232 protein-coding genes, 2 tRNA genes, 1 other RNA gene and 3 pseudogenes (2 of these 238 cut by a window edge) are annotated in these 230,686 nt (G+C 46.7%); 139 read left to right on the top strand and 99 right to left on the bottom strand.

The window, feature by feature from the left end; all coding sequences use genetic code 11:
- The 11 genes from hflX to TRQ2_RS02030 form a co-directional block, all read left to right on the top strand.
- Positions 1-521, top strand: partial view of a GTPase HflX gene (hflX, locus tag TRQ2_RS02080; RefSeq protein WP_012310527.1) — the final stretch only. 742 nt of this gene lie to the left of the window's left edge; 521 of the gene's 1,263 nt are visible here — the last part of the coding sequence; its start codon lies off the left edge, out of view; the stop codon is at positions 519-521.
- Entirely contained in the window at positions 518-1,459 is a 942-nt protein-coding gene (gene fmt / locus TRQ2_RS02075; protein WP_012310526.1) for a methionyl-tRNA formyltransferase, read from the top strand. The genes hflX and fmt overlap by 4 nt, the downstream gene beginning before the upstream one ends.
- The gene (locus TRQ2_RS02070; RefSeq protein ID WP_012310525.1) at positions 1,456-1,668 is read left to right on the top strand and encodes a heavy-metal-associated domain-containing protein; all 213 of its coding nucleotides are present in this window, start codon (positions 1,456-1,458) and stop codon (positions 1,666-1,668) included. The genes fmt and TRQ2_RS02070 overlap by 4 nt, the downstream gene beginning before the upstream one ends.
- A gap of 16 nt (positions 1,669-1,684) precedes the next feature.
- Positions 1,685-2,854 (top strand): ABC transporter ATP-binding protein, encoded by a 1,170-nt coding sequence (locus TRQ2_RS02065; RefSeq protein ID WP_012310524.1) that lies wholly within the window; start codon positions 1,685-1,687, stop codon positions 2,852-2,854.
- Positions 2,855-2,869: 15 nt separating this feature from the next.
- A complete protein-coding gene (locus tag TRQ2_RS02060; protein ID WP_012310523.1) occupies positions 2,870-4,609 on the top strand; it encodes an ABC transporter substrate-binding protein in 1,740 nt (579 codons plus the stop codon).
- A 58-nt stretch (positions 4,610-4,667) separates the two neighbouring features.
- A complete protein-coding gene (locus tag TRQ2_RS02055; protein WP_004081376.1) occupies positions 4,668-5,633 on the top strand; it encodes an ABC transporter permease in 966 nt (321 codons plus the stop codon).
- Between the two features lie 13 nt (positions 5,634-5,646).
- On the top strand, positions 5,647-7,197 hold the full coding sequence (locus TRQ2_RS02050; RefSeq protein WP_004081374.1) for an ABC transporter permease: 1,551 nt from the start codon (positions 5,647-5,649) through the stop codon (positions 7,195-7,197).
- Between the two features lies 1 nt (position 7,198).
- On the top strand, positions 7,199-7,780 hold the full coding sequence (locus TRQ2_RS02045; protein WP_004081373.1) for a sigma-70 family RNA polymerase sigma factor: 582 nt from the start codon (positions 7,199-7,201) through the stop codon (positions 7,778-7,780).
- A 6-nt stretch (positions 7,781-7,786) separates the two neighbouring features.
- Positions 7,787-8,404 carry a hypothetical protein gene (locus tag TRQ2_RS02040; protein WP_008192245.1) on the top strand — a complete coding sequence of 206 codons (618 nt, stop codon included), beginning with the start codon at positions 7,787-7,789 and terminating at the stop codon, positions 8,402-8,404.
- A gap of 183 nt (positions 8,405-8,587) precedes the next feature.
- On the top strand, positions 8,588-9,172 hold the full coding sequence (locus TRQ2_RS02035; RefSeq protein ID WP_012310522.1) for a hypothetical protein: 585 nt from the start codon (positions 8,588-8,590) through the stop codon (positions 9,170-9,172).
- Positions 9,169-11,445, top strand: a complete 2,277-nt coding sequence (locus TRQ2_RS02030; RefSeq protein WP_012310521.1) for an ATP-binding protein — start codon at positions 9,169-9,171, stop codon at positions 11,443-11,445. The genes TRQ2_RS02035 and TRQ2_RS02030 overlap by 4 nt, the downstream gene beginning before the upstream one ends.
- On the opposite strand, the gene TRQ2_RS02025 is transcribed toward TRQ2_RS02030, so the two are convergent.
- Positions 11,442-12,296 (bottom strand): cation diffusion facilitator family transporter, encoded by an 855-nt coding sequence (locus TRQ2_RS02025; protein ID WP_012310520.1) that lies wholly within the window; start codon positions 12,294-12,296, stop codon positions 11,442-11,444. The two genes, TRQ2_RS02030 and TRQ2_RS02025, sit on opposite strands and share 4 nt — an antisense overlap.
- Positions 12,297-12,309: 13 nt before the next feature.
- Positions 12,310-13,578 carry a TrpB-like pyridoxal phosphate-dependent enzyme gene (locus tag TRQ2_RS02020; RefSeq protein ID WP_012310519.1) on the bottom strand — a complete coding sequence of 423 codons (1,269 nt, stop codon included), beginning with the start codon at positions 13,576-13,578 and terminating at the stop codon, positions 12,310-12,312.
- Between the two features lie 45 nt (positions 13,579-13,623).
- Between TRQ2_RS02020 and TRQ2_RS02015 the strand changes: the two genes are divergently transcribed.
- Genes TRQ2_RS02015 through TRQ2_RS02005 form a run of 3 tightly spaced genes read left to right on the top strand, consistent with a single transcriptional unit; the run spans position 13,624 to position 16,062 of the window.
- Positions 13,624-14,442 carry a fumarate hydratase gene (locus tag TRQ2_RS02015; protein ID WP_012310518.1) on the top strand — a complete coding sequence of 273 codons (819 nt, stop codon included), beginning with the start codon at positions 13,624-13,626 and terminating at the stop codon, positions 14,440-14,442.
- Positions 14,432-14,926: a FumA C-terminus/TtdB family hydratase beta subunit gene (locus tag TRQ2_RS02010; RefSeq protein ID WP_011943038.1), complete on the top strand. Its 495-nt coding sequence runs from the start codon at positions 14,432-14,434 to the stop codon at positions 14,924-14,926. Before TRQ2_RS02015 ends, TRQ2_RS02010 begins: the two co-directional genes overlap by 11 nt.
- Positions 14,927-14,931: 5 nt before the next feature.
- The gene (locus TRQ2_RS02005; protein WP_012310517.1) at positions 14,932-16,062 is read left to right on the top strand and encodes an NADP-dependent malic enzyme; all 1,131 of its coding nucleotides are present in this window, start codon (positions 14,932-14,934) and stop codon (positions 16,060-16,062) included.
- Here TRQ2_RS02005 and TRQ2_RS02000 read toward each other — a convergent pair.
- The 5 genes from TRQ2_RS02000 to TRQ2_RS01980 are packed head-to-tail and all read right to left on the bottom strand — an operon-like array spanning position 16,054 to position 22,070.
- The gene (locus TRQ2_RS02000) at positions 16,054-17,292 is read right to left on the bottom strand and encodes an ABC transporter permease (protein ID WP_012310516.1); all 1,239 of its coding nucleotides are present in this window, start codon (positions 17,290-17,292) and stop codon (positions 16,054-16,056) included. The two genes, TRQ2_RS02005 and TRQ2_RS02000, sit on opposite strands and share 9 nt — an antisense overlap.
- Positions 17,274-18,008 carry an ABC transporter ATP-binding protein gene (locus TRQ2_RS01995; RefSeq protein ID WP_012310515.1) on the bottom strand — a complete coding sequence of 245 codons (735 nt, stop codon included), beginning with the start codon at positions 18,006-18,008 and terminating at the stop codon, positions 17,274-17,276. Before TRQ2_RS01995 ends, TRQ2_RS02000 begins: the two co-directional genes overlap by 19 nt.
- Before the next feature lie 11 nt (positions 18,009-18,019).
- Entirely contained in the window at positions 18,020-18,865 is an 846-nt protein-coding gene (gene thrB, locus TRQ2_RS01990) for a homoserine kinase (RefSeq protein ID WP_012310514.1), read from the bottom strand.
- Positions 18,862-19,908: a threonine synthase gene (gene thrC, locus TRQ2_RS01985; RefSeq protein WP_012310513.1), complete on the bottom strand. Its 1,047-nt coding sequence runs from the start codon at positions 19,906-19,908 to the stop codon at positions 18,862-18,864. Before thrC ends, thrB begins: the two co-directional genes overlap by 4 nt.
- Positions 19,908-22,070: an aspartate kinase gene (locus TRQ2_RS01980; RefSeq protein WP_012310512.1), complete on the bottom strand. Its 2,163-nt coding sequence runs from the start codon at positions 22,068-22,070 to the stop codon at positions 19,908-19,910. The genes thrC and TRQ2_RS01980 overlap by 1 nt, the downstream gene beginning before the upstream one ends.
- A gap of 228 nt (positions 22,071-22,298) precedes the next feature.
- On the opposite strand from TRQ2_RS01980, the gene ilvB reads away from it, so the two are divergent.
- Genes ilvB through leuB form a run of 9 tightly spaced genes read left to right on the top strand, consistent with a single transcriptional unit; the run spans position 22,299 to position 33,205 of the window.
- Positions 22,299-24,044: a biosynthetic-type acetolactate synthase large subunit gene (gene ilvB / locus TRQ2_RS01975; RefSeq protein WP_012310511.1), complete on the top strand. Its 1,746-nt coding sequence runs from the start codon at positions 22,299-22,301 to the stop codon at positions 24,042-24,044.
- On the top strand, positions 24,041-24,556 hold the full coding sequence (gene ilvN, locus TRQ2_RS01970) for an acetolactate synthase small subunit (protein ID WP_004081340.1): 516 nt from the start codon (positions 24,041-24,043) through the stop codon (positions 24,554-24,556). Before ilvB ends, ilvN begins: the two co-directional genes overlap by 4 nt.
- Complete coding sequence (gene ilvC, locus TRQ2_RS01965) at positions 24,556-25,566, top strand: ketol-acid reductoisomerase (protein WP_004081338.1); 1,011 nt, start codon at positions 24,556-24,558, stop codon at positions 25,564-25,566. The genes ilvN and ilvC overlap by 1 nt, the downstream gene beginning before the upstream one ends.
- On the top strand, positions 25,556-27,220 hold the full coding sequence (gene ilvD / locus TRQ2_RS01960) for a dihydroxy-acid dehydratase (RefSeq protein ID WP_012310510.1): 1,665 nt from the start codon (positions 25,556-25,558) through the stop codon (positions 27,218-27,220). Before ilvC ends, ilvD begins: the two co-directional genes overlap by 11 nt.
- Before the next feature lie 12 nt (positions 27,221-27,232).
- On the top strand, positions 27,233-28,849 hold the full coding sequence (gene cimA, locus TRQ2_RS01955; protein WP_004081335.1) for a citramalate synthase: 1,617 nt from the start codon (positions 27,233-27,235) through the stop codon (positions 28,847-28,849).
- Complete coding sequence (leuA, locus tag TRQ2_RS01950) at positions 28,836-30,377, top strand: 2-isopropylmalate synthase (RefSeq protein ID WP_004081333.1); 1,542 nt, start codon at positions 28,836-28,838, stop codon at positions 30,375-30,377. Before cimA ends, leuA begins: the two co-directional genes overlap by 14 nt.
- A gap of 1 nt (position 30,378) precedes the next feature.
- Positions 30,379-31,632 (top strand): 3-isopropylmalate dehydratase large subunit, encoded by a 1,254-nt coding sequence (gene leuC, locus TRQ2_RS01945; RefSeq protein WP_004081330.1) that lies wholly within the window; start codon positions 30,379-30,381, stop codon positions 31,630-31,632.
- Positions 31,633-31,636: 4 nt separating this feature from the next.
- Positions 31,637-32,137: a 3-isopropylmalate dehydratase small subunit gene (gene leuD / locus TRQ2_RS01940; protein ID WP_011943026.1), complete on the top strand. Its 501-nt coding sequence runs from the start codon at positions 31,637-31,639 to the stop codon at positions 32,135-32,137.
- 3 nt (positions 32,138-32,140) lie between these two features.
- Positions 32,141-33,205, top strand: coding sequence for a 3-isopropylmalate dehydrogenase (gene leuB, locus TRQ2_RS01935; RefSeq protein WP_011943025.1), 1,065 nt, complete (start codon positions 32,141-32,143; stop codon positions 33,203-33,205).
- An 18-nt stretch (positions 33,206-33,223) separates the two neighbouring features.
- Here leuB and carB read toward each other — a convergent pair whose 3' ends face one another.
- The gene (gene carB / locus TRQ2_RS01930) at positions 33,224-36,523 is read right to left on the bottom strand and encodes a carbamoyl-phosphate synthase large subunit (RefSeq protein WP_012310509.1); all 3,300 of its coding nucleotides are present in this window, start codon (positions 36,521-36,523) and stop codon (positions 33,224-33,226) included.
- On the bottom strand, positions 36,523-37,701 hold the full coding sequence (carA, locus tag TRQ2_RS01925; RefSeq protein ID WP_012310508.1) for a glutamine-hydrolyzing carbamoyl-phosphate synthase small subunit: 1,179 nt from the start codon (positions 37,699-37,701) through the stop codon (positions 36,523-36,525). Before carA ends, carB begins: the two co-directional genes overlap by 1 nt.
- Positions 37,702-37,912: 211 nt before the next feature.
- Here carA and TRQ2_RS01920 point away from each other — a divergent pair, with 211 nt between their 5' ends.
- The 3 genes from TRQ2_RS01920 to corA all read left to right on the top strand — a co-directional run bounded on the left by TRQ2_RS01920 (position 37,913) and on the right by corA (position 40,428).
- Positions 37,913-38,665 carry a PHP domain-containing protein gene (locus tag TRQ2_RS01920; protein WP_012310507.1) on the top strand — a complete coding sequence of 251 codons (753 nt, stop codon included), beginning with the start codon at positions 37,913-37,915 and terminating at the stop codon, positions 38,663-38,665.
- A 77-nt stretch (positions 38,666-38,742) separates the two neighbouring features.
- Entirely contained in the window at positions 38,743-39,291 is a 549-nt protein-coding gene (dps, locus tag TRQ2_RS01915) for a DNA protection during starvation protein (RefSeq protein WP_004081317.1), read from the top strand.
- An 81-nt stretch (positions 39,292-39,372) separates the two neighbouring features.
- The gene (gene corA / locus TRQ2_RS01910) at positions 39,373-40,428 is read left to right on the top strand and encodes a magnesium/cobalt transporter CorA (RefSeq protein ID WP_012310506.1); all 1,056 of its coding nucleotides are present in this window, start codon (positions 39,373-39,375) and stop codon (positions 40,426-40,428) included.
- Positions 40,429-40,449: 21 nt separating this feature from the next.
- On the opposite strand, the gene TRQ2_RS01905 is transcribed toward corA, so the two are convergent.
- The gene (locus TRQ2_RS01905) at positions 40,450-40,989 is read right to left on the bottom strand and encodes a hypothetical protein (RefSeq protein ID WP_004081311.1); all 540 of its coding nucleotides are present in this window, start codon (positions 40,987-40,989) and stop codon (positions 40,450-40,452) included.
- Between the two features lie 59 nt (positions 40,990-41,048).
- Between TRQ2_RS01905 and TRQ2_RS01900 the strand changes: the two genes are divergently transcribed.
- The 5 genes from TRQ2_RS01900 to TRQ2_RS01880 are packed head-to-tail and all read left to right on the top strand — an operon-like array spanning position 41,049 to position 44,266.
- Positions 41,049-41,627 carry a hypothetical protein gene (locus TRQ2_RS01900; RefSeq protein WP_041434295.1) on the top strand — a complete coding sequence of 193 codons (579 nt, stop codon included), beginning with the start codon at positions 41,049-41,051 and terminating at the stop codon, positions 41,625-41,627.
- On the top strand, positions 41,624-43,003 hold the full coding sequence (locus tag TRQ2_RS01895; RefSeq protein WP_012310504.1) for an MFS transporter: 1,380 nt from the start codon (positions 41,624-41,626) through the stop codon (positions 43,001-43,003). The genes TRQ2_RS01900 and TRQ2_RS01895 overlap by 4 nt, the downstream gene beginning before the upstream one ends.
- Positions 42,924-43,403, top strand: a complete 480-nt coding sequence (locus tag TRQ2_RS01890; RefSeq protein WP_011943018.1) for a flavin reductase family protein — start codon at positions 42,924-42,926, stop codon at positions 43,401-43,403. The genes TRQ2_RS01895 and TRQ2_RS01890 overlap by 80 nt, the downstream gene beginning before the upstream one ends.
- Positions 43,400-44,068 (top strand): DNA/RNA nuclease SfsA, encoded by a 669-nt coding sequence (gene sfsA / locus TRQ2_RS01885; protein WP_012310502.1) that lies wholly within the window; start codon positions 43,400-43,402, stop codon positions 44,066-44,068. The genes TRQ2_RS01890 and sfsA overlap by 4 nt, the downstream gene beginning before the upstream one ends.
- A 3-nt stretch (positions 44,069-44,071) precedes the next feature.
- Positions 44,072-44,266: a hypothetical protein gene (locus tag TRQ2_RS01880; protein ID WP_004081301.1), complete on the top strand. Its 195-nt coding sequence runs from the start codon at positions 44,072-44,074 to the stop codon at positions 44,264-44,266.
- Between the two features lie 18 nt (positions 44,267-44,284).
- On the opposite strand, the gene TRQ2_RS01875 is transcribed toward TRQ2_RS01880, so the two are convergent.
- The 4 genes from TRQ2_RS01875 to ftsY are packed head-to-tail and all read right to left on the bottom strand — an operon-like array spanning position 44,285 to position 47,877.
- Positions 44,285-44,698: an RrF2 family transcriptional regulator gene (locus tag TRQ2_RS01875; protein ID WP_004081299.1), complete on the bottom strand. Its 414-nt coding sequence runs from the start codon at positions 44,696-44,698 to the stop codon at positions 44,285-44,287.
- A gap of 1 nt (position 44,699) precedes the next feature.
- Entirely contained in the window at positions 44,700-46,364 is a 1,665-nt protein-coding gene (locus TRQ2_RS01870) for a peptidoglycan DD-metalloendopeptidase family protein (protein ID WP_004081297.1), read from the bottom strand.
- Complete coding sequence (locus TRQ2_RS01865; RefSeq protein WP_004081295.1) at positions 46,340-46,996, bottom strand: DUF2225 domain-containing protein; 657 nt, start codon at positions 46,994-46,996, stop codon at positions 46,340-46,342. Before TRQ2_RS01865 ends, TRQ2_RS01870 begins: the two co-directional genes overlap by 25 nt.
- The gene (gene ftsY, locus TRQ2_RS01860; RefSeq protein ID WP_004081293.1) at positions 46,993-47,877 is read right to left on the bottom strand and encodes a signal recognition particle-docking protein FtsY; all 885 of its coding nucleotides are present in this window, start codon (positions 47,875-47,877) and stop codon (positions 46,993-46,995) included. The genes TRQ2_RS01865 and ftsY overlap by 4 nt, the downstream gene beginning before the upstream one ends.
- Before the next feature lie 113 nt (positions 47,878-47,990).
- Between ftsY and TRQ2_RS01855 the strand changes: the two genes are divergently transcribed.
- From TRQ2_RS01855 to polC, 6 genes are all read left to right on the top strand, one after another.
- Positions 47,991-49,370, top strand: a complete 1,380-nt coding sequence (locus tag TRQ2_RS01855; RefSeq protein WP_012310501.1) for a DegQ family serine endoprotease — start codon at positions 47,991-47,993, stop codon at positions 49,368-49,370.
- 96 nt (positions 49,371-49,466) lie between these two features.
- Positions 49,467-50,618 carry a DegT/DnrJ/EryC1/StrS aminotransferase family protein gene (locus TRQ2_RS01850; protein ID WP_012310500.1) on the top strand — a complete coding sequence of 384 codons (1,152 nt, stop codon included), beginning with the start codon at positions 49,467-49,469 and terminating at the stop codon, positions 50,616-50,618.
- Entirely contained in the window at positions 50,611-52,074 is a 1,464-nt protein-coding gene (gene lnt / locus TRQ2_RS01845) for an apolipoprotein N-acyltransferase (protein ID WP_012310499.1), read from the top strand. Before TRQ2_RS01850 ends, lnt begins: the two co-directional genes overlap by 8 nt.
- Complete coding sequence (gene queA / locus TRQ2_RS01840) at positions 52,049-53,056, top strand: tRNA preQ1(34) S-adenosylmethionine ribosyltransferase-isomerase QueA (RefSeq protein WP_011943008.1); 1,008 nt, start codon at positions 52,049-52,051, stop codon at positions 53,054-53,056. The genes lnt and queA overlap by 26 nt, the downstream gene beginning before the upstream one ends.
- Positions 53,057-53,138: 82 nt before the next feature.
- On the top strand, positions 53,139-53,636 hold the full coding sequence (ruvC, locus tag TRQ2_RS01835; RefSeq protein WP_011943007.1) for a crossover junction endodeoxyribonuclease RuvC: 498 nt from the start codon (positions 53,139-53,141) through the stop codon (positions 53,634-53,636).
- Positions 53,623-57,726 (top strand): DNA polymerase III subunit alpha, encoded by a 4,104-nt coding sequence (polC, locus tag TRQ2_RS01830; RefSeq protein WP_012310498.1) that lies wholly within the window; start codon positions 53,623-53,625, stop codon positions 57,724-57,726. Before ruvC ends, polC begins: the two co-directional genes overlap by 14 nt.
- Here the strand turns inward: polC and TRQ2_RS01825 are convergent.
- Positions 57,723-58,262, bottom strand: coding sequence for a GNAT family N-acetyltransferase (locus TRQ2_RS01825; RefSeq protein WP_012310497.1), 540 nt, complete (start codon positions 58,260-58,262; stop codon positions 57,723-57,725). The two genes, polC and TRQ2_RS01825, sit on opposite strands and share 4 nt — an antisense overlap.
- Positions 58,263-59,030 carry a pyrroline-5-carboxylate reductase gene (proC, locus tag TRQ2_RS01820; RefSeq protein ID WP_012310496.1) on the bottom strand — a complete coding sequence of 256 codons (768 nt, stop codon included), beginning with the start codon at positions 59,028-59,030 and terminating at the stop codon, positions 58,263-58,265.
- Between the two features lie 89 nt (positions 59,031-59,119).
- On the opposite strand from proC, the gene TRQ2_RS01815 reads away from it, so the two are divergent.
- The 6 genes from TRQ2_RS01815 to TRQ2_RS01790 all read left to right on the top strand — a co-directional run bounded on the left by TRQ2_RS01815 (position 59,120) and on the right by TRQ2_RS01790 (position 65,477).
- Positions 59,120-59,195 (top strand) — tRNA-Thr (locus TRQ2_RS01815).
- A 78-nt stretch (positions 59,196-59,273) separates the two neighbouring features.
- On the top strand, positions 59,274-60,518 hold the full coding sequence (gene tilS, locus TRQ2_RS01810; protein ID WP_012310495.1) for a tRNA lysidine(34) synthetase TilS: 1,245 nt from the start codon (positions 59,274-59,276) through the stop codon (positions 60,516-60,518).
- Positions 60,505-62,337 (top strand): ATP-dependent zinc metalloprotease FtsH, encoded by a 1,833-nt coding sequence (gene ftsH / locus TRQ2_RS01805; protein WP_012310494.1) that lies wholly within the window; start codon positions 60,505-60,507, stop codon positions 62,335-62,337. Before tilS ends, ftsH begins: the two co-directional genes overlap by 14 nt.
- Positions 62,334-62,759: a thioesterase family protein gene (locus TRQ2_RS01800; protein ID WP_012310493.1), complete on the top strand. Its 426-nt coding sequence runs from the start codon at positions 62,334-62,336 to the stop codon at positions 62,757-62,759. The genes ftsH and TRQ2_RS01800 overlap by 4 nt, the downstream gene beginning before the upstream one ends.
- Complete coding sequence (locus tag TRQ2_RS01795; RefSeq protein WP_041434294.1) at positions 62,719-64,179, top strand: radical SAM protein; 1,461 nt, start codon at positions 62,719-62,721, stop codon at positions 64,177-64,179. Before TRQ2_RS01800 ends, TRQ2_RS01795 begins: the two co-directional genes overlap by 41 nt.
- Complete coding sequence (locus TRQ2_RS01790) at positions 64,173-65,477, top strand: nucleotide sugar dehydrogenase (protein ID WP_011942999.1); 1,305 nt, start codon at positions 64,173-64,175, stop codon at positions 65,475-65,477. The genes TRQ2_RS01795 and TRQ2_RS01790 overlap by 7 nt, the downstream gene beginning before the upstream one ends.
- Here TRQ2_RS01790 and TRQ2_RS01785 read toward each other — a convergent pair.
- From TRQ2_RS01785 to TRQ2_RS01770, 4 genes are read right to left on the bottom strand one after another with little or no spacing between them, the layout of a single operon-like run.
- The gene (locus TRQ2_RS01785; RefSeq protein ID WP_011942998.1) at positions 65,464-66,171 is read right to left on the bottom strand and encodes a rhomboid family intramembrane serine protease; all 708 of its coding nucleotides are present in this window, start codon (positions 66,169-66,171) and stop codon (positions 65,464-65,466) included. The genes TRQ2_RS01790 and TRQ2_RS01785 overlap by 14 nt on opposite strands.
- Positions 66,168-67,250, bottom strand: a complete 1,083-nt coding sequence (locus TRQ2_RS01780; protein WP_011942997.1) for a Gfo/Idh/MocA family protein — start codon at positions 67,248-67,250, stop codon at positions 66,168-66,170. Before TRQ2_RS01780 ends, TRQ2_RS01785 begins: the two co-directional genes overlap by 4 nt.
- Positions 67,180-68,085, bottom strand: a complete 906-nt coding sequence (locus tag TRQ2_RS01775; protein WP_011942996.1) for a DMT family transporter — start codon at positions 68,083-68,085, stop codon at positions 67,180-67,182. Before TRQ2_RS01775 ends, TRQ2_RS01780 begins: the two co-directional genes overlap by 71 nt.
- Positions 68,082-69,719 (bottom strand): putative manganese-dependent inorganic diphosphatase, encoded by a 1,638-nt coding sequence (locus tag TRQ2_RS01770; RefSeq protein ID WP_041434290.1) that lies wholly within the window; start codon positions 69,717-69,719, stop codon positions 68,082-68,084. Before TRQ2_RS01770 ends, TRQ2_RS01775 begins: the two co-directional genes overlap by 4 nt.
- 81 nt (positions 69,720-69,800) lie before the next feature.
- On the opposite strand from TRQ2_RS01770, the gene TRQ2_RS01765 reads away from it, so the two are divergent.
- The 4 genes from TRQ2_RS01765 to TRQ2_RS01750 are packed head-to-tail and all read left to right on the top strand — an operon-like array spanning position 69,801 to position 73,445.
- Positions 69,801-70,811 (top strand): rod shape-determining protein, encoded by a 1,011-nt coding sequence (locus TRQ2_RS01765; RefSeq protein ID WP_010865154.1) that lies wholly within the window; start codon positions 69,801-69,803, stop codon positions 70,809-70,811.
- The gene (locus TRQ2_RS09870) at positions 70,811-71,434 is read left to right on the top strand and encodes a hypothetical protein (protein ID WP_012310490.1); all 624 of its coding nucleotides are present in this window, start codon (positions 70,811-70,813) and stop codon (positions 71,432-71,434) included. Before TRQ2_RS01765 ends, TRQ2_RS09870 begins: the two co-directional genes overlap by 1 nt.
- Entirely contained in the window at positions 71,431-71,775 is a 345-nt protein-coding gene (locus tag TRQ2_RS09865) for a hypothetical protein (protein ID WP_004081266.1), read from the top strand. Before TRQ2_RS09870 ends, TRQ2_RS09865 begins: the two co-directional genes overlap by 4 nt.
- Entirely contained in the window at positions 71,772-73,445 is a 1,674-nt protein-coding gene (locus TRQ2_RS01750) for a penicillin-binding transpeptidase domain-containing protein (RefSeq protein ID WP_012310489.1), read from the top strand. The genes TRQ2_RS09865 and TRQ2_RS01750 overlap by 4 nt, the downstream gene beginning before the upstream one ends.
- On the opposite strand, the gene TRQ2_RS01745 is transcribed toward TRQ2_RS01750, so the two are convergent.
- The 5 genes from TRQ2_RS01745 to TRQ2_RS01725 form a co-directional block, all read right to left on the bottom strand.
- Entirely contained in the window at positions 73,390-74,118 is a 729-nt protein-coding gene (locus TRQ2_RS01745; protein ID WP_012310488.1) for an amino acid ABC transporter ATP-binding protein, read from the bottom strand. The two genes, TRQ2_RS01750 and TRQ2_RS01745, sit on opposite strands and share 56 nt — an antisense overlap.
- Positions 74,115-74,765 (bottom strand): amino acid ABC transporter permease, encoded by a 651-nt coding sequence (locus TRQ2_RS01740; RefSeq protein ID WP_012310487.1) that lies wholly within the window; start codon positions 74,763-74,765, stop codon positions 74,115-74,117. Before TRQ2_RS01740 ends, TRQ2_RS01745 begins: the two co-directional genes overlap by 4 nt.
- Before the next feature lie 14 nt (positions 74,766-74,779).
- A complete protein-coding gene (locus TRQ2_RS01735; RefSeq protein ID WP_012310486.1) occupies positions 74,780-75,520 on the bottom strand; it encodes a basic amino acid ABC transporter substrate-binding protein in 741 nt (246 codons plus the stop codon).
- A 38-nt stretch (positions 75,521-75,558) separates the two neighbouring features.
- Positions 75,559-76,875 carry an NCS2 family permease gene (locus TRQ2_RS01730; RefSeq protein ID WP_012310485.1) on the bottom strand — a complete coding sequence of 439 codons (1,317 nt, stop codon included), beginning with the start codon at positions 76,873-76,875 and terminating at the stop codon, positions 75,559-75,561.
- A gap of 124 nt (positions 76,876-76,999) precedes the next feature.
- Positions 77,000-78,259: an ABC transporter substrate-binding protein gene (locus tag TRQ2_RS01725; protein ID WP_012310484.1), complete on the bottom strand. Its 1,260-nt coding sequence runs from the start codon at positions 78,257-78,259 to the stop codon at positions 77,000-77,002.
- Positions 78,260-78,353: 94 nt separating this feature from the next.
- Here TRQ2_RS01725 and TRQ2_RS01720 point away from each other — a divergent pair, with 94 nt between their 5' ends.
- The 4 genes from TRQ2_RS01720 to TRQ2_RS01705 are packed head-to-tail and all read left to right on the top strand — an operon-like array spanning position 78,354 to position 84,732.
- Positions 78,354-79,616 (top strand): carbohydrate ABC transporter permease, encoded by a 1,263-nt coding sequence (locus TRQ2_RS01720; protein WP_012310483.1) that lies wholly within the window; start codon positions 78,354-78,356, stop codon positions 79,614-79,616.
- Positions 79,617-79,625: 9 nt separating this feature from the next.
- Entirely contained in the window at positions 79,626-81,731 is a 2,106-nt protein-coding gene (locus TRQ2_RS09860; RefSeq protein WP_012310482.1) for a carbohydrate ABC transporter permease, read from the top strand.
- 13 nt (positions 81,732-81,744) lie between these two features.
- The gene (locus tag TRQ2_RS01710) at positions 81,745-83,385 is read left to right on the top strand and encodes a CehA/McbA family metallohydrolase (protein ID WP_012310481.1); all 1,641 of its coding nucleotides are present in this window, start codon (positions 81,745-81,747) and stop codon (positions 83,383-83,385) included.
- Positions 83,386-83,388: 3 nt separating this feature from the next.
- Positions 83,389-84,732, top strand: coding sequence for an NAD(P)/FAD-dependent oxidoreductase (locus tag TRQ2_RS01705; protein ID WP_012310480.1), 1,344 nt, complete (start codon positions 83,389-83,391; stop codon positions 84,730-84,732).
- Here the strand turns inward: TRQ2_RS01705 and TRQ2_RS01700 are convergent.
- A complete protein-coding gene (locus tag TRQ2_RS01700) occupies positions 84,720-85,034 on the bottom strand; it encodes a hypothetical protein (protein WP_238514460.1) in 315 nt (104 codons plus the stop codon). The two genes, TRQ2_RS01705 and TRQ2_RS01700, sit on opposite strands and share 13 nt — an antisense overlap.
- 77 nt (positions 85,035-85,111) lie before the next feature.
- Between TRQ2_RS01700 and TRQ2_RS01695 the strand changes: the two genes are divergently transcribed.
- The 4 genes from TRQ2_RS01695 (at position 85,112) to rpsR (ending at position 86,697) form a co-directional block, all read left to right on the top strand.
- The gene (locus TRQ2_RS01695; protein WP_012310478.1) at positions 85,112-85,567 is read left to right on the top strand and encodes a metal-dependent transcriptional regulator; all 456 of its coding nucleotides are present in this window, start codon (positions 85,112-85,114) and stop codon (positions 85,565-85,567) included.
- A gap of 76 nt (positions 85,568-85,643) precedes the next feature.
- Positions 85,644-86,030: a 30S ribosomal protein S6 gene (gene rpsF / locus TRQ2_RS01690; RefSeq protein ID WP_012310477.1), complete on the top strand. Its 387-nt coding sequence runs from the start codon at positions 85,644-85,646 to the stop codon at positions 86,028-86,030.
- Positions 86,030-86,455, top strand: coding sequence for a single-stranded DNA-binding protein (locus tag TRQ2_RS01685; RefSeq protein WP_012310476.1), 426 nt, complete (start codon positions 86,030-86,032; stop codon positions 86,453-86,455). Before rpsF ends, TRQ2_RS01685 begins: the two co-directional genes overlap by 1 nt.
- A gap of 14 nt (positions 86,456-86,469) precedes the next feature.
- Positions 86,470-86,697 carry a 30S ribosomal protein S18 gene (gene rpsR, locus TRQ2_RS01680; RefSeq protein WP_012310475.1) on the top strand — a complete coding sequence of 76 codons (228 nt, stop codon included), beginning with the start codon at positions 86,470-86,472 and terminating at the stop codon, positions 86,695-86,697.
- A 25-nt stretch (positions 86,698-86,722) separates the two neighbouring features.
- Here the strand turns inward: rpsR and TRQ2_RS01675 are convergent, their stop codons facing one another.
- The gene (locus tag TRQ2_RS01675; protein WP_041434285.1) at positions 86,723-87,064 is read right to left on the bottom strand and encodes a hypothetical protein; all 342 of its coding nucleotides are present in this window, start codon (positions 87,062-87,064) and stop codon (positions 86,723-86,725) included.
- A gap of 117 nt (positions 87,065-87,181) precedes the next feature.
- On the opposite strand from TRQ2_RS01675, the gene TRQ2_RS01670 reads away from it, so the two are divergent.
- From TRQ2_RS01670 to TRQ2_RS01645, 7 genes are all read left to right on the top strand, one after another.
- A complete protein-coding gene (locus tag TRQ2_RS01670; protein WP_012310473.1) occupies positions 87,182-88,057 on the top strand; it encodes an MBL fold metallo-hydrolase in 876 nt (291 codons plus the stop codon).
- Positions 88,057-88,767, top strand: a complete 711-nt coding sequence (locus TRQ2_RS01665) for a queuosine precursor transporter (protein WP_012310472.1) — start codon at positions 88,057-88,059, stop codon at positions 88,765-88,767. The genes TRQ2_RS01670 and TRQ2_RS01665 overlap by 1 nt, the downstream gene beginning before the upstream one ends.
- Before the next feature lie 5 nt (positions 88,768-88,772).
- Positions 88,773-89,867 carry a glycosyltransferase family 4 protein gene (locus TRQ2_RS01660; protein WP_011942974.1) on the top strand — a complete coding sequence of 365 codons (1,095 nt, stop codon included), beginning with the start codon at positions 88,773-88,775 and terminating at the stop codon, positions 89,865-89,867.
- A complete protein-coding gene (gene wecB, locus TRQ2_RS01655; protein ID WP_012310471.1) occupies positions 89,864-90,943 on the top strand; it encodes a non-hydrolyzing UDP-N-acetylglucosamine 2-epimerase in 1,080 nt (359 codons plus the stop codon). The genes TRQ2_RS01660 and wecB overlap by 4 nt, the downstream gene beginning before the upstream one ends.
- Before the next feature lie 267 nt (positions 90,944-91,210).
- Positions 91,211-91,330: a WD40 repeat domain-containing protein gene (locus tag TRQ2_RS09585; protein WP_010865162.1), complete on the top strand. Its 120-nt coding sequence runs from the start codon at positions 91,211-91,213 to the stop codon at positions 91,328-91,330.
- A gap of 18 nt (positions 91,331-91,348) precedes the next feature.
- Positions 91,349-91,759 carry a HEPN domain-containing protein gene (locus tag TRQ2_RS01650; protein WP_012310470.1) on the top strand — a complete coding sequence of 137 codons (411 nt, stop codon included), beginning with the start codon at positions 91,349-91,351 and terminating at the stop codon, positions 91,757-91,759.
- Positions 91,710-92,060, top strand: a complete 351-nt coding sequence (locus TRQ2_RS01645) for a nucleotidyltransferase domain-containing protein (protein WP_012310469.1) — start codon at positions 91,710-91,712, stop codon at positions 92,058-92,060. The genes TRQ2_RS01650 and TRQ2_RS01645 overlap by 50 nt, the downstream gene beginning before the upstream one ends.
- 54 nt (positions 92,061-92,114) lie before the next feature.
- On the opposite strand, the gene TRQ2_RS01640 is transcribed toward TRQ2_RS01645, so the two are convergent.
- Positions 92,115-93,272 (bottom strand): AAA family ATPase, encoded by a 1,158-nt coding sequence (locus TRQ2_RS01640; protein ID WP_011942970.1) that lies wholly within the window; start codon positions 93,270-93,272, stop codon positions 92,115-92,117.
- Between the two features lie 262 nt (positions 93,273-93,534).
- Between TRQ2_RS01640 and TRQ2_RS01635 the strand changes: the two genes are divergently transcribed.
- From TRQ2_RS01635 to TRQ2_RS01625, 3 genes are all read left to right on the top strand, one after another.
- Positions 93,535-94,932: an ATP-binding protein gene (locus TRQ2_RS01635; RefSeq protein WP_012310468.1), complete on the top strand. Its 1,398-nt coding sequence runs from the start codon at positions 93,535-93,537 to the stop codon at positions 94,930-94,932.
- 187 nt (positions 94,933-95,119) lie between these two features.
- Entirely contained in the window at positions 95,120-95,902 is a 783-nt protein-coding gene (locus TRQ2_RS09945) for a nucleotidyltransferase domain-containing protein (RefSeq protein WP_012003238.1), read from the top strand.
- Between the two features lie 2 nt (positions 95,903-95,904).
- Positions 95,905-96,309 carry a putative toxin-antitoxin system toxin component, PIN family gene (locus TRQ2_RS01625; RefSeq protein ID WP_012003237.1) on the top strand — a complete coding sequence of 135 codons (405 nt, stop codon included), beginning with the start codon at positions 95,905-95,907 and terminating at the stop codon, positions 96,307-96,309.
- 308 nt (positions 96,310-96,617) lie between these two features.
- Here TRQ2_RS01625 and TRQ2_RS01620 read toward each other — a convergent pair whose 3' ends face one another.
- The 29 genes from TRQ2_RS01620 to TRQ2_RS01475 form a co-directional block, all read right to left on the bottom strand.
- Entirely contained in the window at positions 96,618-97,514 is an 897-nt protein-coding gene (locus TRQ2_RS01620) for an RAMP superfamily CRISPR-associated protein (RefSeq protein WP_012310467.1), read from the bottom strand.
- 6 nt (positions 97,515-97,520) lie between these two features.
- Positions 97,521-97,913: a hypothetical protein gene (locus TRQ2_RS01615; protein WP_012310466.1), complete on the bottom strand. Its 393-nt coding sequence runs from the start codon at positions 97,911-97,913 to the stop codon at positions 97,521-97,523.
- The gene (gene cmr4 / locus TRQ2_RS01610; protein WP_012310465.1) at positions 97,897-98,871 is read right to left on the bottom strand and encodes a type III-B CRISPR module RAMP protein Cmr4; all 975 of its coding nucleotides are present in this window, start codon (positions 98,869-98,871) and stop codon (positions 97,897-97,899) included. The genes TRQ2_RS01615 and cmr4 overlap by 17 nt, the downstream gene beginning before the upstream one ends.
- Positions 98,868-101,843 carry a CRISPR-associated protein Csx11 gene (locus TRQ2_RS01605; protein ID WP_238514459.1) on the bottom strand — a complete coding sequence of 992 codons (2,976 nt, stop codon included), beginning with the start codon at positions 101,841-101,843 and terminating at the stop codon, positions 98,868-98,870. Before TRQ2_RS01605 ends, cmr4 begins: the two co-directional genes overlap by 4 nt.
- A complete protein-coding gene (locus TRQ2_RS01600; protein WP_012895962.1) occupies positions 101,830-102,927 on the bottom strand; it encodes an RAMP superfamily CRISPR-associated protein in 1,098 nt (365 codons plus the stop codon). Before TRQ2_RS01600 ends, TRQ2_RS01605 begins: the two co-directional genes overlap by 14 nt.
- Positions 102,927-104,147, bottom strand: coding sequence for a type III-B CRISPR module RAMP protein Cmr1 (cmr1, locus tag TRQ2_RS01595; RefSeq protein ID WP_012310462.1), 1,221 nt, complete (start codon positions 104,145-104,147; stop codon positions 102,927-102,929). Before cmr1 ends, TRQ2_RS01600 begins: the two co-directional genes overlap by 1 nt.
- Before the next feature lie 27 nt (positions 104,148-104,174).
- Complete coding sequence (locus tag TRQ2_RS01590; RefSeq protein ID WP_012310461.1) at positions 104,175-104,402, bottom strand: hypothetical protein; 228 nt, start codon at positions 104,400-104,402, stop codon at positions 104,175-104,177.
- 468 nt (positions 104,403-104,870) lie between these two features.
- A complete protein-coding gene (locus TRQ2_RS01585) occupies positions 104,871-106,610 on the bottom strand; it encodes an asparagine synthase-related protein (protein ID WP_012310460.1) in 1,740 nt (579 codons plus the stop codon).
- A gap of 19 nt (positions 106,611-106,629) precedes the next feature.
- Complete coding sequence (locus TRQ2_RS01580) at positions 106,630-107,895, bottom strand: oligosaccharide flippase family protein (RefSeq protein WP_012310459.1); 1,266 nt, start codon at positions 107,893-107,895, stop codon at positions 106,630-106,632.
- Entirely contained in the window at positions 107,892-109,082 is a 1,191-nt protein-coding gene (locus tag TRQ2_RS01575) for a glycosyltransferase family 4 protein (protein ID WP_012310458.1), read from the bottom strand. The genes TRQ2_RS01580 and TRQ2_RS01575 overlap by 4 nt, the downstream gene beginning before the upstream one ends.
- A gap of 124 nt (positions 109,083-109,206) precedes the next feature.
- Positions 109,207-109,737, bottom strand: coding sequence for a polysaccharide biosynthesis C-terminal domain-containing protein (locus tag TRQ2_RS01570; RefSeq protein ID WP_238514470.1), 531 nt, complete (start codon positions 109,735-109,737; stop codon positions 109,207-109,209).
- A 99-nt stretch (positions 109,738-109,836) separates the two neighbouring features.
- On the bottom strand, positions 109,837-111,204 hold the full coding sequence (locus tag TRQ2_RS01565; protein ID WP_012310457.1) for a polysaccharide biosynthesis protein: 1,368 nt from the start codon (positions 111,202-111,204) through the stop codon (positions 109,837-109,839).
- A gap of 2 nt (positions 111,205-111,206) precedes the next feature.
- The gene (gene rfbD / locus TRQ2_RS01560; protein WP_012310456.1) at positions 111,207-112,058 is read right to left on the bottom strand and encodes a dTDP-4-dehydrorhamnose reductase; all 852 of its coding nucleotides are present in this window, start codon (positions 112,056-112,058) and stop codon (positions 111,207-111,209) included.
- A complete protein-coding gene (gene rfbB, locus TRQ2_RS01555) occupies positions 112,055-113,083 on the bottom strand; it encodes a dTDP-glucose 4,6-dehydratase (RefSeq protein WP_012310455.1) in 1,029 nt (342 codons plus the stop codon). The genes rfbD and rfbB overlap by 4 nt, the downstream gene beginning before the upstream one ends.
- Entirely contained in the window at positions 113,080-113,646 is a 567-nt protein-coding gene (rfbC, locus tag TRQ2_RS01550) for a dTDP-4-dehydrorhamnose 3,5-epimerase (RefSeq protein WP_012310454.1), read from the bottom strand. The genes rfbB and rfbC overlap by 4 nt, the downstream gene beginning before the upstream one ends.
- The gene (gene rfbA, locus TRQ2_RS01545) at positions 113,643-114,539 is read right to left on the bottom strand and encodes a glucose-1-phosphate thymidylyltransferase RfbA (protein WP_012310453.1); all 897 of its coding nucleotides are present in this window, start codon (positions 114,537-114,539) and stop codon (positions 113,643-113,645) included. Before rfbA ends, rfbC begins: the two co-directional genes overlap by 4 nt.
- 8 nt (positions 114,540-114,547) lie before the next feature.
- On the bottom strand, positions 114,548-115,447 hold the full coding sequence (locus tag TRQ2_RS01540) for a glycosyltransferase (RefSeq protein ID WP_012310452.1): 900 nt from the start codon (positions 115,445-115,447) through the stop codon (positions 114,548-114,550).
- 58 nt (positions 115,448-115,505) lie between these two features.
- On the bottom strand, positions 115,506-116,063 hold the full coding sequence (tagD, locus tag TRQ2_RS01535; RefSeq protein WP_012310451.1) for a glycerol-3-phosphate cytidylyltransferase: 558 nt from the start codon (positions 116,061-116,063) through the stop codon (positions 115,506-115,508).
- A 15-nt stretch (positions 116,064-116,078) separates the two neighbouring features.
- The gene (locus TRQ2_RS01530; protein WP_012310450.1) at positions 116,079-117,236 is read right to left on the bottom strand and encodes a CDP-glycerol--poly(glycerophosphate) glycerophosphotransferase; all 1,158 of its coding nucleotides are present in this window, start codon (positions 117,234-117,236) and stop codon (positions 116,079-116,081) included.
- A gap of 171 nt (positions 117,237-117,407) precedes the next feature.
- Positions 117,408-117,731, bottom strand: coding sequence for a glycosyltransferase (locus TRQ2_RS01525; RefSeq protein ID WP_012310449.1), 324 nt, complete (start codon positions 117,729-117,731; stop codon positions 117,408-117,410).
- Positions 117,732-118,027: 296 nt separating this feature from the next.
- Complete coding sequence (locus tag TRQ2_RS01520) at positions 118,028-119,308, bottom strand: hypothetical protein (protein ID WP_012310448.1); 1,281 nt, start codon at positions 119,306-119,308, stop codon at positions 118,028-118,030.
- A gap of 7 nt (positions 119,309-119,315) precedes the next feature.
- Positions 119,316-120,539: a glycosyltransferase gene (locus tag TRQ2_RS01515; protein ID WP_012310447.1), complete on the bottom strand. Its 1,224-nt coding sequence runs from the start codon at positions 120,537-120,539 to the stop codon at positions 119,316-119,318.
- A gap of 547 nt (positions 120,540-121,086) precedes the next feature.
- Positions 121,087-122,244, bottom strand: a complete 1,158-nt coding sequence (locus tag TRQ2_RS01505; protein ID WP_012310446.1) for a glycosyltransferase family 4 protein — start codon at positions 122,242-122,244, stop codon at positions 121,087-121,089.
- Positions 122,223-123,449: a sugar transferase gene (locus tag TRQ2_RS01500; protein ID WP_012310445.1), complete on the bottom strand. Its 1,227-nt coding sequence runs from the start codon at positions 123,447-123,449 to the stop codon at positions 122,223-122,225. Before TRQ2_RS01500 ends, TRQ2_RS01505 begins: the two co-directional genes overlap by 22 nt.
- Before the next feature lie 25 nt (positions 123,450-123,474).
- On the bottom strand, positions 123,475-123,882 hold the full coding sequence (locus TRQ2_RS01495) for a glycoside hydrolase family 73 protein (RefSeq protein ID WP_012310444.1): 408 nt from the start codon (positions 123,880-123,882) through the stop codon (positions 123,475-123,477).
- A 42-nt stretch (positions 123,883-123,924) separates the two neighbouring features.
- Positions 123,925-124,302: a sigma factor gene (locus TRQ2_RS01490; RefSeq protein WP_012310443.1), complete on the bottom strand. Its 378-nt coding sequence runs from the start codon at positions 124,300-124,302 to the stop codon at positions 123,925-123,927.
- Positions 124,295-124,528 (bottom strand): hypothetical protein, encoded by a 234-nt coding sequence (locus TRQ2_RS01485; protein WP_004081162.1) that lies wholly within the window; start codon positions 124,526-124,528, stop codon positions 124,295-124,297. The genes TRQ2_RS01490 and TRQ2_RS01485 overlap by 8 nt, the downstream gene beginning before the upstream one ends.
- A gap of 18 nt (positions 124,529-124,546) precedes the next feature.
- Positions 124,547-124,756 carry a DUF2922 domain-containing protein gene (locus TRQ2_RS01480; protein ID WP_008192552.1) on the bottom strand — a complete coding sequence of 70 codons (210 nt, stop codon included), beginning with the start codon at positions 124,754-124,756 and terminating at the stop codon, positions 124,547-124,549.
- A 14-nt stretch (positions 124,757-124,770) separates the two neighbouring features.
- Positions 124,771-124,965: a DUF1659 domain-containing protein gene (locus TRQ2_RS01475; RefSeq protein WP_004081160.1), complete on the bottom strand. Its 195-nt coding sequence runs from the start codon at positions 124,963-124,965 to the stop codon at positions 124,771-124,773.
- A gap of 202 nt (positions 124,966-125,167) precedes the next feature.
- Here TRQ2_RS01475 and TRQ2_RS01470 point away from each other — a divergent pair, with 202 nt between their 5' ends.
- The 5 genes and pseudogenes from TRQ2_RS01470 to TRQ2_RS01450 all read left to right on the top strand — a co-directional run bounded on the left by TRQ2_RS01470 (position 125,168) and on the right by TRQ2_RS01450 (position 132,851).
- Positions 125,168-128,146 carry an SLBB domain-containing protein gene (locus TRQ2_RS01470; protein WP_012310442.1) on the top strand — a complete coding sequence of 993 codons (2,979 nt, stop codon included), beginning with the start codon at positions 125,168-125,170 and terminating at the stop codon, positions 128,144-128,146.
- Between the two features lies 1 nt (position 128,147).
- Positions 128,148-129,350, top strand: a complete 1,203-nt coding sequence (locus TRQ2_RS01465) for a hypothetical protein (RefSeq protein WP_012310441.1) — start codon at positions 128,148-128,150, stop codon at positions 129,348-129,350.
- Entirely contained in the window at positions 129,340-129,951 is a 612-nt protein-coding gene (locus TRQ2_RS01460; protein ID WP_083758360.1) for an HAD family phosphatase, read from the top strand. The genes TRQ2_RS01465 and TRQ2_RS01460 overlap by 11 nt, the downstream gene beginning before the upstream one ends.
- A 4-nt stretch (positions 129,952-129,955) precedes the next feature.
- Positions 129,956-131,383, top strand: coding sequence for a hypothetical protein (locus tag TRQ2_RS01455; protein WP_041434394.1), 1,428 nt, complete (start codon positions 129,956-129,958; stop codon positions 131,381-131,383).
- 13 nt (positions 131,384-131,396) lie between these two features.
- A pseudogene (locus tag TRQ2_RS01450) lies at positions 131,397-132,851 on the top strand (clostripain-related cysteine peptidase).
- A gap of 28 nt (positions 132,852-132,879) precedes the next feature.
- On the opposite strand, the gene TRQ2_RS01445 reads toward TRQ2_RS01450, so the two are convergent.
- Together TRQ2_RS01445 and nadE are read right to left on the bottom strand one after the other, a co-directional pair.
- On the bottom strand, positions 132,880-134,808 hold the full coding sequence (locus TRQ2_RS01445; protein WP_012310438.1) for an exopolysaccharide transport family protein: 1,929 nt from the start codon (positions 134,806-134,808) through the stop codon (positions 132,880-132,882).
- A gap of 26 nt (positions 134,809-134,834) precedes the next feature.
- Complete coding sequence (gene nadE / locus TRQ2_RS01440; RefSeq protein ID WP_012310437.1) at positions 134,835-135,680, bottom strand: NAD(+) synthase; 846 nt, start codon at positions 135,678-135,680, stop codon at positions 134,835-134,837.
- Positions 135,681-135,733: 53 nt separating this feature from the next.
- On the opposite strand from nadE, the gene TRQ2_RS01435 reads away from it, so the two are divergent.
- The 3 genes from TRQ2_RS01435 to TRQ2_RS01425 are packed head-to-tail and all read left to right on the top strand — an operon-like array spanning position 135,734 to position 137,092.
- Positions 135,734-136,264, top strand: coding sequence for a Holliday junction resolvase-like protein (locus TRQ2_RS01435; RefSeq protein ID WP_012310436.1), 531 nt, complete (start codon positions 135,734-135,736; stop codon positions 136,262-136,264).
- Positions 136,265-136,268: 4 nt separating this feature from the next.
- Entirely contained in the window at positions 136,269-136,751 is a 483-nt protein-coding gene (ispF, locus tag TRQ2_RS01430; RefSeq protein ID WP_012310435.1) for a 2-C-methyl-D-erythritol 2,4-cyclodiphosphate synthase, read from the top strand.
- On the top strand, positions 136,733-137,092 hold the full coding sequence (locus tag TRQ2_RS01425) for a nucleotidyltransferase family protein (RefSeq protein ID WP_012310434.1): 360 nt from the start codon (positions 136,733-136,735) through the stop codon (positions 137,090-137,092). The genes ispF and TRQ2_RS01425 overlap by 19 nt, the downstream gene beginning before the upstream one ends.
- A 1-nt stretch (position 137,093) precedes the next feature.
- On the opposite strand, the gene TRQ2_RS01420 is transcribed toward TRQ2_RS01425, so the two are convergent.
- From TRQ2_RS01420 to TRQ2_RS01390, 7 genes are all read right to left on the bottom strand, one after another.
- Positions 137,094-137,822 (bottom strand): hypothetical protein, encoded by a 729-nt coding sequence (locus TRQ2_RS01420; RefSeq protein ID WP_238514458.1) that lies wholly within the window; start codon positions 137,820-137,822, stop codon positions 137,094-137,096.
- On the bottom strand, positions 137,788-138,594 hold the full coding sequence (locus TRQ2_RS01415) for a Cof-type HAD-IIB family hydrolase (protein WP_012310432.1): 807 nt from the start codon (positions 138,592-138,594) through the stop codon (positions 137,788-137,790). Before TRQ2_RS01415 ends, TRQ2_RS01420 begins: the two co-directional genes overlap by 35 nt.
- Positions 138,572-139,432 carry a phospholipase D-like domain-containing protein gene (locus TRQ2_RS01410; RefSeq protein ID WP_012310431.1) on the bottom strand — a complete coding sequence of 287 codons (861 nt, stop codon included), beginning with the start codon at positions 139,430-139,432 and terminating at the stop codon, positions 138,572-138,574. The genes TRQ2_RS01415 and TRQ2_RS01410 overlap by 23 nt, the downstream gene beginning before the upstream one ends.
- On the bottom strand, positions 139,395-140,726 hold the full coding sequence (miaB, locus tag TRQ2_RS01405) for a tRNA (N6-isopentenyl adenosine(37)-C2)-methylthiotransferase MiaB (RefSeq protein ID WP_011942945.1): 1,332 nt from the start codon (positions 140,724-140,726) through the stop codon (positions 139,395-139,397). Before miaB ends, TRQ2_RS01410 begins: the two co-directional genes overlap by 38 nt.
- Before the next feature lie 73 nt (positions 140,727-140,799).
- Complete coding sequence (gene speE / locus TRQ2_RS01400) at positions 140,800-141,681, bottom strand: polyamine aminopropyltransferase (RefSeq protein ID WP_012310430.1); 882 nt, start codon at positions 141,679-141,681, stop codon at positions 140,800-140,802.
- 13 nt (positions 141,682-141,694) lie between these two features.
- A complete protein-coding gene (speD, locus tag TRQ2_RS01395; protein ID WP_011942943.1) occupies positions 141,695-142,087 on the bottom strand; it encodes an adenosylmethionine decarboxylase in 393 nt (130 codons plus the stop codon).
- A 24-nt stretch (positions 142,088-142,111) separates the two neighbouring features.
- Positions 142,112-142,642, bottom strand: coding sequence for a cupin domain-containing protein (locus TRQ2_RS01390; protein WP_012310429.1), 531 nt, complete (start codon positions 142,640-142,642; stop codon positions 142,112-142,114).
- Positions 142,643-142,923: 281 nt separating this feature from the next.
- Between TRQ2_RS01390 and TRQ2_RS01385 the strand changes: the two genes are divergently transcribed.
- From TRQ2_RS01385 to TRQ2_RS01365, 5 genes are all read left to right on the top strand, one after another.
- The gene (locus TRQ2_RS01385) at positions 142,924-143,436 is read left to right on the top strand and encodes a rubrerythrin family protein (protein ID WP_004081119.1); all 513 of its coding nucleotides are present in this window, start codon (positions 142,924-142,926) and stop codon (positions 143,434-143,436) included.
- 12 nt (positions 143,437-143,448) lie between these two features.
- Entirely contained in the window at positions 143,449-143,844 is a 396-nt protein-coding gene (locus TRQ2_RS01380) for a class II SORL domain-containing protein (protein WP_004081116.1), read from the top strand.
- Between the two features lie 10 nt (positions 143,845-143,854).
- Positions 143,855-144,016 carry a rubredoxin gene (gene rd, locus TRQ2_RS01375; protein ID WP_004081114.1) on the top strand — a complete coding sequence of 54 codons (162 nt, stop codon included), beginning with the start codon at positions 143,855-143,857 and terminating at the stop codon, positions 144,014-144,016.
- Between the two features lie 159 nt (positions 144,017-144,175).
- Positions 144,176-144,967: an S-adenosyl-l-methionine hydroxide adenosyltransferase family protein gene (locus TRQ2_RS01370; protein ID WP_004081113.1), complete on the top strand. Its 792-nt coding sequence runs from the start codon at positions 144,176-144,178 to the stop codon at positions 144,965-144,967.
- Complete coding sequence (locus TRQ2_RS01365; RefSeq protein ID WP_010865178.1) at positions 144,958-145,893, top strand: hypothetical protein; 936 nt, start codon at positions 144,958-144,960, stop codon at positions 145,891-145,893. Before TRQ2_RS01370 ends, TRQ2_RS01365 begins: the two co-directional genes overlap by 10 nt.
- Before the next feature lie 6 nt (positions 145,894-145,899).
- Here TRQ2_RS01365 and TRQ2_RS01360 read toward each other — a convergent pair whose 3' ends face one another.
- The 5 genes from TRQ2_RS01360 to cysE are packed head-to-tail and all read right to left on the bottom strand — an operon-like array spanning position 145,900 to position 149,566.
- Positions 145,900-146,145, bottom strand: a complete 246-nt coding sequence (locus tag TRQ2_RS01360; protein ID WP_004081111.1) for an acyl carrier protein — start codon at positions 146,143-146,145, stop codon at positions 145,900-145,902.
- A 33-nt stretch (positions 146,146-146,178) separates the two neighbouring features.
- Complete coding sequence (locus tag TRQ2_RS01355) at positions 146,179-147,747, bottom strand: ribonuclease J (RefSeq protein ID WP_012310428.1); 1,569 nt, start codon at positions 147,745-147,747, stop codon at positions 146,179-146,181.
- Positions 147,686-148,117: a DUF123 domain-containing protein gene (locus TRQ2_RS01350; protein ID WP_012310427.1), complete on the bottom strand. Its 432-nt coding sequence runs from the start codon at positions 148,115-148,117 to the stop codon at positions 147,686-147,688. The genes TRQ2_RS01355 and TRQ2_RS01350 overlap by 62 nt, the downstream gene beginning before the upstream one ends.
- Positions 148,114-148,989: a cysteine synthase A gene (gene cysK / locus TRQ2_RS01345; RefSeq protein WP_041434266.1), complete on the bottom strand. Its 876-nt coding sequence runs from the start codon at positions 148,987-148,989 to the stop codon at positions 148,114-148,116. Before cysK ends, TRQ2_RS01350 begins: the two co-directional genes overlap by 4 nt.
- Positions 148,904-149,566, bottom strand: a complete 663-nt coding sequence (gene cysE, locus TRQ2_RS01340) for a serine O-acetyltransferase (protein ID WP_012895999.1) — start codon at positions 149,564-149,566, stop codon at positions 148,904-148,906. Before cysE ends, cysK begins: the two co-directional genes overlap by 86 nt.
- A gap of 163 nt (positions 149,567-149,729) precedes the next feature.
- Here cysE and TRQ2_RS01335 point away from each other — a divergent pair, with 163 nt between their 5' ends.
- Positions 149,730-150,500, top strand: coding sequence for a TatD family hydrolase (locus TRQ2_RS01335; RefSeq protein ID WP_012310424.1), 771 nt, complete (start codon positions 149,730-149,732; stop codon positions 150,498-150,500).
- On the top strand, positions 150,497-151,630 hold the full coding sequence (locus TRQ2_RS01330) for a DegT/DnrJ/EryC1/StrS aminotransferase family protein (RefSeq protein ID WP_012310423.1): 1,134 nt from the start codon (positions 150,497-150,499) through the stop codon (positions 151,628-151,630). The genes TRQ2_RS01335 and TRQ2_RS01330 overlap by 4 nt, the downstream gene beginning before the upstream one ends.
- Here the strand turns inward: TRQ2_RS01330 and TRQ2_RS01325 are convergent.
- Entirely contained in the window at positions 151,627-152,226 is a 600-nt protein-coding gene (locus tag TRQ2_RS01325; protein WP_012310422.1) for a hypothetical protein, read from the bottom strand. The genes TRQ2_RS01330 and TRQ2_RS01325 overlap by 4 nt on opposite strands.
- Positions 152,227-152,734: 508 nt before the next feature.
- On the opposite strand from TRQ2_RS01325, the gene TRQ2_RS01315 reads away from it, so the two are divergent.
- Genes TRQ2_RS01315 through fliY form a run of 10 tightly spaced genes read left to right on the top strand, consistent with a single transcriptional unit; the run spans position 152,735 to position 163,014 of the window.
- Entirely contained in the window at positions 152,735-153,649 is a 915-nt protein-coding gene (locus TRQ2_RS01315) for a MotE family protein (protein WP_012310420.1), read from the top strand.
- A complete protein-coding gene (locus TRQ2_RS01310; RefSeq protein WP_012310419.1) occupies positions 153,646-155,670 on the top strand; it encodes a flagellar hook-length control protein FliK in 2,025 nt (674 codons plus the stop codon). The genes TRQ2_RS01315 and TRQ2_RS01310 overlap by 4 nt, the downstream gene beginning before the upstream one ends.
- Positions 155,667-156,341 carry a flagellar hook assembly protein FlgD gene (locus TRQ2_RS01305; RefSeq protein ID WP_012310418.1) on the top strand — a complete coding sequence of 225 codons (675 nt, stop codon included), beginning with the start codon at positions 155,667-155,669 and terminating at the stop codon, positions 156,339-156,341. The genes TRQ2_RS01310 and TRQ2_RS01305 overlap by 4 nt, the downstream gene beginning before the upstream one ends.
- Positions 156,341-158,593, top strand: coding sequence for a flagellar hook-basal body complex protein (locus TRQ2_RS01300; protein ID WP_012310417.1), 2,253 nt, complete (start codon positions 156,341-156,343; stop codon positions 158,591-158,593). Before TRQ2_RS01305 ends, TRQ2_RS01300 begins: the two co-directional genes overlap by 1 nt.
- Positions 158,594-158,599: 6 nt before the next feature.
- Complete coding sequence (locus tag TRQ2_RS01295) at positions 158,600-158,803, top strand: flagellar FlbD family protein (RefSeq protein ID WP_011942928.1); 204 nt, start codon at positions 158,600-158,602, stop codon at positions 158,801-158,803.
- A gap of 4 nt (positions 158,804-158,807) precedes the next feature.
- A complete protein-coding gene (locus TRQ2_RS01290) occupies positions 158,808-159,596 on the top strand; it encodes a motility protein A (protein ID WP_011942927.1) in 789 nt (262 codons plus the stop codon).
- Positions 159,596-160,462, top strand: a complete 867-nt coding sequence (locus TRQ2_RS01285) for a flagellar motor protein MotB (protein WP_012310416.1) — start codon at positions 159,596-159,598, stop codon at positions 160,460-160,462. Before TRQ2_RS01290 ends, TRQ2_RS01285 begins: the two co-directional genes overlap by 1 nt.
- Positions 160,463-160,471: 9 nt before the next feature.
- Positions 160,472-160,981: a flagellar basal body-associated protein FliL gene (fliL, locus tag TRQ2_RS01280; protein ID WP_012310415.1), complete on the top strand. Its 510-nt coding sequence runs from the start codon at positions 160,472-160,474 to the stop codon at positions 160,979-160,981.
- Positions 160,982-160,990: 9 nt separating this feature from the next.
- Positions 160,991-161,977 (top strand): flagellar motor switch protein FliM, encoded by a 987-nt coding sequence (gene fliM, locus TRQ2_RS01275; protein WP_012310414.1) that lies wholly within the window; start codon positions 160,991-160,993, stop codon positions 161,975-161,977.
- Entirely contained in the window at positions 161,974-163,014 is a 1,041-nt protein-coding gene (gene fliY, locus TRQ2_RS01270; RefSeq protein WP_012310413.1) for a flagellar motor switch phosphatase FliY, read from the top strand. The genes fliM and fliY overlap by 4 nt, the downstream gene beginning before the upstream one ends.
- Here the strand turns inward: fliY and TRQ2_RS01265 are convergent.
- The gene (locus TRQ2_RS01265) at positions 163,004-163,744 is read right to left on the bottom strand and encodes an MBL fold metallo-hydrolase (protein WP_012310412.1); all 741 of its coding nucleotides are present in this window, start codon (positions 163,742-163,744) and stop codon (positions 163,004-163,006) included. The genes fliY and TRQ2_RS01265 overlap by 11 nt on opposite strands.
- Positions 163,745-163,806: 62 nt before the next feature.
- Here TRQ2_RS01265 and csaB point away from each other — a divergent pair, with 62 nt between their 5' ends.
- Genes csaB through TRQ2_RS01250 form a run of 3 tightly spaced genes read left to right on the top strand, consistent with a single transcriptional unit; the run spans position 163,807 to position 165,838 of the window.
- A complete protein-coding gene (gene csaB / locus TRQ2_RS01260) occupies positions 163,807-164,757 on the top strand; it encodes a polysaccharide pyruvyl transferase CsaB (protein ID WP_012310411.1) in 951 nt (316 codons plus the stop codon).
- Entirely contained in the window at positions 164,751-165,368 is a 618-nt protein-coding gene (locus TRQ2_RS01255) for a site-2 protease family protein (RefSeq protein ID WP_011942920.1), read from the top strand. Before csaB ends, TRQ2_RS01255 begins: the two co-directional genes overlap by 7 nt.
- On the top strand, positions 165,365-165,838 hold the full coding sequence (locus tag TRQ2_RS01250; protein ID WP_011942919.1) for a tartrate dehydratase subunit beta: 474 nt from the start codon (positions 165,365-165,367) through the stop codon (positions 165,836-165,838). Before TRQ2_RS01255 ends, TRQ2_RS01250 begins: the two co-directional genes overlap by 4 nt.
- Here TRQ2_RS01250 and TRQ2_RS01245 read toward each other — a convergent pair.
- Complete coding sequence (locus TRQ2_RS01245) at positions 165,835-166,404, bottom strand: lytic transglycosylase domain-containing protein (RefSeq protein ID WP_148202884.1); 570 nt, start codon at positions 166,402-166,404, stop codon at positions 165,835-165,837. The genes TRQ2_RS01250 and TRQ2_RS01245 overlap by 4 nt on opposite strands.
- Before the next feature lie 88 nt (positions 166,405-166,492).
- Between TRQ2_RS01245 and dnaX the strand changes: the two genes are divergently transcribed.
- From dnaX to clpP, 11 genes and pseudogenes are all read left to right on the top strand, one after another.
- On the top strand, positions 166,493-167,929 hold the full coding sequence (dnaX, locus tag TRQ2_RS01240) for a DNA polymerase III subunit gamma/tau (RefSeq protein WP_012310409.1): 1,437 nt from the start codon (positions 166,493-166,495) through the stop codon (positions 167,927-167,929).
- Position 167,930: 1 nt separating this feature from the next.
- Positions 167,931-168,286: pseudogene (locus tag TRQ2_RS01235) on the top strand (YbaB/EbfC family nucleoid-associated protein).
- Positions 168,287-168,302: 16 nt separating this feature from the next.
- Positions 168,303-169,304: a type I glyceraldehyde-3-phosphate dehydrogenase gene (gene gap, locus TRQ2_RS01230; protein ID WP_012310408.1), complete on the top strand. Its 1,002-nt coding sequence runs from the start codon at positions 168,303-168,305 to the stop codon at positions 169,302-169,304.
- Between the two features lie 51 nt (positions 169,305-169,355).
- The gene (pgk, locus tag TRQ2_RS01225; RefSeq protein WP_012310407.1) at positions 169,356-170,555 is read left to right on the top strand and encodes a phosphoglycerate kinase; all 1,200 of its coding nucleotides are present in this window, start codon (positions 169,356-169,358) and stop codon (positions 170,553-170,555) included.
- A 32-nt stretch (positions 170,556-170,587) separates the two neighbouring features.
- On the top strand, positions 170,588-171,319 hold the full coding sequence (gene tpiA, locus TRQ2_RS01220) for a triose-phosphate isomerase (RefSeq protein WP_012310406.1): 732 nt from the start codon (positions 170,588-170,590) through the stop codon (positions 171,317-171,319).
- A 46-nt stretch (positions 171,320-171,365) separates the two neighbouring features.
- Positions 171,366-171,815, top strand: a complete 450-nt coding sequence (locus TRQ2_RS01215) for a GatB/YqeY domain-containing protein (RefSeq protein WP_012310405.1) — start codon at positions 171,366-171,368, stop codon at positions 171,813-171,815.
- Positions 171,812-172,462 carry a tRNA1(Val) (adenine(37)-N6)-methyltransferase gene (locus tag TRQ2_RS01210; protein ID WP_004081068.1) on the top strand — a complete coding sequence of 217 codons (651 nt, stop codon included), beginning with the start codon at positions 171,812-171,814 and terminating at the stop codon, positions 172,460-172,462. Before TRQ2_RS01215 ends, TRQ2_RS01210 begins: the two co-directional genes overlap by 4 nt.
- Positions 172,459-172,968 carry a holo-[acyl-carrier-protein] synthase gene (locus tag TRQ2_RS01205; protein WP_004081065.1) on the top strand — a complete coding sequence of 170 codons (510 nt, stop codon included), beginning with the start codon at positions 172,459-172,461 and terminating at the stop codon, positions 172,966-172,968. The genes TRQ2_RS01210 and TRQ2_RS01205 overlap by 4 nt, the downstream gene beginning before the upstream one ends.
- Before the next feature lie 5 nt (positions 172,969-172,973).
- Entirely contained in the window at positions 172,974-173,246 is a 273-nt protein-coding gene (locus TRQ2_RS01200; protein WP_004081063.1) for a flagellar protein FliT, read from the top strand.
- A 26-nt stretch (positions 173,247-173,272) separates the two neighbouring features.
- Positions 173,273-174,550, top strand: coding sequence for a trigger factor (gene tig, locus TRQ2_RS01195; protein WP_011942908.1), 1,278 nt, complete (start codon positions 173,273-173,275; stop codon positions 174,548-174,550).
- Positions 174,522-175,133, top strand: a complete 612-nt coding sequence (gene clpP, locus TRQ2_RS01190) for an ATP-dependent Clp endopeptidase proteolytic subunit ClpP (protein WP_004081059.1) — start codon at positions 174,522-174,524, stop codon at positions 175,131-175,133. Before tig ends, clpP begins: the two co-directional genes overlap by 29 nt.
- A 17-nt stretch (positions 175,134-175,150) precedes the next feature.
- Here the strand turns inward: clpP and TRQ2_RS01185 are convergent, their stop codons facing one another.
- The 8 genes from TRQ2_RS01185 to TRQ2_RS01150 are packed head-to-tail and all read right to left on the bottom strand — an operon-like array spanning position 175,151 to position 181,201.
- Complete coding sequence (locus TRQ2_RS01185) at positions 175,151-175,804, bottom strand: YSC84-related protein (RefSeq protein ID WP_011942907.1); 654 nt, start codon at positions 175,802-175,804, stop codon at positions 175,151-175,153.
- Positions 175,805-175,816: 12 nt separating this feature from the next.
- Complete coding sequence (fliQ, locus tag TRQ2_RS01180) at positions 175,817-176,083, bottom strand: flagellar biosynthesis protein FliQ (RefSeq protein ID WP_004081052.1); 267 nt, start codon at positions 176,081-176,083, stop codon at positions 175,817-175,819.
- 6 nt (positions 176,084-176,089) lie between these two features.
- Positions 176,090-176,839: a flagellar type III secretion system pore protein FliP gene (fliP, locus tag TRQ2_RS01175; protein ID WP_011942906.1), complete on the bottom strand. Its 750-nt coding sequence runs from the start codon at positions 176,837-176,839 to the stop codon at positions 176,090-176,092.
- Positions 176,836-177,129 carry a flagellar biosynthetic protein FliO gene (locus TRQ2_RS01170; RefSeq protein ID WP_012310404.1) on the bottom strand — a complete coding sequence of 98 codons (294 nt, stop codon included), beginning with the start codon at positions 177,127-177,129 and terminating at the stop codon, positions 176,836-176,838. Before TRQ2_RS01170 ends, fliP begins: the two co-directional genes overlap by 4 nt.
- A gap of 6 nt (positions 177,130-177,135) precedes the next feature.
- A complete protein-coding gene (cheY, locus tag TRQ2_RS01165; protein WP_004081049.1) occupies positions 177,136-177,498 on the bottom strand; it encodes a chemotaxis protein CheY in 363 nt (120 codons plus the stop codon).
- Between the two features lie 3 nt (positions 177,499-177,501).
- The gene (gene cheW / locus TRQ2_RS01160; protein WP_010865187.1) at positions 177,502-177,957 is read right to left on the bottom strand and encodes a chemotaxis protein CheW; all 456 of its coding nucleotides are present in this window, start codon (positions 177,955-177,957) and stop codon (positions 177,502-177,504) included.
- 5 nt (positions 177,958-177,962) lie between these two features.
- On the bottom strand, positions 177,963-179,978 hold the full coding sequence (gene cheA / locus TRQ2_RS01155; RefSeq protein WP_012310403.1) for a chemotaxis protein CheA: 2,016 nt from the start codon (positions 179,976-179,978) through the stop codon (positions 177,963-177,965).
- Entirely contained in the window at positions 179,975-181,201 is a 1,227-nt protein-coding gene (locus TRQ2_RS01150) for a competence/damage-inducible protein A (protein ID WP_012310402.1), read from the bottom strand. Before TRQ2_RS01150 ends, cheA begins: the two co-directional genes overlap by 4 nt.
- A 42-nt stretch (positions 181,202-181,243) precedes the next feature.
- Between TRQ2_RS01150 and TRQ2_RS01145 the strand changes: the two genes are divergently transcribed.
- A complete protein-coding gene (locus tag TRQ2_RS01145; protein WP_012310401.1) occupies positions 181,244-182,197 on the top strand; it encodes a protein-L-isoaspartate O-methyltransferase in 954 nt (317 codons plus the stop codon).
- Here the strand turns inward: TRQ2_RS01145 and TRQ2_RS01140 are convergent.
- Positions 182,161-182,838 (bottom strand): ABC transporter ATP-binding protein, encoded by a 678-nt coding sequence (locus TRQ2_RS01140; RefSeq protein ID WP_004081034.1) that lies wholly within the window; start codon positions 182,836-182,838, stop codon positions 182,161-182,163. The genes TRQ2_RS01145 and TRQ2_RS01140 overlap by 37 nt on opposite strands.
- Positions 182,839-182,843: 5 nt before the next feature.
- Complete coding sequence (locus TRQ2_RS01135) at positions 182,844-185,402, bottom strand: FtsX-like permease family protein (protein ID WP_004081033.1); 2,559 nt, start codon at positions 185,400-185,402, stop codon at positions 182,844-182,846.
- 47 nt (positions 185,403-185,449) lie between these two features.
- Here TRQ2_RS01135 and rsmG point away from each other — a divergent pair, with 47 nt between their 5' ends.
- From rsmG to TRQ2_RS01040, 19 genes are read left to right on the top strand one after another with little or no spacing between them, the layout of a single operon-like run.
- Positions 185,450-186,136 (top strand): 16S rRNA (guanine(527)-N(7))-methyltransferase RsmG, encoded by a 687-nt coding sequence (gene rsmG / locus TRQ2_RS01130; RefSeq protein ID WP_012310400.1) that lies wholly within the window; start codon positions 185,450-185,452, stop codon positions 186,134-186,136.
- Positions 186,133-186,843, top strand: a complete 711-nt coding sequence (locus tag TRQ2_RS01125; RefSeq protein WP_012310399.1) for a biotin/lipoate A/B protein ligase family protein — start codon at positions 186,133-186,135, stop codon at positions 186,841-186,843. The genes rsmG and TRQ2_RS01125 overlap by 4 nt, the downstream gene beginning before the upstream one ends.
- A gap of 1 nt (position 186,844) precedes the next feature.
- Complete coding sequence (rsmI, locus tag TRQ2_RS01120; protein WP_004081030.1) at positions 186,845-187,513, top strand: 16S rRNA (cytidine(1402)-2'-O)-methyltransferase; 669 nt, start codon at positions 186,845-186,847, stop codon at positions 187,511-187,513.
- Positions 187,514-187,517: 4 nt separating this feature from the next.
- Positions 187,518-187,949: a MarR family winged helix-turn-helix transcriptional regulator gene (locus TRQ2_RS01115; protein WP_012310398.1), complete on the top strand. Its 432-nt coding sequence runs from the start codon at positions 187,518-187,520 to the stop codon at positions 187,947-187,949.
- A gap of 60 nt (positions 187,950-188,009) precedes the next feature.
- Positions 188,010-189,224 carry an S-layer homology domain-containing protein gene (locus tag TRQ2_RS01110; protein WP_011942902.1) on the top strand — a complete coding sequence of 405 codons (1,215 nt, stop codon included), beginning with the start codon at positions 188,010-188,012 and terminating at the stop codon, positions 189,222-189,224.
- Positions 189,221-189,985: a patatin-like phospholipase family protein gene (locus TRQ2_RS01105; RefSeq protein ID WP_029683478.1), complete on the top strand. Its 765-nt coding sequence runs from the start codon at positions 189,221-189,223 to the stop codon at positions 189,983-189,985. The genes TRQ2_RS01110 and TRQ2_RS01105 overlap by 4 nt, the downstream gene beginning before the upstream one ends.
- A 44-nt stretch (positions 189,986-190,029) precedes the next feature.
- Positions 190,030-190,725, top strand: a complete 696-nt coding sequence (locus tag TRQ2_RS01100; RefSeq protein WP_011942900.1) for a hypothetical protein — start codon at positions 190,030-190,032, stop codon at positions 190,723-190,725.
- Positions 190,722-191,339, top strand: coding sequence for an LptA/OstA family protein (locus tag TRQ2_RS01095; RefSeq protein WP_011942899.1), 618 nt, complete (start codon positions 190,722-190,724; stop codon positions 191,337-191,339). Before TRQ2_RS01100 ends, TRQ2_RS01095 begins: the two co-directional genes overlap by 4 nt.
- The gene (locus TRQ2_RS01090) at positions 191,340-193,931 is read left to right on the top strand and encodes a CBS domain-containing protein (protein WP_012310396.1); all 2,592 of its coding nucleotides are present in this window, start codon (positions 191,340-191,342) and stop codon (positions 193,929-193,931) included. It abuts the gene before it with no gap.
- 1 nt (position 193,932) lies between these two features.
- Entirely contained in the window at positions 193,933-195,480 is a 1,548-nt protein-coding gene (locus TRQ2_RS01085; protein ID WP_012310395.1) for an acyl-CoA carboxylase subunit beta, read from the top strand.
- 9 nt (positions 195,481-195,489) lie between these two features.
- Positions 195,490-195,798, top strand: a complete 309-nt coding sequence (locus tag TRQ2_RS01080; protein WP_012310394.1) for an OadG family protein — start codon at positions 195,490-195,492, stop codon at positions 195,796-195,798.
- Positions 195,771-196,175, top strand: a complete 405-nt coding sequence (locus TRQ2_RS01075; RefSeq protein WP_012310393.1) for a biotin/lipoyl-containing protein — start codon at positions 195,771-195,773, stop codon at positions 196,173-196,175. Before TRQ2_RS01080 ends, TRQ2_RS01075 begins: the two co-directional genes overlap by 28 nt.
- A 12-nt stretch (positions 196,176-196,187) precedes the next feature.
- Entirely contained in the window at positions 196,188-196,640 is a 453-nt protein-coding gene (locus TRQ2_RS01070; protein ID WP_012310392.1) for a chemotaxis protein CheW, read from the top strand.
- 17 nt (positions 196,641-196,657) lie between these two features.
- On the top strand, positions 196,658-198,040 hold the full coding sequence (gene cysS / locus TRQ2_RS01065) for a cysteine--tRNA ligase (RefSeq protein WP_011942893.1): 1,383 nt from the start codon (positions 196,658-196,660) through the stop codon (positions 198,038-198,040).
- A gap of 11 nt (positions 198,041-198,051) precedes the next feature.
- Entirely contained in the window at positions 198,052-199,335 is a 1,284-nt protein-coding gene (gene glyA, locus TRQ2_RS01060) for a serine hydroxymethyltransferase (RefSeq protein ID WP_012310391.1), read from the top strand.
- Positions 199,332-199,961 (top strand): uracil phosphoribosyltransferase, encoded by a 630-nt coding sequence (gene upp, locus TRQ2_RS01055; protein ID WP_011942891.1) that lies wholly within the window; start codon positions 199,332-199,334, stop codon positions 199,959-199,961. Before glyA ends, upp begins: the two co-directional genes overlap by 4 nt.
- Before the next feature lie 14 nt (positions 199,962-199,975).
- Positions 199,976-202,108 (top strand): ribonuclease R, encoded by a 2,133-nt coding sequence (rnr, locus tag TRQ2_RS01050; protein WP_012310390.1) that lies wholly within the window; start codon positions 199,976-199,978, stop codon positions 202,106-202,108.
- Entirely contained in the window at positions 202,105-202,524 is a 420-nt protein-coding gene (locus tag TRQ2_RS01045; protein ID WP_012310389.1) for a secondary thiamine-phosphate synthase enzyme YjbQ, read from the top strand. Before rnr ends, TRQ2_RS01045 begins: the two co-directional genes overlap by 4 nt.
- A 7-nt stretch (positions 202,525-202,531) precedes the next feature.
- On the top strand, positions 202,532-203,461 hold the full coding sequence (locus TRQ2_RS01040) for a calcium/sodium antiporter (RefSeq protein ID WP_011942888.1): 930 nt from the start codon (positions 202,532-202,534) through the stop codon (positions 203,459-203,461).
- On the opposite strand, the gene TRQ2_RS01035 is transcribed toward TRQ2_RS01040, so the two are convergent.
- Positions 203,458-204,315 (bottom strand): FlgD immunoglobulin-like domain containing protein, encoded by an 858-nt coding sequence (locus tag TRQ2_RS01035; RefSeq protein WP_012310388.1) that lies wholly within the window; start codon positions 204,313-204,315, stop codon positions 203,458-203,460. The two genes, TRQ2_RS01040 and TRQ2_RS01035, sit on opposite strands and share 4 nt — an antisense overlap.
- Positions 204,316-204,424: 109 nt before the next feature.
- Between TRQ2_RS01035 and TRQ2_RS01030 the strand changes: the two genes are divergently transcribed.
- The 14 genes from TRQ2_RS01030 to TRQ2_RS00965 all read left to right on the top strand — a co-directional run bounded on the left by TRQ2_RS01030 (position 204,425) and on the right by TRQ2_RS00965 (position 217,835).
- The gene (locus TRQ2_RS01030) at positions 204,425-205,813 is read left to right on the top strand and encodes a TldD/PmbA family protein (RefSeq protein ID WP_012310387.1); all 1,389 of its coding nucleotides are present in this window, start codon (positions 204,425-204,427) and stop codon (positions 205,811-205,813) included.
- Positions 205,810-207,117: a TldD/PmbA family protein gene (locus tag TRQ2_RS01025; protein ID WP_012310386.1), complete on the top strand. Its 1,308-nt coding sequence runs from the start codon at positions 205,810-205,812 to the stop codon at positions 207,115-207,117. Before TRQ2_RS01030 ends, TRQ2_RS01025 begins: the two co-directional genes overlap by 4 nt.
- Positions 207,101-207,931: a DMT family transporter gene (locus TRQ2_RS01020; RefSeq protein WP_012310385.1), complete on the top strand. Its 831-nt coding sequence runs from the start codon at positions 207,101-207,103 to the stop codon at positions 207,929-207,931. Before TRQ2_RS01025 ends, TRQ2_RS01020 begins: the two co-directional genes overlap by 17 nt.
- Before the next feature lie 5 nt (positions 207,932-207,936).
- Positions 207,937-208,274: RNase P RNA component class A (rnpB, locus tag TRQ2_RS09580), an RNA gene on the top strand.
- Positions 208,275-208,315: 41 nt separating this feature from the next.
- The gene (locus TRQ2_RS01010) at positions 208,316-210,460 is read left to right on the top strand and encodes a bifunctional (p)ppGpp synthetase/guanosine-3',5'-bis(diphosphate) 3'-pyrophosphohydrolase (RefSeq protein WP_012310384.1); all 2,145 of its coding nucleotides are present in this window, start codon (positions 208,316-208,318) and stop codon (positions 210,458-210,460) included.
- Complete coding sequence (gene dtd, locus TRQ2_RS01005; protein WP_012310383.1) at positions 210,457-210,906, top strand: D-aminoacyl-tRNA deacylase; 450 nt, start codon at positions 210,457-210,459, stop codon at positions 210,904-210,906. Before TRQ2_RS01010 ends, dtd begins: the two co-directional genes overlap by 4 nt.
- A 10-nt stretch (positions 210,907-210,916) precedes the next feature.
- On the top strand, positions 210,917-211,486 hold the full coding sequence (locus TRQ2_RS01000; RefSeq protein WP_012310382.1) for an epoxyqueuosine reductase QueH: 570 nt from the start codon (positions 210,917-210,919) through the stop codon (positions 211,484-211,486).
- The gene (locus tag TRQ2_RS00995; protein WP_012310381.1) at positions 211,452-212,225 is read left to right on the top strand and encodes a DUF4940 domain-containing protein; all 774 of its coding nucleotides are present in this window, start codon (positions 211,452-211,454) and stop codon (positions 212,223-212,225) included. The genes TRQ2_RS01000 and TRQ2_RS00995 overlap by 35 nt, the downstream gene beginning before the upstream one ends.
- On the top strand, positions 212,222-212,632 hold the full coding sequence (locus TRQ2_RS00990) for an anti-sigma regulatory factor (protein ID WP_012310380.1): 411 nt from the start codon (positions 212,222-212,224) through the stop codon (positions 212,630-212,632). The genes TRQ2_RS00995 and TRQ2_RS00990 overlap by 4 nt, the downstream gene beginning before the upstream one ends.
- Positions 212,633-212,636: 4 nt before the next feature.
- The gene (trmFO, locus tag TRQ2_RS00985) at positions 212,637-213,944 is read left to right on the top strand and encodes a methylenetetrahydrofolate--tRNA-(uracil(54)-C(5))-methyltransferase (FADH(2)-oxidizing) TrmFO (protein WP_012310379.1); all 1,308 of its coding nucleotides are present in this window, start codon (positions 212,637-212,639) and stop codon (positions 213,942-213,944) included.
- 15 nt (positions 213,945-213,959) lie between these two features.
- Positions 213,960-215,327, top strand: a complete 1,368-nt coding sequence (locus TRQ2_RS00980; protein ID WP_012310378.1) for a DUF342 domain-containing protein — start codon at positions 213,960-213,962, stop codon at positions 215,325-215,327.
- The gene (locus tag TRQ2_RS00975) at positions 215,324-216,160 is read left to right on the top strand and encodes a type I phosphomannose isomerase catalytic subunit (RefSeq protein WP_012310377.1); all 837 of its coding nucleotides are present in this window, start codon (positions 215,324-215,326) and stop codon (positions 216,158-216,160) included. Before TRQ2_RS00980 ends, TRQ2_RS00975 begins: the two co-directional genes overlap by 4 nt.
- A gap of 5 nt (positions 216,161-216,165) precedes the next feature.
- On the top strand, positions 216,166-217,353 hold the full coding sequence (locus TRQ2_RS00970) for a UDP-2,3-diacylglucosamine diphosphatase (protein ID WP_012310376.1): 1,188 nt from the start codon (positions 216,166-216,168) through the stop codon (positions 217,351-217,353).
- The gene (locus TRQ2_RS00965; protein WP_012310375.1) at positions 217,350-217,835 is read left to right on the top strand and encodes a hypothetical protein; all 486 of its coding nucleotides are present in this window, start codon (positions 217,350-217,352) and stop codon (positions 217,833-217,835) included. Before TRQ2_RS00970 ends, TRQ2_RS00965 begins: the two co-directional genes overlap by 4 nt.
- On the opposite strand, the gene TRQ2_RS00960 is transcribed toward TRQ2_RS00965, so the two are convergent.
- The 13 genes and pseudogenes from TRQ2_RS00960 to TRQ2_RS00900 form a co-directional block, all read right to left on the bottom strand.
- Positions 217,815-218,654, bottom strand: coding sequence for an HD-GYP domain-containing protein (locus TRQ2_RS00960; RefSeq protein WP_011942873.1), 840 nt, complete (start codon positions 218,652-218,654; stop codon positions 217,815-217,817). The genes TRQ2_RS00965 and TRQ2_RS00960 overlap by 21 nt on opposite strands.
- 2 nt (positions 218,655-218,656) lie before the next feature.
- A complete protein-coding gene (gene thrS, locus TRQ2_RS00955; protein ID WP_012310374.1) occupies positions 218,657-220,579 on the bottom strand; it encodes a threonine--tRNA ligase in 1,923 nt (640 codons plus the stop codon).
- Positions 220,576-221,061, bottom strand: coding sequence for a pantetheine-phosphate adenylyltransferase (coaD, locus tag TRQ2_RS00950; protein ID WP_004080981.1), 486 nt, complete (start codon positions 221,059-221,061; stop codon positions 220,576-220,578). Before coaD ends, thrS begins: the two co-directional genes overlap by 4 nt.
- A gap of 1 nt (position 221,062) precedes the next feature.
- Positions 221,063-221,693: pseudogene (locus tag TRQ2_RS10020) on the bottom strand (metallophosphoesterase family protein).
- A complete protein-coding gene (locus TRQ2_RS00940) occupies positions 221,693-222,337 on the bottom strand; it encodes a hypothetical protein (protein WP_012310373.1) in 645 nt (214 codons plus the stop codon). The pseudogene TRQ2_RS10020 and the gene TRQ2_RS00940 overlap by 1 nt, the downstream one beginning before the upstream one ends.
- 5 nt (positions 222,338-222,342) lie before the next feature.
- Positions 222,343-223,563, bottom strand: a complete 1,221-nt coding sequence (locus tag TRQ2_RS00935) for a glycosyltransferase family 4 protein (protein WP_011942868.1) — start codon at positions 223,561-223,563, stop codon at positions 222,343-222,345.
- A gap of 6 nt (positions 223,564-223,569) precedes the next feature.
- On the bottom strand, positions 223,570-223,995 hold the full coding sequence (locus tag TRQ2_RS00930) for a hypothetical protein (protein ID WP_012310372.1): 426 nt from the start codon (positions 223,993-223,995) through the stop codon (positions 223,570-223,572).
- Positions 223,995-224,381, bottom strand: a complete 387-nt coding sequence (locus TRQ2_RS00925; protein ID WP_004080971.1) for a hypothetical protein — start codon at positions 224,379-224,381, stop codon at positions 223,995-223,997. Before TRQ2_RS00925 ends, TRQ2_RS00930 begins: the two co-directional genes overlap by 1 nt.
- Positions 224,378-225,586, bottom strand: coding sequence for a S41 family peptidase (locus TRQ2_RS00920; protein WP_012310371.1), 1,209 nt, complete (start codon positions 225,584-225,586; stop codon positions 224,378-224,380). Before TRQ2_RS00920 ends, TRQ2_RS00925 begins: the two co-directional genes overlap by 4 nt.
- On the bottom strand, positions 225,583-226,371 hold the full coding sequence (locus TRQ2_RS00915; RefSeq protein ID WP_012310370.1) for a tRNA (adenine-N1)-methyltransferase: 789 nt from the start codon (positions 226,369-226,371) through the stop codon (positions 225,583-225,585). The genes TRQ2_RS00920 and TRQ2_RS00915 overlap by 4 nt, the downstream gene beginning before the upstream one ends.
- A complete protein-coding gene (locus TRQ2_RS00910) occupies positions 226,356-226,802 on the bottom strand; it encodes a GerMN domain-containing protein (protein ID WP_004080964.1) in 447 nt (148 codons plus the stop codon). Before TRQ2_RS00910 ends, TRQ2_RS00915 begins: the two co-directional genes overlap by 16 nt.
- Complete coding sequence (locus TRQ2_RS00905) at positions 226,799-227,677, bottom strand: DUF4941 domain-containing protein (RefSeq protein ID WP_012310369.1); 879 nt, start codon at positions 227,675-227,677, stop codon at positions 226,799-226,801. The genes TRQ2_RS00910 and TRQ2_RS00905 overlap by 4 nt, the downstream gene beginning before the upstream one ends.
- Positions 227,674-229,341 (bottom strand): nucleoside kinase, encoded by a 1,668-nt coding sequence (locus TRQ2_RS00900; RefSeq protein WP_012310368.1) that lies wholly within the window; start codon positions 229,339-229,341, stop codon positions 227,674-227,676. Before TRQ2_RS00900 ends, TRQ2_RS00905 begins: the two co-directional genes overlap by 4 nt.
- A 60-nt stretch (positions 229,342-229,401) precedes the next feature.
- Here TRQ2_RS00900 and TRQ2_RS00895 point away from each other — a divergent pair.
- A tRNA-Gln gene (locus TRQ2_RS00895) sits at positions 229,402-229,475 on the top strand.
- 34 nt (positions 229,476-229,509) lie between these two features.
- On the opposite strand, the gene aglA is transcribed toward TRQ2_RS00895, so the two are convergent.
- Positions 229,510-230,686, bottom strand: the 3' portion of a protein-coding gene (gene aglA, locus TRQ2_RS00890) for an alpha-glucosidase AglA (protein WP_012310367.1). It continues 233 nt past the right edge of the window; the window shows 1,177 of its 1,410 coding nt (coding positions 234-1,410); the start codon falls outside the window, past its right edge; it ends in the stop codon at positions 229,510-229,512.

Genomic DNA, 230,686 nt, shown 5'->3' with positions numbered 1-230,686 from the left:
AAATCATCCTGGTGAGTGACACCGTTGGATTCATAAGAAAACTTCCCCACACGATCGTGAGTGCGTTCAAAGCGACACTCGAAGAGATAAAGTATTCGGATGTGCTCATACATCTTGTTGACGCTTCCGATCCGTATCTCGAAGAAAAGATGAAAGCCTCTGAGAGGGTTCTGGAAGAAATCGGTGCCGATAAGATTCCAAGGATTCTTGTTTTCAACAAGATCGATCTCTGTCCCAGAGAGAGGATAGAAACGCTGAAATGGAAGTATCCGGAGGCTCTGTTCATTTCAGCGGAAAAAAGGATAGGACTGGATCAGCTTCTGGACACACTGGAAGAAATCATGGGACAAAAGGATATTCAGGAAACTTTGAAAGTTCCCCTGGAAAAGATAGGGCAGATCTACGCTCTGAAAGATCGACTGGAGATACTGAACGAAGACTACGGGGAAGGATACGCTCTTATCACGTTGAAGACTGATCGGGAAACTCTTGAGATGTTGAAAAGGAAGGTGGCATCTTGAGAATTGTCTTTGTGGGGACACCGGAGTTCGCAGCGGAAATACTGGAGCATTTGATCAAAAACGGGTTCAACGTGGTGGGTGTGGTCACCCAGCCGGACAAACCGAGGGGACGGGGAAGGAAAGTTGAGCCAACTCCGGTGAAGGTAGTAGCTGAAAAACACAGAGTTCCTTTCATTCAACCCGAATCGATAAACAAGAAAGAAGCTTTAGAATTTCTCCGGTCTGTGGGGCCAGATGTTATAATAGTCGCATCCTACGGAAAGATCCTGGGTGAAAAGGTACTTTCTCTTCCAAGCCTCGGTTGTTACAACATTCATCCCTCTCTTCTTCCAAAATACAGGGGCGCTTCTCCTATACAGAGAGTGCTCGAGAACGGTGAAGAAAGAACGGGCGTTACCATATACAAAATGGTGAGAGAGCTCGATGCAGGTCCCATCGCACTCCAGAGGGAAATTTCTATAGATCCATTTGAAACTTTCGATCAGCTGGAGAAACGTTTGATAGAACTGTCGAAAGAGATGTCGATCGAATTCTTAGAGAAGTTGAAAGTGGGGGACATAGAGCTGAAAGAGCAGGATCATTCTAGAGCAACCTATGCTCCAATGATAAAAAAAGAGGACCTGATCGTGGATTTCTCAAAGGACGCTGAATCGGTGAAGAACAAGATCAGGGCTTACGATTCCAGACCCGGTGCAAGAGCCTTCTTGGGAAACGATGAGGTGAAGTTGTTCGGAGTGACAGCGATAGATAGTTCGGGAGATGAACCAGGTTTGATACACTATATAGATAGAGAGGGTGCCTGGATAGGAACCGGTAAAGGAATGGTGAAGGTGAAATACCTGCAACTTCCCGGGAAAAAGAAACTCACTTTCTGGGAACTCAGGAACGGAAGACTGATAGAAGAAGGAATGAAGCTGGAAGGGAGGTATGAGAGTTGAGAAGGTTGAACTACTTCATGCTGAAAGGAGCAAAGACCGAGGAAGACTACAAAAAGGTGAAGAGCGCAATCGAGAAACTCGATGGTGTGTTCAAGGTGGATTACGAAATGGCAGCCGAAGTTGTTGGTGTGGACTACGACGATGAAACGATTTCCAAAGAGCAGATAAAAGCGGTGGTTGACAGTCTGGGATACACACTCATCATATGAAGGGGAGCTGTTCAGGATGAAGAGTATCGAAGTGCTGAGTCTGAGAAAGTATTTCCCGATCAGAAAAGGATTTCTTGTGAAAAAGATCGTCGATTATGTGAAAGCGGTCGATGATATCTCTTTTTCCGTGGAAAAGGGAAAAACGTTCGCCCTCGTTGGCGAGTCGGGATGTGGGAAGACAACGACCGCAAAGACGATCCTGCGCCTCACGAATCCCACCGCGGGCCGTGTTGTGATCGACGGTGACGACACAACATACTACTTCATGAAGAGAAAAGATGCGGAGAACTACCTGAAAACGACCTACGTGGGTATATTCCGCGAAATGAGGGAAAAACTCTCACCGGATCAGATTGTGGACGTGCTCGAGGATGTGGATAAGAAGTACGCGGAGATCTTCTTTAAAGAAGCGAAAGAAAGCGAAGAGAAGTTCTATAATATCCTGCTTGATAACATCGATGAAAAGAGGATGAAATTCAGAAGGAAGATACAGATCGTCTTTCAGGATCCCATGAGTTCCTTGAACCCGAGAATGACGGTTGGCGACATCCTCACTGAGCCCATTCTGTTCCACGGACTGGCGAAAACACGAGAAGAAGCCGTAGATATGGCAAAAGATCTTCTCAAAAGCGTGGGGCTCAAGGAATATCACCTCGAAAGATATCCCCATCAGTTCAGTGGAGGCCAGAGACAGAGGATCGCTATCGCAAGGGCGATCTCCATAAACCCCGAGATAGTGATACTCGACGAACCCACGGCTTCACTGGACGTTTCCGTTCAGGCACAGGTTATAAACCTGTTTCTCAAACTGCAGGAAGAGAAAGGTTTTACGTATCTCTTCATCTCGCACGACCTTGGACTTGTGAGATTTATAAGCCACGAGGTCGGCATCATGTACCTCGGCAGGATCGTGGAGATGGGAAACACCGATGAGATATTCGACAATCCCCTTCATCCGTACACCCAAGCCCTGCTTTCTGCTGTTCCCGTGCCGGATCCGAAGGTTGAGCGCACAAGAAAGCGTATCATTCTCAGGGGTGGGGTTCCAAGCCCGATCAACAGGCCGACTGGCTGCTTCTTCCATCCGAGGTGTCCTTACAAGATGCCCGTGTGTGAGAAAGAGTATCCGGTGATGAAGGAAATTTCCCCAGGTCACTGGGTGGCGTGTCATTTACATTCGTCATAGAGGAGGTGTGATGTTATGCGTAGGTTTCTTGGTATTTTCCTTATGATTGCAGCCGTTGCACTTTTCGCAGAACTTTCACCGTTCGCTCAGTTCGAAACGTACATCGGAGCAGAGTTCACAGGACAGTACGGGGGAGTGCTCGTAGTTCCTACGCTCTCTGGTCCCAGAACGTGTAACGATGTCGTGGCTCAGGAGACGAGCTCTAGAGATGTTATAGCGAGGTTCATGGCTTCCATGATAGAACTCGACAACCACGCGAGGATACATCCCGCCCTTGCAGAAAGCTGGGAGCTCAAACAGAACGAAGACGGCAGCATGGAGATCATCTGGCATCTGAGAAAGGGAGTCAAGTGGAGTGACGGAACTCCGTTCACAGCGGACGATGTGGTCTTCACGATCAACGACATTTACTTCAATCCCGACATACCGAACGATATGCAGGACCTTTTTGCCGACAACTGGCCCGTGGCTGAAAAGATCGACGACTACACGGTGAAGACAACCCTCAAAGAAACGTACAGACTTGCGGTAAGGTACATTGGAGGTATTCCCATCTTCCCAAAACACCTCGCGGAACCGTATGTGAAGGAAGGAAGGTTCAAGGAATTCTGGACGGTTGACGCCATCAACAAGGGAGAAATCGTGGGACTTGGTCCGTTTATTCCGGTTGAGTACGTTCCCGATCAGTACGTGAGATTCGTGAAGAACCCCTACTACTGGAAGTACGACAAAGAAGGAAAGCAGCTTCCTTATCTCGACGGTATCATCTTCAAGATCATTCCGACACAGGATGCACAGAGACTCGCGTTTGAAAACGGAGAAGTCGATGTGTACGGACCTCGCGGAACAGAGTACGCAGAACTCAAAGCCATGGCAAGAGAAAAAGGCTGGGTTGTGGGTATCGGAGGCCCGAACTTTGGAACCACTTTCATCAGTTTCAACTGGAACGCTCCCGATCCTGTGAAGCGGAAGTGGTTCAGGAACGATTTCTTCAGAAGGGCAGTGGCGTACGCCATCGACAAGCAGTCGATGATCGATACACTCTACAACGGCCTCGCGGTTGAACAGTGGGGCCCCATCAGTCAGGCTGCGACCGTTTATTACGATGAATCCGTTCTCAGAAAGTACCCGTACAACCTCGATCTTGCCAGAACGATGCTCAAGCTCGGTGGTTTCAAATGGGATGAAAACGGTCAGCTCCTCGACAGCGAAGGAAACCCGGTGAAGTTCATCATCATGACTAACGCCGGAAACCAGATCCGCGAAGGAATGGGTAACATCATAACAGAAGCGCTCAAAAAACTCGGAATGGACGTGACGTTTGCTCCTATAGACTTCAACACACTCGTTCAGAAACTCGTCGTGAACGGTGATTGGGAGGCTGTCATAATAGGGCTCACGGGATCCGACGAACCACAGGGTGGAGCGAACGTGTGGAGAATAAAAGGTGCTCTCCACTTCTGGAACTACCATCCGGAGGTCAAAGACTTCGTCGATCCCAACGATTACTACCTGCCAGACTGGGAAAAAGAGATCGACAGAATCTTCGAAGAGAACGTGAAGATACTCGATCAGCAGAAAGTCGTAGATATGTTCAGAGAATTTCAGAGGCTCGTGTCTGAACACATACCGCTCATCTACACCACCCAGCAGCTCTATCTCTACGCCTACAGCAACAAACTTCACAACGTGGAACCCACCGCTTTCGGCGGTGTGTGGGGTTGGAACCAGGATTGTGTCTGGAAAGAGCAGTAATCTATCGGGAGGGGATCTTCCCCTCCCCTTCAAATTCTGTTCAAAGAGGTGATCTTGCTTGCTCAAGTACATCGCACGTAGATTGATCATCATGATTCCTGAGCTCATAATCATCTCTTTCATAGTTTTCATCATCATGGAGGCGGCTCCAGGAGATTTCCTGGACATGTACCGTCTCGATCCTTCCGTTTCTCAGCAGTTCCTCGAGAAGATGGAAAAGGAGCTTGGCCTGGACAAGCCCTGGATCGTTCAGTACGGCATCTGGCTGAAAAACGTTTTGAAAGGAGATTTTGGTTACTCGTTCTACTACAGAAGGCCCGTTTCCACACTCATCTGGGAGAGGGTCTTCGCTACGGTGATACTCTCCGTTTCTTCCCTTGCGTTCGAGTGGTTGCTTGGAATAATCGTCGGTGTTTTCTCGGCTCTGAAGAAGTACAGCATCTGGGATAAGATTCTCACAGTTGTCGCTTTCAGTGGAATTGCCCTTCCAGGGTTTTTCCTGGCCATTCTGCTCCTTTACATGGCTGCGAAGACCGGCTGGTTTCCAATCGCCGGTATGGTCTCGGTGAATCACAACCAGATGACAACCTGGGAGAAGTTCAAGGATATCGCATCTCATCTTGTTCTTCCAACCATCGCTCTTGGTTTCGGTGGTTTTGCTTCCCTCATGAGATACATGAGAGGTAGTCTTCTCGACGTGCTGAACGAGGACTACGTGGAATTTGCCCGTGCGAAAGGAATGCCAGAACGTGTGGTGATATACAAGCACGCCCTGAGGAACGCTATCAACCCCATGATCACTTTCCTTGGGTTCAGTATTTCCAACGTTCTCGGAGGAGCGGTCATCATAGAGAACATCTTTGCCTGGCCCGGCATGGGAAGGCTCATTTACCAGGCACTCCTTCAGCAGGACATTTACATCGTTATGGCGTCCGCCGTGATCAGTGCGATAATGCTCGTGATTGGTAACCTTGTGGCGGATGTGCTTCTCGCCGCTGTGGACCCAAGGGTCAGATTCGAGTGAGGGAGGAATCGCAATGGCTGAGGAAAAGACGATGATAGAGAACGGGGAAATAGAGTTTAAGGAAAGGGTCCTTTCCAGGAGGGAACTCGTCTGGAGAGCCTTCAAAAGAAACAAACTCGGAATGTTCGGGCTGTACGTTCTGATCGTCCTCTATCTCATGGCGTTGTTCGCGGATTTTCTCTCCCCGCACCATCCCTACGAACAGTCTCTCAAGCATTCCTTCGCTCCTCCCACGAAGATACACAGGGAGTACAAGGGAGAACGAGTGGGTGCCTACGTGCTTCCCACGATAAGCTACGTGGACAAAGCAACTTTCGAGAGAAAATTCTACGAAATGCTCTTCCCGAAAAGGCTCGTTCTCGATGTTTTCGGAACACAGGTTGAGTACGAAATCGGAAAAGACGGTGTAACGGGATTCTCTTTCATGCTGGACGAAGAGTATTACATCGTTCCAAAGGACGGCACCATGAAATACGCCGGTTCAACAACGAAAGTGGTTGATTACCTTCTGTTCGGATACGACGAAAAGGTTCTAACGAAAGGAGAGGCAGATATAGAAACCTCTTCCGAAGCCGCGAAAGACACGTACTTTGGGAAATACGGTTTCAGACTTGGCCTGAATTCCCCCGATGAGATCGAAAAGGTCGTCATAAAAGAGAAGCTCAACATGATCCTCGTGAAAAAAGGTGAAGACATTGAGATGATCACAGGAAAGGTGATCGACTACGACTACAAAACTTATCCGGTGAAGTGGTTTGTCAAATCCTGGGGTGGAGATGCGAAGAACCGTATAGGGTACCTCTTCTGGATCTTTCCGTTCCACTATCATCTCTTTGGGGTGGACAACTACGATAACAACGAGTACGTGAGACTCTACATCATGGGAGCTGACCAGTATGGAAGGGATGTGTGGAGCAGAATAGTGTTCGCTTCCAGGATCTCGCTTTCCATAGGTTTCATCGGAATGTTCATCACGTTCGCCCTTTCGCTCGTCTTCGGTGGTATTTCCGGCTACTATGGAGGCATCGTGGACGAATTCATGATGAGGTTCTCCGAGATCATCATGTCGCTGCCGGGTTTCTACCTGCTCATCCTTTTAAGATCTCTTCTACCACTCGATATCCCATCCACACAGGTGTATGTGCTTCTTGTGTTCATCCTCTCTTTCATCGGCTGGGCAGGAAGAGCCAGGGTTATAAGGGGAATGGTTCTTTCAATAAAACAGCGTGAATTCGTGGAAGCGGCGAGAGCACTTGGTTTTCCTGACACGAGAATTCTCTTCAGGCACGTTCTGCCCAACACGGCAAGCTACCTCATCGTTGCCGCGACCCTTGCAATACCCGGTTACATCCTCGGTGAAGCGAGCTTGAGTTTTCTTGGACTCGGTATCAGGGAACCGAGTGCCAGCTGGGGGCTCATGCTCGCACAGGCTCAGAACGTCACCTACATGACGAAGTACCCCTGGCTTCTCATACCCGGTATCTTCATCTTCATCACCGTGCTTTCTTTCAACTTCGTTGGTGACGCGTTGAGAGACGCTCTGGATCCGAGGTCTCTCGGATAGAATGCTGAAATACAGACTGAGAAGTAAGAGAGTTGAAGAACTCGTTGAGTACGCGCAGGCAGGATTCAAAGAAGCCATCGACCTCATTGTTGAGAAGTATTACCCTATGGTTGTTAAGATCGCTTCCCAGTATTTTGCGAGCTGGGCCGAACACGAAGATATAGTTCAAAACGGCCTTGTGGGATTGATAAAGGCGATTTTCTATTACGATAAAACCAAAAGCTCTTTCACGTCTTTTGCATGGAGGAGTGTTGACTCCGAGATAAAGTCCTTTCTCACTTATCTGAACAGAAAGAAGAACAGGATGCTCTCAGACGCTGTGAACGTGGATGGTATGGAAAAAGAGGAAGATGACGCACCTTTTGAAGTGCCCGATAGCGAGACCGATGTTGCCAGAAGCGCATTTTCTGGCATAATTTTAGAAACAGTCCTTGAACTATTGAATGAAAAAGAAAAAGAGATCTTTCTCAGATGGCTTGATGGATGCTCATACAGCGAGATAGCGAAAGAGCTCGGTGTGAACACAAAGAAAGTTGACAACACGGTTCAGAAGGTGAAGAGAATGATTTCTGGATTAGGGTGATCGAAGATGAAAAAAGACAGTCTCGTAACGTTTTTCGCTTCTTTGATAGTCATCGCTATTTTACTCTTCTTCGTGCTGTCTGTTTTCAATTTCTATTTTTTGAAGAAGCTTGAAGCCAGGATGGACGAAGTGGAAAAACAGTTTCAATCTACACTGAAGAGTTACGAGGAACGACTGAAGGTGGTAGAGGAACTTCTGAAACCCAATTCCATTATCAGTCGCTATATAACTGCGTACGAATACTTTGAAAAAGCCAGCGTGGATTTTGAAAGGATATTTTCTGAGATCGAAGACGATCCCACGACTGGATACATGAGGATCTTTGTCATAGGGAACGATCCCGTGTGGATCACCGTCAAGGACGGAAATGAAGTACTCTTTTCAAGGGATGTGAAGCCAGGTCTTTCACCTTACAGGTTCTTCTACTACAAAAAACCGAAGATCTCCACAGAATACGATATTGTAATACCACGAGACGCCACCTTAATAGTGGGGATTCCAAACAGGGTGTTCCTGCTCGTTTTCGGGGTTGGTACAACCTACCATCCCACGAAGATCGTTCAGGTGCAGCAGACCAGAATAGACAACATCGAGCGTGATTTGAAGCTTTACATACCTAAATAAAAACACAAGGAGGGACTTTCGTCCCTCCCATACTTTGTGTCTTGTCTTCATCGGGTCAGGGGGGATCGGGGGGATGAGGGACACGCAAGTTAGAATTTAACCGATCTCCGTAACATCCTCTTGAAACGATCAAAAAGAACGCCTTAAATTTTCTTGAAAAACCCTTGAAAAAGGAGGGGTGAAATGAAGTACATTTTGATCAAAGATTTGAGGTTTTTCGACTACCCGGGGGGCTGGTTGTTTTTTCGGAAAGAACTGGACAGCGCAAAACTTGAACTTTTGAACCACGTCTTGAGGACATTTGAAGGAGTGTTTGTGTTTATAAACCTCTTTTCAGAAGAGGTGGATCCTATCATCGCTGAAAAATTCATAAAGGACTATATTCCTCAGAATTCGATTGTTCTGGATGAGATCGTGGATTATCTCGATGTTTCTGTTGAACGAAGGCTGGATTTTTCCTACCCTGAGTTCACGTCTTCTCCCCTCTCTGAAAAATGTGAATGCCTCGTGTACGATGGTGAAAGATTCGAAAGAATAGATCTTTCGGGTTTCAAAGTGAAGCTCGAAGAAATAAGCGTTTTCGACGAATTGATGGAAGTTCCCGAGGAATCTTTTACCCTTTTGAAAGGGATCTTCTGGGATAGGGAAGTTGAGAGAATAAAGAACAGAAGAAGCGTAAAGTTCACTGGTAAAATCTTGAAAAAGAAAAACCGGCCAAAGCTTGATGCATTGCTGCTGGAAGAAATCGAAACGGGGGATGAAACATGAAAATAGAGCGTGTACACGTTGAAGGGTTTGGAAAATTCGAGAATTTTTCTTTCCCCCTGAAAAGCGGGTTGAACATCATCTTCGGAGGGAACGCAGCTGGAAAAACCACCCTTGCGAATTTTATAAGATACTGCCTCACGGGAGAGCTTCCCGAACTTGAGAACTACAGGCCATGGTTTTCGAACAGGTTTGGGGGATATCTCGAGACGAGTGAGGGAAGGGTGGAATTCGGTCAGGGAAGACTGGATCCCGAACTGTTTTCCTTCACTTCTTTCATATCGGAGGGAGTGGACAACACCCTCAACGGTTCGAAAAAGGTCGCTTCCTTCCTTATGGAAAGCTACAGAAACAGACCCGAAGCAGTGGAACTTGAAAGGATATTGAACGAGGATTTCTCTGTCTTGATGAAGAAGACGAAAGAACTGGAGGCTGAGATCTCAAACCTGAAAGAGAGAGTTGAGGCCTGGAAAGAAAAAAGACGATCGCTCCTTCTGGTTTTGAAGAGAAAGAAAGAGCTTTCGCGGGATCTTCAGGAGAAGAGAAGACTTCTGGAGGAAGAGATCGATAGATTCGAGAGTGAAAAGTCTGAGAGATTGTCTTCTATCGAAGCCAGAATCAATGAGATGAAAGCGGAGCTTCTCCGTGTTGAAAAAGAACTCGAGGAGATCGAAAGGAAAACAGCGGTTTCCGAAGAAAAAGTTCGTGAAGCGATCGAGATTGCCCAGAAACTGGATTATTTGAGAGAGCGCGGTAAAGAACTGGAAAAAGAGATAGAATCACTCGAGGAAAAATCGAAAGATACGGAAGAAAGACTGAAGACGATCATGAAAGACTTCTCCGTCAGCAGTCTTGAAGAACTGAAACTCAAGTTGGAGAACATGAAGTTACAGATAGAATTGGTGGAAAACGAACAGAAAGCAAAGCTGAACGAGATAATAGGTCATCTCAGAGAGCCTCTCAGGGAAATAGATGAAAAACTCGAAGAAACTCAGGCAAAGATCGAAAATACAGGTGACGACATGAAGCGCTTCGACAAAACACTTTCTATTTTCAGGATTTTTGTTGCCGTTTTCCTGACCTTTGCACTGGTTTCCATCATCTTTGCCTTTCTCAAGTCGGGATACCTGTTCTTCTATCTGACACTGGCAGGAACAGGTGCCTCCGTGGTTTCCATGTGGAACTATTACAGGTTGAGAAGGAAATTGTTTGAACTTGAAAGTGAGCTCATGAATCTTTCGACGCAAAAGAGGTCGTTGATCGAGAGAAAGAACCAGATCGTGAGCAAGCTGAAGGAAACCGCAGGTGTTGATAACATCGAAGAACTCGAAAAATTTTTGAGGGATCAGATCGTGAAGAAGGTCTTCGAAAGAATACCGTTTCTTTCGAAGTACGGAAGTGAACCACGAAAGGCGGTTGAAAACGTGGAAGAACAGATGAGAGAACTTCTGATTTTGAAAAGCTCCGTTGAGGCTTCTCTATCTGCCAAGAAAAAGAATCTGGAAGAACTGCAGGAGTACTCCAGAGAGCAGGAAGAAGTACTGAAAAACACGCTGAAGGAAATAGGAGTCGACAGCGAAGATGAATTGAAGGTGTTGAGAGACCTTCTGGAAAGACGTGCAAATCTGAGGAAAACCAGAGATTCACTGGAAAAAGAAATCGCTAACTTCATGAAAGAAAAAGAAGAGATAGAATCGAGCAGATCAAACGCGAGAATAGAAGAACTCAAAAGAGAAGTGGAACAGATAGAAAGTGAACTGGAGAAACTCGTGGTTTCACCTCTCGAAGAACCTTTCGATGTTCTGGAAGCGCTTTTCAGGAAGAAGGTTGAACTCGAGATTTTTGAGCGGGCCATTGGTTACATTCCCGAGTTTAAGGATCGGATCAAAAAAGAACACGAGGAACTGTTGAGGGGTTACACAAGGGATCTGGCAGTAGAGTTGACGGATGTTTACAGAAGGTTCTTCAAGGAAAATCAGGTTTTCAAGGTTTCTCCGGATCTGATGGTGACGATCAACGTTCCCGAAGAAAAAAAGGTTGTCGATGTGTTGAACACCTCCGCTTTGAAACTCCTGAGTTTTCAGATGAAGAGGTTTATAAGTCGTGTTCTGGAGGTTGAGAGTCCCCTTGTTGTGGACAACACTTTTGTCGATCTGGACGATGAGAAGATAGACCTACTCTGGCAGGAACTGAAAGAGGTGTCCAAGACCAGACAGGTTGTACTATTCACCAGCGACAGGAGGCTTTTGAAAGAAGAACCCGTTTTGAAACTCTAACTGCAGATCATCTCTTTGCTGCACCTTTCACATTCGAGCTGAACGGTGGTGTGGGTTATCCCGTATTTTTTCAATCTTTTTTCTATTTCGTCTATGATCTTCTGGGCGTCTTTCAGTTCCATGTTGTCCACTTCAACGTGACACTCGAAGTGGATTTCTTTCTCTCCCACTCTCCAGGCGTGAAAATGGTGGGCGTTCCTCACACCTTCTATTTTTTCAATTTCCTCCTTTATTTTCTCAAAGTCCAGGTTCGGTGAAGCTTCCATGAGGATCTCAAAGGACTCTTTCACTATTTCATAAGCCTCTTTGAACATGTATAAGGCTATAACGAAGGCGAGAACAGGGTCGAGCCAGTATATTTTCCAGACCCTCATGAAAACAGCCCCAAGAACCACAAGGATCGAGGACAGGGTGTCCGCGATGAGATGCAGGTACGTGGATCGAACGTTCATACTTTCTTTGCTGTGGGTGTGAAGAAGGATGACGGAAAAGAAGTTGGCAGTGAGACCTATCGAGGAGACGAGGAGAAGCACCGACGTGTGAACGGTGGCGGGGTTTACCAATCTTTTCACCGCTTCGATGACAACGAGTGTTGAAACAACGAAGATGGATACGGAGTTCAAGAAAGCCACAATGATTTCGCTTCTTCTGTAGCCGAAGGTGTACTTTTTGTTCTTCGGTTTCTCGCTGATCTTCATCGCGATGAAGCTTCCGAGAAGGCTCATGGTATCGGAAAAATTATGAAGGGAGTCGCCCAGAAGGGCGAGACTCCCGGATATCAAGCCGCCGACCACTTCAGAGAGCGTTATGATGGCGTTCAGCCATATGGAGAACAGCAGTTTCTTCTTCACGTGTTTTACCTCCTCACACGTACGCTGTGAGATCGAGCAGACCGTGGCCGCTCAGAGTGAATACTATCACACGTTCTTTTCCTTCTTCTTTCGCTTTCTTTGCTTCCCTTATGGCTCCTGCGATGGCGTGAGCGGATTCCGGGGCGGGAATTATTCCTTCGAGCTTTGCGAAGATCTTCGCTGCCTCAAACGTCTCGTCCTGATCGAAAGCCTGTGCCTCCACAAGTCCTTCTTTCACGAGTCTTGCGATTATCGGAGCGGAGCCGTGGTATCTGAGACCTCCCGCGTGTATCTTCGGAGGAATGAAGTCCTTTCCAAGGGTGTACATTTTCAGCAGAGGTGTGAGTCCCGCGGTGTCTCCGAAATCGTAATCGTAATTCCCTTTCGTCAAGGATGGACACGCGGCGGGCTCGCAGGCGACGAACCTGATATCCCTTCCGGAAAGTTTGTCTGGAACGAAGGGAAGTATCGTTCCTCCAAAATTCGATCCTCCTCCGTGACATCCCAGTAAGATGTCTGGTTTTTCACCTATGAGTTCGAGCTGTTTCTTGATTTCGAGGCCTATAACCGTCTGGTGGAGCAGAACATGGTTCAATACGCTTCCGAGGGAGTACTTCGTGTTCGGATCAGACACGGCCACTTCCAGTGCTTCACTGATGGCGATGCCAAGACTACCTGGATTGTCTGGATCTTCACTCAGGATCTTTCTTCCGAAATTCGTTTCTTCACTGGGGCTTGGAGTTACCTTTCCTCCGAAGAGGTTCATCATGTATTTTCTCATCGGCTTTTGCTGGTAACTGATCTTCACCATGAACACTTTCACTTCCAGCCCGAACTTGGCGCCGGCGTACGAGAGAGCGCTGCCCCATTGTCCCGCTCCCGTTTCTGTGACGAGTCTTTTGACTCCTTCGGTTTTGTTGTAGTAGGCCTGGGCGATGGCCGTGTTCGGCTTGTGGCTTCCAGTGGGGCTCACTCCTTCGTACTTGTAGTAGATCCTCGCCGGAGTCTGGAGGTACTCTTCTAAGAAAGTGGCTCTGATGAGGGGAGTGGGTCTGTAAACGGCGTATTCTTTCAGAACGGGCTCGGGTATTTCGATGAACCGCTCTTCTGAGACCTCCTGTTCGATCAGACTCATGGGGAAGATAACAGAGAGCTTCTCGGGTGAAATGGGTTGTTTCGTTTCGGGGTCCAGCGGCGGATCGAGTTTGAACGGAAGATCTGCGAGTACGTTGTACCAGTGCTTTGGAATTTCCTCAGGTTTCAAATTCACAACAATTCTCATATTCCCCCTCCTTCAGTGATATAATCTCTCTTGAGGTGAAGAGCTTTGATAAACAAACATGTTATTTCCGAAAAGATCAAGAAGGCTATCGTTGAAGCCAACATAAAGATCAATCCAGAGGTAGAAGAAATCATCGAGCGGTACGAAGGCCCCTTTTCAGATATAATAAAGGAAAACTACCGCGTTTCCAAAGAGGAAAAACTTCCACTCTGTCAGGACACAGGGATAGTGGAATTCTTCGTCTTCATCGGTCACGAGGTAAAACTGGAAGAACCCATCGAGGAAACTCTGAACAGAGCCGTTGGAGAGGTGTACAGCGAGTATCCTTTTCGTTATTCGATCGTCTCCGATCCGCTCTTTGAGAGAATCAACACTGGAACGAACACTCCCGCAATCGTCCACATCTTCCAGGTGAAGGGAAAATCCCTTGAGATCAGATTTCTGGTGAAAGGTGGAGGCAGTGAAAATCTCACGGTTCTTCGTATGATGACTCCCACCTCGGATGTGGAGAAAGTCAAAGAATTCGTTATCGAGCACATCAAAGAACACGGAGCAAAGGCCTGCCCGCCGCTTCACGTGGGTATCGGAATCGGAGGAACAGCCGATAAGGCCCTTCTCCTCTCGAAGTTAGCGCTTACGAAGAGCTTCAAAGAGAGAAACAAAGATCCAAAGTACGCAGGGCTCGAAAAGGAACTTGAAAAGGAACTCAACTTTCTCGGAATAGGCTTTCAAGGTCTCGGAAAGGGTATCACTGTTTACTCTGTTCACATAGAACATTTTCCGACCCATATCGCCACCCTGCCGGTTGCCGTCTCGGTGGATTGCTACCTCTGCAGAAGGGGGAAAGTGACTTTTGAGGATTGAAGATCTGAAAGCCGGTCAGGAAATTCGTTACTCCGGTAAGCTCATCGTGATGAGAGATCAGGCTCAAAGACGCTTGAAAGAAATCGTTGATAGAGGAGAAGAACCACCGGTGGATCTCAGGGGTCAAATTGTCTTTTACGCGGGTCCCGCCAAAACGCCGTCTGGAAAGCCCGTGGGTGCCATAGGACCCACCACGAGTGCTCGAATGGACGACTACCTGGAGATGCTTTTCAAATTGGGAGCCATCGCAACGATAGGGAAGGGAAAGCGTTCAAAAAAGGCGATAGAGGCCTGTAAGAAGTGGAAGAGGGTTTATTTCGTTACCCCAAGCGGCACGGCCGCTGCCCTCTCGAAAAGGGTGAAGAAATCGAGAGTTTTGGCCTTTGAAGACCTCGGGCCCGAAGCGATCTACGAGATAGAAGTGGAGGATTTTCCCCTCATCGTGGCGATCGACAGCAGTGGGAACACGATTTTCAAGGAGTGAGAGATATGGATGCACTCGAGATACACAGATTTCTGAAGGGAAAGATAAGAACTGCCCTTCCTGTTGAGAAGGTTGATAGGGAGACGCTATCTCTGCTCTACACACCCGGTGTCGCGGACGTTGCCAAAATCTGCGCTGAGGATCCAGAAAAGACCTACGTTTACACCTCAAGATGGAACACAGTTGCCGTTGTTTCAGACGGAAGCGCCGTTCTGGGACTCGGTGACATAGGGCCTTACGGTGCCCTTCCAGTGATGGAGGGGAAAGCCTTTCTTTTCAAGGCTTTCGCCGATCTCGACGCCTTTCCCATCTGTCTCTCTGAATCGGATGAGGAAAAAATAATCTCCATTGTGAAGAGTTTAGAGCCGAGCTTTGGCGGCATAAACCTCGAGGACATAGGAGCGCCGAAGTGTTTTCGAATCCTTCAGCGCCTCTCGGAAGAGATGAACATTCCTGTTTTCCACGACGACCAGCAGGGAACCGCCGTTGTGGTGTCCGCGGCTTTTCTCAACGCACTGAAACTCACGGGGAAAAAGATCGAAGAAGTAAAGGTGGTTGTGAACGGCATAGGAGCCGCTGGCTACAACATCGTGAAATTTCTACTCGATCTTGGTGTAAAAAACGTTGTAGCTGTCGACAGAAAAGGTATCCTCAACGAAAAGAATCCGGAGACCTGTTTGAACGAGTACCACCTCGAAATCGCACGTACCACCAATCCAGAAGGACTATCGGGCGATCTTGAAACGGCCCTGGAAGGGGCTGATTTCTTCATAGGTGTTTCGAGGGGGAACATCCTCAAACCAGAGTGGATAAGGAAGATGAACAGAAAACCTGTGATATTTGCCCTCGCGAATCCTGTTCCCGAGATAGATCCAGAACTCGCAAGGGAAGCGGGTGCCTTCATCGTTGCAACGGGAAGGTCAGATCATCCAAACCAGGTGAATAACCTCCTCGCTTTCCCCGGCATTATGAAAGGAGCTGTGGAAAAAAGATCGAAGATCACAAAGAACATGCTTCTCTCCGCCGTGGAAGCCATCGCTCGCTCGTGTGAACCAGAACCAGAGCGTATCATACCAGAGGCCTTCGACATGAAGGTTCATCTGAATGTCTATACCGCTGTCAGAGATTCAGCGTGAGAAGAATTTCAGCCTTTTCTCTCTTTGCCACCCGAGAACAACGTAATCTGAGTTGAATATTCGGAACACAAAAACTGTGGTGACGACCGAAAAGATGAGAAGGTACAGAATTCCTGAAACAATGAGACCGTAGTCTCCATAGAAAGCCAGCTTTGGAGACATTATGGGATGAGAGAAAGGAATCAGGAAAACGATCATCTTGAGAATTCCTGGAAGGTTCGAAAAATCCATTATCATGTTCGCTATCATCGGAACCAGTGCGAGTATCGAAATGGGAAACGTGAGAAGCTGAGCGCTTCTGTAGTCTTTTGCCATCATACCGAGTAGCATACAGAGAGAAAGGCCAGCCAGGATGGAAAGAAAGAGACTCGATCCTATTAGCAGGAAATCCACAGCCTTAAAGTTCAATCCCATTCCCTGAACATTCTGCGTCAGAGAATTCATATAGCTGTAAAAGCCTGCCATGTATATTCCCGCAAGGATCAAACCAACGATCGCACTTCCCACGATTTTTGCGAGTGCGATGTGTTCTCTCTTCACGGGCATCGTGAGGAGTGTCTCGAGGGTCTTGTTCTCTTTCTCCATCGCGAGTGAAGAGATGAGGGAAGATCCCGACATGATTATCAGCATCATGATGAGAATGGGAATCATTATGTTTTGAGAGTAGAAGACGTTCATTATCGCTTCTGGTGAGTGATTTTCGAAGAGGTTGCCCCTCAAGTAGGTGTGTTGAACGATCTCGAGTGGATCGAACAGAAGCTGGGCTTTTTTCGGATCGTTCAGTAAGAATGAAGCAAGCTGCACCTTGAGGGATTCGATCAGGGATGAGATCATACCCGTGGAGACCGCTTCTGACAGGCCGGTTCCTCTCAGGTACCACACAATTTCCAACCGCGCTTTTTCACCTGATTCCAAGCTTTGAGAAAAACCTTTGGGTATCACAATGATCGCAGAAGCCTTTTCCTTCTTCACAGCTTCTTCCGCTTCTTTCAGATCACTTCCTGCGTACACGATATCCACCATATTGCTGAGTGCTTTTTCTGCGAGTTCGGCGATCGTTCCAGTGTCTTCCCTCACGATCGCCACCTTCTGACCAACAGTGGATTTCTCTACGGTGCTTTTGAACACGTTGCCCAGTGAACCGTACAGAACAGCCACCACAACGACAGAAACGATCGTCCCCAGATTGAGAAGCTCTTTTATCTCTTTTTTCAGGAGTCTTCCGAACATTTCACCACCTCCTCGAAGACCTCTTCGATGTTCTGTGCTTTGTACCTTTCCTTGAGTTCTTCAACGGTTCCTGTTTCCACGATCATTCCGTTGTGAATCAGCGCTATTCGATCACAGAGGAATTCCACTTCGAGCATGTTGTGAGAAGAGACCAGTATGGTGAGACCTTCCTGAGATGCCTGTTTCAATATCTTTCTCACTTCTCTTGCGTTGAGGACATCGAGGCCGGAGGTGGGTTCGTCGAGGATGGCGAGACGAGGATTCACCATCAAAGCCCTCGCTATGAGGAGTTTTCTCACCATACCTTTGCTGTAGGTTAAGATTCTGTCTTTTATCTTTTCACCGAGACCGGCGATCTCCGTTGCCCGTTCGACCATCTCTTCTATCTCGCTTGAACTGGAAGCGTAGAAACCCGCGACGAATCTCAGATATTCGATTCCCCTCATGTTTCTGTAGGCACCCGCTTCTTCGGGAAGGTAGCTGATCAGCTTTCTCACTTCGTGTGGTTCTTCAACAACGTTCTTTCCAAATACGGTGACGATTCCGGAGGAAGGCTTGATCAGCGTGGAGATGATCCTGAGTGTTGTGGTCTTTCCCGCACCGTTCGGTCCTATGAGACCAAAGATCTCTCCTTCTTCGATCTCAAAAGAAATTCCTTTCAGGATCTCTTTCTTTCCAATCTTTCTTTTCAGATCCTTTACAACCACTGCCCCCATCGATACACCCCCTATTCTGAAACTATCATCCCCCTGTTGTTCACCCTCAGCTTCAGAACGTCCTTGAGATAGGGAATCCCTTCAAAGTCATTTATATTGGAACAAACAGAAGGACCGGATCCGCTCACAAACCAGTACTCGGGATTTTTTGATAAGATGGCTTCCACAAACTCTTTCATCTTCTTATTGTCGTTTATCCTGTAGTTCTGGTGAAGACGATCCCCTACGTATTTCAGAGCCTCTTTGATCTTTCCAGCTGCGATCTTTGCAAGGAACTGGCATGAATTCTTTATGTTGAAGACCGCATCTTCGAAAGGGACCTTCTCCGGAAGGATCTTTCTCATCTCGTTCGTGCACATCGAAAAGTTTGGAACGAAAAATGTGAGAGAAAGATCGATTTCGAACTTTTCGAAATCAAGATGACTTCCGTTTTGATAGCAAACGACAAGCCCCCCTGTGAAAGCGGGTACAACGTTGTCAGGGTGTCCTTCCAGCTCCACAGCGAGTTTCATGAGATCTTCCCGTGAAAGATTTCTGCCCGTTCCTTCGTTCGCAATGTGGAGCGCCGCGACGATCACAGCGGCGCTCGATCCAAGACCGCTCGATACAGGGATGTTGCATGTCTGCTTGATCCTGACTGGCGGAACTCTGTACCCGGTTTTTCTCTCAAAGAACCTGAAGACTTCGAAAAACAGATTGTGGTCCTTCAAATCCGAAGCGTATTTTCCAGTACTTTCTATGGTTGTCTCTTTTGTATCGAAAGAAAACTCCACTTCGTTGAAAAGATCCAGCGCGAGTCCAAAGACGTCGAATCCCGCTCCGAGATTGGTCGTTGTGGCCGGTACCAGGACCTTCATATGTCGAGTACCTCCAGAATCTCTTCTACTCTTCCTTCTATGGTCCTTGGGGGTTCGAGCTGTGAGATGACGATGTTCGGATCTTTCAAACCGTTCCCTGTGAGGGTACACACAACGATCTCTCCACCCCTGAAGATTCCCTGTCTGTGCTTCTTCAAAAGCCCCGCTATCGATGCAGCGGATGCGGGCTCACAGAAGATCCCTTCTTTCTGAGCCAAGAGTCTCTGTGCGCGCAGTATTTCTTCGTCGCTCACCATGTCGATGTCTCCACCCGATTCATCGCGTGCCCGGACCGCTTTTTCCCAGTTCGCGGGGTTACCGATCCTTATTGCAGTGGCGACCGTCTCCGGGTTTTCTATGGGATGACCGCGAACTATGGGGGCGGCCCCTTCCGCCTGGAATCCCATCATCTTTGGAAGCTTGGTGGAGAATCCATGCTGATAATACTCCTTGTATCCCATCCAGTAAGCGGAGATGTTGCCCGCGTTTCCCACGGGGATGAAGTGGTAGTCCGGTGCATCTCCGAGCTCGTCGACTATCTCAAAAGCGGCCGTTTTCTGACCTTCGAGTCTGTAGGGATTGATACTGTTCACGAGTGTGATGGGATATTTGGATGTGATCTCCTTGACCAGTTCCAGACACTTGTCGAAATTCCCTCTCACCTGAAGCACCACGGCGCCGTATATCATCGCCTGAGCCAGCTTTCCGAGTGCGATCTTCCCTTCTGGTATCAGAACGATCGCCTTTATTCCCGCCCTTGCGGCGTACGCGGCAGCGGATGCGGAGGTGTTCCCCGTTGAAGCGCACATGATGGCTTTCGAGCCTTCTTCCAGTGCCTTTGCGACGGCAACGACCATTCCTCTATCTTTGAAGGACCCCGTCGGATTGGATCCTTCGTACTTCACGTAGATGTTTATTCCGAGTTCCCTGCTCATGTTCACAAGAGGTATGAGAGGAGTGTTCCCTTCATTCAAAGAGAGCATGGGGGTTTTGTCTGTTACGGGAAGAAATCTTCTGTACTTTTCGAGTATGCCCAATTTCATCACTCCCTGTCCAGTTCGAATCTGCTGTGTATCGCCTTCACGGCATCCTCCACGTATTTTCCGTCTATGATCACAGAAATCCTGCTGCTCGATGCACTGATCATATCGATGTTGATCCCCTCGTTCGCCAGTGTTTCAAAGAGAGTAGCGGAGATTTCCGGTGTTGAAGTGAGGTTCACCCCTACGATGGAGACCTTTGCGAGTCCTTTTTCAATGATGATTTCTTTCGCTTCGCTTCTTGTTTTCAGAAGATCGATGTCGAGTTTTCCGAGTTGGGACTCCGGAACGATGAACGCCACGGTGTTGTACTCCCCGCTCTTCATTCCCTGTATGATCATGTCGATGTTCACTCCCATCTGAGAGAGTGTTCTCATAATCCGTGCTGCGACACCGGGTTTGTCCGGTACATCTTTCAGAACAACCTTCGCCATACCATCTTCAAAGGTAACCGCCCTGACGATTGGGTTCTCCACTTTTGTCCCCTCCCATATAAGGGTTCCACGAGTTTCTTTGTGTGCGTTCTTTATGAGAACCTTGACACCGTACTTTCGCGCGAACTCCGCTGCTCTCGCCTGCAACACCTGGGCGCCGTGTCTCGAGAGCTCGATCATCTCTTCCCAGGAGAGCTCTTTTATCACCCGCGCGTTTTTGACGATCCTGGGATCCGCCGTGTACACCCCGTCCACGTCTTTGTAGAGCTCACACAAATCTGCTCCCAGTGAGTAAGCGAGAGCGATCGCTGTGAGATCTGAGCCACCCCTCCCAAGTGTGGTGATATCCCCCGTTTCGGTTATACCCTGAAACCCGGCGACAACGGGTATGAAATCCTGCTTCAGATACCTCGAAATGATATCCGTGTTGATGTCGATGATCCTCGCTGATCCGTAACGCTTGTCGGTTATGATCTTCAGCTGATTTCCAGTGAAAGAGATCGCTTTGTAGCCTCTTTTTCTGAGTGCGATGCTCATGAGAGCCACACTCTGTATTTCTCCCGTCGAGAGGAGGAGATCCAGTTCTCTTGGATCGGGGTTTTCATCGATCGTCTTTGCGAGTTCTATTAAGTGATCCGTGGTGTCTCCCATGGCGGAAAGCACGACAACGGGCTTCACACCGCTCTTCTTTCTCTTTATGATTTTCTCGGCCACCTTCTCGAGTTTTTCCACATCGGAGATAGCGGCTCCACCGAACTTCATCACCACAACCGAGAACTTCTCGGCACCGCCGAGCACTTTGTATTTCGCCACTCTGAAAAGATCCGCTATCACGGCGCTGGCGGTGGGATATCCACCCGCTCCCCTTCCCTTCAGCAGAAAATCTCCAGCGAGATCAGTTGAAACTTCTATCGCGTTGTCCACACCATCCACGTTGAAGAACGGATCCTCCGGTGTCACTTCTCTCAAACGTACCTCGTATCTGTTTGTTGAAAAATCGAGTTCCCCGATCAGCTTCAGCTTTTTTCCGGAGCGAACGATCTCTTTTAGATACTCCGGATCTATTCTGGTTATGCCCTCGAACTGCACGCTGTTTATGCCCGGAAACCTTCCCGTTACCACACCAGCTAAGACGGAGACCTTGTACGCCACGTCGTAACCTTCGATGTCGTTTGTGGGATCAGCTTCAGCATAGCCAAGTTCCTGTGCTTCTTTCAGAACTTCTTCGAAATGTCTTCCCTTGCTCATCTCCGTGAGGATGTAGTTCGTCGTTCCGTTCATTATTCCGCGTATCCTGGTGACTTTCTGAAAGATCAGATAATCCTGAAGGAGAGATATGATGGGAATACCCCCACCCACGGATGCCTCGAAGAAGAGCTTCCGTTTTTTTATGTACTCTGAGAACTCGTTGCCGTATTCGGAGATGAGATTTTTGTTTGGAGTTACGACGATTCGCCCCAGCTCCAAGGCACGTCGCACAAGATCGACTGCCACATCCGTTCCACCTATTGCTTCTACAATCACATCGCTGTTCAAAATGAGGTCATCGAAATCGAAAGCTATCTCCTCTTTCGGAACGCCAAGCAGTTCGTACTTTTGAGGAGAGCGATTTATCACCTTCGAAATGATGAACTTTTCACCGATCCTTTTTTCTATTTCATTTCCTCTTTCTTTCAGTATGCGGTATATACTGCCACCCACAGTTCCAAGCCCTGCGATTCCTACCCGCACTTTTCTCACTCCTTGGGAAGAGTTTGTGAACATTTTAAAGGATCGATATGTTCTCATCTTATCCTAAATTTTACATTTTCATGATAAAAATGCTACTTCTAACAAAAAATTCGATTCAACAACTTGACATTTTAAAGTGAGTGATATACCATTCCTAAAAACCCCCCGTGATTTATTTATTATTCCAGGTCTGGTATAATCATTCAATCTCCGAGAGGAGTGGTTCACGTGAAGATGAAAGGTTCAAAGATGTTATTCGAAGCCCTTCTGAAAGAAGGAGTCGATACGATTTTCGGTATCCCCGGCGGTGCCATCATCAACGTATACGACGAACTCTGCAATTACGAGGATAAGATAAACTTCTATCTTTTCAGACACGAACAGGGAGCCACACACGCGGCAGACGGTTACGCGAGGGTCACGGGAAAACCCGGAGTGGTCATCGTCACTTCTGGCCCAGGTGCCACGAACACGGTCACAGGCATAGCCACCGCCTACATGGATTCGATTCCGATCGTGGTGATTACCGGTCAGGTTCCCACCTCTTTCATAGGAACAGACGCCTTTCAGGAAGTGGATGTCACGGGAATCACCATGCCCATCACCAAGCACAACCACCTCGTTACGAGTATAGAAGAACTTCCTTACGCGATAAAGGAAATGTTCTACGTTGCCACAACGGGAAGGCCGGGACCTGTCCTTCTGGACTTTCCAAAAGATATACAAACGGCCGAGGGAGAATTCAACTATCCTGATACGGTGGAAATTCCGGGATACAAACCCACGGTGAAAGGCCATCCCAAACAGATAAAGAAGGCGATTGAACTCTTGAAAGAATCGAAGCGCCCCGTTGTCATCGTGGGTGGTGGAGCGAATCTTTCCGGTGCCATGGATCTTGTGAACCAGTTCATCGACAAATTCAAGGTTCCAGCTGTCAGCACGCTCATGGGACGCGGTGTGAATCCTTCCGACGAGAAGCTTTACTACGAAGGAATCGGAATGCACGGTACTTACTATGGGAACTACGCCGTGGCCAACGCAGATCTCATCATCGCCCTCGGTGTGAGATTCAGCGACAGAATCCTCGGAAATCCCAGGACGTTCGCGAAGAACGCCAGAATAGTCCACGTTGACATAGATCCCGCCGAAATCGGAAAGAACGTTCGGGTAGACGTGCCCATAGTCGGCGATCTGAAGAGTGTCCTTGAGGAATTCCTGAAGTACGAAATCGAGACGGACTTCTCGGACTGGATCGAAGAGCTCCAGGAGATAAAGAAAAAGTACCCGCTCACCTACAAGAGGGATGGGAAGCTCATAAAACCCCAGTACGTTGTGGAAAAGGTGAACGAGGTCTTTCCAGACGACACGGTGGTCGTTGCGGATGTGGGGCAGAACCAGATGTGGGTTGCTCAGTTCTACAAGTTCAAACACCAGAGGTCTTTCCTGTGTTCCGGAGGACTCGGAACGATGGGATACGCCCTTCCCGCTGGAATAGGAGCCAAGATAGGAGCCCCAGACAAGGAGGTTGTAGTTTTTGCCGGAGACGGCGGTTTCCAGATGAACATACAGGAGCTCATGACGATAAAAAGGTACAACCTTCCTGTGAAGATCATCGTGATGGACAACAAAGCGCTGGGAATGGTGAGACAGTGGCAGCAGCTCTTTTTCAACTGCAGATACTCTGCCACCATTCTGTCTGACAACCCGGATTTCGCGAAGATAGCGGAAGCTGTTGGTATAAAAGCAATGAGAATAGAAAAGCCCGATCAGGTCGATGAAGCGATCGAGAAACTCGCAAAATCCAAAGAGCCGATGCTCATTCACGCCGTCGTTGATCCCGCCGAGAACGTTCTTCCGATGGTACCACCGGGAGGAGACGTGGGAACACCGCTCATTGAAGCCCCATACGACGAAACCTTCGTGGAAAGAGTTCTGAAGGTCATCGAAGAGAGCAGGAGAGGTGATGAAAGATGACGGACCAGATTCGAGAGCATCTTGTGTCCATGCTCGTTCACAATAAACCCGGTGTAATGAGGAAGGTGGCGAACCTGTTCGCCAGAAGGGGGTTCAACATCAGCAGTATCACCGTTGGAGAATCGGAAACTCCGGGTCTTTCTAGGCTCGTCATAATGGTGAAGGGCGACGATAAAACGATAGAACAGATAGAAAAACAGGCCTACAAACTCGTGGAGGTTGTGAAGGTAACTCCCATCGATCCCCTTCCGGAGAACCGCGTGGAAAGAGAAATGGCTCTGATCAAGGTGAGGTTCGATGAGGACAAACAGGAGATCTTCCAGCTCGTCGAGATATTCAGGGGTAAGATCATCGATGTTTCCAGAGAAGGCGCAATCATAGAAATCACTGGTGCGAGAAGCAAAGTGGAGGCTTTCATAAATCTTCTTCCTCAGAAGCAGGTGGAGGAAATAGCGAGAACAGGTATCGTAGCCATGAACAGGTGGAACGTAAAAGAAGGGGAGGGATTCTGATGGCAGTGATTTATTACGACAAGGACGCGGATCTCAATCTGATCAAGGACAAAAAGATCGCTATCATAGGGTACGGGAGTCAGGGGCATGCGCACGCGTTGAATCTGAAAGACAGCGGTCTCAACGTTGTGGTCGGATTGAGGGAAGGAAGCAAGAGCTGGAAGAAGGCGGAGGAACAGGGTCTCACCGTGAAAACAATAGAAGAGGCGGCAAAAGAGGCCGACATCATCATGATACTCATTCCCGATGAACACCAGCCGGAGATCTACAAAAAGTACATAGAAAAACACCTCACCGAGGGTAAGATGCTGATGTTTGCCCACGGGTTCAACATCCACTATCATCAGATCATTCCTCCAAAGAACGTGGATGTGACAATGATCGCTCCAAAGAGCCCTGGTCACATCGTGAGAAGAGAATACGTCGAAGGAAGGGGTGTGCCGGCTCTTGTAGCGGTCTATCAGGACTACACCGGTAAGGCCAAAGATATAGCGCTCGCCTACGCCAAAGGTATCGGCGTGACGAGAGCTGGTGTGATAGAGACGACCTTCAAGGAAGAGACGGAAACGGACCTGTTTGGAGAGCAGGCGGTCCTCTGCGGTGGAGTAACGGCTCTCATAAAAGCCGGTTTTGAAACTCTCGTGGATGCGGGTTATCAACCGGAAATTGCCTACTTCGAGTGTCTCAACGAGCTCAAGCTCATCGTTGATCTCATCTACGAAGGTGGTCTTTCCTTCATGAGATACTCCGTCAGCAACACCGCAGAGTACGGTGACTACATCAGTCAGGAAAAGATCGTTACAAAAGAAGTGAGAGAGAACATGAAGCAGATGCTCAAGGACATTCAGACAGGAAAGTTCGCTAAAGACTGGATACTCGAGAATCAGGCGGGAAGACCCTACTTCTACACCATGAGAAAGAAAGAATCCGAACATCTCATAGAAAAAGTGGGAAAAGAACTCAGAAAAATGATGCCATGGCTCAAGGAGAGGAACGTCGATGAGGAGTGATGTGATAAAAAAGGGCCTCGAAAGGGCTCCTCATAGATCACTTTTGAAGGCACTCGGAATAACGGACGACGAAATGCGAAGGCCTTTCATCGGCATAGTGTCCTCGTGGAACGAGATCATTCCCGGCCATGTCCACCTTGACAAGGTTGTCGAGGCGGTGAAAGCCGGTGTGAGAATGGCCGGAGGAGTTCCTTTCGTCTTTCCAACGATCGGGATCTGTGACGGAATAGCCATGGATCACAGGGGAATGAAGTTTTCCTTGCCCTCGAGGGAACTCATAGCGGACTCCATAGAGATCGTTGCAAGCGGTTTCCCCTTCGATGGTTTGGTCTTCGTCCCCAACTGCGACAAGATCACACCCGGCATGATGATGGCCATGGGAAGATTGAACATCCCGTCCGTTCTGATATCCGGCGGTCCCATGCTCGCAGGTCGCTACAACGGCAGAGACATCGATCTCATCACCGTCTTCGAAGCGGTTGGTGGATACAAAGTGGGAAAAGTCGATGAAGAAACGCTCAAAGCGATAGAAGATCTCGCGTGCCCGGGTGCCGGTTCGTGTGCTGGATTGTTCACCGCGAACACGATGAACTCTCTGGCGGAAGCTCTCGGAATCGCACCGAGGGGGAATGGGACTGTACCGGCCGTACATGCGAAGAGGTTGAGAATGGCGAAAGAAGCGGGAATACTCGTTGTGGAACTCGTGAAAAGAGATATAAAACCAAGAGATATCGTCACTCTGGACTCTTTCATGAACGCTGTCATGGTGGATCTTGCAACGGGAGGATCCACGAACACAGTTCTGCATTTGAAGGCGATAGCCGAGAGTTTTGGAATAGATTTCGATATAAAGCTCTTTGACGAACTCAGCAGGAAGATTCCTCACATCTGCAACATCTCTCCCGTTGGTCCGTACCACATCCAGGATCTCGACGATGCTGGTGGTATCTACGCTGTGATGAAACGTCTCCAGGAAAATGGTCTTTTGAAGGAAGACGTCATGACCATCTATTTGAGAAAGATTGGAGATCTCGTCAGAGAAGCTAAGATCCTGAATGAAGATGTGATCAGGCCCTTCGATAATCCGTACCACAAAGAGGGCGGGCTCGGTATCCTCTTCGGGAACCTCGCTCCGGAAGGAGCGGTTGCCAAACTCTCCGGTGTTCCCGAGAAGATGATGCACCACGTTGGCCCGGCCGTCGTCTTTGAAGACGGAGAAGAGGCGACAAAAGCCATTCTATCTGGAAAGATCAAAAAAGGAGACGTGGTTGTGATTCGCTACGAAGGACCGAAGGGTGGTCCCGGGATGAGGGAGATGCTCTCACCCACCTCCGCTATCGTGGGGATGGGCCTTGCGGAGGACGTGGCTCTCATCACAGACGGTAGGTTCTCGGGTGGATCGCACGGTGCCGTGATAGGTCACGTTTCTCCAGAAGCGGCAGAAGGCGGTCCTATAGGTATCGTGAAAGACGGGGACCTCATCGAGATAGATTTTGAAAAGAGAACCCTGAATCTCTTGATCTCAGACGAAGAGTTCGAAAGAAGAATGAAAGAGTTCACGCCTCTGGTGAAAGAAGTGGACAGCGATTACCTGAGAAGGTACGCGTTCTTCGTGCAGTCGGCGAGCAAGGGGGCAACCTTCAGGAAGCCCTGAGGAGGTGGTCTTTTGAGTATAAAGGTCTACGATACAACGCTCAGGGACGGTGCGCAGGCCTTTGGAGTTTCTTTCTCACTCGAAGATAAGATCAGAATTGCCGAGGCACTCGATGACCTCGGTGTTCACTATCTTGAAGGGGGTTGGCCTGGCTCCAACCCGAAGGATATAGCGTTTTTTGAAGCTGTAAAAGGTATGAACTTCAAGAATCTGAAAGTGGCGGCCTTCAGTTCCACAAGAAGGCCCGATGTGAAAATAGAAGAAGACGCGAACATTCAAACCCTCATAAAAGCGGAAACACCTGTTTACACGATCTTTGGAAAGAGCTGGGATCTTCACGTGGAAAAAGCCTTGCGAACGACACTCGAAGAGAATCTGAAGATGATATACGACACAGTTTCATATCTCAAAAGATTCGCCGATGAGGTGATATACGACGCGGAACACTTCTTCGATGGGTACAAGGCGAACAGAGAGTACGCCCTCAAAACTCTGAAGGTGGCTGAAGAAGCGGGGGCTGATTGTCTCGTTCTCGCTGACACGAACGGTGGAACGCTTCCACACGAGATCGAGGAGATCATCGAGGATGTGAAAAAGCACGTGAAAGCTCCGCTCGGAATACACGCTCACAACGATTCGGATGTGGCGGTGGCGAATACACTCGCGGCTGTGAGAAAGGGAGCCGTGCACGTCCAGGGGACCATAAACGGCCTTGGAGAGAGATGTGGAAACGCGAATCTCTGTTCGGTGATTCCGAATCTCGTTCTCAAGATGGGACTTGAGGTTATACCAAAGGAAAACTTGAAGAAGCTCTTCGATGTGGCACACCTCGTGGCAGAACTCTCCGGAAGGCCCCACATCGAGAACATGCCCTATGTGGGTGATTACGCCTTCGCTCACAAGGGAGGAGTCCATGTTTCTGCCATAAAACGCGATCCAAGGACTTACGAACACATCGACCCGGAACTCGTGGGGAACAGAAGGATCATATCCATCTCGGAACTTTCCGGTAAGAGCAACGTGCTGGAGAAGATAAAGGAAATGGGATTCGAAATAGATGAGTCATCGCCCAAGGTCAGGGAGATCCTCAAAAAGATCAAGGAATTGGAAGCGCAGGGGTACCACTTCGAGGGTGCGGAGGCATCTTTCGAGCTTCTCGTCAGGGATATGCTCGGGAAAAGAAAGAAGTACTTTGAGTTTCTCGGTTTCACCGTGATGACCATAAAGAACAGGGATGAGGAGAGTTTCTCCGAAGCAACCGTGAAAGTCAGAGTCCCGGACGAAGTTGCGAAGAGACTGGGACACGACGAACCCTTTGAACACACAGCAGCGGAAGGAGAAGGACCGGTAGAAGCGCTCGACAGAGCGGTGAGAAAAGCCCTCGAGAAATTCTATCCATCTTTGAAAGACACGAAACTCACGGACTACAAGGTGAGAATCCTGAACGAGCAGGCGGGCACCAAAGCGACAACACGGGTTCTCATAGAGTCCAGCGATGGAAAGAGAAGGTGGGGAACTGTGGGCGTCTCACCGAACATCATAGAGGCTTCCTGGACCGCTCTTCTCGAATCCTTAGAGTACAAGCTTCACAAGGATGAAGAGGAGATGAGAAACGATGAGGAGAATTAAGATCTTCGATACAACGTTGAGAGACGGAGAGCAATCCCCGGGAGCTTCGATGTCGATTGAAGAAAAAGTAGAAATGGCGCTCATGTTGGAGGATCTTGGCGTCGATCTCATCGAAGCCGGGTTTCCCGTTTCATCTCCCGTGCAGTTCGAGGCTGTGAAAAGAGTTGCGAGCGCCGTTCAGAAACCCATAGTGGTGGGACTCGCAAGGTGCGTTGAAAAAGACATAGACGCAGCATACGAGGCTCTCAAGGATCGACCAAAGGACAAACGTATGATACACGTTTTCATAGCGACTTCTCCGATTCACAGAAAGTACAAGCTGAGAATGGAAAAAGAAGAGATCCTCGAGAGGATCAGAAGATACGTCGGTTACGCCAAACAGTTCTTCGACCTCGTGGAGTTCTCGGCGGAAGACGCTTCGAGAACGGAGGTTCCCTTCCTGATAGAGGCTTACAAGACGGCGATCGAAGCCGGAGCCACTACGATCAACGTTCCGGACACGGTGGGGTACGCCCTTCCCGACGAGTTTGGAGAACTCATAAAGACTCTGAGGGAGGGTGTGCCCGGTATAGAAAACGTCGATCTCTCTGTGCACTGTCACAACGATCTCGGACTCGCCGTGGCGAACTCCCTTGCCGCCGTTCAGAACGGAGCCACCCAGGTCGAGGTGACTTTGAACGGCATCGGAGAAAGGGCAGGAAACTGCGCCCTGGAAGAGTTCGTGATGATCCTCAAGGTGAGGAAAGACAAACTTCCCTACGAGACGGGTATAAAGACGGAGCTCATATACCCCGCTTCCAGACTCCTCACACACATAACGGGGCTCATCCCGTCCAGAAACAAACCCATAGTGGGAGAGAACGTGTTCCTTCACGAGTCGGGAATACACCAGGACGGTGTGCTGAAACACAGAGAAACCTACGAGATCATGAAACCTTCAGATATCGGCAGGTCTTCCGAGACGCTCGTGCTTGGAAGACACTCCGGAAAACACGCCCTCAGGAAGAAACTGGAGACATACGGCATCAAACTCGACGAAGAGACTTTCCAGAAAGTGTTCGAGAAATTCACAGAACTCGCCGACAGAAAAAAAGAGGTTTACGACGATGATCTTTTCTCGATCGTCTCTGAAGTTTTGAGGGAACCCATCAACGGTTACAAACTCGTTCACTTCCATGTACACACCGGAAACACACTGCTTCCAACTGCGGCGGTCGTGCTTCAGGTTGGAAACGAGAAGAGAGAAGCAGCAGAGGCAGGAAACGGACCGGTGGATGCCATTTTCAAGGCCATAGACAAAGCGCTCGGTATACAGCCCAAGCTCGAAGAATACATAATTCAGGCGGTTGGAACTGGAAAGAACGCGCAGGGAGAAGTCAAACTCACGTTGAGAATAGACAACGAACTCTACAGTGGAAGGGGAGTTTCCACGGACATAGTGGAGGCCTCCGCGATAGCTTACATAAACGCGATAAACAAGTACCTCATCGCCAAAGGTCTTCTCAGAAAAAACGGAGGTGCTGAGTGAGATGACACTCGCAGAAAAGATACTCTCTCAAAAAGCGGGAAGAAAGGTAGAACCAGGAGAATTTCTCCTTCTGGAGCCGGACATCGCTCTCGCGAACGACATAACGGCTCCGCTTGCGATAAAGAAGTTCAAGGAGTACGGTGGAAAGAAAGTGAAGTATCCAGACAGAGTGGTGCTCGTTCCAGACCATTTCACCCCCAACAAGGACATAAAGTCCGCCATGCAGGTGAAGATGATGAGAGAATTTGCCAGAGAGCAGGGGATCGAAAAGTTCTTCGAAATAGGCAGGATGGGTATTGAACACGTGCTGCTTCCAGAAGAAGGAATCGTGAAATCCGGAGATCTCGTGGTCGGTGCGGATTCACACACCTGTACCTACGGAGCCCTTGGAGCGTTTGCGACCGGAGTGGGGTCCACCGACATCGCGGGCTTCTATCTCATAGGAAAGGTATGGTTCCGTGTCCCCGAGAGTATAAAGGTGACTCTTCGCGGGAAGTTCAAGGATCTGGTGACTGCCAAAGACCTCGTGTTGAAGCTCATCTCGATACTCGGTGTAGATGGAGCCAACTACAAGGCGATAGAATTCTCTGGACCGGGTGTGAAAGAGATCAGCATGGACGGCCGTTTTACCATTTCGAACATGGCGATCGAGGCGGGAGGAAAGACGGGACTGTTTCCGGTGGACGAGATCACCATTGCCTACGAAAGAGAAAGAGGCATAGAAGTGGAAGAGATGTACCCGGACGAAGACGCAAAATACGTGAGAGAAGTGGAAATGGACCTTTCTGAGCTCGAACCTCAGGTTGCATATCCCTTCCTCCCATCCAACGCGAAGGACGTTTCCGAAGCTGAGAAAGAGAGAATAAAGATAGATCAGGCGGTGATAGGAAGCTGTACCAACGGAAGGATAGAAGATCTCAGACTTGCCGCGCAGATTCTGAAGGGAAGGACAGTATCACCGGACGTTCGATGCATCATAATTCCGGGATCCCAGAAGGTTTACAAACAGGCTCTCAAAGAAGGACTCATCGACATATTCATCGACGCGGGCTGCGCCGTTTCCACGCCCACATGTGGACCCTGTCTTGGCGGACACATGGGAGTGCTCGCAGAAGGAGAGGTTGCGATCTCCACAACGAACAGGAACTTCGTTGGAAGGATGGGACATCCGAACAGCAAGGTTTTCCTGGCATCTCCTGCAGTGGCGGCGGCCAGCGCGATAAAGGGATACATCGCAGATCCGAGAAAGCTGTGAGGTGATGGTGGTGAAGATAAAGGGAAAGGTTTTCGTTTTTGGGGACAACGTGAACACGGACGAGATCATACCGGCTAGGTACCTCAACACTTCTGACCCTCAGGAACTCGCAAAATACTGTATGGAGGACGCGAGACCCGGCTTTGGAAGACGAGACGATATAAAAGGATCGATCATCGTGGCAGGAGAGAACTTCGGATGCGGTTCCTCGAGGGAACACGCTCCCGTTGCCATAAAGGCGGCTGGAATCTCCTGTGTCATAGCCAAGTCTTTTGCAAGGATTTTCTTCAGGAACGCTATAAACATCGGTCTCCCCATCGTCGAACTGAAAGAAGCCGACGAATTCGAAGAGGGTGACGTAGCAGAGGTGGATCTGGAAAACGGAGTGGTGAGGAATCTCACGAAAGGGAAAGAGTACAGAATAAGACCATATCCTGAGTTTCTCATGAAGATCATGGAAGCGGGTGGATGGCTTGAATACTGTCTCAAAGAAGTGGGGGAGTGACGGATGAAGATAGCGGTTTTACCTGGAGACGGCATAGGTCCCGAGGTTGTAAGGGAAGCTCTTAAAGTGCTCGAGGTGGTGGAAAAGAAAACGGGGAAAACCTTTGAGAAAGTCTTTGGACACATCGGAGGGGATGCCATAGACAAATTCGGTGAACCCCTTCCTGAAGAGACAAAAAAGATATGTCTGGAAGCCGACGCGATCTTCCTTGGAAGCGTCGGAGGACCTAAATGGGACGATCTTCCTCCGGAGAAGAGGCCGGAAATAGGGGGGCTTCTTGCCCTAAGGAAGATGCTCAACCTTTACGCAAACATAAGACCGATAAAGGTCTACAGATCGCTTGTGCATGTCTCTCCTTTGAAAGAAAAGGTGATTGGATCCGGGGTCGATCTTGTGACCGTCAGGGAACTTTCCTACGGAGTTTACTACGGCCAGCCGAGGGGATTGGATGAAGAAAAGGGATTCGACACCATGATCTACGACAGAAAAACTGTGGAACGGATCGCGAGAACTGCCTTTGAAATCGCAAAAAACAGAAGAAAAAAGGTCACCTCCGTCGACAAAGCGAACGTCCTCTACAGTTCTATGCTGTGGAGGAAAGTTGTGAACGAAGTAGCGAGAGAATACCCTGATGTGGAGCTGACGCACATGTATGTGGACAACGCTGCCATGCAGCTCATCCTGAAACCATCGCAGTTCGATGTGATCCTCACAACGAACATGTTTGGAGACATTCTCTCGGATGAGAGCGCGGCACTTCCTGGTTCTCTTGGTCTTCTGCCGTCCGCGTCTTTCGGTGATAAGAACCTCTACGAACCGGCAGGAGGTTCCGCTCCTGATATAGCCGGAAAGAACATCGCCAACCCGATCGCACAGATCCTCTCTCTCGCCATGATGCTCGAGCATTCCTTTGGAATGGTGGAAGAGGCAAGAAAGATAGAAAGAGCGGTTGAGCTGGTGATAGAAGAGGGATACAGAACCAGAGACATCGCAGAGGATCCAGAAAAGGCGGTTTCGACCTCTCAGATGGGAGATCTCATATGTAAAAAACTCGAAGAAATATGGTGAAGGGCCCTTCAGGGCCCTTCACATTTTCCATGTGTCGGTGAGTCTTCTCACCTTCACGATAGAGCCTTTCTTCATCTTTCTGATCGCCGCCACCGCTGCTCTGAGTGACTCGACTGTGGTCAGGTATGGGATCTTCCTCTTCAGCGCCGTGGTTCTTATCATGTATCCGACGGTTCTTCTTCCTTCAACTTTGAAGGGTTCCTTTCCATGAGAGACGGCGACGAGCGCAGGTTCATCACTGGACTGGGTGATCACGACAAGGGATATCTTTCCCTGCTCCAGAAGATCTATCACGTCCGGTCTTCCTTCTCCCACCTTTGGAACCACCTTCACTTCCACACCGTGTGACTGCAGAGCCTTTGCCGTTCCTCTTGTTGCGTATATCTCAAAGCCCATGTCTGCGAGGTGAGCCAAGAGAGGAACGGCTTCCCTCTTGTCTTTGTCTGCGACGGTTGCGAGGATTGCACCCGTTGTTGGCAGGGGGTTTCCGGCGGCTATCTGAGCCTTCGCGAATGCCTCTGCGAAATCTTCACCGATTCCCATCACTTCTCCTGTGGAGCGCATCTCTGGCCCGAGAAGTACATCCGTTCCCGGGAACTTATGGAACGGTATCACCACCTCTTTCACAGAGAACATCTTCGGCCAGGGAGTTGGGAGGATCTCACTCTCTCCCAGTTTATCAACTTTTACCCCTGGTCTTGTGGGATATGGGAAGTACTCAGAAAGGAGCTCGGGCAGGTTTCTTCCCACCATGATTTTGGCGGCGATTCTCGCCACGGGGATTCCGATCGCTTTGCTCACGAAAGGAACTGTTCTCGATGCTCTGGGATTTGCCTCTATGATGTAGATCTCCTCGTCTTTCACCGCAAGCTGTATGTTCGCAACTCCCACAACCTTCAGCGCTTTTACAAGCTTGTAAACGGTTTCCTCTATCTCTTCCACGAGTTTCTCAGAAAGACTCACAGGGGGCAGAACACACGCGGAATCTCCCGAATGGACTCCGGCTTCTTCTATCTGCTCCATCAATCCTGCTATCCACACGTATTTTCCATCCGACACGACATCTACGTCGAGTTCTATCGCGTCTTCAAGAAATTTGTCTATCAGAACGGGGTATCCCGGTGAGACAACGGCCGCTTCCTTGACGTACATTTCGAGTTCCTGAGGAGTGTCCACAATGGCCATGGCCCTTCCTCCGAGCACGTAGCTCGGCCTCACAAGAACGGGGTATCCAAGATTCTCTGCTACCCTCAACGCTTCTTCCACGGACGATGCCGTTCCAAATGGAGGGCACTTCAACCCGATTTGTTTCAGAAGCTTAGCGAATTTTTCCCTGTCTTCGGCGATCTCAATCGATTCGAAGCTCGTTCCTATGATGTTCACCCTCTCTTCTACGAGGTATTTTGCTATCTTCAGTGGTGTCTGACCGCCGAATGCCACCACCACTCCCTTCGGTTTTTCGTTCCTCACGATCTCCAGAACATCTTCAACGGTGAGCGGTTCGAAGTAAAGCCTGTCTGAAGTGTCGTAGTCAGTCGAAACGGTTTCGGGGTTGGAGTTGACCATTATGGTTTCGTATCCTTCTTCCTGGAAGGCCCACACTCCGTGGACGTTCGTGTAGTCGAATTCTATTCCCTGACCTATCCTGTTGGGACCGGATCCCAGAATCATGATCTTCTCTCTGTCTGAAGGTACCGCTTCGTTCTCCACGCCGTTGTAGGTGGAGTAGTAATACGGGGTCTGTGCTTCGAACTCAGCGGCGCAGGTGTCCACCATCTTGTAGACGGGAAAGATCCGGTTGTCTTCTCTCATCTTTCTGATTTCTTTTTCTGAAACACCCCATATCTCCGCAATTTCCCTGTCTGAGTATCCCCACTGTTTTGCTTTCTTCAGGATCTCCACATCGAATTTCTTCAACTTCAGCTCTTCCTCGAGTTCTATACACGCTTTCATCTCTCTGAGGAACCATCTGTCGATCTTAGTGAGTTCGTGCACTTCCTCTACATCCATTCCGTTCCTGAACGCAGCAAAGATGTAGGAGATCCTTTCCGGCGTTGGATTTGCAAGGTGTTCTCTTATGTGTTCAAGATCCAGTTTGGGAGCGGCATCGAGTTCAAGGGATCTGAGGGCTTTTCCCAAGGCTTCTTTGAAGGTCCTGCCTATCGCCATCACTTCTCCTACGGACTTCATCTGGGTGTTCAGTCTTGGGTCGGCCCCGGGGAACTTTTCGAGTTGGAATCTCGGTATCTTCACCACGACGTAGTCTATGGAGGGTTCGAAGGCGGCCATCGTTTTGCCGGTGATGTAGTTCGGTATCTCATCGAGAGTGAAACCAACGGCAAGGAGAGCTGCGACCTTCGCGATGGGATAGCCCGTTGCCTTCGATGCCAGTGCGGATGACCTGGAGACCCTTGGGTTCATCTCTATGACGACCATTCTACCGGTTTCTGGATCCACGGCGAACTGAATGTTCGATCCACCCGTTTCTATACCGATCGCATCGATCACTTTGTGAGCTGCGTCCCTCATTCTCTGGTACTCAACGTCCGTGAGTGTTTGCGCAGGTGCCACCGTTATGGAATCTCCGGTGTGTATTCCCATCGGGTCGAGATTCTCTATGGAACACACCACTATAAAGTTTCCAGCTCCATCTCTCACCACTTCGAGTTCGTACTCCTTCCAGCCGAGGACTGATTCCTCTATGAGGACCGTGTGAACCGGGCTTTCTATGAGACCCTTTGTTACGATGTCTCTCAGTTCTTCTTCATTGAACGCGATTCCACCACCTGTTCCACCCAGGGTGAAACTCGGCCTTATTATGACGGGGTAGCCGAATTCTCTTGCCGTCTCCAGTGCATCGGCGAGGTTGTTCACGAGTCTGCTTCTCAGAACCTCAAGACCTGCCTTTTCCATGGTTTCCTTGAAGAGTTCTCTATCCTCGGCCTTCTTTATCGAGTCGAGCTTTGCACCGATCAACTGAACACCGTATTTATCGAGAATCCCCCTTTCGGCGAGTTCCACAGCGAGATTCAGGGCGGTCTGTCCTCCGAGGGTGGGGAGCAGAGCATCCGGTCTTTCTTTTTCAATAATCTTTTCGAGGAACTCCACCGTTAGAGGTTCTATGTAAACGGCATCGGAAAACTCCGGATCTGTCATTATGGTTGCGGAGTTGGAGTTAACTATGATCACCTCGTAGCCGGCGCTTTTGAGAGCCTTCAGGGCCTGAGTGCCTGAATAGTCGAACTCCGCAGCCTGACCGATTGTGATCGGACCGGATCCTATAACGAGGATCCTCTTTATGTCTTCTCTCTTCGGCATTACCTTACCTCCTTTATGAGGCGTTTGAATTCTTCGAAGAAGTATTTGGCATCGTGAGGTCCGGGAGAGGCTTCAGGGTGATATTGAACAGAAAAGGCTGGATAATCAACCAGCCTCATTCCTTCCATCGTTCCGTCGTTCAGGGAGATGTGGGTGATCTCGACTTTTATTCCCTGAGGACTGATTCCTTCGAGGGCGGATATCTTCTGAAGATTTTTCGTGAGAACGTTCGCGTCCTGATCCTCGCTTCCCAGTTCTGGAAGGCCGAAACTCTTTGGATCCACAGCGAAGCCGTGGTTGTGCGTTGTGATCAGAACACGACCGGTTCTCAGATCTTTAACGGGATGGTTGATGCCTCTGTGACCGAATTTCATCTTGTAAGTCCTTCCACCAACGGCGAGGCCAAGGAGCTGATGCCCAAGGCAGATCCCCGCGAGTGGAATTTCTTCTTTCAGAAGGTCTTTGATCAATCTGACGGTTTTCAAAAGGGCGGCGGGATCACCGGGACCGTTCGAGATCAGAACACCGTCGGGATTCAGTTTTTTGATGTCGTCTATATCAACACTGTAAGGAACTCTCATCACTTTTGCTCCCACTCTCTTCAGGTCTCTGAGAATACCCCATTTGACACCGGAATCGAGTACCACCACTGAGAAATCTCCTTCCGGGTTTTCTACGATGACTTCCTTCGGTGAAACAAGACCGGCTAAATCCCTTCCAACGATACTGGGGCTTTCTTTCACCCGTTTTACAAGGGAATCCGGATCGAGATCAACGGTCGATATGGCACCTTTCATAGCACCTTTCACTCGAATTTTCCTGGTGAGTGCTCTGGTGTCCACTCCTTCTATGGCCACGATGTTGTACTTTTTCAAGTAATCGGGGAAAGACATGGTGGCTCTCCAGTTGGAAGGGGTATCCACGCTTCTGTAGACAACAAAACCGGCAACTTTTATTCCATCTGATTCTACGTCTTCGTCGTTCACTCCGTAGATTCCTATTTCCGGGTAGGTCATGACGACGATCTGACCGGTGTAGGAGGGATCGGTGAGGACTTCCTGATAGCCTGTCATTCCTGTGTTGAAGACCAGTTCACCAAAAGTTTCACCCTCTGCACCCAGACTTTGTCCAAAAAAAAACGAACCATCTTCTAAAGCGAGAAGTGCCTTCTTGGACATGTTGCACCTCCTTCCCTTTCTCAGAGATTATACCCGCTGAAAGGACCTCCCGTCTTTTTCTTTACTTTGAATTAAAGGAAAGTCACAGGACTTTAATTTGGAATAAACATTTGAAATTTGAGAATTTTCATGCAATGAATGCAGGGTTCTGAAAACTAATAAACAATGGCTTAAACATCATCTTCTAAGCTGAACAAAGGGGTGACGATCAATGAGAACCGATACGGAATGGCTCCTTTGTGATTTCCATGTACACACGAACATGAGTGACGGGCATCTTCCTCTGGGAGAAGTGGTGGATCTGTTTGGAAAACATGGAGTGGACGTGGTTGCCATAACAGATCATATAGTCGACCGAAGAACCCTCGAGCAAAGAAAGAGGAACGGAGAACCGCTCGGAGCGATCACAGAAGATGAGTTTCAGGATTATTTGAAACGTCTCTGGAGAGAACAGAAAAGGGCCTGGGAAGAATATGGAATGATCCTCATACCGGGTGTTGAGATCACGAACAACACGGATCTGTACCACATAGTCGCCGTGGATGTGAAGGAGTACGTAGATCCTTCACTGCCTGTAGAAGAAATTGTGGAGAAGTTGAAGGAGCAAAACGCTCTTGTTATAGCCGCGCATCCGGATAGAAAAAAGCAAGATGAAGAACATCTTTCGTGGTATCTCTGGGCGAACATGGAGCGTTTCAAGGACATGTTCGACGCGTGGGAAGTCGCGAATCGTGATGACCTGTTCAACTCTGTTGGTGTGAAAAAGTATCGATACGTGGCGAACTCCGATTTTCACGAACTTTGGCACGTTTACTCCTGGAAAACCCTTGTGAAGTCGGAGAAGAACATCGAAGCGATAAAGGAAGCAATCAGAAAGAACACGGATGTGGCGATCTATCTGATGAGAAAAAAACAGGTTGAATTATCTGTTGGATGTGATATAATGAATGAAACTTCGAAGTAAAAATAGAACAACTACGATTTGTTACAAACACGAAAAGAACGCGTACTGAGTCGAGAGAGTGAGCAGGAGGTGTTACTATGGCGAGAGTAGCGAGGGAAATGGTGGAAAAAGCAGGGGTTGATGTCGATAAGTTGCTGGAACTTCTGATCAAGAATGCGGCGGCCGAACTCACGACTTATTACTACTACACCATCTTGAGAGCGAACCTCATAGGACTTGAGGGAGAAACCATCAAAGAGATTGCGGAAGTTGCAAGAATCGAAGACAGAAATCACTTCGAAGCGCTTGTTCCCAGAATCTACGAGCTCGGTGGGAAACTTCCAGATTGCATGAAGGAGTTCCACGATCTCTCTGCATGTCCACCAGCAAGACTTCCGGACAAACCAACTGTTCAGGAGATTCTGAGGGTGCTCGTTGCCGCTGAAAGATGCGCGGTGAAAGGGTACACCGAGATATGCAACATGACCGCGGGTAAAGATCACAGGACCTACGAACTGTCTCTTGCTATTCTGAACGAAGAGATCGAACACGAATCCTGGTTCTCCGAGTTCCTCGGAGAGGGGCCATCTGGTCACTTCATGAGGCGTGGTGAAACTTCGCCGTTCGTTTCGAAATTCCTCAAGTGAAAATTCTAAGGTTCGGACTGGCGCACCTTCGGGTGCGCCTTTTGTTTTAAAATAGGATCAAAAAGATCGGGAGGGATCGCAGTGGAGGAAAAGAGGCTGTCTGCTAAGAAAGGTCTCCCTCCAGGAACACTCGTTTACACAGGGAAGTACAGGGAAGATTTTGAGATCGAAGTGATGAATTACTCCATAGAGGAATTTCACGAGTTCAAAACCACAGATGTCGAATCCGTTCTTCCCTTCAAAGATTCTTCAACACCCACCTGGATAAACATAACAGGCATACACAGGACGGATGTGGTTCAAAGGGTAGGTGAGTTCTTTGGTATTCATCCTCTCGTGCTCGAGGACATCCTCAATGTGCATCAGAGACCAAAAGTGGAGTTTTTTGAGAACTACGTGTTCATCGTTCTGAAGATGTTCACCTATGATGAAAATCTTCATGAACTGGAATCGGAGCAGGTCAGTTTGATACTCACAAAAAACTGCGTTCTTATGTTTCAGGAAAAGATAGGGGACGTGTTCGATCCCGTACGGGAAAGAATCAGATACAACAGGGGAATCATAAGGAAAAAGAGAGCGGATTACCTCCTCTATTCACTGATAGACGCACTGGTAGATGACTATTTCGTCCTGCTGGAGAAGATCGACGATGAGATCGATATACTGGAGGAAGAAGTGCTCGAAAGACCTGAAAAAGAGACAGTTCAGAGAATACATCAACTCAAGAGAAATCTGGTTGAACTGAGAAAGACGATCTGGCCGTTGAGAGAAGTGTTGAGTTCTCTTTACAGAGATGTTCCTCCTCTTATAGAAAAAGAAACGGTCCCATATTTCAGAGATGTATACGATCACACTATCCAGATTGCAGACACCGTAGAAACCTTCAGAGACATCGTGAGCGGTCTTCTTGATGTGTATCTTTCGAGTGTAAGTAACAAAACAAACGAAGTGATGAAGGTGCTCACCATCATAGCGACGATCTTCATGCCTCTCACCTTCATAGCGGGTATCTACGGAATGAACTTCGAATACATGCCGGAGCTCAGATGGAAATGGGGCTATCCTGTGGTTCTCGCTGTTATGGGTGTGATCGCTGTCATCATGGTGGTCTACTTCAAGAAAAAGAAGTGGCTGTGATTTGTCAACTCGACAATTGATCTATTCCCGATGCCTCACAATGTCTTTCGAGATTCTTCTCTTCCAGAGAAGATAAACAAGTATCACAACTGCAAAAAGAACGATCCCCAGAATTTTTGAAAACTTCAGGAAGACCCTTCCAGCTATCAGACTGGAGAAAAAGAATGTACTCTCGTAGAGCAAGTCTCCAAGCCATATAATGAGGAGTGTGGGGAAGTTTCTTCCCGTGTAGCCCGCCAGAAACGGAGTGAACTTTCCCACCCAGGGAACGAATTTGCAAAGCGGCAGCAGTATTTTTTCTGAAAAAATGTAGACGTTTAAAAACTCCACAAGTATCTTTTGTACGAATTTCCACCTGAGATTGAAAGGCACAGATTTGAGCTTTTTTCCAGCAAAGAATGTCACAGTATCCCAGCTCAAAAGCCCCATGTAGATTGTAAAGAAGGACGGAAAAATCTTCAGCTTTCCAACGGAGATCAGTGCTGTTGCTGTTAAAATTGGAATGGGAGTGCCCGAGTTGTCGAAAAGGAACGTTGCAAAGAAGAGTAACAGATATTTCAATCTTTTCATCCCTCCCGTGAAATATAATAGCGCAAGGAGGTGATGAGAAAATAAACGAAGTGCTGGTGAAGGAGCGAGAAGAAAAATTGAACAGGGTTTTAGTGGCTCTTCTAGGAATTCCAGTTGTTTTTTCCATTATTCGAGCCAAAATCGTCGAAACGATAGGATATTTCATATTCTGGCTCGGTGGTTTTTCATCATACGTTTATGAGAAGATAACCCATCAGGAGATACCTGAGAGAACGAAATTGATGCTCTCTTCATCGATATTTCTCCACTCTGTGATGGGACAATTTTTGAACTTCTACGAGAAGATATTTTTCTGGGACAAGATACTTCACTTCTACGGATCTTTTGTCATAACGTACTTTTTTTACCAGATTCTGACGAAAAAGTCGAGATTCTGGGACGAGGTGCCGGGTGCCGTTTTGATGTCATTCCTTCTCGGGGTCTTTTCCGGGGTCCTTTGGGAAATAGCCGAATTCACGACGGATAAGATACTGCCTGGCTACAACACACAAAAAGGTCTGGACGACACCATGCTGGATCTCATTTTCGATCTTCTTGGATGCTACACGATGGCAAAGATTGTGTACAGGAAGAGGACAGGACGATTCTTCTGGAGACCTCATTCATGAAAAAAGCCTATCTCTTTCTCACACTCGAAGGTATCTTCTCACTGTTCTACGCACTTCTAATACAGGGACCTGTGTTCACAGGTCTTGCGATGCTTTTCAACCTGGACGAGTTTCTCCTGAGTGTCGCTGCCGCAATCCCTCCTATGATGCAATTTTTTCAGTTGTTTGCCTCCTTCTTTGTTCAGAAATACAGGAAGAGGCGTTTTCTGGTCAACGTGTTCAACGCTTTCAGCAGATTCAGTTTCGCTTCTCTCGTCGTTTTTCTGCTGCTTGAGAAAACAGAACCGTTGATTTTCATCGTTGCACTCGTGATTTCCCAGATCTTCGCGGCCCTCTCCAGCAGTACATGGAACTCATGGATGAGGGATCTCGTTCCTCCAGAGGAAAGAGGAAGGGTGTTTGGAAACAGAAACATGTTTCTCTCCATAGGAAATGCTCTCATTATATACCTCTATTCTTCTATAGTCGATCATTTTTCTTCGGGTTTTGTTCTTGTGCTTCTCATCTCCACAGTGGGAACTGTCCTTTCTATCCTTGCCATGAACAAAATACCGGACGTTCCAGTTAAGGAAACAGGAACGGGAATTCCTCTCAAAGTGGTATTCAAGGACGAAAACTTCATGAAATTTGTCTTCTTCACCTTTTACTGGAACATGGCAGTCACGTTCTCTTCTGCTTTCTATCACTATCATCTTTTGAAGAACCTGGGTGTGGATTACACGTACATCGCTTACATGATGATTGTGAACAACTTTGTGGCGATGCTGGTTTACAGGATTCTTGGAAAAGTATCTGACAGGGTAGGACACAAAACGATAGCCGAGTTCGGTATCACCCTTGCTTCTTTCGTCTCCGGTATGTGGTTCTTCATGAACACCAATACTTACAGAACTCTCATGATAGCGGACGCCTTCCTTTCTTCCATCGCGTGGTCTGCCATAAACCTGTCGCTTGCCATCCTTCCTATGGAGGTTGCTTTCGAGTCCGATCCCATTTTCTTCGGTCTGAACGCGTCTTTTGCCAGCGCTGGAAGTCTTATAGGCTCATTCGCAGGAGGAATCACGGCGAAATTTCTCTCTGATATTTACGTAAATCTCCACGGTTTCGAAATTTTTGGACTTCAACTGCTCTTTTTGATGGCAGGAATCTTCAGATTCTCCGCTGTGTTCTTTTTGAGAAAAGTCAAGGTGAAGAAGTACATCCCGTTCAGGGCCTTCATGTTGAGTACCCTTTCTGTCACTCTGAGACGTCCCATAGACAGAATGCTCGATGTGTATCTACTTTTGAAAAGGGGGAATGAACGTGTACGAGAGCTTGTTGGAAGATCTAAGAGAAGGGAGAGTAATACTGACGAGCAAGGCGGGAAACAAGGTTAACGGCATGACGATTGGATGGGGTTTCTTCGGGATCATATGGGAGGAAGAGTATTTCATCTCTGCTATGAGACCTCAGAGATTCACCTGGCGTCTTGTGAAGGAGAGCAAAAGATTCACCCTGAACTTTCTAAGCGAAGAATACAGAGAAGCGCTTAATTACTTTGGACGTGTGAGTGGATACCAGGAGAACAAGTTTGAAAAGGGACTTCTTCACTTAGATGAATTGGAAGGATTCACCGCTCCCATTAAAGAAGCCCACACGCTGATCGAATGTTCTGTGACCTTTGCTAGCAACGTGGAACCATTCGTTCTTCCCGTGGAAATCATCGATAAATTCTACAAAGATCATGGATTCCACACACTGTTTTTTGGGAAGATCGAAAAGGTGCTTCAAAGATGAGACTGATACTTCCAGCTGATACGGAAGGGATCTTTCTGGAAAGAAAGAGCAGATTTACGGGAGTTGCTCTTGTCGAAGGGAAAAAGACCCTGATACACATCCACAATACAGGGCGCCTTCCGCTTTTGAAAAAAGGAAAAAGAGTTCTCCTGAAGCGTGCAGAATCCGATCGAAGGAAGACCGGCTGGGACCTTCTGGCAGTCGAACACAGAGATGAATTCGTCTTTGTCCATTCGGGTTTCCACAGTATCGTGGCCGGGAAGATTCTGGAAGAACTGTTCCCAGGCTCCACGATAGAAAGCGAGAAACGCTTTGAAAACAGCAGGTTCGATTTCCTGATCGACAGGAGGACCTTTGTGGAAGTGAAGGGATGTACGTACGAAGAAGATGGTGTCGCGATGTTTCCAGACGCACCCACAGAACGTGGAAGAAGACACATCGAGGAGCTGATCAGTTCTGTGAAAAGCGGTTTCAAGGCTCTTCTGCTGATCCTGGTTTTCCTCGAAAGCGACTGTTTTCTTCCGAACAGAAGCGTTGACCCGGCTTTTTCAAGAGTTTTCTGGCGCGCTCTGAAAAGCGGTGTGAATATCGACGTGTTCAGGGTAAAATACGATGGAGAGTACCTGTGTTCAACAGAGAAGCTGTCGATCTGTGAGGAGGTGTAGCGCATGGAGAACCCCACCATTGAACAGCTGGTGAAGAGGTATGTGGAGATCAAAGATCTCATGAAAGAACTCAGGGCAGAGAAGAAAGAGATCGAGGAAGTTTTGAGGGAATACGCTCAGAGAACGGGGATAAAAGAGTTCAAGGTGGATGGAAAGAAGGTCTTTTTTGAAGAAAAACTCAGCCTGAAAGTAAAATGAGCCCGCTGGAAGCGGGCTTCATTGTTTCATTTTCTCTTCTTGTTCTCTCACCAAATCTTCGAGAGTCACACCGCTTAAAATCTTCTCTATTTCGTTCTCTACCCTTTTCCACAGGGCCCTGATAACGCAGTCCAGCTCGTCCGGACAGCCAGGCATGTCGAAGAAAACCTTCGACTTCCTGTCCAGAAGAAACACGATCTCAGAAACCTTTATTTCTTTTGGCGGACGCGACAGCATGTATCCACCGCTTTTCCCTCTTCTTGTTTTCACCAGCCCGGCTTTTTTCAGGGTGTACAGGATTTTTTCTGCGAATTCCCTTGGAACTGACTGTTTCGCTTTCTCCAGTATTTCTGTCATCGAAAGGTAGTTTCCGTACTCTTTTGCCATCACGATCATGAGCCTGAGCGCGTATTCACTACGCATCGTGAACATCTCAATCCCTCCACACGAAGACTCTGGACACGATCTTTCTGTTTTGGAGCGCCTCTCTTATGCTATCCAGGTATATATCGATTTTTCTTCCCATGATAACTCCGCCGATGTCTTCCACAACGAAGACTCCACCACTGGGGGTGTCTCTGAGCTCTGGTATGTAGAGAACAGAACCCAGGGGGAAGATGGTGGTGTCCGCGGCCGCTGTCTTCCAATCTTCAGGGATTTTGCCGGATTTTGTGAGTCTGAAGGCGGGGTGTTCCGGTAATTTTCCATCTTCCCACTCCGTGTAGAAACTGATTTCGAACTCACCCATATTGGAGAAGAAAAGGAGCATGGGGTCCTTGGGCTCTCCTTCCACGTACAGTTCAAAGACGACGTTCTTTCCACCGTATCCTATGGTGTCACCCGCACTCACCCAGTCACCAGCGTTCACCGAAACCACAGCGAGATTTCTGTACACCGTTTCCACATCGTTTCCGTGATATATGACAACGGTTCCGTTGCTTACACTCTTCACTCGCCCTGGAAGCGCAGCTTTTACCTTCTGTCCATCGCTTTCCACTTCGACTCCCGTGGAAAAAGTTCCATCGGTTTTCAGGCCAAAACCGGAGACGATCACCTTCGGATCGGGTTTTTCTCCAACTGGAAAACTTGTCGAAAGATTCGTGACGGGAACCTTTATGATTCTCCCTGCTATGAGCTTCCTCGGGTCGTCTATGCCGTTCAGCTTCATGATTTTTTCCACACCGTCGGGTCCAAGGTTGAACGCGTTGCTGATCTTCGCGAGGGTGTCGCCCCGCTCCACTCTTACAAACACGTATCCTTCCTCTATTCCAAGGATCCTTGCGATCTCATAACTCCTCACGAGTCTTCTGAACTCGTCGAGGTATTTTTTCAACTGCTGTGAGTAACTCTCAACATCTATGTTCGCGTAGCTGGAAGGCTTCTGATCTTTCAGATTTTGAACGATCTGTTCCAGCGCCTTCTGGTTGGTTTCGAGATAGGAAAGCTTTTTCTCGATATCAGATATCCTGCTTTCCAGCTCATCGTTTGAAACGTTCACCACCTTCGCTTCCGTTTCGCCCTGTGAAAGAACGCGTAAGGCCACTTTGGAGAGAAGTTTTTCAGTACTTTCCAGCCTTTCTTCTATTCGATCCACCACCGAAACGTTCTTTTCCAGAGTGGAAACCCTCTCTTCGAGATCGAGAAGGATGTGTTTCAGATCTTCTGAGACTTCCGGGGAACTTCCGAGTGAAACAATACTCACTTTTCTCTCCAATTCTGAGATTTTCGATTTCATGTCTTCTATCTCGGAGAAGATGGAGGCGGCTTTTTCCACTGCAGGAAGTTTCATGGAGATGGAGTAGTAACTGTTCTCGAGATCGCTCATTTTGCTGGAGAACTCTTCCTGCAGGGAAGATAGATCCTCTTTGAGATATCTTACATCCCTTTTCAGCGCTTCCAGCTCTTCCTGAGAACTTTCCTGTGCCTTCATCTTGTTTTCCAAGTCCAGCATCTTCTTTTCGATGGAGTCTATCTGAGTGTTCAGCTGTCTTATCTGGTTTTCTAAATTGTTCAATTTTTCCTCCAGTTCGGGAGATACGCATGCTGCGAGAAATATCAGTATCAGAGAAAACATTAAGATCTTCTTAATTCCTGCCATCTTTCCCTCCCCACCTTCGCGTAAAGGGATTTGCCGTCGTACTTTCTCAGAAGGAGTTCGTACCACCTCGCGGCTTCTTTCCTGTTGCCCAGGATTTGATTCAAAACACCCAGATAGAAAAGTATCATGGGTTCGTCCGATTCTTCGTAATAGTCGTACTTGTAGTGGCTTTCGAATTCCTTCAAAGCTCTTTCGAGATAGCGCTTTTCTTCTTCTGACTTTCCCAGCTCTCTGAACAGCCAGGCGATCTTTAGATAAGAGATCGCTACTTTTTTTCTCTGGTTCAAAACAGAGTACACCATTCCACTCAAAGCGTAGCGCTTGATCGCTTCCACGTGGTTCTCCACGTTTTTCAATTCGACCTTTTTCTTGGCCTCTTCGAGCAGTTTTTTCAGCTTTCTTTCCGTCTCTTCTCCTTTTATGGTGATGGTCTCGAAATCTTTGTCGAACGCAGAAAAGTAACAGTTCGGACAGGTCACCACTTCGTAAAACATCGGGTTCACATCTTCAAAAACAGGTTTCAAGTCGATATCTCTGGCTTTGATCTTTATGGAGTCGAAAAAGACCATCTTCTTTTTGAACTTCGTTCCACAGAAAGGGCAGGTGAATTCTTTTTCCCAGAACTTGCTCATTCTGAAAGCAATACCTCCACAAAGGCCTCAGGATCGAAAGGCCTCAGGTCTTCTGCCTTTTCTCCGACACCGATGAACTTTATGGGAATTCCCAGTTCCCGGGCAATGGCCAGAGTTATTCCGCCTTTCGCGGTTCCGTCGAGCTTTGTGAGAATTATACCGGTGACATTCACTGCTTCTTTGAATATTTTTGCCTGAACAAGTCCGTTTTGGCCGGTGGTGGCGTCTATCACGAGGAGCGTTTCGTGCGGAGCGTCGGGGATCTTCTTCTTGACAACTCTGTGAACCTTCCGCAATTCCTCCATGAGATTCTTCTTCGTGTGAAGTCTTCCGGCGGTGTCTATTATGACCACATCTTTGTTTCTGGCGAGAGCGTGAGCCACCGCGTCAAAGGCAACGGCGGCCGGATCTGCTCCTTCCGAGTGGGATATCACCGTGGCACCGACACGTTCTCCCCATATCTTCAGCTGTTCTATGGCGGCTGCTCTGAAAGTATCCGCCGCAGCGAGCACCACACTCTTTCCTTCATCCACGAACATCTTTGCGAGCTTTCCACAGGAGGTGGTCTTTCCCGTTCCGTTGACACCAACAACCATGATCACGAACGGGGGTTCAGGAGGAACGTTCAGCTTCGTATCGAAGTTCAGAATTTCCAGAATGATTTCCTTGAGAGACTCGAGAGCGTCTCCGTCCTTCTCTTCCAATCTCTCCAGAATGTATTCCGTTGTCTCGACTCCCACGTCCGCTTGAATGAGAAGTTCTTCCAGCTCCTCGCGGGTTTCATCGTCCAGCTTTTTTCCTTTGAGGAGCTTCACCACTCGTCCAAAAAACGTTTCTTTCGTCTTCTGGAGTCCCTTTTTCAAAAAATCGAAGAGTCCCATCCTTTCTACCTCCTGGTTTCCCGACTAATATTAAGCATACCATACGTTTTTGAACCAGTCCTTCGGAGTGTGTGTCTAAGAAACCGGAAACCTTTCGAAGGGAGGGGTAAGAGATGAAGAAATTCTTTCTGACCATCGCTGTGGCACTGATACTCACCAGCGTCTTTCCATACGTCAACCCCGACTACGAAAGTCCCATCGTTAATGTGGTCGAAGTGTGTGCACCGGCCGTTGTGAAGATAGACGTTGTGAAGACGGTGAAGACTTCCTTCTTCGATCCTTATTTTGAGCAGTTCTTCAAAAAGTGGTTCGGTGAACTTCCACCCGGTTTCGAAAGGCAGGTTGCCAGCCTCGGATCGGGCTTCATCTTCGACCCAGAAGGTTACATACTCACCAACTACCACGTGGTAGGTGGAGCGGACAACATCACTGTGACCATGCTCGACGGAAGCAAATACGACGCGGAGTACATAGGAGGAGATGAAGAGCTCGACATCGCGGTCATAAAGATCAAAGCCAGCGATAAGAAATTCCCCTATCTGGAATTCGGTGATTCTGACAAAGTGAAGATCGGTGAATGGGCGATAGCCATAGGAAACCCCCTCGGCTTCCAGCACACGGTGACTGTGGGAGTGGTCAGCGCTACCAACAGGAGGATTCCAAAGCCAGATGGAAGTGGTTACTACGTGGGACTCATCCAGACCGACGCGGCGATCAACCCGGGAAACAGTGGAGGACCCCTTTTGAACATACACGGTGAAGTGATAGGCATAAACACCGCTATCGTCAATCCTCAGGAAGCTGTGAACCTCGGCTTTGCCATCCCGATCAACACGGTGAAGAAGTTCCTTGACACCATACTCACCCAAAAGAAGGTTGAAAAAGCCTACCTCGGCGTGACGGTCATGACCCTCACCGAAGAAACGGCGAAAGCTCTGGGGCTTGAATCTACGAGTGGTGCTCTGATAACGAGTGTTCAGAAAGGATCTCCTGCTGAAAAGGCCGGGCTCAAAGAAGGGGACGTGATCCTCAAGGTTGACGATCAGGACGTGAGAAGTCACGAAGAACTGGTCTCCATCATACACACTTACAAACCGGGAGACACTGCCGTTCTCACTATAGAGAGAAAGGGAAAGATCATGAAAGTTCAGGTGACGTTCGGTTCCTCATCTGAAGAAGAGAAAACAACGACTGGTGAGGAAAAAATCGATGCCCTTGGTATCACAGTGTCGAACATCACGCCGGCCGACAGGGAGACTTATTCGATCCCGGAAGAGATAAACGGGGTCATAGTGAAGGAGAGCACCGGGAAGTTCGGTCTACAGAAGGGAGACGTAATCACCACAGTGTACGTGAACGGCAAAAGGTATGATATAAACTCTGTAGGGGATCTCAAGAAAGTTACATCCATTGTTAAAAATGGTGACTACATCGCCCTTTACATTTACAGGAATGGAGCGAAAGTCTTCGTGAGCTTCATCTATCAGAGATAGAGAACCTCCCCTCAATGTTAATACAGCCCCCTTTGGTGATCTTTCCCCCTCCGGTGGAGGGGGATTTTTTGATATCATTGAGACGAGGTGATATCGATGATTCCGTTATCAAGGCCCGATATAAACGAGCAGGACATCGAAAGGGTAGTGGAAGTTTTAAAAAGCGGAAGGCTCAGTCTCGGTGAATACACGAAGCGTTTTGGAGAGATGGTGGCCGAATACACGGGTGCCAGATTCGGCTGGGCGGTGAGCAGTGGAACAGCTGCGCTCCATCTCATCCTGGAGAGTCTCGATATCGACGAGGGAGATCTGATCCTTGTGCCTTCCTTCACCTTCATCGCTTCTGTTAACGTAATCCTAATGAAAAGGGCAGTCCCTGTTTTTGTGGATGTGGATGAGAGAACTCTGAACGTTTCTCCAGAAACACTGGAGGAGGCGGTGAAAAGGTGCCTCAAAGGATTCAAACAGGGAAACATTGAGATAAAAGGAAAACCCCGTCTCTTCATGGCCGTTGATGTTTTTGGGCATCCCCTCGACTGGGACGGGATTCTCGACGTCTGTCAGAGGTACGGCATCGCGGTGGTGGAAGACTCCTGTGAAGCTCTTGGATCCGAGTACAAAGGAAGAAAGGTGGGCACCTTTGGAGTGGCCGGCGCTTTCGCATTCTACCCGAACAAACAGATCACCACAGGAGAGGGCGGTGTTGTTGTGACGAACGATGAAAAGATACACACCGCTGTGAAGAGCATGAGCAACCAGGGAAGAGGTGAAGGAGACGAATGGCTCTACCATGTGCGTTTCGGTTACAACTACAGAATCGACGAGATGTCGGCCGCGCTTGGATGCTCTCAAATGGAAAGAATCGATGAGATCGTAGAAAAACGCGCAGAAGCGGCGGAGAGATATTCAAAGATGTTGAAGGAGTTTTCCTGGGTAAAGGTGCCCGTCGTGGAAGATTACGTCACTAAGATGAGCTGGTTCGTCTACGTCGTGAGACTGGAAGGTCCAGATAGAAACCGTGTGATGAGGTACATGGAAGAAAAGGGAGTCCAGGTTAGAAACTACTTTTATCCCGTCCACTTTCAACCATTCTACGAAAAACTCTTCGGCAGCATGAAAGGACTGCTTCCCGTGACGGAGAGGGAATCTGAGAAAACGCTCGCCATTCCGTTCTTTACGAGCATCACAGAAAGTGAACAGAAGACGGTGGTGGAGATCCTCAGAGAGGCGGTGGAGAGGGTTGGTTAGCCTCTTTCTCAGCGTTCTCTCTGGCTTTCTCACCGCTCTTTCGATGCCGGGATTTCTCTCCGGAGCTTTGATCTGGTTTTCTCTGATTCCGCTTCTGTACGCGGTGGAAGGCAGGGGAGTGTGGAAAAGGGCGTTTCTTTCTTTCGTTTACTTTTTCACTCACGTGCTGATATCTTTCTTCTGGGTACTTCCAACTCTGACGGAGAACGTGCCCCTTGTCTTTGGAAGATACCCTTCCTGGCTTGGAATCGTGGTGTTTGTGCTGATGGGAATCATCGAAGCTGTTCCATTTCTTGGTTTTGGATTTCTCTCGTACTTTGCACCGCAGTCGATCGTTCTGAAGACTCTTTACCTTGCCTCCGTCTATACCATCTTCGAGTATCTCCGCGGTGTGGGAGAACTCGGATTCACCGGAGGAAGGATCTCAGAAGCGCTTTACAGCCACACCGGACTGATACAGATCGTTTCCATCACAGGGACTCTGGGCCTCGTTTTTTTGATAGTTTCTCTGAACGTCCTCTTCTATGAGTTCTTGAGAAGAAGAAAAGGCCTTCTCATCTTTCCTGTGATCTTCTTCGTCTATCTGTTGAACTCTTCTGTTGTGCACCTTCTTCCCGTTCCTGAACGTGGTTCTTTCAAGGTGGTTGCACTCCAACCAAATGTTCCTACTTCCCTGAAATATTCTGTGTCGAGTGGAGAGATGCTTGAACTTCTCGAGTCGATGACGAAGGATTTTCATGGAAGCATCGTGATCACTCCCGAGGCGTTCTTTCTGGAGGATGTGCGTTATTCTCAGAAGCTGAGAGAGCTCTCGGAGGAGAACACCTTCGTGATAGGATTTCCCGCGGACAACCAGAACAGCGTTTTCGTTCTGGAAGGTGGAAGATTCAGAAAGGTCTATTCCAAGGTGAAACTCTTCCCCTTTGTGGAGAAACTGCCGTACCCAAGGGTTTTTGGGGTTTTCAGTTTCCTGAAAGGATTGTCCTACTATGAACCTGGGCGGAATTTTTCCGTCTTCAACGTTGGAGAGAGCCCCCCGCTCTCTGTTCAGATCTGTTTTGAAAGTTACTTTCCGGAGGTATCACGCGCTTTCGTGAAAAACGGAAGCGAACTCCTCATCGTTGTGACGAACAATGGGTGGTTTCACTACAAAGCAGCGCTGCTGAATCACTTCGTCCAGGGAGTGTTCAGGGCCGTTGAAACGAGAAGACAGTTCCTTCAGGTGGCGAACACCGGGATCACAGGTCTCGTTGACGAGTACGGTAGAATAGTAGATGCTCTTCCTCTGCGGGTGAGACTGGCAGGAGAGTTTCACATCAAACCGAGAAAAGGCGAAACGTTCTACGTCAGATACGGAGACTGGTTCTTTTACCTCTCTGTGATTCTGGCGGTAGTCAGTGTTTTCATTTCCAGAATGCGAGGTGAAAGGAATGAAGGTATCAGAGTTCGATTATGAACTTCCATCAGAACTCATAGCGCAGGAACCTGTGGAACCACGGGACGCTTCCCGACTCATGGTGCTCCACAGAAAGACGCAGAGAATAGAACACCGCATATTCCGGGAGATAATAGAGTATCTTGAACCCGGCGATCTGCTCGTTCTGAACGTGTCGAAGGTGATACCAGCCCGCCTCTACGCGAGGAAAAAAACGGGTGCCAGCATCGAAATTCTTTTGATAGAGCGTTTGGAGGAAGGTATCTGGAAGTGCCTTGTGAGACCGGGTCAGAAGGTGAAAAAAGGAACGGAACTTGTAATCGATGAGGATCTGTCCGCCGTCTGCCTCGGTCGGGGTGAAGATGGAACGAGGATTCTGAAGTTTCAGCCTCAGGACGATAGATTGATCTTCGAGAAGGGCAGAACACCTCTTCCGCCGTACATAAAAAACGAAGTTCCGCTCGAGAGGTATCAAACCGTGTACGCGAAAGAAGAAGGCTCCGTCGCTGCACCGACCGCGGGGCTTCACTTCACACCAGAACTCATAGAGAAGTTGAAGAAAAAGGGAGTTCAATTCGCTGAAGTTGTTCTGCACGTGGGAATAGGGACTTTCAGGCCCGTGAAGGTTGAGGAAGTGGAAAAACACAAGATGCATGAGGAATTCTACCAGGTTACAAAAGAGACGATCAAAAAACTCAGAGAGACAAGGGAAAGGGGAAACAGAATTGTAGCGGTTGGAACAACAACGGTGAGAACCTTGGAGACAATCGCCAGACTTCCCGAGCAGGAAGAATACGTGGGAAAAACCGACCTCTTCATATATCCACCCTTCGAGTTCAAACTCGTTGATGCTTTGATTACCAACTTTCACCTTCCTCGTTCCACTCTTCTTATGCTGGTTGCAGCGTTCGCGGGGAAGGATTTCGTCATGGAGGCCTATAGAGAAGCCGTGAAAAGAAGATACAGATTCTTCTCTTTCGGTGATGCGATGCTGATTCTGTAACGGTTTGGAAAAAACACCCTTCTCTTAAACACAAAGTATAGAAAACGAAAATATGTGAACAGTATAATGGAGGTTGGGTTCCTTGAGGATCCTTGGGGTAGATCCCGGCTACGGAATTGTAGGAATAGGCATCATTGAAGTGTCCGGAAACAGGATCTCTCACGTTTTCCACGGAACGATAGAGACTCCCAAAGATCTTCCAGCAGAGAAGAGGTTGAAGCGAATCTACGAAGAGTTTTTGAAAGTTCTTGAACGTTTCTCTCCAGACGAGTGTGCCATGGAAAAGCTGTTCTTTGTGAAAAACGTTACCACTGCCATAGGTGTGGGGGAGGCACGTGGTGTACTTCTTCTCGCTCTCGCGGAAAAAAACATACCTGTCTTTGAATACGCACCGAACGAAGTGAAGGTTTCGCTGTCGGGGTATGGAAGGGCAAGCAAGAAACAGATTCAGGAGAACATAAAGCGTTTTCTGAACCTTTCGGAAATTCCCAGGCCCGACGATGCGGCAGACGCACTCGCCATAGCTTGGTGCCACGCCCTTCAGAGCAGAGCAAGGAGGGTAACACATGGAGAAAATTGAAAATCTGAAATGGAAAGATGTAACATTCGAGAGTATAGAGATAGATCCCGACGCGGGTGTGGTTCTCGTTTCTGTGGAAAAATTTTCCTCCGAAGTAGAGAATCTTGTTAGCTTACTCGAAAAGGAAACGAGGTTTCGAGTCATCGTGAACGGCGCTCAAAAAAGTAACGGGGATCTAAAGGGAAAGATACTTTCTCTTCTCAACGGTAACGTCCCCTACATAAAGGATGTTGTTTTCGAAGGAAACAGACTGATTCTGAAAGTGCTTGGAGATTTCGCACGGGACAGGATCGCCTCGAAACTCAGAAGCACGAAAAAACAGCTCGATGAATTACTGCCTCCCGGAACGGAGATCATGTTTGAGGTCGTGGAGCCTCCGGAAGATCTTTTGAAAAAGGAAGTACCACAACCAGAAAAGAGAGAAGAACCGAAGGGTGAAGAATTGAAGATCGAGGATGAAAACCACATCTTTGGACAGAAACCCAGAAAGATCGTCTTCACCCCCTCAAAAATCTTTGAGTACAACAAAAAGACATCGGTGAAGGGCAAGGTCTTCAAAATAGAGAAGATCGAGGGGAAAAAAACGGTCCTTCTGATTTACCTAACGGACGGAGAGGATTCTCTGATCTGCAAGGTCTTCAACGACGTTGAAAAGGTCGAAGGAAAGATATCGTTGGGAGACGTCATCGTTGCCACAGGAGACCTCCTTCTCGAAAACGGAGAGCCCACCCTTTACGTGAAGGGAATCACAAAACTTCCCGAAGCGAAAAGGATGGACAACTCTCCAGTCAAGAGGGTGGAGCTCCACGCCCACACTAAGTTCAGCGATCAAGACGCGATAACGGATGTGAACGAATATGTGAAACGAGCCAAGGAATGGGGCTTCCCCGCGGTAGCTCTCACGGATCATGGGAACGTTCAGGCCATACCTTACTTCTACGACGCAGCGAAAGAAGCTGGAATAAAGCCCATCTTCGGTATCGAAGCGTACTTAGTGAGCGACGTGGAGCCCGTAATAAGGAACCTCTCCTACGATTCATCGTTCGAAAATGCCACATTCGTCGTCCTCGACTTCGAGACAACGGGCCTCGACCCTCAGGTGGACGAGATCATCGAGATAGGAGCGGTGAAGATACAGGACGGCCAGATAGTGGACGAGTACCACACTCTCATAAAGCCTTCCAGGGAGATCTCAAGAAGAAGTTCGGAGATCACCGGAATCACTCAAGAGATGCTGGAAAACAAGAGAAGCATCGAGGAAGTTCTACCGGAATTCCTCGGTTTTCTGGAGAATTCCATCATCGTTGCCCACAACGCCAACTTCGACTACAGATTTCTGAGGCTGTGGATCAAAAAAGTGATGGGGTTGGACTGGGAAAGACCCTACATAGATACGCTCGCCCTCGCAAAGTCCCTTCTAAAAATGAGAAGCTACTCTCTGGATTCCGTTGTGGAAAAGCTCGGATTGGGTCCGTTCCGTCACCACAGGGCCCTGGATGACGCGAGGGTCACCGCTCAGGTTTTCCTCAGGTTCGTTGAGATGATGAAGAAGATCGGGATCACGAAGCTTTCAGAAATTGAGAATTTGAAGGATACGATAGACTACACCGCGTTGAAACCCTTCCACTGTACGATCCTCGTTCAGAACAAAAAGGGATTGAAAAACCTCTACAAACTGGTTTCTGATTCCTATATAAAGTACTTCTACGGTGTTCCGAGGATCCTCAAAAGTGCGCTCATCGAAAACAGAGAAGGACTGCTTGTGGGAAGCGCGTGTATCTCCGGTGAGCTCGGACGTGCCGCCCTCGAAGGGGCGAGTGATTCAGAACTCGAGGAGATCGCAAAGTTCTACGACTACATAGAAGTCATGCCGCTCGACGTTATAGCCGAAGACGAAGAGGACTTAGACAGAGAAAGGCTGAAAGAAGTGTACCGAAGACTCTACAGAATAGCGAAAAAGCTGAACAAATTCGTTGTCATGACCGGTGATGTTCATTTCCTCGATCCCGAAGATGCCAGGGGCAGAGCTGCACTTCTGGCACCTCAGGGAAACAGAAACTTCGAGAATCAGCCCGCACTCTACCTCAGAACGACCGAAGAAATGCTCGAAAAGGCGATGGAGATATTCGAAGATGAAGAGATCGCGAGGGAAGTCGTGATAGAGAATCCCAACAGAATAGCCGATATGATCGAGGAAGTGCAGCCGCTCGAGAAAAAACTTCACCCGCCGATCATAGAGAACGCCGATGAAATAGTGAGAAACCTCACCATGAAGCGGGCGTACGAGATCTACGGTGATCCGCTTCCCGAAATCGTCCAGAAGCGTGTGGAAAAGGAACTGAACGCCATCATAAATCATGGATACGCCGTTCTCTATCTCATCGCTCAGGAGCTCGTTCAGAAATCTATGAGCGATGGTTACGTGGTTGGATCCAGAGGATCCGTCGGGTCTTCACTCGTGGCCAATCTCCTCGGAATAACAGAGGTGAATCCCCTACCACCACATTACAGGTGTCCGGAGTGCAAATACTTCGAGGTTGTCGAAGACGACAGATACGGAGCGGGTTACGACCTTCCCGATAAAAAATGCCCAGTGTGCGGTGCCCCTCTCAAAAAAGACGGTCACGACATACCGTTTGAAACGTTCATGGGGTTTGAAGGTGACAAGGTCCCCGACATCGATCTTAACTTCTCAGGAGAGTATCAGGAACGTGCTCATCGCTTCGTGGAAGAACTCTTCGGTAAAGACCACGTCTACAGGGCGGGAACCATAAACACCATCGCGGAAAAAAGCGCGGTGGGTTACGTGAGAAGCTACGAAGAGAAAACCGGAAAGAAGCTCAGAAAGGCGGAGATGGAAAGACTCGTTTCCATGATCACGGGAGTGAAGAGAACAACGGGCCAGCACCCAGGAGGACTCATGATCATACCGAAAGACAAAGAAGTCTACGATTTCACTCCCATACAGTATCCAGCCAACGATAGAAACGCGGGAGTGTTCACCACACACTTCGCGTACGAAACGATCCACGATGACCTGGTGAAGATAGATGCGCTCGGTCACGATGATCCTACTTTCATCAAGATGCTCAAGGATCTCACCGGAATCGATCCCATGACGATTCCCATGGATGACCCCGAGACGCTCGCCATATTCAGTTCTGTGAAGCCCCTTGGTGTGGATCCCGTTGAGCTGGAGAGCGACGTGGGAACTTACGGAATCCCGGAGTTTGGAACCGAGTTTGTGAGGGGAATGCTTGTTGAGACGAGACCGAAGAGTTTCGCCGAGCTTGTGAGGATCTCAGGACTGTCACACGGTACGGACGTCTGGTTGAACAACGCGCGCGACTGGATAAACCTCGGCTACGCCAAGCTCTCCGATGTTATTTCGTGTAGGGACGACATCATGAACTTCCTCATACACAAGGGAATGGAACCTTCTCTTGCTTTCAAGATCATGGAAAACGTCAGGAAGGGAAAGGGTATCACAGAAGAAATGGAGAGTGAAATGAGAAAGTTGAAGGTTCCAGAGTGGTTCATCGAATCATGCAAGAGGATCAAATATCTCTTTCCGAAGGCTCACGCTGTGGCTTATGTGAGTATGGCCTTCAGAATCGCTTACTTCAAGGTTCACTATCCTCTTCAGTTTTACGCGGCGTACTTCACGATAAAAGGTGATCAGTTCGATCCGGTTCTCGTACTCAGGGGAAAAGAAGCCATAAAGAGGCGCTTGAGAGAACTCAAAGCGATGCCTGCCAAAGACGCCCAGAAGAAAAACGAAGTGAGTGTTCTGGAGGTTGCCCTGGAAATGATACTGAGAGGTTTTTCCTTCCTACCGCCCGACATCTTCAAATCCGACGCGAAGAAATTTCTGATAGAAGGAAACTCGCTGAGAATTCCGTTCAACAAACTTCCAGGACTGGGTGACAGCGTTGCCGAGTCGATAATCAGAGCCAGGGAAGAAAAGCCGTTCACTTCGGTGGAAGATCTCATGAAGAGGACCAAGGTCAACAAAAATCACATAGAGCTGATGAAAAGCCTGGGTGTTCTCGGGGACCTTCCAGAGACGGAACAGTTCACGCTTTTCTAATCCAGAAGAAGCGCCATAACGAGCACATCCTCAAAGGAGCCGTCATCTCTTCTGACGGCCTTTCTCTTTATTCCCTCGAGTTCGAAGCCGAGTTTTCTGTAAAGGCTTATAGCCCTTTCGTTCGACTTCAGAACTTCGAGCTGGATCCTTATGAAACCATTCCTGCGTGCCCATTCTATGGCGCTTGTGATCATTCTGGTTCCGATTCCAATGTTCCAGTATCTCTTCTTCACGCTTATACCTATTTCTCCCACATGCCTCGTCCTCTTTCTTCCGAATCCTGTGAAGGTCAGCAGAGAAACGATTTCTCTGTTGATCTCGCCCACTATCATGAGCTTTCCAGGGTTGTTTCTGTACATTCTTATGTAGTTCCTTTCCGTGGAAACGTCGTAAACCTCGTCTGGACGGGTGATCAGAAAATCCGTTTCCGATGTTACTTCTTTCATGTACTCCACGATTCTTTTCGCGTCCCAGATGCTGGCTTCTCTTATCAGGAGCAGAGAACCGTCTTTCAGGAGTTCCTTTCGTGGAAACATTCACTTTTCCTCCAGTTCGAGTGCCCTTCTGTAAGAAGAGATCAGAGATTCTATAACACCGCTTCTCACAGCAAACCTTTCCATTGTGATGAGCCCTTCTACGGTCGTTCCGGCTGGAGAACTCACCCTGTGTTTCCACAGAGCCGGGTGTTCGCCCGTCTCTATTAAAAGCTCCGCTGAGCCTTTGAAAAGTCTGTAAACGAGTTCTTTCGCTGTGTCGAGCGGAATGCCCATCTTCAGCGCGGCGTCGAGGAACGCCTCCACCACGACGAAGATGAAAGCGGGACCGCTTCCAGTGAGGGCGGTGACGGCTGAAAAGAGCTTTTCCTCTATTTCAACGACGAAACCGAGTTTCTCAAGGAGTGATTTGACGAGTTCTCTCTCTTCAGAACTCATATCAGCGCTGAAGGCGGTGGCGAGCACCCCTTCTCCCACTCTCACAGCAACGTTCGGCATAATCCTTGCCACCTTGTGAATACCGTACTTTCTTATCTCTTCGATTTTCAAGCCGGCAACTATCGAGAGCAGGATTCCGTCGAAACCTTTCAATGCGCTAAGCACGATGGGAGCGTCCTGAGGTTTGACTGCGAGGACTATCAGATCTGCCTCACGAACTTTTTCCAGATCGGCAATTTCGTATGGAGGAGCATTGAATCGAGAGAGTTTTTCACTGTCCTTTTCAACAAGGAGAATCCTTTCGGCCTCCTTCGAAAATTTCTCTGCGAAGATCGAACCCATGTTACCAACACCGACGATACCGATTGTCATGATCTTCCCTCCCGGTCTTTTTGGATATTATACAACCCAGGAGGTCTTGAAAATTCCTGTGCGGCTGGTAAAATAGAAACCAGAGGGAGGCCAGCGTAGCTCAACCGGCAGAGCGGCGCATTCGTAATGCGCAGGTTGTGGGTTCGAGTCCCACCGCTGGCTCCATTTCTTTTTAATGGAGGGGTGTGAAGCATTTCCGACGAATTTGAAGAAAGATTTCTGAGCTTTTTGAAGGAAGAAAGGTTGCTTGAAGAAGGAGAGCACGTACTTGTTGCTGTCTCCGGCGGAATAGATTCGATGACCCTCCTGTACGTTCTGAGAAAATTCTCCCCCCTTTTGAAGATCAAGATCACAGCGGCTCACCTCGATCACAGGATAAGAGAGTCTTCCAGAAGAGACAGGGAGTTCGTGGAAAGGATCTGTCGCCAGTGGAACATACCTGTAGAAACGTCAGAGGTGGATGTTCCTTCTCTCTGGAAAGATTCGGGAAAGACATTGGAAGAGATCGCAAGAGAGGTGAGATACGATTTTCTGAAAAGAACGGCAAAGAAAGTCGGAGCCTCGAAAATCGCCCTCGCACATCACAAAAACGACCTTCTGGAAACGGTTGTCCACAGACTGATAAGAGGAACAGGCCCCCTTGGTCTTGCCTGCATTTCTCCTAAAAGAGAAGAGTTCATCAGACCTTTTCTTGTCTTCAAAAGGAGCGAAATAGAAGAGTACGCCAGAGAGAAAGGTGTTCCTTACGTTGTTGACGAAACCAACTACGACGTCAAATACACGAGAAATTTCATCAGACACAGAATAGTCCCTCTCATGAAAGAATTGAACCCAACTGTGGAGGATGCCGTCTATAGACTGGTTTCTGTCACCCATTTGCTGAGAAATTTCGTTGAAAGAACTGTGCAGGACTTTGTTGAGAGGAATGTCTATTTCTACAAAGACTACGCCGTGTTCGTTGAGCCGGAAGATCTTTTTCTTTTCCTCGAAGTCACAAGATGGGTGTTGAAAGAGATGTACGGAAGGGTACCAGAGTATGAAAAACTGATCGGAACCTTGAAGTCGAAGAGAGTAGAGTTCTGGAGCGGAATTTTCGTGGAACGATCTTTCGGTTATGTAGCTGTGGGGAAGACAGTTTTCAAGAAAAAATACCGTGTTGAAGTGAAAGGTGACATGTTGGAGATGGAAGGGTTTAAAATAAGAGTGGTGAATAACAGAAACGATATGAAATTTTGGGTCAGAAACAGAAAAGAAGGTGATAGAATAATAGTCAACGGCAGGGAGAGAAAGCTGAAGGATGTTTTCATCGAGAAAAAAGTCCCAACTTTTTACAGAGACAGGGTTCCTCTCCTCGTCGATGAAGAAGATCGGGTTCTCTGGGTTCCGGGGATCGCCCGATCAGACTTTTTGCCAGAAGATGTGGTTGTGGAACTTCTGGAATACCCTGTCGGTTATGTGAAAGGAGGTACATATTTTGAACAGGTCTAACATCTGGAATCTACTGTTCACGATACTCATAATAGTCACACTTTTCTGGCTCGCCAGATTTTTCTACGTCGAAAACTCACCTGTGTCTAAGCTTAGCTACACGAGTTTTGTTCAGATGGTCGAGGACGAAAGAAGCGTGGTCTCAGAAGTTGTGATCAGGGACGACGGAGTACTGAGAGTTTACACCAAAGACGGTAGAGTTTACGAAGTGGACGCTCCGTGGGCCGTGAACGATTCGCAGCTCATAGAAAAACTGGTTTCAAAGGGAATAAAAGTCTCGGGAGAGAGAAGCGGAAGCAGCTCCTTCTGGATAAACGTCCTCGGCACTCTCATACCGACGATACTCTTCATTGTCGTGTGGCTCTTCATCATGAGGAGCCTCTCTGGAAGGAACAATCAGGCGTTCACGTTCACAAAGAGCAGGGCAACAATGTACAAACCCTCTGGGAACAAGAGGGTCACCTTCAAGGACGTTGGAGGAGCGGAAGAAGCCATAGAGGAACTCAAAGAGGTAGTTGAATTTCTGAAAGATCCCTCTAAATTCAACAGGATCGGCGCAAGGATGCCCAAGGGGATCCTCCTTGTAGGGCCTCCAGGTACCGGTAAAACGCTCCTTGCGAGGGCAGTTGCGGGCGAAGCGAACGTGCCGTTCTTCCACATCAGCGGTTCTGACTTCGTGGAGCTCTTTGTCGGAGTCGGTGCCGCGAGGGTGAGAGATCTGTTTGCACAGGCGAAGGCTCACGCTCCATGTATCGTCTTCATCGATGAGATCGATGCCGTTGGAAGACACAGGGGAGCGGGACTTGGAGGAGGACACGATGAAAGAGAGCAGACCCTGAACCAGCTTCTCGTGGAGATGGATGGATTCGATTCGAAAGAGGGCATCATAGTCATGGCGGCCACAAACAGGCCCGATATCCTGGACCCTGCACTTTTGAGGCCCGGAAGGTTCGACAAGAAAATCGTGGTCGATCCACCTGACATGCTCGGAAGAAAGAAGATACTCGAGATTCACACGAGAAACAAACCGCTCGCGGAAGACGTGAATCTGGAGATCATAGCGAAGAGAACGCCGGGATTCGTCGGGGCGGATCTGGAAAACCTCGTAAACGAGGCGGCGCTTCTTGCGGCGAGGGAAGGTAGAGACAAAATCACGATGAAGGACTTCGAGGAAGCCATAGACAGGGTGATAGCCGGACCCGCAAGAAAGTCGAAGCTGATCAGCCCGAAGGAAAAGCGCATCATAGCGTACCACGAGGCGGGACACGCCGTGGTATCCACCGTGGTTCCAAACGGGGAACCCGTTCACAGAATTTCCATAATCCCCAGGGGATACAAAGCCCTCGGATACACGCTTCATCTTCCTGAGGAGGATAAGTACCTTGTTTCAAGGAACGAACTTCTCGACAAACTCACAGCTCTACTCGGAGGTAGAGCAGCAGAAGAGGTGGTCTTTGGCGATGTGACGAGTGGGGCAGCCAACGATATAGAAAGGGCCACGGAAATTGCGAGGAATATGGTGTGTCAGCTGGGAATGAGTGAAGAACTCGGACCCCTCGCCTGGGGGAAGGAAGAGCAGGAAGTCTTTCTTGGAAAAGAGATCACACGGCTCAGAAACTACAGTGAAGAGGTAGCGAGCAAAATCGACGAAGAAGTGAAAAAGATAGTGACGAACTGCTACGAGAGGGCGAAGGAGATAATAAGGAAATACAGAAAACAGCTGGACAACATCGTGGAAATACTGCTGGAGAAAGAAACGATAGAGGGAGACGAGCTGAGGAGTATTCTGTCTGAAGAGTTCGAAAAGGTGGTGGAATGATGGATTTTGAATTCCTTGAAGGAAAAAGACTCACCGAAGATGTGGCTCTCGACGAAACTATGGTGTGGAACGAAGACATCGAGATGCTCGATCTCCATCTCGTCGCGACTTCAGCTTTGATAGGGGTAGTTCACAGGGTGTCGTACGAGCTGTTGAGCAGGTACCTTCCCAACGATTACACGGCGGTTGTGGTGGAGAGCCTGGTAAGACACGTAAAGGCCGTCTCAACGGGGACGAGAGTCGCTGTTGGAGTCAGGGTGATTGGAGTTGTGGGAAACAGGGTGAAGTTCAGAGGAATCGTGATGAGCGGTGACGAAAAGATACTGGAGGCTGAATTCGTCAGAGCGATAGTTCCCAGGGAAAAGCTCCGGAGGTTAGCCCTTGAGAAGGCCGAGAAGACCTCAAGACTTTTTGGAATATGAGAAGGTGTTGAAATTCAAAGAGAGTGAAAAACAGATCGAAGAAACGGAGACAAAGGGCGACGTTCGAGTCGCCCTTGTTGTTCCTTCCGGCTACGAAGTGGCGGCCTCTGGACTCGCCTTTCACTACGTCCAGAAGCTCCTCAACTCCCATCCGAGGATCAGGTGTGAGAGATTCTTCTACGACGAGACCTTCAAGAAGTTCTACTCCCTTGAAACGCAGACACCTATAGATGAGTTCTCCATATGGCTTTTCTCCGTGAGCTTTGAGAACGACTTTTCAAACCTTCTCGATATTCTGAAGAAAAAAGACGTTCCTCTTTCCTGGAAAGAAAGAGAAGATTATCACCCCATCATAATAGCTGGTGGGGCGGTCACCTATTTGAACGAAGAATTCCTCATTCCGGTGGCGGATGCCGTCTACTACGGTGAGCTGGAAAAGTACCTGGATCTGTTCACGGAAGCCCTCACGGGAGAGACGAAGCAGGAAATTTTGAGTTCTCTTTCCAGGATTCCCGCTGTGGAGGTTCCCTCTCTGAAAGAACACACCGAAATAGCAGCAGGAGTCGATCTGAACGATTTTTTGCCTCACTCCAGCGTTGTTCCATCGCTGGGTGTCTTTCCCGGAAAACTTCTGGTCGAGGTGGGAAGGGGATGTATAAGGCGCTGTGCTTTCTGCATATTTGGAAAGAATCTGAAGCCGGCAAGGTTCGTGAAACCTGAAAGGTTCGAAGAGCTGGTGAGAAACACTCCATACAGAGAATATGGCCTTATAAGCGCCACCATAACCGATTACCCCTGGCTCGAGGATCTTCTCGATACAGTGGAGAAATATCAATTGAAGATCTCGGTTTCTTCCCTGAGACTGGATCGACTCTCGGAAAGGTTGCTCAGGACCCTCAAAGACTCCGGTCAGAGATCTTTTACGATCGCCCCAGAGGCGGGATCGCAGCGAATCAGGGACATCCTTAAAAAGGACATCACTGATGAGCAGATAGAAAACGCCTTGAAACTGGCAAGGAGGCTGGATTTCGACAGGGTGAAGATGTACTTCATCTACGGACTCGAAGAAGAAACGGAGGAAGATCTTGAAGCCTTCAAGAAACTCGGAGATCTCGCGGTTCGGCTCGGATACAGGGAGGTCCACATGAGTTTCAACCCGCTCATACCAAAGCCGGGAACGGAGTTCGAAAGAAGAAAAATGGAACCGGTTGATGTTCTGAGAAAAAAAGAGAAAATTCTGAAGAACTTACTCAAGGGCTTCAGAGTGGATTTCGAAAGCATCAGAGAATCTGTAGTTCAGTACACGATCGCACACGCCGGTAAAGAAGAGGTAGAAAGCTGGCTGAAATTCTTCGAAAAATCGGATAAAAAATCACTTGGTAAGTTGATTTACGAAGAAGGGAGGAAAAGACTGTGTTGAAAGAAAAACTTCTGAACAAAACGGCTCTTCTCGGAGTGATCGGCCTCGGGTACGTGGGCCTTCCACTCGCCGTTGAAAAAGCAAAAGCGGGATACAAAGTGTTAGGGTTCGATATCCAAAAGAAGAGGGTCGATATGGTGAACCGCGGGGAAAACTACATAGGAGACGTGGTCGACGAGGACCTCAAAGATCTTGTGGAAAAAGGTATGCTCAGGGCCACCACAGATTTTTCTGAGATGAAGAACTGCGACGTCGTCACGATATGCGTTCCAACACCGCTCGGGAAGTACAAGGAACCCGACCTCACCTACGTCATAAATACTGCAAAGGAGATTGCAAAGTACCTCCACAGAGAAATGCTTGTTGTGCTGGAGAGCACCACCTACCCGGGAACCACCGAGGAGGTCGTCCTGCCCATCCTGGAATCCACCGGGCTGAAAGTCGGGAAGGATTTCTATCTCGCCTTCAGTCCTGAAAGGGTGGATCCCGGAAACAGAATTTACAAGACGAAGAACACACCGAAGGTAGTCGGTGGTGTGACGGAAAAATGCACGGAGCTTGCGAAGATCCTCTATGAAAACGTGCTCGAGGCACCCGTTCACACCGTCTCTTCACCGAGGGCGGCGGAGATGGCGAAGGTGCTCGAGAACACCTTCAGACTGGTCAACATCTCCCTCATAAACGAAGTGGCCATCGTCGCGCGAAGAATGGGAATCAACATCTGGGAAGTGATAGACGCTGCTGCAACAAAGCCCTTTGGATTCATGCCCTTCTATCCCGGACCTGGTGCGGGAGGGCACTGCATCCCGATAGATCCCTTCTACCTCGCTTACAAAGCGAAGGAGTACGACGTGAGGCTCGACCTCGTGGAGATGGCCGGTGAAATAAACGACTTCATGCCCGAGTACGTGGTGATGAGAGTTCAGGACATCCTGAACGAGAGAAAGAAACCTTTGAACGGCTCGAAAGTGCTTCTTCTTGGAGTCGCGTACAAGGGTGATATAGACGACACGAGGGAGTCGCCTGCGCTGAAGGTCTGGGACCACCTCGAAAAGAAGAAAGCGGTAGTTGAATTTTTCGATCCTTACGTTCCGGAAGTGAAGAGAGGAGACAGGATTCACCGACGGGTCGAACTCACTGAAGAGTACCTGAAAGGCGTGGACATCGTGGTGATCACGACCGCCCACAAGAACGGAGTTGATTACGACTTCGTTGTGAAGAACGCGCCCGTGGTCTTCGACACCAAAAACATCACAAAAGACGTGAAAGAAAACAGAGACAAGATCATCCTGCTTTGAACCTTCTGATCGCTTCGTCGATCTCCGGGATCTGTCTAATCAGGAAAACGTAAGAGAGAACGACGAGCGAAACGACGACTATCGCGAGGACCCTCCAGAGGGTCCTCCTTTTCCACGAGAAGGGTCTCATCGTGTATCCAAGAAGCATTCCAGACAGGAAACCTCCAAGATGAGCCGCGTTGTTGATGTTCGTGCCCGGGAGAAATCCGTACACAACGTTGATCAGAATGATGGGAAGAAGCGACATGCCGGTCACAGGTTTCATGAAGAAGGGTGTGTCCTTTCGAAAACCCGCCGCGAAGAGTATTCCGATGAGGCCAAAGATGGCACCACTAGCCCCGACGGAGATTGTGTCGTGGTAGAACACGTGCGTTGCCAGATTACCCACGATTCCGGTGAAGAAATAACCGACCAGGAACTTCTCCGTTCCGTATATATCCTCCACGATCAGGCCAAAGTAGTAAAGCGCGTATGAATTGAACAGTATGTGGAGTATTCCTCCGTGGACGAACAGAGCGGTGATCAACCTGAACCAGTCTCCCGCGTCGACTCTGGGACCGTACTGCGCTCCGTATCTCAACAAAAGCAGCATCTGAAGAACAGGATCCCTGGTCGAGAAAACACCAGAAAAGGTCATCATCACGAATATGAACGCGTTGAAGAGCAGAATGAAATAGACAGCCCGTTTTCTCATCGAAGTTTTACTCCTTTCATCTCTTCTGTGGAGAAGTCGAAGGGGTACTTCACCGGTCTTCCTTCCAGGAAAGACCTGTATATTCCAAGAACTATCTCCACCGCTTTTTTGCCGTCTTCTCCAGAGATGTAAGGCTTCCTGTCGTTCGTCACGGCCTCGTAGAAATCTCTGTACACGTACTTGTGACTGTCTCCGTACACCGTGTCCGGATCCGGTAGATTCATGAACGGATGACCCTCTTCCCCTTCGAATCTCCAGGTGAGGATCCTGTTGACGGCGAGTCCGCCGATGACCACCGTTCCTTTCTCACCGAAGATAGCGAGTGTCTCTTCTAGGTTTCTCGGAAACACGTTGCTCGTTGCTTCTATCAGGCCCGTCTTTCCACCTTTGAACTTCACGATGGCGAAACCTTCGTCTTCCGCCTCTATGTACGGGTGATTCGTGTTCGCTATGTGCCCGTAGATCTCCTCTATCTCTCCTCCGAGGAACCACTGAAGAAGATCTATGGCGTGCGTGGACTGGTTCATCAGGACCCCGCCGTCCATCTCCCAGGTACCTCTCCAGCTCGCCTGTTTGTAGTAATCCTCGTTTCTGTTCCACCTCACGGCGACAGACGCGTAGAAGATCTTTCCAAACGCCCCCGAATCGAGTTTTTTCCTCACTTCCTGAACGGGTGGATTGAATCTGTTCTGGAAGAAAACACCGAGTTTTAGATTCTTTCGTTTCGAGAGTTCTACCATCTCGTTCATGTGCTTCGTCGAAAGTGCCATGGGTTTTTCCACGAGGACGTGTTTTCCAGCTTCGAGCGCCTCCATGGTGATCTGGTAGTGTTTTCCGCTCTCGGTGGCTATGGAGATCACGTCTACGTCTTCTCTTTTGAGGAGCTCTCTGTAGTTCGTCATTGTCTCGGGTCTTCTCAAGCCCGACTTTTCGAACTGTTCGGCGGCGCGATTTGCCCTTTCTTCCACGAGATCACACACCGCCACCGTTTCGAACAAATCACGTGTTTCAATCAGCGCTGGAACGTGTTTCTTCTGTCCGATCCTTCCGCATCCCACGAGTGCTATCCTCAGTTTCATAATGAACCTCCCTTTCGAAGATCAAAAGACCAATCACCACAAGCACAACTCCTCCCACAAGAAGAGCGGAGGGAAGTTTCAGTTTCAGCAGGTGTTCCGCCACGGCCGTTACAACTGGTATGTAGTATATCATGTTCGTTGTCGTTCTGCTTCCCAGTCTCTCTATGGCTTTGTTCCAGAGAAAGTAAGCAAGACCCGAGCAGACGAGTCCCAGATAAAGAAGAGAAATCACAACGATTGAGTTCATCTCGCTTATCTGCCAGAACTTTCCGGCTGAGAAAGGAAGGAAGAACACAACGCCCCAGAACATGATCCCCGCGTTTTCTCTGAAGGAGAGACTCCCGAGACTTTCTATGTGGTGAGTGTAAAAGACCCACGACAGAGCCGCGCCGAAGGCGAGAAGGTCTCCGAGGGGATTCAGTTTCAGAACGAACCTGCCGTTCAAAACGACGAGGGCCACCCCGAGAAAGGACAGGATCACACCCAGGTACATCTTCGAAGTGGTTTTCTTTTTCTGAACGAGATGCGAGAAAAGGAGAAAGAATACAGGAGCTGAAGACACTATGATCGCTGCGTTGGTGGGCTCTGTGAACATGAGGGCGGAATTCTCAAACGCAAAATAGCTGAACACTCCCCAAAAGCCAGCCATCACGATATTTTTATTGAAAAGCTTTGGTCTTCCACCGGATATGAGGAAAAGAAAAAAGAAAGCGAAGATGAACCTCAGAAAACCTGCAAAGAACGGATCCAGAACCTGAACTACCACTTTGGTGGCAAGAAAAGAGATCCCCCAGAACACCACAACGAGCCACGCGAAGAACCTTTCCAAAGTCATCTCTCCCTTCTCAGCACCTCACCGATCTTGGGAACGAAGTCCTTCTTTCTGGACATAACCCCCTTCAACAGAAAGAGACCGTCCTTCTTTTCCGCGTTGAAGGCTTTTTCCACTAACTTTTGATCTCCATCCATCATCAGAAGACTCGCTTCTTCCACAGGATTCGTGAAGAGCACAAAGAAATGTTTGACACCGAATTCTCCCTTGAGGGTCTTCAGTGCGTTCGTGAAACGTTCCTTTTCTTTCAAAAGTGTTGAAAAGTCCGACGTCATTATCTGAGAAACGGCGAAGGATTCTTCTCCCATCTCGTAGACTTTCACGTCGCGCTTCAGCAGTTCAGCGGGATCGACGTCTTCCGGTATCTTCATCCCTTCCTTCAGCAGTTTCTTCGCGAATTTTTCCAGATCGAGTTTGGCAACATCAGCCAGGAAATTCGCCATCTTCCTGTCTTTCTCTGTCGTCGTGGAGAGTTTGAAGAAGAGTGTATCGGAAACGATACCCGAGAGCAGAATTCCGGCTATCTCCCTTTCCATCTTCACACCGTTTTTCAAGAAGAACTCTGCCACTATTGTTGAGGTGCTTCCGACGGGTTCGTTGTAGAAGAAAACGGGATTCAGAGTGCTCAGTCCACCGAGCCTGTGATGGTCTATGATCTCGAGGATTTCCGCTTTCTCGACTCCTTCCGGTGCCTGGGTGATCTCGTTGTGATCCACAAGGATCACCTTTTTCCTCACATCTTTGAGCAGGTCCGTCCTAGTTATAACACCACAAAGCCGCCCTTTCTCGTCTTCTACGAACGCTGCTCTTATCTTCGAGGTGAAGACGATCTCTTTTACTTCCTCGAGTGTGTCCTTCTTCGTCACCGTGGGGAATTTCTTGCTCATCACGAGGGTCACGGGGAGTGAAAGGTTTATGAGCTTTGCGGCGCCGAACGCGTCGAACTTCACTCTCAAAACGGCGGCGTTCTTTTCTTTTGCTATTTCAAGCACTCTGTTTGATACTGGGGCGTTGTTCACGACTATCATGAGTTTTGCTCCTTTTTCCAGAAGAGCGATCTGGGCCGGTTCGTTGTCTCCCACGATCACCACGTCACCTATCTCTATCTTTCCCAGGAGCACATGAAGGGCATCCACCGCTATGTGAACCTTTCCGGATACGGTTTTTTCTTTCATGTAGTCACAGACAACCTCTGCTTTCAGTATCCTGACTAGCTGATCGAACGGAACCGGGTGTATAACCAATGGTTCTATCTTCAATCTCCTCACGTAGACTCGAGCAATGTTGCTTTCAGTGACCACTCCTATCATTTTCTCCTTTGAAACCACCGGAACGTTTTTTATTCCTCTGCTTTCCATGAGCATGGCCACATCGTAGGCGGATGTGTCCGGAGTGACGAAAATGGGATTTTTCAGCTCGAGATCTTCAACGGTGGGTTCGAGCGTTTCAATGTGGAGGGGTGGATTCATTCCGAAATATTTGAGCACGAAGAGGGATTCGTTTGTGAGATCGCCGCTTCGAGCTGGAATGAATGTTTTTCCCTTTTCCACATTGTTTTTGAAGTGCGCGTACCCTATCGCAGAGCAAACGCTGTCGGTGTCCGGATTCTTGTGGCCTATCACGTACACTCTTTCCAATGCTTTCACCTCCGCTACTAAAAAAATTCTATCAGATGATATAATCCTTATCGAGAACGTGACCATGGGAGGAGGAATACGGTGTTGAGAAAAGACATAGGAATAGATCTCGGTACGGCAAACACCCTCGTCTTTCTCAGAGGGAAAGGCATCGTGGTGAATGAACCATCGGTGATAGCGATAGATTCGACCACAGGTGAGATACTGAAGGTCGGTCTCGAAGCGAAAAACATGATAGGAAAAACCCCCGCCACGATCAAGGCCATAAGGCCCATGAGGGATGGTGTCATAGCGGACTACACCGTGGCCCTTGTGATGCTCAGGTATTTCATAAACAAAGCCAAGGGCGGAATGAATCTGTTCAAACCTCGTGTGGTTATAGGAGTTCCCATAGGAATAACGGATGTGGAAAGGAGAGCCATTCTCGACGCAGGTCTCGAGGCGGGTGCCAGTAAGGTCTTTCTCATAGAAGAGCCCATGGCGGCTGCTATAGGTTCAAATCTCAACGTCGAAGAGCCCTCCGGGAACATGGTGGTGGACATCGGTGGAGGAACGACGGAGGTCGCCGTCATCTCCCTTGGAAGCATTGTCACGTGGGAGTCGATACGTATCGCTGGAGACGAAATGGACGAAGCCATAGTTCAGTACGTGAGGGAGACCTATCGGGTAGCGATCGGTGAAAGAACGGCCGAACGGGTGAAGATAGAGATAGGGAACGTCTTCCCATCCAAAGAAAACGATGAGCTCGAAACGACGGTTTCCGGGATAGACCTTTCCACCGGCTTGCCCAGAAAGCTCACTCTGAAAGGAGGAGAGGTGAGGGAAGCCCTCAGGAGTGTGGTGGTAGCCATAGTGGAGAGTGTGAGAACCACTCTGGAAAAAACGCCTCCCGAGCTCGTTTCCGACATCATAGAACGCGGAATTTTCCTCACCGGCGGCGGGTCTCTTCTAAGAGGGCTCGACACTCTGCTTCAGAAAGAAACGGGGATCAGTGTCATCAGGTCCGAAGAGCCGCTCACCGCTGTGGCTAAAGGAGCGGGAATGGTTCTGGACAAGGTGAACATTCTGAAGAAGCTTCAGGGTGCCGGGTGATGAAAAGACTGATCCTTTTTCTTCTCTTCCTCACCGTTTTCTTTCTGAACGAGACTTTCAACGTGTCTGACAAACTACAGCCCTTTTTTTACAGAATAACTTTCCCCTTCCTGAAGCTGAGAGCCACGGTTCAGGAAGTGATTTTGAGGTTTCAAAACAGGATCTATCCAGGTGATGTTTATCTGGGAACCAAGAGCGTGGGAAACCTTTTCTTTGTGACCGGGAAGGGAGAAGGTTTTTTCTACATTCTGGGAGAAGCGGAAGAAGGTGCCATCGTTCTCGATCCGCTGGAGAAGAGGTTCCTTGGGATAGTTGTGGAAAAAGGTCCTATTTCAAAGGTTATGAGAGTGTTTTCTGAAGATTTCGTGGAGAAGGTGAAGGTGGAGAACGACTACGAGTCTGTTGTGGGGGTCGTCAAAGGAGGGCACGTTCCCAGACTCTCTATCATTGAAGACATAGACGTGACGGGCTGGAAGGTGTACTTCGAAAGCGAAAAATGGAACGTGGCCTTCAAAGAGTACCTGTTCATAGGAACCGTGGCGGGACGTGATGAGGAGTACTTTCTGCTGAACGTGACACGGGACGTTCCGGACAGGGTGATCGTCATCGGGGTGGTAGAATGATCTATGTTCTTGCCTTTCTCAGCATCTTCTGGGACTACGTCTTCCAAGACGTTTTGAGTTTCTTTCCCGCCTTTCTGGGCCTTGCCTTCTGCAGGAGAACCATTCCTCTTTTGTTTATTGTGATTTTGATCAGACTCTTCGCAATTCCAGGATACTGGTATATCTTCGTTTTGATCGTATTTTTGATCCTTGACGCCTTGAGGGAGCATTTCTCTTCAGTGTTGCTCCCCGCTGTTGTCCTTGTGGCTGTCGGCTGTCTTGTCGGTGAAATTCGGATGCTGACGGTTTTGCTTTCCGCCGCCACTGGCATCGTGTTCATTCTGGGAGGATCGAAGCGGTGAAGAACAGGTTGATTCTGATCCTGATGGCCCTATCGTTTGTTCTGATCATCATGAAAGCTTTCCAGGTGCAGATCCTCGAACACGAGAAACACAAAAAGTACATAGACCTTCTTCAAACAAGGCTCGTGAAAATACCCGCTCCACGGGGAAAGATCATCTCAAGTGATGGAAAAGTGCTTGCAAAAGATGAAGTGGTGTACGTCCTCGATCCGTGGCTGAACAGCATAGATGAGCTGAAAAAAACAGGCCTCTTCACTCCCGAGGAGATTCTCTCACTTGTCAAAGGTGAATCCATAGTCATCGACAGGGCAAGAGCGGATGTGCTTTCGAAGGCTGGAATGCGGGTCGTCATGGATTACAGGAGAAAGTACGAGCCGCTCGCACCACACGTGGTTGGTTACGTGAACACAGACAGGTCGGGAATGTACGGTGTGGAGAGTGTGTACGACGAATTCCTGACGGGAACGGACGGTGTGAAGATGGTCTTTGTGGAGCCGTCCGGCGCGATATCTTCCGAGGTTCTTAGAAGCCCTCCAAAGCCCGGCGAAGATGTAACACTCACGATCGATACCAGGATACAGAAAGTTGCCGAAGAATCTCTCGAAAAAATCGGAAATCCGGGCTCTGTGATCCTCTCCGATGTCAGAACAGGTGAAATCCTCGCCCTCGCATCGTTCCCAGAATACGATCCCCAGGATTTTTACGAAGGCTTCACGAAAAGAGAGTGGGAAAGGTTTGCTAGAAATTCACCTTCTCCTTTGATCAACAGAGCGATATCTTCCGCGTACAGTCCAGGGTCTTCCATAAAGATACTCTGGGCCGTAGCCGCTTTGCTGAACGGTGTCGATCCGGAAGAGAAGATCAACTGCCGTGGAGTGTTCGATTACAGAAACAGCAGAGGTGAAGTGGTGGCGAGGTACAGGGACTGGAAAGAAGAGGGTCATGGCTTCACCGATCTCAGAAAGGCGATCAGGGTTTCCTGCAACGTCTACTTCTATCAGCTTGGGCTGAAGCTCGGTGTGGACAAAATGATGGAAATTGCGAAAAAGCTTGGCATCTTCGAAAAGACAGGAATAGACCTTCCAGGCGAGAAGAGCGGTACACTTCCATCACCCGAGTGGAAGATGTCCAAAATAGGAGAACCCTGGTATCCCGGTGACACCATCCTGATGTCCATCGGACAAGGGTACCTTACAGCCACTCCCATAGAGCTTCTGAAACTCGTTTCACTTGTGGCGAACGAAGGAATCTTCTACAGACCACACGTGGTGAAAAGAATCGGCTCGAAAGCGGTGGGACCGGAGATCGAAACGCAAGTTCAGATCGATGAGAAGATATGGAACTTTATCAAGGATGCCATGGTCGATGTGACGTCCTTCAAAGGGAACGAGAAGGAAGACCCCGGAACGGCGTACCACGTGTTCAGAGACTTTCCGTACAGAGTAGCCGGGAAAACAGGTACTGCAGAAGCTGGGAACGGTGCTCCTCACTCGTGGTTCATAGGCTTTGCTCCCGCGGAAAATCCAGAAGTTGCGATTGTGGTGATGGTGGAACACGGAGGATACGGTTCCGGTGCAGCATCCCAGATAGCAAGAAAGGTCCTGGAAGAATACTTCAAACTGAAAGAAAGTGCCCAAGAAACTCCCGCGTCCTCTCGTTTTCGGGATTAGAGAAGATCTTCTCGGGGGGTCCCATCTCGACGATTCTTCCCTCGTCCATGAAAACCACCCTGTCGGAGACGTCACGGGCGAACCTCATCTCGTGTGTCACGATCAGCATGGTCATACCCGATTGAGCCAGGTCTTTTATGACGTCGAGCACCTCTTTCACTAGCTCTGGATCGAGAGCGGAGGTGGGTTCGTCGAAGAGCATGAGTTCCGGGTCCATCATGAGGGCCCTCGCTATGGCCACCCTCTGCTGCTGTCCGCCGGAGAGGTTTCCGGGCTTTTCGTTTATCTTTTCGATGAGTCCAACCCTTTCCAAGAGCTTTTTCGCTTTTTCTACAGCTTCGTCTTTTTGCATGTTCTTCACCTTCATCGGAGCGAGTATGAGGTTGTTCAAAACAGAAAGGTGTGGAAACAGGTTGAACTGCTGAAAGACCATACCTATGGAACTCCTTATCCTGTTTATGTTTCTGTGGGTGATGAGCTCACCTTTGAAGTAGATCTTCCCCCGCTGATACTCCTCGAGCAGGTTTATACAGCGAAGAAGGGTGCTCTTTCCACTTCCGCTTGGACCGATGATAGAAATCACTTCACCCTTTTTCACCTCGAGATCTATTCCCTTGAGCACGTAGAGTTTTCCGAAATACTTGTGAAGATTTTCGACTTTTAAAACGGTCATACTTTCAACCTGCCTTCCACGAACTTCACCAGTCTGGAAACGGAGAAGGTGATGGCGAAGTAGATCAGCGCCACACCGCCGTATATGGGAAAACTCATGAATGTTCTGCTCACAATGTACTGAGCGCTTCTCATGAGTTCGACGGTTCCTATCACCATAGCAAGGGAACTGTCCTTTGCGAGGGCAATGAATTCGTTTCCAAGGGCTGGAAGTATGTGCCGGAAGGCCTGGGGAAGAATCACGTAGATCATCGCCTGTGCGTGTGACATGCCGAGAGATCTCGCCGCTTCGTACTGTCCCTTTGGAACGGATTGTATCCCCGCCCTCACGATCTCGGCGACGTACGCACCGCTGTTTATTCCGAGAGCAATAACGGCGGCTGTGAACCTGTCGAATTCGAGCCCCAGTTCGGGAAGTCCAAAGTACACGAGAAACAGCTGGACCATCAGGGGTGTTCCCCTGAGAAACTCCACGTAGACAGAGGACGGGTACCTTATGATCCGGTACTTCGAGAGCCTTCCCATGCCGACGAAGATCCCTATGGCGAGCCCTATGAGAACGGCCAGAGAAGTAAGCTGAAGGGTGCTCAGGGCACCCTTCAGAAGGAGCGGTAGATTATCCACAATCACGCTCAACCATTCCGGCATCTTTCACTCCTCCATCACTCTGAGAACCATTTTTCTATGAGCACGTCGTACGGACTCTTTTTGAGCTCTCTCAAAACGCTGTTGATGAATTCCAGAAGATCCGTGTCCTCTTTCCTCACGGCGATACCGTACTGCTCGCTGGAGAGCACTCCACTCGAGATAACAAGATCCGGATTCTTCGCCACAAAGGCCCTTGCCGTGGCGGAGTCCAGCACCACCGCGTCTGCTCGGCCTCTCTTCAGTTCGAGAAACGCGTCCGTGAATTTATCGAACCTGACGACCTTGATACCTTCGTACTTTGAAACCTCTATGTCTCCGGTGGTACCGATCTGAACGGCCACGGTTTTCCCCACGAGATCTTCGTAGGTCTTCGGTCGGAAGTCGCTGTCCTTCCTCACCACGATGACCTGTCCTGCGTCGAAGTACGGATCGGAGAAGGCCACGACCTTCTTTCTCTCCTCTGTGATCGTCATGCCGGAGATGATCACATCGATCTTCTTTGTGAGCAAGCTCGGAATGAGTCCGTCGAAGGTCATATCGACGATCTTCAGTTCAACACCGAGTCTTCTCGCGATTTCCTTTGCGAGATCGACATCGAAACCCACGATGTTTCCGCTCTCATCAACGAACTCGAACGGAGGAAAATCCGCAGAGAGTCCAACGAGCAGGTACCCTCTGCTTTTGATCTCGTTGATGACTCCAGAGAAGATCACGATCGAAACCAGAAGAACCAAAACCACGAGTAATTTTTTCATATTACCACCTCCGATTTATTATAACACAATGCTGCATATCAATGCTTTATGAAGAGCAGCCACAAAGCGAAGGCGAGAGCGAGAATCCACGTGAACCAGTGTACTTCTTTCGATTTCCCGGAGAAGAGCTTTACCAGTGCATAGGAGATGATGCCGAGCGCTATTCCATTGGCTATGGAGTACGTGAGTGGCATAGTTATAACGGTGATGAACGCGGGGAGCGCTTCTGTGATGTCGTCCCATTTCACTCTTCCAAGGTTTCCGATCATGAGCGCTCCAACGAAGATCAGAGCGGGAGCGGTCGCGTATCCAGGAACCGTCTGGGCGAGAGGGGCGAAGAAGAGCATGGCGAGCATACAGAGTGCAACGACGAGGGCCGTGAGGCCAGTTCTTCCTCCTTCCGCGATACCCGCACCGCTCTCGATGTACGTGGTCACCGTCGAAGTTCCAAAGAGTGCACCCACGGAAGTTCCTATCGCGTCCGCGAGGAACGCCCTGTTCGCCCTTGGAAGCTCTCCGTTTTTCATGAAACCGGCGCTCTGAGCGAGTCCTGTGATGGTACCGAGTGTGTCGAAGAAGTCAACGAAGAAGAAGGTGAGGACTACGATCCAGAAGTCAAGGCTCAAAAATCCAGAAAAGTCGAGCTTCATGAACGTCGGAGATATATCTGGAACAGGACCGACGATTCCCTGGTACTTCGTGACTCCTATGCCGGGGATGGCACCTACGAGTGTGGCCACGAGAATCCCTATCATCACCGCTCCCGGGATCTTCCTGTGGTAGAGCGCCACGATCACCAGGAGCCCCACGACCGTCACGAATACACCGGGATTCGTGAGATCACCGAGGGCAACGGAAGTGGCAGGATTGGATACAACGATTCCCGCGCTTCTCAACCCTATGAACGCGATGAAGAAACCGATACCCGCGGAGATGGCCACTTTTATGGACTCGGGTATGATCCCGGCGACGAACTTTCTGAACCCAACGAGTGTCAAGCCTATGAAGATCAGACCTTCAACGAACACGGCAGCGAGGGCCACTCTCCAGTCTATCCCCATGCCGAGACACACGGTGTAGGTGAAGTACGCGTTCAGTCCCATACCGGGTGCGAGTGCGAAAGGATAGTTCGCGAAGAAGGCCATGACGAGAGTGGCTGTGGCGGATCCCAGTATCGTTGCGACCATGAAGGCTCCGAAGAACTGCTGGTACAGGGGGCTGCTCGCGTCCACACCGACTGCCTGAACGAGGATGGAAGGATTCACAAAAACGATGTAGGCCATGGTGAGGAAAGTGGCGATACCCGCGAAGATCTCCGTTTTCACGTTCGTCCCGTTCTCTTTGAGACGGAACACACAGCTCACCTCCAAATATAAAAAATTTAAGGGGATCTCTGGATCCCGTACTTTGTTTTGATTTTCTCATGTTTTCTTTAAAGGAGTTTTAAACAAAAGAAAAGCGGGAGGAACAGCCTCCCGCTCACTCACCGTACTCTTCCTTGAGATACTCCCTTATCTTCTGATCCGCCGTCTTTATCGCAGTTTCCATGTCTACCTTTCCGTTGATGAAATCGGAGAACATGTTTCCAACCACCGTTCTGATCTCGTACCATACACCTATCTGCGGGTCGAACATGGCGTTGTCTATCTGCTTCAGCGGTATTTCGATCAGAGGATCGGATTTAGCCGCTTCCTTCCAGATCGACGTTTCAAGGGCGCTTCTCCTCACAGGTATGTACCCTGTGTTGATCGCCCAGTAAGCGGTGACCTCTGGTGAGATGAGGTACTTCATGAACTCCCAGGCGGCACGTTTTTCCTCATCGCTTGCCGTGTTGAACATGATGATGTCTGTTCCGGCGAACGGCACCTTGTTCGTCACCCAGGTGGGAACAGGTGCCCAGCTCCAGGTGAACTTCCCCTTCGTGGAGCTTTCCACGTAGGGTCTTCCCGCTATCGTGTCGATGTACATCATGATCTTCTGCTGACCGAAGATATCGTTGAGGTATCCACCCTGGAAGTACGCGATACCATCGTCCACCATCTTCTTCACGAAAGCGAGAACGTCCCTTGTTTCCTGACTGTCGATGTTGGAGACCCACTTTCCATCGACCTGCTTCAGGATGGAACCACCGCGCAGAAGAAGTAGTATCTGGAAGAAGTCAACGGTCGTTCTGAAGCCAAAACCGTACTGATCGATATTTCCATCTCCGTCGAGGTCTTCTGTCATGATTCGCGCCGCTTCGTAAAGCTCATCGATCGTTTTGGGAACATCCACGCCGTACATCGCAAAAGCATCCGCGTTGTAATAGAGTATGTAGAGACTCTTGTTGAACGGGACCGCGTAGATGGTGTCTCCCCACATGCAGTTGTCTCTCAAAGGCTTGAAGATGTCTTCCCACTCTTCCTTCGTGAGGCCTATCTTTGGATCGTTCACGAACTCGTTCAGAGGCTGCACGACACCGCTCTGGATGAGCTTCGCCGTCCAGTTGGAATAGGACTGCGAGATGGTGGGAAGTTCTCCTGCCTGTGCTGCCGCGAGGAGCTTCTGAGAGAGTGCACTGTAGTTTCCAACGTAGACCGCTTCGACCTCGATATCCGGGTGGAGTTCGTTGAAGGTGTTCACTATCTCTTGGAGAGTTTCACCGTGTCCCCCGCCCATGGCGTGCCAGAACGTGACCTTCACCTTCGCGAGGGCAAAAACACTGAGAACCACCATGAGAACAACGAGAAATTTCTTCACAGGAATCCCTCCTTTCTCGATGTTTTCCCCTTGAATTATACCGCATAGGTTATAATTTGAATGTGAAGAAACTCAAGGAAAGAGAGGTCTGAGTATGAAACCCTCGAAGAAGCTGAGAGAAGCGGTTCTTGCGTACCTCTTTCTTCTTCCGTCACTTGTGATCCTTGGGATGTTCGTCTTCTGGCCAGTTGGATTCTCTTTCGTTCTGAGCTTCTTCAAGTGGGACTTCAGGAACATGAAGAATCCCTACTTCACGGGTCTTGACAACTACATCGAGATCTTCAAGTTCGACTACCCGCCGAAGTACTCTTTCGTCTTCACCGTTTTGAACACCTTCTTTCACCTTGCGGTTGCCGGCGCGATCGTGATGCTGATCGTCCACCTGATCAAGAAAAGAACCCTCTCAGGTATCATCTCCAACGCCGCTGTAGTACTGGTTTACATCGTTTTGAACCTCTTCAACGTGGAAAATCCTATCCTCTCCTTCCTGATTGCGGCTATCTCTTGGAGCTGGCTGGTGTACGACTTCAAGCGAGTGGAGTTCAAGAACACCTGGTTCTGGTTCATTCTGTTTCTTGCGGTCTTCGTTTTCGTGGAGCTGAACTCGTCTCTTCCGGGACTTGTGAACTTTTTGCTCGACGCGAAGGACAAGAATCTCTTCCTGAAGGCGCTCACCAACACGCTGTACTACGTGATACTGAGTGTGCCTTCACAGATCTTCCTTTCTCTCATGATCGCTCTTCTTCTGAACAGCAACGTGAAGTTCAGGGTGTTCTTCAGGACCGCCTACTTCATACCCTTCGTCACATCAGTTGTGGCCATATCCCTCGTCTGGAAGTGGATCTTCAACGACGAATTCGGTCTTTTGAACTACATCCTCTCTCTGTTCAACATAGAACCCATCTCCTGGCTGAAAGACGAAAGATGGACCATTCCCACGATAGCCATCGTCTCCGTCTGGAAGACCGTCGGGTACGATGCGGTGATCTTCCTTGCGGGGCTCCAGAACATAGACAGGTCTTACTACGAAGCGGCGGAGGTGGATGGTGCGAGTTCTTTGCAGAAGTTCTTCTACATCACCTGGCCGCTTTTGTCGCCGACGACCTTCTTCCTGCTCATAGTTTCCCTAATAGGAGCCTTCAAGGTCTTTGCGGAAGTCTACGTTCTCTACGATGGACTTCCGGGACCGTACAACAACAGCGGTATGACGCTCGTGTACTACGTGTTCGACCTGTTCTACAGACAGCAGAGAATGGGAATTGCCTCGGCGGCGGCCTACATCCTCTTTGCGATCATTCTGATATTCACCTTCATCCAGTACAGAGTTGGGAGAAGAGCGGTCGAATATGTCTCGTGAGGTGATAGCGTGAAGAAGCTGGTCATATACATCCTTCTCATATTCGGTGCCGTTGTCATGCTGGGGCCTTTCATCTGGATGCTGCTCACCTCCTTCAAAGCACCTTCGGAGGTTCAGCAGTGGCCCCCGAGCTTCTACACGAAGAATTTCGCTTTCTCGCGCGATGTAAAAGTGATCCTGAAACCGGGCGTCCAGAGGGTCGCAAAAGGAGTCAGCCTGAGAGAAGCGTACGCTCTGAAAACAGCAGAGGAAAATCTGCTCACCATCACGGTGAACGACGACCCGTTCTACAGAGGAACGATGACGATCCCCCTCAAAGGGGCAAAATACACAACAGGGGTGGATGTTGAAAGAGTCAAAGAACTCTCCTCGAAATCCCCGGTGGAATTCTCCTGGAAAACACCGGAAGAGTTTTTCGAACAGTTCTTCATATACTACAAGAGCGGTGCGGATCCGTACTTTCAGAGGGCAAAGCTGGTGAACGAAATTCTGAGTTCAACTGAAGGGGCTCTGAGAACCATCTCTCAGATGAAGCGCTTTGTGGACATCAGAATAAAAGATGAGAAGGAAAGGAAAAGATTTCTTTCTTTTCTCGAGACCGTGAGCAGTGAACTCTCTTCTTTCCAGGAAAAGGTGCTCGGCATGAAGGCGGGTACCACTCTCATTCTCTCCGACGAAGAAGTGAAGAAACTCTATGAACTTCTCGATGGTTTACAGCTCGAATATTCTGGAGACAACCCGCTCGTTCCTGTCTACAGAAAGAACGTGGCCTCTCCCTTCGAAGAGGTGAAAAGAAACGTCTCCTACTACCTTGAGGTCAGCGGCTTCTTCCAGAGCGTTCAGAAACTTGCCGTGGAAAAAGACATCGTCGCCCGCTCGATGAAAAAAGATGAAAGAAAGGCTCTCTTTTTGAAAAAGATCGGAAACTTCCCCGACAGAGAGCTCGTGGAAAGGCTCCTGGAGGAATCGGAAAGCCCCGTTGAGGACTACGTCTCTTTGAAAGAGAAAGAACTCTCAGAGAAACACCGCGTGGATCTTCTCACCATCGCTTCGGTGAAGCCGGTTGTTTCTTCTCTGATCTCCCTCGCGCAGGAAAACGGAATCGAAACAGAAAATTTCTCGCAAATGATCTCTGAAATGGACGTCAAACTCGCTGGAAGCAACACCTATAAAATTTTGAAGTCGAAACTCTCTCAGCTTGGTCTGGATGAAGAGTTTCTCAACGAAGTCGCCAGTTATCTCAGAAACGTCTCTCTTCTCAGAAAGGCCTACGAGGACACGATGAGTTCGTGGAAAATCGTGGACGCCCCGGACTTCGTGAAAGAAGTCCGTGTGAAGGGAGGAGAAGTGATAGAGATCCTTCTGGAGGGTGTTCCTTCTGTCTTTCTGAGCGACGAGCCCATCGACTCTGTGAAACTCAAGTTCTCGTTTTCCGAGGTGCTGGCCAACATCTTTCAGAACTACGTCGATGCCTGGAACGCCGCTCCGTTCCCGAGGTACTACTTCAACACGTTCTTAGTTGCGACAACAACGACACTGCTCGAGGTGGTCACCGCCTCCCTGGCCGCGTACGCCTTCTCCTGGATGGTCTTTCCCGGAAGGGACTTCATCTTCGGACTCTTCCTTGCGACCATGATGATCCCGGGTGAGGTGCTCCTCGTTCCCAACTTCATCACGATCTCGAAACTCGGCTGGATCGACACTTACTACGCCCTCATAATTCCCTGGATCGTCAGTGTCTTTGCAATATTCCTTCTGAGACAGCACTTTTTGACCATACCGAGAGAACTCTTCGACGCGGCGAAGATAGACGGGTGTTCTCACTGGAGATTTCTCTGGCAGATGGTGGTGCCTCTCAGCAAACCTGCCGTCATCACCTCCGCACTTCTCAAATTCGTTGGAAGCTGGAACGCGTTCCTGTGGGTCCTCATCGTCACGAACAGCGAAAAGTACAGAACACTGCCCGTGGGACTCCAGGCGTTCAGTTCAGACGTGGGAACTCAGTACAACCTGCTCATGGCGGCCGCTACGTTCTCGATACTCCCCGTGGTGATACTCTTCATCTTCACCCAGAAGTACTTCATTCAGGGAATCGCGAGGACCGGATTGAAATGAAGGAGGCGATGATATGAAAAAGCTCGTTCTTCTGCTTCTGATTCTTTCCTGTGCGGTCTTTGGAGAGATCTTCTACGGAAACCTTCACTCGCACACGTCTTACTCCGACGGTTCCGGAACACCGGACCAGGCCTACGAATACGCGAAAAGGTACCTCGACGTTCTCGCGGTGACGGACCACGCTTACTACTTCGCCCAGAAGATCAACGGAAAGACAAAACCCTATTTGACGAAGCTTGCCGCGGAGAGGCACACAAAAGACGGTGAATTCGTCGCACTTCAGGGTTTCGAATGGACCGCGGGAGTGGGGCACATAAACGTGTACGAGTCTCTCGAGTGGATCGACAGAAACCAGGAAAGTTCTCTAGAAGGTTTCTACAGGTGGCTCGTTGAACACAAAAAACTCGCCCAGTTCAACCACCCCATAAGCACCTTTGGCACCTTCGATTCGTTCCGCTATTTTCCTGAAGCGGACCAGTATGTGAATCTGATCGAGGTGGGAAACGGGAACTGGTCCTCCGGAGACGTGATAAACGAAGAGATGTTCGGAAACTACATCCTCGCTCTGAACAAAGGATGGCACCTCGGTGCTACCGTGGGACAGGACAACCACAAGCCTAACTGGGGGAGCGCGAACGAAGGAAGAACCGGTATCGTAGCAGACGCTCTGACCTACGACGACATCATGGATGCCCTCTGGAAGAGGCACACCTTCGGAAGCGAAGACAAGAACGTCAAAGCGCTCTTGAAGAGCGGCTCCCATCTGATGGGGGATATCGTTTCTGTGGAAGATCTCTCTCCACAGACGATCAGCCTCGAGTACGAAGACACGGAAAAACTCCTCTATCTTGCCGTTATCTCTCAGAGCGGGACCGTTCTGGAGCTCAGACCTAACACGGAGCAACTGAACTTGACCCTTTCGGTCACGCCTCCAGATGGATACGAGTGGTACTTCGTCTATATGAAACAGTTCGACGGTGATGAGATAGTCACCTCACCGATCTGGTTCCAGACACCTTCTCCTGTCTATGTGAACAGTGTGAGAGTCTCTCCAGAAGAGATACACGACGGTGAATCGGCGAAGGTCTACTTCGAGATCTACAACGTGACCGGTGAGGACCAGAATGTGAAGCTTTCTGTCCTTCTCGATGAAAACCCGCTGAGAGAAGTGGAAATGAAGTTCTCACCGTACCAGGTGAAAAGGTTCGTCGTTCCCACAGAACCGTTGGAGAAAGGCTACCATCGTGTTTCCTTCGTTGTGGATGGAAAACTCGTCCAGTCGAGCGGTTTCTCTGTGAAAGAGAAACTGAAGGGTGTGATCATGATCGACACGCTCCACGAGAACGATCACCTGGAAGAACTCAAAGCGCTCGTAGAAGAACTGGAAAAGAGAGGCTACAACGTGAAGTACCCGAAAGTGATGCTGAAGGACCTGGAAGGTGTGGACATCCTCATCATCTCAACTCCCAAAGAAGGCGGATTGAGCTTTGCAAAGAAGCTTTCAGACAAAGAGCTCGAGGCTATTGAGAACTTCAAGGGTAAAATATACATCGTCCCGGGTGGTGATGAGGAGTACAGGAAGATCTATCTGGAGAAGATAAAAGGGGAGGTCGTCACGCTCGAGGAATTGAGAAAGAAACTGCTCGAGGAGTGATGAATGTTGAAGAGACTTGGAATAGTCGGCTTTGGAGCGAGCGCCATCGGGTTCATCAACGGCCTTGTAGAGAGCGAAAGGGTGAAAGACTACAGAATCACCGTTCTGGAGAGGGGAAGAGACTACTCCCACAACACCATCTCCGGTGTGAGGATGGATGGGAAGATCTTCATCTCCCACGGCATGGGAGGAGAGATCTACATTCCCCTTGAGATCCAGGCGAAGACGGTGGAGTTCTACCTGAAGTTTTCCGGCTACACTCCCACCGTCGATAAAAGAGAAGGCATCGTGAACTACCTGAAGTCCTTCGAAAGGGATGGCAGGAAGATAGAGTTCGGAGAGTCCTTCTCGAACGAAGAGATCTACAAGCGCTTCTATCACCACGGCTTCGAACCGGTGAAGTCCTATTTCTTCCATCTTGGAACGGACATCCTGAAAGAGACTAACAAGAACATATACGAGTACTTCTCCTCCTTTGAGAACATAGAGTTTTTCTTTGGAACCGCTGTGGAGGATGTGGAGTTCGGCCCTCCCCACAGGGTGCACACGAACAGGGGAGAGTTCGAGTTCGACGAGCTCGTGATCGCCGTTGGAAGAAGCGGACACAGACTCATGGAGCGTCTCAAAGAGAAATATCCACAGCTTGTCAAGCCGAACCAGTTCGTCGACATCGGTGTCAGGTACGAACTCCCGAACCACGTGATGGATCCATTCTCCGATATGTACGAGGTGAAGGTTCGCTACAGGACCAAAACGGGTTACATCTGCAGGATCTTCTGTCAGAACCCGGCAGGGAAGGTGACCCTGGAAAAGTACGAGGACTTCACCACGGTGAACGGATACTCGGACAGTCTTCGAAAGACAGAGAACACGAACTTTGCCATCCTGGTCACCACGCGTTTTACAGAGCCCTTCAAAGACCCGACGGGCTACGGGGTGAATCTCGCAAAGCTTGCAAACATCCTCGCAGGAGACAGGGAAAAAGTGATTCTCCAGACGTATGGTGATTTCAAAGAGTTCAGAAGGACCAAAAGGCTTGGAAGGGTCCACCCCACCCTGGACCCGGAAAGTTACATTCTCGGAGACGCGAACCTCGTGTTCCCCTCGAAGATAAGAGAGTCCCTTGTGGACTTCGTTGAGAACCTCGACAGGGTGATACCGGGGGCTGCTTACTTCGACAACCTGCTCTACGCGGTCGAGGTGAAGTTCTACACCAACAAGTTCCTCAACGACGTGGTGGAAGACCTTCACGTCATCGGAGACTGTTCAGGCTGGACAAGATCGGTCCAGTACGCCACATCGATGGGCTACATGAGAGCAATGGGAATGAAGATTCAGCCCCTGTGAGAGAGAATCGCAAAGAATCCCCACTCTATGAGAAGAACAGAGAAGAAAACAACGAAACCTTCCCAGAAGGTGAACCTGTGGACACCGAAAACGTGAAGCACAAGAACGAGGGCTATCGCACAGGAGACAAGCCCGTTAGGGAAGCCCTTCCTCACGAGGGCGTTCACCCCCGTGTAACCAAAGAGTGCCGCAAAGACAAAGCCCAGAAACTTTCCAAAGGAAACATCGAAGACGTTGAAGACAGAAAGAAGAATGAGTACCCCAAGGAGTATCAGGACCATTCCGAAGAATCTCAAGTCCATCCCTCCCTCATTTGCACTCGAGAATATTCTACCACTTTAAAACCTGTGTTAGAATAACCTTAAAGGGAGGTAGAAATATGTTATCACCAACGGAAAAAAGGTATCTACTCGCCGTTCTTTTGACAACGGAAGAGGGAAGCACGAGACTGAAGAGAGTATCGGACTTTTTGAAAGTGAAAATGCCCTCCGCGAAGCAGATTCTGGAAGACCTCGCGAACAAAAAGCTCGTAAATTACGTGAGAAGAGGTCCTATCTCTCTGACAAAAAAGGGAATGGAACTCGCTCAAAAAGAGCTTGAGCGCTTCAACAACCTGAAGGAGTTTTTGAAGAAGATCCTGTTCCTCGATGAGGAAGAGGCAGAAAAGGGTGCGTGGGAGATCTTCTTCAATCTCGAGGAGAGTATCGCCGATAGGGTCGTTGATTTCATGAACTTCCTCACCCACTGTCCACACATAACGCCGATATGCATAAAGGGCTTCAAAGAATATCTGGAAACAGGAGAGTTTCCAACCCTTTGCAGACTCAAAAGGTGATGGTATAATCGTGAGAGTGAAATCCCGCTCCACCCGTCCGGAGGTGGGGCCGAACGTCCGAGGGAGGTGAGTTTTTGTGGCTTACGTGAAGGAGAGGATCTACGAGAGCATGTTCATCATCGCTCCAAACGTACCAGAAGAAGAAAGAGAAAAACTCGTCGAAAGAGTCAAAGGAATCATCGAAGAGAGGGTCAAGGGAAAGATCGACAAAGTCGAAAGGATGGGCATGAGGAAGTTCGCCTACGAGATCAAAAAGTTCAGCGAAGGAGACTACACGGTGATCTACTTCAGGTGTGACGGACAGCACCTTCAGGAACTGGAGAATTTCTACAGGATAACCCCGGAGATCATCAGATGGCAGACCTTCAGAAGGTTTGACCTGGAAAAGAAAGAGAGAAAGGCGCAGAGAGAAAAGGCAGCTGCTGAAGCTATCGAGTCGAGTGAAGGAGGATCCGAAGCTTAATGTCTTTCTTCAACAAGATCATACTCATAGGAAGACTCGTGAGAGATCCCGAAAAGAGATACACGCTCAGCGGAACTCCCGTCACCACCTTCACGATAGCGGTGGACAGGGTTCCCAGAAAGAACGCGCCGGACGACGCTCAAACGACTGATTTCTTCAGGATCGTCACCTTTGGAAGACTGGCAGAGTTCGCTAGAACCTATCTCACCAAAGGAAGGCTCGTTCTCGTCGAAGGTGAAATGAGAATGAGAAGATGGGAAACACCGTCTGGAGAAAAAAGGGTATCTCCAGAAGTTGTTGCAAACGTTGTGAGATTCATGGACAGAAAGCCCACCGAAACAGTCAGCGAGACTGAAGAGGAACTGGAGATACCGGAGGAAGACTTTTCCGGCGATACCTTCAGTGAAGATGAACCACCATTTTGAGGGAGGTGTGTTTGATGGCTTACAGGAGGAGAAAGAAGAAGGTCAAGAAGTGCAGACTCTGTGAAATGAAATTGGATTACGTTGATTATAAAGACACAAGGCTTCTCAGTGAATTTCTCACCGACAAGGGAAAGATCATTCCAAAAAGGCTCACCGGAACGTGCGCCAAGCATCAGAGAATGGTGAAGGTGGCCATCAAGAGGGCAAGACAGATGGGACTACTTCCTTACCTGAAGATATGAAAGAAGGGCGCTTCGGCGCCCTTCTTCATTCTCCGTCCTCTTCAGTGTCTTCTTCGAAGAAGATCTCTTCGATATCGGGTATGCTGTTCTGCCACTTTTCGAAGACTTTCTGAGCCGTTGCGTATTCTACTCCTTCCAGCATCACGCCTTCCGGAGTGTCGTCTGCTTTGAAGATGTAGACTTCACCGAGGTCTTCGATCATGTCTCTTGCGTCGTTCAGGAAGACTTCTTCGCAGACCCAAAAGATATTTCCTTCGTCCTCCACTTCTCCCAGCTTGTGGAAGAAGACTTCGTTTCCATCCTGATCGATCAGGCTGAAAACTTCCGTTGTGTGTTCGTGTTCATGTTCATGCTCGTGCATACTCATAATAAAAACCTCCTTGACAAAAAACTGGGCTCTGAGAAATACTACCATTTGTGGAGGATAAAATCAAGTGGCTGGTGTGATCTTCCAAAGACTCGATCTTCGGGAGGTCCTGAAACCGTGGAAATAAAGCGTCTCACAGAGAGAGTGGCCTACGTTCCAAATCCGGTGAACATAGGTGTTGTGTACACAGAAAGCACCGCCGTTCTCGTGGACAGCGGGCTCGATGAGAGCGTTCCAAGAAAGATTTCTCGACTTCTGGAAAAGCCTCCTTTGTATCTCATAAACACCCACTCTCACGCCGACCACTGCGGTGGGAACGCCTTTCTGAAAAAGCGCTTCTCCACCCGCGTGTTCGCCCCAAAGATGGAAAAAGAGATCATAGAAAACACCGTCTTTGAGCCTTTCTACCTGTACGGTGCTCATCCTCCAGGTGAACTCAGAAACAAGTTTCTCATGGCAGACCCCTCCGCTGTCGATGAGGCGATCGAAGAGGGAACCATCACGATTGAGAGCGTGGATCTTGAGATAGTACCTCTTTCTGGACACTCACCGAACCAGATCGGAGTGGCTGTGGATGGTGTCCTTTTCTGTGCAGACGCCGTGTTTTCTGAAGAAACACTGAGAAAACACAGAATATTCGTCATCTACAGCGTGGAGAAGTTCCTTGAAACGCTCGACTTTCTTGAAAAGACAAACTACAGCTGCTACGTTCCGTCTCATGGTGAAGTGACTCGAAACATCGGTGAACTTGTGGAGAAAAACAGAAAGGCAGTGGAGAACATCATCAACGCCGTTCTGGAAGTCGCAGAAAGTCCTGTGAGCACAGACGAACTGATGAAACAGCTCTTCGATAGATTCAAAATCACCCTGGAGAATCTCACACAGTATGTACTCTACAGATCCACCGTTCACGCGTATCTGAGCTTTCTTCTGGACAGGAAAGAGATAGAGAGGGAATTCAGAGACAACGTTCTTGTGTGGAGGCAGTGCTGATGCTGGTGAACTGGATGTTCCTTGGACTCGAGTATCTTGTGGGAGTTCTTCTTGTTTTCTTTGCGATACGTTTCTTCGGCCTGAAAGGAATGTACGCTCTTGGAGCGATTCTTGTTCTCTACATGAACGTCGCCGTTTTGAAGGCGTACGAACTGCTTCCCGGTGTTCAGCTGTACGCCGGGGTTTTCCTCGGGCCTTTCTTTGTCACGCTGATCGCCATCGTGACCGAGGTGTACGGGTACAGAGAGGCGCAGAGACTGGTGGCGGTGGGTTTCTTTGCCCAGGTCGTGTTTCTGGTGGGGATGCTGATCGCGCTCGGTTACATCCCTTCCAGCGAAGATTGGGCACACGAACACATGAAGGCTCTCTTTCTCCCCGTCTGGAGAACCACGCTCTTCAGCTGGCTTGCGTTCATCGCGTCCGGTATATTCAAGGCGAGGTTTCAGGATTTTTTGAAGGGAACGAAGGGACTTTTCGGAAAACACCTGTGGCTGCGCGACAACGCTGCAACGAAACTGGCCCAGCTTGTGGACAACGTGATCTTCTTCTACGGAGCCCTCACCGGGTACTTCTCCCTGAGAACGATCACGGTCTTTCTGATCTGGACCACGCTCTTTGAGTGGCTCTTCGACTACCTTGACACGTGGGTCGTAGTGAAGGGTGTGGGGTGGATGTTGAACAGCAGTGAACCTTATCTTCAGAAGGAGTGAGCGGTTTGAAAGTGCTCGTCATTGGATACATGCACCTGAGAAACGACAAGAGGGTCTTCAGAACAGTTCAGGCTCTGTCCAAGAAAGGTGAAGTTATTTACCAGTACTGGACGGAGAAAGAAGAGCTACCTTTTAAGGAGAATAACATCAGATACATCCCCGTGAAATGTTCGAACAGGGGAAATATTTTCCAGAAAGCCGTTGAAAGAAAACAATTCGATGAAAAAATCTGTCATCTTGTAGAGAGTGAGGATTACGATATCCTCTACATGCATCACTTTCCGGCTACAAAACCTCTAAAACCCTTCGTTGTGGCTAAAAAGCGTGGAAAAAAGATCGTCTACGATATACACGAGTATCATCCTCAGAATTTTCTCAAAACTCTTCCCAGGCCTTTGAGTGATCTGAAAGAATTTGTGATGTGGAGGATATTCAAAAAACAGCTTCAGCTGTCTGACCTGTGTATCTTCGTCTCTGAAGAAACACGGAACGATGTTGTGGCAAAGACCGGACTGAACCCGGAGAAAACTTTCGTTGTACCAAACTACGCATCGATGAAAATCGAACCAGATCCGGATAAAAAGAGGATGGAAATCGTTCTGGTAGGAAAAACAACGAGAAATCTCATTCATGAAAAGAGGCTCGTAAAAGCACTTGTCGAAAGAGGATTTTCCTTCAGAATAATAGGAATGGATTCAGAAACGTTTTCCGATGTTCCGCACACGTACACATCTTTTCTGCCGTACGAAAAGATGATGGGAGAACTCTCAAAAAGCATGTTTTCATTGATATCGTACAGCACTATCGGGAGAGAAGATTACAAGAACGATCTGTACGCTCTGCCGCACAAATTCTACGACTCCATCGCTGCCGGAACACCCGTTATCGTGAAGAATTCTTTCGTTTCGATGGCAAAGATAGTTGAGGATCTGGGAATAGGAGTTGTTATAGACCCGGCAAACGTTGAAGAAAGCTTGAAGAGAATAGAAAACGCCTGTCAGAGATATGAAGAGATACTGGAGAATATTAGAAGACATCAGGAGGGATTCGTGTGGGACAAGAAGAAGGAAGAAGAATTTCTGGAAAGAGTCATGGGTTGAGAGTACTCTCACTGGTCGGTGCAAGGCCTCAGATCATAAAAGAGGCGATGCTTCACAGGGAATTCAAAGAGAAGGGGATAGAGGAGATCCTCGTTCACTCCGGACAGCACTACGACTACAACATGTCAGATGTGTTCTTTGAAGTTCTTGAAATCAGACAACCTCATTACAATCTCAACGTGGGATCTGGAACACATGGAGAAATGACGGGAAAGATCATGATCGAGTTTGAAAAGGTTCTCCTCAGGGAAAAACCTGATCTTGTTCTGGTTTACGGTGACACCAACACGACTCTGGCTGGCGCGCTCGTGGCTGCAAAACTCAAAATACCTGTCGCACACGTTGAGGCAGGGTTGAGACAGCATCCCAAAGACATGCCCGAGGAGATAAACAGGATCGTCACAGATCGAGTCTCTCAGATTCTTTTCTGTCCAAGCAAACTCGCGGTGAAGAATCTCGAGAGAGAAGGAATCACAGAAGGAGTTTACTTTGTGGGGGATGTGATGTACGATCTTTTCCTGAAAATGGAGGATAGATTCAGATACGATGTGTTCGAAAAGCTGGGGCTGAAAGAGAACGAATTCATTCTCGTTACTCTCCACAGGGATTTCAACGTGGACGATCCAGTGAAGCTGAGAAAGATTTTAGAGCAACTCAAAAGAATCTCCAGAGAGAAGAAAGTAGTCTTTCCCATCCATCCCAGGACGAAAAATAGAGTGAAGGAATTCGGCCTCGAAAACCTCCTGGAAGGTATGGTTGTGATAGACCCGGTAGATTATCTGAACCTCATGGGACTCGTAAAAAGGTGTTGGAAGGTGGTGACAGACAGCGGTGGTCTTCAGAAAGAAGCGTATTTTGCGGGGAAAAGAGCGATAGTCGTGATGCCGGATACGGGCTGGAGAGAACTCGTCAAAGCGGGATGGAACAAGTTAGCCAGCGAAGAGAATCTCTTCGACGTGACCATGGAAGAAGACCGTTCGGACTATCCATCAGGACTGTACGGCGACGGAAACGCCGCTGGAAAGATCGTTGAGGTGATAGAGGAATGGTTTCGAAGCCTTCGAGGAATTCATTGAGTCTCTTTGAGTGAAGAAAGAGCGCACAAGTCCCGGTGATAACACAAACTAAAAAATCCAGAACTACACGAGAAAAACATCCACCCGTGGTTTCAGATACACCCGAGAGTCGTCAGAATCCCTCTAAGGGATTGAAAGGAAGTCATGAAAAAGCTCTGTCTATGCTGTGGAGCGAGAGTGTGAGATGGAGCAGTAAAATGTGGTGAGTACCTGGTTTCGGGAGATCTTGACGATACCCTCAGAATCTGAAGAGTCTCTGATGGTAGATTGATCAAAACGTTGAAAGAGCACACAAAAATCGTGAGATCTGTTACCTTTTCACCGAATGGAAAATACCTGGCTGTAGGTGATATTTGCGGCACCGTTGAGATCTGGCGTGTTTTATAATAGTTTGAGAAGTCCCCATTGAAAGGTGGTATTGATCTGGAGAGAAGCAAAGACTGGTTGGATGCGGCAAAAGATGATCTGGAGCATGCAAAACACGATTTGGAGCACGGCTTCTACAACTGGGCATGCTTTTCTTCCCAGCAGGCAGCAGAAAAAGCCGTGAAAGCTGTGTTCCAGAGAATGGGTGCACAGGCATGGGGATATTCTGTACCGGATTTTCTCGGGGAACTCTCCAGCCGTTTTGAAATCCCTGAAGAACTCATGGATTTCGCCCTTGAACTGGACAAAGCCTATATCCCCACCAGGTACCCGGATGCCCTTCCTTCCGGATCTCCCAGAAACAGGTATTCCAGAATTGAAGCCGAAAGGCTGGTGAACTATGCTGAAAAGATCATCCGATTCTGCGAAGATCTTCTATCCAGAATATAAAAGGGAAAAGGTCCTGGGAATCATCAGGAATTCCCTTCCACAACTCCTGAAGAAACTTCCTGTGAGACTTGTGGTACTTTTCGGCTCTTATGCAAAGGGGAATTTCACCGCCTTCAGTGATATCGATCTCCTTGTGGTTTATGATGATCCAATCAGAGAAGATGCCTACAAAATAGTGAAAAGGACCATCAAATTGAAAGGACTGGAACCGCACGTCTACTCTCTGAGTGAATACAAACAGATGGAAAAGACCATCTCGAAGATGATCGAGGGTGGAGTGGTTGTTTATAAAGCGTTATAGAAATCTCGACAACCTCGACAAACTCGACAGACGCCGAACGGGATCGACAAACCGTCAGATCTCCATGTAACTGAACTTTCCAGAGATCCTGTAGCCTTCCTTTTCAACAAGGAGTATCCGCTTTTGAAGGAGTTGATCCATGACTGAGTACGCCGTTGTTCGCTTGAAGCCCTCTTTCTGAAGTGTTTCTATGATCTTTTCTCTGGAGTAGACAGAACCTCTCAGGACTCGAATGGCCTTTTTCTGGTTTTCTGTCAGGTTCAGAGTCAGCCCGGTGTACTCTGATATCGTCCTGTTGATCGTGTTGATCAGATCCTCTTTACTCAACAGTTCCTTGTGAATGTTGTCGTAGATCGCCTTTGTCAATATCCACAGGCCGTCTCTTGGGTTTCCATCGGAAAAACCGGCCACTATATCGAGCACTCCGTCTTCGATGAGTTCAATGTAAGATCCAAGCCTTTTGATGATCAACTCTTTGATCTCAAGTTTCTTCAGAGTCTCAACAAAAACGATGTCCGTGAATATGTTTTCCAGATTTCCTGCTTCGTTCCATCTCAGTCTGTCGGCAGCGTATTCGCGGTATATCGAAAAGGGAAGAGAAAGTATGACGACAAAGTCCTCCATGATGATGAAGTTCTTTATCGAATCTATCACCCTGAGAACGTCTTCCTTCTTCTCCTTGTCCAGTTCGTCTATGATCAGAAGGAATTTTCCCTTTCTCTGAACCGTCTGTTTTATCAGTTCTCCGAGTTTTTCTCTGGCTTCGAAGAAGTTGAACCTCGGTCTGATCGATTTCTCGTGTGTCAGGCTGGCGTTCACACCAAAGGAAACACCAAGGGAAAAGCCCTTTATGGTTGAAACTTCATCCGTTATCCACTTTCTAACCTCTTTTGCAAGATCCGACACTCCCTCCACCTTCTCCAGGGAAAGCGCCAGACTGTGCAAAAGATCGTAGAGTATGCTCTCCATGGAGTCTCTGAGCGAGATGTTCACCCTGACCGTGAATACTCCTTCCGGGTTCACGAAGTTGAGTACCGTCGTTTTTCCAATGCCCGTCTCTCCAGAAACACCAACAATCCCAAAAGGTTGATGAAGTGCTATTGAGTTCAGATAGTTTATCTCCCTGGCCCTGTTCACCAGGTACTCTGATTCGCCTTCTCTGAGCGGTCTGTCCACCAGAACACTCAAAAGATCGGCCACCGTTTGCTTCACAAAATCACCCCTGTATTATTTTCTGTTTTGTTTAGATTATACTACAAATTCCTGTTACCGTCTCGACACCGTCGACAAACTCGACAGACACCGGACAGGTTCGACAGACTTCAGAAAAACACTTTCGATGAACGGACTGGTTTCAACTTGTAGGTATTTATCGAATGTAATCGATAAATTCGTACGAGTTTATCGAATGTGTTCGATAAATTCGGACGGTTTGGTATAATAAGTAGTGTGACTGGATAAAGGGGTGATCCGATTGCGGATAGATGAACTTTATCTCATGAATCCGTGGTGGCGCTCTCCAGAAGAAATATACGCCGACAGGAACATCAGATCTTTCGAAAAAAGCACGTTCAGATACTATCCAGAAAAATTCTTCAGGGAAATTCCAGAGGATAAACCCGGTATATACACCATCAGAGGGCCTCGTCAGATAGGGAAGACCACCTTCCTTAAACTCTACATCAAAAGGTTGATCGAAGATGGTGTGAAACCATCCAATATATTCTTCTTCACGTGTGATGGAATAAAAGACAGGTTCGATCTGATAGAAACTGTGAGGGTTTACTTTCAGATGTTCGAAAGAAAACAGGGAGAGATCAGGTATATCTTCATTGACGAGATAACCACCATTGAGGACTGGCAGAAATCGTTGAAGTATCTTGTAGATATCGGCTTGCTCGACGACTGCCTTGTTGTTCTCACAGGCTCTTCCGCTTACGACCTGAAAAGGTCCAGTGAAAGACTTCCAGGAAGAAAGGGTCATGGAAAAGACCTGGTTTACATTCCCATCACGTTCGGAGAATTTCTGAGAAGTTCAGGAATTGAAGTTGAAAGAAAAACGATAGAAGAAATTCTCGAAAGTACCATTGACGATCTGAACAGACTATACCTTAGAAACGCTTTTTTAAAAGAGCACTTCATGAAGTACCTGAACACAGGAGGTTTTCCAAAGGTAATAGATGATTTTCTGAGGAAAGGCAGAATCACCGATACGACAAAGAACGTGTACAAAGACTTCATTCTCGGAGACGCAGAAAAGTATATAAGGGCAAGAACAAACTTGCTGGAGATATTCAGAAAACTTCCAGACATCGTTGGTCAGAGATTTTCCTGGAACTCCCTGGTTGACGTTTTCACAGGTACCGTGGAAAGTGTTGATACGATTCAGAAATACTTCGAATATCTGGGCTACAGTTTTATACTCATGAACGTCTTCTTCATCGATATTTCCAGAAAGACCATCAGACCCAAAAAACAAAAAAAGACCTACCCGATCGACAAGGTGATTGCCGATATAATATCTGACATCAGTGGGAAAACAATCAAACTTCCACAACTCATAGAGATGTTCACGCTGAGGCATCTTTTGAAAGGTTCTGACGTTATCCACCACGGCATGAATCTCTACGACGGGCCGTTCTTCTGGTATTCAGAGAGAGGAAACGAGATCGATTTCATCTACAACCATGAAGGAACCCTGATTCCAGTCGGAGTGAAGTACCAGAACAGGATAAACAAATCTGATTATCTTGGAATGAAAAGGGTATTCGGCAGAGGAATTCTCATCACCCAGGATGCGATCTTCAGAGACGAAAATATCGTGGCGATCCCGGCGTGGCTCTTCTTTGTGGTGTTTGAAGGGAACGAATAGCGACCTTTGGCTTCACAATGTTCAAAGAAATCTCTGTTCTCAGCTCTCAGCCCATAAGGAATCTTTCAAATGATCTCAGAAGAAGGCCCAGTGAAAGCCGATACGACACAGTTTCTACAACTGGTCATGTTTTCTTCTCGCCTTCCTTCTGAATCTTCCAGAATCGAAGCCGAAAGGTTGGTGAACTATGCCGAAAAGATCGTCTCAGATTCGTGGCGCTCTTCAGCTCATACGCAAAGGGAACTTCACCGCCTTCAGCGACGTCGATCTGCTTGTAGTTTATGATGACCCAATCAGAGAAGATGCCTACAAAATAGTGAAAAAGACCATCAGGTTGAAAGGCCTCGAACTCCACGTCTATTCTCTGAGTGAATACAAACATGTCGGTATTTATCGAATGAATTTGATAAATTCGTGCGTTTTTATCGAACATCGCAAAGAAGGCGCAGTTTTCTACGTAATGGAGATGAATTTACGGATTCAGCGTGTTTGTGGTGAATGGTTCAGAGGCGGCGGAACCCCAAGAGAGTTTTACGAGCCATCACGGGTTGAAGCGGGAAGCCATAGGTTTTCAAGATTTCGAGTTGGGTTTATCATGATACATCAAAAGGATTCAGTGCACTTGAGGAACTGGCTGTCTCAGAAGTATTATGACGTTTTGCTTGACATGTTGTGGGACATATCGTATGATTTTAGTGGAGGTGATGATATGCGCTTTGTTTCAAGTAGAGACATCAGGAACAATCCGGCTGTGCTCTGGAAGGACGACGAAACAGTCATCACAGTGAATGGGAAGCCAAAGGCTATTGTCATGAAAATCGATGGAGATCCAAAGGAAATTCTGGATTTCATAGAAAAAATAAGAGTTCAAATGGCAGTTGAGAAGTTACGGTTGTTCTCACTGGAAAAAGGATTGGACAAGCTCTCAGAGGATGAAATCGAAGAGATAGTAAGAGAGGCAAGGAAATAGAAATGAAAGTGGTTGTTGACACAAATGTTTTGGTATCTGGAATCATAAATCCACACGGCAGACCTGCCCATATTCTCAATCTTGTCCTGGATGGAAAGCTCATACTCTGTATTGATTCCAGAATATACGATGAGTATGAAAGAGTTCTTCTAAGTCCAAAGTTTTCTTTTCCTAAGGAGTATGTGAAAATACTCTTGGATTTCATAAAAAGAAAGTCTGTATTTGTAGTACCATCACCTCTTAGAATAGATCCACTCGACGAGTCCGATCTTCCCTTTCTGGAAGTTGCTTTTTCAGCAAAAGCGCCCATCATAACAGGAAACAGAAAACATTTCGAGAACGTGAAGGGAATAGAAATATACACTCCCTCTGAGTTCATTGAGAAGTTCATTAGACACGCTCTTTGAGAAGCTCTTTCTCATAGAACACAAACCAGAAAGCATACTCTCTTTAGGGGATCGTGATGAATGGCTATTTGGCTTAGAATTGCTAGAATCTTAGTAGATCGTATCAGAAAAAGGTATCTCCAAGCTCGATAGAGGTAGGAATAGGGACTTTGGCCAGCCCTGTGCGGTTAAAGCTCGTAGGTTGAGCATACCGCACAAAGAACCTTATCCCTTTTTGGGGATCGGAAGGAGGTCAACATCTCGACGCAGTAGGCAAACTCGACAGATGACGGACAAGCTTTCTTAATACGAATGAATCAATGGTGATTCTATTTGTATACTTCCCATATTCCCGAAGGAGTTATTTCGAACGTTGCTTGTTCTTCCACAACGGATCCCGGCATCCAACAAAGACCATGAGTTACAATGTTCCTTCCGGATCCTTTTTTGTCATCCCATTCTCTTCCCATAAAAATCTCTATCTCGCCTTTCATGTTCAAATTCGGCTCGTATTTCGCATGTGCCCAAATGAAATTCCCTTGCAAGATCGTCACTTTTACTGACTCATCACTCTCAAGCCAGCTACCGCAAAATCCTTTTGACCTGAGATCTGTATCATCCAATCTTTCCAATTTCACCAGTTCTGTTTCTCCAAATCCATATTTCCTTTCACCACCTATTTGCAGAGACTGCAATAATTCTGAGAGCTTTACCTGAACATCTTCATATGTGAATAAAAAGTCATCTTCTTTAGGGTGACCATCGATTTTTATCCACATCAACCCTTCGAGAAATAGAGGTGAAGAATCTTCTGTGTTTCGATAATTTATGTATTCAAGGTGATGTAGGGTTTCTTCTTCCGCAGATAAAGAATTTGCATCTATGGCGGTTGTTGATATAGAGCGGATATATTTCTTCTCAAATTCGTACAGACACATTCGACCGAGTTTCAAACCCTCTTCGGTGTAATGAGGAAGGAAAAGTTCTTTGCCGTTTGAAAAGTAGAAATATCCGAATCTCATCTTTTCTCTCAGAAATTGCCCAGCTTTTTTATAATCATTTCTCCCTGTTTTCTGCACAAGTTTTACCGTCATAGCGCCCCATAAAGTCCTTGCAGGAACATATAATCTCGTCCGTGTGAGGTGCATGATTTTATGGTATCCAATATGCAATGGTGATTTCAACTGGAAAACTAGAGAGTAGAGAATCCATTTTTCCTCTTTCATGTTCTATCACTCACTATGACTGCTAGATTCTTTCACCAAAGCCTTAGCGTGGTATCTTGCGTATATCAAGGTTTTCTCAACGATCTCGATTGCGAACATCAAATCGTGTATTCTCTCTGAGAGGTTACTTATGCTCGAAAGATCTTCTTCATTTGAATTCTTCATAATACCTATTTCACGTAGCATTTCTATGGCCTTTTTGAGGATTCCCTCTGCTTTATTTTCTGCTTTACAGAACAGTCCGAAGGCATAAAGACCTTGTTGTTGAAGAACACCCAGTGCCTTAGTTACAAGGCTTTGAATCTCCTTTGAATCGCATTCGCTCTTCATCTCATTGACGATATCGATGCTGTACCTTGCACAGATTTGATCAATATTTTTACTAATTTTCTCTTGCATCTTTGTTCACCTCTTCAAGATTCAAAACTCTCACTCTTCCCATACCGCGTGTGTTCATACCACCTATTCCAAGAACTTCGAAGAGTTTTAATCCCTCTTCTACTTGCTCTTTCACCCATTGTATATCAACATTTCTTCCATCCTGTAGTTTTAGATCCTTGTCACCAACCTTAAAAAATTCACCTGAGTTGTATACGACGTCGAATTTCAGGATGGTTCCACGTGGTATCGCTTCATAGGTGAAAAGTGCCTTCTCTTCTGCAGCCCCAGTGTCGGGATCTATACTTACCGATGTTCTCACTTCGAGGTTGCTATTTACGATTTTGGGGAAAACAGTGTCTGAAACAAGGACAACTCTTTGTTTTATAAATTCAGGTATTTCTTCAGGTATTTTTTTCTTTATTTGGTCTATTTTCTCAAGGTTATCTTTTGCCTTTTCCTGCATGATCCAGCCAAAGTTGAGGTTCTCTCTTGCTTCTACTTGCTTTCCAAGAGGATAAAACCTATCTTCCAAAAAATCAGCAATTTCATATGCTTCCAACGCTAGAGGGGAAGTTACCCACACAGGGCCTATCATCGACGCAACAGGAAAAAGGAGGATGTGTGCATCAAAAAATTGAGCGAGTCCTTGCAAACTATTTCCAGTTCCCTTAGAGAAACCATAAGGGACACAGACAGGACAAGCGGGATTCACCATTCCACAGTGCTTTTCGCCTCCTTCTCCCCCTCTCCCCGCACAGGAATATTCACGACCATTTTCCTCCCATCTGTATTTTTTAGTTTCAAGTGCGGTATAAGCTCTGGCAGGCCCGCTTATGCTTGACCCTGGGATTTTTGGAAGCTTTGTGGCAGGGTCTCGAACTATGGATAGATCGACTCTTTCTAGTCTAGTTCCGCCTGTTCCAACATGTATTGGGTCTATGGTCATAGCATAATAGGGTTTCACATAGGGTTTCATATTGAATCAGCCCCCTTTTCCGCTTTCTCCTTTCTAACCTGAAGATTCCAGTGAAGACACAATTCAAAAAGTCCATCTTCAATTGCTTTTTTTAAAAATTCGAATTCATCTGAAGAAGGATTAAGACCAAGTATGTTGATGAGGTTTGATTCCAGAAAATACTCAAAGGTTTCTTCGTCGTACTCTTTTATTCTCTCAAGTTCTTTCCAGAATGAATACAACTGCGAAAGAGTCCATTTTTTCGATAACAGATTTCGTTTCACCATTTCCCATAAGTTCTTGATATGATGTATATCATCTATAAACTTCAAATTTTCATCTACATTGAATCTATCTGAAGATTCTTCTATGTAGCAGAGTTTGAAGTAGGAGGGCTCTATCTTTATTCTGTCTTTTTCCTTTATCTCCTTTATATGAACAACATAATCTCCGCTGCCTGTATAATCAAAGCAGAGAGTCCTGTCTGGTTTTTCTGCACTGCAAATTCTTAAATATGGATACCAGAGATCTTCCACTTCTGGATCTTTTGTAGAGTAAGAGACAACCCAGTTTAGAGGGATTTCCCTTCTATCAACCTGCAATACGAGTTTTTTACATTTTCCCAATTCTGAGTCTCCAGCGATATCTTCCACTTTTATCACATCAGCTTCTATTGTTTTCGACATTTCGAATCTTTTCAACAGCCTCCTTGCAGCATCCATCACGATATAAAGGGGTGTTCTTCGGTGGAAAGCAATGACTCCAAGGTGGAATGGCAATCTGTCTCTCACTTTGGAGAATTGTTTTTCGTATTCCATGAGGATCTTTTCTGCTATATCGAGAGCTTCATAGGCAGGAACAAGTATCATGAACTGGTCTGGGAAATCGTAAATCTCTATATAAGGGATATAATCTTGGAATTCATCATCAGCTGGCTTTGCTTCAATGATCATGTAATCTTTCCAATTTTTCTCTTCTTCTGTTTTCAGTTTTATATTTTGCCCGGAAAGTGCTTCTGCTATTTCCTCGACAGTTCTTCCGAATTTACTTAAAATCTCAAGATTTGTTGTGCTTATAAAAATACCCTTTGTATTATCAATGCAAACAGGACTGAATCTTACACCGCCTACAATTATGTCGCATGTTGCATTCTTTGGAATGGATGGATTTGGAGAAATTACAAGCTGGATTCGCTTTGTTCTTGGGTTTGAAGGTATAAAAGAATTTATTATTGTTTCGAGAATAGTTTGATCAATAAACTCTTTAGTTGTCGACCAAATACGCCTTAAACGGGCAAACGAAGGATGTTTTCTAAAGAGTAGCTTGATGAGATGTCTTGCTTTTTCTTCTTCATTCACAAGATTTAAAGCATACCCAGTAGCATCCCTTTCAGCGAGAGAATTCCAGAGCTTGCTGAAATCATCAATTTTTATACCAACAAGCGATTCGCAAAGTTCCTTTCCAGTTTGGTCTAGTTTAGAATTTTTGAACATATCTTGAAATTTTCTTTCTAAATCCTCTATTTTGTGGATTCCGAGCTTCGAACACAACTGAATATTTCCGTTTTCGCTTTTCCATTCCTCAAAGGTTGTCGAAATTAAGGTGTCCAACAATTCCCCAGAAAGCCATTTATTTAAATTAAATTTTCCAACGATCATAGCAACACAGCCATTTTTGTCTGATACTTCATCTAACCATACGGTCTTTTTTGGATCTTTATTCCAAGACTCTGCTCTCTTCTTGTATCGCTTATCACACACTTCACATCTATCATTTTTCTCCGATTTCATTCTGACACCACAAACTGGGCATTTTTCGAAAGAAAACTTATTCTCTTGATTGTTATTGATTGCAGCATTTCTCTGATGTTTCATCATACCACTAATATGTGGAAAGGAAATTTTTTTCAGAGCATTCATTCTTTCACTGGCAATAACAGTCATGCTTCTGCTCTCTCTTGAGGTATCAATATGAAGACTAACATCGAAACTGAGGTGATTGAAGAAAGTCTTCTCGATTTCCTCTAAAAATTTTTTTATTTCCTCGAAAGATGGGCTGGAAAAGTAAATACCTGTTTCATCTCTGTAAATTTCATTACCAAACGGATAGTCATACTCAACGAACTTCTTGATTTCATTGAAAAGTTGTTCGGTTTCTTCCCGGTATCCTAAAATATCTCCTATTTTCAAACCTTTGGAAAGCAATCTGGGGATATCCAGATTTACCGATAATATCGTCCATTTAGATTTACTTCTTGGTTCATACCAACCATCTACAAGCATTTTGGCAAGGTTAGATTTCACCAGAGATGCAATTGAGTAAGCGTAATCGTAGAGAGAAATTTCATTGATGGATCTCCTTGTTTCTCCAATGGTTTTTGAGTAATATTTTGTGATGATCGAAAGAAATCTTTGATAACTCTCATAGGAAATCTGTTCTTTCGTCTCGAGTTCCGTGAAAATGTTGTTTAAAATCTGAGAAAGTTCTTCAAAGAATTGCTTCTTTAAACCCCGATCTTTCAATAATTCTATTTCTTTTTCGTAACCAAAAGCTGTGGAGCGAAATATATAGTTTTTTCTCTGTTTTCCTGCTTCCACTATTCTGCCAGCCAACGATTTGTCTATACCAGATACGATTCCATGAGCATCTGCCAATATTTTACAAAGTCCTTTTGGAGCATCTCTCCAGGTGTGTTTCTGAATAAAATTGCAGAAATTATCAATGTCCTTTTTTAATTCTTCAACAGCTGCACTTGTGTTCAACTTGCTTATGAAATCTTTTAATTTTTTATTGGTGAGCATTTCGTATAACCTTGTGTTTTCAAAAAAATCGGAATTTGAACAGATTTTCTGATAATCAAATTGAAGATCAGAATCTCTCACATGTGTCTCCAAAAACTCCTTGGAAAATCTTCCCACCAGATGCAAATACGCTCCTATTTCAGCGAGCAATATCGGAGTTCTGTTCTCCTTTAACGTTTCAAGAATACTCATCTTCCACACCCCAAATACTCTCCAATCCTTCAAAATTTGAAAATTCCCGGGTAGATAAAAATCCTTTTATCTCCACCCTGCCAGTGTTGAAGTTATTTCTTGCTTTTCCAAAACCGATCGTCTTCTTTGCAGAAAATCCATACTTGAGCATCATGGCCTTGACACCGGCTATGACCTGGCTCAGATCTTCCCAGACCTTCTTTTTCAGTTTTTCATCATCGTCTCCAAGCCAATAATAGGGGACATAAAGTAACCTGAACATCCCTTTTGCTCCCTCGGGAACGATTTCGAAATAGATAGGATTTTTACCTGTCTTTGTCTTTCTGTCGTGTGGGTTTATGACCATCAGGTCGATCCTGTCCCAGAAGGTAGGGTAGAAGTGAAGCATTCCTTCGACGTGTATATCTTCTGGCTTGTCGTTGTTTTTTTCAAACATCTCTGTTAGTTTCTTTCTATAAATTCTCTTCGCGTCTGGGCACATTCTGTCCAGATACTCCGACCATCCTTTCGGTGTTCCTTCCCATCCCTTTTCCGTTCCGAAAAGCAGCGTATGACGAAATCTCGTTTCTGCAAATTCTTCTGGATCGTCTTTTTTCTTTTCTAAAAACTCTTTCATCATTGCCCATCTAAGATTCCCTTTCCAGGTAGTAGCAGGTGTGTAGGGTACTCCAAAAACTACATCTTTTTTTACAGGATTTTCGATGATATAAAACGGTATATCGTCTTTCGACAGAAAAGGTTTCTCCAGCTCCAACTGAAATTCAAGGATCCAGCTTCCTTTTGGTAAAAGGGTGATGTCTATACTTGAATCTATTCCAAGTGATTTTATTTCATTCAGTTTGCCATGAATGTACTGATCATATTTCTTTTGAGAATGCAAAATCGCTATTAATCCAGCTCTATTACGTCTATTTCCAGATTTCGCATAGTCGATGACGCCTTTACCTTTGGAGTAAGCGGTGGAAAGAAGTAAAATCTTCTGATACGTGTCTAAAATATCGTTGTATTTTCCAGAACCATTTATGAGTTGGTCGATACTTTGCTCATTTTCAATCTGATAGTAGGCATAGAAATCATGATACATCATTTATCCTCCCTCAACAAACTTTCAATGAAATCATCGAAATTTCGCTCTTCCTTAATAGTGTCTCTATTTGAGGCATATTCTCGCCATACATCAAGTCTGTGATCTGATGTTTGATTACCCAAAAGCGTGTAAAATTCTCTGCTACTCAATGCATCTTTGAGATTTTTCAAAAATGACTCCCTCTGAAATCCATAAAATGTACTCTGCGGTATCCATCCCCAGATCCTGATTTCCCAAAGATCATCACTGATTTTATAAGCACAGGAGATGTTTATCTTTGAAGCACATCTATTGATGATTTCCCCAGCTCCGAATTTTTGACCACAGTCCCGACATTTGTAGGTTTCATTACTCTCTTTGTCAATTTTTGCGCTGTAACATTTTGGACACACTTTTTTGCTGGTTCCAAACAGCCAGTTTTCCAAACCTTTTACATTTTGATTGGACCTCCAAATTCGGCTTCCATTACCGTATCTCAACCAGTTTTTGATCACAGGTGCTATGGGTAGAAAATCGTTGCGAATACATACCTCCATTGCCTGTTTGGTTTCTTCTTCAGTTATTCCATCTATTTCTTTCCACCAACTACTTTTATTCACTTTAAATCTGACTTTTGCAAAAAACATTTCTCTGAGGTCTGGAAAATCAGGTTCATTTGATCTCTGGCGTTTTCCTTTCTGTGAAAGATTCTCAAGAACTTTTTTGAAATTCTCGAAACTGATATCTGGAGGATTTGTTACTTCAACAACTCCATATCCAAGTTGTGTTTTTGCTCCAATTCCTCCCCACTTTGAAGCGATAATCAATGGTGTTAATACGAGAACTTCATCGAATTTCCCATCGAGAGAAATCATTTTCAACTCTAAATTTCCTGCAACACCAGGTCCAAAAAACCAACCACGTGATCGATTCGAAGGTTTTATGTTTATTCTACGAAAGGAGATTCTCTCTCCTCCATTTATTTCAAGTCTGAACAATCTCCTTCTTCCCGTAGCACCAAAAATCAAACAGGAAGGGCAATAATTCCCATCATCAGGACACCTCGAATTGCTGGTAGGAACACATGCAAATTCTTCCATTCCTCTAAGAAGTGCTTCTGTCCACCATCGGAGGGAACCCATTATTCCGGTTGGCTGAATAGCATCACTTTTTGAATCGATATTTCCTGTCCAGATAGGGGTTTTTGCCAGAATTTTTTGAAAAACAATGAGTATCAACCCCCCACGGCTTTGACATACGGAGAATCAACCAAATCGCTTGTTGTACTTTGGTAGTCTTTTGTTTTCTTTCTCGAACTTACTCAACAACGCTTTTTCTCTCTTTTTCGCCTTCTCTTTTGAGAATGTTTCTTCGTATCTGAAATACGTTACCTCTTTGTAGATATTCTCGGTGAAATGTCTTCTCAAGCGTTCTTTGAGTCTTCCATGTCCTATATAGACGATTTCCTTATTTCTGTCTGCCAATTCGTACACACCGAATACATCCGGTACTTGTTCAATCTTTTTTTCCTAAAAACAAGACCACTTTTTCTGGATATCCCTGACGTTCATCTTTTCACCGCACAACTCACTTGCCTATTTTTCCTGAATTATACTACTTCTCTTTTATAATTTTTTATTTGTGTAGTGTTACAATTTGATTCAAAATTCCAAAGTAATGGCATTCATAAACATAAGTATGTCTTCATCCTGACACCCTCGACAGACTCGACAGACGCTGAACGGATTCGGCAGCTTTCACGGGCGGACATGACTTGAAAACTAAACACGTCGGTATTTATCGAACAGATTCGATAAATTCGTACGTTTTTATCGAATGAGATAGAGGAATTCGAACGAATATGGTAAAATTTGAAGATAGCCTTTTCAGATAATTGCGTACTATTTGAAGCGTTCTGCAGCATTTCAGAGCTGGCGTTGGAAAAAATTCTATCATTCTTGTCAATGAAATTCAGAATCGGGAGAATAAAATTTCCAGGCTGCAAGCACTGTGAGAACTTGTATTTTCTCCAGAGAGTTACCTTCTTTGAAAAGTTTTTCACACATCTCCCGAACATGTGGATTTTGCACAAAATGTATGTTTGCACTGTAGAAGGAATTTATAAAATCTTTTAGTTTTTCGTTTGTGTTGTACCAGTAATCGATTGGATTCATATGCCATCTGCTTGCTAAAGAGCTCTTTTTGAATAACTTGATAATAACTTTCCTCGGCAGTGCCTTTAGAGTAATAGAGTGTCCACGTATTCTTATGGAGAGATCCGTGATTCTTCCTTGCATTTTTTCCCAAACATACTTTGCAGCATCGGGATGTTTCTTCAGGATCCATTTTTTGTATATTCTGTGATCGAATCGGTACTTTAAAGGTATCTTCAGACAATACGTGAAGAAATCCACATCTAGGAAAGGAGAAACTACTTCGGTGTATTTCTGAACTGGTAGATTACCCGATAGAATACCATTGAAGCCTCGATTATAAAACTTGAAGACCTCTTCATTCTCATACTCATATCGCAAAAATTTTACCTCATCTGATCTGATCAGTTTCGTAGAATATGCTCCCGCACCCGGTGTATAGGGCTTTTCAGGATCTTCAGAACCATAATAAGTTCCGAGAATTACGTCCCCCAATTGCCCAGTATGATACAATCCAAAATTCTGGAAATTCAATTTACTCACAGCATGATGGACATGAGCAGCACCGGAATAAAGGACATTCCCGTAATTGATCTTGAGCATGTCATAAATGTTAGTCAGGTACAGACCGTTATCAAGAGAGAAGAAAACCCAGTCATGTTTCAAGTCTCGGGCGATGCTTTTGGCTACAACTTCATCTATGTAATCCGTCTGCGAAAATGTGACATTCAGCTGTTCTGTGTAACCCATCTCGTGGGCGACCCACACTGTCATTCTTGAATCGAGCCCACCACTCAAGGAAGCAATGTGTTTAAAGCCGTACTCTCTGTCTTTCTCGAACTCTAACCTAACAGCCTTGCGAAACAGCTTATCTATGTTCTCAATAATTTCCTCTTCCGTTTGTGTGTTGTCTGGTTTGTTATCAACCACAAAGTAGCGATTAACATTAAAATCTCCGTTTTCAACCTTTATATAAGTACCTGCCATCAATTTTTTTATCTGTCTTATTATCGTGTAATCTTCCAGCATGTATCCGTAGGTGAGAATAAAGTATGCTCCGATTTCATCAAGGGAGTAAGGTATACCATTGTTTTTCATATAATCGACGATCCAAGTCATTTCCGATGCAACTATGAGTCGATCTTTAAGTAACAAGTAGAAAATCTGCTTGTCTCCAAAATGATTTGTGTAGATAAGCCACTTATCAGTTTTCCTGTCGTACAGCAATCCGGAAAAACTCCCTCTGAACTCTTTGAAGAAAGTTTCCCCGTTCTGCTCGTACATTTTTATAATAGCGTTCTTCAGATCACTGGTCTTGTACTTTTCCATCAATTCCAGGGAATTAAGTATCACACCTTCTGTCAGGACTATGTAGTTTTCATCTTCAGCAAACACCTTGTCCCGTTCGAATTTTTTTATAGTTCTTCTCTCAATGTAATAGTGCTTCTCCTCTAAGGATTCAACCATCAAACCACTATCAAATGTGAGATTGAAATTCTTTGCAACCTTACCTTGTTTCAGAGATATCTCCGCAAGGAAACCCGGCATAGTGAAAAACCCTCCCAATTTAAGTTTTGAAGTACTTCTCGAGATACAAGTATGATACGAAAGATGAGATTACGAAAACAAGAACAGTAGCTACAGCTGCTCCTACAGCACCGTATGCTTTTATCAACAGTACATCCAGCACTATGTTAGCGCTACCACTGATGATTGCATTCCATAGATTCATTTTTACTTTCCCCAGACTCGCCAGAATGTTTCCAGCTGGTATTCTAAAAGTACCCGCTATTAGATATCCAAAGGCAAGTATCCTGAATGTTGTCACTGCATCAAGATATCTGGAACCGAATAGTATTCTAATCACCAGTGGAGCAGTGATTATCAGAAGTATTGAGATGAAACTGTTCAAAAATAACAGGTACTTTATCAATCGGTGATAATACTTTTTGACCCATTGTTTGTCCTCTTTTTTGCGGGCAAAGTAAGGGTACACATAGGTGATAACTGATAGTGGTATGAAATTCAAGGCAAAAGGTACAAGAGTCGAAGTTCTATATGTTGCCACAACAGTATCAGATTTCACAATGAGGCCAATTAACAGCACATCTATAAGATAAAGAATTTGGGATATTACATTCGAAAGCATAGCTGTGACGGAAAACTTCAAGAAAAGGATTCTATCTCCCCTGTGAGGTAATGACACAGTTTTGTATAAGCTAAGATAAGGTTTCATTATATAGACAGCAACCATCAATGTGATGGAATAGGCGATATATCTGCTAAGGATGAGCCCTTTTACCTGGTAGCAATAACCAAGAGCCAGAATGCTGAGAAACAAAGAGAGTGTATTCACTACCGTTAAGATTGAAAACTTCTTGTTTTTCAGCTCCGCTCTCAGAAAGCTTTGGATGATATCGAAAGAGATAGTGAACAACGGAACAAATGATAACCATCTCAAAATCTCAGTGCTTCCTGCCAGAGGAAGTTTGATAATCCAGGAAAAACAAAATAGCGCTATAGCAACAATCAGGTTGAAACTTGGCCCAACTCTCAGACTGTATTTTAAGTAGGACAACTTGTCAATCGTATTAGACGAAGAACTTGCAAACTGTAGAAGGCCAGATGCTACGCCTAAGCCACTGAGTAAAAGAAAAAAGTTCAAGACATTGTTAGCGTATGACCACTGTCCATATATTTCTTTGGATACGATTCTAACAACGACGATAGAAGTTCCAAACTGAATGATTTTATTTATGACATTTGCAGAAAATATATGAACAAAGCCATTTTTGAGAGCAACCTTAATGTCACTTCTCAAGGAACTCATCATGTTTGCACCACTCGCCCGTACACATCTATTTCCTTTCCCACTATATTTTTCCAAGTAAATTCTTTTACTCTCTCCAGAATTCTGTTCATATCGTATCCTTCCTTTAGAACTTCAACCACTCTTTTTGCGAATCTTTCTTCAAACTGGTCTCCTTCCTCGACAACGCATTTTGGAAATCCTATCGCTTCTGGTATCCCTCCGTTGCTGCTTCCGATCACGCATGTGCCACAAGCCTGAGCTTCTATCACAACAGCACCGAAGCCTTCTTCTCTGCTTGGAAGTACCATCACATCCATCGCATTCATGTACTTTGCCACATCTTTCTGCGGAATTCTTCCTGTGAAGACGATGTTCAAGCCTTTCGTTTCTTTTTCGATCTTTTTTCTCAACGGCCCATCTCCAACTATGATGAAGAACATCTCTGGTATCTCTTTTGCAATGAGATGGAATATCTCTCCCAGTTTATCTGCTCGCTTTATCGGTATGAGGTTTCCTACAAAGCCCACGTACTTGTAGCCTTCTCTGTGTATTCCAAGTTCTTTTCTTACAGCTTTTTTGTCCATGGGTTTGAATATTGTCTCGTCGTAGCCGTTTGGAATCACAACAGCGTTTTTGCCGGAAAATCCTAAAGATTTTGCTTTTTCAAGAAGCGCCTTACTAACAAATATCGTTGCCGATGCACTTTCAAGGATGGACACGTATATCTCTCTTCTCCGCGGCATGAGAATATTAACATCACTTCCGTGTAGGGTGACAATGAAAGGTTTTCTGTACTTTTCTGCTAAGATCTTTGCTATTAAACCTGCTGGAACACTGTACATACCGTGAGCGTGTATCAGATCGTATTCTCTGAAATCGAACGATTGTTCAATCGCTCCGACAAATCGCTCCGCAATCTTTACAAAATAGCTTCGAGAGATTTTGTTCATCAGTACTGTATGCAAGTTTCTGTGAATCAGAACAGGTTTGAACTTCACTCTCTCATATTCTTCCAATGGATATTCTCCATTCTGCTTCTTCAAGAGTTTCTTCAATAGAACCACCAATTTGCTATTCTCATAGGCTGGTGAAACAGCATCGAAGTTCACACCATAAGTCTTGTAATGCTTCAATCTTTGGACAATGAAGATTCCAGAATTTGGATTTGAAACCTTTGGAAAAAGATTGGTGATGAGGAGAGTGTTCATATTTTGAAGTTACCCCCAGTGTTCTTCGATTTTGTAGAATGTGAAATCCTCTCTTATGATATCTCAAAAGCAGTAATTAGAAAAAAACGATTCTTTCTTTATAAAAAGACTATTGGGATCATTTTTAGGAGGGATATATTCTTAGGAACGAAAGGATTTTTCTGAAAACAAGAGTATTTATGGAAGATTTCAATATCATCTCCACTGAAACATAAACAGTCAAACCTGTAGCGAGTTCCAAGACAATCCTCCAGATCGGATTTAGATTGATCTGAGACAAAAGGAGCAATACAAGAAGAGTTATTAGTCCTGCTACAATGTGTTTCCAGATCTGAGAGAATAAAGGTTTCAGAGAAATCAGCTTTCGTACCAGGATCATCTGAACCAGTGTAACTGTAAACTCTGCTACAACTGTTCCGATAACTGCTCCCAAAGCTTGATAGTTTGGAATCAACAGCAGGTTCATTGTGAAATTGACCAATGCTCCAGCTATCACGGAGGCTGTCAGGTAATTTTCTTTCTTCATCGGCACCATGATCTGGATACCAAACAGATTGCTCCAAGATATGAAAAGAATTATGGGTGTTATATAAATCACAAGATCTTTTACCTTAAGAAACTTACTTCCAAAGAACAATGGCACGAAATCCTTCATCGTAACCAAAATGAGTACCATTGCAAGAATAGAGTATTAGGTAAATCCTATCCCTATACGTCTTAGTTGGGATAAATATGTAAATTACAAACTAGTTCTCTACTTAAATATCTCACCAATCAATTCGATGAATTCTTTTTTATAAATTGTAATTGTCAGTAGAAAAATACCCGCTCCAAGAGTGACGAAACCTTCCATGAATCCCAGGACAAGAGTACATATAAAGAACAGAGATAAATAAACAACTAAGAATAGAAATTCTTTCTGATGAAATCGAAGATCTCTAAAATCTTTCAGAGAGTAGAACAGCCATATATAAAAGGTGATAGTTGTGGCTAAGGCTATAGATTGACTATTGTGGCCGATAGATAGAGCTATGGTATTCAAGGTGAAAGAAATAATAAGTATTGTGACAACAGTCCTGAAATACTTTCTTTCCAGTTTATTGACTTTATATAAATTGGTATATAAAACACTGATAATAGCAGTGGCAGGGAAGCTGGCAAAGAGTATTGATATTATGTCTAGTGATTTCACATATTTAAAGAGAAAAACCTTCACGATCAAACCTATAATAAAATATGAAGTTGATGAAATGCTTCCAACAATGATAAGATAGCTTTTCAGTTTGTTGAGCAATGATTCTGTATATCCTCTCGATAAATATGGATAAAACGTCATTGCAACAGATGAGATCACTAAGTTTATAACTGACATCAACGATACTGCAAAGGAATAGAAAGCAAAATCTTCTATTGTAAGCCACAACTTGACGAACCACCTGTCTAAAGAGTAAACGAGAAGTGTTGAAAGATTTCCGAGCATTATAAATATTCCTATTTTAAACAACATCTTTATTTCAGAAAAATCTTTTCCAACAGCGACATTGTTTATTTTAAACGAGCGATTGTATTCTATTTCATATACAAGGTATGGAAGATAAAGTGCTATTAGATAAGATATTACAAAAGGAATATAACTTTTCGAATTAAGGACAAATATTATAATCAAATTAAATGTAAGCAAGCTGATTGGATAAATGACTGCAATTTTTGAGTATACTGAAAATTCTCCCATTGCTTGATAGAGAAAGTTAAAGAATGTTCGTAAATTGGAAGGCACAATTGTCAGAGCAAATGATATGATTATAAAATCTTTTTTTAGTACACCCAAGACAATAAATATTAACGTTACAACCAGTTGAAACTTAAGAAGAAAATTACGTTCGTACTTCAGTGAGGATAGATCTATTTCGTGTCTTTTTCTCCCTCCATATTTTAAATAAATACCATCGTTAAACCCAAAATGTAATACACCAACGTAACTTGTGTAAAGAGTAAAAGTTTTTAGATAAGCATATTGATCAATTTCTAAGACAGCAGGTATTAGAAAGCCATTAACCACTCCTATCAAAAATTGGATAAAGTTAGCGCCTAAGACTTTTACCAAATCCTTTTTCAAATTCATATTCAGTAATCACTTCCTAATTTTTCGATAAATTCTGTTGTTCTCCTTTTCCACGATTCCATCTTCATCCCAGTAAATTCCCTCAATCCAAACCCATCCAACACCGAAAACTTAGGCCTTTTCGCGGGAAGATTAAAATCTTCCTGCTTTGCTCTCTTGAGCTCTCCATCCCACCCTATTTCGTTCAGAATGAACTCAGCCCATTCATATCGAGAGCAATAGCCACTGTTCGTTATGTGATACAATCCGTACGCTTTGAGTTTTATCAACTCCCACGTTGCTTTTGCAAGATCTGGTGCGTACGTTGGGGAACTCACTTCATCATCTACGATTCTCAGCACTTTGCTTTTCTTGCTCCATTCCAAAACTTTTCTCACAAAGTTCATACCATCACCGAACACCCAGCTCGTTCTGATGAGGTAGTATCTGTTAGAAAAGCTCATAACGAATCTTTCTCCAAGTACCTTACTCTCACCATATTTGTTTATAGGATCGGAAGTGTCGTATATCGTGTATGGAGATCCTTTCTTTCCTGAAAAGACATAATCCGTTGAATAATGAACGAGTTCCGCACCTATTTCGTTTGAAACTATCGCAAGATTTTTCGGGCCGATGCCGTTGACAAGGTACGCTGTTTTCCAGTCTCTTTCAGCTTCGTCCACTTTGTTGTAAGCAGCACAGTTGATTATGTGGGTTATTTCCGGGTTCTTTGAAACAAATTCCCTGATCTTTCTGAGATCTGTTATGTCAAGTTCTTCTTTCGGTGCTGCTATGAATTCAACTTTCTCGTTTTTGAACAGTTCCTGAAAGGCTCTTCCAAGTTGTCCATTCGCTCCTGTTATAAGAACCTTCATTCCTTCAATCTCTCCCCGTACATTCGTTCGTAGTAGTTCATGTATTCACCGTTTATGATTTCCTCCCACCAGGAACGATTCTCTAGATACCATTTTATCGTGCTCTTCAAACCTTCCTCGAAGGATATTTTCGGTGACCAGCCAAATTCTTTTTTCATTCTGGAGATGTCAAGGGCGTATCTTCTATCGTGTCCAGGACGATCCTTCACGAACCTGATCAGACTCTCTGGCTTTCCAAGTTCCCTCAAAATCATCCGGACTACATCTATATTCGCTCTTTCGTTTTCTCCACCTATGTTGTAGATCTCTCCTTCTTTTCCTCTGTGAATGATGATATCAATCGCTTCGCAGTGGTCTTTTACATGTATCCAGTCTCTGACGTTTCTTCCATCTCCGTAGACAGGAAGAGGCCTGTCGTTGAGTGCGTTTATTATCATAAGAGGGATGAGTTTTTCTGGGAACTGATACGGCCCGTAATTGTTTGAACACCTTGAGATGGTAACGGGTACACCGTAAGTTCTGTGATATGCAAGAACTAAAAGATCTGCAGATGCCTTGGAAGCTGAATACGGTGATGAAGGCCTCAATGGACTGCTTTCGGTGAATTTCAAATCTGACCTGTCGAGTGGAAGATCACCATAAACTTCATCTGTTGATACTTGATGAAACCTCTTCACGTTGTATTTTCGTGAGGCATCGAGCAGCACCTGTGTTCCCAAAATGTTGGTCTTCAGAAATATATCAGGACTTTCGATCGATCTGTCTACATGTGACTCTGCCGCAAAGTTTATGACCACATCGGGTTTTTCCTCTTCGAAGATTCTGTACACCAGTTCTCTATCACATATGTCACCTTTTATGAATCTGAAGTTTTTCTTATCAAGAACAGTCTCCAGATTCCTGAGGTTGCCTGCGTAGGTGAGTTTGTCAATGCACACTATTTTGTAATCTGGGTACTTTTCCATCATGTAGTGAATGAAATTGCTCCCAATGAAACCAGCACCACCTGTCACAAGTATCGTCATCTTTTCTCCTCCACGTAGATGAAATTGCAATCGCTATCTTTCAGGAAAGGAGCGTTTCTGTCTTTTTCCGAGAGGATCGGATCTTTTATGGGCCAGTCTATTCCTATATCTGGATCGTTCCATCTGATGCTTCTGTCGTGTTCTTTTGAGTAGTACTGATCGACTTTGTACTGAACTTCCACGTCGTCAGTGAGCGTCAAAAAAGCGTGCCCAAACCCCCTGGGAATGAAGAGCATTCTTTTGTTCTCCTCGGAGAGCTCCAACATTATCCATTTTTTGTATGTGGGAGAGCCCTTTCTGAGATCGACGGCTACATCCAGTATCCTGCCTCTTGTACACCTTACAAGTTTCGACTGTGCCATCGGGTCGTTCTGAAAATGAATACCCCTCAAAGTGCCTTTCTTTTTCGAGTAAGAATGGTTGTCCTGGACGAAAACCACATCTATTCCCAGTTCCTTGAAAACCCTGTATGAATAACTCTCCATGAACCAGCCACGTTCATCTTCAAAGACTCTAGGTTCTATGATCAGAACTTCAGGGAGCTCTGTTTCGATGACCTTCATTTGTTTTCCCTCCGGTATATAATTTTACCCTCTGCAACCCTTCTCAGGTACTCTCCATACACAGAGTTTCTGTATTTCTTTGCAGCTTCGAGAAGGTCTTCTTTTGTAATCCAGCCGTTTCTGTAAGCCACTTCTTCCGGTGATGCTATGATGATGTTTTGTCTTTTCTGAACTATTCTGACAAATTCGGCTGCCTCGAGTAGAGCATCTGCTGTTCCCGTGTCGAACCATGCAAAGCCCCTTCCAAGGATTTTAACGTCAAGCAATCCTTTCTCAAGGTATATCCTGTTAAGATCTGTTATTTCGAGTTCTCCTCTTGCACTTGGTTTCAAAGTTTTGGCAAGTTCAGAAACTCCTGATGGATAAAAGTAAAGTCCAACAACTGCGTAGTTTGATTTTGGGTTTTTTGGCTTTTCTTCTATGGATAGAGCCCTTCCGTTTTCATCGAACTCCACCACACCAAACCTTTCTGGGTCATCAACGTAATAGGCAAATATTGTGGCTCTATCTGTGTTTTGAGCCGCTTCTTTCAGAATGCGTGTTAGATCATGTCCGAAGAATATGTTGTCCCCCAGTATGAGAGCACACGGGCTGTCTCCTATGAACTTTTCTCCTATTATGAACGCTTCTGCAATGCCTTTTGGCTGAGGCTGTTCTGCGTACTCAAGATGTATCCCAAACTGACTGCCATCACCGAGAAGGTCTTTGAATTTTGGAAGATCCTTCGGAGTTGATATTACGAGAATATCCCTTATCCCGGCAAGCATTATTGTGGTGAGGGGATAGTAGATCATGGGCTTGTCATAAACTGGAAGGAGTTGTTTGCTCGTTACAAGTGTCATTGGATAAAGCCGTGTACCTGCCCCACCGGCTAGGATGATGGCTTTACGCATATTGTAAATCACTCCTTCTTAAATAATTTCAAAATATGAACTGATAATATTTCTAGTAGCTTTACAGGGTAGAGAAAATATAACATGCCAGCAACAAATTTTCCTGTTTTCCCATTGTATTTCAAATTGTAATAAATTCTGCTCCTGAGTAAGTGATTATAATTCTTAATTCTATCTACTAGTCTAAATGATTTATGCCCATGGAAGTGAAGGTAAAATGTTTCAAAATCAAGAGCTTGTTTGAATCCTTTTTCCTTTAATTTTTTTGCTACGATCCTTTCCTCACAATATAGAAATGTATTCTCATCGAAAAAGCCTATTTCCTTAAAAACATCAAACTTGATTATAAAAAAGCTTCCTGGTAAAACATCAACATATGCTATTTTTTTATCCGTGATTTTAAATTTCCTATAAGATACTTTTCCAACTATTCTGTCAATTATCGAGAAGTTTAAAATTAAATCATCCAATCCTTTGGGTAACTTCCAAGCAACGATCCTAAAATCTAATTGTCCATCCAATATCTGCAGAGGAGAAATTGCTGCCAGTTCGGGTTCGGACTCGAGTTTATTTATAAGCAATTCTAAGTTGGTGCTGGGGAAGAAAGAAACATCCGGATTACAAATGGCTACATACTTGCATTCGGGAAAATGTTTTTCAATGAATTTTAATCCAAAATTATTGCCTCCTGAGTAGCCGTTGTTCTTGTTATTTTTAATGAGAATAACTCTATTTTCTTCTGAAAAAGCTTCAGATAGAACCTTGTATGACTCATTGGGGGAATTATTATCAACAACCAAAATCAGATAGTTATCATATACAATATTATCCAAGATACTTCTAACAGATCTTATCGTTAGCTCATAATTCAAGTAGTTCAGGATTATAAAAACCAACTCCGGATTCATAAAAACTCTTATCCTCCTTTTTAAGCCACGATAATCACTTTGAAGATATTTGATGAGTTTAATCTTCCGTATCATCAAGTTCCCTTGCAAGAATTTCTAATATTTCGAATACTTTTATGATATCCGATTTTCCAAGGCTAATTCTTTTTAATAACGAGTCGTCCAATACATTGGAAAGAGACTCTAGTACCTTGAGAGCATACATTAAATCCTCTTTTTGAAGCCTTACTTTTTTCAAAATGGATCTTAAGTATGATGATGAAATACCCTTTGTCCTTTCCAGATAAACCACTTCACAGTATTTCTTTAAGTAATCAAACTTTCCCTCCCAATCTTTCCCCATTACCAATATGTCTACGTTATATTTTTTTATGTCTTCTATCTTTTGCTCCCAACATGTTTCCGGTATTACTAGATCAACATATTTTATAGAAGCAACTATTTCTGCTCTTTGTTCGAAGGGAATCAAAGCCTTTTTTCCCTTTACAGCATTAAACTCATCTGTTGAAACTCCTACTATTAGGTAGTCTCCTAAAGCTTTTGCGCGTTTTAATAGGTTCAAATGGCCGATATGAAATAAGTCAAAGGTTCCGTAAGTAATAACAACTTTCCCCATAACTTTTCACCCCTTTTAGATGTATTTCTTTAAAACAAACTCATAGATTCTCTCGCAAGATTTCCCATCCTGATATTTGTGAACTATATCTCTTATTATTTTTCTTTGCTCTCTATAGTTGTCTTCCTTTTTCAAAATAACTCTTTCTAATTCTTTTTGAAGCTGTTCTTGGGAAGTCACTTTGGGGCCTGGTGTCCAAAAATCGTATGGCTCTAGAAGAAGTCCTCTTATTTTTCTATACTTCTCTAAATCATTACATACAAATATCATTGGACGATCGAGCAAAAGATAATCAAAGTATATGCTTGAGTAATCTGTTATCAAAAGGTCAATATCCGGTAGAATCTCGTAGAGGTCTATTCTCTTTTCTCTAAGGATCTGGTTACTCAGGAAAAACATATTATGATTCTCTTTATTTTCATAAAGCGCTTTGTAGTATCTCTCCTCAAAAGGGTGAAGCTTTGCAATGAACAGGATTTTATGCTTCCTGAGAAAGTCGAGGAAACCGTCGTGATCAAAACGATCAAACCCAAAAAGATTAGATTCTCTTTTTAAACCCTCCACCCTATTTTCATATCCTAACCTGAAGGTTGGGGAAAATAGTATTTTCCATTTATAATTATGAATTTGTGGGACAATTTCATTAAGCCTGCCTTTTTCAAATAGAAAATCATTTCGAGGAAGGCCGGTTATTACATAAGGATTCTTATAACAACCATAGCAAGCATTTATGATGGTGTTATAGAAAACCGAGGTAGAAATTATAATATCAGGTTTATTTGCAACATAAGCATAGAGTTTTTTATTACACTTTCCCAAACTCCTGTCAATCAGTCCCATAGCTTTAAGGGGTATTCCATGCCAGAGTTCTACTACTAGCTGTTTTCTTCGTTTTATGAGAGGAACTGATAGGTGTGTTGAGAAAATTATTCCCGATCTTTTTATTTCTGCGATTTTCTTTATCTTTGACAAAATATTGCTGTTGTCATCAAAAAAGATTTCCACCTTATAATTCTGACCCACTTTCTTCGTCAGATACTTATACAATGCATATGCGTTTGAACCACTATAGGGGGTACCGTCTACTATTAAAATCTTTTTTTTGTCACAAGGCATTATCAGGAGAATCATTTCCAAAAAAAGCTTTATCGCACTTTTAAATAACATTTTCATATCTTCCCTCCTAACAAAACATAACAGTAGAATTTCTGCGCAATTTGCTAATCCTCATAATTGATTTCTCTCCGAGAACATTAGTTAAGGCATCTTTTATGTTATATCATCGTCACCAAGATAAGTATACTCAATTTGTCACCTCCTTGTCTTCATTGAGTTATATATAATTTAAAGTTTCTTCTTATATCCACCTTTTCGGATTAAGCCCGAAATGAAGGTAAAATAATAAAATTTAAAACTGCTTCCCACAACGTACTTTACTCCCAAATTTTTACCATAAGCAAAACCACCATTTTTGGGTGATTTCAATACAACTATACTGGGATTGTTTGAAAACTTCTTCTTCAAAACTTCATAGTCATTGTTAGGAGAATCATTGTCAACGATTATTATTTTGTGTATCGGAACAGATTGGTCAAGAAGACTTTTTGCGCATGCAATAGTGTCATTACTACCGTTGTAATTTACAATAATTGCTGCGGTCTTAGACATTAGTACCAGCTCCTTTATCCAACATATTTCAAGAATCCAGCAGGTTCTCTTGGGAAAGTAATATTGAGATTTAGAACAACTTCATAAAATATACCCCTCATCAAGAATGTGTTTCATCCATCATTATCCTGGTCTATCTCTTCTTGCTTGACATATACGTGTACTATTGCACCTGTTTACACATACTTTGGACTTATTGATAATCTATGGCGGATAAAGAGTTTCATATAAAAGTTTCATAAAAGACTCACTTTGAAAATTATTAGCTTGTACTGAATTTTGAAAATCGTAAAAGTTTAATAGTAGTTCAAGTTATGAGGATTTCGTGGATTTTTGAGATTCTTTATGATATACGCAAGTGCCAAAATATACCAGAAATGGGGACGAGTTATTATCCCATCAAATATAGGAATTACTAGTAAGTTCAAAAGAAATAGAGAATAAATGAAATACGAATAACTTTGAATTGTGCCCTTTAAATTATAAAGCAATTTGAATAAAAGTTTCAACATTAGAATCAACGGTATGATACCGTAAAAAATCATAAAAGCTCCCCAGCCACCTTTGACAGTCATAGCACTTTCTTCTGAGCTATAGATATATGATGAGATCTCGGAAATATTCAAGTTAAATTTTTTAATTATCGGCGCTATATCTTCAAGACAGTCTGGAAAATAATGTAAATAAACCGCACCAGAAGCTATAGGATATTTCAACAAATATATAAAAGCAGCCAAGTTCGTTCCAAATCTTGTGGCAAATGACGTAAATTTTTCAACATCTACTGAGATTTTTTGGAAAAATTTTGGAATGAGAAAGAAGATAATGAATACAAATATCACGATGAGAAGCAATAATCTTTCTAGTCTTTTTGCTGAGAGTTGAAACATTACAATTAACAGTAGATTTATTGATCCAAAAAATAAGAATAGTTTGGAATTTGATGTCAAAAGTAGGAATGTTTGAGTTAATACTATAGTGTAGAAAATATATGATTTTCTCTTGTTGAAAACAAAATATAAAGCTGATGCAACAAATAGGGAATTTATTAAATAGTTTGTCCAAGATGGTTCGGCAGTAAATAACCTGGGAATACCGGAAAGTTCTCTAGCATGGATATATGAAAATGCGAAAGGATCTATAAATTCAATTATTGTTATAAAAGGAAGAGCAAGAAAAGCAAAAAAAGAAACTTTCAGTAGTTTCTTTAAATTTTTTTTAGAAGAAAAAAGTGAAATGATACTAGAAGTAAAGAAAATATTTGATAAAAGATACATTATCATTTTAAAATTTTTGATAATTATATGTTCTCCTCGAATAACGGGATGCCCGGTTGTGTCAATTAAATAATACAAATCCCCCAAAAACATTTGAAAACCAGCCAATGATATCAAAACAACACACCATAACAGGAACTTGCTAACTGGTTCTTTTTTAATATTTAAAAATGTTATTAGAAACCACATTGGGAAAAGTAGATTAACAAGTGACCTGCCGAACTCTCCAAAAAAATTCAACAATGGTAAATCTGTAAAAAAAGTAGAGAATACAAACAAGATGGCCCAAAATATTTTCATCTTTTTATCACCTCGAAAGGATTTTCCTAACTTTATCTAGAAATTCACTATAGGAGAAAAATTCAAGATAAGCATTTTGAGCAAGTGTTTCAAAATTTGCCTGTTTATTGTTTAACAATTTTATAACAGATTTTAAATTATCAATAAATTCCTGTTTAGAAGAGAATGGAAAAATTAATTTACCATAGTATTTACTGAGCCTTTCATACCCTCTTAAGCTAAGATGACTAGCTATTATAGGTAATCCATGCCAAAGAGCTTCTATCACTTTTGTTTTCATACCAGGCCCTGAGAATACTGGGGAAACATAAATATGGGAACTGATTAACAATTTTTTCATTTCTTCTGGAGAAGGATTAGGAACAATTTCTATGAATTTTCTTTGATATGGATCTAATCTAAAATATCTTTTTATCAAATATCTGTTAGGATTCGCTCCAGCGATTATTATTCGATAATTCTCTCCCAGCAATTCTGTGATATCTTCTATTGAATCAAATAAGAAAATTGCTGCATCAATATTCGGGGAAAAATCTAATCTTCCTGTGAAGATTAGATTGACTGTTTTATTGAATAAATTTTGAATGGTTTTGCGATTTGGGAATTCACATTTTTGGTATAAGAAAGGAATGATTTCCCATTGTTTTGACGACTTATAAAAACTCAAAATTTTATCGGCTTCCTCCCTGTGGAGAAAAACAAAAAAATCACCAAATTTTATACTCGATCTTTCAGACAAATAGACTGAAAGCAACTCCACAGGTTTTAATAAGGACAACAAACCTTTATATTTGAAGAAAACTTCTACAAATTCAAGTTCAAAATTATCGAAATTTACGATAAGCCTTGAGTTTTTATTATATTTTTTCTTAATGCTTAAAGCTATTTTCCCAAGCCGCGATGATTGAATGATTATTATATCTGGTTGTATTTTGTTTACTAGTTTGACTATTTTTCTGTTGTAAATATTTAATGGATCGGGATACAGAAAGATTCTACTTATTATTTTATCACTCTTTCGCTTTACTATCTCGAATATTTGCACACTCCTGAAGCTTTCTTTTAACCTTTCATCCTCAACTTCATTATGATTTTTCATATAGATAATGTAAAAATCTATTTCTCCTCTTTTCATGAGATCACATAGAGGTAGAATAAATTTTCTAGTTCCAATTGCTCCTCCGTAAACTCCGAAAGGATTTGCCGATGTTATGTACAAAACTTTTTTCATAGTGTACACCTCTTCTTTGAATTTTTATGAACTCTAATCTCAATAGCTTCTAAAATTAAACTTGATACATCCTTCACACTTTCCGATATAGCCTTATATAATATTCTGAGCAGTTGTTAAGATCAATCTTTTTATTTTTTCAATAGCTTTTTATTCCATGTTTTGATTTATTAGTTGACCCAGATTTCTTAAAACAAAAATCATTGCTCGTACGATCCCGCTGTTTTCAAGAATCTTGAACGAAAGCAAAATTATAAAGGTTGATAAGGAAAAAGTCCAAAACAAGAAGCGTTCATCCAAGGAGAATACATGAAGAAACCTAGAAATTGCGTTAAACATAGGTTCGTAAATATAGTATTCATTTAAATATGCCAGTGCATATCTATACCTGTCTGGTGATACTTCACCAGTGAATCCAGTAAAAATACTCAAAAGAAGAGAATAAAGATATATTAACATTCGACTTCTTTTTCCAAAAATTGCTACAGCAAGAGTTATAAAGAGTATGAAAAGATATGGCAATAAACCTATTAATTCCATATTCTTCTCAATCCTTCTCATATAGCTTTATATAGTTCCCAATTTGATTCTCAAAATTGAAGGTTTTTGCTCTTTCAACGGCTTTTTGGCTTATCTTTATTGATACATCATCGAAATTGTCTAATATAAAAGATATCTTCTCAGCAATTTCCTTGCAGTCAAATCCTGTCAGGAAACCACTAATGTTGTTTTCAATTATATCCTCTGGTCCACCACATTTAGTAGAAACAACTATCTTTCCAAGATGCATTGCCTCTAAAATTACTAGACCAAACCCTTCATTGTCGGAGGTGAGCAGAAACACATCAAAATCTGCCATGAGTTCCACAGCGTCCTTTCTGAAAGGAAGAAAATACACTTTCTTTGCCACATCCGGATGCTCGTCGAGCCATTTTTGTACGAGTTTTCCGTAACTGTCGTCGACGATGCTTCCACCAATCCATACAAAAACGACATCGTCTCTTTCTTTGAGAACCAACTCTGCCACTTCAAGAAACCTGAGAGGATTTTTTTGGGGATCCAGTCTTGCCACGTTTCCTACTATTTTTGTGTTTTCTGGTATGCCGAGTTCTTTTCTCAGTTTTCCTCTGGATGCAGGTGGCTGAGGAATCAAAGCGTTTGGAATGATAACGTACTGTGAATCTTTTCCTATCTTCCATTCTTTGGCTTTTAAAAGATCTCTGTGGCACAATAACACGATCTTATCACAGAATTTTGCGGCGAACCTTTCGGCAAGGATGAGGAGTTTTCTTTTTAAACCTCTGTACTGTTCTATTCCCCACCATCCATGAACCGTGTAGATCACGTTTTTAACACCGGCTCTTTTTGCGGCTATTCTTCCCAAAAAACCGGCTTTCGAAGAGTGACAGTGAACAACATCGTATTTTCCATCCTTTATGAGTCTTTTTATTTGAAAATAAGCCCTCAGATCCTTAACTGGAGAAATCTCTCTTACAAGATCAGGAATGACATGTACTTTCACATTTATCTTTTTCAATTCTTCTACCAATTGACCGTTCTCTGGACCACAGGCAACTTCAACTTCGAATTGATCTGGATAATACTTTTTCAAACCATAGACTATGGAATAAAGTACTTTTTGAGCTCCTGTCCAATCTGATCGTGTGATCAACTGTAGGATCTTTATTTTGCCCCTCTCCTCCATAACACAGCCTCCAGTGTCTGCAGGATGATTCGAAGATCAAGAAAGATGTTTCTGTTCTTCACGTACCAGAGGTCGTACTCTGTCTTCTTCCTGTAATCTTCAAGTGTGGTGGTGTGCTTGTAGTTCAGCTGTGCCCAACCGGTGATACCCGGTTTGACGAGCAGACGCATATTGTAAAAAGGAATCTGTTCTTTCATCATGTTATGAAACTCAACCATCTCAGGACGAGGACCGACCACACTCATGTCACCTTTCAAGACGTTCAGAAACTGTGGAGACTCATCTATTCTCAGTTTTCTAATGATCCTTCCCACTCTCAATGGTCTTTCCTCTATAGCTCTGTTTGGATTTGCTGGGTCGATCTTTCCATTTCGCAGGGAACGAAGTTTGTAGATGATGAAAGTTTTCCCGTCTTTCCCCACCCTCTCCTGCTTGAAAACCACCGGCAGTCCGTCTTCCAAGTATATCATTATAGCTACGATCAGCATGATCGGTGAAAAGACAGCGAGTGCAACAAGAGAGACGGCAACGTCGAGGATTCTCTTTGCGGGTGAATCGTCTTTTACACTGCTGAACGCGACTTCGTAGTACTCTTTGAACTTTTCTATGACCACGAGGGGAATTCTCTTGAGGGTCTTTTCCACCAGGTTTGGAAGGTATTCCAAGTTCTCAACTTGGACTTTCTCTAAGATGTGTTCGAACTGAGGATCTGCGAGGAGAACTGCGTCGTAGAGCTTTTGCTTTGCTTTCACCGTCTCGATGGAGGGATTGATGTACTCAACGAACCTGTATCTTCCAAGGGATTTCTCCTCGACTTCTTTCAGAACGGGTTCGATCTCTTCTCTTCTTCCCAGAACAAGGTATCTCTTCACGGGCAGTTTCTCTTTGATAAGTCTGTGCACCAGAACGTTTAAAACGGGAACCCCTGCCGAGGAGAACAGGAAGTTCCCGAAGAAATGGTATCTGTTTATTTCGTTTTCAAACAAGGGGTAGAACATCAAAACGATGATAAAACCAGCTATCGTTCCCACTACGGTTCTTATCAGCTGTTCGTTGTAACTTTGAAGGCTTTCTGTGTCGTAGAGCCTGAAGGCAAAAAAAGAGAGTGTCAAACTTGCAGTGAACAGGAGGCCCAAATACCAGTTAAAAAAGAGGAGGTTGAATGAGAAAACCACCAGAGAATCTATGAGGATTAACCCGTTCAATCTGTCTCCTCCTCTTCGTCAATTCTCAGAAACACCTGTACACTCCTATGCACTTTTCCGCGTACATTGGATCTGTCGCGTACCCGAGTCTTTGAAGAAGTTCGAAGTATCTCTCTGGTTCCTTTCTACACTCCCAGGCCTTATTATAACACTCTTTTATAAGAATCAAGTAGGCGATCATACTGTTTTCTGGACTGACAAAAGTTTGAAACGTATCGATCGTTTTCACTCCATCGAACTCTTTCGTTTCCGCTTCAACTCCTCCTTCGAGCCAGGAGAGTTTCTTTATGCCGAAGAGGTTGTTTCCCACCGTGTGTCTTCCCCAGCCAGTTTCGAGGGCGGACTGGGCAAGGAGTATCTTCGGATCCATCCCGGTGAGCTTTCCAAGAAGAAAGGCGGTTTCGCTGAATCTTCCGAGAAACTTCTCTTTCATCTTATCACCTCCGGAAAAGAGAAAGCGGGGATGACCCCGCTTTCAGTTTTCGATCTTTTCGTCGAGGTCTTCTGGATAACACGGCTCTTTGAGATACTCAGGTTTGAGCACGTTGAAAGGATAATCACAACAGCGAGGAGGTGTTTTCCCTGCTACGATGTCGTTCATCTTTCTGTTTACGATGCACCTGAAGTAGGGTTCGAACTCTCCTTTGTCTTTGTTCCACAGTTTGTGTGCGTAGCAAAACAGGTAACAGATCGTCTGGTAGAGGTCTTCGTAGGAGAGGAACTTGTATCCGAATTTCTTGAAGTAATGTCCCGCTTTTTTCTTCAGATCTGGTTCGTATTTTTGAAAAAGCAAATCGATGGAGAGATCTTCGTCCTTTGTGTTCTCGAGTTTTCTTCTGGTGTGATCAGGCATTGTTCCACACCCGATCGTTGAAGAAGTCCACCACGAAGTCTATGGCGTAGTCCAGGATGTGATCTAAGATATCGTAGTCGAAGGGAAGGTCGATTCCGAAGCTGTCGAAGAGACCGAAGACGATCTCTTTCACTTCCTCCTTCTTGGACTCACCGTCCCCCGGTCTTTCGACCAGGGAGACGGCGAGCGGGAGGACGTCCTTGAGAAATGGAAGTATTGTCATCATACAGACGCCCTCCCTTCGTTACTGAATGAGATCAAAGAATTCGTTCGAGTTCGTTTCGACTATCACTGCTCTGTCGATCGCGTAGCCTTCCAGAACTTTTGAGTCCAGAAGCGTCTGCATGGCTGTCTGAACCTGATCCGCTGTGAGTCCGTCAGCTGGGCTGTTCACTATGATTCTCCTTCTCTTTCCCTCTGCCTCATTGTAAAAATCCATGTACAGTCTCTTCATACCACTTCACCTCCTCATATGGTTTCGTACGTGACGAGCTGAGCGGAAACGTAAGTGTAGCTCGAGAGAGAGTCGAGGGTGTTCACCGCGTTCGCAAGATCCTGTGCTGTCGCATTTGGACTGACGGAGATGGTCTGTCTCCTCGTTACGGGGTTTCCGTTTTCGTCCACTTCACCTGTTGCCCACACGATCCTGAGGGCCTTTTCCATGATAACACCTCCTGTGAATTTTTTGTGGACTGCGCAGCCCCTCCAATAAATAAGTCCTGACAGGGATGTTAAATCACATATAAAATTTTGTATATTCAACATATTAGTGAATAAAAATCGCTAAGCGAATCATTTCTGGTTCGGTCTTTTTTCAGACGTAAGGTATAATTTTCAACAGAAAAGACGAAGAGGAGGGTTCGAGATGAAAAGAGCGCTGATCTTTCTGTTTCTTCTGATTGCGGTGTTTTCTCTGTCTTACACCATAAGAAAGGGAGACGTTCTGAGGATCGAAGTGGTGGGATACCCAGATCTGACGAGAAATTGTGCGGTGGACATAGAAGGTGCGATCACGTTTCCGTACGTGGGACGTGTGAAGGTGGAAGGCCTCAGCGTGGACCAGTTAACAGAGCTTTTCAAGGAAAGGCTCTCCAGGAGTTTTTCTGAACCTGAGGTGATCGTGTCTCTTCAGCAGATTGCTCCAAGGAACATCTACGTCTCCGGTGTTGTGAACAGAGTGGTGGACATGGGAATAGAAGATCTCAGCGTTTCTGAGCTTTTCTCTCTTCTTTCTGTGGATCTCTCCTCAGTCGATCTTTCGAAGGTGAAGGTTTTGAGAGATGGGAAGGTTTTTGAACTGGATCTCTCTTCGCTTCTCTGGGGTGAAGCTCCCGAGAAAGACGTGATGCTCCAGGAGAACGATCAGGTGATACTCCCGGAAAAGAGCTATACGGAGTTCGTGAAGGTCGTTGGGGCCGTGGCAAAGCCGGGCATCTATCCTTACAGAAGGGAGATGACTCTGCTCGACGCCGTAGCGGCAGCGGGCGGTACCACGCAGGAGAGTTCGGGAAAGATAATCGTCCTCTCGAAAGACAAAACGGTTGAGATATCAGAGAAAGATATCTATCAAAAGAACCTCCTTTTGAAACCAGGGGACACGGTGCACGTCCAAAAACTCGACGAGAGGTTCGCCTACGTTGTGGGAGCGGTGGCAAGACCGGGAATGTACACCTTCTCCAGAGAAGAGTCTCTCACGCTCAAAAATCTCATCGCAAAAGCCGGCGGAGTCTCCGTTGATAACAGATACATAGAAAAGGTTCTGATCACAAGGAATGGAAAAACCACGGAGTACGCACCGGAAGTGCTGAACGAGAACGTTCAGCTGAATGTCGGAGATGTCGTTGAGATAAAAAAATACGAAGAGACAAGAGTCTATGTATCAGGATATGTGGCAAGACCAGGTGTTTACGAGATCTCCCCGAAGGAATCGGTGACCCTGGAAAAGCTCCTCTCGATGGCAGGAGGGTTCAGAGGAAGTGTTGAAGAAATCGATTCGATCGTCATCGCAAGAGGCGGAAGCGTTGTGGAGCTTTCACCAGACAAGTTAGATTTTCTTGTGAAACCCGGCGACATAGTGAACGTGAAGGAGTTCGTTCCAAAGAAGGCTTACATCCTCGGGTACGTGAGAAGCCCCGGGCTTTACGCCTTTGGAAAGAGCGAAGCGTTCACGCTGAGAAACCTCATAGCGAAGGCCGGTGGGTTCATCGATGAAAGTCAGGTTGTCTCCGTGAAACTGTCTGGAAAGGAATACTTCCCAGAGGAGATAGTGGAAAAAGAGATTCCCCTCGAAGACGGAGTGTTCGTCTACGTGGAGAAGTACACGGACAGGTTCGTTTACATAGTGGGAGACAATGCTACAAGGAACGGAAGGATGAGTTTTGCTAAGGACGAACCGTTCACACTCTCGACGGCCCTGAAGAAGTACGGGATCGAGGATTTCTCTCTTGTGAAGAGCCTATCACTTTTGAGAGACGGTGAAGAAAAGAGCTTCGATCCAGAGAAGGTATTGACGGAGGATGTTTCTCTCAAAACAGGCGACACGATCCTCGTGAAGACGATACAGACGAAGAGGGTCTATTTCACCGGGGACGTGTACGGATACGTCGATTTTGCGAAAGACGAAGACATCACACTTGAGAAAGCCCTCGCGAGGTTCGGAAAAATACAGAAGAAGTACATAGCGGGATTGAAGGTGCGCTCGAGCGGAAAGGTGCAGGAACTGGCGGAAGTTACCGATCTTTCGCTCGAAGACGGTGCGGTTGTCGAAGTGGATGTGAAAGAAGCCGTCAGAGTCTACGTGGACGGCTTTGTGAAGGTGCCCCAGATGGTTGTCTTCGAGCCCGATGAGTCGGCTCTCTTGGACAGAGCCATTGTGAAGGCTGGAGGGTACAAAGAAGACGCTCTCTTCGAAGCGGGCAACGTGGTCGTTCTGAGAGACGGCGGTGAGATCACCGTTTCTCAAAACCAGCTCAGCTTGTTCGAGCTGAAGGACGGAGACCTCGTGTACGTGAAGTACACCGAAAGACCTCACGTTTACGTCTTCGGAGAAGGCATCACGAACACGCTTGTGACCTTCAAAGACGAGGAAAAACCAACGCTCAGGAACGTTCTGGGTAAGGTGGGCGGTGTAAAGAGCACGGGATCGAGCAGGATCGTCGTTGTGAGTCCATCGGGTGAGAAGAAAGAAGTGTATTATGAAGACGTGATCAACACAGGTGGGCCTGTTCTTGAGAGCGGAAGCGTGGTCTTCGTGCCTCTTGAGACGGAGAACTTCGCCTACGTCGTGGGAGAGGTGGTAAGACCCGGTGCGTACGAACTCAAAGGAGACGTGACACTTCTGAAGCTCATAGCACAGGCCGGCGGTCTGAGCAACTGGGCCCTGAAGACGAAGGTGATCCTGAGAAGGGGAGAGAATGAAACGACTTACGACTTCACGAACATAGACGAGGTGCAGAAGGTGAAGATAGAGCCAGGAGACGTGGTGTACGTACCACCCGTTGAAACGAACTACGTGTACGTGCTCGGTAACGTGAGGACACCGGGTATCGTGAAGGTGGACAGGTACTCGACGGTGTTCGATGTGGTGATGAGGGCCGGTGGGTTCACAGACAGAGCCGCCACAAGCAGGATATTCTTATTCAAGGGAGGACCTCAGGGAGAGGTCACCGTTTGCGATCTCTCAGGAGTTCTTTCTGGAAAGGGTGGAGGTGTGAATCCGAACGTCGCACCGGGTGATGTGGTCTTCGTTCCCGACAACCCGCTCATACAGGTGACAGAGGCGCTCTCCATAGTGAACACCGTGATAAACACAATCAGCAACGTCAGAGACTTCATGGGGTGGTAACGTGAGGAGATTGGTTTCAATTTTGATAGCTCTGCCGGTTCTCATCTTCGCCGGTATGAATGTCTCCTTCGATCTTTCTTATGAGAACGGCTTCAAATGGACGGGAGAGCTGTCCGAGAGTGTGTGGCTCGACGAGGACTGGCAGTTCAACTGCAGAGCCGGTGTGGGCAAGGGCTTCGGGATCGTCCACACCGGTATCATCGATGAACTCAAAAAGCTAGTGGAGTTCTACTACATCCCGGAGGCGAACCTTTCTGGGAAAGTAGGCCCCTTCGAGATGAAAGCGGGGATCCTGAACGAGGAGAGGGGTCCCGGGATCGACAAACTCTTTCTGGACAACAACTCCCGTTTTTACGGCTTTCCCGGTTTTTCTCTGAATTACTCCCGAAACAACTGGCACGTTGAATCACTCTGGCTTCGTATAAACGACGAAAAGAGCTTCAACTACAGAACGGTGGTGTTCGACCTTGGATTCTTGAAGATCGCCTACGAGGACGCCGTGGTTTATCTGAACGAGGTGTTCAATCCTTACTACTTCTTCGTTCCTATCCCAACGATCGCCGTACAGGAGATCTGGCAGTACCAGGAGGGGGCTCCCTGGAGAGATCCTTCAGAGAACGCGAACGCCCTCATGGGTGGATGGGTCGAGTGGAACTTCGGTGCGGGAAGGGTCTATTTCGAGGCACTGATAGACGACATGAGCCTGAACAGGCTCCTTGGAACAGGAGGATATCTGAACCCGGACAAGATAGCACTCCTTCTCGGCGGTGAATACAGAACGGGTCCCTGGAGATTCTACGGAGAAGCCTCCGGTGCGAGCGCGTACACCTTCGAGAGGACAAGCTCAAACGTTCCCTACGAATACACGTACTTTTCCGAAGGAGCGATCGAAGACAGGATGATCGGATACAAATACGGCGAAAATTCCTTCTCTTTGAAGCTCGGCCTTGAACGCTCTCTTGGCTGGTGTTCTCTCGGTGTTATGTACCACTACCTCGTCTATGGAGACAGAACACCAGAGGAGCCCTGGCACGGTGAACAGATGCCCCCCGACACGAAGTGGCTCATCGGCGATCTCACAGAAGAACACACGGTGAAGGTGTCTCTGAACACCTTCTTTGGAGAGTACGGAGGAAACGTGGATGTCTGGTGGAACAGTCTCGACGGGATCGGTCTGGAGGTGAAGTTTGAAGTTGGCTTTTGAAGTGAAGAACATCGTTTTCGATCTTGGAGGGGTTCTGATCGACTGGAGACCCTGTGAATACCTGCTCGAGTCTTTCCCGGAAGAGGTGGCAAAAGTTCTCGAGAAAGAGATCTTCAAACACGAGGACTGGAAGTTGATGGACAGAGGTGTTCTTCCTGAGAACAAGCTGTGGGAAAAGAAGAAGAGAGAGCTTTCTGGGTTCAGAGAGTACGTGGAAAGACTCGAAAGGGAAGTTCCAGAACTTTTGAGACCCATTGAAGAGAACGTGAAACTTCTTCCAGTGCTGAAAAAAAGCTTCAAGCTCTACGCTCTTTCCAACTATGGAAGGATCTACTTCGAGATGGTGAGGGAAAGGTACGATTTCTTCGAACTCTTCGACGGCATGGTGATTTCCTCTCACGTAGGCTACCTGAAACCTGAGAAAGAGATATACCTCGAGCTGATCAGAAGATACAAGATTGTACCTGAAGAGAGCCTCTTCATAGACGACACACCGGAAAATGTCAAGACTGCAAGAGAGATTGGTTTTCGAGCTGTTCGTCTTGAAAAGCCTTCGAAATTGAAGGAAATTCTGGTCAGAGAGCTAAAGATTGAACTGTGAGGGGATGATCGTGAGAAAGTGGTGGGTTTTCTTTGCTGTGATTGTCTCTTCTGTTTTGTTTTCAGAGCCGTTGATCACAGAGCTCGCACCTCAGATGGTTTACGAGTACGTTCTCGAAGGAAAAGCGCTTCCCGGTGTTCTTCCCATGCCTTCTGGTGAGAGAGAAAATAGAGTTTCTCTTGAGGTCTCACCGTTTTTTTATTTCGGGAATTTTCAGGGAAAGACAAAAACGGGATGGTTCGTCCTCTCTGATCCTCCCTGGGAGAACTTCTACCTGTACGAGAACACTCCTTACTTTTTGAACGTTTCTTTCGAAGGCTTCGTGGGAGAGATTTCGTTTTACACAGAGATCCCCTTCACAAACAACTACAGCGACTTTTATCTGGACCTTCACAGCAACGTTCCGCCAATTTGGAAAGAGCTTTCGAGCGCCGATTCGACTTTTCCGTACACCGCTTACGGTGTTTACGATGGTGAGAATTTTTACGTAGCCGTTGGAAGATCGAAGATCAGATGGGGAAGCTCCGAGTTTCCCGTTGTGATCTCGGATGTGAGCCCTTATTTCAGCCATTTCACGTTCTCAACGAAGGCCCAGGTACAGTACACGTTCCACCTGATCTCGATAAATCCCGTTTTGACAACTGAAGAGTGGGAAAAACAGAGTACTTTCAGGCCTGTGAACGCAGATCCCCTCTCTCCGTACACCGAGAAGGTGAAAACCTTGGTAGCCCACAGGCTCGACTTTCACCCCTTTGAGAACTTCAGGTTCAGTGCGGGAGAGCTCACGATGATCGGCGGAAAGTACCCCGATCTTTTCTCAGCGAGTCCCTTCGCAATCTGGCACAACAACTACAACGAAGGCTACACGAACTCTATGGCGGTGCTTGACTTCTCTTACGTTCCGCTGAAAGGCTGGGAGATCCACGGAGAGTTTGCTCTCGACGACCTTGTGGGAACGACTGAGAACGAATCGAAACCAACAGCCTACGCCTTCAACGTGGGAGCAAGAAAGGTGTTTTCTGCGGGAAGCTTGAAAGGAGTTCTGGGTGTCGAGTACGCTCTGGCTACAAAGTTCGTGTACAACACGTTCCTTCCCTACTTGAAGTTCAACAACAGATTCGTCTATCTCACCAATTTTCCTCCCTCCAGAACGATCGTTGACTATCCGGTGGGGTTTGCCTTCGGACCGGATGCGAGGATCTTCAACGCCTCGCTTGAGCTGTTCGGAAAAGATCTGAACCTTGGGGTGAACGCTTTCTACCTGGTGAAAGGGCCGAACACACTGCAGTCGGAGTATCCGAAGGAAGAGGAGGGAGAAACAAAAAAAGTACCCGGTTTGAGCATAAGAGGGAGTGTGAAGAATTTTCTCTTTTCTTTAGAGCTGTTTGAAGGAAGCGCGAGTGTGGGACTCGGCATGAAATGGGAATTCTGAGGGAGGCGAAGAGATGAGGTGGTTTCTTCTTGTGGCAGGTGTGGTAATTCTTGTTGCTGGATGTACGCTGCCTGATTTGACAAGTGGTTTGCAGACCCCCGATTCTCTTGTGGTGAAAACGAGAGGGGAACCCGTTGCGGGAAGGTACGCGCTGATCGATGTTCAGGTGCTCGATAAGAGTGGAAATCCTGTTTCTGGCGTGACGGTGGAACTCTACAGGAAGATAAAAAATTCCTACGGTTCTTACTACGTGAAAGAAGATGAAGCGAAAACGGATTCCTTCGGATGGGCTGAACTTTCGTTTTTTTCTCCAAAAGAAGGTGAGTGCGATCTTTACGTTCAGGTGAAGGGAAATCCTTTTCTTATGGAAAACTTTTCCCTTGATTTTATCTCTCCAAAATGGCTCTTTGTGGTGTGGATGTGCGGGGACAACAATCTGTGGGGATACAGTGATCAAGATCTTGAAGAGATGAGAAACACCAACAAAAAAAACGTCTCCGTGGTGGTGTTTTACGATGGGGGAGGTACGAGCGATGGAATTCTGGTTCTCGACAATGATGGAAACTGGAAAGCAATCATGGGAATAACGGGGGTAGACTTCAACAGCGGTTCTTACGAAGACCTCGAATACTGGTTGAAGTATGTCTTTGAGAACTTCTCGTCAACCTACAGAGCGCTGATCATGTAGGATCACGGAAGTGCGTGGATAGGTGATTCAATGTACGATTCTTCAAAAGCAATCAGCTTTGATGATACCTCCGGAAGCGCAATAGCAGTGAAAGATCTGAGAATGGCGCTTGAAAACGTGATCAACGGCGCTCTTGACGGACAGAAGCTCGACATTCTCGGGTTCGATGCGTGCCTTATGGGTTCTCTGGAGGTGATATACGAACTCAGAAACACGGCTCATTACATTGTGGCTTCCAGTTTCAACGAACCAGCGGATGGATGGAATTACAGTTTCTTGGATGAGATAACTCCCGATAGTACACAGTTCAGTGTGGCAGAGATGATTGTTGACAGTTACAGGGATTACTATTCTTCTCCCGCTTACGATTCTTACCGTCAAGATGGACTGAGCCTTGCGGTGTACGACACTTCGCAAGTAGAAGGTTTTGTTTCTGCTTTAGATTCATTCACTTATGATCTGAAAGCGAATCTGAGCAAGGTCGACGCGGTTTATTCTGATGTGGTGAAGAGTTACATTGACTATTACAATCGGCCCGTTCTTGTTGATCTCGGTGATTTTATAGACAAATGGGTGACAAAACTCTCTATAGCTCCCGATCCATCCTCGTTTGTTGTTCATTCCTACGGTGAAAAAGGTGATCGAAAACTCTTGGCTCCAGTCAGCATCTTCATGCCTGAAAGCAGGAGTGTGTATGGAATATATGAGAACGACTACATGACTCTCTCCTTCCCCAACGACACACAGTGGGATGAATTTCTGGTGTATTGGCTGCAGTGAAAAATAAAAGGAGGGGAAAATCCCCTCCTCATTTTTCCTCCACGTACGTTGAGTTTCTCCTCGTCAGGCCGTTCAGGATGAAGCCGTCTATCTTCTTCAGAGAGTGGAGCATTTTCAAGTCTTCTGAGTAGGTGTGTTCGAGTCTGATCACGATGTAGACAGTGTCGCTTTTTTCCGATACCGGGAGGAACTCCGGTGTTCTCTTCAGTGAGGGTGCGTCGATGATGATTCTGTCGTAACTCTGTTTGAGATTCTCTAAGATCTCTGGATCCTTCAGAAGTTCGAACAAGTCCCTTTTATCGAAAGAGCCTTCCGCGTTTTCTTCGGTGAAAAGAAGCACTTTCTCTTTCTTTGAGACAAGATTTGCCATGTGTTTTGCTATGGTGCTCACACCCGCTCCGTCTTCGATGGCGGTGATGAACACCACCTTTCCAGCTTTCACCGCGGGGATTCCGAGGGCTTTTTCTATCACTTCACTTTTGCTTGTCAGAGGAACTCTCGCCACGATCTTTTCCACACCGAGGAGGTACTCCGCTTCACTTTCCGATTTGATCCTTCTGTCAGAGAACTCTGCAAAGAAGACAGCGAGAATTCCGAGGAAGATTCCGAGCACTCCTCCGACCGCGAGGGTGAGTTTTTTGTTCGGCTTCGAGGGTGAGAGAGGCGGAACAGCCCAGTCTATGACGTTGACGTTAGCCGTGATCGCTGCTTCAGATATGAGCGACTCGTATTTTGCCTGAAGAAGCGTGGTGTAGATCGTTTCTTTCACTTTGTAGTCTCTTTCGAGCTCGATGAGTTTCTGTTCGAGTTCCGGAAGCTTTGAGAGTTCCTTTTCAAAGTTTTCAAAGAGCTTTTTGAAGGCTTCGTACTGTGTCTGGTAGAGGATCCTTTCAGACTCTGCCTTTATGAGATTGCTGAGCGCTTCTCCGTAGATGGTGTAGCCTGTCTTTTTCACCTGAGATGTGAGGAGTCTTTCGAGTTCCGCCTTGAGCTGTTTCTGGGTTTCTTCGAGTTCTGCTTTCTTTTGAACTACCGCAGGGTTCGATTCGGTATAGCGCTCCATGAGCCCTGCGAGTTCTATCTGGATGTTGATCAGTCTGCTTTTTAGCTGGGAGATGATCGGATCGAACGTGATGCTGTCTCTGAGCTTTTCTATCTCAACATCGAGATCCTTGAGCTCGTTTAAGAAGAATTCAGTCTGCTTTTGAGCCGCTTCCATGGCGATTTGAGATTCTTCCTTCTTTTGAAGAAGAGAAGCGTATCGTTCTATAAGCGTTTGATACTGCGCTTCAACGGAGTAGATTTTGTTCTTTTCTTTGAAAACCTTGAGTTTGTTCTCCGATTCTTTGAGCTCCTGCTCCACCTTCGGGATTTGTTCTTCGAGGAACTCTTTTTTCGCCCCAAGCTGGGTTTTGGCGATGCTTTCACTGATCTTGACGTAGTTTTCCACGATCTTGTTTGCTATCTCGGCGGCGAGTTTTGGATCCTGCCAGGTGAATTTAACTTCCAGTATGTTCGAATTTTTCACAGGCTCGACGGTTATGAGCTTTTCCACCATGTAGTTGTAAAGAGAGAGTTTCAAATCGTCTTCTGTGAGGCCGTTTTCCATAGCTTTTTTTATGTCTTTTTCATCGAGGAGTTTGTGGGCAAGGTCAAGCTCGTCTATCACGGCTGCGATGTTTCTTCGAGAAAGCATGATCTGTATCTCGTCTTCGAGGCTTCCTCCACCTCCAAGAAGGCTGGAAAGACCTCCAAGAAGACCTTCAATGGAAAGTCCAAGACTCATGCCTTTTTGTGTTGAGACCTTCACTTTCGCGGAGGCTTCGTATTTTGGCGTGGCGAGTAAAAGATAAATCCCCGTTGCAAGGACCGTCAGAACGAGAACGATCCAGAAGAGTTTTGACCTTCTTTTGAACATCAAAAGGATATCGCCGAGCGTTAGTTCTCTTTCTTCCACAGCTTTCCCTCCTTGGTGTGTTCTGATTATATTCTATCAAAGCTGATTGGAATCCCACGGCGGTGCTTTTCTGCAAGTTCGAGGATCTTCTTCACTCTCTCTACTTTTTCTGGGTCTTCGTCTTCCAAACTCTCTCCCCTGTCGATCTTCATCAGTATGCGGTCAAGCTCCATGTAGCTCATGCCGAAGGCCATCTCGTCTGTGACACCCGGAATGAGATCTGGAGACGGCGGTTTCTTCTGGATCTTCTCCGGGATGTTCAGCTCTCTTGCGAGTTCAAAAACCTGCGTTTTGTAGAGATGCATGATGGGTTCTATATCCACCGCCTCGTCACCCCACTTCACGTACAGGCCTGTGAGGTACTCCGTTCTGTTCGTCGTCCCCACAACGGCGTAGCCTCTCTTTTCTGCTTCGAAGTAGAGAAGGCACATTCTGATTCTGTGTTTTATTCTGTAGTAGGCGAGGCCTTTCAGAAATTCGTTGGGGCCGGAGTTTCTGAGGTCGTCCAGGAAAGGATCCTTCGAAAGAGAGTTCCATTTGTTGAGGACGTATCTTTTCACGACCGATTCTGGAAAAAAGAGTTTTGGTGGAAAGAGCCTGTAGACACCTATTTTTCTCAAGATGGGAGTGATGGGTTTTATTTTGTACTCAACTTTCAGGCTTTCGCAGAGTTCAACGGCGTCTTTCACCGAATCTTTTGAAGAGTCGCGCTCTGGAAGAATGAGACCAAACACACGATCTTTTCCGAGCGCTTGAACACACAGAGAAAGAACGACGGCGGAGTCGATCCCACCGCTCACTCCGACAACCGCTCCTCTGTAGTTGTACTCTTCTATCTTCTCTTTTATGAAATTGATGAGACTTTCTTTCACTGCTATCACCCTCTGGGGTTTTAACATGTAGAATTAAGACAGGGGGGATTCGCATGATGATAGTAATTATTGTAATTCTCGTCATTGTAGTTTTCATCTTGGCGAGGAATCTTCTAAAAATGTCACGCGAGATTCAAGAGCTCAAAGGAACAGCCGAAAGCAGGGCTATGAAGATGTTTGAAGACTGGAAGAAGAACGAGTGGGAACTTCAGAGAAAAGTTCTTGAGGCAAATTTGAAAAGAGAATACGAAGTGAGGTTTCAGGAGTGGAAGTTGGCGGAAGAAAAAAAGATCAGAGAGGATGCTATCAATAAAAGCAGGAGCGTGATCATGGGACAGGTCACGGAGCATCTCATACCGTACTTTCCGGATTTCAAGTACAATTCAAAAGATGCGAGGTTTATAGGAACACCCGTGGATTTCGTGGTCTTTGATGGTTTGAGTGAGGGAAACGTTAAGAAGATAGTGTTCGTGGAAGTTAAAACGGGAAAAACAGGGAATCTGTCCACCAGAGAAAGACAGGTGAGAGATGTGGTGGAAAGGAAAGAAGTCTACTGGGAAAAATTGCACTATCAGGGGGAATGATTTTATGTTCATCGGCTTTGGATACGACAGACACCCCCTTGTTGAGGGAAGAAGGCTTATTCTGGCGGGTGTGGAGATAGACTCTCCTGTTGGAAGTCTCGGCCACTCGGACGGTGATGTTCTTTCACATGCGATAATAGATGCTCTGCTTGGAGCCGTTGGCCTTGGCGACATAGGAACGTGGTTTCCGGAGACGGAAGAGTACAGAGGCGCAATCAGCCTTGAGCTTCTGAAAAAGACGATGGGCATGATAGAAGAAAGAGGGTTCAAGGTGATAAACGTTGACTCGACGGTTGTCCTCTCCGGTGTGAGGATGTCAGCTTACAGGGATAGAATCGTCGAGAATCTGAAGAGCGTGTTGAAAACACCCCACGTGAACGTGAAGTTCAAAAGCGGAAACACCTTGGGATTCGAAGGTGAAGGCAGAGGCATCTCAGCTTACGCGGTGTGTCTTTTGGAGGAGAAAGAATGTACGAAGAGTACATAAGGGCCTGGGTAGAGAGAAAAAAGAAAGAAGAAGAAAAGATGAAGGTGTTATCTCAGAAGGCCCTCAAAGAGGCAAAGAGGATCGCAGAAATGTTGAGGGAAAGGTACGGCGTAGGAAAAGTGGTTCTTTTTGGCTCTCTTGTAAAGTACCTGAGAGGAACAGGCGAGTTCACAGAAAGGTCCGGCATCGATCTTGCGGTGGAAGGCCTTCCGAAAGAGGAATATTTCAAGGTGCTTTCTGAAATCAACAGGTTCTCTGAGTTCGAGATAGATCTGATCGATCTTGAAGGATGTCCCGAGTTTCTCAAAAGATTGATCAAAAGAGAGGGGATAGAGATTTGAACTATGGTGCCCTTCCTGTGGGGGCTCTCCTTCCGTCGAGTACGTCCTGAGCGATTTTCAGAAGCCACTCTTCATCAGAGAAAACGAGCACCCCACCGCTCCACGGATCGTTCACACTGATTTTTTTGACGTTTCTGTTCAAAAGAACGATGGAGTTTTCCAGCACTTCCTTTCTGAGAGATTCGTAGTCTATCTCCTTTTCATAGGACCAGGAGAATTTCAAGGGCTTTCCAACAAGCACGTTTCCTTCTGTGTCGATGACGAGCGTTGTTGTGTAGCCGAGCCTTTTCAGCCGTTCGTACTTTTCCGCACTTTCAACCATCACGGGATAGGTGGCCTTTCTTGTGATGAGAGCACTGATCACCTGCTCGTTCACCTCTCCAGCTGCGCTGAAAACGGGCACAACTCCCGCTGTGGAGAGTCCCTCCGCGAAAAGAGATAGCACCTGAGCGGTGATATATGGAGAAGTTGAGACCTTTGCGAGGGGATCTGTGTCGGTTATTCTCAAAACGTCGAAACTGCCGAAGACGTAGTAGGTCACACCTTTTTCTTTCAGGATCTTTCCTACAGCGATTCCGATATCTTTTGCGAGGGTCAAATTTCCAGAACTTCCAAGGCACAGAAGAGAGACGTCTTTCAAAACGTTCTGAAGAGGAACTCTCACCGCCACCAGACCCGTGGAGTTCTCTGGAATCTCATCCGTCAAGACAATCTGTGGAAATGCGCTCAAGAACGTGAGACACACCAGAATCGTTGTTAGTGAGCGTGACAACGTCCGCCGCCTCCTTCACCTTGTCGATGGCGTTTCCCATGGCCACGCGAAGCCCCGCTTCCTCGAACATGAACAGGTCGTTCTCGTTGTCGCCGAAAACGACGATCTCTTCTTTCTTCCATCCCATTCTCTCCCGGAGAAACCTCAGCGCCTTTCCCTTGTCTACGTTCTCTGGAACGATCTCTAAGTACGTCGGGAACGACTTGAAGACCTTCACCACATTGTTGAACTTCTCCAAGAGGATCTTCTTCAGTTCGTCGAGTTTTTCCGGAGTATCGATGAGAAGGATCTTGGTTGTTCCCACCTTTGAGACAAGCTCCAGAAGTTTCGGTTCAACCCGGTATTCCACACTCGAGTGTTTCGCATAGCCCCTTATCTCTTCGTTGTCTTTCTCGGAGTAGAGCACGTCGTCTATGTACGCCTGCCAGTGCACGTTGAACTGCTTCACGTACTCCACGATGTCTTTTGCGACCTCGGGTGGAATCTTTTCGTTCAAAATCACACCTTCTTCTGGAATGTACACCATCGCGCCGTTGTAGGCTATCGTGGGAAAAGTCCTGCCGAAGTATTTCTTCTCCACATTCAGCGTCGAGACGAGCATCCTGCCGCTTGCAAAAACGACGTGGCAATTTCTGGAAAGCCTTTCGATCACTTTTCTGTCCTTTTCCGAGATCTCCAGGCTGTCGTTCAGGAGCGTTCCGTCCAGATCAAAAACGAACACCCTGTACAAAGTATCCCCTCCAGATCCTTTCGAACTCTTCCACGAAAGATTCTACGTACTCTCTGTTACTCGTTTTGAACACGACCTCCACGTTTTTGTGAAAACCACTCTCTGTGAAGTTCGCAGAGCCCGTGATCAGAGTTTTTCCATCAACGACAAGAAACTTGTGGTGCATCAAGGGTTCTTTCACCTCGAGAATGTGAAAGGTTCCAAGTGGAAGTTCTCTGAGCTTTGAAGACTCGAACCACTCGTCCGTGATGATGTACACCTCCACACCCTGCGAGGAGAGGAATTTCAGCGTGGCAAAGACGTCTTCATCTGTGAAAGCGTAGCTGCAGAGAAGAACGTACCTTTTCGCTTTCCAGAGCGAATCCAAGACGATCTCTTCGACATCCACCGCGGGGATCAAAAAGAACTCACCTTCTTCAGTCTTGAGCCGAACCTGTGGCCTTTTCCCGTGAACGAGCCAGTCATAAATTCCCTCGAAAAAGTCCGCTATCTCTTTGGAGTGAAAGACGATGAGGTTGTTCAGATGTTCTTCTAAGCTGGAGCGGTTGAAGTTCGCAGAACCGAAGATCACCGTTTCGCAGTCGAGAACGATGAATTTCGAGTGAAGAAGACCCTCTGAAACGTGAACGAAAGCACCCTGAACGGGCACCTCGGAAGCCATTTTCGCAGTTTTCAATCCGAGATACTCCGGGTCGATCGAGTAGGCAACGATCGTGATGTCGCTTGCAGAGTTCAGGTGTGAGAGAACCAGCTGTGAAAGATCGTCCACCGTGCTGAAATAGACCCGCGAGAAAATTATCTCATTTATCAGTAGAAACAGGAGAAGGAGTTTCTTCAATCCATACCACCTTTCCGTAGAGCGGACCGGCCGTGATCTTTTCGATCTTCACGTCGGCGAATCGGCCGATCATCCACTCCTCACCCTCGAAGGCGATGATCTTGTTTCTGATGTCCCTGCCGTAGAAGAGGCCGTTCTTTGCCTGAGCCTCCACGATGACGCGCACCGTCTTTCCCTTGTAGCGCTCGTTCAGCTTTCTGTTGATCCTCTTTTGGAGGTTCATGAGAAACTGCATGCGCCTCACTTTCTCTTCGTAGGGCACCTCGTCTTTGTAGTGTTTCCACGCCACCGTACCTTTTCGTGGAGAGTAGATCGCGAGGTTGAGGCGTTCGAACTGCGCCTTCTCCACAAGATCGATCGTCTCCATGAAGTCTTCTTCCGTCTCCGTTGGAAAACCGACGATGATGTCGCTGCTTATGGCAACGTCCGGCACCTTCGATCTGATCCTCTCAAGAAGGGCGAGGTACTCTTCCTTCGTGTAACTTCTGTTCATGAGCTTCAGTATCCTGTTGCTTCCGGACTGCACGGGGAGGTGGACGGACTTTGCCACCTTCGGATTTCTGGCGATCACCTCTATGAGTTCGTCGGAGAAGTCCGTCGGATAGGAAGTGAGAAACCAGATTCTTTCAATTCCCTCTATCTTTGAGGCCTCTTCGAGGAGTTTGGCGAGGGAAGAGCCGTCCTTCAGGTCTTTTCCGTAGGCGTCTACGTTCTGACCGAGGAAGGTCACCTCGCGGTAGCCCTGTTTCGCGAGCTCTCTCACCTCTTCCAGAATATCCTCCATCGGTCTGCTCTTTTCCCTGCCGCGCGTGTACGGAACGATACAGTAGGTGCAGAATCTGTCACAGCCGAATATGATCGTGACCCAGGCGTGATGCTTGCTGGATCTGATACGTGGAAGCTCATGTGTGTACTCGTCGAGATGGTCTTCGAAGAGCGCCACCTTCTCCCCCTGAAGCGCCCTTTTCACCGCCTCTGTCACTTTCAGGACGGCGCGGGTTCCAAGGACGAAGTCGGCTCCTCTCTCCAGGAGTTTCTCTCTTTCCTTTTCGGCGACACACCCCGCAACTCCCACAACGAGCTTTCTTTTCCTTTTGATCTTCAGCATCTGACCGAGCTCGCTGTAGGCCTTCTCCTCAGACTTTCTTCTCACTGCACAGGTGTTTATGATGACCACATCCGCCTCTTCGGGAGCCGAGGCGGGGGTGAACCCTTCCTTCATTAGAAGACCGGCCATCGTTTCCGAGTCGTTCTCGTTCATCTGACAGCCGAAGGTCTTGATGTAAAATCTCATGTTCGACCTCCCAGTTCGTTCAGGCTAATTAGATTATACCAGAAAGGAAAAACCCCGCCGGAGCGGGGTCGATTCACATCAGTCCGAGTTCTTTCTTCACGAAGTTCGGAAGGGCGAAGGACGCGACGTGAACTTCTTCGTTGTAGTACTTCAGCTCTTTGTTGAAGTTTTTCACCTTTTCGGGGTTGAAGTCTTTTATCGGGTCTATTCCCTTGGAGGCGAAGGTGTAGGACCACATGCCGGAGGGATAGGTGGTCATGAATCCAAGGTAAACCTTCGTGATAGGAAAGACCTTGCTGATCCTCTTGTAAGCGAGCTTGAACCATCCGATGTCGTAGAACGGGTCTTCCGTCTCGGCGGAGAAGACTCCGTCTTCCTTGAGGGCATCGTAACAGGCCTGGTAGAACTCTTCGGTGAAGAGGTGCCCACCCTGGCCCGCCGTCGGGTCCGTGGAGTCTATGATGATGACATCGAACTCGTTCTTGAACTTCCTCACGTATTCGGCACCGTTTGCGATCACGATCTCTGTCCTTGGATCGTCGAAACCGCACGAAGTCTGCTTCAAATACTTCCTTGCGGCTTCTATGACGAGTCCGTCCACTTCGCAGAGAACCGCCTTCTCCATGCTGTCGTGTTTCAGGACTTCTCTGAGCGTTCCGCCGTCTCCACCGCCGATGATGAGCACCTTCTTCGGGTTCGGATGGAGGAACATGGGAACGTGTGCGAGCATTTCGTGGTACATGAACTCGTCCTTTTCCGTGGTCATCGTGATGCCGTCGAGCGAAAAAACCACGCCAAGATCGGGATTCTCGAAGATATCTATCCTCTGAATGTCGCTCTGTCCTGAGTAGATCATGCGGTTTATCTTCATGAAGAGTCCCACGTTGTTTCCTGTATAGTACTCGAAGTACCACAGGTGCTGTCTTGGCTGGAGATCTCTTTCAAATTCTTTCAACTTTTCCACCTCCTCAAACGGTGACTTTGTGTGGCGAGTCCTCGGGTATTCCTATCTCGTCGTACCTGCCTCTTTCATGCTCCACCACGTGAACTCTCTTTGCCTTCAGCGCTTTTTTCAGATGTTCGAAGGCTTTCCAGGGATCGACATCCTCTCCGCAGGTGAAGAGATCGATAGCAGCGTACCCGTACTCTGGCCAGGTGTGAATGGTTAGGTGGGATTCGGATATCACCACCACACCACTCACCCCATAGGGGAGGAACCTGTGAAACGTTGACGTGACTATTGTTGCTCCACTTTCATAGGCTGCCTGCTTCATCTCCTGTTCTATCAGCTGCACGTTGTCAAGAACCTCTTTGTCACATTCGTAGAATTCCGCCACCAGGTGCCTTCCCAGACTTTTCATGTTAATCCCTCCCCTCTGAAATTTTTAGTCAATCATGATCCAGAGTAACACCGCCTTCTTCTTTCCCGAATTCTTTACGTAATGCTTTTTGTCTGCTTTGTAGTAGAAACAGTCTCCCTCTTTCAACCTGTAACGTTTGTCATCGAGGTAAAGATCTATCCTTCCCTGGATCACAAAGCCGAACTCCGAACCTTCATGGTACGATTCTTCCTCCGTCTGTGCACCGGGTTCCAGTGTTACGAGAATCGGATCGATCTCTTTGTCTTCCACACCGCTCATCAGAATCTCACTCTTCACACCCTCTGGCTCGTCGTAGACCGGAACTCTCTCTTCTTTTTTGAACACAACCCTCTCTTCTTCCACGTCGGAGAAAAAGTGCTTCAAATCTGTACCCAGTGCTTCTAAGATCCTTTCAAGAGTATCTATGGATGGAGATGTCTTATCCGATTCGAGCTGTGAAATGAAACTTCTTGAAAGATCTGTGCGTTCTGCGAGTTCTTCTTGTGTGAGCCCTTTTGAGAGCCTTAATTTCCTGAGTTTTTCTCCGATCCTCACAAAGTTCCCAACTCCTTTGTCCACTATAGTTGACAAACTTGTTCAGTATCACAGACATTATTATACCCACCCCCCTTTCGTTGTCAAGGTTAATTTTGTGTTACTTAAGTTACATTAAGGTAACTTATCTTGGAGGAATGATCTAAAAGCAGATCGCAATCTTTTCTCAGTTCAATTAGAACAGCCTCATCGTTTAATGTAACTATTCAAAATCATTACAGTTTATAATTATGTGGTAAAATAAATCCAGGAAATACCATGGAAATAGGGAGGTGCAGAGTATGAGAGAGATGACGAAGAAGTTCCTTGAGGACGCTTTCGCAGGGGAGAGCATGGCGCACATGAAGTATCTGATCTTCGCGGATGAAGCAGAGCAGAGGGGACTGAAGAAACTCGCGAATCTCTTCAGGGCGATCGCGTACGCGGAGTACGTCCACGCGAGGAACCACTACAGAGAACTCGGAAAGATCTACAAAGAGATGGCCGAAAACGTCCAGCAGTGCATCGACGGTGAAACCTTCGAAATCGATGAGATGTACCCGGTTTACAACACCGTCGCACAGTTCCAGGAAGAAAAAGGAGCGGAAAGAAGCACCAAGTTCGCCTGGGAAGCCGAAAAGATCCACGCGGAGATGTACAAAAAGGCCAAAGAACTCGTGGAAAAGGGAGAAGACTACACAGCTGAGAAGATCTACATCTGTCCCGTCTGTGGTCACACCGTTGAAGGAGAGCCACCAGAGAAGTGTCCGGTTTGCGGAGCACCGAAGAGCGCTTACAGGGAATTTTCAATTTAAAGGAGGGATAGCATGAAACTTTCTGATTTCATCAAGACGGAAGATTTCAAGAAGGAAAAGCACGTTCCGGTCATAGAAGCACCCGAGAAGGTGAAAAAAGACGAAAAAGTTCAAATCGTGGTTACCGTGGGAAAGGAGATCCCGCACCCGAACACAACAGAACACCACATCAGGTGGATCAAAGTTTTCTTCCAACCTGATGGTGATCCATACGTTTACGAGGTGGGAAGGTACGAGTTCAACGCGCACGGAGAGTCCGTTCAGGGGCCGAACATCGGCGCTGTTTACACAGAGCCTACTGTCACAACCGTGGTAAAATTGAACAGATCGGGAACGATCATAGCCCTCTCCTACTGCAACATACACGGCCTCTGGGAAAGCAGTCAAAAGATCACTGTTGAAGAGTGAGGTGAGTTCTGTGAAGAAGTACAGGTGCAAACTCTGTGGTTACATCTACGATCCTGAACAAGGAGATCCCGACAGCGGAATCGAACCGGGGACACCCTTCGAGGATCTTCCAGACGACTGGGTCTGTCCGCTCTGTGGAGCTTCGAAGGAGGATTTTGAACCGGTTGAGTGATCTGGAAGTCTTACCGTCAGAGAAAGGGGAGGCTGGCCCTCCCCTTTCTCTTTCCCCACGACCCGGCGGGCTCGGGCGGGATCCGAAAAGAAAATGATAACTCTCGTTATAATAATACCATAAAGTAGATAAACAAACAAAAAATCTGGGGGGAGAAAGATGATCGGATTTCTCACAGACTGGGGCTTGAAGAGTCACTACGTGGGAGTCGCGAAGGCGGTGATCAAGAGGATAAACCCCTCCGCGGAGATCATCGACATCACGCACGAAGTAGAACCTTTCAACGTGAGAAAGGCGAGTCACGTTCTCTACAGAGCCTCCCTCGATTTTCCTCCTTCCACCGTCTTTCTTGTGGTTGTCGACTACGGCGTTGGAACTTCAAGAAAGGCGATCGTGATGAAGACCAAGAACGACCAGTACTTCGTGGCACCCGACAACGGAGTTCTCACGGTTGTAGCTGAAGAATACGGAGTTGCCGAGATCAGAGAGATAGAGAACAGAGAGCTCTTCTACAAGAAGAATCCTTCCTTCACTTTCCACGGAAGGGACATCTTCGCACCGGTTGCCGCCCACCTCGACATGGGACTTCCGCTGGAGAGAGTGGGAGACAGACTGCTCTCGTACGAGGTTCTCAAGATGAGAAAGCCTGTTGTCGAGAACGAGAAAGTCATCGGAGAAGTGGCGATAGTTGACACCTTCGGAAACGTGTCGACGAACATTCCCTTCGATCTCTTTTTGAAGCTCAGTGTGGATTTCGACGACGTGGTGAGAGTGAGAGTGGGAAGAAAAGAGTTCAAAGCGGCTGTCGCGAAGGCCTTCGGAGATGTGGACACGGGAGAACTGCTCGTTCATCCAGACAGCGCAGGTTTCCTCGAAATCGCCGTGAATCTGGGAGACGCGAGTCAGGTGCTTTCGGTTAAAGAAGGAGACGAGATCGAGATATGCAGATGAAACAGGTTCTTCTTGAGGCAAGGCAGGATTTTCTGAGTCTTCTCAAAAGAAGAGGCTGGAAGGAGAAAGACCTGAATATACTGAGAGGAATCTTCCTTGGAGAGCTTTCCAGGGTGGACGTGCCGGCTGACATCTTTGAGCTTGCTATCAAGGAGGCCGTGAAGGGGAACTTGAAGCTTTCTTCGAAACTCCTTGGAGTGAGTGAGATAGACACTCTTGAGATCCTCTTCTGGTACCTGCCGAAGAAGTATCCCCTTCCTTCAGAGAGGCTCAAAAAGAGGCTGAAAGCCGAAAGCGTGAAAGAGTTCATCGAAGAAGCCAACAGACTTAGGGTGAAACTTGGAAAGAAGGATTTCATGGAGCTCTACCTTCATCTCGAAGAAGCGGAAGAAGAGGAAGAAAAAAGAGAGAACACGGATCTTCTGGAGAGAGTTCGAAACCTTTCGATTGAGAAACTATCAGAGAGTGAGATTGAGGAGTTGAGATACTTCTACTCCTTGCTCGATCTTCGAGGAAAGGAATCCGTGAGAACGCTGAACGTTCACCCGTACATTCTTTCTGCCATCATCAGAAACCCTTCTGCACCGATCGTCATCGATGGAAGCAACCTGCTCTGGCGTGGAGGACTCTCCGTCTCTTACATCTACGAGGTGTTTGAGAGGCTTGCTGTTTTCAGGGAGTTCTTCTTTCCCTACAGGATCGTTTTCGACAGGAACGCGGAGTTCGTGCTGCCAGTTCACGAGAGGAAGGGATTCGAAAGGTGGAAAAACTCTCCGAACGTTCTCTTCGAATCTCCAGCGGATGGCCTCATCATCTCCCTTGCGAACACCATGGACGCGGTGGTTCTGAGCGGTGACAGGTTCAGAGATCACGGTCTTCCCAGGAGGGTTAGGGTCCTAACACCGGAGGAGATAGAAAAGGGGTGAGCGAGCTCACCCCAATTTCTTTTCAATGTAGCTGACGATGTCGCCGACCGTTGAGATCTTTTCAAGATCGGCGTCATCCACCTTTACACCGAACTCGCTTTCAAAATCCATCACGAGATCGACAAGGTCGAGGGAATCCGCACCGAGATCGTCTATGAGTTTTGCCTCCTCTGTGACCTGTGACTCATCCACTCCGAGTTTTTCAGAGATTATGCTCTTCACCTTTGAAAAGATCTCCTCTCTGCTCGCCACTTTTCCACCTCCTCTTAGAAGTGTCGAAAAAAATTATAACACAATCACATTCTCAAGTAAGACCCTTTCATCCCAGCGCTCGACGAACCAGCCCGGATTCAGGGTGTGAACGGGCACTATGTAATCCGGGTTCAGTTCGTTCAAAATCTTTTCCAGACCCTGAGGAGAAACGTGGCCCGAGGCGTGGAACTCTTTTGTGAAGACGATGTTTCCGTTCACTTCTCTTATACCGAAAGGAACTATGTTGAAGTACCTGAGCCAGTTCATGAAGCGCCTTGCGTCGATCTCCTGCTCTTCCGTGTAGGCTTCGCTCGTTGAGTGGATATAGACGGCGCCGTTCAGAACTCTTTCGTCGAGATCGAGGATGTGCGGGAAGTCCCAGTATCCCGCAACCATGGTGTGTTTTTCTGGATGCAGGTTTATCTCCTCTGGTGAGAGAAGGATCCCTTCCTCTCTGGCTCGAAGCAGTGCGTCTTTTTCGAGGTTTATGTAGGTGACCTTCCCGGGGTGGTACACACGAACGAAGGACCTTTCCTCATCCGTCAGCTTCCAGAGTGGTTCCACTCGTTCCATCTCGAGAAGATAGGCGTAGTCTTTTGGCATGAGAACGAGTCTTCTGTCGTTTTCCATGCAGACCTTAAGGAAGGTGAAGAGCCTCTCCAGGTGTCTGATGGGAAAATCTACGAGTATCAGATTCTTCGTCCCCCTGAAAACTCTCATCGCGTTTTCGAAGACGTCCTTTTCCGTGTTCTCCACGTTCTCTTCCCTCGTGACTCTGGTTCCCTCAACGATGAGAACGAGCGGGCGCTTGTCTTTCAGATTCTCAAAAAATCTCGAGGTCCTGAGAGAAAGCGCGAGTCTCTTTTCACCGAGAGTGTCCAGCCAGTAGCGCTCTTCTTCTGCTGTCTCGGGACCCGTTCTGAAGTCTCCGGTGTAAGCGAGCCAGAGATCGTCCACCCTTGCCGCAAAGCCCGCGGCTCCTATGACGGAGTGGTACACAGGTTCAACGAACAGCTCGTTCTTCCACAGGGAGTTCATATCGACAACAGTTGAATCGTCGTTGAGTTCGACCTCTTTAGGAAAAGAAACGCGTCTTGTCAATCTTTCCGCGCTCTTCGAATTTCCCGGGCTCACCGTGAGGTCTTCGCGGATTCCGTTTTCCAGATCTTTATCTGAGGCCTTTCTTCTTTTCTTTCCACCGAGCTGAGTCAGAACGTTTGAGTTGCTCGTGTACACACTGGCTCTCATCACAGCGAAGGTTTCGCCGGTCATGAGGAGGGGGATCTTTTCGTCTATGAGGCCCACCATTCCGGTGTGATCCGCGTGCGCATGGCTCAAAAAAAGAAAGGCGTGGTTCACAGGATCTTCGAACTTTCCATCGAAGAGGTCGTCCCTGTAAATGTTGAGCCGGGGAACCATTTCGAGCTTCAGCAGGTCATGAAGGATCTTACCTGTTCTGGGGTTCAAAAACTCCTCGAAGAACTCTCCCCATCTGGAAAAGTTCAACCCGAAGTCCAGCAGAAAACCGTCGTTTTCAGAATCAACCACTCTGATTTTGTTTCCCCCTATGTTTCTGTGCCCGTCGAGTATCTCTATTCTCACGGAACCCCCCCAGAAGAGAAAAGAGTTTGTCGGGATCAACGCGGTAGAGGTTGGTTTTCACCCTGAGGTCACTCGCACCGAAGCTCTCTATTCCTTCAAAATGATATGATAACACATTCGAGATCTCCTCTTCGATATTTCTTCCGCTGAACATTATCAACCCGGCGATCTGTGCGTGATCCAGCAGGTAGTCGATGTGCCAGTGTTTCTTTTTAGGACCGAGAAAATAACGGGGGATCCTCTTGAAGAATCCCCCCATCGCGGATCCTACGTAGGCGTAGTAACCTGGTTCCAGATGAGATGTTTTCTTTCCATACCTCAAAGCAACACTCTCTTCGAGTTTCAAAAGCAGAATGTAAGTTCCCTTCATAGGATACTCAGGTATCTTTCCGCGTGGTCCGGTGCAACGGTCACGACCCTCGCGTCTGGCCCGAGTTTCTGGGCTACCTTCAGAGCGGCTGCGACGTTGGCACCGGAGGAGATTCCCACAAGGATTCCCTCTTTCTTTGCGAGGTACTTTGCCATCTCGTAGGCCTCTTCGTCCTCCACGGTGATCACTTCGTCAATCACGGATCTGTCCAGGATCTTCGGAACAAAGCCCGCTCCTATGCCCTGGATGGCGTGTTTTCCCGGCTGGCCTCCAGAGAGAACGGGAGATTTCGCTGGTTCCACCGCTACTATCTTCACTTCGTTTCCAAAAAAGCCTTTCAAAACCCTTCCCACTCCGCTGATCGTACCTCCCGTTCCCACTCCCGCAACGAAGGCGTCTATCCGATAGTCCATCTGTTTGAGGATCTCCGGACCTGTGGTGAACTGGTGAGAGTAGACGTTGTAGGGATTTTCGAACTGGTTGAGCATGTGTGCACCGGTTTCTTTGGATATCTCTATCGCTTTTTCCACGGCACCCTTCATTCCCAGTTCCCCTGGTGTGAGAACGAGTTCCGCCCCGAGCATTTTCAGGACCTTTCTTCTCTCAACACTCATGGTCTCGGGCATCGTGAGGATCACTCTGTGTCCTCTCTTTGCTCCAATCATCGCTATGGCGATTCCCATGTTGCCGCTCGTTGGCTCCACGATGCCGTTCCTGAGAAGGTCTCTTCTTTCCGCATCGAGAATCATGAAGAGGGCGGGCCTGTCCTTTACACTGCCACCGGGATTATTCTTTTCCAGTTTCAAGAATATTCTCGAGTCTATCGAATCGAGCCTCACTATAGGAGTGCTCCCTATCAGTCTTTCCATCATCGCAGAAATCCCTCCTCCACTTGACTATTCTTGCAGGAACACCTACGACAACGGCTCCGTCTGGAACGTCTTCGAGGACGACCGCGTTCGCACCCACAACGGCGTTGTTTCCAACTCTTATCGGGCCGAGGATCTTCGCTCCCGTTCCAATCATCACGTTCTCACCCACGTCAGGGTGTCTTTTTCCGGAGCACGGCTTTCTCGTCCCGAGAGTGACTCCGTGGTAGATGAGCGTTCCCCTTCCCACCGAGGCGGTGCTTCCGATGACCACACCGATACCGTGGTCTATCACCACTCCCGGAGCGATTCTTGCCGCTGGATGGATGTCCATGGAGAACACAACACGCACAAAGTAATAAATGAGGTAGGCGAGGACTTTCAATTTCCACTTGTAGAAGAAATGAGCGAATCTGTACCACATAAGACCCTGGAAGGAAGCGTAGAAGAAAAACACCTGAAGCTTACTCTCTGCGGCGGGATCGAGCTTGAGGTACATCTCAAGATCCTCTGATATGTGCTTGAAAATACTCACGAAATCCCTGAAGAACTCACCAACCTTTCTGAACAACAACCGCATCCCGATACCATATCCACCACCTCCAGATCGTTTGATCCAATAGAATTATATCAACCTAATTGTTAAGGTCAAAGAAACCTTTTCATCACAAAAAGGTGAACCTCTTCACTTTTTTCACAAAAGCCTTTGTGTAGTATATTAACACAGGAGGAGGGATATTTCAATGGTGGACACGCACACGCATCTTCATTTTCACCAGTTCGACGGCGACAGAAACGCTATCATCTACAGCTTTGAAGAGAACAGCATTGAATTTGTGGTGAACGTGGGTGTGAACCTCGAAGATTCGAAGAAATCACTCGATCTTTCAAAGACAAGTGATCGCATCTTCTGTTCTTTAGGTGTGCATCCACACGACGCGAAGGAAGTTCCCGAAGATTTCATAGAACAGCTCGAAAAACTCGCGAAAGATGAAAAGGTGGTCGCTATAGGTGAGACGGGACTCGATTTCTTCAGGAACATCTCTCCAGCCGAAGTCCAAAAAAAGGTCTTCGTTGAACAGATCGAACTCGCAAGAAAGTTGAACCTTCCCCTCGTTGTTCACATCAGAGACGCGTACAGCGAGGCGTACGAGATACTCAGATCAGAACCGCTTCCAGAGAAACGAGGTGTGATTCACGCTTTTTCTTCGAACTACGAGTGGGCGAAGAAGTTTGTAGACCTCGGCTTTATGCTTGGAATAGGAGGCCCTGTGACGTATCCGAAGAACGAGACTCTGAGAGAAGTGGTTAAAAGAGTGGGCCTTGAACACATCGTTTTGGAGACGGACTGTCCTTTTCTTCCACCACAGCCGTTCAGGGGAAAAAGGAACGAACCGAAGTACCTGAAGTACGTCGTGGAAACGATCTCGCAGGTGCTGGATGTGCCTGAAGCGAAAGTGGATGAGGTGACCACAGAGAACGCCAGAAGGATCTTTCTGGAGGTGAAGGAATGATCCACCTTTTTGATCTCACAAGGCAGTACGAGAGAATCAGGGGAGAAATCTTGAACGCGATAGACAAGGTGATCTCTTCGGGAAGGGTGATTCTCGGAGAGAACGTGAGAAGACTCGAGGAAGAAATCGCCAGTTTTATCGGCGTGAAGCACGGTGTTGGTGTTGCGAGTGGAAGCGATGCGCTTCTCATAGCGCTGAGGGCGATGGGGGTGGAAAAGGGAGATACGGTGGTCACAACACCCTACACCTTCTTTGCCACGGCGAGCGCACCCTACAGACTCGGTGCCAGGGTAATCTTCGTGGATGTGGACGAGAACACCTTCAACATAGATCTGAACCAGCTCGAACACGTTCTGAAAAAAGAGAAAGTGAAGGTTGTCATTCCCGTTCACCTCTTCGGTAGAACCGTGGATCTTGAGGCGCTGAGCTTTTTGAGGGAGAAATACGGAGTGATGATACTCGAAGACTGTGCTCAGTCGATGGGATCGGAGTGGAAGTTCTCGAGTGGTGAGATCAGAAAAAGTGGGTCTGTAGGGGATGCGGCGATTTTCTCTTTCTTTCCCACGAAGAATCTGGGGACTTACGGCGACGGCGGAATGATCGTGACGAACAGCGATGAGATAGCGGAAGAAAGCAGGATCCTGAGAGTGCACGGTGCAAGAAAGAAATACTTCCACGAAGAGGTGGGATACAATTCGAGGCTCGACGAGATACACGCCGCGATTTTGAGAGTGAAACTCAGGTATCTGGAAAGGTGGACAGAAGAGAGAATACGGGTGGCAAGGACGTACCAGGAGCTGTTCGAGGAGAAAAAACTGCCGATGGTCTTTCCCCGTGTGGAGGAGAAAGGCTTCAGGTACCACGTTTTCCATCAATATGTGGTGATCTTCGAAAGTGAAGAGGTGAGGGAGAGAGTCAGAGAAGGATTGAAAGAGAGAGGTATTCAGACGGCGGTTTATTACCCCCTACCTCTCCACCTTCAAAAGTGCTTCAAAGATCTGGGATATCGAGAAGGGGATTTCCCAGTGGCCGAATCACTTTCAAAAAGAAGTCTTGCGCTTCCCATGTTTCCAGAACTGAGGGACGACGAAATAAAAGAAGTCGTTGACACGATAGCGCTCTTTTTTTAGGTGAGATCTTTTACCACCTTGAGCGTGGCCGTGGCCACTGATTTCAAAAAGTCTCCTTCGAGGGGTGCAACCCCAACTTCCGTTCTTTCTCGATCTTCGTCCTGGATCGTGAGGTGGACGAGCACGAACTCTCTTCCAGCCAGAAAGACCTTCTGAACGTCGTCCACCGAGACGGAATATTCAGGATTGAAAGCCTCTATCACCGCTTCTCCAACGAGCCTTGGAAGGTTCGTGGATGTTCCAGGCCCCGCACTTTCACCCACCATGTCTTCGTCTTCGAGAGGGTTGCGTATTGTGACTTTCACCTGCTTTTTCCTGTCGAGGTTTTTTACCTCTATGGAGGTGATCTCATAAGTCTGCGAAGGAGAGAACCTTCCCTGACTCAGTTGGGCAATGCTGATGATTCTTCTGTCTATCTTCATTCCAAGAGACGCGAGGGCAACAGTTTCGATATCGCGAACGATCTGTTTTGGATTCCTGGAAGGATCTGCTATGACGTGGATTTCTCTGGGTTGACCGTCTTCCTCTATCACCTTGGCGGAGATGACCCCGGATATCTTTGATATGACTTCTTCCAGTGTCTTTGCGCTGCTCATCCAAATACCCCCCACGCACTGTTTTTTACTATTTTACCAGAGCATCTATTACCACGAAAACAACGCTCTGGAGAAGATCTTTTTCCAGAGGAGCCGCACCGATTCGCCAGTTTTCTTTTCCATTCTTCGAGAGTGTGAGATGAGCAAAAACGAACCTTCTTTCTGCGAGAGCGACTTCTTTGATGTCGTCTAATGAAAGCTTCTGTTACCGCTTCTCCGATGAGTTTGAGAAGGTTCCGGGATGTTCTGGGCCCTTCACTCTCATCAGAAAAGATCTTACCACGAGGATCTCTCAGAACGATCTTCACACGGTATTTCTTTCCGGAAGAGGAGATTTTCAAATAGGATTTGATCGATTTTCTATCGATATAAAATACTTCCCTGCTTCGTTTTATCACGAGTATTCTGCCCATATTTGTTTCCCTCTTTTGTTTTACCATACTTTACCATCCTTTAGGAAAAGATAGATCTCCCGTAGAAGTATGAAACCGAGGGAGGTAGATGGACCTTGCCTGGAAAACGAAGAGGTTTTTTCGTTGTTTTTTTAATAACGTTTCTGATACTCTTGATTCTGTTCATGTACGGCTACATCTCCTTTGAAATAAACAGGCTGTACGGTGGAAGAGTTTCTCCTTTTGAAGACTGGAGGAGTTATATCGCTTTTCTTGCTTCCAAGGTTCCGTTTTTGAAAGACAGAATCAACTATCAGCCTCTCAAAGCGGAAAGTCCCGCTGAGTACTACTCTAGAATTTATCAGAAATACATAGAGATATACAACCAGAAGATAGACGAATTGATCAGCAAAGAAAAAGAACTCGAAGAGCAGGCGAAGGTGCTGGAAGCGCAAAGAAACGTTGTTGAGAAAATGATCGAAGATATTCAATCCCTCAAGAATCAATTGTTCGAGGAGAAAAACAGGCTGGAATCCTACAAGAAGCAGGTAGACGAGCTTATCAACGTGCTTTTGAACGCTGATCCGAGAAATCTTGCGAGCGCACTCAATGAGGTGGACGATGAGACGCTCGCTGTGATCTTTAAAAGAACCGATCCAGAGTACGCTGGAGAGTTTCTCGAGGCGCTCTCCGGTGTCAACCCACAGAAAGCCGCACGGGTGATGGAACTCATGGTGGGTGTGGAAAGCACCATTGAAAGGCTCGAAATGCTGGTTAAACAAGCTCAGGAAGCGGTGAAACAGATGACAGAAAAAGAATCTCAGCTTTTTCAGAAAGAAGCCTATTTGAAATCGGTGGCGGACGCTTTGAACAACATCACACCAGAGGTAGCCGTCGATTTCCTGAGAAGGGAGAATGTGGATCCAGAAACTTTGAGAACGGTTCTTTCCATGATGGATAGGGAACACGCTTCTGTTCTGGTTCAGTACATAGTTCAGAACGCTCCGGATCTTCTGGAGGAGAGAAAGTGAAGGTAGGACAATTTTCTCTTTTTGCGATGATCAAGACAGCAGAGGAAAAAGGTGAATTAAAAAAGAAATCAGCGGCGGGTCTGTTCTCTCAGTCTGTTAAGGACCTGATGAAATCGCTGGGGAGAAAGGGAAAAATGATTGATTCCACATATGAGAAGAAAAAAGAGATCGCTGGAAAGAAAAGCGAACGTCAAAAGAATAATGATATTGACCTTCTGAATGTTCAGGAAAAGGTAAAGTCAGAATCTACTGAAAACCGTGATGAAGTCCTCAAAAAGGTGAAAAGGAACACGCTGGACGATCTCGACAGTGTCAGCGCTCAGCACATTTCGATGTCGGTTGAGGAAGATGTGAATTTGGAAAAGATGCTGGATGGACAGTTTTCGGAAAGGCTTCAGAATGTCTCTGAGGATCAGAAAGAACGGGAAGAAGAAGTTGGACGTTCATCTTCGAGCAAGCTGAGCAAAGAGATCAAAACAACCGATGATAAATCCAGTGAAAAACATGTTTTGGAAGAAATGTCTAAAAGAAACGAAAAGTTAGAACAGCTCATTGATGAAAATCATGATGAGTACCGAAAAAGTGAGCAAGGGATTTTCAAATCCAGAACACATGATATTTCAACGGAAAAGCTTTTGACTTCCACTGAACATGAAGAAAAGAAAGAAAACGGTTTTCTGGTGAAAGATTCAGAGAACAAAGAAAGTGCAAGTCAGATTTCGTTCGAAAAGAAACACCGTTCTATCTTGTACTCGGAATCAGAGACTTTTCGGAGTGAATCGAACAAAAGGCTTTCGAGTTCTTTTAGAACACCTGCTGAGTCTTCTTTGAAATCGGAATCTACGAAGGTTTTCAAGGAACAACCAATTTCCGCTCAAGATAAAGAAACGAAGCACTCAGCAAGACAGCCGATTTTCAACGAGGCAAGATCTCTTCCTCAGAATTCCGATACGGCGAAGCTATCAAGAGACTTTGAAAAGACAACGGGTATCAAAAACGAACTCTCTGAAGAAAGGATTACGGGAAATATCGGGAATGAAATAAAAATGTCCAAACTCAGTTTTGTTCCGCTTCTCTCTGCAGACGAAAAGCAACAATCATCGAACGGTGATGGAGAAAAGGTCTGGAAGGTTAACAATCAAAGAATTTCACAGGCGAGCTTTGACGATACTGGTTTGAATCTCGTAAATGAAAATTCCGAGAATTCCAGAGAAAATCAGAAAATCAACTCTTTCACAAAGAGAGGAGATACTCACACAGAAGAACTATCAGAGAAAACCTCTTCCAGCTTGAGAGAAACCGTCCTGTCATTCAGAAATGATGGTTCCTCTCCAGAAAAGAACACCAGAAACGTACTGAACGACCGTAGTGAAACTTCTTCGGTGAGGAGAGAACCCCCCGCAAACAGATTTGATGGTCAGAAGGTTGTTGAAAACAATTCCAAGGTATCTCCGGAGAAAACTTCTGAAAAACCGCCCTCCCAAAACCGAGAGAAGAATCAGCCAATGGAAATGAAAATGAGGTACGAAGAGAAAGGAAAAATCGAAAGTTACAGAGAAATAACAAACAGAGAGGCGTTGGAGTTTCTGTCTCAGGAAAGGGCGAAGCAGGTTTACTTACTCCCCGAACTGAAAAGAACAGAGACTGTTCATCTACCAAGGTTTGTGGAACAGATGTACTACCACAAGACAGAAAGGGCCGTCATAGACCTTGAACCACCGGAGTTAGGAAAACTGGAGATCACCATAACAAAGGAAGAGAACCAGCTGAAGATAGTGTTCAAAGTTCAGACAGAAGAAGCCAAGCACGTTTTAGAACATGACGTACCACGGCTGATCGAAAGATTCAACGAAAAGGGATTCGATGTGCAGGTCTACGTAGAAAAACAGGAAGAAGACTACCTGTATCAGGAAAATCAGAACAAAGAGGGAAATCAAAGGCAGCAAAGAGAAAGCAAAAACCACAAACGTGAAACTTCGGGCAGTCTATTTGAGGAGTTCATCCAGGAGGTGAAAACGTGATCTACGACATGAGCGGTATATACCTTTCTTCTCTTACAGGAGTAAGAAATAATTCCAGCTCTTCGAGTAATTCTCTCGACAAGGAAGCTTTTCTCAGACTCCTTCTTCAAGAACTGGAAATGCAGGATCCACTGGAGCCCATGGAAACGAAGGACATGATATCTCAGCTTTCTCAGCTCACGAGCCTTGAACAGATCACAAACCTCACCAGTGCGGTGAAAGATTTCGTCGAAGCTCAGACGAGTGTGAACCCAGCCCAGCTTGCTTCTCTGATAGGAAAGTACGTCGTGGTGAAGAACAACACGGTAAATCTTGTAGACGGTCAGTCAGACAGCATCATATTCAACGTGGATGAAGATGCACATGTTGTGGTTCAAATACTTGACGAAAACGGAAAAGTGGTGAGAACAGAAGATCTTGGAACTGTTCAGGCGGGAGTTCACGCCTGGCAGTGGGATGGAAGAGATGACAGCGGGATCAGTGTTGAAGATGGCAGTTACACTTACCATATTTATAAACTCACATCGAGCGGACTGGAGGAAATAGGGGGAATGGAAGGCGGAGTGGTGGAAGCCGTTCAGATAAAGGATGGAGAGGGATTCGTTCTTGTGAACGGTTCACTCTATCCTGTTGATTCTATCCTGGAGATTTCTCAGGAGGGTGATGCGTGATGATGAGATCACTCTACAGTGGCATAACGGGTCTCAAAAACTTCCAGGTAGCGATGGATGTTGTAGGAAACAACATCTCCAACGTGAACACAGTTGGCTTCAAAGCGTCACGGGTGAATTTCGAGACGATGCTCGCTCAGACGATCAAGGCGGGAAGATCTTCTCAGGAAAACGTGGGCGGTACAAATCCCATGCAGATAGGTCTTGGTTCTCAGGTGTCCAGTATCGACAAGATCATGACGCAGGGCTCGTTCCAGAACACGGGTGTGAAAACAGACCTTGCCATACAGGGCGATGGCTTCTTCATCGTATCCGATGGTAACGCCTACTATTACACGAGGGCGGGGGCATTCACACTGGACAGCAATGGAAATCTGATTCAGACATCAACGGGTTACAAGGTTCAGGGATGGACGGCCGTTCAGGATCCCGAAACGGGCGAAAGGTACATAGACACCAACAGACCGATCGGAGATCTTGTTATCAGTGCAGGAATGACGATGCCCGCAAAGAAAACGTCGAACGTGAGATTTGAAGGAAATCTCAACTCCAACGTGGGACCTGGCTCTTTCACCATCACCCTGACGGACGACAGCGGAGTTGATCACGACGTTCGGGTGTGGTTCGAAAAGACAGCCGGAGACCTTGGAACAGACCCTTTCAGTTCCTCTCAAAGGTACACGATGAGAATCGATGTTAACAACGATGGAACGGCGGACGTGAGTGGTTATGCGGTGTTCAACGAGTTTGGAAGGATAGAAGAAGCGGGGATATACGCTGAATCTCAGGTTATAACAGCTTCCACCGATGGAAGTATCACGGGGAGCACGTCACTTTCAGATGGCACTTACCAGGCGGTAGTTTTAGACAACTCTGGGAATGTGGTCTACAATGGTACAGTGGATGTTTCAAATGGTAGTTACACAATCTCTGATCCCAATATTGTCGGTGGTAATGATTACACCGTAATGCTTAATTCTGATTACCAAACTGTGACAGCCAACACTGATAGCAGCCTTTCGGGAACCACCACACTTTCAGATGGAAACTACAATGCGACAGTTCTGGATTCTTCTGGAAATGTTATTTACAGTGGTACGGTAGATGTTTCAGGTGGCAATTTCACAATTTCCGATTCTGACATAACTTCCGGGAACGATTACACGGTGATTCTTTATTCTGAATCTCAGACCACAACAGCCAACGGAATCATCGAAGGGACCACCACACTTTCTGATGGAAACTATCAGGTGATAGTTAGAGACTCTTCTGGGAATGAAGTCTACAACGGAACGACCACAGTTTCAAATGGTAGTTTCACAATTTCCGATTCTGACATAACTTCCGGGAACGATTACACAGTAACGTTTTTATCATCATCTCTCACAATAGCACCCGGTGCTGAACTTGTCATTCCTACCTCCGGTGAGCCCAGGTTCTACGAATCAGACAATCCGACGAATTTCGTTCAAACTGATTACACTTCTCCAAGGTACACCACCGCCGTCCAGGTTTACGATTCTCTTGGAAACGCGTACACCGTTTACTATGAATTTGTCAGACTTGGAAACACCACTATTGGTTCAGAAAGTTTCAAGAACGCCTGGATCTGGAGAGCGTATACGGATAGTGGAGAACCGATCTCACTGATCGATGAAGACGGTGGTAGTGGCTATGTAGCGGGGTTGATAGATTTCGATGAATCAGGAAGACCCATTCAATACAGAGGGCTGGACTCTTCATACAATCTCAGCTCTGGAGAGGTTAGAACGATCCAGTTTGATGCAGGTCAGAGTGGAGATGGGGTGGTAACAATAACAGCTGATTTTTCCGGAGCAACTCAGTTCTCCGGCGACAGCACTCTGAACATTCCATGGCAGGATGGAAATCCGATGGGTGTTTTGGAATCCTTCGCCATAAACGAGCAGGGAGAGATCATAGGAACCTTCAGCAACGGACTCACCGACGTTCTTGGACAGATCGCCCTCGCAGTGTTTAACAATCCTTCGGGACTCTCAGAGGTTGGTAATTCGCTCTACGTCGTGTCTGCCAACAGCGGCGTTCCAAAGATAGGAGCCCCCGGTAGCGGTGGAAGAGGAATTTTGATCCCCGGTGCCCTTGAGATGTCCAACGTGGATCTTGCGGAAGAGTTCACCAAGATGATCGTCGCACAGAGAGGTTTCCAGGCGAACGCGCGTGTTATCACGACAGCCGATCAGATTCTGAACGAACTTGTGAACATCAAGAGATGATGAAAGATGATCAGGTTGACCAGAATAGATGGTAGATGGTTTTTCCTGAACGCCGATTTGATAGAAACCGTAGAAGCACTGCCCGACACAACGATCACCCTCATAAACGGTAAAAAATACATCGTGAAGGAATCCGCAGAGGAGGTTGTTCAAAAGGTGATAGAATACAAGAGAAAGATCTTCAACTGGTGGAAAAACCAGGGTAGGTGATCCTATGGACCTTGCAACCCTGATGGGTTTGGTTCTTGTGATAGCGGCTCTTTTCATAGGAATCCTGACGGGTGGAGGAGACTTCGCAGCGTTCATAAACATACCTTCACTGTTCATAACCGTTGTTGGTTCTATCGCAGCAACCATGGTGGCTCATCCGAAGGACAAAGCCTTCAAGATCGTGAACATCATGCTTTCAACTCTGAAAGAGCCAAAGCTCGATCACGTTTCTCTGATTCAAACGATGGTTTCTTTTTCCGAAAAAGCACGAAGGGAAGGTTTGCTTTCTCTGGAGGAGAATCTGGAGAGTATAGAAGATCCATTCATGAAAAAGGCACTCCAGCTTGTGGTTGACGGAACAGATCCAGATCTTCTGAGGAACATGATGGAAACGGAAATGGAACTCTTCGAGGAGGAACTCGACGGAGAAAGGGCTGTTTTGGAATCTGCAGGGGCGTACGCTCCTGCGTTCGGTATGATTGGAACGCTGATCGGACTCATTCAAATGCTCAAATCCTTGAACAATCCAGAAACACTGGGACCTTCTATGGCGGTTGCTTTGATAACGACACTCTACGGTGCAGTTCTGGCCAACGGTGTCTTTCTTCCCATGGCTGAAAAGATCAAAAAGAGAAGAGATATTCTGGTTTTGGAAAAAAGAATGATACTGGAGGCTGTTCTTTCTATCCAGGCAGGAGAGAACCCGAGGATCCTCGAGGAAAAACTCAAATCGTTCCTCCCTGAGAAAGAAAGACAGGCTTACGAAGCGGCTTCTCAGGAGGCAACTGCGTGATGGCGAAGAAACGAGAAGAAGAGCAGAAAGGAAGTCCACAGTGGATGACAACCTATTCGGACATGGTGACGCTGCTTCTCACGTTCTTTGTGGCTCTGATCTCGATGTCCACTATCAGTCCCGGAAAGTTCCAGCAGGTGGCGGTGGGACTCAGAATTGCGTTGAGTGGAAACCCACCGAGCGTCCTAATGGGTGGAAGGAGTATAAACGAAGAACCTTTGATCACATCGAAAAGAGGAATATATCAAGAACTCATGAGATTGTCCGAAGAATATAAGGGAAAGATCACGGTCGAAGAGAGAGACGAAGGAACACTGATCGTTCTGAAGGACATGGTGTTTTTTGAGCCGGGAAGCGCCAAGCTCACAGCGGAAGCCAAAGAACTGCTGGCTAAGGTGGGGCAGATAGTCATAGAGCACACCACGAACGTTCTTGAGGTTTACGGTTACGCGGACGACAGATTGCCTCTTCCAAATTCAATATATGTCTCCAACTGGCATCTTTCGAGCGCCAGAGCAGCGAGTGTGGTGAATTTCTTCCTTACCGAGTTGAAGGAAAAAAGAATGATCGAAAGGGCTGCAGACATAAAGCTTGGACGTTTCAACATCGATCTTTTCTACAATCCTGACAGGTTCTACCCAATAGGGCTTGGAGACAGGGAGATAAAGAAAAAGATCCAGGATCTTGAAAACCAGATCAACGTCGAGAAAACACTTATCAATGAAAGGTTCAGAAACGGGGAAATTTCTCGATCGGAATACGAATCGGAACTGAAAAAATTGGAAGAAAAATATCAGCAGGAATTGGATAGATTGAGAAGAGAATTCAGGAGAATAGATATCCTCATAAAACGAGAGAAACTGTGAGGTGAAAGAATGGCAGAAGAAGAAAGAAGAGAAGAAGAACAACCAAAACGTCGAATGGGTGCGTCTTTGATCACGAGCATTGTTGTTCCGCTTGTGGTTTCCGTGGCAGTGTATTTTTTGCTGCCCATGTTCCTTGGTTCGAATCAAGGCAAGCAGGGTGAAAACGTACCTTCGACCCCCGTCAGGATAAAGGCGGTTCTCATTCAGCAGGGGGAAAACCAGACCTTCCTTCTCAAAGGAGGAAGGGACGTAGTCGTGATAGATTCTCTTTCTTTCAGTGTGGGAAGCGATGCCTGCAGGGCGGCTGTAGCTGAGAAGAATGACGAGATCATGGATGCGCTCATGATGATCTTTCTCAGCAAAGATAAGAGTGAACTGAGCACCGTTCCGGGGCTAGAACTGTTGAAGCGTCAAATAAGAGATGCGGTGAACACGATCACTGGATTCGTTGGTGATAAGGAGAAATACGGGGTTCTGGATGTGTACCTGTACATCAAAGCGTTCGCAACCACCGAGTGAGGTGGTAACATGTCGGATGTTCTCAGCCAGGAAGAAATAAACCAGTTGATCGAGGCACTGATGAAGGGTGAGTTGAAGGAAGAGGACCTCCTGAAGGAAGAAGAGGAGAAAAAGGTTAAGCCTTACGATTTCAAGAGGCCGAGCAAGTTTTCCAAAGAACAGCTTCGAACCTTTCAGATGATACACGAAAACTTCGGGAGGGCCCTCTCTACGTATCTCTCAGGAAGGCTGAGAACTTTTGTGGATGTCGAAATCAGCATAGATCAGCTTACTTATGAGGAATTCATAAGATCCGTGATGATACCTTCGTTCATTGTTATCTTCACCGGCGATGTTTTTGAGGGAAGCGCCATCTTCGAAATGAGGCTGGATCTCTTCTATACCATGCTCGACATCATAATGGGAGGTCCCGGCGATAACCCTCCAAACAGACCTCCCACGGAGATAGAAACCTCCATAATGAGAAAAGAAGTGACCAACATGTTAACCCTTCTTGCTCAGGCCTGGAGTGATTTTCAATATTTCATTCCTTCGATAGAGAATGTGGAGACGAATCCTCAATTCGTTCAGATCGTGCCGCCCAATGAAATCGTTCTTCTTGTAACCGCCTCCGTTTCCTGGGGCGAATTTACAAGCTTTATCAACGTGTGCTGGCCGTTTTCACTTCTTGAACCTTTGCTTGAGAAACTTTCAGATCGATTCTGGATGATGGGAAGAAAACCCGAAAAAGTTGAAGAGAGAATGGAAGAGCTCAGAAAAGCTTCCCAAAAGATACCTGTGACTGTCCAGGCGGTGATAGGAGAAACTGAGTTGAGATTGAAGGAAATTCTGGATCTGGAAGTGGGAGACGTCATAAGGCTCGGCACTCACTACAAAGATGAGATAAGAATAGACGTTGAGGGAAGGCCCAAGTTCAGGGGAATTCCCGGAACGTTCAAGGGAAAGTACGCAGTGAAGGTGACCGGTGAATTCACCAACGGAGGTGAATACGAATGACGGAACATGAATTCCTCTCTCAGGAAGAGATAGACAAGCTTCTTAGCGGTTCTGACACTGGTGGTGTCCTCACTCCCGAAGAAAAGGACATGATAGGCGAGATAGGAAACATCGCAATGGGGAGTGCTGCCACGACGCTCTCGATGATTCTCGGAAGGGATATTCACATCACCGTTCCAACTGTTCGGGAAGAAAAGATGAAGAACGTCAAGAGTGACTTCAGTGGTGAGCAGGTAGTGGTGAGTGTGGAATACACGGAGGGGCTCGAAGGTTTAAACGTACTTGTCCTCGATAAAAAGCTCGTGGCAGTGATAGCTGACCTCATGATGGGGGGAAGTGGAGAGGTAGAAACCGAGGAACTGGACGAGATCAAACTCAGTGCGGTTGGAGAAGCGATGAATCAGATGATGGGAAGCGCTGCAACGTCGCTTTCTGAACTTCTGGGAATAACCATCAATATCTCTCCGCCAAAGGTGGAGATATTGAATTTCGATGATCCAAGCACTCAGTTTCCACCGGTGACCGACAATCCGGAGAAAGATGTTGCCGTTGTCGAATTCGAAATGGAGATAGAGGGACTTCCGAAGTCGAAGTTCTACCAGGTGATAAGCGCCGATCTGGTGAAGAAGATGTACGAGTATTTCACGAAAAAACAATCCGAAGCTAAAGGCAGTGAGAAAAAAGAAGAAAAGAAAGAGGAGAAAAAGGTGAAGGTCGAACCGGTAGAATTCGCCGAGTTGAAACCTTCTGAAACCAGAAAAACCGAAGTACCGAGTGACAAGCTGGAACTGCTTCTCGATATTCCTCTCAGAGTCACAGTGGAACTTGGAAGAACGCGAATGACCCTGAAACGAGTTCTGGAAATGATCCCCGGCTCTATAATAGAGCTGGACAAACTCACGGGCGAGCCTGTGGATATCCTTGTAAACGGAAAGCTCATCGCCCGCGGAGAAGTTGTCGTGATAGATGAAAACTTTGGGGTGAGGATAACAGAGATCGTGAGTCCAAAAGAAAGGCTCGAGCTTCTCAACGAATGATGTTTTCCAGTCCCCAGGTCAGAAGTTCCGGGTGTTCCCTGTTGATGAAATTCGGGTCTTCCAGGAGTTCTGAGTGTTTTATACTGCCTTCTCTGAAGCGCAGGACTTTTGAGATGTAGTTTTTCATGTTCCTGATATCTTCGATGGTGCCCACTTTTCCGTGACCCGGTACGAAGTAATCTGCCCGTATTTTTTCGATTTCGCTGAGCGCTTCTATCCATTCGAAGAGGTCACTGTCCGTGACTATTTCAGCATGGATGCCGGTTGTCAGAAGGTCCCCGCAGATGACGATTTTTTCGTTCTTCAAAACGAAGATCGAAGAATCCGGAGTGTGTCCTCCCAGGTGAACCGCTTCCACCACGATGTCTCCAAATCTGTAATTTTCTCTTTCGGAGAAGGTCTCATCTGGAAACTTCAAAGAAACCTCCACTCCGATCTTTCTTATGTACTCTTCATCCATTTCTTCCAGGGCTTTTCTGGTGAGACTGTGGGATATGATCCTGTCAAAAACCTCGTTCCCGAAGGTGTGGTCAGGATGGTAATGCGTGTTGAAAACAACAGCAATATCTTTGCCCAGAATTTCTGTGGTGAATTCTTTGATCTTCCTTGCCTTTTCAGGAAAAAGTGTTGAATCGAAGAGTACACAGAATTTCTTTCCACAGACAAGCACACTGTTCGCCGACGTTCCTGTTCCTATCACGAACACTCTGTCGGAAAGATTCGTGATCATCTTTTCACCTCGTGTAGTATAATTCTCCAAGAGTATTCTTCTACACAATGAGGTGATTTTCCTTGGCAACGGCCTTTCTCTGGGGATACTACGGCTTTGACAACTTCGGGGATGAATTGATGTTCAAGGCGTGTGTGAATCTTCTGAAAGAGCTGGGATTCGGGACCATATACACACCCCTGCCGAAGGGGAAAAAATCCATGGGGATCACCTCTGTCGATAGATATTCGCTCAAGATACTCTCTCTTTTGAAGAAATCTCAAGTTTCCATAGCGGGTGGAGGGGGATTGTTTCAGGACGTTACCAGTTTCCGGAGTCTTCTCTACTATTACTCTCTTTCAAAAGCTTCACTTCTCATGAACAAACCTCTCATATTCTTTGGAAACAGCGTGGGACCGTTGAGAAGGAAGCTTTCAAAAAAGCTCGTGTGGGACGTTTTCAAAGATAAAAGGACTGTTTTCATAGCTCGCGATCCTGCTTCTTACAGGTACATCAAAATGATTGGTGGAAATGCGGTGCTCGGAACGGATCCAGCTATAATCCACCTCATGGAGTCCGATATGGAAAGAAATACCGAAAAGAAAGCGGTGTTTTTCCTGAAATCTCCGATGGATGTGTCGTATATATTGAAGAGCCTCAAGGATCAGGGAATCAACGACTTTGTCATATCAACGGCTTTTCCAGGGGATCACTCCTATCTTCCACCTCTCAGAAATGGAGAGAACTTGCTCGAAGAGATAGTGAGTTCGTCCATTGTGATAACGGAGAGGTTCCACCCGGCGCTTGTGGCAGCGTATTTCGAAGTACCGTTCATTATCGTCGATTGTCAAAAAGCGAGAAGATTTTTCACAAGATACACAAAAGAGGATCATTTCTTTTCAAAGAGAGATCCTCTGGAAATCTCTTTGAAGGTTCCCGTTGTGTTGAAGAAAGAATTGAAGCTGAAAGAGAAAATGAAAAACGACGCTATCGAGATGAAGGAGATGCTGAAAGGAGTCCTGAAAGGATGGTGAACATGAGGATAATCGTTCCCACACTGAGCAACATACTCACAGGGTTTCTCGCAGTGCTCATAGTCGCTACTCCCAGAGAGTACATCAAAGGCTTTGTAGCCTACAAACTCGGTGATACCACACCAAAACAGGCCGGAAGGCTTTCTCTGAACCCCTTTGTTCATCTCGATCCACTGGGAACGATCTCTTTCATCCTCTTCGAGTTCGGGTGGACGAGATCCGTGCCCATTCGCTATTGGAAGCTCAAAAACAAAAAGAAGGATCTTTTGAAAATCTCGCTGCTCGGTCCTGCCGTTAGCTTCATCCTTTTCTTTCTTTGTGGATTGATCGCCTCGCATCTTCCCGAGGAGGATTTCTGGTGGTTTCTCATGGTGAAGGCCGCAAAGTACAACCTCACGTACGCGCTCTTTTCTCTTTTTCCCATACCTCCTCTCGATGGAAGCAAGATTCTCGCTTCTCTTCTTCCCGACAAGTATATGGAGTGGCTGGTAAAATACGAGGTGTACGGGGTTCTCTTCATGATCGCTCTGCTCGTGCTCTGGATAATACCACTCGTTATGAATCCCTTTGTGAGGTTCATCGATGGTTTTGTCTGGATGATCGTGAGGTGATTCTTTTGATAGTACTCAGATATCCCGTGTCTCTGAACGTCATAAGAAAGTTGAAGACAGGAGATGTTGTCTACTACACGGGAAAGATCGTTGTTATGGACAGAAGCGTTGTGGACGTCCTTGAAAAATACGAAAGATACGAAGGAACAAAGCTCTACGATCTGACGGGAGAAATAGCGGTATTGGGAACGTTCAGGAAGAACAAGCTTCAGTTTCAAGAGATGAGTGAAGAGCTCCTGGAAAAACTCTTTCTCTTGGGAGTGAACGGCGTGATTCTGGAGAAAGTGCATCCTTTTTCTGCAACGAAGAGGTTTTCCAGGGTGGTGTTCGAGCCCCTCGAAGAAGTCATGGGAACGAGGAGGGTGATTTATAAAACTCCGGACAACAAGAAACTCGAGGAACTGGAAGTGGAAAAGCTGATTCTCCGTGTGGTACAGGACTCTTCCGGCAAGGTCTACTCGAAGGTTTAGATCCCCAGTTCTTTCTTGAACTCTTCGTACGTTTCCAGTATCTTTCGTGCGTAGGACTTTCTGCTGTTTCCACCGTTGTAGTACTCGAGTGCCAGTCTCAAGTTGTTGAATTTGTCGAAGAGGTACTTCAAATAATGGGCTCCGTACTTTATGTTCAACCGGTAGTTCCACACGAGCTCTGTCCAGCCTGACTCTGGGATTTCCAGACCGTACAAGTTCGCCACCATCTCCGCCGTCTCTTTCTTTATCTGCATCATGCCGAGTTCTCCGTACAAGCCCACAACATTTCTGAAGTCGCTTTCCACATCTATGACGGATATTATGAGAATAGGATCGAAATTCGTCTCTTTTGCCACGTTGTTTATCGTTTTCCACAGGTCTTCGAGGAATTCTTCATCGCTTTTCAGTTTGTAGGAGGCTCTTCTTGATCTGACCAGTTCTTTGAACCATTCCTTCACCGCGATGGAGTTGATCTCGCGAAAGGAAATATTGTTTTCAGAAGGAACGGTGCTCAAAAAAACAGGAATCACCACGAGCACCAGGATCAGGATAGTTATTTTTTTCACGATTTTCCTCCTCTGTTCAATCATTCTTAATGTCTCCTCTGGTATAATAAGAGCTGGATGCAATTTGATTATAACACGGGGGGATTCTGTGGAAGTTCTTTACAGGAAGTACAGACCAAAGACTTTTTCTGAGGTTGTCGATCAGGATCATGTGAAGAAGGCAATAATCGGTGCTATTCAGAAGAACAGCGTGGCCCACGGATACATATTCGCCGGTCCGAGGGGAACGGGGAAGACTACTCTTGCCAGAATTCTCGCAAAATCACTGAACTGTGAAAACAGAAAGGGAGTTGAACCCTGCAACTCCTGCAGAGCCTGCAGAGAGATAGACGAGGGAACTTTCATGGACGTGATAGAACTCGACGCGGCTTCCAACAGAGGAATAGACGAGATCAGAAGAATCAGAGACGCCGTTGGATACAGGCCGATGGAAGGCAAATACAAAGTCTACATAATAGACGAAGTTCACATGCTCACGAAAGAAGCCTTCAACGCGCTTCTCAAAACACTCGAAGAACCTCCCTCCCACGTCGTGTTCGTGCTGGCAACGACAAACCTTGAGAAGGTTCCTCCCACGATCATCTCGAGATGTCAGGTTTTCGAGTTCAGAAACATTCCCGACGAGCTCATCGAAAAGAGGCTCCAGGAAGTTGCGGAGGCTGAAGGAATAGAGATAGACAGGGAAGCCCTGAGTTTCATCGCAAAAAGGGCCTCTGGAGGATTGAGAGACGCGCTCACCATGCTCGAACAGGTGTGGAAGTTCTCGGAAGGAAAGATAGATCTCGAGACGGTACACAGAGCGCTCGGGTTGATACCGATACAGGTTGTTCGCGATTACGTGAACGCCATTTTTTCAGGTGATGTGAAAAGGGTCTTCACCGTTCTCGACGACGTCTATTACAGCGGGAAGGACTACGAGGTGCTCATTCAGGAAGCGGTCGAGGATCTGGTCGAAGACCTGGAAAGGGAGAGAGGGGTTTACCAGGTTTCAGCGAACGATATAGTTCAGGTTTCGAGACAACTTCTGAATCTTCTGAGAGAGATAAAGTTCGCCGAAGAAAAACGACTCGTCTGTAAAGTGGGTTCGGCTTACATAGCGACGAGGTTCTCCACCACAAACGTTCAGGAAAACGATGTCAGAGAAAAAAACGACAATTCAAACGTGCAGCAGAAAGAAGAGAAGAAAGAGTCAGTGAAAGCAAAAGAAGAAAAACAGGAAGACAGCGAGTTCGAGAAACGTTTCAAAGAACTCATGGAAGAACTGAAAGAAAAGGGCGATCTCTCTATCTTTGTCGCTCTCAGCCTCTCAGAGGTGCAGTTTGACGGAGAAAAGGTGATTATTTCTTTTGATTCATCGAAAGCTATGCATTACGAGTTGATGAAGAAAAAACTGCCTGAGCTGGAAAACATCTTTTCCAGAAAACTCGGGAAAAAAGTAGAAGTTGAACTTCGACTGATGGGAAAAGAAGAAACAATCGAGAAGGTTTCTCAGAAGATCCTGAGATTGTTTGAACAGGAGGGATAATTTGAAAAAGATCAAGAGTTTTGGTGGAAAGAGTCTGGGTGGGGGAAAGCAGGAAAAGATTTTGAAGGACTTCGCCAGAATGCAGGAGGAGCTCCAGAAAAAATCCAGGAACTCGAAGAGAGTTTTTCACAGATAGAAGTGGAGGCTTCCGTTGGTGGAGGGGCCGTCAGAATCGTTGCAACCTGTGATAGGAGAGTCAAGGATATAGAAATAGACGAGGATTTGAAAGAAGACTTCGATACGTTGAAGGATCTTCTGATAGCGGGAATGAACGAAGTCATGGAAAAGATCGAGAAACGCCGTGAAGAGGAGATGAGCAAAATAACTCAGCAATTTGGAATACCAGGATTGATGTGAGAAGGAGGGAAAGAGCATGGCAAGAGTGGCTATTAACGGTTTCGGTAGGATAGGAAGGCTCGTCTACAGGATCATCTACGAAAGAAAGAATCCCGACATCGAAGTAGTGGCTATTAACGATTTGACAGACACCAAGACCCTTGCACACCTTCTGAAGTACGACTCCGTTCACAAGAAGTTCCCCGGTAAAGTCGAGTACACCGAGAACTCTCTGATCGTCGATGGAAAAGAGATCAAGGTCTTCGCGGAACCCGATCCTTCGAAACTGCCCTGGAAGGACCTCGGTGTTGACTTCGTGATCGAATCCACCGGTGTCTTCAGAAACAGAGAAAAGGCAGAACTTCACCTGCAGGCTGGAGCGAAGAAAGTCATCATCACAGCGCCCGCCAAGGGAGAAGACATCACCGTTGTTATCGGTTGTAACGAAGACCAGCTGAAACCCGAACACACCATCATCTCCTGTGCGTCCTGTACAACCAACTCCATCGCACCCATCGTGAAGGTGCTCCATGAGAAGTTCGGAATCGTCAGCGGAATGCTCACGACTGTTCACTCTTACACGAACGACCAGAGAGTTCTCGACCTGCCTCACAAAGATCTGAGAAGGGCAAGAGCAGCTGCGGTAAACATCATCCCAACAACCACGGGTGCCGCAAAAGCAGTTGCACTCGTTGTTCCTGAAGTGAAGGGCAAACTTGATGGTCTCGCTCTCAGAGTTCCAACTCCCGACGGATCCATCACCGATCTCACAGTACTGGTCGAAAAGGAAACCACGATTGAAGAAGTCAACGCTGTCATGAAAGAAGCCACAGAGGGAAGACTCAAGGGAATCATCGGATACAACGATGAACCCATCGTGAGCAGCGACATCATTGGAACGACGTTCTCCGGTATCTTCGATGCCACAATCACCAACGTTATCGGTGGAAAGCTCGTGAAGGTGGCTTCCTGGTACGACAACGAGTACGGATACAGCAACAGAGTTGTCGATACACTCGAATTGCTCCTCAAGATGTGAAGAACGGGCGGGTTTTCCCGCCCTTCTCAGACTCAAAAAGGGGGTGCGAACATGGAAAAAATGACCATAAGAGATGTTGATCTGAAAGGCAAGAGAGTCATAATGAGAGTGGACTTCAACGTTCCAGTGAAAGATGGGGTCGTTCAGGACGACACGAGAATAAGAGCCGCCCTTCCAACGATAAAGTACGCTCTTGAACAGGGGGCAAAGGTGATATTCCTGTCCCATCTTGGAAGGCCCAAGGGAGAACCTTCACCAGAGTTCAGCCTCGCACCTGTCGCCAAAAGACTCTCTGAGCTTCTTGGAAAAGAAGTGAAGTTTGTTCCCGCTGTTGTCGGTGACGAGGTGAAAAAGGCCGTCGAGGAGCTCAAAGAGGGAGAGGTTCTCCTCCTTGAAAACACCAGATTCCACCCGGGAGAGACCAAGAACGATCCTGAACTTGCAAAGTTCTGGGCTAGCCTCGCCGATATCCACGTGAACGATGCCTTTGGAACAGCGCACAGGGCGCACGCTTCCAACGTTGGGATTGCGCAGTTCATTCCCAGCGTAGCGGGATTCCTCATGGAAAAAGAGATAAAGTTCCTTTCCAAGGTGACTTATAATCCAGAAAAACCGTACGTTGTGGTTCTTGGAGGGGCAAAGGTATCTGACAAGATCGGCGTCATCACGAACCTCATGGAGAAAGCCGACAGAATTCTCATAGGTGGAGCCATGATGTTCACCTTCCTGAAGGCTCTTGGCAAAGAGGTTGGATCGTCCAGGGTTGAAGAAGACAAGATCGACCTTGCAAAAGAACTCCTCGAAAAAGCGAAAGAAAAAGGTGTTGAGATCGTTCTTCCCGTTGATGCCGTTATCGCTCAGAAGATCGAACCCGGTGTGGAAAAGAAGGTTGTCAGAATCGACGACGGAATACCCGAAGGATGGATGGGACTCGACATCGGACCTGAGACAGTAGAACTCTTCAAGCAGAAGCTCTCCGATGCAAAAACCGTTGTCTGGAACGGGCCTATGGGAGTCTTCGAAATAGACGATTTCGCTGAAGGCACGAAGCAGGTCGCACTTGCGATCGCAGCGCTCACGGAAAAGGGAGCGATCACCGTTGTGGGTGGAGGAGACAGCGCAGCGGCGGTGAACAAGTTCGGTCTGGAAGACAAATTCTCCCACGTTTCAACGGGTGGAGGAGCTTCGCTCGAATTCCTTGAAGGGAAAGAACTTCCTGGCATCGCCAGCATCGCGGATAAAAAAAAATAACACGTAAGCTGATCCTCGCTGGAAACTGGAAGATGCACAAAACGATCGCGGAAGCGAAAAAGTTTGTGTCGCTACTTGTGAACGAGCTTCACGACGTGAAAGAGTTCGAAATAGTGGTCTGTCCCCCGTTCACTGCTCTGTCTGAAGTAGGGGAAATACTCTCGGGTAGGAACATCAAATTGGGAGCTCAAAACGTTTTCTACGAAGACCAGGGAGCGTTCACCGGGGAGATTTCTCCTCTCATGCTGCAAGAGATCGGCGTTGAATACGTGATCGTGGGACATTCCGAGAGAAGGCGCATTTTCAAAGAAGACGACGAGCTCATAAACAGGAAAGTGAAAGCGGTGCTTGAAAAAGGTATGACTCCTATTCTCTGCGTTGGAGAAACACTCGAGGAAAGAGAGAAAGGACTCACTTTCTGTGTTGTGGAAAAACAGGTGAGAGAAGGTTTCTACGGTCTCGACAAAGAGGAAGCAAAGAAAGTGGTAATAGCTTACGAGCCAGTCTGGGCAATCGGGACAGGAAGGGTGGCGACACCACAGCAAGCACAGGAAGTACACGCGTTCATAAGAAAGCTGCTCTCGGAGATGTACGATGGGGAAACGGCTGAATCGATAAGGATTCTCTATGGTGGAAGCATAAAACCGGACAATTTCCTCGGTCTCATTGTTCAGAAAGATATAGATGGCGGTCTCGTTGGAGGAGCGAGTCTCAAAGAGTCTTTCATAGAACTTGCACGAATAATGAGAGGTGTGATTTCCTGAGGCCCCGCCCCGCGGGGTCTCGATTTTTGGGAGGAGGTATTCGGACATGTCTCTAAAGGAGAAACTAATGTCAGATCTGAAAGAAGCAATGAAAAACAAGGACATGGTGAGGGTGAACACCCTTCGTATGATACTCACAACCTTGAAGAACCTGGAAGTGGAGAAGATGAAGGAAGCCACGGATGAAGAAGTAACGGAAGCATTGATGAGGGAAGCCAAGAAAAGAAGAGAAGCTATAGAGGAGTACGAAAAGCACGGTAGAGAAGAACTCGCGGAGGCGGAAAGAAAGGAACTGGAAATCATAGAGTCGTACCTTCCAAAACAACTTTCGGAGGACGAGATAAGAAAGATCGTCATGGAAGCGATAAACGAGGTGGGTGCGTCTTCCCCAAAGGATCTGGGAAAGGTCATGAAGGTAGTGATGCCAAAGGTGAAGGGAAGAGCGGATGGAAAACTTGTGAACAAGATGGTCAGAGAGATTCTGGAATCGTTATGAAGTTCGACCCCGATATCATCAGATGTGTCGAAATAGTGGACGCGGGACCTCAGCACAGACCCACTCACGCTTCTTCTCTTCTTGTGTGGTACACGAGGCCGTCTAAGAACGTCAGAAGCGTTCTTGAACTTGGAAGCGGTGTGGGAACGGTGAGTTTTGCCCTCGCAAAGCTCTACAACGTGAAAGTGGTCGGAGTGGAAAAAGAAAAGGAGCTGTACGAAAAAGCACTCGAAGGTATCTCGTTGAACAAACTCGAAGAAAGAGTCTCTTTCGTGAACTCCTCTGTGGAAGAACTTTCCTTTCCTCCGGAATCTTTCGATATGGTTGTTTCGAATCCTCCTCATCACACAAAGGTTAAGAGCCCCAACCGCTTGAGAGCTTCTACCCGGAGCATCGAAAGGAGAGACATAGAAGGATTCGTCCAGGCGACGTTTCGTTTTTTGAAAAATGGAGGAACGGCCGTCTACGTTCTCTCACCGGAGAACCTCATGGAGTGGCTGGAAATGTTTGTGTCTTTCAGACTGGAGCCCAAGAGAATGTGTTTTGTCCATGGTAAAATTGAAAAGGCTGCAACTCTTGTTCTTTTGAGATTGAGGAAAAACGGAAAAAGGGGATTGATTGTAGATCCTCCGGTGATTCTCTCATGATAGTCGGTGTGGGTATTGATGTTCTGGAGGTAGAAAGAGTTCCGGAAAAATTCGCAGAAAGAATCCTTGGTGAATCAGAGAAGAGACTGTTCCTGACGAGAAAGCGCAGGAGGGAATTCATTGCAGGGAGATTCGCTCTAAAGGAAGCTTTTTTCAAGGCTCTGGGAACGGGTTTGAATGGGCACAGCTTCACGGATGTGGAATTTCTGGAAAGCAACGGGAAACCAGTTCTGTGCGTTCATAAGGATTTCGGCTTCTTCAACTACGCTCATGTTTCACTTTCTCACGATAGATTCGCTGTGGCTCTTGTTGTTCTCGAAAAAAGAAAAGGTGATATCATTGTAGAAGGTGACGAAAGCTTTTTGAGGAAAAGGTTCGAAGTCCTTGAAAGGTCAGTCGAAGGGTGGGAGATAGAGACTTCACTCCCACCGTTTACTTTGAAGAAACTGCTGGAAAGCTCGGGTTGCAGGCTTGTGAGGTATGGTAACATCCTCATCGGAGAGTGAGAGAAATGAACATCGATGAGATAGAAAGAAAAATAGACGAAGCGATTGAGAAGGAAGACTATGAAACGCTTCTTTCTCTTTTGAATAAAAGGAAAGAGTTGATGGAAGGACTCCCAAAGGACAAACTGTCTGAGATCCTTGAAAAGGACAGAAAAAGATTGGAAATCATCGAAAAGAGAAAGACAGCGCTTTTTCAGGAGATCAATGTTATCAGAGAAGCCAGATCGTCTCTTCAAAAGAACATATGGACCAGAGGAGATACCTTAGGGAGAGGATAAAAACACGACAGGAGGGATGAACAGTAATGGAAGTGAAGGAGCTTGAAAGAGACAAAAACCGAGTTGTGCTGGAGTACGTTTTTGGAGCAGAAGAGATCGCGCAGGCCGAGGACAAAGCGGTCAGGTACTTGAACCAGAGAGTGGAGATTCCAGGATTCAGAAAAGGACGAATCCCAAAGAATGTCCTGAAGATGAAGCTCGGTGAAGAATTTCAGGAGTACACGCTCGACTTTCTCATGGACCTCATACCAGACACGCTCAAAGACAGAAAGCTCATTTTGTCTCCTATAGTGACCGAAAGAGAACTGAAGGACGTCACTGCCAGAGTGGTGGTGGAGGTTCATGAAGAACCGGAAGTGAGAATAGGTGACATTTCGAAGATAGAAGTGGAAAAAGTGGACGAGGAAAAGGTCCTGGAAAAATACGTGGAAAGGAGAATAGAGGATCTCAGAGAAAGTCACGCTCTCCTCGAGCCCAAAGAAGGACCCGCTGAAGCGGGAGATCTCGTGAGAGTGAACATGGAAGTGTACAACGAGGAGGAAAAAAAACTCACCTCTCGTGAATACGAATACGTGATAAGTGAGGACGAAGACAGACCCTTTGTGAAAGACCTCGTGGGAAAGAAGAAAGGCGACGTTGTGGAAATTGAGAGGGAGTACGAGGGAAAGAAGTACACATACAAGCTCGAAGTGGAAGAAGTGTACAAACGCACCCTTCCAGAGATCGGTGATGAACTTGCAAAGTCAGTGAACAACGAATTCGAAACACTGGAACAGCTGAAAGAATCTCTGAAGAAAGAGGGAAAAGAGATCTACGATGTGGAAATGAAAGAGAGCATGAGAGAGCAACTTCTTGAGAAACTCCCTGAAATTGTGGAGATCGAGATATCTGATAGGACTCTGGAGATACTCGTTAACGAAGCAATCAACAGGTTGAAGAGAGAAGGAAGGTACGAACAGATCGTGAGTTCGTATGAGAGCGAGGAGAAATTCAGAGAAGAACTGAAGGAGAGAATTCTGGATGACATAAAGAGAGACAGAGTGATAGAGGTTCTCGCACAGGAGAAGGGGATCAGCGTGAACGATGAGGAACTCGAGAAAGAAGCGGAGGAACTCGCTCCTTTCTGGGGAATCTCTCCTGATCGTGCTAAGAGCCTTGTCAAAGCACGGCAGGACCTCAGAGAAGAATTGAGATGGGCTATTCTGAAAAGAAAAGTGCTCGATCTGTTACTTCAGGAAGTCAAGGTGAAAGTGGTTGAACCAAAAGGAGAGGGTGATGACAGTGAAGGAAAAGAAGATAATTGATCAATACGTTCCCATAGTCGTTGAGTCTACGGGAAGGTACGAGAGAGCCTACGACATCTTCTCGAGGCTCCTAAAGGACAGAATAGTTTTCCTCGGATCCCCCATAGACGACTATGTTGCAAACCTGGTCATAGCTCAACTTCTGTTTCTTGAGGCGGAGGATCCGGATAAAGACGTCTACCTCTACATAAACTCCCCCGGAGGTTCTGTGACGGCGGGACTCGCTATCTACGATACGATGCAGTACATAAAGTGTGATGTCTCAACCATATGTGTAGGACAGGCGGCTTCCATGGCGGCTGTGCTCCTCGCAGCCGGTGCAAAGGGAAAAAGGTACGCGCTTCCGAACGCTCGAATAATGATACACCAGCCGCTCGGTGGTGCTGAGGGACCTGCCAAGGATGTGGAGATCATCACGAGAGAGCTTCTGAGAATAAAAGATCTTCTCAACAGAATTCTGAGTAAACACACGGGACAGCCGATTGAAAAGATAGAAAAAGACACAGACAGAGATTTCTTCATGAGTGCAGAAGAAGCGAAAGAGTACGGGATAGTCGATAAAGTCGTCAGCACAAGAGAGTAAGGGCACCGGAAGGTGCCCTATTCTTCTGTCAATTTTTCGTTCAGAAGGTTTACGATCTTTTCTGCCCTTCCCGAGACTTCTCTTCTCAGTATTTCTTCAGGTTCGATTCTGTACACGTTGTAGTACTCCCTTGTGAGATCTAAGTCGACGTCTATCTTTGCCCCTTCTAAGGAAAAACCCGCGTAGAACCCACGTGCTATTGAATACGAATAGACGGAAGCGTCAAGATTGTAATCGGCGCTGAGTCTTCTTCCAAGGGGTCCCGCCGCGACGCTCAGTGATCCTCCCAGGGTGATGTTTCCTTCGGCGAAGGCATCGACATTTTCCATGATGACGGCTATGAGAGAAACTGATTGAAATCCTATCTGCGGACCGAAGCTCAATCCGTACATTTTCACAAACAGAGGGCCGTACCAGGTGTTCGTCTCTGGGTCTCTTTTCAAAAGCACTCCCTGGCCGTACTGTCCCCCCAGTACCCAGCCGAGTTTCAGGTATTTGGGCACGATGAATATGCCCCTGGCCCTCTCGAGAAGTGAGAGAAACGCACCACTATCAGGTTGATCGAGAAACTCTTTCAGCGCGAGGAAAGATTCATCGATTATATCAAGCGCACTTGCGAAAGAAAACAGCGAAGATGTGAGGATCGTTAAAGCAACGAGGAATCGTTTCACCTCATCACCTCCTCAGATCATCTGGAAGTACTTCTGAAGCATTTCACTGAAGAAGTCGAGGATTTTCTGCGCCATCCAGCCGCTCAGAAACAGGATCGTGAGAAACAGCACAATTATTCTTGGAGCGAACATCAGCGTCTGCTCATGGATTTGAGTGACGGCCTGAAAGATGCTGATCACAAGCCCCACGATGAGACTCACAACGAGGGGTGGTACGATGATCTCCAGCAGAAGACTTATTCCGCTTTTCATTATATCCAGAAAGACCTCAATGGTCACGGCAAATCACCTCGCAAAACTCTTTATCAGCCCTTCTACAAGCAGATCCCAGCCGTTTGCCATGACGAAAATGAGAATTTTGAAGGGCAGAGAAACGAAAACCGGAGGTATCATGATCATTCCCATCGCTAACAGTATGCTGGCCACTATCATGTCTATCACTATGAAAGGCACGTAAAGAACAACTCCCATTTTGAAGGCAACTTCCAGTTCTCCCAGAACAAAGGCTGGTATCAGAACGGCATTCGGTGCTTCTTCGATTTTTGCGATTTCAATGCCGGAGTTTTTCGCGAGCATGAAAACGTTATCCTCGTTGTGGTGATTCTTCAGTTCGTTGATCATGAACTCTCTTATACGGGTGTTTACCCGTTGAAACATCTCCTGATAGCCTATTTCTTTGTTCAAATACGGCGTTATGGCATTGTTGTAGATATCGTTCCAGACGGGCTGCATGATGAGAAATGTGAGAAAAAGGGCAAGACCTATCATAACCTGGTTAGGAGGAGTTTGACGCGTTCCAAGAGCGTTTCTGAAGAGTGAAAAGACAACGATTATGCGTGTGAATGAGGTGAAGAGAACGAGGATGGAGGGTGCAAGTGCCAGAACGGTGAGTACGAGAAGGATCTCGAGAGTAACGACGAGGTCCTCTGGTTCTTCGGCAGGTCTTACACCTATGGATATCGAAGGAAAAGGTATTTCCTGAGAAAAATACAAAAGGGGAAGAAAGATCAAAAGAATCAGAAGAAGCTTTCTCATTTAATTTTTCTCCCCAGCTTTTTGAAGAACATACTGGAAAAAGATTTTTCTTCGTAGTCCTCCAGTTTCTTTATGACGGTGGCACCGGAATCTGTTACCAAAATGACGAAGTATTCATCGATTACCCTGACAATGGCGATGAAAGTTTTCCTATCCAGGTAGTGTCTCTCCAGAACGGAAATGCTGGATCCCTTTTGAATGAAGGTTCCCCGCTTCACAAAATAGTAAACCAGAAGAAGAAAGAAGAGAACTATTCCGAAAGCCAGAAGAAACTGCAGAATCCCACTCATGGGATTTCACTTCGAAACCTTGTTGAGAGCCTCTACCACCCTGGAAGGCTGGAAGGGTTTCACAATGAAGTCTTTCGCTCCAGCTTTTATAGCTTCTATGACCATTGCCTGCTGTCCCATGGCACTGCAGACGATGATCTTTGCGTTGGGGTCGATCTTCATGATCTCTTTGATCGCATCGATACCGTTCATCTCCGGCATGGTGATGTCCATCGTGACGATGTCCGGTTTGAGTTCCTTGTATTTTTCAACGGCTTCACGACCGTTTGTTGCTTCCCCTGCAACTTCGTATCCCGCTTTTGTGATGATATCTTTCAACATCATCCTCATGAACGCTGCATCATCGACTATCAAAACTCTCTTTCCCATCTTTTACACACCCTCCTTAACGGTTATTTCTTCGATTATCTTGTCGATATCCAGATAGATGATGAGCCTTCCGTCGGTTTTTACAAGACCCTTTGATTTTTTACCGAATTTATCGGACACATTTGTCAAATCGAGCTGATTCTCGGTTATTCTCAGGACTCCCAGGACTCTATCAACAAGAAATCCCACTTCTACATCCTTCGTTCTGGCGACAATTATACTCTTCATCTTTTGCTCGTCGAATGAAATACCCAGAATCTTCGCAAGGTTCACCACAGGAATGATTCTTCCTCTTAGATTGATCACACCCTCTACGAAGTGTCTTGATTTTGGCACAGGTGTTATATCGGATTTCTCAATCACCATTTCTATGTTGTCGACATCAAAAGCCAGTGCCTGTTCATCTATTTCGAAAGATAGAACTTCGAACTCTTTCAAAGCATCCGCCAATGTTTTCACCCCCGTTATACAATGCCGGAGACGTTGATTATCAGCGCTATACTACCATCACCGAGAATAGCTGCTCCGCTGAATTCCTTCACCTCAGAGAACACCTTTCCAAGAGATTTTATCACGATATCGTCCTGACCGAGAAGATCGTCTACGACGATACCGTACTTCCTGTTTCCTACCCTCACAATAACCGCTTCCATCTCCTCCAGTTCTTCTTTGTGCTCTATTTGAAGCACTTCCCATAGGCGGTAAACGGGTATCACTTCTCCTCTTATGACTATCACATCTCTGTCCTGAACTCTTTGAATATCCTCTTTTGAAACGCTGAGTATTGTGTCTATGTTCGCTATCGGAATCGCGTAGACGAGATTGTTGACTTTGACGAGGAGCGCCTGAATGATGGCCAGAGTGAGCGGTAGTCTTATCGTAACTTTTGTTCCTTTATCTTTCTCGCTTTCTATGCTTATGCTACCATTCAAAGATTCCACCACATTTTTCACGACATCCATTCCCACGCCTCTTCCGGAGACTTCTGAGACTTTTTCCTTTGTGGAGAATCCCGGAACGAAGAGGAAGTTCAGAATCTCCTGATCAGAAAGGGTAGCGGCCTTTGATTCATCTATGAGTCCCTTTTCTATGGCTTTTCTGATGATCTTTTCCTTGTCTATACCCCTTCCGTCATCTTCGACTTCTATTACCACGTTGTTTCCCTCGTGACGTGCCGAGAGAATGAGTGTTCCAATGGGGGGTTTTCCTTTGGCTATTCGTTCTTCTTTGGGTTCTATACCGTGGTCGATGGCGTTTCTCAGGAGATGGAGCAGGGGTTCGCCAATTTCTTCAACGAACGTTCTGTCGAGCTCTGTGTCTTCTCCTCTCATGATGAAATTCACTTCTTTGTTCATCTTTTTGGCAAGGTCTCTCACCATTCGAGGGAATCTGTTGAAAACAAAGGAGATGGGAACCATTCTGATCTTCATCACAACATTCTGAAGGTCTAAGGTGATCCTGCTGAGATGAGACAAACTCTCATCCAGTTCTTTTATGTTGTATTTCTTGAGCGTTTCCAGTATTCTGCTCCTTGCGATGACCAGTTCTCCCATCAAATCCATCAAATTGTCCAGTTTCTCTATATCTACCCTGACTGTTTGCGAAATAACCTTTTTTCTTTCAGTCTTTTCCTCAGTTTTTTTAGTTTTCTCTTCTTTCTCGGTTCTTTTCTCAGCCCCTGATTCTTCGGTGACGGCGGTTACTTCTTTTATTATTACCCTCTCTATATCGGCGATGCTTGACAGAGCTTCAGAGAGTTTCTCCAGATCCACAGGGGAGATTACGAAGAGTTCCACTTCGTTTTCGAATTTCTCTTCTTCTATCTCTTCAACCGAAGGAATCGTTCTCACAACTTCACACTTCAGTTCCTCGAGCTTGTGGAAAACGAGGTAAATCCTGGCGGATTTCAACTGCGTTCCTTCTTTGAGAATCACTTTAATATAAAACGTTTTGAAACCCTTGTTTCTCGCTTCCTGAAGAACGTGGGCAACTTCTTCAGGAAGAACTACGACTTCTTCATTGCTTGTTGATTCTCCTTTGTGTTCTTCCTCACCCTTTGTTTCCGTTTCATTTTTGATTTCTGAAGGCTTCTCTTTTCCCGATGATGCAAAGCTTTTTATGGTGTCGGAGAACACGTCTATGTTTTCTCCGATGTCGTCACTTCCCTCGGAGACGATCTTATCAACCATTCTGGTTATCATATCGACCCCCGCGAAGATCTTATCGAGGAGATCGGAAGTTATCTTTATCTCGCTGTTTCTGGCTTTATCGAGGATGTTTTCTAAGGTATGGCAGAGCTTCGCCATACTGGAAAACCCCATTGTACCTGCCATTCCTTTCAGGGTATGAAGAGCCCTGAACGCTTCGTTTATGAGTTCCATATCTTCGGGATTTTTCTCCAATTCGAGGAGGGTATCGTTCAGATTTTGAAGGTATTCTTTTGTCTCATCGACAAACACTCCGAGATATTCTTCCATCATACTCTTTCACGCCCCTTCAAGTATTTTCTGAGATTTTCCAGGGCCATCATAGCGGATCTGGTTCTTATCATGTTTCGGTCGCCTGTAAAATTATACCTCATAGTAATGTGTTCATGTTCAAAGATATCTATGAAAACTGTACCTACGGGTTTCTCCGGAGTACCACCTGATGGGCCTGCTATTCCGGAGATAGAGACGCAGATATCTGCACCGGTGAGTTTTTTAAGACCCTCTGTCATCTCCTGCACACATTCTTCGCTCACCGCGCCGTGTTTTTTGAGAGTGTCCTCTCTAACACCGAGGATGTGTTTTTTCAGATCGTTGCTGTAGGCTACCACACCTCCTATGAAAACCTCTGAAGCCCCCGGCACGTTCACCACCAAAGATGAGAGCATGCCACCCGTGCAGGATTCTGCAACGGCGAGCGTTTTTTTCCTGTCTTTCAGGAGTCTAACCACGACTTCTTCCATCTTTTCGTCGTTTACACCGTAGAGGTGTTCGCCAGTCTTATCGAGAATCTTTTTCACCATCTCGTCCAGATATTCTTTGTTCTTCATATGGGTGGTCAATCTGAGTCGTACTCCTTCTACATGATCGGCCATGGTGGCTACTTCCACTATGTTCTGGGAGTAAAGAATATCTTTCAAAAGATCTTCGAGAACGGCTTCGGGAATGCTGTAGTATTTCAAAACAACCTGATACAGGGCATCTGGAGTTCTCAATCGATCTTTCAGTGCGTTGAACATGGGGATCAGCTCTCTGGGAGGTCCCGGCAGGAGAATCACGATTTTCCCATCCACAGTGAGGAGTTGTCCTGGAGCACTTCCCACAGGGTTGTCCAGAACTTCGGCACCGTCTATTACTAAAGCCTGTCTTTCAATGTTCTGCGGTATTTCAGAATGGTATTTTTTTATCTTCTCTTTTATCTTCGAGAGGAGTTCTTCATTGAGTTTGAGACTCCTGTTCAGCACTTTTGCGACTGCATCCCGGGTGAGATCGTCCTGTGTGGGGCCGAGTCCTCCTGTGAGGATGAGTAGATCGACCTTGAGAAGGAGGGTTTTCACTTCTTCTGAGATGGAGATCAAATCATCTCCTACCGTTGATACCTTGACAACTATATATCCCAGATTCTTCAATTCCTGGCAGAGAAACTGTGCGTTTTTGTTGAGTATCAAACCTTCCAGCAGTTCACTTCCGATAGTGATGATCGCTGCTTTCTTCATACGATCCCTCCTCAGTGATATGATAACACACAGGGGGATGTTATGAGAGAAAAGCTCTTTTGGATTCTTAAAAAGTACGGTGTGAGCGATCACATCGCGAAGGCTTTTCTGGAAATACCCCGTGAGGAGTTCCTGACGAAGTCCTACCCACTCTCTTACGTTTACGAGGATATCGTTCTGGTTTCCTACGATGATGGAGAAGAATACAGCACTTCCAGTCAGCCCTCTTTGATGGCGCTGTTTATGGAGTGGGTGGGTCTGGACAAAGGAATGAGAGTCCTCGAAATAGGCGGAGGAACGGGTTACAACGCTGCCGTGATGAGCAGAGTTGTGGGTGAGAAAGGCCTTGTGGTCTCCGTGGAATATTCGAGGAAAATCTGCGAGATCGCGAAAAGGAACGTGGAACGCCTTGGAATAGAGAACGTTATTTTTGTCTGTGGCGATGGATACTACGGTGTTCCGGAGTTTTCCCCGTACGATGTTATCTTCGTAACAGTCGGTGTGGATGAGGTGCCGGAGACGTGGTTCACTCAACTCAAAGAAGGTGGGAGGGTGATAGTACCTATCAATTTGAAACTTTCAAGAAGACAGCCCGCTTTCCTGTTCAAAAAAAAGGATCCGTATCTTGTGGGAAACTACAAACTGGAAACCAGGTTCATAACGGCAGGGGGCAATCTCGGAAATCTTCTCGAGAGGAACAGAAAGCTTTTGAGAGAATTTCCATTCAACAGAGAGATCTTACTCGTACGTTCTCATATCTTCGTGGAGCTGGTGGATCTCCTCACCAGGAGACTCACAGAGATTGATGGAACGTTCTACTACGCTGGGCCAAACGGCGTGGTAGAGTTTCTCGATGACAGGATGAGAATCTACGGGGACGCTCCAGAGATAGAGAACCTTTTAACTCAGTGGGAAAGCTGCGGCTACAGGAGCTTCGAATATCTCACGCTTCATGTGGGTTACAACGCTTTTTCACATATATCCTGTTCTATTTGACCGTCTCTTATTCTTATAACCCGGTCCGCTTTCTCTGCTATTCTTTCATCGTGAGTCACGACCACCAGTGTGGAATTCTCCTTCATTTCCATCAGAAGATCTATGATCATTCTCCCCGTCTCGTTGTCCAGAGCACCGGTGGGTTCATCTGCCCATATGACTTTTGGATTGTGGACGATGGCCCTCGCGATGGCGACACGCTGTTTTTCCCCTCCGGAGAGTTCTTCGGGGAACCTGTCGCACTTGTGAGCCAGCCCCACTTTCCTCAAGATTTCGAAGGCTCGTTCTCTTGCCTCTTTTCTGTTCACACCCAGAATGAGCAGAGGTAGTTCCACATTTTCAATGGCGGTGAGGACAGGAACGAGATTGAAGAACTGGAACACAAACCCCATGTTTTCCGCTCTGAACCTCGTTCTTTCCTCTTCTGAGAGCGTGTACAGGTCTGTTCCATGGATTATCACAGTTCCCCTTGTAGGGCGATCCACACCAGAAAGACAATTCAGAAGCGTTGTCTTTCCAGAACCGGAGGGGCCCAGTATCACAACAAACTCTCCCGTGTTTATTCTTAGATTTATACCCTTCAAGGCTGTTACTTTCTCTTTCCCATTGTATTCCTTCCACAGATTGTGAACCTCGATCAAAGCCTTCACTCTCCTTCCTTCATGGCTTCGAGTGGTGAGAGTTTTGACATCATGAGGCTCGGTATCACCATAACGGCTGAAGCAAGGGCGATCACTGTGAGGAGCGAAAGAAGGATAGAAGCTGTTGGTACGGAAACCATGAAAGTTCCGAGGCTTTCAGACATCGCTTCTGAAACGAAATACCCCATGAGAACACCTGAGACGGTACCTATGAGTATTCCTCCGAAGAGGAAGAAAAGGTGTTCTATCAGGAAAGAAGCTACCAGCTGGTTTATTTTCATCCCCACGGCACGGAGTGTTCCCATTATCTTTATCCTGGAAAAATACGATTTCAGAACGAAGAGTAAGAGCCCGGAGGAGGCGGATAAGAATCCAAACAGGAAAATGAACTTTATCACGCTGACGAGCCCCTCTATTCCGCTGTAGAGTTTTTTGAATTCTTCATCCAAAAAGAAAGGATAGGCAAACTTTGAAAAGTAAAACTGTTTCACGCTGGAAGCACTGCTCTCTTCAACTCTTCCAAGGAGCAGGGATAGGGGTTTTACGTCACTGGGAACGTTTGAAATCGGTGCAATCATGTCGATCGGAACCAGATAATCGTTCTTGTTGTAGATCCCCGCTACTTTAAACTTAACTTCTTTTCTTCCACCGAGCGGAAGGATGGACTTCAGAGTACCTGTTATTTCTTCAAGATCAACGGGATCTCCTATCAAGGCGGTATCAGAGGCTTCCAGAGATCTCGCAGATCCCCGGAGAAGCTTCAGCGTTGAGTTTCTAAAGAACGATTCATCAACGAAAGCGATCATTTTTTCTCCTCTTTCCGTTTTCAAAGTGTAGAGGTAAACTCTGGAAGGATCTTTCAGTTCCTCGTGGACGGGAAGAGATGTTTTCGCCAACAAGGACCTGAATGGATTTTCCAGAACCAGAAAGTTGTATCCAAAGAGACCTCCTTTCACCTTTTCTTGAACGAATCGGTCCGCGCTGGCCGATAGTATATTGAAAACAGTGACGGAGAAAATCAGGAAAGCGAAGGTCAGGGAAACTGTGATGCCTTTCTTCGGAAAGCGCTGGACGTAGGACAATCCTATCAGTAGGGAAAGATTGCCCCTGGACATGAGGTTGTTGAAAACGTTTTTTGAAAGAAGAACCACCGAAAAAACCAGAAGAGTCACACCAAAGAAAATGGCGGACCCTTTGTTCAGAGATGAAAAGATGAAGGCTTTCTCACTTTGAAGATTCAAACTGGAAAAGAGCCCCATACCGAGATTCAAAGTACCGAGAGCCATCATGATGAATGGATTTCTGAGTTTGATGGCGATGATCAGTGACAGCAAAACCACAGAAAACACCCGAAGTTCGGAGAAGAAAAGAACGAAACTCAAAAGCACAGCAAAGATCACGAGTTTCCAAGAGACATCCAGCTGTTCTCTCATTTCTCTGTAAATGGGTGGTTTTCCCGTTATTTCTCTCGCTTTCAGAAAGAAAAGGAACATCGGGAAAAGAACCCCGAGTCCAAGGGAAAGAAGAAGTGTACTGATCGAAAGGTGAAATCCTATTTTATCAAAGTGGAAAAACGAAGATGAGATCACATCAACGACTTCCTGAAAACGACTCAAAAGAAACTTTCCGACGAAAATTCCGATCAACACACCCACTGATGCCGATATCAAAGAATACATGAATCCTTCCAAAAGCAGTATTCCCCACTCTTCCATCTTTCTTAGTCCTATCTTTCGCAGAGTCACGAGTGTGGAGCTCCTGTCTCTTATCACGTCCTCACAGAACATGTAAAAAACCAGGAAACCAACGAAGATCGAAATACCGGAAAAGGCGAGTGTCACGTAGGCAAGGGATTTGTTGATCGGAGATTTGAGAAAGCTGTACTTTATATTCCTCACCCTGAGATTTGTTTCTATGGTTGTTTCTTCGTGCTTTTCAACCGGAAGATCGTAGTGAAGGTAACACTTCGTGGGAAAAACTCCGTCAAAATCTTTCACGTTGATGAAAACAGTTCCCGAGAGGCTCGCCGATTCGCCTTTGAAATTCAAAAAACCTTTCTCACCGATTTTTACAACGGTGAATTCCTTACTCCCCGATGAGAAAAGCAGTGTGATTCTGTCTCCCACCTTCAAGTTCATCAGTTCTGCGATGGATTTTCCAACTAAGGCCTCTCCTGGATTCAAAGTCAGTGACTCGCCAACGAAATCTGAGAGGTATTCCGGTTCTGTGGCTATCACGAGAACGTCCAGAGTGCTGTTTAGCCTGGCGCTGTCTTCTGAGACCGGGAGAACACCTTTCACTTGTTTTTTCAGGTTTTCTATTTCAGAATCGTCGATTTTTGAGGTTGCAAATGAGAAAAAGAGAAAGGAAGGGCTTTTTGGCTCCGCCACGGCATCTGCGTTGCCGAAGTTTTCTTCTATCCTTTCCCATTTCCACACGTTTATCGAATCCGAAAGGGACAGCGCTCCCGTTACCAGTGACAAGCTGATTGCCAATCCTAAGATCACAACGAGGGAGATTTTCAAATTTTTTGTGAAGTTTCTCAGAGCGATTTTCAAGATCACAGATGTTCCCTCCACAAATGTTAGAATTTTCTTCGGAGGTGTCGCTTTTGGATTCAGTAAAGAACATTCTTCTCGAGTACGGACTGAGATTTCAAGAACCGCAGATAGAAAAGGTAGATAAGTACATTGAGGAACTCCTGGGAGTTCCCTACAATCTCACCGCTCACAGGGATTTAGACTCTGCTGTCCATAAAAATGTTGTAGAAATTCTCCTTCCTTTGAAAGAAGAACTGAAAGGGACACTCCTGGATGTGGGTTCAGGTAATGGTGTCCCAGGGCTTATTTTAGCGATCTTTTTCCCGAAACTCAAGGTGGTACTTCTGGATTCCAGAGAAAAGTCGGTGAATTTCCTCAGAGGAGTGATAGAAAAGCTGGATCTGGGAAATGTCTCCGCTGTCAAAGAGAGGGCGGAGAACTTTTCCAGAGAAAGGCGAGAGGAATTCGATTACGTAACAGCCAGGGCCGTGGCGCGATTGAACGTTCTGGTGGAGATCTGCACTCCAGCACTGAAAACCGGCGGAAAACTTCTTTTCTACAAAGGACCTTCATACATAGAAGAGTTGAAAGAGGCGCAGAGAGCCATGAAAGAGCTGAAGGTGGAACTCGAAGAGGTACGAGAGTATTCTCTAAAAACCGGCGAAAGAAGGGCGCTATTGATACTCAGAAAATACGAGAGTTCTCCTGAAAAATATCCAAGGAGGGTGGGTGTACCATTCAAGAGGCCTTTGTTGTGATTGAAAAAGGTGTTTTTCCTGGAGCGTTGAACATGGCCATCGATAGTCTGATGGCGGAGTGGTCCGCGAATATGAACTCGGTGTTGTTCAGATTCTACGGTTGGGAAAGGCCCACCGTTTCTCTGGGTCGTTTTCAAAAGGAAGACGGAATAAACGTTCCCGATTGGATAGATGTTGTGAGAAGACCCTCTGGAGGCAGGGCTCTGCTCCATCACCGGGAGATCACCTATTGTTTAGCAGTCCCTAAAAAAATAAATTTTGGGAAGCTTTCTGTTTTGGAATTTCACAGGCTTGTACACAGTTTGATAAGGGACGCTCTTGTGGAAGCCGGGTTGCACGCCGAGTTGTCAAGCGAAAGGCGGGGAAACACGGCGCTTTGTTTTGATGCTCCGTCGAGGTACGAGATCGTTATCAACGGTGTCAAAGTGGTGGGAAGTGCCCAGTTCAGAACGGCCGAGTCCATCGTTGAACATGGATCCATAGTTTTGAAGCAGGATATCGATCTTCTGAAAACCATCTTTGGCGAGGACGTTCCTCCTTTGAAGGGCATCCTGGATCTCTACGATGTTGATGTGAAGGCTATGGAAGAAAGAATCTTAGCGCAGTTTGAGAAGGTTTTCGGTACTTCGAGGAAGATACAGCTGGACAGCAGTATGTTGAAAGAAGCGAGGGAAAGATCCCCTCTTTATAAGGTGAGGAGGAGATAGTTTGGGGAAGCTGATCATAGTGGGAACACCTATAGGGAACCTCGAAGATATCACCATCAGGGCTTTGAAGACGCTCAGGGAGGTTGACCTGATACTTGCGGAGGACACCAGAAGAACCATGGTTCTTCTCAACAAATACAGAATAAAAAAACCGCTTCTTTCTTTCAACGAGAGGAACTCGAAGAAAAGAATAAAAGAAATTCTGCCGCTTCTCAAGGAAGGGAAGAAAGTAGCCATTGTCAGCGACGCGGGAATGCCGGTGATCTCCGATCCGGGATACAACCTCGTGGAGGAATGCTGGAGGGAAGGCATAGAGGTGGATATCGTTCCGGGACCGAGTGCTCTGACGAGTGCCGTCGCGGTGAGCGGATTTCCCGGCTCGAAGTTCATCTTCGAGGGTTTTTTGCCGCGCGGAAAAAACAGAAGAAGACTCCTCAAATCCTTGAAGAAAGAAAACAGAGTAATCGTGTTTTTCGAGTCACCGGAAAGGTTACTCTCAACTCTGAGAGATATTCTGGAGATAATTGGGGATCGAGAAGTGTTCATCGCAAGAGAAATGACGAAGCTTCATCAGGAATTCTTCAGAGGAAAGGTGAGCGAGGCCATTTCGCACTTTGAAAAGAAGAAACCTCTCGGTGAGATTACAGTGGTGCTATCTGGGAAGGAGTGAGAACGTGAAGCAACCTTTTGAAAGAATTCTCAGAGAGATCTGTTTCATGGTGAAGGTGGAAGGCAGAAAGGTGTTGAGAGACTTCGGCATAACACCGGCTCAGTTCGACATTCTTCAGAAGATCTATTTCGAAGGTCCCAAACGTCCAGGAGAACTCAGTGTTCTGCTGGGAGTTGCGAAGAGCACGGTGACCGGTCTGGTGAAAAGACTCGAGGCGGATGGTTATCTGACGCGCACTCCAGACCCCGCGGACCGGAGAGCCTACTTTCTGGTTATAACGAGAAAAGGAGAGGAGGTCATAGAAAAGGTCATCGAACGAAGGGAGAATTTCATCGAGAAGATCACAAGCGATCTTGGTAAAGAAAAATCCTCAAAGATACTCGACTATCTGAAGGAGTTGAAGGACGTTATGGAGAGAAATTTTTCCAAACAATAAACCGGCCGTTCACGGGGTGTTTTCAAGGATGTTTTAAGGTTGAAGAGGGAGGTGAAGTCTTTGAGAAAGATCCTTGTTCTTGGGTTGGTAGTGATAAGCATTCTCCTGCTTTCACAGAACATAAAGGATTTAGAACCAGACTCTCCGTTTTTCGAAGCCGTGAACTACGTGGTGAAAGCGGGCATCATGGAGCTCGATGACAAGGGGAACTTCAGGGGAGCGCTCCTCGTGACTCGATACGACGTGGCGCAGTACATCTACAGACTGGTCATGAGATTCGAACTTGAAAAACTCAAAGAAAAGCTCCCGCTGCTCGATGAGCTCGATATTGTAAAAGCAGCCACGATCGCTCTAGATGAACGAACTTCCAATCTAGAAAAGAACTACAATTCTTTGAACTCTCGTGTTGATTCTGCTGTACTCGAAATTACCTCCACGGCGAGTGAAGTTTCAGAGTTGAAGACAAAGATCGATTCTCTGGAAGAAGCGTTCAACAATTTATCTCTGGCTTTCACCAGCTTCAAGCAGGAAACGGCTGGAATAGATTCGGAGATACTGAGGAGAATAGACGTTGTGGAAAAAAACCTCAAGAAGCTTGAAGAGAGTTCACAACAGAATACCTCGAGACTGACTCTTCTGGAAAAGAATCTGGAAAACGTGTCAAAAGAGATGACCTCTCTTGAAGGAGCAATCACTCAGCTCAGCTCAGACACGCGCAACCTTCTCGCATGGAAACAGGACGCGGGCGAGGATATCCTCATGCTGAAGGGAAGAACAGGAAGTCTTTCAGAAGAGTTGAACCAGCTTCGCAAAGAATTGGACTCACTCTCCTCGGATGTGGTGAATCTGAAAAACGAAATGAACCAGAAGGTTTCTGTCGTTTCCAGCAGAGTCTCCGCTCAGGAGGAAAAGGTCTCTGATCTGGAAAAGAGTATCCTTCAGACAACAGCAAAATTTCAGATGCTGGAGTCCAGCGTGGAAAACCTGAAAAGCGATCTGGAAAACCTGAATAAACGTTTCTCCGGACTGGAAGAATCCGTCGCTGAAGATCAGCAAAACAGAACGACAATGGAGAGTGAAATCCAGGATCTGAAAAAGCAGGTGAGCGACCTTTCAAAGAAGATCGAAAGGCTCTCTTCGGACTTGACAGCACTTTCCCAGAGGGTGGAAGAAAAAGAGAAATCTTCGCTCCAGATGGATACCAGTACGCTGATGGTGATCGGCGCTGGTGCTCTTGCTCTTCTTTTGGGAATCATTCTTCTTGTGGGGCGATGAGCGTGACAAAGGGAATAGCGTTCGCGGCGGGAGGAGTCAAAGGGGCGGCTCACGTTGCTTTCCTGGAGAAATCTGGAGACGTGTTCGATGTGATCACCGGATCATCGATAGGAGCCGTTGTAGGTGGTCTGTACGCGCTCTACGGAGAGCCCGCTTTGGTGAAAGACATCACCTTTTCCCTTATGAAGAAACACTTCGAAGACCTGAAGAAGACGGAATCGGAGAACACCTGGAGAGGATTGTTTCAGCGCTCTCTTTTCAAGGCGGACCTGCTGTTTTCTGTTCTCAAAGAGGCTTTTGGTAGAAAGAAATTTTCTGACTGCAAGAAGACGCTCGGTGTTGTGGTCTTCGATACAGAAAACATGGATTCTCTCCTTGTGACAGAAGGATTTCTGATAGATGCCGTCGTAGCGAGCAGTTCTGTGCCGGGATATTTCGAGCCGATCTGGATAGGAGGGACTCCCTGTCTGGATGGTGGGGTTCTTGCACCCACACCGGTTTCTCAGGCGCGGGAACTCGGAGCAGACTTCGTCGTAGCTTCCGCTTTCAACAGAGAGAGAAAAGACGGATTTAAGAATCATTTCGAGATGTTCTTTGTGATGGACAGGTGGAAGGAGATTCTCCTGGAAAGAGAAGAACTTTCAAAGGCGGATTTTGTGGTGATGCACGATGTGAACGAGCCCTGGAACGCCTTTGATAAGTACGAAGAAATCTACAGAAAGGTACTTAAAAATCTAAGGGGAGTGATTTTACCCTGGTAATTTCGTTCGGTGGAGATAGCGGTGCTTATCTGGGAGTCATAGGGGTGCTGAAATTTTTAAAAGATTCGAAAGTCGATTTCACGGTGAGGTGCTGTGGAATTTCCTCCATTCCCTGCGCTCTTTTTTTCCTTACAAGATCTACTAACAGGACGTACTCGATTCTGGTGAAGGAATGGAAGAACATTGAAAAGCTTCTCGATCCTTTCTTCACGAAAGGCATAGATCAGCTTTCAATGGTGGATGCTCTTCGAATACTGATGAGAATCGGTGACACGCTGAACGGTGTTCGAAATCACGAGCGCCTGTACAGGTACATAGATTCGCTGTTCCCCGCACAGAAAATCCCAGGAGGTCTTGAAATCTGGGTTTTCGATCTTTTTGAAGGAAAGGAAGTGGTTTTCAAAGAGGGGGACGATTTGAGAAAAGCGCTCAAGATTTCTCTTTCCTTTCCGATACTCTACCGCCCATACGAAGACAGGTACGTTCCCATCACCTGGATCACGGGAGTTCCCGAAGGAGAGCTGACTATCCTTTTCGATGTGGAGAAAGAAAAGAATCCCCCCAGAAACGCGCTCGAGTACCTGTTTTTGTCGACAACAGCCAGAACAAAGCATCTGGAGAAAGAAAGAATAAAAAAGGCTAAAAGCTTGAGAATAGCATGTTCTTCCCTTTCTCCGGTTTCTACAACGAGACGCGCTTACGAAGAGTTCTCCAGGTTCTTTGAGGAGGTGGTTCTGTGAAAAAGTTGTTGATCGCGTTCTTCATCCTTGTGAGTCTTTTCGCATTCTCAAAGACGATCCACATAAAAGCAGATTTTGTGAAGCCTTCTGATGAAAGGATAGAGTATTCCGGAAACGTTGTTCTCAAGATCGAAGAAGAGAACTTTACGCTGACTGCGGACAATTTAATCGTGAAAAAACTGAGTGGAAAGTGGAGAATAACGGAAGCGAGTTCATCTGTGACTGTGACCCTTGAAGATGGGGAGTTGAAAGGAGATAGCCTCATTTACGATGTGGAGACCAGAGTGGGAACTATCACGGGAAATGTGAAAGGTGAGTTCATCGATAAAACCAGTACAGAAACGATCTATATAGAGTGCGAACAAATCACCTTCGATCTTGAAGAGGACGTTTTCCAGGGAACTGGAGAGGTGAAGATTCAGAAGGGTTCAGTTGTGGCAAATTCCGAAGAGGTGGTTTACAGAAGAAAAGACGGTATCATAGAACTCCTCCGCAGTGTGAGGTTGAAGGATAAAGAAAAAGATCTGGAAATGGAAGCAGAGAGAGTGGTCATGGATCTTGAAGAAGATACAATGGAAGCGAGTTCTGTGACCGTCACCTTAGAGGTGGAGTGAATGAGGGTCATCACCACACACAGGTCACCCGATTTCGATGCCTTCGCTTCCTGTGTCGCGGCAAAGAAGCTGTTTGATGACCACATTATAGTTCTGCCTTCCAATCCAGCGAGGAATCTTTCCGATTTCCTCAAGGTTTACTCGGATCGGTTTGAATTCGTCTGGGATCATGAGTTTGAAGGTGAGATCACAGAACTTGTGATCGTCGACGCACCTTCTCTGGACCGCATACCGGAGAGCATCAGAGAGAGAAGCCAGGGGGCGAAAATAACTGTTTACGATCACCACGTAGATGAAAGTCCTTACGATGGAATGGTATCGAAGGTAGGAGCCACGATCACGATACTCGTTGAGCTCATTCGGGAGAAAAATATACCACTGGATCCCACCGAAGCCACTCTTTTCATGATCGCTCTCTACGACGACACGGGAAATCTCCTTTTTTCTTCAACCACACCGCGGGATCTGGAGATAGCGAAATTCCTTCTGGAGAACGGGGCAAATCTCGATGAAGTGGCACTTTACACAAGAGAAGAACTCACCCCCAAGCAGATGGAACTGCTGGACAAACTGATAGAGAACGCACGTGATTATGAAGTGAACGGTGTTCCGATAACGATCTCGTTGATAGAGTGCGAGGATTTCGTTGGGGGAATGGGGCTGATTGTGAGTAAAGCCTGGGAAATGATGGGAAAGGAAACCTTCATAGCGATCGTGAAGATGGGAAAGAAGATCTACGTTATTGGAAGAACCGGTTCACCAGATGTGGATCTCGGCTCTCTCATGAAAGACCTCGGGGGAGGCGGACACACGAGGGCAGCCTCTGCGACTATCACCGGAAAAGAGATCGACGAGGTTTTGAAAGAAGTTTTGAATAGACTCCATGATCACGTGGTGCCACTCCTCCGCGCAAGAGATATCATGTCCTCTCCCGTGAAGGTGGTCCTATCTAACATGACGATAAAAGAAGTGGATAGGTTGATGAAGCAAACCGGACACAGTGGATTTCCAGTCGTTGAAGGAAACAGGCTGGTAGGTATTGTTACGAAGAAAGCGGTCGAAAAGGCGATGAACCATGGTCTGGGAGACAGGCCTGTGAAATCCATCATGTCGACGAACCTGGTGGTGGCGACCCCTGATACTTCTGTAACCAGGTTAAGAGAACTCATGGTGGAGCACGCCATAGGACGAATCCCCATACTGGAAAACGGTATTCTCGTGGGCATCGTGACAAGAAGTGACGTTCTGAGGGCGATATTCGGAAAACCCTTCAAAAAATACGTAATGCCGGTGTTTCAGGCGAACGGACAGATATTCAGAGACGTTTCAAAGCTCCTCGTGGAACGGGTGGATCCGAAGATTTTGAATCTTTTCAGACTCCTCGGGAAGTTCGGTGATGAGGTGAACATGCCCGTTTACGTTGTGGGAGGTTTCGTCCGCGATCTTCTACTCGGTATAAAGAATCTCGATGTAGACATCGTTGTTGAAGGCAACGCGCTGGAATTTGCCGAGTACGCTAAACGTTTTCTACCGGGAAAACTGGTGAAACACGACAAATTCATGACCGCCTCTCTTTTTCTGAAGGGAGGCCTCAGAATAGACATCGCAACAGCAAGACTGGAGTACTACGAATCACCCGCCAAACTCCCCGATGTGGAGATAAGTACGATAAAGAAAGATCTCTACAGGAGAGACTTCACGATAAACGCGATGGCTATAAAGCTGAATCCGAAAGATTTCGGATTGCTGATCGATTTCTTTGGAGGATACAGAGATCTGAAGGAAGGAGTAATACGGGTTCTTCACACCCTGAGTTTTGTAGACGATCCCACAAGGATTCTACGTGCCATTCGGTTTGAGCAACGTTTTGACTTCAGAATAGAAGAAACAACAGAGAGGCTCCTGAAACAGGCCGTTGAAGAAGGTTACCTTGAGAGAACAACTGGACCACGTCTCAGGCAGGAACTGGAGAAAATACTCGAAGAGAAAAACCCCCTGAAGTCGATCAGAAGGATGGCACAGTTCGATGTGATAAAACATCTGTTTCCAAAAACCTATTACACACCTTCCATGGACGGGAAGATGGAAAATCTCTTCAGAAACATTCCGTGGGTGGAGGAGAACTTCGGAGAGGTTGACAAATTCTACGCGGTGCTCCACGTGTTCCTTGAGTTCTACGACGACGAGAGCTGGAAAGAAGTGAGGGATAGATATTCTCTTCGCAGGGATTTGATAAATGAAATCAGGCATGTAGAAAAGAGTGCCCCCGCTCTTTTAGAAATGCTTTCAGAAAGGGTTCCTGCTTCCTTTGTTTATCCTCTCGTGAAGGGAGTTTCGAACGAAACGATCTGTCACTTCTTAGCGTATCTCAGCGGTGAGAAAGAAGAGCTGTTCAAATCTTATCTTTTGAAGATAAAGAACACAAAGCTCGAAAAGATAAACGGGGAGTATCTAATCAGAAAAGGAATAACATCCGGTAAAATAATTGGAGAGGTTCTCGAGAAGATTCTCATGAAAAAACTCGATGGAGACACAAGAGATGAAGAGGAGATACTGGAGGAAGTCCTGGCATCATTAGAAACGGAGGGATAAGATGAGTCTGAGGGATAAGATCGAAGAATTGAAGAAAATTGAGAAAGAGATTGAACAGGGTGGCGGTCCTGAGAAAGTAGAAAAACAGCATGAGTCTGGAAAACTCACCGCCTGGGAAAGATTAGAACTACTCCTCGATCCAGGAACGTTCGTGGAGTTCGACAAGTTTGTGAGACACAGAAACACGTACTTTGGGCTCGACAAGCTGAAACTTCCAAGGGATGGAGTCATTACAGGTGTGGGAGAGATAAACGGAAGAAAAGTCGCCGTTTTCTCTCAGGACTTCACGGTGATGGGCGGCTCACTGGGAGAAATGCACGCGAAGAAGATCGCGAAACTCCTCGATCTGGCTCTCAAGATGGGAATACCGGTGATCGGTATAAATGATTCTGGAGGCGCACGGATTCAGGAAGGTGTGGATGCACTCGCCGGTTACGGCGAAATATTTTTAAGGAACACCCTCGCTTCCGGTGTGGTGCCGCAGATCACCGTGATAGCTGGTCCCTGTGCAGGTGGGGCTGTCTATTCTCCCGCCCTAACCGATTTCATCGTGATGGTGGACCAGACCGCCAGGATGTTCATAACGGGGCCGAACGTGATAAAGGCGGTGACGGGTGAAGAGATCTCCCAGGAGGATCTGGGAGGTGCCATGGTTCACAATCAAAGGAGTGGGAACGCCCACTTTCTGGCAGACAACGATGAAAAAGCCATGTCGCTGGTGAGGACACTCCTTTCGTACCTCCCTTCCAACAACGCCGAAGAACCGCCCGTTGAGGATCCCGATACCAGTCTGGAAACTCCGGAGGACATTCTCGACATCCTTCCGGACAATCCGAACAAGGGGTACGATGTGAGAGAAGTCATCAAAAGGGTCGTGGACCACGGAGAGTTCTTCGAAGTCCAACCGTACTTTGCAAAGAACATCGTCATAGGCTTTGCCAGAATCCAGGGAAAGACAGTGGGAATAGTGGCGAATCAGCCTTCCGTACTCGCCGGTGTTCTGGATATCGATTCCTCCGACAAAGCGGCGCGTTTCATCAGGTTCCTTGACGCCTTCAATATTCCTATTCTGACCTTCGTGGACACTCCTGGTTATCTCCCCGGTGTCGCTCAGGAACACGGCGGTATCATAAGACATGGAGCGAAGCTGCTCTACGCGTACAGCGAGGCAACGGTCCCGAAGATCACGGTCATTCTCCGAAAGGCCTATGGAGGAGCGTACATCGCCATGGGAAGCAAACATCTGGGGGCGGATATGGTGCTTGCCTGGCCGTCCGCTGAAATCGCGGTCATGGGGCCTGAAGGCGCTGCGAATATTATCTTCAAAAGGGAAATAGAGGCTTCTTCCAATCCAGAAGAAACGAGAAGAAAGCTCATCGAAGAATACAAACAGCAGTTCGCGAATCCGTACATAGCAGCGAGCAGAGGATACGTGGACGCGGTGATAGATCCGAGAGAGACAAGAAAATACATAATGAGGGCACTTGAGGTCTGCGAAACGAAAGTTGAGTACAGGCCGAAGAAAAAGCATGGAAACATCCCTCTGTGAGGTGAGGTAATGATCACCATCTTTCTGTTCGGAATAGTGACAGTATTTTTTGTATTTCTTATTCTGTATTTCTTCTCTATTGTTTTGAAATTCTTCTCGGGAAAAGAGAGACCCGCTGTTGTTGAAGAAAAGAAGACCAGGTATTCAGGAGAGAACGAAGAATTGATAGCAGTTATCTCGGCGGTGCTTTCGCAGGTAATCGAAGGTGAATACAGAATAGTTTCTGTGAAAAAAAGCAGAGAAAAACGAGGGTACGAAGCGTGGAAAAAAACTGGCTGGAGGAGGAGAAGATGGTCAGAAAGTTCAGAGTGGTGGTGAACGGAAAGGAATACATTGTGGAAGTGGAAGAAATAGGAAACGTTCGTAAAAAGGAATCAGCTGAGAAACCAGCGAAAGAAGTGTCTCAGAAAGTAATTCAGGAAATTCCCAAGGAAGAACCAAAACCAGTTGTGATGGAAAGAGAAGAGTCTCCAGATCAGGAAGAAAAACTGGTTAAGGCTCCCATGGCGGGCATCGTGTTGAAGTTGCTTGTAAAAGAGGGTCAAAAGGTGAACGTGGGAGATAAACTGCTTGTCTTTGAAGCCATGAAGATGGAAAACGAGCTTCAGTCCGAGTTTTCTGGAACAGTAAAGGAGATCCTCGTGAAAGAGGGAGACAACATAGAAACAGGTCAGATACTAATGAAGATCGTGTAAGGGGGGATGAAAATGGAACTGAAAGTGGTGACGTTCAAGCTGGGAAATCAGGTGTTCGGTGTTGACATCATGAAAGTGGAGAGCATCGTCGAAGTGGAAAAGATCGTTCCTGTTCCAGAGACGGCAGAGTACATAGAGGGAGTCATGAACCTCAGAGGAAAGATCATTCCGGTGGTGAATCTCAGAAAGAAGTTCAAGATGTCGGATATGGAAGACAAAAAGAAGGCGAAAATCATTGTTTCGATGGTGAAAGACACACTGGTAGGTTTCTTAGTGGACGATGTGAGCGAGGTTTTGACCCTCACAGAGAGTGACATCGAACAGCCTCCTCAGAGTCTTTCGGGAAAAGGAAAAAAATACATTCTCGGGCTTGCTAAAGTTCGTGACGATATTGTGATCATTCTGAACATAGAAGAGGTTCTCACTTCGGAGGAACTGGTGGAGATCAGCAACATCAACGTGTGAAAACAGGAGGTGCATCGATGAGAATAACCAACACCCTGACAGGAAAAAAAGAAGAATTTGTGCCCATTCAACCCGGTGTTGTGAGGATGTACGTGTGCGGACCCACCGTGTACGACCTCATCCACGTAGGGAACGCGAGACCCGCGGTGGTATTCGATGTGTTCAGGAGGTACCTCGAGTACAGGGGTTACAGGGTCATAATGGTTCAGAATTTCACAGATATAGACGACAAGATCATAAACAAGGCGAATCAGCTCGGTGTCGATTACAAGACCGTGGCGGATACCTTCATAGCCGAGTACTGGAGAGACGCTCATGCCCTCGGTATAAGACCGGCGAATTTTCATCCAAGAACCACCGATTTTGTCGACGATATTGTTGAGATAATAGAAAGACTTGTAGAAAAAGGGGTTGCGTATCAAACGGAAACGGGTGTCTATTTCGACGTGAGAAAGTTCGAAAAGTACGGTGAACTCTCAAAAAAGAAGATAGAGGATCTCATCGCGGGTGCCAGGGTCGAGGTGGACGAAACGAAGAAGTTTCCTCTCGATTTCTCTCTCTGGAAAAAGGCCAAACCTGGTGAACCCTGCTGGAAGTCTCCCTGGGGAGAGGGAAGACCAGGTTGGCACATAGAGTGTACGGTTATGTCCGTAAAAATCCTGGGAGAGAGTTTCGATATACACGCGGGTGGGGAAGATCTCGTGTTTCCGCACCACGAGAACGAGAAGGCCCAGGCCGAGGCTCTGACCGGTAAGGTTTTCGCGAGATACTGGATGCACAACGGCATGGTCAGGTTCCTCGGTGACAAGATGAGCAAATCGACGGGAAACATCTTCACCGTCCGTGAAGCCGTGAAAAGGTACGGCAGAGACGGTCTGAGGTACATGATTCTCTCAAAGCATTACAGGTCGCCGATGGACTTCTCTGAAGAACTCCTTCAGGATTATTCCAGGGCGGTCAAACGTGTTTGGGAGATCCTGGGACGATACGAAAAATCTGGAGACATCGGAATACCTAAGAGAAACGCTGTTTACGAAGAGTACGTTAATCGTTTTGTGGAAGCTCTCGACGACGATTTCAACACACCGGTGGCTGTGTCCTTGATTTTTGAACTCGCGAGAAACCTCAGCAAAGCGATGGATGACAACGACCGTGAAGATGCCCTTCTCTACTATCACCTGATCAGAAGGGAGTTTGGCCCCGTTCTGGGACTTTTCGATCTCAACGAAGAGAAGAAAGAAGTTTCCTCTGAAGAACTACTCAAACTGCTGATAGAAGTGAGAGATGTCTTGAGGAAGGAAAAAAGATACGATCTTTCTGATCGAATAAGGGATCATCTCAGGGAGATTGGAATCATTTTAAAGGATACCCCTTCGGGGACAGAATACACTGTCGAGTGAGGTGATTTTTCGTGTGGAAACATGTAAAACAGGTTGATCCCGAAATATACGAAGTTCTTGTGAACGAGTTGAAGCGTCAAGAGTACGGCCTGGAGCTGATCGCCTCTGAGAACTTCGCGTCACTCGCTGTCATAGAAACCATGGGAAGCATGCTCACCAACAAGTACGCGGAAGGATACCCGCAGAAGAGGTACTACGGTGGCTGCGAATGGGTGGATCGAGCAGAAGAACTCGCTATAGAGAGAGCGAAGAGGTTGTTTGGAGCCAAATTTGCGAACGTTCAGCCGCACTCCGGTTCTCAGGCGAACATGGCGGTTTATCTGGCACTCGCCCAGCCCGGAGACACGATCATGGGAATGTCCCTGTCTCACGGGGGACACCTCACCCATGGAGCGCCGGTGAATTTCTCAGGGAAGATCTTCAAGGTGGTACCCTACGGAGTCAATCTGGAAACGGAAACGATAGATTACGATGAGGTCAGAAGACTCGCCCTGGAACACAAGCCAAAGATAATCGTTGCGGGTGGAAGTGCTTACGCCAGGATCATCGATTTCAAAAGATTCAGAGAGATAGCCGATGAGGTGGGAGCATATTTGATGGTGGATATGGCTCACTTTGCCGGACTCGTCGCTGCAGGAATTCATCCGAATCCTTTGGAGTACGCCCATGTGGTGACTTCTACCACACACAAGACCCTCAGGGGACCCAGAGGTGGTTTGATACTCACGAATGATCCGGATATCGCCAAAGCCGTGGATAAAACCATCTTCCCTGGCATTCAGGGCGGTCCTCTCATGCACGTCATAGCGGCGAAAGCCGTCTGTTTCAAAGAAGCCATGACGGAGGAGTTCAAAGAGTACCAAAATCAGGTGGTCAAAAATGCTAAAAAGATGGCTGAAGAGTTCCAGAAACGAGGTTACAGGATCGTTTCTGGAGGAACTGATACACACTTGTTCCTGGTGGATCTCACACCAAAAGACATAACGGGTAAAGCGGCGGAAAAGGCCCTGGAAAGCTGTGGTATCACAGTGAACAAAAACACCATTCCCAACGAAAAGAGATCTCCGTTCGTGGCGAGCGGTATCAGAATAGGAACACCCGCTGTTACAACCCGCGGAATGAAGGAAGAAGAGATGGAAGAGATCGCCGAGATGATAGACCTGGTTCTTTCAAACGTGACCGATGAAAACGGAACGGTGAAACCAGAGGTGAGGGAAGAGGTTTCAAAGAGGGTAAGGGAGCTCTGCGAAAGGTTTCCTCTGTACCGCGACAAGATCGAAGGGGTGGAAATATGAAGAATCTCGTTGTAGTGGATCATCCCCTCATAAAGCACAAACTCACGATCATGAGAGACAAGAACACCGGTCCAAAGGAGTTCAGAGAACTGCTCAGAGAGATAACGCTCCTCCTCGCGTACGAAGCCACGAGACATTTGAAGTGCGAGGAGGTAGAGGTGGAAACTCCCATAACGAAAACGATCGGATACCGTATAAACGATAAGGATGTCGTGGTGGTTCCTATTCTCAGAGCCGGTCTTGTGATGGCGGATGGTATTCTTGAACTGCTTCCAAACGCATCGGTGGGCCACATAGGAATATACAGAGATCCGGAGACGCTTCAGGCGGTGGAATACTACGCCAAGCTGCCTCCTCTCAACGACGACAAAGAGGTCTTTTTGCTGGATCCCATGCTGGCAACGGGTGTTTCTTCGGTAAAGGCCATCGAGATTTTGAAGGAGAACGGGGCGAAGAAGATCACGCTGGTGGCTCTGATCGCGGCTCCAGAGGGAGTGGAAGCGGTGGAGAGAAAATACAAAGATGTTAAAATCTACGTTGCGGCACTGGACGAGCGCCTCAACGATCACGGTTACATCATTCCCGGTCTTGGAGATGCGGGCGACAGACTCTTCAGGACAAAATAGAAGAAGGTGAGTACATGAGTCCGATAAGGAAGAAAGATGTGGAAAGGTTCATTCTCTCAGACGATTACAAACCCATGGCTTTGAAAGAACTCTACAAGAAATTCCGGGCAAAGACAAGAGAAGAGAGAAGAAAAGTGAGAGAAGTTGTGAAAAAGCTGGAAAAAGAGGGAAGAATCTTCAGGGACAGCAGGGGAAGGTACAGAAAACTCGGCGAAGATCTCAAAGTAGGAACGATCGAATTCACACGAAGTGGTTACGTGGCCTTTGTCATAACAGACGAGTTTGAAGAAATCGCTGTTCCTGTTGAAGACACGAAGTACGCCATGCACAAGGACAGAGTCGTCGTTGAAATAGCAGGAACCTGGAGAGGGCTTCCAAGGGGACGAGTCGTAAAGGTTCTCGAACGTGGCCTTACGAGGGTAGTTGGTGTTTTTGACCACAAAGGAACCTTTGGATTTGTTGTGCCGGATGACCCGAAGATAGCGTACGATTTCTACGTGGCACCCGAGAACATCGATGGTGCGAAACCTAACCAGAAGGTGATAGCGGAGATCCTGAAATATCCTTCTCCCGGCAAGAACCCTGAGGCGAAGGTTGTGAAAGTACTCGGTGACCTCGACGATCCTTCTATCGACCTTCCAAGCGTCATAGTGAAACACGATCTTCCAGAACCGGGTGAATTTCCAGAAGAGGTCATAAGAGAAGCGAACGCGATTCCTGCCAGAGTGAGGAAAAAAGACCTTGTCGGAAGAAAAGATTTGAGAGATAAAGTCATCGTCACGATAGACGGTGAGGACGCAAAGGACTTCGACGATGCCATCTCCGTGGAAAAGCTTTCGAACGGAAATTACCTTCTCGGTGTTCACATAGCGGACGTTTCACATTACGTGAAAGAAGGTTCCGCACTGGACCAGGAGGCCTTCAAGAGGGGAACGAGTGTGTACCTCATCGATACCGTGATTCCAATGCTCCCCTTCAGACTGTCCAACGGTATCTGCAGTCTCGTTGAGGGGAAAGACAGACTCACCATGAGTGTGGAGATGGAAATAGACAGAGACGGACGGGTCGTGAGATACGATGTCTATCCGAGTGTGATAAAGAGCAAAAAAAGGATGATCTACGAGAGGGTGAACGAATTCCTGGAAGATCCCTCTTCTATGAAGGAGTACGAACCTTTCAAAGATCTCATATACAACGCGGTGGAACTCGCAGAGATATTGAGAGAAGCACGGAGAAAGCGTGGAGCCATTCTCGATATAGAGAGTGACGAAGTGAAGGTCATACTGGACGAAAACGGTCAGGTGGTGGATATCGTTCCAAGAAAGAGAGGAATTGCAGAGAAGTTGATAGAAGAATTCATGATCAGAGCGAACGAGACGGTGGCTGAAATATTCGATCACGCCGGACTTCCATTCATGTATCGTGTACACGAGGAACCCGATCCCGAGACCATTTTTCAGTTGAGGAACTATCTTGAAGCGATGGGGATAAGAGCGAATTTTCCCCAGAATATCCACCCGGGAATGCTTCAGAAACTTCTGGAAAAGGTCAAAGACCATCCTTTGAGAAGCAGTGTAGAAAGACTCCTCGTCAGATCCATGAAAAGGGCAATGTACTCCGCCGTGAACATCGGTCATTTCGGACTTGCTTCTTACGCTTACACGCATTTCACTTCACCCATAAGAAGATATCCCGATCTTGTCGTTCATAGGCTTTTGAAACTCTACCTTGAGCAGAACGGATACTTCACCCCCGAACAGATCGAAAAATTCTCCAAGGTGCTTCCGAAGATCGCGAAACACTGCAGTCGAAGGGAAAGAGTCGCGGACGAAGCGGAGTGGGACCTTGTAGCTATGAAGAAAGTAGAATACATAGCCCGCCACATAGGGGAGGTTTTTGACGTTGTGGTAACGAACATCACCAAATTTGGGCTGTTCGTGGAGATTCCTGAAAAGAGCATCTCCGGTCTTGTTCACATATCGACGCTGGACGACTACTATTACTACGACGAAACAAGGAACATGCTCATCGGGAAGCGAAAGGGAAGGGTCTTCAGGCTGGGAGATGTTCTCAAGGTAAAAGTGATGAGGGCAGACAAGATCAGGGGCGAGATAGACTTCGTACTGGTGGAGGAGGATGAAGAATGAAGAGCTACAGAAAAGAACTCTGGTTTCACACGAAGAGGAGAAGGGAGTTCATCAACATAACTCCCCTTCTGGAGGAGTGTGTTAGAGAAAGCGGTATAAAAGAAGGTCTTCTTCTCTGCAACGCCATGCACATAACCGCGAGTGTCTTCATAAACGACGATGAGCCGGGACTTCACCACGATTTCGAGGTGTGGCTCGAAAAACTCGCTCCGGAGAAGCCGTACTCCCAGTACAGGCACAACGACACCGGAGAAGACAACGCGGACGCTCATCTCAAGCGCACGATCATGGGAAGAGAAGTGGTCATAGCCATCACCGATGGAAAGATGGATCTGGGACCGTGGGAACAGGTTTTCTACGGTGAGTTCGACGGTATGAGACCAAAGAGAGTCCTCGTCAAGATCATAGGAGAGTGATCAGGCTGTGGCTTTTCTTCTGACTGCCCTGGGAATAGCGATTCTGGTGATCGGCGCAAACTGGCTCGTCACGGGGGCGTCGTCGCTGGCACTGACACTGGGGATCTCCAAGTTGATCGTGGGACTTTCTGTTGTTGCTTTTGGAACGTCCCTTCCCGAACTTGTTTCTTCTCTCGTTTCCGCCATTAAGGGATATTCCAGTATAGCTATTTCCAACGTGGTTGGAAGCAACATAGCAAACGTTGGACTCTGCCTCGGGCTCGCTGCCGTTCTTCGAGCAGTGCCGGTGAAAAGAAGCACTGTGAGATCTGAAATTCCGTTCATGATCCTTGCGACTATCTCTTTCATCAGTTTGTTTCTGAAAAATTATTATCTTTCCTGGTACGATGGGGTGGTGTTCCTTTCTTTCATGGTCATCTTCATGTATTACTTAGTCACCTCAGCGAAGGAAGTGGTGGAAGAGGAACTGGAAGAGATAAAACCACAGAAGAGTGTTGCAGTCAGTCTTTTGATGATCGTGGGTGGAATCCTCGCTCTCTGGTTCGGAGGCGACCTTGCCATAGAGAACGCGGTGAAAATAGCCGAAACTTTCGGTCTTTCTCAAGCGTTTATAGGTTTGACTGTGATAGCCGTTGGGACTTCTCTGCCGGAACTCGTGGTGAGCATCGTTTCAACGGCGAAAAAAGAGAGTGATATCCTCGTTGGAAACATCGTGGGAAGCAACATCTTCAACATCCTCTTCATACTGGGAGTGAGTTCGTTCTTTGGAAGATTGACAGTGGATGTCAACCACTCTGTGGATCTCTGGTTTCTTTTCTTAACGTCGGTCCTTCTTCTTGTTTTTGCTGTCTCCAGAAGGAGAATTTCCCGTTTTGAAGGGGCAGTTTTCCTCATCATCTATTCTGTGTACATTTACTTTGTAGTACTCAGAGGTTAATGAACGAGAATCAGGAGAACCACCAGGGCGAGGACCGAACCGATGAACAGTTCTTTGAAGTAGGTGTACTCGCTCCTGTCCACGATCACTTCTTTTTCTACAGACTGCATCTCATCGTCGGTTGAGGCAGTTACTCTCACCCTGTATCTTCCGTCTGATGCGTCTTTTCCGTCCCAGATCACCTTGTTCGTTCCCTCGGAGCCTTTCAGCTGTCTGAACCAGATGGTTTCTCCTCTGTCGTTCAGAACTTCCACACTCAGGTCCGCGGGTTTGGAGAGGTAGATATAGAATGTAGTTTTATCGTTGTACCAGTCACCGTTCGGTGAGAATCTCTCGGGTTCCACTTTCAAGTCGAGTGCGAGCGCTTTCTCTTCCAGATAGATGTTGATTGTGTTCTCGCTCCTTGGTTTTACCTGGACGGTCACCGCTTCTTCCTTGTACCCCGGAGCTTTGAATGTGAGCGTCACCGTACCGGCCGGCACGTAGAGTACATCCTTGACGCTGTGGATCTTTCCTAGGTACATGCCTTCAGCGAAGACCTCAACGGGGTACACGTTCGAGAAGACTCTCAGAGCTCCTGCTTCTTTCAAGTTCGCGAATATAACGAATTCTCCTGGAGATGAAACGATGATTTCGCTTTCAAAAGGAATGTACCAGCTCTTTCTCACCGTTATGGTGAATTTCCCGGAAGAATTCAACGTAAGTATCATCTGACCGGTCACATCGACCGTTCCCACGTAGTTTCCGTTTACGAAAACCTGAGAAAGGGGCTCTGAATAAACGATCAGGACGTAATCACCAGCCAGTACGGCGCTTGCAATCAGCAGAAAAAGAATCGGTAAAAATCTTCTCATGTTATCCACCTCCCATCGATCTTATTCTACACCAGTTGGAGGTGCTGAAATAGTTAGCACCCCGAACTTGGAAAGTAGTATAATGGTTAAAAAGAAAGGAGGGATCACGGTGCTCAACGAAAGCGTTATCAGAGACGTTCTTTCAGCTGTTTTGAAGAACGGAGGGGATTTCGCTGAGCTTTTCTTTGAGAGAAAATTCGAGAATCGATACGAGCTGAAGGATGGGAAGATCGAGCAGGCAACGAGCGGTGAGATCGTTGGGGTGGGAATAAGAGGTTTTCTCGGTACAAAAGCCGTTTACGCCTACACTAACGATCTTTCGAGAGAAAATCTGATAAACGTCGCAAAGAAGGTGGGAGAAGCACTCGAGGAAACGAAAGTTGAGGATCTCACGTTCAATTTCAACAGAACGAAAAGGAAGGAAAGACACGTGGTACTCATTCCACCGGCTCAGGTGGAAAAAACAGACAAAGTGTCTGTCATGAAAAAAGCCTATTACGCGGCGAAAAATTACTCCGAACTCATAAAGCAGGTGGTAGTCTGGTACTGGGACTACGATCAGGAGATTCTGGTTGCAAATTCAGAAGGAACCTGGGCTGAAGACAGACGGGTGAGAACTCGCTTGATGATAAACGCGGTGGCGGAAAAGGACGGAGTGCTCGAAAGGGGTTTCTACGGTCCTGGGGCAGGAATGGGTTTTGAATTCTTCGACAGAATAGATGTGGAGGAAGCGGCAAGGAAGGCAGCGAGAATAGCAGCCAGGATGGTCGAGGCAGAACCCGCTCCAGCTGAAAAAATGACGGTTGTGATTGCCAACGGCTTTGGAGGAGTCATTTTCCACGAGGCGGTTGGACATGGTCTTGAGGCAACGTCCGTGGCGAAGGGGGCTTCTGTTTTTGCGGGAAAGCTCGGGCAGAAAGTGGCTGCGGAATGTGTTTCCGCGGTGGACGACGCCACCATTCCGAACGGCTGGGGTTCCGCTAACGTGGACGACGAAGGAACTCCCACACAGAGAACACTGCTCATAGACAAGGGGGTTCTCGTTGGCTACCTTGTGGACAAGCTCGGTGCGAGAAGAATGGGGATGAAGAGCACAGGAAGCGGCAGAAGACAGGACTACACCTTCCCACCCACTTCGAGGATGAGCAACACCTTCATACTCCCTGGAGATTACCACCCGGAAGAAATCATCGCGGCTACCGAGTACGGTCTCTACGCGAAGACCATGGGAGGTGGATCGGTTAATCCGGCCACTGGAGAGTTCAACTTCGCGGTTTCTGAAGCGTATCTCATAGAAAAAGGAAGGATCACGAAACCGGTGAGGGGCGCCACACTGATAGGTAAGGGACACGAGATCATTCAGAAGATCGACATGGTGGGAAACGATTTGGCGAGAGACCAGGGTATGTGCGGTTCGTTCTCTGGATCCGTTCCGGCAGATGTGGGCCAGCCCACGATAAGAGTTAAGGAGATCGTAGTAGGGGGGCGAAACAAATGACCTTCGAAGAATTCAAAGATAGATTGTTCGTTCTTGCAAAGAAAAATGGAGTGGAAGTTCAGATAAGTTTTCTGGAGACTAAAGAATTTTCCCTTCGTCTCGCAAACGGTGACCTCGATCAGTACACGGACGCGGGAAAATTCAACGTGGAAATAAAAGTGCTGAAAGATGGAAAAACAGGAGCGTTCAGAACACAGGTTCTGGAAGATCCAGAAAAGTGTTTCGAAGAGGCACTGAGCAATTTGCAGATCAAGGACAGTGAAGAGAAAGAATACTTCTTCGAGGGTGGGGAAGAGTACAGAGAAATGGAAACGTACGTTGGGAGATTCGAAAAGCTCTCTGTCAAAGAGAAAATGGGTATGGCCAAAAAGGCTCACGAGAGCGCTGCGAAAGACGAACGCGTCGCCATGGTACCAACAGTCATGTACAGGGACATGGTAATAAAGAAGATCATCACCAACACACTGGGCTTGAACGTTGAGAGTCAGATGGACGGCGGTTTCCTTTTCGCCATGGCGATCGCTAGAGACACCAATCCGCGATCTGGTTCTTGGTATGAACTGGCGAGGGTACCGGAAGAGCTGGACCCCGAGGAAATAGGGAAAAGAGCTGCGGAAGAGGCAATTTCTCTCATCGGTTCAAAAACGATACCATCCGGGAAGTATCCTGTGTTGATGAGAAACACAGCTCTGCTCGATCTCATGGAGATGTTCATACCCATGATATCGGCTGAAAATGTGCAGAAAAATCTTTCTCCGCTGAAGGGAAAGCTTGGAGAGCAGGTGGGAAACCCCGCTGTTTCGATAAAGGATCTGCCTTACCATCCCAAGGGACTTTCCAGCACTCCCTTCGACGATGAAGGAGTTCCCACAACCGAGAAATTTGTGCTGGAGAACGGTGTGCTGAAAACGTTCCTTCACAACCTGAAAACGGCCAGAAAAGAAGGAGTAGAACCAACGGGAAATGGATTCGTAGGAGGAATACGTCCGGTCAATCTCATGCTGATGCCGGGTGAGAAATCTTTTGAAGAACTTTTGAAGGAGATGAGCAGAGGAGTCGTTATCACGGAAGTTGAAGGAATGCACGCGGGGGCGAATTCTATATCTGGGGAATTTTCGCTGTTTGCGAAGGGATACTGGGTGGAAAACGGAGAGATCGTACACGGTGTGGAAGACATCACCGTATCGGGTAACTTCCTCGATCTTCTGAGAAAGATAGTTCTCGTTGGAAACGATGTGAAGGTGTCTCAACACACGATAGCACCGAGTGTTCTGGTGGAGGTTCTGGATGTGGCGGGAAAATAAAGCCCTTGCGTTTCTCGTTCTAACGGCGGTTCTTCAGGGTTCGACTTTTCCGCTTCAGAAACTCGTTCTGGGAGGCGTTTCTCCCTTCGTTTACAACACTGTGAGGTTTGGAAGTGCGGCCTTACTTTCGCTTTTTGTGTTCGGACCCGGCAGGTTTGTGAAGAGTTTCCTACTGGGGCTTGTTCTCTGTGGAGCGTACATATTTCAGCTCTGGGGATTGAAATTCACAAGTGCTGTAAAAAGCGGTTTCATCGTTTCGAGCTTTGTGTTTCTTGTGCCCTTGTTTGCTTTTCTTCTTGAAAGGGAGAAATTGAGAAAAATTCACTTTATCTCTTTCACTTCAGGGTTTTTGGGGCTCTATCTGCTCACAGGTGGCGTGTCGCAAATTACACTGGGAGATCTTTTTCAGTTTTTCTGCGCGGTTCTGTTTGCACTGCACGTGGTTCTCATAACCAGATTTTCCAGATCCGAAGAGGAAAAGAACATGCTTTTCTGGCAGTTCGCGACCGTTGGAGCCGTTAATTTCCTTTTTGGATTGGGCGAAAGGTGGCACCTGAATCTCGAAGCGATTTCTGTGGGGATCTACAGCGGAGTGTTCGCTACGACCCTCGGTATCCTCTGGCAGATGAGGTATCAGAAGGAAGTGGGAAACAACACGACTGCGCTCGTTTACATGACTCAACCTTTTGTTTCTCTTGTGCTTTCGTTTCTCCTTCTTGGAGAGCGTATGTCTTTCCTTCAACTTTTGGGAGGAATACTCGTTCTGGTAGCGCTTTTTACCGGAACGATGATGAAACCGAGAGAGTCTAATTAAACCGGGGAGAGGAGCAGGCGGTCGCGGGGGCGCACACCTGCGCTTCCCGAGGAAAGTCCGGACTCTGGAGCGGGGTGCCGGGTAACGCCCGGGAGGGGTGACCCTCGGACAGGGCCATAGAGAAGAAGACCGCCCGTTGAGGGCAAGGGTGGAACGGTGGGGTAAGAGCCCACCAGCGTCGGGGCAACCCGGCGGCTTGGCAACCCCCACCTGGAGCAAGGCCAAGCAGGGGGTTGGGTCGCTCCCCCTATTCCCCCGGGTTGGCCGCTTGAGGTGTGCGGTAACGCACACCCCAGATTGATGACCGCCCACGACAGAATCCGGCTTATGCTCCTCTCCCGTGTTATAATTTTCTCCACAGAAGGTGAATTCGGTGGTGAAATTGTGATCAATCGAACAGAGATCGAAACGGAAGCGAAAGTGGTAATCAGAGAGCTGGAAAGTCTCAAAAAAAAGAGCTTCACAAGAGAGGAGAAGAAACTCCTCATAAAGGCTTATGAGTTTGCTCGAATCGTGCATGAAGGTCAAAAGAGATTCTCCGGAGAGCCATTCATAACTCATCCCGTCGAAGTCACGAAAATCCTTGCGGGTCTGGGTGTTGATGTAACGACTCTGGTCGCAGCCCTTCTGCACGATGTCGTTGAAGACGGCGAAAATGTCAGTCTTGATCAAATAAAGAAAGAATTTGGGCCTGAGGTGGCCAGGATCGTGGATGGTGTCACCAAGGTCAGCAGCATAAACGCACCGATCGGTCGTGATCAAGACTCTCGCAAGAAGATAGAGACCATACAAAAAATGTTCTTTGCGATGGCAGAAGACATGAGAGTTATATTCGTAAAACTCGCTGACCGTCTTCACAACATGCGCACTATTCACTACGTTCAAGATCAGGAAAAGAAGAGGTACAAGGCTTACGAAACCCTCGAGATCTACGCACCTCTGGCTCATAAGCTTGGAATCTACTCGATAAAGTCTGAACTCGAAGACTTGGCTTTCAAAGTGCTGTATCCGGAGGAATATTACAAGATAAAGAAACTCGTCGCTGAAAAGAGAAAAGAGAGAGAAAAGAGAACCAATGAATACATCTCCCTTCTCAAAAGTGCTTTGGAAGAGCACAAGATAAAAGCGATTGTGGAGGGAAGGTACAAGCATTATTACAGCATATGGAGGAAAATGAGGGAAAAAGGGAAAAAATTCGAAGAAATCTACGATTTGATCGCCCTGAGGGTGATAGTGAAGGACGTGACCACCTGTTACACAGTTCTGGGGATCGTTCACAACATCTGGAAACCACTTCCGGGAAGGTTCAAAGATTACATCGCTGCGCCGAAGTCGAACGGTTACCGCTCGCTCCACACAACTGTGATAACAGGTTACGGCGAACCCCTTGAGATACAAATAAGAGATGAGGAGATGCACAGAGAAGCCGAGTACGGTTTGATCGCTCACTGGATATACAAAGAAAGGCCAGACGTGAAAACGGCAAAAGAATGGATAGAGAGGCTTCTCGATTGGAGAAAAGAACTCGCCCAGGGATTCACCGAGTTTGAAGATATCAAGAAAGAACTTCAGATGGACGAGGTGTTTGTCTTCACCCCAAAGGGAGATATTCTGCATCTTCCCAAAGGTTCCACACCAATTGATTTCGCGTATGCGATACACACAGAGATAGGGCATCACTACAGTGGAGCGAAAGTGAACGGAAAGATCGTTCCCATCGACTATCAACTGAAAAACGGAGATGTTGTTGAAATAATTGTCAACAAGAACTCTCCGGGTCCTAGTGTCGACTGGTTGAAGTACGCCAAAACCCACAGCGCACGAGCAAAAATCAGAAGATTTCTGAAGGAAAAACTCGCGCCGGAACTTGTAGAAAGAGGAAAGGAAGTTCTCAGGAAGATCTGCCGAAAGCTCGGAAAATCTTTCGAAGAAGTGATGCAAACGGAAGGAATCAAAAGGTATTTGAACACGTATCAGGAAAAAGATTTCTTCATGAGAATCGGAGAAGGCAGCATCACTACACAGGATCTCATAGAAGCTATTCTGGGAAAAAAGATCGTTGTGAAAAAGCGATCCACGAAGAAGAAGACGAGGATACAGAATCTTGTGAAGGTAGATGGGATAGATAGCATAGAGTTCCACATCGCGAAGTGCTGTCATCCGATCATGGGCGATCCCATAGTGGCTGTAGTGAGCAGAAGAGGCATGACTATACACAGGAGGGATTGTAGGAACCTGAAGAACATGTCACAGGACAGGATATTCCCAGCTGAATGGAACCTTGAAACCTCAGAGATGTTCGATGCGCACATAAGGGTGGTCCTCGATTCGGAAAAAAACCTTCCGAGTTTGATAGATCGAATAACGAACCTCGGTGCGGAATTCGTGGCCATGAAAACTTTGAAGTCAGAAGAACCGCTCGTCGTACAAATTCACATAAAAATATCTAACACTGTCGAACTCACCGGCCTTCTCGACAGACTCAGATCTTACAGGTACGTTCTGGACGCGGAAAGGGTGGTGCAATGAGGGCAGTTGTACAGAGAGTCAGCGAAGCAAGGGTGGTTGTCGAGGAAGAAACGGTGGGAGCCATAGGAAAAGGTCTTCTCGTCTTTGTTGGAGTGGGAAAGGACGATACAGAAGAAGACTGCGAGTGGCTGGCCGATAAGGTTTCTGGTCTTAGAATCTTCGAGGATGAAGATGGAAAAATGAATCTCTCCGTTAAAGACATAAACGGTGAAGTCCTTGTTGTTTCACAGTTCACCCTCTATGGAGATTGCAGAAGAGGGAAGCGGCCTTCTTTCACAGAAGCTGCACCTCCAGATAAGGGGAAAGCGCTTTACGAGAAATTCGTGGAACTTCTCAGGGAAAAGGGTTTGAAAGTGGAAACGGGGAAGTTCAGAGCCCACATGCACGTTCATCTGGTGAACGATGGACCGGTGACCATTCTTCTCGATTCCAGTAAACTCTTCTGAGGTGGGCACTGTGCTGATTCATGTTTGCTGTGCGCCGGATCTTCTCACGACAATATTCCATGTGAGGGATGCCGAGTTCTTCTTTTACAATCCGAACATCCAGCCTCCTTCAGAGTACGAGAAAAGAAGGGAGGCCGTGGACAAAGTTGCTAATCACTTTTCGCTGAGTGTTCGCTACGGTGAGTATTCAACAGAAGAGATAAGAAAGTGGTACGCAGCGGTCAAAGACTACAAAGATCTCGGTGAAGGCAGCAAGCGATGTGAGAGTTGCATCGCTTTCCTTCTTGAAAGAACGGCTCAAGAAGCGAGGAAAAGAGGTCACGAGTCTTTTTCCACAACCCTTCTTGCGAGTCCCCGGAAGAATCTTCCGATGATAGAAAATATTGGAAAAACCATTGAAGAAAAATACGGGGTGAAATTCTTCTTCAAGAACTTCAGAAAGGGAGGAGCCTACCAGGAGGGCGTGAGGCTTTCAAAGGAGCTCGGGATATACAGACAGAACTACTGTGGTTGTGTTTTCAGCCTTCTGGAAAGAAGGGAGAAACATGCTGAAATTCCCGGAAAACGTGGTTATATGTGATGGAAAGAGAATACTCTGGAACGGACTGGGTTTACCGGAGAACTTAGTTTTCGAAATGGCCAGGACTGTTCTCGAGTCGAATGTTCCGCTGAAGGGAAAAATTTTCTGTTTCCCGGCGCAGACTGTCCTCGGAAAGTTGGCGATTTTCACCGACGAGAAAACACAAGGGCGCGACTTTCTCGTCGAACTTTTGAATCACGAGCTTCTTCGAATGAGGCTGTACAGCGAAGAAGTGGAAAACCTCGTAGATTTTCTGTTCAACGATTGGCGACCTGGAAAGAGGGTCTTCATCGTTCGATCGAAGAACTTCGAAACCAGACTTTCTCTGAGGGAGAAACTCTCAAGTTTTGCGGACGTGATTTACAACGCCGGAGAAATAGACGTGGGTATTGCACCTGCTGGAATATCGCTGCAGATCAACGAAGGAAAGGTCTCTTTTTCCGATCCAGAGAAGGATATTAAAGAGGCTGTGAGAAAAGCTCTGTTGATGGACAGATATGTGAACGAACCTTTTTCTTTCTACGAAAAACTGCCCGCGTACAACTTTTCTTTGAACATACAAATTCCTGAATTGGTGAAGACTTTCCTGAGAACGGGTGATATCCAGAAGGTGGCAGAATTGACTGAAAAGAATGTGGAAGTCGTTTTCAGAGAGATTCTGAAGTTCGAGAAGAAAACCCTTCTGTCACCAAGAGTACCCGTTGAAGCGTTTTTGATTTTAAAGGGGGGCTTGAATTGATCGACACCGTGAATGTTGTGCTTTTCTCTAAAAAGTCTCATATAAAGATTGCTCGTTCTGTCTTGCGCGATTTTCTTCAAATACATGAATCATCAGAAAGTTTGATCGTTGACATGGAGATAGTTTTGGGAGAGATCCTCGCGAACGTGATCAAACACACTTACAAGAACGATGAAACGAAGCGAATCATCGTGAGTTACACGTTAAAAGACGAGGTCTTTCACGTGTTGGTGAGAGACTTCGGTCCTCCCGTAGATCCCGCCAGATTGAAGCCTACACCGCCCGATTTGGAGAATCCGCGAGAGGGTGGGTATGGCCTCTACATAATTTCTCGCGTCACCGACGAATTCAGGGTTCGCCCTCTTAGAAATGGAAACCTCACCGTTGTCAAGAAAAAATTGAGGTGAAAGAATGATTGTGAATGTCATCGGAGCAGGGCTCGCGGGTTCAGAGGTGACTTACAACCTTGGAAAAAGGGGAATAAGGGTTCGTCTTTTTGAAATGAGACCGAAGAAGATGACTGAAGTGCACAAAACAGGATATTTTGCGGAGCTTGTTTGCAGCAACTCTCTCAAATCGGAAGACATAACAAACGCCGAAGGACTCCTGAAGGCTGAGATGAGGCTGATGGGTTCTATAACACTCGAAGCCGCGGAGAAAGCGCGTGTTCCATCTGGAAAGGCCCTTGCGGTAGATCGTAACATCTTCGCGAAAGAAGTGACGGAGGCTGTAGAAAGTCTTGAGAGTGTGGAGATCATCAGAGAGGAAGTAACCGAGTTCGATCCAGAAGAAGGAATATGGGTTGTAGCGACGGGGCCAGCCACATCGGATGGTTTGCTTCCTTTTTTGAAGAAGCTCCTCGGTGACGATTTTCTTTTCTTTTTCGATGCCGTATCTCCGATCGTGACCTTCGAGTCGATAGACATGGAGCGCGCTTTCTGGGGAGACCGATTTGGGAAGGGAAAGGATTACATAAACTGTCCTCTCACCAAGGAAGAGTATGAGGAATTCTGGAAGGCACTCGTCGAAGCTGAAGTGATAGAAATGGAGGATTTCGATCGGAAGCTCCTCTTCGAGCGCTGCCAGCCCATAGAAGAAATAGCCAGAAGTGGGAAAGACGCGCTGAGATACGGTCCTTTGAGACCAACAGGTCTGGTGGACCCAAGAACGGGTAAAGAGCCCTACGCTGTCATTCAGCTTAGAAGGGAGGACAAAGAGGGCAGATTTTACAGTCTCGTTGGATTTCAGACCAGGCTGAAATGGAGTGAACAGAAGAGAGTTCTGAGAAAGATCCCCTGTCTCAGAAACGCCGAGATCGTAAGGTATGGAGTTATGCACAGGAATGTTTACATAAACTCTCCAAAATTGCTCGATATCTTTTTCCGTCTGAAAAAGCACCCTAACATCTTCTTCGCTGGTCAGATCACAGGTGTGGAGGGATACATGGAATCTGCCGCGTCGGGAATCTACGTGGCCTACAATGTTCATCGTATCCTGAAGGGACTCTCTCCGTTAAAACTTCCCGAGGAGACCATGATGGGAGCGCTCTTCAGTTATATAATAGAGAAGGTCGAAGGAGATCTGAAGCCGATGTACGCAAACTTTGGACTCCTTCCTCCGCTGAAGGTCCGTGTGAAGGATAAGTTCGAAAAGAGAAAAAAACTCGCCGAAAGGGCCATTGAAACAATGAAAAAGTTCCTGGAAGAGAATCCCTGGTGATTCGGAGGGATAGGGGTGAAGGTAGAGATCACAGTTTCTGAAGACAGAATGCAGGCTTATGTGACTCTGCGAAAAGAGGGATCCAGCGAACTTCCTCTCACAAAGGAAGAGCTTTTGAATGCACTACGCTCCGCCGGAATAAATCACGGTATAAAGGAAGAAATCATAGAGGACCTGGCAAGATCACCTGTGTACAACACACCTGTTCTCGTAGCGGAGGGCACTCCTCCGGTGGATGGGGAAGATGGGAGAGTGGAACTTCTAAAAAAGATAGAATCTTCTTCTCATGAAGGAGAAAAGATAGATCTGAGAGAAATTCCCGCTAAGCAGAGAGTGATCGTGCGGAAAGGAGAAACAATTGCCCGCATTATACCACCGACTCCTGGAAAGGAAGGAATAGATGTTTTTGGAAACCCCGTGAAACCAAGACCTGGAAGAGTGCCGGAGTACCATTTGGGATACAACGTGACGATGAAGGATAACGAGATTATCGCAACGAAGAGCGGGATTCTGGTCATAGAAACAAACGGTACGATACACGTGTATGACACTCTGGAAGTTGACAACGTGGACTATTCCACCGGGAATATAGATTTTCCCGGTAAGGTGGTTGTGAAAGGTGATGTGAAACCAGATTTCGTCGTAAAGGCTCAGGAAGACATCACAGTGAAAGGTGTAATAGAAGCGGCAACGGTGATTTCCTTCAATGGAAGTATCACAGCTGGAGGAATAAAAGGAAGAGGGAAGGCGTTCGTAAAAGCAAAGAAAACTGTCAAAGTCGTTTTTATAGAGAACGCAGAAGTGGAGGCCGAAGAAGTTCAGGTGGAAAAGAGCATAGAGAACTCCACGGTTAAAGCCATCGATGTTGCTGTTTTTGGTAAAGGAGGAAGTATAAGAGGTGGTATAACCATAGCTCAGGTGAAGGTAGAAACCTATTTTTTGGGTTCTCCTATAGGTGTTAAGACAAGGATAGAAGTTGGAGTCGATCCTGAGATCAACGAGAAAATAAAGCTCCTCTCCGCTCAGATCTCTCTTGATAGAGAGAACGTTCAAAAATTGACGAAACTACTCGTTGAGCTCAGAAAGCTTCAGGGAATGTTGAAAGACAAATTCCCACCTGACAAAGAAGCGCTTCTGAACAAAGTGAACAACACTTTGATAAATCTCAGAGATTCCATTCAGAAAAACGAGGGAGAACTGAAAAGGCTCAAAGAAATAGCCGAAGAAATGGCTAAAAACGCCTCCGTTGTTGTGAAAGAGGTTGTTTATCCCGGTGTTGAAATCGTCATGTTCGAGAAAGTGTTTCGTGTGGAAAAAGAACTCACAAAAGCGGTTTTCTACTACAGAGACGGTGAAATACGAGTAGGAGGGTATTCAGCGTGACGATAAAAGTCTTTCCAAAACTGAGAAAGCAGATATGGGGCAGTTATCGCCTTGGTGAGATGTTCGGTTCAAACGAGAAAATAGGAGAAGTATGGCTTTTATCCGGACATCCACTCTTCATTACAGAGGCGGAAGGTGGTCTCGATCTCAACGAAGATATGGAGAAGCTCATTGGAAAGAAGTTGCCGCGTTTTCCACTCCTTGTGAAACTCATTTCTGCCGAGGATTGGCTTTCCGTTCAGGTTCATCCCAACGACGATGAGGCCCAGGAGCTGGAAAACGAACCGTGGGGCAAGACCGAAGCGTGGTACTTCGTAGAAAAAGGTCAGATCGCCATAGGGGAAGACCCGGAGAAGGTCAAGAGAGCACTTGAAGACAACAGCTGGGATGAAGCGTTGAAAAAGGTGGAAATAGAACCTGGAACTTTTGTTTTTCTACCCGCTGGAACGGTCCACGCCCTCGGGCCTGGTGGTCTTCTCGTGGAGGTTCAGCAGGCGTCCGACCTCACCTACAGGGTTTACGATTGGGGACGTGGCAGAGAGCTCCACATAGAAAAGGCTTTCAAAGTGATGAAAGAAAGGAAAGTCGAAGACTTGATAGCGGAGAACTTTGAAAACTTCGAATGTGAGTACTTCAGGATAGAAAAACTGGAAAGAGGAAAATTAGAGGGATTCTGCGCGATTGTGATTCTAGAAAACGGTGTACTGGACAACAGGCAGGTTTCCCCCTTTGAAACGTTCATCGTACCAAAAGGCGAGAAAGCAGAACTTCAAGCAACCGCTTTGGTTATGAGAATCGGAAAGTTTTTCGAACAATGGGGTGATAAAAAATAAAGAGGGTGTTCATCAGCGATCTTCACATAGGAGACGGTTCTGCGAAAGACGACTTTTTTTTCGATAAGGAGCTTGTGAATTTCATCGAAGACATGTCTCAAACTGAAGATGTTGAACTCTTCGTCGTTGGTGATGGATTTGAAATACTCGAAAGTCGCACGGTGAAAGAAATTGGGCTTGTCTCTTTCGAGGAGGTTGTAGAAACACTCGATGAGACGGTGATCGACGAAATCGAGAAAAAACACTCCGAAGTCTTTGAGACTCTCAAGAAGTTTTCCAGACGACACAGAGTATATTACGTGGTGGGAAACCACGATTACCATATTCTCAAAAACAAAAAACTTCAGAATGCCTTGAAGAATCGCTTTGAAAAGTTCGAGATACTTCCGTACTACTACGATCCTCACAGCAAACTCCTTGTGCTCCATGGAAACCAGTTCGATGTTATAAACCGCTTCACCGTGGACAGGAAAACCAAAAAGGTAATACCGCCTCTTGGAGACTACATAGCCAGATACATGATGATAAATTTCGACAGTCAGGTGGTTAACTTCGCTCCTGAGGATGTCATTCGAGATTACGACAACGTGAGGCCTCTGCTCGACGTCTTTCACTGGTTCGACTACGTGACGGAAATCTACGATCTCAGCGTTGATCTGGTTGAACTGTGGCTGAAAAGTTTCCTCAGTATGTTGAAAACGAAAGAAGCCAGGAAATGGATGAGAAACAATTTTCCGAGAACGCACTGGCTTTCCAGGGTGTTTGTGAACAGGTTCGGCGGTGTGGAGCTGGGTAAAGTACTCGTAAGGAGCATATACACACTCAGAAAATTGAGAAGAGTTGACTATCTTCAGAGATGGGCGAAATCCATATTGAAGGGAAACCTTCGCTGGAAGGAGTTCATGACGGGTTACCCCGGAGATTTACATGAAGTAGAAGAAGTTGATATACTTGTGATGGGGCATGTTCATCACTTCACTTACCGAATAGTTCCAACGACTCAGGGTAAAAAGCTGTACGTGAACTGTGGTAGCTGGAGACCCGTTCTCGAAAAGATCGGCCTCAGAAAGAAGCACGGCTTCCACAGGAAAGCAGAGCTTCCGAAGATCATAATGGATTTCTCAGGGAAGAACGTCGAAGTGAAGGCATCTATCACGAATGTCCTCGGGAAAATTCAGGGGGGAGATTCATGATCTCAAACCCCGTTCTTGGATACAAACTCGATCCTGGAGAACCCGGTATTCCACATTCCGCACCCGCGAGCCGCAGTATAATAAGAGTCCTTTCTCAGGAAATATCCAACTTGATCTACTTCAAAAAAGAAGCCCTCAGAGAGGGCGGGACGATCATCTACAGCAACATAGCACTCGATCTCAGAAAGAGAGGTTCATTCCTTGCGGCCGTTGCGGGAAGAACCCAGGTTTTCATCTATACACCAGGAACTAAAAGCAGCGAAAGAACTCACTCCCTCGGATCGGAACTTCAAAACAAACAGCAGGAGATCGAAAGAAAAATACTCGAGCTTGAAAGACGACTGAAAACAGAAACAGATCCGCTCGAAAGAGAAAGACTCAAAGAAGATCTGGAAAGATTGAAACTCGCCCTCAACATCCTCAAAGCGAGTCTCAGAGCACCAGAACTCCTCGTTGGTGTCTTACTCGACAGCCTCGTCTGAGAAGATTTCAAGAAAAGCTTCAACCACTTTTGGATCGAATTTTTTCCCAGCCTCTTTCTTTATGATTTCCAGTGCCTCTTCGTGTGTTTTGGTTCTCCCTTCCCATTCCGACGAAACAAAATTGGTGAGAACGTCGTAGTAATCACACACGCTTATTATTCGCGCTTCAAGTGGGATCTCTTCACCTTTGAGCCCATCAGGGTACCCTGTGCCGTCCCAGTTTTCGTGGTGGTGTCTCACTATCGGAACGACATCCCACAAAACCTCTAAAGACGCGAGAAAAACAGACCCCATGATGGTGTGATCTTGGGGATATTGCTCGAAAATTCTAATCCGGGTTGGAGTGTAAAGCATGAGTTGCTCTATTCCGATCTTTCCCACATCGTGTAACATGGCGTATTCTCTCAACAGAGAGAGTTTCTCTTCCGATAAGCCCAGTTTCTTTCCCACACGTTCTGCGAGTCTTGCAACTCTCTGAGAGTGACTCCAGCCGTTTTCGTCTTCTATCTCCATGAGAACTATCATCGCCTGAAGGAGACCGCTGACCATCCTTCTCACCCAGTTTCCAGAGAGCAACTTCTCTCCTGCGAGAGCATACGCCATCGATGTGGCTTTTTCCGGATCTTCGAATTCTACAAGTTTCTTTCCAGCTTTGTAAACGGTGTACGTTTCTTCTTTTACCACAGCTACTCCCTGAAAAGGCTTTTTTTCTTTCAAAAAAGCTATTTCTGCCTCCTCCATTGAATCAACCTTTTCGTAGAGTCGATCTATTTTTTCAACAGCTTTCTCGAATTCTTCACTCTCAAAGAAACACTTCACGCTCATCCCTCCATCAAAAGTTCGAGCTTTCTGCTCAAAACTTCGTTTCTCAGGGTTTCAACAAAGTGTTCCAGGTCCACGTCTTTTATCTCTTTTCCTGTTCTTGTTCTCACGGAGATCTTTCCGCTCTCCAGCTCTTTGTCGCCTAATATTATCATGTACGGTATTTTCTGGGTTTGAGCCTGTCTGATACGGTATCCAAGAGTTTCACGGCGGTTATCGAAGAAGACCCTGAACCCTTCCTGAGAGATCCTTTTTGCAATCTTTTCCGCACCGTCGTTGTGTTTTTCTGATATGGGAATAACTGCCACCTGGATCGGTGCCAGCCAGGTTGGAAACGCTCCAGCGAAGTGTTCTATCAGGATGCCAAAGAACCTTTCGAGCGAACCGTATATCGCCCTGTGTATCATCACGGCTCTGTGCTCTTTGTTGTCTGGGCCTATGTAAGTGACGTTGAACTTCTCTGGCATCATGAAATCCAGCTGAATCGTGGCGCACTGCCACTCTCTTCCTATCGAATCTCTTATGTGGAAGTCTATTTTCGGACCGTAGAAAGCGCCTTCACCCTCGTTCACTTTGTACGAAAGACCGGCCCTTTCTAAGGCATTCTTCAAGGCAGTTGTTGCCTTCTCCCAAATCGCTTCGTCACCCATGTGATCTTCGGGCATCGTGCTGAGTTCCACTCTGTAGGTGAAGCCGAATTGGCTGTAGATGGTGTTTATGAGATCGAGAACGCCGAGTATCTCTTCTTCGATCTGACCGGGAGTGCAGAATATGTGTGCATCGTCCTGTGTGAAGGATCTCACCCTCATGAGACCGTGGAGAACTCCGCTCCTTTCGTATCTATGAACCCGGCCAAACTCGAAGAATCTCAGCGGTAGGTCCCTGTAGGAAACAGTTCTGCTCTTGTACACGAGAATGTGACCGGGACAGTTCATGGGTTTCACCGCGTACCTTTCCTCGTCTTTCTCTATGAAGTACATGTTCTCAGCGTAGTGATCCCAGTGACCGGAGATCTTCCAGAGCTGCTCGTTCATTATGAGCGGTGTGAAGATCTCCTGGTATCCTCTCTCACGATGGAGTTCTCTGGAAAATTTCATCAATTCGTTGAGCACGACGACTCCCTTTGGAAGGAAAAACGGCATACCGGGAGCGTATTCAGTGTTCAACATGAAAAGTTCGAGGTGAGGTCCCAATTTTCTGTGGTCCCTCCGCTGCGCTTCTTCAAGGAACTTCAAGTAATTGTCGAGGTCTTCCTTTTTAGCGAAGGCCGTTCCGTAAACTCTTGTGAGCATGGGATTCTTCTCACTACCTCGCCAGTACGCACCTGAAACAGAGAGGAGTTTGAAGTGCTTCACTATTCCCGTCGAAGGAAGATGTGGGCCTCTGCAGAGATCCACGAACTCTCCCTGACGGTAGATCGTTACTCTGTCACCTTCGATCTCCTCTATGAGCTCGAGTTTGTAAGGCTGATTGTTGAAAAGCTTTCTTGCCTCTTCTTTGCTGATCTCCTTTCTTTCTATAGGAAGATTTTCCTTTATTATCTTCTTCATCTCCTGTTCTATCTTTGGAAGATCTTCCTCTGTGAGTCTTCCGTTCTTTATGTCGAAGTCGTAGTAAAAACCGTTCTCTATAGTGGGGCCGATTCCCAGCTTTACGTTTTCTTTTCCATAAATTCTCATCACAGCCTGTGCGAGGATGTGTGCCATGGTGTGTCTGTAGAACTCGGGTGCCTCGGGATCCTCCAGAGTTACAAGTCGCAGTTCGCAGTCATTTTCGATGGGTCTTTTCAGGTCCCAGAGTTCACCGTTAACAACCGCTCCGATCGCCTTTTTTACGCCCAGTTCTTTTGCGATCTCCGCCGGTGTGATGCCTCTGTCGTACTCTTTTTCTTTTCCATCTGGAAGCTTCACCTTTATCTTCATCGCTTTCCCTCCTTCAACTTTTCGTTCAGGGCTCTGGCCACCTCGGGTGGAACCCATTCGGTCACATCACCGCCGTACAAGGCCACTTCTTTCACAAGACTGGAGGATATGAAAGAAAATTTTTCGCTTGCTATCAGAAACACCGTTTCCAGATCGCTGTACAATTTTTTGTTTGCAAGCGCCATCTGCAACTCGTACTCGTAGTCGGTCACAGCCCTGAGTCCTCTCACCAGGACTTTTATACCATGTTTTTTCAAATAATCCACGAGTAAGCCATGATGAACATCCACCTTCACTCCGTCCAGGTCGCTGAGAACTTCTTCTATCAGCTTTTTCCTTTCCTCCAGGGTGAACATACACTTTTTTCTCGGATTCTCCGTGACGAGGACCACAAGCTCGTCAAAGATAGAAAGCGCTCTTTTGATGATGTCCACATGCCCGAGAGTGATGGGATCGAAAGATCCTGGGTAGACCGCTTTCACTCTACCATCTCCTGTTTGCACATTCTACCTGAAAGAATTTTCTATCTTCAACCCTAAGAGCGGTGAGTCTTCCTCCGTAGACACATCCCGTATCGATTCCAATTTTATCGCGAGAAACAAACGGCTCTTCAAAGGGAGTGTGTCCGAACACCACGATCTTTCCTGGAAGAGGATTTTCACTGTAGATGAACTCGTCCCTTATCCAGACAAGATCGAAAGGATCCTGATCCTCGAGGGAGACCCCCGGTCTCACTCCTCCATGAACGAAAACGTAGTTTTCCTTTTCATAGTGGTATACGGTGTTTTCGAAAAAAAGGAAGAAATTTCCTGATCTCTTCGACTCCTCCAAAGCTTTCCACCGTGCTTCTCGCACCGTTGAAAAACCACAGATCACAATCAGAGCCGTTCTTCACACAGTTCAGAAGCATTTCTTCGTGATTTCCTCTCAAAAAAACACACCTGTGGTGTTTCGAAAGCTCTATCAAGAATTCGATCACTTCACGAGAATTCGGTCCCCTGTCAACGTAGTCCCCCATGAAGATCAGCTCGTCTTCTTCAGAGAGTGGAAGTTTTTCCAAAAGACTCTTCAGAGCGTAAAAGCACCCATGAATGTCCCCCACCGCGTAAGTCATCAGAAGATCCTCCCGTACATCATCCAGTTCCAGAGAACGGAGATCAAAACTCCAAAAACTGGACTCATCCACCACCTCACATCGGGCTTTTTGAACTTCCAAATCCGGTATAGAAAACCAAGGGCGAGGGAAAGGAAAGCGAAGAGATCTTTCCCAGCAAGGAGGAACACAAAGAAGGCCAGTCTTTCAGAAATTCCTTCGATATCGGATATCTTTGGATCTCCCGGGACGAAGTTCCTGAAGACGTACGTCACGGCAACGGATACCGCGTTCATTCCAAGCAGATAGAAAACGAACTCCGCTGTCAGGTACGATCCTTTGAAGAGATCTTTCACCGTAACGTTCAGTACGAGAAAAATCACAAGAAGGGCGACTTCCAGAAGATCTATCAAACGCTTCTTTCCCTTCCGGTGAAGATAGACTCTCAGGAGATCTCCCGTGAGATGCACCACCACAGAGACCAAGAAGACAACCACACCAGTGGTGGACTGAAAGATGACGTCGAATGTGAATGCAAGGATGGCAAAGACCGACCAGATCATGTGCCCGATCAGCTTCCAGCCCCTGTACTCTCTTATCTTTGCGTTGTTCGTGAAACCGTGGTCTGCTACAACGTGCCCGAGAAACAGATGAAATGGAAACAAGAAGATCACCTCCAGATTCTGTCTTCGATCTTTGAGAAGAACTCTTTCAATTTTTCGAACTTGACGAATTCCTTTATCATGAGAGATGTGTTTATTTCAACAGGACCTTCTTCTATTGCTCTCGTGTATATCTCTTCAAGCCTTTGAACGAATCGATCAACGGACCATTCCTTTCTGACGAATTCTCTCCCCTTTGTTGAGAGCTCTTCTCTGAGTCGATCGTTTTCCAGAATGTGTTTTATCTCTTCGGCGAAGAGTCTTTCATTTTCTTCTTCTATGAGAACCGCTGCTTCGCAATTTTTCAAAACATCTTTAACCCCTTTCCACTTCAGAACCACCACGGGAAGACCAGAAGCCAAGGCCTCCAGGAGCACCAGTCCCTGCGTTTCCGTTTTCGAAGCAAAAACAAAGACATCTCCGAGTTTGTAATAGAGGGGAATTTCGTCGTGAGGTACGAATCCTGTGATCTTCAAATCGAGTCCTTTCTCCTTCGCGAATTCCTCCACTTCCTCTCTTTCAGGACCGTCTCCTACCATAATGAAGGCGATGCCCGGTGCGTTCAAACTCTCGAAAACTCTCAGAAGAAAATCCAGATTCTTCTCTTTAGCTATTCTTCCGGCGTAGAGAACCACTTTCTTTCCCTCAGGATTCCATTTTCTTTTCAATTCTTCAGGTGCTTCTACTTCGAATTTCTCCACTTCTATACCGGTGGGTAACACTTCAATGGGTCTTTTCACGCCGTAGCTTTCGAGTTCTCTTTTTATGTCTTCTGTGGGAGCGATCACCACGTTTGTCATATTGCAGAACCACGCGCTGAAGTGTTCCACCAATCTTTTGGGAGGAGTGAAGGGTTTTGGGATGTAGTGTCTGTATTCGGGCAGTAGTGTGTGATACGTGTGAACGTGTGGCAATCCCATTTCCTCCTGAACCCTCAACGCTTTAAACCCTATGAAAAAGGGAGAGTGGCTGTGTATTATCTGGACGTTGTTTTCTCTCATGAACTCCAGAATATTTTTTGTAGAAGCGATGGAGATTCTGTGTTGCGGCTCGAAGGGAAAGGGAATGCTCCTCACAACGAATACATCCTTTTCTTCCTCGGGGGCGGAAGGAGCCACCACCACAACCTTGTGACCACGTTCCGTCAGTTTCTTTTTGTACACCCTTATCGACGTTGCCACGCCGTTTATTTGAGGAGCGTAGGTATCGCTGAACATCGCTATGTTCATCTTCCCTCACCTCATCCATGAGGAGATCTTCCATATGAAAAGGCAAAGCGCAGATGCTCTCACAAGTGAAATAAGAATCAAATTTTTCAGCTCCAGCTTCCTAAAAAGGAACAAAGAAGCGAAAAAGAGAATCAAAAGAGAAATTCGAACATCCAGAAACGCAGAAAGAAGGGGTAAGAAAACGTATGGAGAAAGTGCCCACATCATCTCTGCTGGTGCTCTGTTCGTTATCGTTTTGTAGAGCCCGGATATCGAGAGAGAATAGAGAAAAAACAAAAAGAAATCCTCGAAAATCTTCAGGAGAATCCTGAGCGAGTTGTACACCATCGCTATATCGTTCCAGAAACCAACAGCGTTCACAAAGAACACCAGGATCGGCACCAGAAAAGAGTACTTCTTCCCTGAATCGTCCAGATTTATCAGGTTCAGCATCATTTCACCTTCAAAATGAAGTACATCCCGCTGGAAAAGAAGTATTCTACACCATCTTCTGTGGTCTTGATGGACAGTCTCTCACCCGTCTCTCTTTTCACCACGTTGATCGCCTTTTCAAAGTCTGCTCTGCTCCTGAAAACAAAAGCCTTCCACTCCGGATAGTACTCGGCTTTCTCCACTTCCTTCAAAACCTCGCTCACCAGGATCGATCGGTTGAGTTCTATCTTCATCTCTTCAACGGTTTCTTTGAAGGGTGTTTCAACGACAACATCAAAGGAAGGAAGTCTCTCGATTCTCTTCCTTTCGTTCTTGAAAGATACGTCCACAATCAGTAAAGCCAGAGTTACCACAAACAGGATGAAGAGAAATCCGTTTCTCGTCATTTTATCTTCTCGAGCAGCACCTCAAGACCTTTTTTCACGAATGGATCCTTTTCTGGATCTACTTCTATCTGTTCTCTGGTTTCTGCATGGAGTTCCTCCTCAACGCTTTCTTCTACCAGGACATCGGGCTCTATTCCGATCTTGTGAATGTCCTTTCCAGATGGTGTCAGGTAGTGAGCCGTTGTGAGAAAGAGAACCCCACCATTGCTCAGTGGGAAGCCCGTCTGTACTGAGCCCTTACCGAAGGTTTTTCTCCCAACAATGGTTGCAATGCCGAGGTCTTTGAGCGCTCCCGTCAGTATCTCGGATGCCGAGGCCGATCCTTCGTTCACCAGAAGTACTATCGGTACGTTCGGATAGCTGTTTCCATAGGATTCGTAGACGTCTTCTTCTCCGAATCCGTTTCTGACCTTCAGAATCACACCTTTGTCGACGAACATGCTGACGATCTTGAGAGCGACATCGAGGTATCCACCGGGGTTGTCCCTCACATCGATTATCAATCCCTTCACACCCTTTTCGAAGATCTTGTCCAGAGCGTTTTTCATGTCGGAATCTGCTTTTTCTCCGAAGCGTGTGATCCTGACGTACCCGATACTTCCTTTTTCCGTTTCTATGAAGGAGTAAAGCACCATCTTTATCTCGATCTTCTCCCTCACGATGGTGAAGGTGAGTTTTTCACCGTCTCTGAGAACCTCGATCGTGACAGAGGTTCCGGGTTCTCCTCTCAGGTTGTTCACGGCTTCCATGTAGGTCATCTTGGACACGGGTGTGCCGTCTATGGTTATGATGAGATCACCCGCTTTGAGTCCAGCCCTCCAGGCGGGAGTGCCATACATAGGAGCCACTACCTTTATAGCGCCATGTTCCGCATCGTAGGTCACTTCTATTCCAAGCCCACCGTACTCTCCCTTCATTTCTATCTGGTTTTCACGGTAGGTTTCTGGGTCCTGGTAGTAGGAAAAATCGTCTCCCGTTCCCTTCACAAGGCCGTCTATCGCGTGGTCTATGAGCTTGTTGATGTCAAGCTTGTCCGCTTCGTAGTAATAGTTCAGGATGTAAGAAAGCGAATCAAAGAACGGCTCCAATGCCTTGTTCACTTCTTCTACGGTGAGATTCGTTTTAGCAGAACCCCCGAGAAGAAGCGCAAGAACGAGTACTACTACACTGACGATAGCAAACTTTGAAATCTGGTTCAGTCTCATTCTGTTTCCTCCCTTCTGCACACTTTGGTGGCGAATATCATGTACGCAGTATGGGCAACCATTCTATCCACCGGTCTCAGTCTTTCCGGAACTGGTTTGTACGGTCTGAAAAGACTTTCCCACACTTCTATCCTTATGAACGGAAGCTCCTGGAGTTTTTTCAGGGTTTCCTGGACTTGGTTTGTCGTTGGACATACGGTTGCGAACCTACCACCGCCTTTCAGAGCTTCCCAGCACTTATCGATGTAGTTCCAAGGATCTGGAACATCCAGGAACAGAGCGTCCACATCTTTTTCATCGAAGCCTTCGGAGATGTCCCTCACCTTTATTGTAACTCTTTCTATCAACCCCCACTTCGTTAGATTACTTTCGGCGAGCTTTGCGAACTCTTCTCTTCTCTCGTAGGCGAAGACTTTCCCCGAACTTCCAACGGCCCGCGCGAGCACAGCGCACATGGCACCGCTTCCCACACCTGTGTCGATGATCCTGTCTCCCTCTTTCACATCGAGCATCATCGCGATGAAAGATGAATCCTTTGGATAGACTATCTGGGTCCTTCTTTTCATGTTCATGATCTCGTCGATCAGGCTGGGTATCAAAATGTACCCCTTCTTTCCTGCGGACGTTCGTATGATTTCTCCAGGACCTTTCTCGAACACTTCGTTCAAATCGATGATACCGAGATGAGTGTGAAGCTTTTTATCTTTTTCGAGATCGACCAGAAATTCGCTCTCATCTTCGAAAGAAAGCAGTACTCTGTCTCCAGGCTTCAGCGTATCGGCCACTTTTCCCACACCTCTCTTGGAAAGCTGAATCTGATGTCCACGTGCTTCGCGAGAACATCTCGTTTCTTTCCATCTATTATGATGTACACGTTGTTCACACCCTTTACGTTCAGAAAGGTCGTGTAGAGCACCTGATGGAGGAAGTACCTCTCCGAATCAAAGTTCATTCCCTTCAATTTCTCTCCATAAAAATCGAGAATGAGGTAGTCACCTACAAAGAAGTACGCTCTCAGAACACCTTCTGGAACGAAGGTTTTCAATCCCTCGGGTGGAGAAGAAAGTGCTTCGAAGATTTCGAGAACAGGATTGTCCCTTCCCTCCGTAACTTTCACAATGGGAAGGAGATCTTCGTTCAGATAACAGATCTTCAGTTCAACGGAGAAAAGAACGGATGCCATCAAAAAAACAAGAACAAAGACGCTTTTCCTCATTCCGCCATCAACCTCTCAACGGTATTCAGAAATACGGGCATTTCGTCTTTTCCCTTCAAAAGTACGATCATCCCGATAACACCAACGGGTATATCGTACACAGGACATTCTTCGAGTTTGTAGCCCAGCTCATTTGCCATCTTCCTCGCAAGCTTCAAAGATTCTGAATATGCGGGAAGATCCAGCCCGTTCAGGTCTTTCGAAAAGCTCCTCACGATTATTCTTCCATCACCGTAACCCACGAGAAAAACGACATCCTTCTCGTACGGATCGACCCTTTCACCGAAGGGTTTCACAACGTATTTTCCTACCGATTCGGCGGACAACAGAATCCTGAACTGGCCATCACTCTCGGCCGTTCTTTCGATTCTGACGTTCTCTTTCTCGTAGAGAACTTCCTCGGGCATCTTAACGACTCCTCTGAACAAGAGCCAATCTTTTGCAATGATTCTCACAGAGTCCTGAGTTTGTTCAACGTCGAAGTTCTTCTCACCTTCGAAGTACACAACTATGGTCCTTCCCATCTCTTCGATCGAGTTCACACGACACGTTATGATCTCCACACCATCGCCGGTTTGAATGTAATCCACTCCGAAGAGTTTCAGGGTTTCCACCGGAACCCCAGGAGACGGCAGTTTGCTGTTGTCGAGTATGTAGAGGTCTTCAACGTTTGCAAGAACGTGCCCGTTGTACTCGAGGTACCTCATACTTCCCACAGTCCCAGTGGAAGGTGGGGTGACGTCAAACACCCTGGAGTGGATCTCCAGAAGCTGCAGCAGATCATCGAAATTCAAAAGAGTCGCATCGAGTGTGATTGTCTCCGCAAGCAAAGTCACAGAAAAGATAGCAAAGAGCAGTATCAACCTTCTCATCAATATTTGAAGATACTCCTTCCTATGAACTCTCTGAGGATCGATTTATCGGGAATATCTTCTATGTTCGTGATCGGAAGGAAGAAGTCCAGAAGTTTCAGAAGTCTCAGCGCTTCCGAGTACTCTGGAACATCTTCCGGAACTTGAACGAGAAGCGGTTCAGCGAATATCCTGAGCACTGGTATTTCGTAAACCAGGGCCGAGTTGAACATCACATCGGCCTCTTCCTGGAACGGGAAGATGTTTCTTTCTTCACCCTTTCTGACGTTTGGCCACATCTTCAATGTATCGTACGCGGTGTGTCCCCGGAACTTGTAGTCCCTCACGATTCTTCTGATGAGCCGCGTGTCCGTTGTTGTGACTCTGTTGTGATCGTCTATGTTCAGCTGAGTCAATGCACTCACGTATATCTTGAACTTTTGCTCTTTCGGTATTGAGGCCGTCAGACGTTCGTTCAGACCGTGTATTCCTTCGACGATGATGATGTTGTCCTTCTCCAATTTGAGCGTGGGACCTCTCATTCTCTTTCCGGTCTTGAAGTTGAACTTCGGCAGGACCACCTCTTTTCCAGCCAAAAGATCCTGAAGGTTCCTGTTGAAGAGTTCTATGTCGAGGGCCTCTATCGAGTCGAAATCGTAGTTTCCGTTTTCATCACGCGGTGTTTTTTCTCTGTCCACAAAGTAGTCGTCGAGGGAAATGGCAACCGGTTTTAGACCGTTCACTCTGAGCTGGAGTGAGAGTCTCTTGGCGAAGGTGGTCTTTCCCGAAGAGGAAGGACCCGCAATCAGAATGAGCCGTTTTCTTTTGTCTTTTGCGATTTCATCCGCTATGTCTGAGATCTTCTTTTCATGAAGTGCTTCGGAAAGAAGCATAAGGTCAGCCACGTGCCTTTCCCCACGGGCTATGATATCGTTGAGATCGGATACGTACTCGAGTTCCAGAACGTTCAGCCATCGGGCGTATTCGAGGAACACCTGGGAGAGTTTGGGCATGTGGATGACGGGAAGCTCTCTTGTTTTTGGATCCGGATGGACAAGAACGAGCCCCTGATTGTAGGGCTGAACATCGAAAACGTCAATCCTGCCGGTGCTCGGTGGAAGATATCCGTAGAAGTACGCCCAAAAACCATCGCAGTGGTAAAGCTTCACGGTTCTCTTCTTTCTGTACTTGAAGAGGTTGACCGTTTTCACAAGTCCTTCCTTCATTAATATCTCCCTTGCTTCGTCTTTGTAGAACGTTCTCTTCTCAATAGGCAGATCTTTCTCGACGAGTTCTCTCATCTTATCTTTTATGGCGAACACCTGATTCTGATCGGGAACGATTAATTCATTTCCCTTATAGATTTCGCAGTATATCCCCTTCCCGAGTGAGTGAAGGACCTTCAATCGCCATTCCGAATTCAGTTTTCTCACGGCGAGACTCGCGAGGAAGACGAGTCCTCTCTGGTATATTCTGAGTCCGTCGGGATCTGTGAGGTCTAAAAATTCGAGTTCTCCGCTTCTATCGGGTGTTCTGAAGAGTTCTATTATCCTGTTGTTCACCCTCGCAGCCAGTATTTTGTACCTGTAGTACTTCTGGTACTCTCTGGCTATATCGAAGAGATTTTGATTTTCCTCGAGAACGATCTCTCTCCCGTCCAGTTTTGAACGAAGTGTGATCTTTCGCATGCCGTTTTCCTCCCTTGAAGGAGCTTTCCTACAGTGGTAAAATTATAGCATGGAAAGGGTTGGGGCGTGGCCAAGCGGTAAGGCGGCGGACTTTGGATCCGCGATCGGTGGTTCGAATCCACCCGCCCCAGCCAGAAGAAAAGCCCCCGATCAGGGGGCTTTGTTCTTTCAGAGTTTCTCTTTGTAGTATCTCCTCAACTCTTCGTTGAACGGCAGGTTGAAGATCTCATCGAGCACTTGCACGATCTGCTCGTAGGATTTTGTCCTTGGGTCTCTGATGAGAATCTCTTCGAGCACCTTTCTGTCCCTCGAGATGTATGCTTCTAAGTTCCACTCCATTCTCAGAATCCTGGGCCACAGATAGAAGATCTTTATCCGGTGGGTGAGATCGGGTTCCACTTTCTCTCTGTGGATTCCACAGCAGTCCACCCAGACGGGAAGTTCCATCACGAGGTCATCGGGAAAGTCCTTGAGCGTTCCCTGGTTCTCTACGTTCAGGAAGAGTCTCACACGTTTGTTGTTCGCTATCGCGTTTATGAAAGGAATGTGCTGTTCTCCACTGAGTTTCCCTTTCGGGAAGATCTCGGGATGTTCTTCTGTGAGTTTCATGCCTGGATGGACCTCTTCTGCGAGTTTTATGAGGCGCTCTCTTGCTCTTCTGAGCTGTTCGTGGAATTTTGGCCTTTCCACTTCGTTGTCTATGCCACCGAACTTTCCAAACCACTTCTTCTTCGTCTCCAGGTTGTAATGGTATTTCCAGGTACCGTTCCTCACGGTGTCACCTATCGGAAGCATACCGTAGAATCTGTACATGTCCATCGCGGCAGGAGACATCTGTGTGTCCCACGGATTCTTCGGCTCCCACTTTGGTAGCTCTTTCTCTATCCACTCATCAAGGAGAGGATAGGCATCTTCTCCTCTGTATCTGAACCTGTTCAACCAGATACCGTGGTTCACACCTGCCACCTGCCAGTCCACTTCCTTCGGATCGAGACCGAGTCTTTCGAAGACTTCGTAGACCCCGGCAACTCCGTGGCAGAACCCCACTATGTTCGCACCGGTCCACCTTCTCACCGCCTGTGTGATCTCGAAGACGGGATTTGCCGTCTGCATCAAGTACGCTCTGGGTGCCATCTTCTTCATCTTCTCTGCGATTTCGAGGGCGAGCTTCATGTCGGGATAAGAAGAAAGAACGTAGGTGTAGGTGGAAACCATGTTCAGTTCCTGACTGTCGATGCCTCTGTAGTAGCCGTGTCTTTCACCGACATCTGTGACCTCGTCCCATCTCTGAGAGCCGCTGTCGTGGTACCTCGGATCGTAAGGATAGGCGGTGTTTATGATGAAG

The sequence above is a fragment of the Thermotoga sp. RQ2 genome, assembly GCF_000019625.1.
In the GTDB taxonomy this organism is placed as follows: Bacteria; Thermotogota; Thermotogae; order Thermotogales; family Thermotogaceae; genus Thermotoga; species Thermotoga maritima.
The sequence above is the reverse complement of the archived record's forward strand: the minus strand, read 5'-3'. Positions and strand labels throughout refer to the sequence as shown.

Bases quoted from the DNA above. Each gene is read 5' to 3' on its own strand.
- TRQ2_RS02065 (WP_012310524.1), top strand. From the start codon at position 1,685: ATGAAGAGTATCGAAGTGCTGAGTCTGAGAAAGTATTTCCCGATCAGA.
- TRQ2_RS02060 (WP_012310523.1), top strand. From the start codon at position 2,870: ATGCGTAGGTTTCTTGGTATTTTCCTTATGATTGCAGCCGTTGCACTT.
- TRQ2_RS02050 (WP_004081374.1), top strand. From the start codon at position 5,647: ATGGCTGAGGAAAAGACGATGATAGAGAACGGGGAAATAGAGTTTAAG.
- TRQ2_RS02045 (WP_004081373.1), top strand. From the start codon at position 7,199: ATGCTGAAATACAGACTGAGAAGTAAGAGAGTTGAAGAACTCGTTGAG.
- TRQ2_RS02040 (WP_008192245.1), top strand. From the start codon at position 7,787: ATGAAAAAAGACAGTCTCGTAACGTTTTTCGCTTCTTTGATAGTCATC.
- TRQ2_RS02035 (WP_012310522.1), top strand. From the start codon at position 8,588: ATGAAGTACATTTTGATCAAAGATTTGAGGTTTTTCGACTACCCGGGG.
- TRQ2_RS02030 (WP_012310521.1), top strand. From the start codon at position 9,169: ATGAAAATAGAGCGTGTACACGTTGAAGGGTTTGGAAAATTCGAGAAT.
- TRQ2_RS02020 (WP_012310519.1), bottom strand. From the start codon at position 13,578: ATGAGAATTGTTGTGAATTTGAAACCTGAGGAAATTCCAAAGCACTGG.
- TRQ2_RS02005 (WP_012310517.1), top strand. From the start codon at position 14,932: ATGGATGCACTCGAGATACACAGATTTCTGAAGGGAAAGATAAGAACT.
- TRQ2_RS02000 (WP_012310516.1), bottom strand. From the start codon at position 17,292: ATGTTCGGAAGACTCCTGAAAAAAGAGATAAAAGAGCTTCTCAATCTG.
- TRQ2_RS01995 (WP_012310515.1), bottom strand. From the start codon at position 18,008: ATGGGGGCAGTGGTTGTAAAGGATCTGAAAAGAAAGATTGGAAAGAAA.
- thrB (WP_012310514.1), bottom strand. From the start codon at position 18,865: ATGAAGGTCCTGGTACCGGCCACAACGACCAATCTCGGAGCGGGATTC.
- thrC (WP_012310513.1), bottom strand. From the start codon at position 19,908: ATGAAATTGGGCATACTCGAAAAGTACAGAAGATTTCTTCCCGTAACA.
- ilvN (WP_004081340.1), top strand. From the start codon at position 24,041: ATGACGGACCAGATTCGAGAGCATCTTGTGTCCATGCTCGTTCACAAT.
- ilvC (WP_004081338.1), top strand. From the start codon at position 24,556: ATGGCAGTGATTTATTACGACAAGGACGCGGATCTCAATCTGATCAAG.
- ilvD (WP_012310510.1), top strand. From the start codon at position 25,556: ATGAGGAGTGATGTGATAAAAAAGGGCCTCGAAAGGGCTCCTCATAGA.
- leuA (WP_004081333.1), top strand. From the start codon at position 28,836: ATGAGGAGAATTAAGATCTTCGATACAACGTTGAGAGACGGAGAGCAA.
- leuC (WP_004081330.1), top strand. From the start codon at position 30,379: ATGACACTCGCAGAAAAGATACTCTCTCAAAAAGCGGGAAGAAAGGTA.
- leuD (WP_011943026.1), top strand. From the start codon at position 31,637: ATGGTGGTGAAGATAAAGGGAAAGGTTTTCGTTTTTGGGGACAACGTG.
- leuB (WP_011943025.1), top strand. From the start codon at position 32,141: ATGAAGATAGCGGTTTTACCTGGAGACGGCATAGGTCCCGAGGTTGTA.
- carB (WP_012310509.1), bottom strand. From the start codon at position 36,523: ATGCCGAAGAGAGAAGACATAAAGAGGATCCTCGTTATAGGATCCGGT.
- carA (WP_012310508.1), bottom strand. From the start codon at position 37,701: ATGTCCAAGAAGGCACTTCTCGCTTTAGAAGATGGTTCGTTTTTTTTT.
- TRQ2_RS01920 (WP_012310507.1), top strand. From the start codon at position 37,913: ATGAGAACCGATACGGAATGGCTCCTTTGTGATTTCCATGTACACACG.
- dps (WP_004081317.1), top strand. From the start codon at position 38,743: ATGGCGAGAGTAGCGAGGGAAATGGTGGAAAAAGCAGGGGTTGATGTC.
- TRQ2_RS01895 (WP_012310504.1), top strand. From the start codon at position 41,624: ATGAAAAAAGCCTATCTCTTTCTCACACTCGAAGGTATCTTCTCACTG.
- TRQ2_RS01890 (WP_011943018.1), top strand. From the start codon at position 42,924: ATGAACGTGTACGAGAGCTTGTTGGAAGATCTAAGAGAAGGGAGAGTA.
- sfsA (WP_012310502.1), top strand. From the start codon at position 43,400: ATGAGACTGATACTTCCAGCTGATACGGAAGGGATCTTTCTGGAAAGA.
- TRQ2_RS01880 (WP_004081301.1), top strand. From the start codon at position 44,072: ATGGAGAACCCCACCATTGAACAGCTGGTGAAGAGGTATGTGGAGATC.
- TRQ2_RS01875 (WP_004081299.1), bottom strand. From the start codon at position 44,698: ATGTTCACGATGCGTAGTGAATACGCGCTCAGGCTCATGATCGTGATG.
- TRQ2_RS01870 (WP_004081297.1), bottom strand. From the start codon at position 46,364: ATGGCAGGAATTAAGAAGATCTTAATGTTTTCTCTGATACTGATATTT.
- TRQ2_RS01865 (WP_004081295.1), bottom strand. From the start codon at position 46,996: ATGAGCAAGTTCTGGGAAAAAGAATTCACCTGCCCTTTCTGTGGAACG.
- ftsY (WP_004081293.1), bottom strand. From the start codon at position 47,877: ATGGGACTCTTCGATTTTTTGAAAAAGGGACTCCAGAAGACGAAAGAA.
- TRQ2_RS01855 (WP_012310501.1), top strand. From the start codon at position 47,991: ATGAAGAAATTCTTTCTGACCATCGCTGTGGCACTGATACTCACCAGC.
- TRQ2_RS01850 (WP_012310500.1), top strand. From the start codon at position 49,467: ATGATTCCGTTATCAAGGCCCGATATAAACGAGCAGGACATCGAAAGG.
- queA (WP_011943008.1), top strand. From the start codon at position 52,049: ATGAAGGTATCAGAGTTCGATTATGAACTTCCATCAGAACTCATAGCG.
- polC (WP_012310498.1), top strand. From the start codon at position 53,623: ATGGAGAAAATTGAAAATCTGAAATGGAAAGATGTAACATTCGAGAGT.
- TRQ2_RS01825 (WP_012310497.1), bottom strand. From the start codon at position 58,262: ATGTTTCCACGAAAGGAACTCCTGAAAGACGGTTCTCTGCTCCTGATA.
- proC (WP_012310496.1), bottom strand. From the start codon at position 59,030: ATGACAATCGGTATCGTCGGTGTTGGTAACATGGGTTCGATCTTCGCA.
- TRQ2_RS01800 (WP_012310493.1), top strand. From the start codon at position 62,334: ATGATGGATTTTGAATTCCTTGAAGGAAAAAGACTCACCGAAGATGTG.
- TRQ2_RS01785 (WP_011942998.1), bottom strand. From the start codon at position 66,171: ATGAGAAAACGGGCTGTCTATTTCATTCTGCTCTTCAACGCGTTCATA.
- TRQ2_RS01780 (WP_011942997.1), bottom strand. From the start codon at position 67,250: ATGAAACTGAGGATAGCACTCGTGGGATGCGGAAGGATCGGACAGAAG.
- TRQ2_RS01775 (WP_011942996.1), bottom strand. From the start codon at position 68,085: ATGACTTTGGAAAGGTTCTTCGCGTGGCTCGTTGTGGTGTTCTGGGGG.
- TRQ2_RS09870 (WP_012310490.1), top strand. From the start codon at position 70,811: ATGAAAAGACTGATCCTTTTTCTTCTCTTCCTCACCGTTTTCTTTCTG.
- TRQ2_RS09865 (WP_004081266.1), top strand. From the start codon at position 71,431: ATGATCTATGTTCTTGCCTTTCTCAGCATCTTCTGGGACTACGTCTTC.
- TRQ2_RS01745 (WP_012310488.1), bottom strand. From the start codon at position 74,118: ATGACCGTTTTAAAAGTCGAAAATCTTCACAAGTATTTCGGAAAACTC.
- TRQ2_RS01740 (WP_012310487.1), bottom strand. From the start codon at position 74,765: ATGCCGGAATGGTTGAGCGTGATTGTGGATAATCTACCGCTCCTTCTG.
- TRQ2_RS01735 (WP_012310486.1), bottom strand. From the start codon at position 75,520: ATGAAAAAATTACTCGTGGTTTTGGTTCTTCTGGTTTCGATCGTGATC.
- TRQ2_RS01720 (WP_012310483.1), top strand. From the start codon at position 78,354: ATGAAACCCTCGAAGAAGCTGAGAGAAGCGGTTCTTGCGTACCTCTTT.
- TRQ2_RS01710 (WP_012310481.1), top strand. From the start codon at position 81,745: ATGAAAAAGCTCGTTCTTCTGCTTCTGATTCTTTCCTGTGCGGTCTTT.
- TRQ2_RS01705 (WP_012310480.1), top strand. From the start codon at position 83,389: ATGTTGAAGAGACTTGGAATAGTCGGCTTTGGAGCGAGCGCCATCGGG.
- TRQ2_RS01700 (WP_238514460.1), bottom strand. From the start codon at position 85,034: ATGGACTTGAGATTCTTCGGAATGGTCCTGATACTCCTTGGGGTACTC.
- TRQ2_RS01695 (WP_012310478.1), top strand. From the start codon at position 85,112: ATGTTATCACCAACGGAAAAAAGGTATCTACTCGCCGTTCTTTTGACA.
- TRQ2_RS01685 (WP_012310476.1), top strand. From the start codon at position 86,030: ATGTCTTTCTTCAACAAGATCATACTCATAGGAAGACTCGTGAGAGAT.
- rpsR (WP_012310475.1), top strand. From the start codon at position 86,470: ATGGCTTACAGGAGGAGAAAGAAGAAGGTCAAGAAGTGCAGACTCTGT.
- TRQ2_RS01675 (WP_041434285.1), bottom strand. From the start codon at position 87,064: ATGAGTATGCACGAGCATGAACATGAACACGAACACACAACGGAAGTT.
- TRQ2_RS01665 (WP_012310472.1), top strand. From the start codon at position 88,057: ATGCTGGTGAACTGGATGTTCCTTGGACTCGAGTATCTTGTGGGAGTT.
- TRQ2_RS01645 (WP_012310469.1), top strand. From the start codon at position 91,710: ATGCTGAAAAGATCATCCGATTCTGCGAAGATCTTCTATCCAGAATAT.
- TRQ2_RS09945 (WP_012003238.1), top strand. From the start codon at position 95,120: ATGCCGAAAAGATCGTCTCAGATTCGTGGCGCTCTTCAGCTCATACGC.
- TRQ2_RS01625 (WP_012003237.1), top strand. From the start codon at position 95,905: ATGAAAGTGGTTGTTGACACAAATGTTTTGGTATCTGGAATCATAAAT.
- TRQ2_RS01620 (WP_012310467.1), bottom strand. From the start codon at position 97,514: ATGAAAGAGGAAAAATGGATTCTCTACTCTCTAGTTTTCCAGTTGAAA.
- TRQ2_RS01615 (WP_012310466.1), bottom strand. From the start codon at position 97,913: ATGCAAGAGAAAATTAGTAAAAATATTGATCAAATCTGTGCAAGGTAC.
- cmr4 (WP_012310465.1), bottom strand. From the start codon at position 98,871: ATGAAACCCTATGTGAAACCCTATTATGCTATGACCATAGACCCAATA.
- TRQ2_RS01605 (WP_238514459.1), bottom strand. From the start codon at position 101,843: ATGAGTATTCTTGAAACGTTAAAGGAGAACAGAACTCCGATATTGCTC.
- TRQ2_RS01600 (WP_012895962.1), bottom strand. From the start codon at position 102,927: ATGTATCATGATTTCTATGCCTACTATCAGATTGAAAATGAGCAAAGT.
- TRQ2_RS01585 (WP_012310460.1), bottom strand. From the start codon at position 106,610: ATGCCGGGTTTCCTTGCGGAGATATCTCTGAAACAAGGTAAGGTTGCA.
- TRQ2_RS01580 (WP_012310459.1), bottom strand. From the start codon at position 107,895: ATGATGAGTTCCTTGAGAAGTGACATTAAGGTTGCTCTCAAAAATGGC.
- TRQ2_RS01575 (WP_012310458.1), bottom strand. From the start codon at position 109,082: ATGAACACTCTCCTCATCACCAATCTTTTTCCAAAGGTTTCAAATCCA.
- TRQ2_RS01570 (WP_238514470.1), bottom strand. From the start codon at position 109,737: ATGAAGGATTTCGTGCCATTGTTCTTTGGAAGTAAGTTTCTTAAGGTA.
- TRQ2_RS01565 (WP_012310457.1), bottom strand. From the start codon at position 111,204: ATGAATTTGAAAAAGGATTTGGTAAAAGTCTTAGGCGCTAACTTTATC.
- rfbD (WP_012310456.1), bottom strand. From the start codon at position 112,058: ATGAAGGTTCTTATAACAGGAGCGAATGGACAACTTGGAAGAGCCTTT.
- rfbB (WP_012310455.1), bottom strand. From the start codon at position 113,083: ATGACGATACTTGTGACAGGTGGTGCTGGTTTCATTGGGAGCAATTTC.
- rfbC (WP_012310454.1), bottom strand. From the start codon at position 113,646: ATGAAGGTCATCGAAACAGAGCTCCCTGAAGTTCTGATCATAGAACCT.
- rfbA (WP_012310453.1), bottom strand. From the start codon at position 114,539: ATGCGTAAAGCCATCATCCTAGCCGGTGGGGCAGGTACACGGCTTTAT.
- TRQ2_RS01540 (WP_012310452.1), bottom strand. From the start codon at position 115,447: ATGAATCCGGAGTTGGTTTTTATAATCCTGAACTACTTGAATTATGAG.
- tagD (WP_012310451.1), bottom strand. From the start codon at position 116,063: ATGGGGAAAGTTGTTATTACTTACGGAACCTTTGACTTATTTCATATC.
- TRQ2_RS01530 (WP_012310450.1), bottom strand. From the start codon at position 117,236: ATGAAAATGTTATTTAAAAGTGCGATAAAGCTTTTTTTGGAAATGATT.
- TRQ2_RS01525 (WP_012310449.1), bottom strand. From the start codon at position 117,731: ATGTCTAAGACCGCAGCAATTATTGTAAATTACAACGGTAGTAATGAC.
- TRQ2_RS01520 (WP_012310448.1), bottom strand. From the start codon at position 119,308: ATGAAAATATTTTGGGCCATCTTGTTTGTATTCTCTACTTTTTTTACA.
- TRQ2_RS01515 (WP_012310447.1), bottom strand. From the start codon at position 120,539: ATGAAAAAAGTTTTGTACATAACATCGGCAAATCCTTTCGGAGTTTAC.
- TRQ2_RS01505 (WP_012310446.1), bottom strand. From the start codon at position 122,244: ATGGAGGAGAGGGGCAAAATAAAGATCCTACAGTTGATCACACGATCA.
- TRQ2_RS01495 (WP_012310444.1), bottom strand. From the start codon at position 123,882: ATGAAAGAGAAGTTTCTCGGAAGATTCAGCGAAACCGCCTTTCTTCTT.
- TRQ2_RS01490 (WP_012310443.1), bottom strand. From the start codon at position 124,302: ATGCCTGATCACACCAGAAGAAAACTCGAGAACACAAAGGACGAAGAT.
- TRQ2_RS01485 (WP_004081162.1), bottom strand. From the start codon at position 124,528: ATGATGACAATACTTCCATTTCTCAAGGACGTCCTCCCGCTCGCCGTC.
- TRQ2_RS01480 (WP_008192552.1), bottom strand. From the start codon at position 124,756: ATGAAGAGACTGTACATGGATTTTTACAATGAGGCAGAGGGAAAGAGA.
- TRQ2_RS01475 (WP_004081160.1), bottom strand. From the start codon at position 124,965: ATGGAAAAGGCCCTCAGGATCGTGTGGGCAACAGGTGAAGTGGACGAA.
- TRQ2_RS01470 (WP_012310442.1), top strand. From the start codon at position 125,168: ATGAAAAGAGCGCTGATCTTTCTGTTTCTTCTGATTGCGGTGTTTTCT.
- TRQ2_RS01455 (WP_041434394.1), top strand. From the start codon at position 129,956: ATGATCGTGAGAAAGTGGTGGGTTTTCTTTGCTGTGATTGTCTCTTCT.
- TRQ2_RS01435 (WP_012310436.1), top strand. From the start codon at position 135,734: ATGATGATAGTAATTATTGTAATTCTCGTCATTGTAGTTTTCATCTTG.
- ispF (WP_012310435.1), top strand. From the start codon at position 136,269: ATGTTCATCGGCTTTGGATACGACAGACACCCCCTTGTTGAGGGAAGA.
- TRQ2_RS01425 (WP_012310434.1), top strand. From the start codon at position 136,733: ATGTACGAAGAGTACATAAGGGCCTGGGTAGAGAGAAAAAAGAAAGAA.
- miaB (WP_011942945.1), bottom strand. From the start codon at position 140,726: ATGAGATTTTACATCAAGACCTTCGGCTGTCAGATGAACGAGAACGAC.
- speD (WP_011942943.1), bottom strand. From the start codon at position 142,087: ATGAAAAGTCTGGGAAGGCACCTGGTGGCGGAATTCTACGAATGTGAC.
- TRQ2_RS01385 (WP_004081119.1), top strand. From the start codon at position 142,924: ATGAGAGAGATGACGAAGAAGTTCCTTGAGGACGCTTTCGCAGGGGAG.
- TRQ2_RS01380 (WP_004081116.1), top strand. From the start codon at position 143,449: ATGAAACTTTCTGATTTCATCAAGACGGAAGATTTCAAGAAGGAAAAG.
- TRQ2_RS01370 (WP_004081113.1), top strand. From the start codon at position 144,176: ATGATCGGATTTCTCACAGACTGGGGCTTGAAGAGTCACTACGTGGGA.
- TRQ2_RS01365 (WP_010865178.1), top strand. From the start codon at position 144,958: ATGCAGATGAAACAGGTTCTTCTTGAGGCAAGGCAGGATTTTCTGAGT.
- TRQ2_RS01350 (WP_012310427.1), bottom strand. From the start codon at position 148,117: ATGAAGGGAACTTACATTCTGCTTTTGAAACTCGAAGAGAGTGTTGCT.
- cysK (WP_041434266.1), bottom strand. From the start codon at position 148,989: ATGATGGAAAGACTGATAGGGAGCACTCCTATAGTGAGGCTCGATTCG.
- cysE (WP_012895999.1), bottom strand. From the start codon at position 149,566: ATGCGGTTGTTGTTCAGAAAGGTTGGTGAGTTCTTCAGGGATTTCGTG.
- TRQ2_RS01335 (WP_012310424.1), top strand. From the start codon at position 149,730: ATGGTGGACACGCACACGCATCTTCATTTTCACCAGTTCGACGGCGAC.
- TRQ2_RS01330 (WP_012310423.1), top strand. From the start codon at position 150,497: ATGATCCACCTTTTTGATCTCACAAGGCAGTACGAGAGAATCAGGGGA.
- TRQ2_RS01325 (WP_012310422.1), bottom strand. From the start codon at position 152,226: ATGAGCAGCGCAAAGACACTGGAAGAAGTCATATCAAAGATATCCGGG.
- TRQ2_RS01300 (WP_012310417.1), top strand. From the start codon at position 156,341: ATGATGAGATCACTCTACAGTGGCATAACGGGTCTCAAAAACTTCCAG.
- TRQ2_RS01295 (WP_011942928.1), top strand. From the start codon at position 158,600: ATGATCAGGTTGACCAGAATAGATGGTAGATGGTTTTTCCTGAACGCC.
- TRQ2_RS01290 (WP_011942927.1), top strand. From the start codon at position 158,808: ATGGACCTTGCAACCCTGATGGGTTTGGTTCTTGTGATAGCGGCTCTT.
- TRQ2_RS01285 (WP_012310416.1), top strand. From the start codon at position 159,596: ATGGCGAAGAAACGAGAAGAAGAGCAGAAAGGAAGTCCACAGTGGATG.
- fliL (WP_012310415.1), top strand. From the start codon at position 160,472: ATGGCAGAAGAAGAAAGAAGAGAAGAAGAACAACCAAAACGTCGAATG.
- fliM (WP_012310414.1), top strand. From the start codon at position 160,991: ATGTCGGATGTTCTCAGCCAGGAAGAAATAAACCAGTTGATCGAGGCA.
- fliY (WP_012310413.1), top strand. From the start codon at position 161,974: ATGACGGAACATGAATTCCTCTCTCAGGAAGAGATAGACAAGCTTCTT.
- TRQ2_RS01265 (WP_012310412.1), bottom strand. From the start codon at position 163,744: ATGATCACGAATCTTTCCGACAGAGTGTTCGTGATAGGAACAGGAACG.
- TRQ2_RS01255 (WP_011942920.1), top strand. From the start codon at position 164,751: ATGGTGAACATGAGGATAATCGTTCCCACACTGAGCAACATACTCACA.
- gap (WP_012310408.1), top strand. From the start codon at position 168,303: ATGGCAAGAGTGGCTATTAACGGTTTCGGTAGGATAGGAAGGCTCGTC.
- pgk (WP_012310407.1), top strand. From the start codon at position 169,356: ATGGAAAAAATGACCATAAGAGATGTTGATCTGAAAGGCAAGAGAGTC.
- tpiA (WP_012310406.1), top strand. From the start codon at position 170,588: ATGCACAAAACGATCGCGGAAGCGAAAAAGTTTGTGTCGCTACTTGTG.
- TRQ2_RS01215 (WP_012310405.1), top strand. From the start codon at position 171,366: ATGTCTCTAAAGGAGAAACTAATGTCAGATCTGAAAGAAGCAATGAAA.
- TRQ2_RS01210 (WP_004081068.1), top strand. From the start codon at position 171,812: ATGAAGTTCGACCCCGATATCATCAGATGTGTCGAAATAGTGGACGCG.
- TRQ2_RS01205 (WP_004081065.1), top strand. From the start codon at position 172,459: ATGATAGTCGGTGTGGGTATTGATGTTCTGGAGGTAGAAAGAGTTCCG.
- TRQ2_RS01200 (WP_004081063.1), top strand. From the start codon at position 172,974: ATGAACATCGATGAGATAGAAAGAAAAATAGACGAAGCGATTGAGAAG.
- tig (WP_011942908.1), top strand. From the start codon at position 173,273: ATGGAAGTGAAGGAGCTTGAAAGAGACAAAAACCGAGTTGTGCTGGAG.
- clpP (WP_004081059.1), top strand. From the start codon at position 174,522: ATGACAGTGAAGGAAAAGAAGATAATTGATCAATACGTTCCCATAGTC.
- fliP (WP_011942906.1), bottom strand. From the start codon at position 176,839: ATGAGAAAGCTTCTTCTGATTCTTTTGATCTTTCTTCCCCTTTTGTAT.
- TRQ2_RS01170 (WP_012310404.1), bottom strand. From the start codon at position 177,129: ATGAGTGGGATTCTGCAGTTTCTTCTGGCTTTCGGAATAGTTCTCTTC.
- cheY (WP_004081049.1), bottom strand. From the start codon at position 177,498: ATGGGAAAGAGAGTTTTGATAGTCGATGATGCAGCGTTCATGAGGATG.
- cheA (WP_012310403.1), bottom strand. From the start codon at position 179,978: ATGATGGAAGAATATCTCGGAGTGTTTGTCGATGAGACAAAAGAATAC.
- TRQ2_RS01150 (WP_012310402.1), bottom strand. From the start codon at position 181,201: ATGAAGAAAGCAGCGATCATCACTATCGGAAGTGAACTGCTGGAAGGT.
- TRQ2_RS01145 (WP_012310401.1), top strand. From the start codon at position 181,244: ATGAGAGAAAAGCTCTTTTGGATTCTTAAAAAGTACGGTGTGAGCGAT.
- TRQ2_RS01105 (WP_029683478.1), top strand. From the start codon at position 189,221: ATGAGCGTGACAAAGGGAATAGCGTTCGCGGCGGGAGGAGTCAAAGGG.
- TRQ2_RS01090 (WP_012310396.1), top strand. From the start codon at position 191,340: ATGAGGGTCATCACCACACACAGGTCACCCGATTTCGATGCCTTCGCT.
- TRQ2_RS01085 (WP_012310395.1), top strand. From the start codon at position 193,933: ATGAGTCTGAGGGATAAGATCGAAGAATTGAAGAAAATTGAGAAAGAG.
- TRQ2_RS01080 (WP_012310394.1), top strand. From the start codon at position 195,490: ATGATCACCATCTTTCTGTTCGGAATAGTGACAGTATTTTTTGTATTT.
- TRQ2_RS01075 (WP_012310393.1), top strand. From the start codon at position 195,771: ATGGTCAGAAAGTTCAGAGTGGTGGTGAACGGAAAGGAATACATTGTG.
- TRQ2_RS01070 (WP_012310392.1), top strand. From the start codon at position 196,188: ATGGAACTGAAAGTGGTGACGTTCAAGCTGGGAAATCAGGTGTTCGGT.
- cysS (WP_011942893.1), top strand. From the start codon at position 196,658: ATGAGAATAACCAACACCCTGACAGGAAAAAAAGAAGAATTTGTGCCC.
- upp (WP_011942891.1), top strand. From the start codon at position 199,332: ATGAAGAATCTCGTTGTAGTGGATCATCCCCTCATAAAGCACAAACTC.
- rnr (WP_012310390.1), top strand. From the start codon at position 199,976: ATGAGTCCGATAAGGAAGAAAGATGTGGAAAGGTTCATTCTCTCAGAC.
- TRQ2_RS01045 (WP_012310389.1), top strand. From the start codon at position 202,105: ATGAAGAGCTACAGAAAAGAACTCTGGTTTCACACGAAGAGGAGAAGG.
- TRQ2_RS01035 (WP_012310388.1), bottom strand. From the start codon at position 204,315: ATGAGAAGATTTTTACCGATTCTTTTTCTGCTGATTGCAAGCGCCGTA.
- TRQ2_RS01025 (WP_012310386.1), top strand. From the start codon at position 205,810: ATGACCTTCGAAGAATTCAAAGATAGATTGTTCGTTCTTGCAAAGAAA.
- TRQ2_RS01020 (WP_012310385.1), top strand. From the start codon at position 207,101: ATGTGGCGGGAAAATAAAGCCCTTGCGTTTCTCGTTCTAACGGCGGTT.
- dtd (WP_012310383.1), top strand. From the start codon at position 210,457: ATGAGGGCAGTTGTACAGAGAGTCAGCGAAGCAAGGGTGGTTGTCGAG.
- TRQ2_RS00995 (WP_012310381.1), top strand. From the start codon at position 211,452: ATGCTGAAATTCCCGGAAAACGTGGTTATATGTGATGGAAAGAGAATA.
- trmFO (WP_012310379.1), top strand. From the start codon at position 212,637: ATGATTGTGAATGTCATCGGAGCAGGGCTCGCGGGTTCAGAGGTGACT.
- TRQ2_RS00965 (WP_012310375.1), top strand. From the start codon at position 217,350: ATGATCTCAAACCCCGTTCTTGGATACAAACTCGATCCTGGAGAACCC.
- thrS (WP_012310374.1), bottom strand. From the start codon at position 220,579: ATGAAGATAAAGGTGAAGCTTCCAGATGGAAAAGAAAAAGAGTACGAC.
- TRQ2_RS00935 (WP_011942868.1), bottom strand. From the start codon at position 223,563: ATGAACATAGCGATGTTCAGCGATACCTACGCTCCTCAAATAAACGGC.
- TRQ2_RS00930 (WP_012310372.1), bottom strand. From the start codon at position 223,995: ATGCTGAACCTGATAAATCTGGACGATTCAGGGAAGAAGTACTCTTTT.
- TRQ2_RS00925 (WP_004080971.1), bottom strand. From the start codon at position 224,381: ATGACGAGAAACGGATTTCTCTTCATCCTGTTTGTGGTAACTCTGGCT.
- TRQ2_RS00920 (WP_012310371.1), bottom strand. From the start codon at position 225,586: ATGAGACTGAACCAGATTTCAAAGTTTGCTATCGTCAGTGTAGTAGTA.
- TRQ2_RS00910 (WP_004080964.1), bottom strand. From the start codon at position 226,802: ATGAGGAAAAGCGTCTTTGTTCTTGTTTTTTTGATGGCATCCGTTCTT.
- TRQ2_RS00900 (WP_012310368.1), bottom strand. From the start codon at position 229,341: ATGCGAAAGATCACACTTCGTTCAAAACTGGACGGGAGAGAGATCGTT.